A 230686-nucleotide genomic window follows, 5' to 3' on the forward strand; every position below is an offset into this window, starting at 1 on the left:
GGTCCTCGGGTTTGACGATCAGGTTGAACGCTTCACCCGGCCCGCCTGGCAAATCCAGATAGCCATGTTGGGCATAGACTTCCTGATGGGACCAGGTCGCCGACAAGCCTCCTCGCGGGAAAATCGGATCGCGAAAGGCGCCGACGCCCAAGTTGGCCAAGTACCGCGCCATTTTCGTTTGGTTGTCCTCGTTCACATCTTCGTCGCCACCCAATCCACGCTCCTGGACCAGACTGTACCCATCGGCCAGGTACGGCAGCAGAAGCGCCCCTCGCACGCGGGGGATCGACGCATCGGCGGTGATCGGCTTGTCGGCGATCAACTCGACGCGCCCTTCGCGATTGACCAGGACGTGCCTGCCGTGGACCAACCCGTTGCGTTCGGCGTTGAGCATGGAGGCATCCACGAAGTACACCCAGGGCAAGGCTCGAAGCGCTTCGGACTGGGTGGCGCCCGGCGCGGGAGAGTCCGGTGAGGTGGCTTGGCGACCACTCGCGGTCCTCGCGGCGGGCGGGGTCGCCTCGGCGGCAAATCCCATGCACAAGGCGATCATGAAGGTGACGATCACGAGTTCCTCCCCTTTTCCGAGGCTTTGCACGCCGCGGTACGGCGGTGCCGATTATGCCGTTTTCTTGGCCGCCGTGCACGTCAAAAGCGAAAACGCGCCGTCTCGCGGCCATGCCCACGACCCTGAACGGCACCGCGGCTAGAGGCAGCCAAGCGCTGAGCGGTCAGTTGCGCGAAACGTCGAACCCGATGACGCGGTCCTTACCCTGGGCCTTGCCACGGAACAGGTGATCGTCGGCGCAGCGCAACAGCTCTTCGGCCGTGTCCATGTTGCTGCCGTCGTAGGTCGCCACCCCGGCGGTCGCGGTCACCTTGAACGACTCGATCGGCGTGGCGAATTCCAGCTTGCGCACCACGTCCAACAGCTTGCCGGCGATCAACATCGCCTTGTCGTGGGCGGTGAAGCGGAACAGCGCCACGAATTCCTCGCCGCCGAAACGGGCGAAGACATCTTCCTCGCGCAGCACATCGCTGATTTCTCGGGCGAGGGACTTGAGCACCAAATCGCCCGTGAGGTGACCGTAGGTGTCGTTCAGTCGCTTGAAATCGTCGAGATCGAAGAAGACCACCGAAAGCGGTTTCTCGTGGCGCTGGTGATGGGCGAACTCCTTCTTCATGTAATCCATGAAGAAGCGCTTGTTGTAGGCGTTCGTCAAGGGATCGCGCGTGGCCTTGTTGTAGAGCTCCTGCTGGAGATCGTATTCCAGGTCGTCCTTGAGCGAGAACCTGAGGATCACGTTGCCCATGCAGATGCGATCCCCGTCTTCCAGGGTCACCGAAGAAATGCGCTTCCCGTTTACCAGGGTCCCGTTGGTGCTCTCGAGATCGGCGAGCACGGTGGCACCGCTTTCGTCCATGTCGAAGCGCACGTGTTCCCGCGAGATGTTCTCGCAATTGAAATAGATGTCGCACCGGCGCGTTCGCCCCGCGACCATGCCACGCCCCGGTTCCAGTTTGATGACACGGCCCACCGAATCACCCGCCAACACCACGATGTAGGGCAAAGTTCGCGCTTCCGGATTGACGGTTTGCAAATCTAGGGTATCGACACTTTCCTCAGAATCTCTGAGAAAGCGATTCGCGCGTTTGGCCATGGTCCGAAACCACCCCGAGCAGAAAGGAATTACAACGAGATTGTAACGTATGTCGACCGGTTTGAGCGCGAAAGACCCGGCCGTATCTGATAACTCTTGTGAAATCAAGATGGATCAGCGCTAAATTTGCAGTCGAGACATCAACTTCAGATGGCAGTGATAAAAAGCCGGCTGCCGTATTCACCACTAAACATAGCGCACGGGGGTTCCATTCACCGTCCTCACGACGACGCTGGTGTCAGAAATCACACTCGTGATTCGGCGATGTAAGGTCGATCCGCCCGGCACCGAAGGCGCGATGCGGCGGGGGGCGAACTTGCGTCGCCGCCGGTCTGGCCGCATAATGGGAGAAGTTCTCCGATCCCAGCGGTGTCCGGATTCGGAGCGCGATCCATCCTGCGGGAGCGACACGAGGCCCATGACGAAATCCTACTATTACGAACGCGCCGGCGCGCTCAATCGCGAGCTGAAGCAGGCGATTCCCGCCCCGACGCTCAAACGACTGCACGTCAAACGCCCCTGGTACCACTTTTTCGTGGCCGGCCGCCAATTGCTGTTGCTGATCCTGATGCCGATCCTGATCTACCACTTCGGCGATCAGCCCCTGGTCTGGATTCCCGCCGCGGTCCTGCAGGGGTTCGTGGTGTTCTCATTCACGGTCCTGCTGCACGAGGTCGTTCACAAGTGCGTGTTCAACAAGGACAGCTACGACCTGACCCCCAAACTGGGCCTGCTCTACAGCGTCCTGTCCGGCCTGGCCCGATCCCAGTTCCACCGCTGGCACATGGACCACCACTTCCAACTGGGCAGCGACACGGACGATCCCAAACGGGCCCACCTCTCGCCCAAACGCAATGCGCGTTGGTACAAGTTCCTCTACTGCACACCCGCGCTCTACCCGATTTACTTCCGCGCCGCCAAAAAGGCGCAGGCGACCTACGAACCCGAACTTCTCCGGCGCATCGCCTGGGAACGCAAACTCAGCATCGGCTTCCACCTGAGCGTCTTGGGTTGCTTCCTCTACCTGTCGCCCGTTTTTGCGCTGAAGGCCTACGTCCTGCCGGTCTTTTTCGTGTTTCCCGCCGCCTTCACCCTGAATCGCCTGGGCCAACACTACATCATCGACCCCGACGACCCGGCCAAATGGAGCACGCTCATCCAACCGAACCCGGTCTGGAACTTCCTGTTCCTGTGGTCTTCCTACCATTTGGAGCACCATTATTTCCCCGCGGTGCCCTTCTACAATCTCAAGGCGCTGAACCGGGAGCTGGGCGGATTTTTCCGCCAACGCGGCGTCGAACCCTACAGCTACACGCGCTTGCTGAAAGAATGGTTCTGGCACAACCACAAACCACACACCCGCCCGAAAGCCGCGCGGGAAGCCGGAAAAGTCGTGACGGGCGGTACCTATTCGGCCGCTGCGGGCCAAAAAAGAGTTTGACCACTTGAAATAACTCTGCTAATGTCCCTATTTCGTGCCTGCCGCGATTTTTGATGGAGGAATCACCAGCATGGAAGTTTTACTCAGAGAAGCCGTGGTCAAGTTAGGTAATCGCGGAGACGTGGTCAAGGTCGCTCCCGGTTATGCCCGCAATTTCTTGCTGCCCAAGAAATTGGCAGTGGCCGTCACCGAAGGCAACAAGAAGCAGCTCGAAATCGAGAAACGCAACTACGAGAAACGGCTCCTCGAAACCAAGTCCGTGGCCGAAGAAGCCAAGGCCAAACTGGACGAAGTTGAATTGCAAGTAGAAAAGCGCGCCAGCGAAAACGATCAACTCTTCGGCTCGGTCACCGTTCACGAAGTTGCGCGCATGTTGAACGACAAAGGCTTCGAAGTCGAACGTCGCGACATCGAATTGCCCCACATCAAGGAACTGGGCGAATACACCGCCAAAGTTCGTTTGCACTCCGAAGTTACCGCGGAAATCAAGATCACGGTCGTTCCGGTCGCTTGAGATCGAACGAAACCTCAGATACTGGATTGGGATGGCGCGACACACGCTCGTGATGGATACATGATCCATGTCGGCTTTTTTCCCCTGGTTCAGTCAACCTGAAGCACACCTTTTTGGTGTGCTTTTTTTTTGCGCCATGGCAGCCGGGCCCAACTCGGGGTTCGAATAGCGCGACGCACGCCGCGCCTCGCGACCCCCCCACCAGAACGACCCGAGAGGGCTCACTCCATCCGGGTCATCTCTCGCTTTCCGCTGGATTCAAAACGAGTTATTCCAGAACATAGAAAAGGCTCGGCAACTCGTGAGAGAAACCGAGCCTTTAAAGACTGGCGATGCAGCCGAGCCTCGCGGCCCGGCATATGCCTTTATTCGCATTCGGAGGAGCAAGAGTTTTCCATTGTCAAAAACAAAGCCCTTCCGGCGAAAAAAACCGACAAAACTGGTTCAGTCGCGCCAGGGGGTGACCAGCCCTTCGTACAACCGACGCTGGAATTCCGGCAGCGCGAAAGCGCCGCGGTGCAGGGCCGGATTGTAGTACTGGAACTCCAGGCCGGAAGCGGCCACCCGAGCTTCGTCGAAATCGGCCAGGGGATCCAGACCCTTGGTGGCCATCACGAACGACCACAGGCCGCCCGGGTAGCACAAATTTGAGTAGTTATACATATAGGTATGGCTGAAGGCGGTCCGGACGTTGTGGAGAATCGCCTGCTGGGCCTGGGCTTGATAGAACGGCGATTCGCCCTGGGCCACCGCGATCCCGTCCTCGGCCAGCACGCGATGGACATCCTTGTAGAAAGCTTCGCCGAACAGCGGTGTGGCCGGCCCGATCGGATCGGTGCTGTCGATCATGACCACGTCGAACTTCTGGTCGGTCTCGGCCATGAAGCGCACGCCGTCCTCGATGCGCAGATCGAGGCGCGGATCGCCGAGCGAGCAAGAAGTCTGGTGAAAATACTCCTTGCAGACGTCGACCACGTCGCCGTCGATTTCGACCATGGTGCAGTGTTCCACACCCTTGTGTCGCAGGACCTCGCGCGCCGTGCCGCCGTCACCGCCGCCGATGATCAGCACGCGACGGGGATCGGGATGTACGAACATGGGCACGTGGGTGATCATATCGTGATAGACGAACTCGTCGCGCTCGGAGCACATGACCAGGCCGTCGAGAAACAGCATGAGGCCGTGGCCCTTGGTGCGCACCAAATCGACCTGCTGAAAACGGCTGCGTTTGCTGTAGATGGATTCCAACACGCGAAATTTGTTGGCTGCAATGTTTTCGATATTCTCTTCCACCCACATATCCAGGGGAGACTGGGTGTCGTTGGTTTTGACTTCCATGAACCTATCCTCGTAGAAGTGCCGCTCGAGATCGACACTCGCTTGTGTTTTCGAAGCGCCTCATCGATGCGGACGCCGCCGGCCTGCCTGGCCCGCTCCGTATCGAGGAAGCGCCATCTTCGGCTCAGGCCTTGCCGTAGTTGGCGAAGCGCACGTTGAACCCGCAAATGACATTGGTTTTCTCTTGGTTGAGGCGATATCCCGCAGGGCACGGGAACCCGACGCCTTCGTGCTCGAAGAACACGGTGGTGAAGGTCTTGGGATTGAAGATGGAGAGCACCCGCTCGAAGGCCGCTTCCATATCCCCGGAGAAAAGGTGATTGGTTTCGAAGCTGGCATAGCTGCATTCGCGTTGAGGCGTGATGTGAAAGGTGTAGTACTCCTTGTCGCGAATGGCGTTGAGCGAATAGCCCATCGGATCGAAGATGAAATCGTCCACCTGGAATCCCTCGAAGATTCGATCGATTCCGCTCGCCCCGTAAAGTTCGGACTTTGGCACGTCGGGTTGGGAGAACAGTCGGGTCGCACTCTCGTCGATGTCGTGCATCAGGATTTCGAGCGTCATATCGCCCGGGACGGGCTGGCAGTCGGGACCATAGTAGAACACGGTGACGAAGTGGCCGTTTTCCTTGCCGAATCGGCAGTATTCGCCGGGCACGTATTGCCGCAGGCGATCGGCGTCCTCGATAAAGTCGCTCGGTTGATCTTCCGGCGCCAACTCGTTCTTGCGCTCGTAGGTGATGAAGGCGATGTCCTCGGATTGGAAGGTGCGCAGCATCTCTTCCACGGCCGAAACCAGGGAGGTAGTCCCACAGGTAATCATGATCACCCGGTGGTCGTACACGAACAGGCTGGACTCGCTCAACAGATACGCATCGCAATGGGCGTTGGAAAGGGTGGAGAGCACCGTGGCGTTGGCCTTGGCCACCACCAGGTTCCAGTCTATGTCCGGATGCCTTCGCAACGCGGCGGTATCCGGCTTCAGGAATATTTCGACCTTTTTCTCCGAACCTTCAAAAAACAAATCGACTCCTCCCATCTCCCGACCGCGGTCGAGTATCGCTGACGCGTTGAGGAACCCCGAAACGAATGGGCGAAACGGGCCGCGGCGGCCCCGGGACACCGGAAGGCGCAAGCCCTTCCGAGAGTTGATTTTTCAAAAGAATGGTGACGTCGTCGTCGACGCGGTGCCTCGATCTTCGGGGTTCAAGACAATCTGTCTATTATAGGAACCCCGATCCTTTTTTCAATGATAGATCGGACCCGGCCGTCCGCCCCGCTCGACACCGGAAACGATCGCAAGCGACATCTCCTCGAAGTCGCCGGGATACCGGCGTCAATCGAATTCCTGGCCCTTGATCAACGACACCAGATCCTGGATGCTGAGCTTGCTCACGCTTTCCTGTCCCTCCAGCAGGCTCTGCACCAGGTCGCGCTTGCGGGTGTGGATGTTGAGGATCGCTTCCTCGATGGTATTGCTCGCCACCAGTCGATAGACCGTCACGGCCTGGGTCTGCCCGATGCGGTGCGCGCGGTCGGTGGCCTGTTCCTCCACCGCCGGATTCCACCAGGGGTCCATGTGAATCACGTAGTTGGCGTGGGTGAGATTCAGCCCGGTGCCGCCGGCGCGCAGGGACACGAGGAAGATGGGGACCTCGCCCTCCTGGAAGCGCTTGATGATCGCCTGCCGGTGCTTGACCGGTGTCTCGCCGGTCATCATGACGTGCGGGACGTGGATGCGGTTCAATTCGCGTGCGATCAGGGCCAGGAACGAGGTGAACTGGCTGAACACCAACACGCGGTGGGACTCGCTGACCAACTCTTCCACCAACTCGGAAAAGATTTTCAGCTTGGCCGAGTCGCCCTTGTAACGCTCCTCGCAAAGGCCGGGGTGGCAGGCGATCTGGCGCAGGCGCGTGATGGCCGCCAACAACTTGAAGCGGATCTTCTCGTCGACCTCGTCCAACTGGCTGAGGACGCGATTCCGCTCGGATTCGTATTTGGCCCGTTGGGCATCGCCCAGTTCCACCTTGAGAATGATGTCCGAACGTTCGGGTAGATCCTCGAGCACGTTCTGCTTGGTCCGTCGCAGAATGAAGGGGCGGATCAGGCGCCGCAGACTCTCCAGTTTCTGGGGATCGCGCCCCTTCTCGATGGGCGCCACGTAGTTCTTGCGGAACGATTCCCAGGAACCCAGAAGGTCCGGGTTCAGCATGCGGAAGATGCTCCACAATTCGCCCAAATGGTTTTCCAAGGGCGTGCCCGTCAGTGCGAGCGTCCAATCCCGATTGAGCTGGGACACGGCGATCGCCGTCTGCGAAAGCGCGTTTTTGATGAACTGCGCCTCGTCCAGGACCAGCGTCCCCCAGCGCACTTCGTTTAGCTTGTTGATGTCCTTGAGCACCAGGGCGTAGCTGATGATGACCACATCACCGGCCTTCAATCGCGCAAGACTCTTGTTGCGGCGCCCTTCGGCATACAGCAGCGGTCGCAGATCGGGCGCGAACCGCTGGACTTCTTCCTTCCAGTTGAAGCCGACACTTGCCGGCGCCACGACCAAAACCGGGCCCTGCTTGATACGGTCGATCAGGACCGCCAGCGCCTGGACGGTCTTGCCCAAGCCCATGTCATCGGCCAGACAGGCACCGACGCCGAGTTCGGACATGCGTCGCAACCAGCGATACCCCTCGACCTGGTATTTGCGAAGGTCGGCCTTCAAGCGCTTGCTGGGGATGTATTTATCGTCGTTCTTGCCGCGCCACTCACCGATTTTCTCGAGCCATTTGGAATCGCCTTCCCAACTGAGGTTCTCCATTTCGGCCAACACGGCCAGGGCGGCCTTTTTCAGCTTCATCGCCTGGTCTTCCTGGTAGACCGCCATCTTGAGCTGGTTCAGTTGCTGGCGTAGCTGCTGATCGATCTGAATCCATTCGCCTTCGCCGACCGCCACGTACTCGGTACCGGCCAGGTGAAAGTCGTCCTCGGGAAAGTGTTGGATGGAGAAGGTCTTGTCGTCGGCCATCAAGTGGATCTTCAGCCAGGCGTTGGAATCCACCTGCACCCGCAACCCGCTGACCTGTGCGATTTGGTGAATGCGGGGTTCGGTACGCAGCCACTCCAGCCGCCAACTGTCCTGGTCCTTCAACCATTCGATCAACACCAGCGCCCGTTCCAAATCGGCCACCACGATCTCGCCGTTGCGATCCGGTTCCTCTTCGTAGGGAAAGCGATCCAGGAAATCGCGCAACAGGTCGTGCTCCTGTTCAGGCACGCGCTCGATCACCACGTCGCGGCCGGTGGACAGGTATTGACCCGGCGCCCCCGGCACCAGGCGAGCCTCCGCCCCCTCGTAAGCGACGCGAGGACTGATGCTGAAACCCTTGCCCATCTGCAGGTCGAGCAGCAACGTCAAATGCGGATCGATTTTCTGAATGATGCCCGCCAAATCTTCGGGTAGCGTCAAATCGAAGTAGGCCTGTAGCCGTTCCAGGCGGGCGATGTTGTCCAACAGCTCGGGTCGCTTCATCACCGGCTTGAACTGGTGCACTTCCAGCAGGATCGCACGCCGCAGCTTGTCCACCTGACACACGAGGAGCTCGCCGTTGTTGACGTCGAGGCCCAAAAGGCCGCCGTCCACCTCGAAGTAGCGGATATCGGGCGGCGTTTCCGGACCGTGCGACACCACGAGGCGGTATTCGTCCTCGCCGGAAACCAACTCCAGGTTGATTTGTGCGGTCTTGACCCGAATGGACCGATCCTCGATGCCGACCCGCGGATGGCCCAGCAACGACAGCCAAAAACCCCAGTTGTAACGCTGATGGGGTTCGTAATTGGAGTAGAAAAACACCTGCCGAAACGTGCGGATATAGTCGAGCAGGTTTTGATCGGAAGGGTCGCCCTGGGTGAATTTGTAGGAATCGTTGGCGGTGAAACGGCGTCCGGAACCAAAGGTCCCCTCGCGAATGAACTTGCGGATCTTGACCACCGGCTCCAAAGAGGTCGCACTTTCCTCGAGGTCGACGGTCAGTCGAAACTGGGCGTTTTCGAAAGCCGGCAAATTGAGGTGTTTATCCAAGAAATCCAGGGTGTTCTGCTTCTTGCCCTTGAGCAGATGATCGTCCACCAGGCGCGCCGCGAGCCCGCAGATATGCTGGCAGACCGAACCGCGCCGTGCGTTTTCGCAACTGCAGTAGGCGCCCGTAATGTTGTAGACCTTGTCATCGAAATCGAAGCGCAAGTCCAATTGACCGCTGTCCTCGGTACGGAGCTTGGCGTTGATTTGTTCGCCACGGTCTTCGATCTTGTAATGACTGAGGTAGATGCGACCTCGAAGGTATAGGGTTTCGGGCACAACTTTGAGAAACTCGGAGAGTGCATTGACCCGGTTTTCCAACATGTAAATCCGTCACTTGTTCGAGCGTATAAAGGCGGAACATCCACAAAAAGCGGAGGACTGCTCCACAAAACCACACGGCAAAAGAATGAACGACGTCCCGAAAACCCACGGCACTTCCGAATCCGACTCGAGCAACGAGCATTCCGAAACCAAACCTCGACGTTTGTGCCGCAACGATTCGGTGCATTTCCGTCTTCATCCGATGGATTCAGGACCGAAAACACGAACCCGTTTGTCAATTCACTGCCGATGTCTGATTGCAGCGACCCGATCGCCCATCCAGGAGCGAACTGCCACGAAAATCACGATAACCGGGACCTAATATTGGCGCGTGATCTGGACCATTATAACTATTGTCCCGAAACATCCATAGGTTTTTCACGGAGGCCAGGACCAAACCGCTGCCAAGATGCGTCATCCGCGCCGTTCTTCGACGGTCGAGCCCGGAAGCAAGATGCACAGTTTCAAAACGTTACCCCAATGATCAGGCATCGCGGCCCAGGTGTGCGAAGGCCCCAGAAACAGACCGAATCGCGGCGGGAACCACCACATTTCGATCACCGGTACGACTGCCGGTCATGTCTGAGAACACCTAGCGTTAGTGACATCCGATGCACATGACATAGTATGGTTCTTTAAAAAAATCAGGCGAAGAGTTCTATTCTACTAGATTTCGGACCAAATTCCCAACGCGCAGGCATCGGAAAAGACGAAGAGTCGATGTTCGCTCGATTCACTCGACCCCGTTTCGAACCGTCGTCCGGGCTCAAACCGGAAGCTTGCCTGCAAAATCCTCCGACCCTGCTCCCCAGGGCCTGTGCGAACTCTCTTGAAACGAAGTTGCTCGAAGTGCCCGAATGCCGAGAGATTCGTCGTGCCCGGTAGGTTCAGCCGCCGGCTGAACTTGCCGAAGCGATCCATGATCAGAGTTCCCGCATGTTTTGAGGATCGGACCGGCAGTAGGTTGGGCCGCTGGCCCGACAGTTCGAAGCGGCCCAGGCTTCGCAAGATCAAGTGGTAAAAGAGCGGAGCAAATAAGTCGGGCCTCCAGATCTCTCATTGATCGAATTCGATCTTTGCTCAGTCGCTTCGATTGGTGGAGTAGGGCCGGTAAGGCAAGCTGCTCCACCTACAGGCTTTACCGTCCCTCTCACGATGTGGGGACTTTGAACTTTACGACTTCGAGTTGGGGTTGCGAGGGAGATTTTGTGCTCCGCTCTTTGGCGCAATTGATTGTAGTTGCTAGGATTGCTTCGATTGGTGGAGCAAGCTGCTCCACCTACAGGCTTTACCGTCCCTCTCAAGATGCGGGGTCTTCAGACTATGCGGCTTCGTTGGCGGGAGGCCTGGGGATTGATCGGCTTCGCTCTTTGGCGTAACGGATTGCTGAAAAATGGGTTGCTTCGAAATGTCGGCCCAGCGGGCCAACCTACAGCCATGACACCTTCCTCGCAAATGCGGGTACTTTCGCACGAATCGCTTCGATGAGTTACCCACTTGAAACCCAGTGGCCGGCGTGCCGGTGGCCTGTGCGGCGATTCGGGGGTGAAAAAACCGGAGAACGCCTCCGGCCCCGCGGAGAGGTGACCCGTTCGCGCGTATAATACAGGGACAACGTCCATTTCCCCAACCAATGCCGCCGACTCGTCCCTCCTGGCGGCACGAGGCTTCGCGAATCATGACTCCCAAGGCGCCTTCGGCGAATCCCAAAGCCAAATCGGCGACGACCGTGCCCGAAATCGAGGGCTGGACCATCGAATGGGACACCCATTGCATGGTGCGCGGGTCCATGACGCGGCGCCTCGAGCCCAAAACCATGCGTTTGCTCCAGTACCTGATCGAGCGTGCCGGGGAGACGATCTCGAAGGACGAATTGATTGACGCGGTCTGGGAAGGAACCCACGTGGAGGACAACGCCATCAGCCGTGCCGTTTCGCAGGTGCGCAAGGCATTCGACGACTCCTCCCGCAATTCGCGGGTCATCGCCACGATCCCCAAACGCGGTTATCGCCTGATCGCGCCCATTACCTGGCCGATGCCCGCCGCGGCGCCCCGGCAAACGCGCCTGAGCCTGGTCACCGAACCCGCCGCGCCCCATGGCCCGGGGGCAACCACGGACCCAGTACCCGCAGAGGCTTCGGACTCGGCGGTGACGGCCCCGGACACCGCTCCCCCGCCCGACACCGACGATGTCGCATCCAGTCCGCATCCCGTGCGGATCTACAAACCGAGACCGGTCCCCACCCGGGAAATGCTCCCCACCCTCGTCGTCCGCATCCTGTTCTTGACGGTACTGGCTTCGCTTCTGATCCTCGCCTTTTGGTCCGGACGACGCAGCGCGGAGCCGTCCCCCGTCGCCGAGACACAGGCGCCTCTGCCAGGACAGCCCTTGACCAGCCTGCCCGGCCTCGAAACCGATCCCGCCATCAGCCCGGATGGACAGCGCATCGCCTTCCGCCACCAGCCCCTGGGCGAAACACGCGGCCAACTCTACGTGCGCCAAATTCGGGAGGAGGGGCTGTTACAGCTCACCCACGAGACGGCGGATCATCGCAACCCGGCCTGGTCGCCGGATGGCCAAACCCTTTACTTCCTGAGATCCGACGATACCGGAAGGCAGCTTTGCCGCGTTTCGGCGCTCGGCGGCCAGGTCAGGGTCGTGCGCAAACTGAGTCGGGGCCCCCAGGGACTGGTCCTGCACCCCGACGGCAAACGGGCGATCTTTTCCCAGGTTCCCGAAAATTCGAGTGGCTCCGGCTCCCCGCCCGCCCTGCACCTGCTCGACCTGGAAGACCAAAGCCTGCGCGTGCTGACCAGGCCGCCGGCAACCGGTACCGGCGACCAGCGACCGGCGATCTCACACGACGGCCGCAAACTGGCGTTCATCCGCAAAACGATCGCCGAGCACCAGGACCTCCATCTGATGAATCTGGAAGACGGACCCTCCGCTCCACCGCGGCGTCTGACCCACGACGCCTCCTTCCTGGCCGGAATCAGTTGGGCCCCCGATGACAGCGCCATTCTCTTCTCTTCCAACCGGACCGGTCTCTTCGGGCTGTGGCGGCTCGATCTCGACGCGGAGAAACCCCGCTTTCTGCCAGGGCTGACCAGTTACGATCCGGGCATGCCGATCATCCGACCCGAGGGCAGGGGCCTGGTCTATGAAGAATGGTTCTTCGACACCAACCTTTGGCGAGCGAACCTGGAGGAGGCCGTTTCCGGCGAGCCCGGCGGCTCCCCGATCCGACAGGTCTCCACCCATTGGGAGTATTTTCCCCGCCACGCACCGGACGGTCGCCATGTCGCCTTCGTGACCAACCGCTCCGGTTCTCCCGAAATTTGGTTGGCACCCGCGGACGACACCACCTCCTGGCGCTTTTCCCAAGTGAAACCCGCAATCGCCGATGCTCCCTCTTGGTCGCCGGATGGTTCTCGCCTGGCCTTCGAGGTACGCGATCGAGCGGGTTCACGCATCCAAATCGGCGCACGCGACGGCAGTGATTTCCGATTCGTCACGCCCGCCGATTCCCGCGCCCGCTTCCCCGTTTGGCGCGACGGCGACCGGCTCGTTTTTACATCGGATCGAAGCGGCTCGTGGGAACTGTGGCAGACGTCCGCGAACGGCGGACCCGAAACTCCCGCCGAACGCCTGACCGAACACGGCGGCTGGATCGCCGCCTTCCATCCCGACGGCGATCGCCTGATCTACACGCGATTCGGGGAAACCGGCTGGTGGCAACGAGATTTCGCAACCGGTGCCGAAGTCCCGCTGGCACTCGATGACGCGCTCGATCTGGGCGCGATCTCTCCGGGGAATTGGCAGGTGCGCGGGCGCAACCTGTATTTCGTGAAGCGGACCCAGCCCAGTGGCTACGCGCTGATGGTCTGGCACCTCGACGACCATCGACTCCGAACCCTCTGCCCCTTACCGCACACCTTCGGACTGGGACCCGCCGCCTTTTCGATCGGACCCACCGAAAGAGAGTTGTGGTTCGTAAACGTGGATCGCCTGGAAAGCGATCTGTGGTACGTGGACGATTACGAACTCAAAGATTCGCGGAAGTAGCCGCCCAACGGAAGGATTCCATGCCGCCCGCACATCGCGAAACGGGGTATATCTCGGATTTTTCCTTCGTTCGGAGTTCGCCGCGTCGACATCCTGAACCGCATCACGAGAGATTTTTCACAATCAGGGACCGCGAAGCATGTGGTCCGCATAAATCATCCATGCCCCTAATTTACTCACTTTGTTCACGTTACGATCCGGTACCGGTCCAGAAAGGGGTGGATCGCAACCGCCGAATTGGTTCGCCTTAGTGGGCACGGTACCGGATCGCAGCAACGTTTCCTCTACAAAGCTTTTATCGCCAGGTAATTAGCTAACCCCTGACATCTGGCTTCCGAAACCAGTTTGCATTGGAATCTCGGCCAATCCAGAGGTACCATTTCAAAAATGCCCCGATTCCGAAGGGGCAAGCGTCGAGTCTTTTCGCGAGAATTCACAGAAGGGAACCTTCCCCGACACGGTCAATCCTGTTCGTTCCGGTTAATTTTGTTAAGATAGAAGGATTATCCCTGTTCTATCGGCATCTCGAATCGGGCACGGATCCCAGGATCCGGCAGCCCTCAGCCATTAACAGCCCCGCGAAACCAGGGACCAAGGGTGCTATATGCAGTGGAGTGACATCTCGGAGATCTACAAAGATCTCGAACACGAAAAAATCATCATGTTCTACAAAGGGCCCGTCCCCCAGGAAACGTTGGTGGACATGGGTTCCTTCCTCAAGAGCATGCTCTATGGCAATCCAAGGATCAAAACCATATTTGCCATCTTCGTGGAGATGGCCCACAACATTCTCAATCACTCGGGCGAGCGCGAGATGATTGATCTTGCGGGCAACGACATTGGGGTTGGGCTGATCATTCTTAGAGAACTCCCCGACCATTTTGTTTTAAAATCCTGCAATCCATTGCGCCGTGAGGCGGCCGACCCCCTGGCCGAGAGGCTGGCACATTTGAGATCGATGTCGAAAGACGAGCTGAAACGACTCTATGTCAGTCTGCGCAAAACTGGTGAAAATCGCACCCAAAAGGGTGCGGGCCTCGGTTTGGTGGAGATCGCCAAGCGACCCGATACCCAATTGGATTTTGCGATTCAACCCTTCAACCATCAATTTGATTTATTCAGTCTCACGGCCACCATTTCCAAGGGAGGGTAAGATTGCAAAAATTAGAACTCGCCAAGACGGTTGACACCCCTCAGGTCAGCTTCGACCCCACGAACGGCCAGTTTCATGTCGAAGGCGAATCCTATCCCGAGAATGCACTCGACTTTTACGGCCCGGTTTTCGAATCCCTCAACCAATACATCGAAATGACCAACGGTCCGATCACGGCACACTTCAAACTCTCTTACTTCAATTCGAGCTCTTCTAAATGCCTCCTAGATATTTTCGATATTCTGGAAGCGTTTCACAGCGTCGGTGGCAAAGTCACGGTGAATTGGTACTACCAGGTAGAAGATGAAGATATCAAGGAAAGCGGAGAAGATTTTGCCGACGACCTCAGCTTGAATTTCAGTCTCGTTTCCTTCGAATAAACCACCTCACCTTCAAACTCCCGACCTCGCAATCACCTCGGCGGCCATGAAATTCAACGATAACATCTTCAATTCGGAACTCGCGACCCAGCGTCGGGCAGAGGCGGTCATCGCCAATCCTCCCGACACGTTCGATACCCTATTGAAGGAATACATCGCGCTTACCGGGCAATACGCAAAGCTTCTCAAACAGGCGATCAAGCTCACCTCGGTCGGAGACGGGGCCCAACGCAAACTGATGCGCATCCGCAACGACCTCCAGGAACGCAATATCCGCATTCAGGCCCAGAAAGCGAAACTGGAGCAGCTCAACCAAAAGTTGGAAAACGCCAGCGTCACCGATCCGCTGACCGGGCTCCACAATCGGCGTTACTTCCTCAGCTTCATCGAGGGGGAATTCAAGACCATCCTCACCACCCCCGCTCCCGAAATCGACTTCGGGCCGAGCCTGCTTTTCCTGCTCATCGACATCGACCACTTCAAGGTCATCAACGACACCTGGGGTCATGCCTCCGGCGACAAGGTCCTGGTTCAATTCTGCGATCTGATTCGCAATGCGAGCCGGAAAATCGACACGTTGGTACGCTGGGGCGGCGAAGAGTTCCTGATGGTCTGTCGCGAAGCGGATCGAGGCTACGGCGCCACCCTCGCGGAGCGACTGCGCCAGGGCGTGGCCGATCACCGATTCGACATCGGTACGGACGAGCCGATTACCTGCACCTGTTCGATCGGGTTCGCCTACTTTCCATTCATCGCCTCCTTCCCCACCCACATGGGTTGGTCCCAAGTCCTCGATCTCGCCGACCAAGCGCTATATGCGGCAAAGAACTCAGGACGCAACGCCTGGGTCGGCGTCAACACGGTCGAACCGGACCACACCCGTCAAAACCCTCCCCCCTCGTTTCACGGACTGCGGGAGTTGGTCGCGTCCGATTGGGTCGCTCTCTCCAGTTCCCTCGGCGATCTCAACGACGTCCGACTCTGACGGATCAGACTCCAAAGGTAGTGGCCATGGCGAAAACCAACAGCAAGTACACCGATATCTTTCGCAATGAGTCGGCCACGGTAGATCGCGCCTCTCAGTTTCTTCAGTCGAACTTCAATGAACTGGATTCGGCCCGGGATGAGTTCCGCCACCTGCTCGAGTGCTATCAAAAGCTACTCACCTACACGGCCAAGATCACCCGGCTCGGCGATTCGAATCAGCGCAAGCTCCACAACGCGATTCAACAGATCCAGGCCCAGAAAGAGGAGTTGCGCGACCGCAAGGAACTCCTGAAACGACTGAACAAAGCCAAGGACGAGATCTTGGGCATCGTGGCCCACGACCTGCGCACTCCCGTCAACACGGCGCTGGGTTACAGCGAAATCCTGCTGGACGAGTACGGCGTCACCCTGGGTGAGGACGGCACCCATTTGATTCACAAAATCAAATCGAGCTGCCATCAAATGACGGTCTTGATCGGCGATCTCCTGGAAATCGCCAAGTTGGAATCGGAAGATTTCAATCTCAACCTGGAACGGACCGACATTCGCGAACAGCTCATTTTCCACGTGGAAGAGAACCGCGACCGGGCCGACGGCAAAAAACACCGTTTGTGCCTGAAGGTACCCGATCACCCGGTCTGGGTCCCGCTGAACAAGGAGCGCTTCCAGCAAATCTGTCAAAACCTGATTTCGAATGCGATCAAGTTCACCGAGGAAGGTGGCAGCATCGACGTGGTGCTGTCCTGCAAGGAGCAGCACGTCCTCCTGAGCATTCGCGACACCGGAATCGGGATACCCGCGGACCACCTGCCGCACCTCTTCAAGAAGTTCACCCGCGCCAGTCGATTGGGTACGCGAGGAGAGGCGTCGATCGGGCTCGGAATGAATATCATTCACAATCTAGTCGAGCTCCACGGCGGGCGGATCTGGGTGGAGTCGACGGTCGGCGTGGGCACCAACTTCTTCATCGAGTTGCCCTACTGCCAAAACACGTAAGATTCGGGTCGACGGTACCCCAAACATAAAAAAGCCGGGTGCGGAATCCGCTACCCGGTGAAAAATTGACCAAAACAAGAGATGGTGGGTTTTGGTCATTCAGTTGTGCCTAGTTCCATGCCGGTAGCATGGGCATAGGGGCCTCCGGTGATCGTGCAAAACCGGGGCCTATATCTAATTTGTGTCTTTCGAGCGGATTTCGCAAACACTTCGGCCAAAAGTAAAGCGTGAATCAATTTCCCAGCCGCATCATCATTTCGCTGAAGCTCGCTTCAATAGTCTCGAAACCAAGCATTTAAGCGCCGCTCTCGACCAAATCCCCGACCAGGAAACATTTACAAGATTCTCACATTCCCGGGCCAGTGGGTTCCAAGCTCGTTTTCGAAGAAGAATCCGTTCGCCGTCCGCCGACCGGTGCCCCTCCAGCAAGGGAAAGATCGTAACCGCCAAGTTGGTTCGACTGGATGGGCACCGGACCAACTCTAGCCCGTGGTATCCAGAACGGAGAGCGTCGGCGAATCCGAGGTCGCCGCGACATTCCCACCATCCGTGCCTTCGGCGGATTGTCCTTCGGCGACGAAGACCTCGAAACGTTCCCGAATGGCTTTGTAGGTGTCGATGGAAATCTGCGCCAGACCACCCAGTTCTTCCTCCGCCTGTCGGAACCCCTCGTCGATGAAGCCTTGGAAACGTTCGGCGAAGGCCGCTCGGTCCTCGCTTCCGTCGAAGAAGGAAACGGCGAACGAGAAGATCCGTTCGGACGTGTTCTCCACGTTCAAATAACCGTCCAGGAGCTCCTGAGCCTGCTGCTGGATATCGGCGGGCACGCCGCCCTCGCCAACGCCGAATGCCTGTCTCAGTTCTTCCAGGTTGGGCGCCGAACCGCCTTCCGCGGCAATCGAGAAGCCGCTTTGGCCACCGAGTGAGCCCCGGATCAGGCTGAGCAGCGGTTCCAATTCGTTGGCGAGTTCGCCAAACAGGTTCAAAGCGCCCGAAGAGAGCGCCGATGCGCCCTGAAGATTTTGGGATTCGGGGCTGAGCTCGACCGTATCTTTCAAAGATTCGTTCAAAGAGGACTCGAGATCTTGCCGGATCGAGCCTTCGCCATCCTTGGCTCTTTGAATCGTGTCGCGCAATCGTTTATCGACAGAGTTCAAAATGTTGGTGGCTTTGGTTGCACCTAGTTCCATGAAACCCTCCTTGGTTTCCGAAGCGGCCACCGTGGACCGCGCCTGAATGTCAAAGCGACGATGCGATGTGCGGGCACATGCGACGTACATGGTTCAACCATCTAATCGGCCGTGCGCCCGGCGGTCTTGAAGCCGGATCGACACGCCGACCGCGGCGGCCGACGAGGGAACGGAGAAAAGGCTGGTCCCGGACATCCGTGGCACGACGATCGGCGCCATGCAACCCCTAGCGACCGGGAAACCGGGGACCCCGCGAGATCGACGCATCGGTCTGGTATAGTGATCGTTGTCGATCGAGCCCCCACAGGTTCACCATGGGCCGCGTGCCCTGACCCGGTCCACGCCACAACGATTCGGTGCCGATCCGGTTCGCCGGTGAACGGAACCTCTTCGATCGACCAGCCATGTTTTTTCGCGAGGAGTCACCCGCATGAAAATCATTCACACCATGATCCGCGTCAAGGATATGGACGCATCGATCCGCTTCTACACCGAGATACTCGGCATGAAACTGTTTTCCAAAGACGACTATCCCGGCGGCGAATTCTCCCTTGCTTTCGTCGGCTACGGCGATCACCCCGACGACGGCTCCATCGAGCTCACCTACAACTGGGGCAAATCCGACTACGACCTGGGCGATGCGTTCGGCCATATCGCACTCGGCGTCCAGGACATCTACGGCACCTGCGACACCATCAAAAACAAAGGTGGCGAAGTCGTGCGCGAACCGGGTCCCATGAAACACGGGACCACGGTCATCGCATTCGTCAAGGATCCCAACGGCTACATGATCGAGCTCATTCAGCGTTGAGCGAACCGACATAGGCCAGGACGGCTTCCACGTGCCCCTTGACCCGCACTTTGCGCCATTCCCGAATCAAGGTTCCTTCACCGTCGATGACGAAGGTGCTGCGCTCGATGCCCAGCACCTTCCGCCCGTACATGTTCTTTTCCTTGATGACATCGAAGATGCCGCACAGGTTTTCGTCGGGATCGGAAAGCAAGGGAAAGGGCAGTTCCTGCTTGGCCACGAAATTGTCGTGCGACTTGACCGAATCGCGCGACACGCCCAGGATTTCGACATTCAGCTCGCGAAACGCATCGTAGTTGTCGCGAAATTCCTGCGCTTCGGTGGTACAGCCCTTGGTGTTGTCCTTGGGATAGAAATAGAGCACGACGGTTTTTCCGCGCAGGGAAGACAGCGCGATGGTCGTACCGCCATTGGCGGCAGATTCGAATTCAGGAACCATTTCACCTACGGCTACCATGGGTTTCCTCCGCTTTGGTGGATGGGCGCCGCCCATCGGAGACGTTCGGTGCGACAAAGTACACCAACGCGGCGCCTGGGACCGGCTTGTCACCGGCACTGTATTCTGCCACGGCGGCCCGGGAGGAACAACGTTCGTCCAAGTTTTCACCGGCAGAAGTATGGACACGACACCGACAACCTCAATCGGGCTCTGGACTTCGACCCATCAGCCGCGGGCTCCCCAACAACAGGGGCAGAAACCAGAGATCGCCCAGGAAGGCGAACACCATGCCGACGCCCAGCAACAGGCCAAACGCCCGCGTCGGGCCGAACGAAGACGTCATCAGCACGGCGAATCCCAGCGTCAGTACCAGGGTCGTGAGGAAAACCGCCCGCGCATCTTTTTCCAAGGTCCGGCGCCAGCGAAGTTCGAACGCCTCGGAGTCGTTGCGGTAAAAGGTGTTCAGAAGATGTACGGTGTCGTCCACGGCGATCCCGAAGGCGATCGAGAACACCATGACCGTGGAAATGCTCGTCTTGATTTCGAAAAGGAACATGGCCAGCGCCACGCAGCCCAACGGGAACAAGTTGGGGATCATCAATGTCCAGGGTCGGGCCTTGCGCCCAAACAAAAGGAGCAGCAGCAACACGACCGCCGCGACGGTCAGGGACAGACTGGTGCTCAAGGATCGAAGCAGATAATGCTGAATCTCGATGATCCGGGCCAGCGGTCCGGTGATCAGGGAGTCGGGCGGCGACAACCGTTTCAGCTCGGACGCCAAGGCTCCGTACCGCTCGCGGTCCAACGAGTTCACCAGCAGTTGCAACCGGTAATGGGAGCCCTGAACGAACCGCGTGAACAGTTCCGGGCGTGTATCGCGCAGGTGTTCGGCCAGCGCCCGGCGATCTTCCGCCTCGAGATCCGTGACCAACATGCCTTCCGCCCGTAGCGGTGCATTGAGAAACTGATTGAAGCTGAGCACGTGATGCACGTCCTCGAGCCCGACCAGGCGCGTTTCCAACTCGGTGAGCCGCTCCTGCCGTTCGAGAAACGCGGTCATGACGACGGCCCCGTCCTCGTCCTTGTCCTCATCGCCGGCGACGACTTCAGGCAAGGGCACCAACAATTCCAGATGGCTGGCGCCGGTGACGTTTTCCTGGAGGAACCGTGTCTGGACCCGAATCGGGTGATCGGGACTGAAGTAGTTGAGCCCGTTCGACTCGGTCGGGTTGCGGACCAATACCCAGCCACCCAGTCCGATCACCGCCACCGGAATCCAAAGAAACCAGCGCGAAGCGATCAGTCCCTGGTACCAAGAGAGATTCTGTAAATTGCGCAGCGGCGAAAGCGACGGCGGCCGCACGGCCAACCCCAGCAGTTTGGAGAGGCCCAAATGGGTGACGTGGGCCCAGAAAAAGATGATCCAAATGCCGATCGCCATGTAACCGCCCATGGCGGAAATCGGTGCCACCGAAGAAGTCATCAGGGAACCGAACCCCAGCGAGGTGGTCAGGGAAACCAGGAAATTGGGCCACCACTTGTCGCGTAGCCCACCCTCGATCGATTTTTTGAGGCCGATGCTCACCAGCACGTGGACCTGCATGGCCAGGGAGAGGACGAACACCAACGCCGGAATCAGGGTCGTCACCAGGTTCATCGAAGAACCGGCCTGGGCCATGATGCCGGTCGTACAGGCCAGCGAACTGCCGATCGACAACCCACTCACGACAAGCACCTTCCAATCGCGGAACAGAAAACCCAACAGCACCAAGGCCCACAGAATCAAGATCGGGAAAAAGACTTCCTTCACTTCCATCGAACTGCGGTTGAGCGCTTCGTTGACCACCGGCTCGCCAGCGACGACCGCGCGACGCGCCAATCCGTCGCGCTCGGCTTCGCGTGCGGCGCGTTGAAAGGTCGTGACGACCCGACCCTGCGCGAGTCCCGGCTCGATTTGGAACAGGGCGGTGTAAATCCCGCGACTGGGTTGAAAGAACGGAAAGGGAACGAACTCCGGGTCCAATTCCTGATCGCCGCTGGGTAACCTGGCCATCGAGAACCAATCGGCGACCCCAGGGGTTTCCGCCATCGTGCCGAACCAGGTTTCGGCACGCCCGGTAAGCGCCTCGTCCGGGTCGGCACCCAGATCCAAGGCCACCAGAAAAAAATCCGTGTGCCCGAACAGCCGTTGAAAGATTTCGTGTTCGCGCGGCTGGTCGCCGTGATGTACCGCAAATCGCTCGATCCGGTTGTCGAATGGCAACGTGGCGCCGAGGAACCCCAGCCAGCCGGTCAATCCCAGTTGGACGACCAAAACCAGCAGCGCGCGAACATCGATCGCCGGGCGACTCATCACGAAGGATCACCGTCCCACGCGGTCATCGGCACGGAGCGCGTGTGCGTCGTGGCATTCGGCCTGGTCGCGAAGGGCCGGTACCGGTCACATCTCGGCACTTTCCACCCGGTTACGCCCCAACTTTTTGGCCCGGTAGAGCGCGCGATCTGCGCAGGCGAAGTAGTGGGTGATATTCTTTTCCATGCTGATCAGACTGACGACGCCGATGCTGCAGGTCACATTGAACAACCGCGCGTCTTCGGCGTGGAACATCTCTTCCTGAATGCGGATGCGCAGTCGGTCGGCGAAGGTCATGCCGCCTTCCTGCGAAGTCTCGGGCAGGGCGATGCACAGTTCCTCGCCCCCATAACGACCGGCGAAATCCGAGGTCCGCATCTGTTTTTCGATCAGAACGCCGACCCGCTCGAGAACCCGATCGCCCGTTCCGTGACCGTACGTATCGTTGATGTTCTTGAAATGATCCAGGTCCATCAACAACAGGCAGGTCGACCGTTTGTAGCGGGCCGCACGCTTGAACTCTTCCTGAAAGCGCTCCATGAAGTAGCGGCGGTTGTACAGGCCCGTCAAGGCGTCGATACGAGCCAAGCGCTCCAGGTCGTGCATCATCTTCTTGATGGCGGTGATATCCCGCTGAATAAAAATGAAACCCTCGAACCGGCCCGTCTGGTCTTTCACCGAGTTGAGATCCAAAAAGGCGTCGTACAGATCGCCGGACTTTTTTCGCAGGGTCACATCCCCCTGCCAGGAACCGGTTTCCCGCGCGATTTCTTTCATTTTCGCCAGGACAACCGGCGAATGATCGAAGTTGAAGAAGTCGTCCGCCATTCGATCGAAGACCTCGTCCGCATTGAAGCCGGTCAAATCGGAAAAGGCCGGATTCACATAGTAAACGGTATTGCGACGGTCGGTGATCATCACCGACTCGCCCGTGGCTTCGATCGAGAGGTAGATGCTGCGCAGGGTTCGCTCGTTCTCGCTCAGGATTCGTTCGGTTTCCTTGTGGTAGGCGATCTCCTTCTGAAGCTCGGCTTCCACGCGGCGCACCCGCTCTTGCTGCCTTTCGACCAAAATCTGTTTGCGACACAGGTCGCACAATAGCGCGATCTTGGCGCGCACCACGGGCGGGTGATTGAGGGTCGCCTCCAATCCTTCCGGCAACGATTCGAGGGCCAGCAGGTCTTCGACCTGGGACACGAGCAGCACGGAATGAGGCAAGGGACTTTTGGCGAAATATTCGATCCAGCCGGCAAACTCCTGACAAGAAACGAGATCGACCACAGCCACCACAGCGGTCTCGCTGTTGCGAACCGCCTGGACGAAGGAATCGCGGGTAAAGGAAAAAAGCAACTCGGTTTCCAACGGACCAAGGAGATCGCGCCATGCATCGATGGCCGATTCTTGGGGACAAAAAATGGAAATCGTAACCCTTGGCCTACTGGTTTCGCCCATTGTATTTTCCGCTAAAGCTGATATTACTTGGCCATTCTAGCAGCCAAATCCACACGAAGGTATTGCTGTTCGTTAAAATCTAGTCTTTCAAACAAAACTTTTCAGCAAGTTCTGCATTTCTGTTCAAAAAAGTTCTTTAAAGTTATCCGTCAAATCCCTGAGTTCACTCAGGATTGGTCCTATCGCCGGGTGTGGCGAAATGAGCTCGTTGGGCCCCGTTGCGCCATGCCGCGTACTGGTCCGGACACTGGGCGCGCCACCGCAGCAGATGGTCGGCCAGGGTGACCAGCACCATCGCTTCGCCGATCGGGACGAATCGCGGAAGCAGACAGGGATCGTGACGCCCGCGGGTGGAGATGGAGACGGCGTGACCCGCTCGGTCGATCGTATCCTGCGGTTTGGAAAGCGAGCTGGTGGGTTTGACGGCCACGCGCAGGACGATCGGCAGCCCACTGGAGATTCCACCCAGCATGCCGCCATGCCGATTGCCGACTGTCGTCACCTGACCGTCCTGCATGGTGAAACGATCGTTATTCTCGGATCCACGGGCCTGCGCGACATCGAACCCGGCACCGTATTCAAAGGCCGTAACCGCGGGAATCGACATCAGGCCGTGGGCCAGATCGGCCTTCAATTTACCGAAAACCGGCTCACCCAACCCGGGCGGTACGTGCTTGGCCACGATCGCGGCGACCCCGCCGATCGAGTCCTGAGCCTTGCGCATGCGATCGATGAGTTCGATCATGGCCTGGGCCGCGGTTTCATCGGGGCAGCGCGCGATATTGGCTTCGACCGCGGACTGGGTCACGGCCAACGGATCGGGAATCGAGGCGGTGACGTCACCGACCTGGGTGACGAAGCCGATCACCTCGATGCCGTATCCCGCCAGCAGTTTTCGCGCGACGGCACCGGCGGCGACACGGGCCACCGTTTCGCGCGCCGAGGCGCGACCGCCGCCGCGGTAGTCGCGAAAGCCGTATTTGGCGTCATAGGTGTAATCCGCGTGACCGGGCCGATATTTTTCCATGATGTCGCCGTAATCTCGGGACCGTTGGTCGGTGTTCTCCACGATGATGGCGATGGCGGTACCGGTCGTTTTCCCTTCGAAGACGCCTGATAGGATTCGCGCCGTATCGGGCTCGCGACGTTGGGTGGTGATTTTGGATTGACCGGGCCGACGCCGATCCAGGTCGGGTTGAATATCCGACTCGGACAACGCGACTCCGGGCGGGCAGCCGTCGATGATGACCAAGTTCGCTGGTCCATGGCTTTCACCCGCGGTGGTGATTCTAAATTGCTGGCCAAAACTGTTTCCCGTCATGGCCGCCATTCTAAGGGGTCGGGATGAGAGAGTAAAGCAAATTGAATTCAGGCGGAGCGAGGCCGACACGCACGCTTCGCGTTACAATATTTAATAGATGGCCCCTCCAGAAACCGATACTTCTTCCATGGCCGAGGTGGGCTGGCTGGTTGGGCACGATATCGGGGATACATCCCCAGCGAGACGAGGACCCGCCGCCATGCACGACTTTTCTTTCCATCCCGCGGTCCAGCATTGGTTCAGCCATCGGTTTCAAACACCCACCCAACCCCAGGAACGCGGCTGGCCCGCCATTCAATCGGGCGCCAACACACTGATCGCGGCACCCACGGGATCGGGCAAGACACTGGCCGCCTTCCTCGCCTCGCTCGATCGGCTGTTCCGTCAGGCGGTGGCCGGCGAGTTGACCGACGCCACCAAAGTCGTCTACATTTCTCCGCTTCGCGCCCTGAGCAACGACATCCACAAGAACCTGGCCGAACCACTCGCCGGCATCGCCGAATCCATGGAGAAGCTGGGCTACGGCAACCCGCAGGTGCGCACCGCCATCCGTACCGGCGACACCACCGCCAACCAACGCCAGGCCATCCTGCGCCGGCCACCACACATCCTGGTGACCACGCCCGAATCGCTGTACCTGTTGCTGACGTCGCGATTGGGCCGCGTGGTCCTGAGCACGGTCGAAACGGTCATCGTCGACGAAATCCACGCTCTGGCCGACAACCGGCGCGGCACCCATCTGGCCCTCAGCCTCGAACGCCTTCAACACCTGACGGGCCGCCGCCTGCAGCGCATCGGCCTGTCAGCTACCCAAAAGCCCATGAGCCGCGTGGCCGGGTTCCTCGTCGGCGAGACGGCCAAGAACTCGGACGGGACGCCGGATTGCCGCATCATCGACGAAAGCCGAACCCGCGATTTGGACCTGGCGCTGGCCTTGCCCGATTCGCCGCTGGAAGCCGTGATGGCCGCCGAGGTTTGGAGCGAGATCTACCGCCGCCTGGTCTCCCTGATACAAGGTCACCGAACCACGCTGATCTTCGTCAATACCCGTCGTCTCGCCGAACGCGTCACCTTCAACCTTCGCGAACAGTTGGGTGAGGACGTGGTGGCCGCGCACCACGGCAGTCTTTCGGCCGATCGCCGCGTCGATGTGGAGAACCGGCTCAAGACCGGCCGGCTCAAGGCGATCGTGGCCACGGCCTCGTTGGAGCTGGGTATCGATATCGGCCACGTGGATCTCGTCTGCCAACTCGGCTGTCCGCGTACCATTGCGGCGGTGCTGCAACGCATCGGCCGCTCGGGTCACTATTTCGGCGGGGTGCCGAAAGGGCGGATCTTCCCACTCAGCCGCGACGAGCTCATCGAAGCCATCGCCATGATTCGCGCCATTCACCAGCAGCGCCTGGACCCGCTGTTGATTCCCGAAAACCCGCTGGACATCCTGGCGCAGCAGATCGTCGCGGCCAGCGCCAACGAGGATTGGACCGAGGACGACCTGTTCGCGCTCGTCCGTCAAGCCTGGTCCTACCGTACGTTGAAGCGGTCCGATTTCGACCAGGTGGTGCGCATGCTGGCCGACGGCATCACCACCAAGCGCGGTCGGCGCGGTGCCCACATCTTTCACGACGGTGTCAACGGCATGATCAAAGGCCGCAAAGGTGCCCGCCTCGCCGCCCTCACCTCCGGCGGCGCCATTCCCGACCTGGCCGATTACCAGGTGTTGCTCGAACCGTCCGGTACCTTCATCGGCACCCTGAACGAGGACTTCGCCATCGAGAGCATGCCCGGCGACGTGTTCCAGCTCGGCAACAATTCGTGGCGGATCCGCAAGATCGATACGGGTCGGGTGCTGGTGGAAGACGCCCAGGGTCAGCCGCCCTCGATTCCGTTCTGGCTGGGCGAAGCGCCCAGTCGCGGCCAGGAACTGTCGCTGGCGGTCTCGCAGTTTCGAGAAGAGAGTACCCGCTACCTGGGTGATCCCAAAGCCTTCACCCAGTGGATCGTGGCGCAGGTCCCCATGCCGGACTGCACCGCCGAACAACTGCACGATTACCTCGCCGCGACTCAAAAGGCCTTGGGTGCCATGCCCTCCCAAAACCATCTGGTGCTCGAGCGGTTTTTCGACGAATCGGGCGGCATGCAGCTCGTCATCCATGCGCCGTTCGGGTCCAGGCTCAACCGCGCCTGGGGCCTGGCCCTGCGCAAGCGATTCTGCCGTTCCTTCAACTTCGAACTCCAGGCGGCCGCGACCGAGGACGCGATCGTGCTGTCGCTGGGTCCCAAACACGCGTTCCCCCTGGACGAGGTCTTCGATTACCTGCATCCGAAGAGCGCGCGCGACGTGCTGGTTCAGGCGCTGCTCGACGCGCCCATGTTCCAAACCCGTTGGCGCTGGAACGCCACCCGATCGCTGGCCATGCTGCGGATGCGAGGTGGTAAACGCATCCCGCCCCAGATTCAACGCATGGAAGCCGAGGACCTGATCGCCGTCGTCTTTCCCGATCAGTTGGCCTGCCTGGAAAACATCGCGGGCGACCGCGAGGTTCCCGACCATCCGTTGGTCACCCAGACGATCGACGATTGCCTGTTCGAGGCGATGGACGTCGATGGCCTGGAAGCGCTGCTGACACGCATCGTGGGGAACGACGTTCGGAAAATGGCCGTCGACGTACCCGAGCCCTCACCGATGGCGCACGAGGTCCTCAACGCCAAACCCTATGCCTTCCTGGACGATGCGCCCTTGGAAGAGCGTCGCACCCAAGCGGTTTCCCTGCGTCGCTCGGTCAGCCTGGACCAAACCCAGGAACCGGGCTTGCTGGACGCGGCCGCGATCGCCACGGTGCGCGACCAGGTCTGGCCGCAGCCGGAATCGCTGGACGAAGTCCACGAAGCGCTGATCCACCTGGGCGGCATGCGAGGCGAAGAACTGGCGCAACAAACGGAGGCGGCGTTTTGGTCGGCCTCCCTGGAAGAACTGATCGATCAGAAACGCGCGGCCTGGTTCCGCACGTCCGAGGCGGCCGACGGGAACGTCTTGGCGATTGCGGCCGAACGCCTGCCGCTGTGGCGAACCCTGTTTCCCGAGGGAACCACCGATACCCCCTTGGCCGCACCACGTCACCTCCAAGGGGTACCCTGGGATACCCAATCGGCCCTCGTGGATCTGGTGCGGGCCCGTATGGAGGTGGCCGGCCCCCAGACCGCCGCGACCTTGGCCGAAGCCCTCGGCCAGGAGGTAGCGGACCTGGATGCGGCACTCCTGGCCCTGGAAGCGGAGGGCATGGTGCTGCGCGGCGCCTTCGACCCGACGCTCAGTGGTCTGCAGTGGTGCAATCGTCGCCTGCTGGCGCGCATTCACCATCTCACCCTGCAGCGCCTGCGGGCCGAGATTCGCCCCGTCAGCCTGCAGGACTTCATGCGGTTCCTGTTTCACTGGCAACACGTCCTTCCCGACCAGAAGGCGCGCGACCAAGAAGCGCTGGCCGACGTACTCGAGCAACTGGAGGGGTTCGAGTCGGCCGCCGCGAGTTGGGAAGAAGCGATCCTGCCGTTGCGCTGCCACCAATACATGCCCGCCTGGCTCGACCGACTGTGCGAATCGGGAGAAATTAGCTGGGGCCGCATGAATCCGCCGGACTCCCCTTCTGGCCGGGGTTTCACGTCCGGACCGCTGCGTACGACGCCGATGACGCTTTTCTTTCGGGGCAACGCGGACATCTGGCAACGGCCGGTCGAAGGTGAACCGGAACTTTCCGGTTATGCGAACGCGGTCTACGAAGTGCTCACCGCCCGTGGGGCGGTCTTTTTTCACGAAATTCAAAAGCTCTGCGGCTTGTTGGCGACGCAAGTGGAAAGTGGGCTCGGTGAGCTGGCTGCCTTGGGACTGGTACACTCGGACAGTTACAAGGGTTTGCGGTCCTTGCTGTTACCGGCCAACCGCAAGCCGTTGCCCGACCGCCCGCGTCCCGGTCGAAGGGCTCGCGGTCGCGGTTTCCACCCACAGAGCCTGGCCTACGCGGGTCGCTGGTCGCTGCTGAACCCGTCGGAAGGTGACCCGACGGAAGCGCAGGACGATGGCGGAGCCGAGGCCCAGGAGACGTTCGAGCAGAATGCCCAGGCCGAACGCTGGGAATACCAGGCTCGGGTGTTGCTGTTGCGCTACGGGATCGTGTTCCGCAAGTTGATCCAACGCGAGAGTCAGGCGCCGCCCTGGCGCGAATTGCTGCGCATCTACCGCCACTGGGAGGCCGTGGGCGAGATTCGCGGCGGGCATTTCGTCGCCGGTTGCAGCGGCGAGCATTTCGCGCTTCCCGAGGCGATCGGAACCTTGCGCAAGGTGCGCCGCAGCGAACCTGACAGCCGATTGGTGGTGGTCAACGCCTGCGATCCACTCAACCAGTGCGGCTGGTTACTGCCCGGCATCGCGGTGGAACGCCAGGTGGCCAACCGGATCGCCTTCCGCGACGGCATCCCGGTGGCGGCGTGGATCAGTGGGAAGCTGGTCACGTTCGCGGGCCAGGACTGCGACGAGCGCGAGTTGCTCCGGGTCTTGGCGCCGGCACGACGACCCGCCCGTGCCATGTGAGTTGGTGGAGGTGCGGGGCTCCGCTGGGGTGGTTTCTGTGACTGCGTTTTTCTTTACCACGGAGTGCGCGGAGGACACGGAGAGACCACACGAAGGCCAGTTCGAATCTTTCGTCTGCGCGAGAAAGGCGTCGTCGCGGTAGATGGGCCTGCCAATCCCGCTCAGAAGGATTTTCCCCGGTGTACCGCGAACTTCCAAGAAACCATTCCGTTCTGGCTCACCTTATGGCCATAGGTAGTTCCCCCACGAGCCACATCGATTGACACGAAAAAAATTATCATCCACGGATGCCGTACGTCCGGTTTTTCCACAGATCGACGATTCCCAAATTCAGACTCGTTGAATTAAGCTATATAACATAAGCCATTTACGAAAAACCATCACCAGGTAATCAAGAAAGGAGGATGCAAACCCGTCTCAAAGGCAATCAGGAAGGGAACCCGGGAAGGTCCATCAGGTACGAGCTCCGTCATTCCTTCGCGCCCTCAGTGAACTCCGTGGTAAAAAAAGACTTACACACATGTCGCTCTGTACCTAGGATGGTTGCCCGCTCCAAACTCCATCGATCAGTTGGTCATTGCCAGGTACTCGGACCACATCTCCTCAAGCTCTCCCAGGAGCTGCTCCCACGCAAGCAGGGTCCGATAATCCTGCTCCTGCCCGCGGAATCCTTCCATCTCGAAACGAACCAATAGCTTGTCCATCCCCTTCCGCGTCCGCTTAAGGAACTTCACCATGGCAACCGCGTACTCGCGCTGATCGGTCTTCAACTCGCGGTAGGCGTTCATGACTTCTTTGTTGGTTTCGATGAAACTGGCGATCAACTGCTGGTAGGTCACCTCCTCGGCGAAACACAGAGGACAGTTCCGGGCGAATTCGAGCGTCTGCTCGTGAATGACGTACAGCTCGCCAAGAAGCTGGACGCGACACTGGGGCCTGGCATTGGCCGCCGTCTCCCGATACTTCTTCTTGACCTTCACGAACCATTCGGTGCACTTCTTCATGCAGACGCTTGGACTCTCGGCACATCCACCCGGTCGAGCCGCTTCGCACGGCGCCACACACGTCAATCCGAAATCGGGCCATACCACTTCAGGGCAATCAATCATCATGAGAACCATGAAAACAAGCATACGCCCTCTTTTTCACATTTTCGAACAGAGATGTATTCTCACAAATTTATTTTCCACATACATTATCAGAAATTCCCACAAACTTGAACCAACTATTTTTTCGCAATAACGCCCTTCTCCACTCTCCTCGAACAGGGGAGATCCCTACCGGGTACACACATCACCGCAGGATAACGGTCGATCCCCCGGGCGGTCCGCCTCCCCAACAACGACTCCTCGGCAATTCCGTGATCGAGGTCTCGCTCTCCGCTCGCTCCGGAACTCGTTCCATCAGCCATGAGGCTTCGGGGAGATTTCTCGCCCCAATGAACCGGAAAATGGTCTCGGCAAGGGACAATCCACCTCCCCGCCGACCCCGATCAAAAACCCCAACGAGCTATATCCGCACAACACACTGACAACATTAAGCTTAAACAATTACTTAAAAAAAATATCAAATCTTTGTACAGGTTTTTATCGCGAGTCCGGTTAATAAATAGTGAAGAGCAAGGAAACGACGGGCTGGTCGCAGAGAATACATGGCGACGAGACCACCCTTCGAGAGACGCAACGGTTGGCCGGTGCCGATAGACAGGCGGCGCAACCGTCACGACATTTTATGTCCAAATCCCCGATCGCACGTCTTCATCATTCAAGCCTATGGTTACTATGATCAGGAGTATATTCATGTCCCATTCACTTGCATTCAGTAACAGTATGACCGATACCTCCACAGCCTCGAACAACCTCGTTTCAGAAGTCATTGAATGGCAACAAACACCTCGCACCACGGGCAAACCAGAACACCACCCCAGAACGCGTACAACCGAAAACGGCAGTTGCCCATCGCGCCTGGGATACGGATCGCGAACCGCTGCCCAAGTGGAACGCGAAGCCCACAACGATGCCTCCATTCGCGATATGAAGGCCCGTATCAGCCTGGCTAAGCTCTTTATTTCCACGCTAGAACAAGCTGCGGAACAAGGCGAGTCCGTTCCCTACGTACCTGTTTGGGACCTCATCGGGCTCGATGACACGGTCCTGTTCCAGCAACAGGGAAACCCGGAAGACCCCATCGCCTCGGGTCGGGCCAAGACTTTGTTGTCCCAGTATATTTCCCTGAAACAAAAGCAAATCGTCAAAGCCCAGAGCAACTTTTTTCTTTCTCACCACTATCAAAACCAAGCCATCGCTTGAGTAAGCCTACACGACAAAACCGAGCTTTGGCCGACGGTCGAATACGGCTTCTCCCAGACCCATTCACCTAACGATTCATCGAGGTAGTGAACATGTTCCAAGATTTCTTTTCTAAATTGAAACGTGCCTGCATGGAGCCGAAACCTACACAACACGCCATCGCCCCCGCTCAGGGAAGGCATCGTTTGGCGTTCAAATACGAAGCACAAACCGCAACCCATCGAGCCGCAGCGGGAAAGACGTTGAAATACCGCATCATCGACTGTTCTCAGGAGGCGCCCAACCAGGTCGCCGTGCCCCACCAATTCACCATCAGGCTCGCGGACGACATGCCCTGAAACGACAAATGCCGCCCATTCAGGCGGCATTCGCGGAAAGATGTCGAGGAAACATCTTTCGGGTCAAAGAGATATGGAACCTTAGATATCGCCCTGGTCGGCTTTTTCGGTTTTCTGCTCGGCCTTGGCCATCTTGGCTTGATTGGCTTTCTTGGCACTGCAGCCGGATGCTTTGGCAGTGGCGGCTTTGGCGCTGCAGCTCTTGCCGGCGGCCTTTTGGGTGGCGTATGCAGCCTGCTGAGGCTGAGCATCACCGGCCTTGGCAATGGTTGCACCTTTCTTGGAAGAACAATGGGATGCCTTGGCCATGGAAGCCTTTTTGGCAGAGCAGCTCTTGCCGGCAACGGCCTGAGTGCTCGCGGTTACCGCCACGGGCTCGGCTTTGGCGGTTTTGGCCGCCTTGTCACAAGCCAGTGCACCTAAAGTCGAAAAAGAAACCAGCAACGCAATTCCCAAAATTTTCTTGACCATGGAACGGTCCTCCTATGTGATGTGAAGTCGAATCGATCGCTCTCGAACTCGAATACAGATGCGAGTTCATGCTCTCCTCTATAACTCTTTTGGCGTGAATCTTATTTCGGTGGTCGTTTTGCCCTACCCTTTCCTCCGATTCACACCTCGAGTTTGAAAATTGTAAAGGTTCTTCATTGTTTCCCTCTACGAGAAAATCGAGAGGTGAGATTCATCAAATCTGTTCAAACAGGTCGAATCCGCGCGCCACGAATTGAAACCCATTCGTAACGAGCTCGCAGAATTCAGGATAAACCGAGAAACTTGAGCCCCATCGAGACGGGCACTTCACGAAAACGCCGGCTCTCGATGCCCTTCATGAAGTTGCGCAGCCTCATGGACAAACGCACGCCTCGATCCATGTGACAGAGGGATTCCAACATGTACCAGGGCAGCAGCCAGTGTTCGGGATACTCGTTCTCGACGACGTCGGCCATTTCTGCGAAGCGCTTTAGCACCTTTTCCGGATCCTGGCCCACTTTCAGCAAATTGTACTGGTCGAACATGGTCACCAGCTTCTTGTCCGCTTCGCTGTAGTGTTTGCCGCGGGGAACCTTCCTCTGCGCAAATTCGGTTTCCGGCCAGAAGCTCAAATCGGCGGCGCCCGCGAAGGCCGAGGTGACCCGTTCGCCGATCGCCATGTCGTAATCGCCCCATTCGGGCTGGAAGAGGCGCTGCTCGCCGCGATGCACGGTACACCCGGTGAAGGTCAGCAACTGCAGGTAACCCTCTTCGTTGGTGGTGACCTTTTCCAGGTTGCCCTGAACTTCCACACCCGATTTGAACCGCATGGTGATCCGTGCACCGGGACCGGTGTAACCGAGCCGCTGTAAATCGCCCGGTTGCCACGTGGAAAGCTCGCTGCCGTCCTCCAAAACACCGATCGGCGTGCCGTATCCGGCCGCGTGGTGGTCTTTCTCGTGCCCCGGCAGGTGGCGGTTGCGGCGCGCCAACGCACAGGGACCGGTAAACTGCAGATAGGCGGGTTGGTCCTCGTCCACGACGCCCGTCAGAATGCCGGTGATCTGCAACCCGCTGTTGAGCTCGACCGTGCAGGTCTCGCCACTCTCCTTGGCTACCCGCAACGCCTTGGCGCCTCCGACGAAACAGGCGAAATCCTTGCTGACCTCGTCGAGAATGTCGTTGAGCTGATCGAAGGTCTCCACCACGAACAGTTGCGGTTGCTGTTTGGTGATGTCGTAATTGACGTCGACGCAGGCCGACGTGAGCTTGATCTTTCTCACTTCGGGAAGGTGCAGGAAGTAGCTTTCGCCGACCGAACTCAAAATGCCGGCACCGTAAATCTTGTAATCTTGGGGGGTTCCGATCAGGCCGTATTCCACCGTCCACCAGTGGAGGCGCGACATGAGGCTGGCCTCGGAAGTGTAGCTCACCGAAGCGATGGCCTCCTCCAGGCGAACTTCGGCCGCATAGATCTGCTCCGAAGTGCTGGATATGTCTTCCTTGACCACGGACAGATTGCGAATGGCGTTGTAGACGGCCAAATCTTCCCGAGACGAAAAGGCGAGGCGCCCGATTTCCCCGAAGCGGCGCAGGAAGCGGTTGTAATCCGGGTCGGGAATGATAGGCGCATGGCCGGCCGATTCGTGAATGATATCCGGCGCCGGCGTGTAGGCCAGGTGATCGGCCGTGCGCACATCCGCCGCGATGGTCAGGATCCCCAATGCCTGAAACTCTTGAAAGGCACGCGGCGGAATGAAGCCGTCGACACACACCGCCCCCCATCCGTAGTGGGACAAACACTCGTCCATTTCCTCGATACGCGGAATCCGGTCGATGAAGATCCCGGTTTGATTCAGACCGCTTACGTAGATGGGATGGGCCGTTTCCTTCAATTGGTTGTAGGTCTGGAGCAAAATGAAGCGCCAAACAGCCTGGTCAACCGCGTCGTAGGCCTCGTAATCCTGTTGCACCACGTATTGACGCAAGTGTGCCGGGATGCGTTCGAGTGTACTTGGACGACTCATGGAAACCTCCGTTCCTAATCAGATGGTCTTGAGTAATGGGTAGTGCATGGGCAGGTTCGCCATGTTCCCTCGCGATGGGTCGGGATTCATGGGGAGCCAGGCAGGGTGATCGAATGTGCCGAACCCGGCGCGCTGCCCGGGAGCACCGCGAGGGATCGAGTTTCAAAGAACGTGGTGGCACCGGTGCGCGTTGTCGTGCCCCGGCGTTCGAAACAATGGGATCGCATCCTGATCACGCCACCGAGCCGGCGCGAACCTGATATGGGAAACATGGAGAAACACACAAACATGCGATAGAAAATGGGAATGGCGCGATCGCACCTGAGACGACGGTGCACCGGAAACAGGACCCTTCACGATGGTACCGAGGTGATCCGAGTTGCATTTATGAAAATCAAGTGAGGGCCGCCGTCTTCGATTATAACGCATCCCACTTGCCTGGCTTACGATAATCGGTGCGAGCCGGAGTCAACGCGCGGTTTACTTGAGACCGCATCCCAAGGAATAATGGGCGGATCAGGAGGCCATATGGAGTTTCTTTTGGAGATCGCCGGGTTTACGATCAAGGCCGGCATTCTCACGGTGGCCATCGGCGCCGTGGTCTTGATCATCGCCAGCGCCCTGCGCCGCCAGGGTGACGAGAGCCCCGGGCACCTATCCGTCATCGATCTCAGCGATCATTACCACAACCTGGCCGACAGTCTCCGTCGCGAGACGATGGACCCCAAGCAGTACAAAGCGTTTTGCAAAGAGGCCAAACAGAAGGACAAGGAACGGGAAAAAGAGGACACCGCCGCCAAACGCGTCTTCGTCATCGAGTTCCATGGCGACATCGCCGCCACCGCGGTGGCCGACCTGCGCGAGCAAGTGAGCGCCATTCTGACGGTCGCGGAGAAGGAAGACGAAGTGCTGGTTCGCCTGGAGAGCAACGGCGGCATGGTGCATCAGTACGGTCTCGCGGCGGCCCAGTTGGTCCGCCTGCGCGAAAAGTCGATCCCCTTGACGGTCTGTATCGACAAGGTCGCGGCCAGTGGTGGCTATCTCATGGCGTGCGTCGCCAACAAGATCACGGCTTCGCCTTTCGCGATCGTCGGCTCGATCGGGGTCATCGCCATGTTCCCGAACTTTCATCGCCTGCTGAAAAAGTACGATGTGGACTACCTGGAACTGACCGCGGGTGAGTTCAAACGGACCCTGTCACCGCTGGGCGAGATCACGGAGAAAGGTCGCGACAAGTTCCAATCGGAACTGGAAGAAACCCACGAGTTGTTCAAACACTTTCTGGCGAAATACCGGCCCAGCCTGAATTTGGCGGAAATCGCCACCGGCGAAACCTGGTACGGCAGCCAGGCACTCGACAAACACATGATCGACGAAATCATGACCAGCGACGATTACCTGATGTGCCTGGGCGAAGAGGCCACGCTGTTCAAAGTGGATTTCCACGCCGGCAAATCGGTACGCGAGAAGTTGGCCAGCACCCTGACCGAATCCGCCGACCATTTGATGATGCGCTGGTGGGAACGATTGGAAGAACGGGTACGCGCGCGGTCCTGAACACCGCGACAGCAGCCGAAGGAGGCGAGATTGCGTTTCTTCATGCAAATGGTCCATGGCTGGATCGTCCTCATCGCGGCAGCGGCATGCATCGGAACCGCTTTCTGGATGGTGCAGAGCAGCATCTCGTACCAGCCAGGCCCATCCACGATTCCTATGGAACCGAATCCCCAGGTTCCCTCCGAAGCGGCCACAAGCCCCCCGGACGACTCACTTCCGTCAGCGCCCGCGACCGGGCACGGAACGCTCCGCGAGACACCTTCGGGACAGCCGTCCCAGGCTACGACGCCGACCCCGCAGCCGGACGTTCACGCCGACGACAGCGGCATTCACGCCGAATCCGTCCCCCCACGCCAAACGCCGACGGGCGCCGTGCCTAGCCCGCCAGGCAGTGGGTCGGCCTCGCACTCTTCAACCGACACAACCCCATCCCGGGCGAGCGAGCCATCTTTGCCCAACGGCACGGAAACCCCGAACGCGAACCCCTCGGTATCTCCTGTCGGAGAAACCGCATCGACTCGAGAAGCCGAGGCACCGGTGGCGGAACCCGATCCCACGCCCGAGAGCGACACGCCGGTTTCCCACGACGTGGAAACCACCGCGTTCACCAGGCCCTGCAGGTTGCTGGCGGAAGGCGTCCAATCGGAGCGGGAGATCCAAGTGGGCATCGGCAACCTGGCCGAACTGTCGATTCCCGCGGGCAGCGCCATCACCGCGCCCTTCGCCGGGAGTGTCGTCAAGCGCATCTCCAGTGACCGCACGGGCCACGGCCTGTATCTCCTGGCGCAGGATCAGTCGATGTGCATCATGATCGCCGGATTCGATCCCGAACGCATCGCGGTTTCCGAGGGCCAAACCGTCGCGTGCAATGCGCCGTTGGGGCATGCGGCGGGCGAGGCGTCCGCCCAAACGCAGGAAATTCTATATATAAAAGTAATGGTTCCCGAGGAAACCCAGCCCTGGTGGCGCGCGGCTTCCATCGATCCGCGCGACCCGGTTCGAGGCTGGCTGTAGGGAGCTGCCCACAGCCATGTTTCGTGTCTGCCCCTGACCCCATCCAGACATGAAGGACACCACCTTTCCCGAGGCGACTGGATGGGGAATCGAAGACAGCGGTAGGCACGGCAGTAGGCACGAGTTTTCCGGGCATACCTCAGTTTGTGTCGGGCTTTTTCCTGAGCTCCGAGAGAATGTGAATCCCCGCGCTGGCACCGATGCGACCGGCTCCCGCCTCGATCATCGCTTCCATGGTCTTCAAGTCGCGAATGCCGCCCGATGCCTTGACCGACACCGATTTCGACACCGATTCCCGCATGAGCCGCACATCGTCCAGGGTGGCACCGCCACCGCCGAACCCGGTCGAGGTCTTGACGAAATGGGCGCCCGCCGATTCCGACGCCTTGCAAGCGGCGATCTTTTCCTCGTCGGTCAGATTACAGGTCTCCAAAATCACCTTCAGCAGCGCCGACCCACAAGCCCGCCTCACCTCCGCGATATCGATTTCCACGGCACGCCAGTCGCGTGCCTTGGCCCATCCCTGATTGATGACCATGTCGATCTCGGTGGCACCGTGCTCCACCGCCCAAGCCGCTTCGGCGGCCTTGACCGCGGTGCCGGTGGCCCCGAGCGGGAACCCGACGACAGTGCAGACGCGCACGGATTGCCCACGCAAAATATCGGCACACAAGGGCACATAGGCGGGATTCACACAAACCGAAAAAAACTGGTGGGCCACCGCTTCTTCACAGAGGTTGCGGATCTGGCTGGGCGTGGCCATGGGTTTGAGCAGCGTGTGGTCGATCATTTGCGCGTAACGGTTTTTTTTGAGTGTGATCTCGGAAGCGTTCGAAGGACTCATGCGGTGTAACTCCTGTGGTTGAATGATGGTTTTCGGGCGCAAGACATATGGCACCCAGGTAAGAGCCGCATCTTATCAGGACGATGCAGGAAATGAAGTTGACAATGCTGACATTTCGCGGGCGGGGCGTGGCAAATTGAAGGCTATGAGGCCAGCCCCCTCATCGCATTGAAAGACAAAAACCGCCGCGGTGTCCAGGGCAACGAAGGTGATTACCCCATTTCTCGGCATTTACCGAATCATTCTTTTGCATGGGACCACGAACGGCGGAGGCATCGGGCTCTTATCGACGACGCATCGACGCCACGCTACCCGGACACGCCTCACCCGCCATTTGCCTTATCGCCGGGTTGATGGTACAACCTGGGATCATTCGATTTCATGCCATCGAGGTGCCCCATGAAGGTGGTCAGTTTCAACGTCAACGGCGTCCGCGCCCGTCAACACCAAATGAAAGCGCTCACCGAGACCCTGCAGCCGGATGTGATCGGCCTTCAGGAGACCAAGGTCGTCGACGCCGAGTTCCCGGCCGAGTCCTTGCGCGAGCTCGGCTACGAGCCCAACTGGTTCGGACAGAAAGGTCACTACGGAGTCGCCCTGTTGACCAAAGAAAAACCACTGGAAGTCATGAAGGGCTTCCCCACCGACGACGCCAAGGCGCAGCGGCGCATGATCGGGGTGACGCTGCCTTTCGCGGGCACCCAATTGAAGATCCTGAACGGTTACTTTCCCCAGGGCGAAAGTCGGAGCCATCCCCAGAAGTTCCCGAACAAGCAGAAGTTCTACGCCGACCTGATGGGCTACCTGAACGAGGCCTGCAATCCAAGCGAACCGTTGTTGATCATCGGCGACATGAACATCGCACCGACGGACGGCGACATCGGCATCGGTACGTCCAACGCCAAGCGCTGGTTGCGCGAAGGCAAGTGCAGCTTCCTGCCGGAGGAGCGCGAGTGGATGGCGGCGCTGAAGGACTGGGGTTTGACGGACACCTTCCGGGAGAAGTATCCCGACGTGGATGACCGTTTCAGTTGGTTCGACTACCGCAGCCGGGGTTTCGATCGCGACCCCAAACGAGGTCTGCGGATCGACCTCATTCTGGCGACCCGACCGATGATGGAGCGGTTGGTGGAGGTCGGCATCGATTACGAGCTGCGCGGCATGGAAAAGCCGTCGGATCATTGCCCGGTATGGGCACGATTCGATCGAGGTTGACGGTGAGGCCGAGGAGAAACGAAATCGATGCTGCTTGAAATCCTGACCGTTGAGTTTCGATTGGAAGGCTGCCGCAGCTTGAAGGACAAGCGACGGCGCTTGGTGGGATTGCGCCATCGCTTCGGTCGCGCGACCAACGTGGCGGTCTGCGAGAGCAATTATCACGACGTACACGATCGCAGCGAGTGGACCTTCGTGGTCACGGGCACCGACCAGACGATCGTGGAACGAACGCTGTCACACATCGAAGACCGCATCGAGAACAACGTGGACGCGATCGTCATGGGCTTCGAACGCGAATCGTTGTGAACCACCAGTCGAACGTCCACAGCCCGCTCAAAAGTGATCCTATCCCCCCTCGAAGCCTAGAGGTCTCCGTTTCCACTCCGTAGCAAAGGGCCGCCATGCCCAGTAGGTTCATCCGCCGGATGAACTCCTCGAAGCCGCAAAGCCCAACCATCACAACCTACCCAGGAGGAACCCGAGACCCCCTCCTCGAAGCCAAAAGGTTCCCTCACTCCCTTCGATGCAAAGGGCCGCCATGCCCAGTAGGTTCATCCGCCGGATGAACCCCTCGAAGCCGCAAAGCCCAACCATCACAACCTACCCAGGAGAAACCCGAGACCCCCTCCTCGAAGCCAAAAGGTTCCCTTACTCCCTTCGATGCAAAGGGCCGCCATGCCCAGTAGGTTCATCCGCCGGATGAACCCCTCGAAGCCGCAAAGCCCAACCATCACAACCTACTCAGGAGGAACCCGAGACCCCCTCCTCGAAGCCAAAAGGTTCCCTTACTCCCTTCGATGCAAAGGGCCGCCATGCCCAGTAGGTTCATCCGCCGGATGAACTCCTCGAAGCCGCAAAGCCCAACCATCACAACCTACTCAGGAGAAACCCGAGACCCCCTCCTCGCCGCTAAAAGGTCTCCTGCTTCACCTCGAAGCAAAGGGCCGTCATGCCGGGAAAGCTCATCTACCGGTTGCGCTGTCCCATTCAGCAAATCCCAACCTGCGTAGCCAGCATCACAGGGAATTCCTAACCATGTGAGATTCCACCTCCAACTATCTAACCGGGCCGAAAAACCAGAATTAGCTCAATGGTGGATAGCCAAATCTAGAAAAACTCCAGGGATATTCCGAGGGGATCGTCGCAAGACCCGCCCTAACCGGGTTTTCCATGACGTAAGACACCGCGCGTTGCCAGTGTTCCAAACTTCGCAGCCAATGATCAAAGGACTCTTTCGCCCAAAATGGCCCCGTTCTCCCCAGCATTTTGTTCGCTTCATGGGCGGTATAACTTTTCAGGGAATGCATGATCCCGGGTATCGAGCCCCACATCAACGCCGAAGTAGATGGCTCTCCCTGCTGGATCAACGGATTGATGACCATGTGCACATGATTTGGCATGATGCAAAAACAATCTAGAAAGAAGACCCGGTCATGTCGATAATGCAAGCACTCAGCTATCATCTGGGCAACACCCGAATCTCCCAGCCAGAGCGGACCAGATGCACCCTGATGCAACAGGGATTCGAACTTGCGAAACCATTGGCGGCGCCGCTGCCACCGTTGCGACTTCGACTCTGAAGGCGGCTTGGATTCCTTGCGCCAAGTATCCAAAACATCACGAGGCAAAGAACCTACAAGTCGAAACGTGATGAAAGAGGACACCTTTCCCGGATGCCAATGCGGCAAATGGCACCGGTAGAAATTCTTCCCGGTCAGGTTCGGCATTTTTTGTCACTCAAAATTTCATTGGCAACAAATTAACCCAGCTATCCCCAAAAAAGCCAGGGGATTTTCGGCACCGAAAAAATCTGATTGTTTTTTGAGAACCCGAACCAGCGAGCATAGCCAGCTCGATTTCGAGAAACGAACAAATGCGAAGCGAGCTGGCATGGTGGTCACGGCTGTCTGAGAGAGCGTCGTGCAGGGCCGATAAGGCCAGGTAGGTGCGGCGGCCTTGCCGGCCGGCCATGCTCGCAACACATTCCGAAGCTCCTGCTTCTATTGGTGCCTCGACCTCTGGTGTTTCATATCTGCGAAGCCTTGGTCGCTTCGAAGTGTCCGCCCAGTGACCATACCGGCCCCGCCCAACCAACAGCCGCGCCGATCCTCAAGCTTGTGGGAACTCTGAGCATGGATCACTTCGGCAAGTTCAGCCGGCGGCTGAACCTACCGGGCACCACGAATCTTTCGGCATTCGGGCATTCCGAGCAACTTTGGTTCAAGAGAGCCAGAGTAAATCGCAATTGAAACTTCCGATATCACCACCGCAACTCGTCTCTCTATGACACATAAATCTGAGGGCTCTCCGTCCTTGATGAACCTGCCTGGCACCCTCCTTCTCTTTTGCCAACTGGATCTTCTCGCCTCTTCGTTTCTAGGGAGCGGGGCTTCGCTCTTATTGAGAGTGGTTCTCTGGGTTTTGAGGCTTCGGTTTGTTCATCCGGCGGATGAACCTACCTGGCACCACGCCTCTCTTTTTCGCTACGGTATCGCGATCATCCTCTCTTCGTTGGCGAGTTCACGTGATCCCTGAACCGCTCGAGTGCATTCATTTAAGGCGGACGACCGCTTCTTGTTCCATTAGCATCTTGTCGGTTTTGATGTCGCGCACCGTCGCCACCAACCAACGATCTTCGTTGATGCCGAAGCTGACCTCCAAACGCGCGTTGCGGTCGCTGGGCATGTGCGGCGGATTCAAGGTACCGAAAGTGGGATCGTTCTCGTTGAGGGGAATCACCACCGGCCCCTCCTGCTCGCGCTCCCGGTCCATGCGATGAAGCCGGCCCTGGCCGTCCCAAACGAACTCCTGCAAATCTCCGTGACGGCGGCCCAACTCGCAAATGACCAGGCGAAACAAATCCTCCGGCTCGCCCGTGGCGCAGGTGGGCACCAATCGCTTCTTCCAGAAATCGGGCGCCGTGGGGAACACCGTGCCGGCCGGTACCACCACGTGGTGCTGCGGTTCGCGCGTCTTGGCGTCGTGGGTCACCACCGCGTAGTCGTGGGTGATGAAATCGGTGGTGACCTGACTTCCGTCGGCGAACACGCTGCCTCCGTATGCCACCGCGAAGAAGGGCTGCCAGGCCCGCACGCGGTCGCGACCGTAGCGATCTTCCGCCAACCGGTAGATGCCCGGCAACAGACTGGAGCCACCCACCATCAGCACCTCGCCGAAATCACGTTCGAAAATGCCCAGCCGCTCGGCCTGACGCGCAATGGAATCCATCGCTTCCTTCACGTTTCGATAGACACCCTGGGTCTCCATCAACTGGATCAATTCCTCGCGTGAGACCTCCAGCGGTTCCTTGACGAGGTCGCCCTGCATCTTGAGAATCATGTCGAAGGACCGCATCCCTTCCGGCGGCTCCAGGAAAAAACTGGTTTTTTCTTCGAAAAAGAGACGCTCCTTGACGCTGCGCGCTTCGGAAAGCATGGCACGCGCCCACCAGGCCTCGACCATTTCCGAAACGCGTTGCAAGTCGAACCCCTTCGCCCGGCAGAAGTGCTCCAACAGCCAGGCGTCCACCTGGTTCCCACCCAGTTGAAGGCCCTCCTTGGCCAGTACCCGACAGGTCCCCGAATGCTCCACCGTGCGCCGATCCATGCGGATCAGGGCCAGATCCAAGGTGCCGGCGCCGAAATCCACCACCAGGAACGGTCGATCGTCGTGCAATTTCAGCCCGTATCCCAAGGCGGCGGCCACCGGCTCGTCGACGAACTTGACCGTGCCCACCCCCAGCTCGCGCAGGAGCTGCTTGAGCACCGCGCGATAGGGCTCGTAACAGTCCACCGGCGTACCGATCACGACCTTCTTCGGCCGGCGACCATCCAGCCGCTTGAGCTCTCGCATCAATTCGCGCAGGTACAGCTTGGCGACCGATCGAGCCGCCACCGACTTGCCACCCATGCGGGCCAAGGTGCGGTAACTGTCGCGCATCAACGCCGGCTTGAAGCACTGCACGAAGTGGGCGCCGTGGGTGTGGCGATCCCGCTCCAAGGCGGCCCGACCGATGTAGGCCCGACGCCCCAGGGAAAACCAACGATCCAGCACCGACCATCGAGCCATGCGCTCCTTGAAGGTTTTGGGCTCGACCATGAACACGCTGGAGGGAATCGAATAACGCACGTCGATTTCACTGCCCCCCTCGGGTTCGCGACAAAGCTCCTCGAAGTGAATCATGTCGGGATGGCCCGCATCGGGATTCCAACGCGCCACCGCGGTATTGCTGGTCCCCAAATCAATCGACCAAAAACTCATGGATGCTCCATTTCTCACGGATTCCCGGACCTCGACATCCGAAAATCGAATTCAAACTGGGAAAGCGTCGTTCAAAACCGGGCCCGAAAGCCGAAGCGACGAGATTTCTCCCCTTTCTATCACGACTTGGCCTCACGCTTCGCCATGTGATCGACCGTCGCGGTGGCCCGCTGCTCCGAAAAACTGAGTTCGCCGCCGCGATCGGCGGTATCCGCCAAACTGAGCTGGCCGCGGTCGACATCCTCCTCGGCGACACTGATGAAGCCGGATTCGTCGCCACGCAGTCCCAGCCGGCCCTGAATCTCGGCAATCGCCAGACTCGCGGCTTGGCGACACTCCGGGAACCGTTCGCGTGCCAATGCCAGGGCCTCGATCGAGGCGCGATCTCCGCATTTGCTCAGCGCCTCGGCCGCCTCGCACTGCAATCCCTCATCCGGTTCCATCAATACCCGGATCAGAAAGGGAAGGACCCGCGAATCCTCGAACCGCGGCATGATCTCGATGATTCGGTCGCGGTGCCGGTGATTGAGATGCTGTCGAAACGCCGCAATCAAATGGGGAATCGCGGTCGGGTCACGCAACTCGCCCAACTGGGTGCAAGCGCCGTCCAGCAATTCCGGGTAGCCGAGTGCATCGCACGAAAGGGTTCGTTGCATATCGGCGGGCAACCGGTCGATGCCGATGAACAGGATCGGCGCCAATGGGGCGTAGATATGGGGAAAGAGGGCGCGGTAACCGCTTAGGGGATGTTCGACACCTGTCCAAATCTTCAGAAACCCCAGTTCAGGAGACCACGACTTGGGAGGAGGTTCTCCCCCGATCATGGGGGTTTCCGGCGGAAGGTAGCGCACCCACACAAATAGGTTGGTGGTGCGAAAAAGTGCGCTGGGATCCAGGTAAATATTTTTCTGAAGCCGCCGCTCGAGAGAAATTTGGTCGAAAAGATTCTTTTTCAGCGCAACCGCCGAGGCCACCGCTCGATGGGCCTGACCCAGCCGGTAGGGAGATCTACCCACCTTTTTATTGGTTTTCACTTGAAGGGTTACATAGATCCCGGAAACATAGATGCGAACATCACCGAGGGACATGAGCAGATCGCGGCTTTCTTTGGGGAAATAGGCTAGAACCCGATCGTCCTGGCCACCCACGGCGAAGCGGTCGTCGAATGATGGGTCGCCGGTCTGGTAGAAACCGGTGACCTGATACTCCGAGCCGGTTTGGTCGCGAACCGTAACCCCCAACGAGAGCGGAAGTTCGCGTTCGAAAGGGATGGTCAAAACCTGGGCCTTGGTATCGACGATGAACGATTCTTTTTCGAACTCACCGCAAATCAGGTATTTGGGCGTAGGTCCCCCATCGGAATCAGGTGGCGAGGTCAGGACGGCACCCATCTCCCGAAGCTTGTGCCGCACCAGACGACGGGCATCGAGCTGGGCGAGTTTACCGAGCCCCCAGAATACCACCGGCCCACCGACCAACACACTCAGCCAAAAAGTCCCCGGATCCATGACGACTCCCGATAGTCAGATGATCCCGCAACGGTGAACCAATGATCCCACACCGTTCAACGGGCGCTTATGTCGTGCTCCATACAACTATGAGCGCGAAATGCGGCCAATCGAAGCCAAAAAAATCGCATCCTGTTGGGTTTACCTACCGAGCGACCCCGTCGGGTTAGTTTTTCCCATCCAAAAGGGGAACTTTTTGAAGGGGTCGCTTCGAATCGGCCGGGCGCCACAGGTGATCCGGTTTCAGCCAATGGATGCCTCGCCTCAGCTAATCAGACATTACAAGAGCTTTGCCGAGAGTCGACACCTGAGAGCCGATGCCGGGCCCAACCAGCCGAGCCGACTTGCCGGGTGCGATCTTTCCCTTTCCAGGTGGGCACGGGCCCGGTCACGAGCCGGGATCGCGATCGCCGGTCTCCGTGGCTGCGGAACGATCCGCCAGGTCGAGGCGGCCGGCCTGGTCCTGATCGCCGATCAGGCTGAGACCCCCGGCATGCTCGCGTTCCCCCGACACGCTGATCATGCCGCGCGCTTCGGAGGTCAGACCCAAACGGTCCTGAATTCCGCGGATCGCCACCGAAATATTGCCGGCCAGGCGGGGGTTTCGTTCACGAAGGGCCACGAGTCGTTCGATCGTGTCGTATTCACCGCAACGAGCCAAGGCCGCAATCACGACATTCGGATTTACCAGAGTCCATTTACGGGGTATCAAATCCAACAGGTATCGGCATGCCTTCGGGCCCCCAAGCCGACCGATCGCCTGCAGGACCGCGGCCTGGGTTTCGGGTTCCTGAAAGCGGTAACGGCAGGCGAACAGATCGTCGAGAGCACCGCGATCACCCATTTCGGCGATTCCGCTTACGGCCTCTTCCACCAACGGACGGTGAACCAGCGCGCCGCGCAAGATGCGGGCCCGTAATCCAGGCTCGCGCGTGGCCAATTCGCGTGCCAGGTACGGCGCCAGTTTGGCCGTGAAACCCGGGAGGAACTCTCCTGCCAGCCGCTCGAACGCCGCGCCCTCCCGGAGCAATAACTCCAGCAACCGAATCTCCTGACTCGGCAGGGGAAATCCTTCGGGCCTCTCGAATCCGGGCGGCTGAATCCGACCGGTTTCCTTATCGCGATGGTGTTGCAACCACAAGCCCAGGAAGTTCACGCGAACGTCCTCGACGGGATCGCCGGCGATGATCTGCCACATCCGGTCGGTGGTGACACGCGTGCGCAACAGGTTCTTCTTCAAAGTCGAGACATCTTCGAAAACCTGTGCCATGTTGCCGATTCTCACGGGAGAGGCCACGCCCTTCAAGTGACCCCGCAACGAAAAGGGCAGCAGCAATTTGTCCAAAAAAGTCACGCGAATGCCTTCGTGGGTGAGGGTCAGGTGTCCCAGACGCCGAATCAGCACCCTACTTTGATGGTCCAGATAACTCAAAGCCCGATAATCGGAACTCCAAAGATCGAAACGCGCGTCGAAGGCCGGGTCGCCGGTCTGGAAAAATTGACCGTAGGAAGATTCGGAACCCTTCGCCACGAGGGTGAACTGTGCCTCCAGAGGCTGACTGAACGGAAAGTCCAAGGCAAGCGCCTTGGGGTCGAACCGAAAGTCGTGGCCCCGCCCGCTACCGGCCACGGGATAGCTGCCCACGTATTGCGGGTCGGCCTGCATCATTCGGACTCCAAGCGAGGCGAGCTTGGATTTGACGCGCATCCGATTGACGCGATTCACGAGGTAGGAGTAGACCATCGGCGTCACCTCGATAAGGGCAATAAAGGTCCAACACACAAACAGAGGAATGAGAAAAGAGATGCGATCCAGGAAAAAATCCAAGTTGCAACCTCGGTGGAAAGGCAGGGCGAGAGCATATCCCGTAACGATTTCGGGTGTTTGGCCTATGTTCCATCATAGGCCAAGCGCCGCGCTCGTTCTCTCGGTTCGGGCGCAAAACGCACCCGCCAAGGGAATCCAGCCTCTCAATCCACCAACTTCAGTTCGCGCAACAGCTCGGAGGTTCGGCCGATGGCACCCCGGTGGCGCGCGAGAAACGCCTGAGCGCGACGGGACATGGCTTGCAGACCGTCGCCGTCCTCGAGCATGTCCCCAAGCACCGGCGCCACCTCGGCCGCGTGGGCCACGACGCGGATCGCCGCTTCGTCCAAGGCTTCGGCCACTTCGCGCCGAAAATTCTCGGTCGAGGGGCCCATCACGGCCGGCGTACCGGCCTGGAGCGATTCCAGGAAGTTCTGACCGCCGCGGTCGTTGAAACTACCGCCGATCAGGCTGAGTTTGGCGAACGGATAACAGGAGGCCAGCTCGCCGAAGGTGTCCAGCACCAGCACGCGCGGATCGGTACCCTTCGATCCGGGATCGGCCAGATCCTTCAAGGCGGAACGAAGTACGGGGGGCGCCTCGGCCAAGGCCTCACCGAGCGCCGCGAGATGCTGGTCCAGGTACTCCAAATGACGCGGCGCCCACAGCAGGCGCAGCTCGGGAAAACGGCGCATCAACGCCGCGGCCTGGGGCACCAGGAGCGGCACCTCGTCGTGGCTGATGGAGGCGAAGACCAGGGTGGGTTTGTCGCGTGCCAGCCAGTCGCGCAACTCGCTCTCGGCCAACGGCCGGGCCTTCAGATCGAATTTCATGTTGCCGGTCACCCGCATTCGCTCGGGCGGGAGACCGAACTGGGAGAATCGATCGATGTCGGTGCCGCCCCGCGCCCCAACCATCGTCAGGTGATCGAAAATTCTCCGAAAAAAGGGATTGCGACGATGCCGCAGGGTCTTGGGACCCAGCCGCCCGTTGACGATGATCACCCGAGCCCCCGCCTTGGTGGCGCCGGCGAACAGGTTGGGCCAGATCTCGGTTTCCACGAGCAACAGTTCGGGCCAGGATCGACGACCCAACAGGCGCCGGTAACAGAAAGGCAAATCCCAGGGAAGAAAATGGATGCGATCCGTGCGGTCGGCATGGCCGAGTGACTGCTTGAAATGATGGTAACCCGCCGGCGTGGTGGCGGTCACCAACCAGTCGTCGTGGCTGCCCGGCGGCAGCGCATCGAGCAGCGCCATGGCGATTTTCGCTTCCCCCAGGCTGACCGCATGAAGCCAGACCCGGGGTTGGAACGAGATGGGCGAAGGCCACAGGCGCGCCCGCAGCCAGGATCCCACCTTCGGGCGCAGCAGGGCGATCAACGGCAAGGCCAGGGAAAGGAGAGCAAACACGAGACGCGCCAAGGATTGATAGACGATGGCCCAAAGAAACGCGCGAAAGCGCAGTGCTGTTGCGTTCATATTCCTACCTGTCGGCTTGTGGATCGTCGCATTCGCGGAAGATGCAGGGTCGATGTCGCCATTCCCGGAAACGGCGGTTTCGATCGGGGCGAGCCCCCCACCGCGATCCCGGTCCCCCGCGCCGCGGCCCTTGCCGTGTCGAGGGTTGCGACAGCGGAGAGGCGAAGCCCGCGAGACGTTGGAAAGGTATGGCTATCAAGGGATTCATCACGATGAGAAACCGCTGGTATGTGCATGTTCCTTGCCATTGTTGACTGGGTGCCACGCGAAACTGTATGCTAGCATTGACAAAAAATGAATTAAACCCAAGGGGGCGATTCGGGTGCATGCGAGGTTCCAGATCGTTGGAGCGACACAGGTTGGGAAAATCAAGGGAACACCGAGACGACGCGGCGCGGGACTTCGCGATGCCGTGGCGACCCGACCGCGAACGACGCACCCCCACACATCGCCGAACTCGGGTTAAAAGGTGATGGAACCATGAGTAAAGATCTCAACGCCATCGAGGCACCCATCATCGAGCTGAAAGCCAAGCTCGAGGGTCTCAAAGCACAACCACCTTCATCCAAACGCGACAAAGACATTGAAAAACACGAGCAAAAGCTGACCAAGCTGCAGCGCGACATCTACAGCAACCTCACCGAGTGGCAGACCTGCCAGGTCGCCCGCCATCCCAAACGTCCCTACACGCGCGACTACCTGCAGCACCTGTGTCCCGATTTCGAGGAACTCCACGGCGATCGCCGCTTCGCCGACGACCCGGCGATCATGGCCGGCTTCGGGACCTTCGAAGGCCGCGTGATCTGCCTGGTCGGCCACCAAAAGGGCCGCGACATCAAGCAAAAACTGCATCGCAACTTCGGTATGCCGCGCCCCGAGGGCTACCGCAAAGCACTGCGCATCATGAAGTTGGCCGAGAAATTCAAACGTCCCATCGTGTGCTTCATCGACACGCCGGGCGCCTACCCCGGCATCGACGCCGAGGAACGCGGCCAGGCCGAGGCGATCGCGCTCAACCTCAAGGAAATGGCCACGCTGGAAGTGCCGATCATCGTCTACGTCATCGGCGAGGGCGGTTCCGGTGGCGCCTTGGCGATCGGTATCGGCGACCACGTCTGCATTCTGCGCAACGGCATCTATTCGGTGATCTCGCCGGAAGGGTGCGCCTCGATTCTTTGGAAAGACGCCGAGCAGGCCTCACAGGCCGCGGAGTCGCTGCACCTCACCTCCTCGCGCCTGAAGAAACTGGGCCTGGTGGACAGCATTTGCGACGAGCCGCCGGGCGGCGCCCACGCGCATCCGGAACTCATGTTGGAAAACCTGGCCGATCACCTGCGCGACCAGCTCACCCAGCTCTGCGACCAGTCGATCGACAAGCTCCTGGACGACCGTTACCGAAAATTCAGAAATATGGGCATTTACGCTCAGGTAGGTTGAAATGGGCAAGGAGTGGCAAGTTCTCGAGCCCGACCCGGACCAAATCGACCAACTCTCCAAAACCTGCAAAATCGATCCGCTGCTCGCCAAATGCCTGCTGAACCGCAACATTCCCGAGTACCAGGAAGTGGAGGAATTCCTCCATCCCTGCGCCTACGAACCGCCCGACCCGTTCCTCGTCCCCGACATGCACAAGGCCGTGGCCCGCATCGAGCGCGCCCTGGCCAACGGGGAACGCATCTGCATCTACGGTGACTACGACGCCGACGGCGTCACCGCCATCGCCATCCTGACCCGAGCCCTGAAGGAGCTGGGCGGGGACGTGTTCTATTACATCCCCGATCGCTTCTTCGAGGGAGTCGGTCTGCATTGCGAACGGCTGCGCCAGCTCAAGGACGAGGAAAACGTCAGCCTGGTGATCACCGTCGATACCGGTACCCGGGCGTTCGAAGAAATGGATTTCGCCAACGAGATGGCCCTGGACGTGATCATCACCGATCACCACACGCCCGACAAGGAGAGCCCCAAGGCCCTCGCCGTGCTCAACCCCAAGGCCGAGGGCTCCGAGTACCCGTTCACGGAGCTTTCCGGCGCGGGCGTGGCCTTCAAGCTGGTACAGGCCCTGGATCACCGGTTTCCGGGGACCCTCCTGCTGGGCGACTATCTCAAGATCGCCGCCATCGGGACCATCGCCGACATGGTCCCGCTGCGGGAGGAGAACCGCTGGATCGTGGCCCGAGGCCTGCGCGAGATCAATCGCGAGGACCAGGGACCGATTCGCTGCCTGTTGCGCAAACTCGGCGTACGCGGCTTCGCCAACGCGCTGGACATCAGCTTCAAGGTGGCGCCGCGCATCAACGCTCCCGGCCGCTTGGGCGACCCCGATACGGCGATCGCCTTCTTCCGCTGCCAGTCCTCGCGGGACATCAACCGCATCGTGGACACCATGGACGGCATGAATTCGGTGCGCCAGATGTTGGAACGCGATCTGGAAGCCAAAATCAACCTCCAGCTTCGCCACGCCTACCGCAAGTGTCTGCCGCCCTTCATCCTGGTGGCGGGCCGCCACTGGCACCGCGGCATCCTGGGCATCATGGCCTGCAAGATTCTCCGTCGTTACCGCCGTCCGGCCTGCGTGCTCTCGTTCGACGACCACGAGGCGCACGGATCCATTCGCGGTACTTCGGGCCTCAACATCCTGGAGCCGATGCATCACATCGCCTCCCTGCTGAACAGCTTCGGGGGACACCCGGAAGCGGCCGGCGTCTCGTTGCCGGTCACCAACGTGCCCCAATTCCGGGACCGCATGAACGAGCTGTTGGCGGCCCAGAGCCTGGCCTCGGGTCACCAGAGCATCTCCTATGTGGATGCCGTGGTCGACTGGCGGGACCTGGACAAGAAACTGTTCACCATCATCTCCAAACTGGAGCCGTTCGGCATCGGCAACCACATGCCCGCCTTCATGACCGCCAACCTGATCTTGGAATCCGAACCGGTGCGCCGCGGCCCCTGGTTCCATTTCGAGGCCAGCGACGGCCAGGTGGCGCGCAAGTGCAGCTTCTACCATCCATCCGAACTCAGCGAACAATTCGAGCGGTTCGACTCGGTCGACCTGGTCTATTCGCTCACGCCCTTTCGCGACGAGTACCAGGTCCAAATTATCGAGATGCGCCCCTCGGAGGGGTGAGCGTCTCGGGGGATGGACGCCGCTGGGTGCGGCGTATTCCCCTGGGACGCAACCGATTCGCCATTCGAAAGTTCGTGTCGCGACGGGTCTGCCATTGTAAACTAGGCGAAGGCCCTCGCGCCGGACGTTATCGCAACGGCCACGCGCGAAGCCGCGCCGCCGGATTCCTCCCCTCCCTACCCTGCTCGGAACCGCGGCGACCGGGACGGTCAGGTACACGGCGGTCCCTTTCCCGGGGTCGAGCGATCCCCGGCCTTGCGTCCACCGGGCTTTGACGCTACGCTTAGCCCCCTTCGCATGGTCGCACCGTGAATCGCGAGGTCCCCATCAGGAAAACGAACCTATGATCAAAAAATGGTTGAGCCGGCTATTGGTGCTGCTGATGATTGGAACCGGGACCTTTTTCGCCTGGATCTCGACCCGCACCCAAACCGTGCCCATCGAGAAATCGAGCCCTGCCAAACCCAACGGAACCCAGGGTTTACACGGCAAGGACGTGGTCCACAAGGCCTACGACTCCGAGGGCCGCCTGATTCAGTCGGGCACCTCGCGCGAGGTCACCCTGGTGGGCGAGAAGAACCTGGAACTGCAAGGCGGCCTGGAACTCCACTTCGAGCGCAACAACCGCCGCTACACGATCAAGGCCGACAGCTACAGCAACCTGGAGAACGGCGGCCAAATCCTGCGGGCCGATTCGAACGACAAGGTGCTGATCCGCGAGGACGGCGGCTTGGAAATCGAGACGCCGGGGCCGATCACGGTGGACGCGGAAGGCGTCTACCGCACCGAATCGTCGGCCGAGTTCCGCATGGGCAATTCCAGCGGCGAATGCGTGGGCCTGGCGTACAAGCCCTTCGCCTACGTCACCCTGGAGCGGGAGGCCCTGTTCCACATCGATCGCGACAGCGAGGTCCATCTTTCGCTTGCGGCCAATCGTCTCCACCTGGACACGGCCCAGGCCCGGGGCACCCTGGATCAGGGTCGCCTGACCAGCTACAGCACCGGAGGACAGAGTTCCACCCTGTCTTCCGAGACCATCGAGTTCCTGTTCAACGGCGGCACGCGCAACGTGCCCTTCCGCCTGGAACGCGCCGAGGTCCGCGGCAACCCGGCCCGCTTTTCCTGGAATCACGGCGTCTTGACGTCACCGCGCCTGGACGCCCAATTCGACGCGGGCGGCAAACAGGTGCGCGACATCCGCACCGGCGCCCAGGCCCATTTCACGGCCAAGACCGAGGACGACTACCTACTGGAGGCCGACACCGGCGCGCTGCACCTGACGGTCATCGACAGCATGCCGGGCAAGCTCCAAAGCCAGGCCGCCATCAAGGTGCAGGCCCGCAAGGAGAATGCGCCCAACTTGATCCTGCGGGGCGAGTCGGGCATCGAGACCCTGTTCGAAAACGGCGTGGCGGTCAGCACCTTCATCCACGGCAAACCCCACTTCCGCTACGGTAACCAGACCGGCAAGGCGGGCGACCTGCGGGTCTCCCACCGCGAGCACAACATCATTTTCAGCCAGGGCAGCGAGCTGATCGATGCCGACGAGGAAGTGCGCATCTACGGCGACGAAATCCTGTTGACCAATTGGGACCAGGAGGACAAGGAGATCTTCGCCTTCCGCTTCGTCGAAATCGTCCACCGCACCGACGACCCCGAACCCACCCGCAGTTGGGGCGACGAACTGCGCCTGGCCCTGCCGGGCCACCACTTCAAGCTGCGCGGCGCCCCCGCCAAACTGCAACACGCCCAACACACCATCACCGCGGCCGAGATCGACATTCGCCAGATCGACGAGGATCTCTACGAAGTCCGCACCGACGACCGGGTCAGCCTGAACATGCAGACCGAACAGGGCCTGTTCCAACTGGACGCCAAGACCATGAACTTCTCGCAGGCCACCAGCGTGCTCCACTTCCAGAACGTGGAAAAAGCGGTCATGCCGCCACACGGCGAACTGTCGTGCGATTTCCTCGAAGTGGGCCTGGTGGAAGAGGGCGAAAAGCGCTTCGTGGACTACCTCAAGGCGCGCCAGGACGTGATTTTCAAGGGCTCCTACCAGCAGGACGAAACCGCCCAGCCGGTGAGTGGCCGCGCCGACGAATTGATCTACAGCAGGGTCGACCAAACCATCCAATTCCTTGGAAACAATCGAGATGTTGTTTTCAATCACCCCTCGGGCGAATTCAAGGGCCCGGAATTGACCTATTACCCGAACGATGGTACGATGCGTGCCGGTTCCGGGATGACGACGATCAATTCCAACAGCTTGGATAACAGCCTCTTAAAGGATAACTAGTGATCATTCCAAATCGCCCGGTTCCACGAATGATTCGCCCTACTCGATCGGTCGCCGAGCACCGAGCGGTACCCGGTGTCAGGTATCAAGAGTCAGGGAATTGGCTATGAGTCATCGCATGACCGATGCCTGACTGCTGAGACCTGAAACCGTGCCCGTCCGATTCCAAGATCCGGGGCGCGCCCACGCGGCGCCGAGCTTGGATGGACGCCAACTCATTCACTCACGAGGACCCTTTTAGAATCACCGTATGGCAGAACATTCGACCGTTACCTTAGAAGCAAATCACTTATCCAAGTCATACAAAGGGCGCCAGGTTGTCCGCGACATCAGTTTGAAGGTCGCGGCGGGCGAGGTAGTCGGGCTGTTGGGACCCAACGGAGCCGGTAAAACGACTACTTTTTACATGATCGTGGGCCTGATCAAGCCGGATTCCGGCAACATCGTGCTCAATGGCCGCGACCTGACCGACAGTCCCATGTACCAGCGCGCCCGCAAGGGCGTATCCTACCTGCCCCAGGAAGCGAGTATTTTCCGGCGAATGACCGTCGAGGAGAACCTGCTGGCGACCTTGGAGTTGCTGGACCTCAGCTCGCAGGAACGGCTGGAACGCATGGAGCAATTACTCGTGGATTTCAACGTCGAACACATCCGCCGGGGCATGGGTTTTTCGTTGAGTGGCGGGGAACGACGCCGGGTGGAGATCGCCCGTGCACTGACCAACCAACCCTCCTTCATCCTCCTGGACGAACCTTTTGCGGGGATTGACCCCAAAGCGGTGGGGGATATACAATTGATCATTGAAAAATTACAGTCCAGGAACATCGGTGTCCTGATCACCGATCACAACGTGCGCGAGACCCTGAAGATCACCCAACGTGCCTATATCCTGAGCGACGGTGTCATTTTGAAGGAGGGCTCCCCGGAAATGCTGGCTCGTGACGAGCTGGTCCGCAAGACTTATCTCGGTGATCAATTTAAGCTCGATTAATACTCGGGAGCAGTAATGGCACTCGAACAAAGGTTATCCTTAAAGCTATCTCAAAAGCTCGTCATGACGCAGAGCTTGCAACAGGCCATCAAGCTGTTGCAGATGTCGCGCCTGGAACTGACGGACACCATCCAGAACGAATTGCTGGAGAACCCGGTCCTCGAGGATCAACGCGAGCTGCCGGACGAGGAATTCGCCAACAACACCGAAGCCGAAAAGCCCGATACCGAAACCGGCATGGACAACAAGCTGGACAACATCGACATGGATGCCTACTTCCAGGAGTATCTCAACGATCACCAGCCCAAGAACCGCGACCGGGAGTTCCGCGACCCCAGCGACTATCCCTCCTTCGAGAACATGGTCACCAAGCGCGAGACGCTGCAGGAATATTTGGAGCACCAGCTCGGCCTGCTGCCGATTCACGATCGCGCCTTCGAGATCGGCACCGAAATCATCGGCAACATCAACGACGCGGGTCGCCTGACGGCCGAACTGGAAGAGATCGGCGAGGCCGGCGGCTGGAAGCTGGAAGAGGTGACCGAAGTCTGGCTGATCATCCGCGAGTTCGATCCCCTGGGGGTCGGCGCCCGCAACCTGCGCGAGTGTCTCGAGATCCAGATCGCCTATTCGGAATGGGCCGGCACCGATGTGGAAACCATGCTGCTGGAACACTTCGACCTGATCTACAAGCAGAAGTACAAAGAGCTGATGCAGTTGCTCAACGTGGACAAGGAGCAGCTCAAGGAATACCTGGAAGCCATCAAGCAGTTCGACCCCGAACCGGGACGCGCCTTCGCTCCCCTGCCGCCGCAGTACATCCAGCCCGACGTCTACATCCTGAAGGTCGACGACGAATACGTGATCCAACTCAACGACGAGGGGACGCCGCGTCTACGGGTATCGGCGCAGTATCCCAAGATCCTGGAGCAGGCGCGCAATTCGGACAAGGCCGCCAGCGACTACATCAAAGACAAATTCAAATCGGCGATGTGGCTGATCAAGAGTCTCGATCAGCGCAACCGAACCATCTACAAGGTAGCCGAATCCCTGGTCCGCCATCAGCGCGATTTCTTCGATCGCGGCGTGGAATACATGAAGCCGCTCGTCCTGCGCGAAGTGGCCGACGATATCGGCATGCACGAATCTACGGTTTCGCGGGTGGTGAACAACAAGTACGTTCACACCCCGCGCGGTGTGTTCGAACTGAAGTACTTCTTCCGTTCGGGCCTCGCCTCGGCGAATGGCGAGGACGTCTCGTCGCTTGCGGTCAAGGAGAAGATCCGCAAGTTGTGCAACGAGGAGTCACCCGCAAAACCCTATAGCGATGCGACGATCGTGAAGATCCTCACCCGTGAGGGCATTCAGATCGCGCGGCGCACGGTTGCCAAGTACCGCGAGGAGCTTGGCATTCCTTCGTCATCCAAACGCAGGAAAAAGATTTAAATGACACGGAGGAACTATGAGAATTGATTTTAGCGGACGCGGTGTAGACATTACGGATCGGGTACGGAGCTTCACGATCGGTAAACTGGATCGTTTGACAAAACACCTCGATGACATTCAGGACGTGACCGTCGTCCTCTCCGTGGAGAAATACCGACACAAGGCAGAGATCAAGTTCCTGTCGCGCAAGCGCACGTTTGTCTGTGCCGAAGAAACCAACGACATGTTCGGTTCGATCGACCGAGTGGTCGACAAATTGGAAGCCCAGGCCAAGAAAGCCAAAGAGAAACTCAACGGCAAAAAGCGCAACACCCATGAATCGATCCGGCACCACGTGATCAGCTCGCCCTTACAGGAGCGGGCCACGGATGTCTTGGCCGACCGCGAATTGAAAATCATTCGCACCGACAATTCGGTGGTGAAACCCATGAGCCTGGAAGAGGCCGTCGACGAATTGACAAACTTCGACCAGGAATTCATCATCTTCCGCAATCATGAATCCGACGACTACAACGTCGTCTATCGTCGCAAGGACGGGCACATCGGCTACATCGAGCCCGGTGCTTGAATCCTTGCCCCCGGGACCGTGAGCACACGAGACGACCGCGAAGACGATTATTGGCAGGTTTTGTCCCACTCCATCCTGGAACGTGGCAAACAATGTCGTCGACATCTCACCGTGCGCGCCCTGCTGGAGGCCGAAGATCATCTGGATCTGGTCCACTTCGAGCAGGTGGGTGACCTGGCACGCGAGATCAGGGTCCCTCTGATTCAACGGCTCGGGTTGGCTCTGGCCGGCTATTGCGACGATCTCGAGCCCGGCAGCCTGGCGCTGCTGGGCAACTCCGAGGCCGCGTTCCTGGCGGATCACGGTCACACCATGGCGCCCGATCGGTTGGCCGCCCTCCTGGCATGTCAGCCGGCCGGGCTCCTTCTGAGTCGCGGCATTCGCCCGCCTTCCTGGTTTACCGCGGCCTTCGCCCAGGCCTCCATTCCCGTGCTCCAATCCCAGCTCGGTGATCGCGACCTGATCGTCAAGTTGGGTCGCATTCTCGTGGAAGCGCTGGCGCCCTGCATCTCGTTTCACGGCAACCTGCTCGTCATCAGCGGACTCGGGGTCCTGATCCTCGGCAAGAGCGGTATCGGCAAGAGTGACGACGCCCTCGACCTCATCAAGAAGGGTCATCAATTGGTGGCCGACGACGTGGTTCAGGTCTTCCTCAACCCCGAAGGCCGTCTCTGCGGGCGTGCCGACGAGCTGACCCGCGACCATATGGACGTGCGCGGCCTCGGCATCGTGAACATCGTGGAGCTGTTCGGCATCGGCAGCGTCCTGGACCAACATCCCATCGACCTGGTACTGTATCTGGAGACCTGGGACTCCAAGAAGAATTACGACTGCTTCCAAGCGAACGAAAACCTGGCGATTCTGGGTGTGGACCGGCCCGTCCTGCGGTTACCCGTGGCACCCGGTCGAAACCTGGAAAATCTCATCGAAATTGCAGTCAAACACTATCTCCTGAAAATCAAGGGGTATAATGCCGAGAAGGCAATCGCGGCGCGGCTGGATCAGTTATTGAATCGTGACAACGGCTAGCCCTAATCGTCGGAAAGCGCGGCCCTCGAGTGGCAGACCGGCGATTCCGGAACCCAAAAGGTTTCCCTTCGACCCCTCCCTGAGCCTGGAACCCCCTGGTTCCCTTTGACGCCCAGCCTTGGCGGTCAAGGTCCGGTCTACTCGCGGCGGTGACGGAATGACGGCGACATCAAAGAACCTCACGGGCTCCCGAATCGGGCGCTTCAAAGTGGAAGAACTGCTCGCCAAGGGCGGCATGGGCGAGGTGTACCGAGGCACGGACAACTTGCTGGGCCGTCAGGTGGCGCTCAAGACGGTCAATATCCAACAGCGCATGAGCCATCTCGCCAAAACGCGCTTCTTCCGAGAGGCCCAGATCCTGTCGCGCCTCTCCCACCCCAACATCTGCGGCATCTACGACCTCATCGAGCGCGACGATTACGACCTGCTGGTGCTCGAATTCATTCGGGGCAAGACCCTGCGCCACACCCTCAAGGAGAACCCGCGCGACCTCGACCTGTTGCACGTGGCGGAAATCATCGGCCTGGTGTTGGAGGTGGCGCACCGCGCTCAAATCGTGCACCGCGACCTCAAACCCGACAACGTCATGATCGCCGACGACGGCACGGTCAAGGTGCTGGACTTCGGCCTGGCGCGCCCCTCGGACCTGACGACCACCGTGCCCGAGCACATCGAGGCGGAGACACCGAGCGCCTCGCTGCAGCCGGCCGACGACAGTGTGGGTCGCAGCGACCCCAGCCTTTCCGAACGCACGCCCGGCGGCAGTTACGGCAGCAATTTCGCCTCGGAACGAACGACGCATGGCAGCGTGGTCGGTACGCCGCGTTACATGAGCCCCGAGCAGGCCCGCGGCGAAGACGCCACCTCCGCCAGCGACATCTACTCGTTCGGCATCATCATTCAGGAAATGCTGACCGGGGAATCCGCCTACAAACGGCACCTGCCCTACCAGGCGCTGCTGGTCAAGGTCGGCAAGGGCGAACGGCGCCCCATCAACGCGATCGTCCAGGGCCAGGATCCCGAACTGATCCGCCTCGTCGACGACCTGACCCGGCTGGATCCCGAAGCGCGCATCAACGCCCCCGAGGCGGTCCGTCGCATTCGCCGCATTCGCAACAAACCGGTGCGCCGGCGACAGCGCCGGCTGGGCCTGCTGGCCGCGCTGGTGTTTTCGGTCTCGTTGATTTCGGCCGGCCTGTTCGGCGTTTGGATGAACAAACCGCGCGGCATCATCGACGAGGGCGACAAACTGCAGGCGGCCTTCCTGCCGATGATCGACCAGACCGGCGACGCCGGCAGCGGTTGGATCGCCACCGGCCTGACCCAAATGGTGGCGCGCGGCTTGGGCGACATCGAAGGCCTGGACATGGTGGACGTGGGCAACGTCGCCCAGGTCACCCACCCCTTGAATCTGGCCTTCGATCACCCGATCAGCGGTGCCCAGCTCGGCCAGATCGCGGAAACCCTCGGCTCGGACCTGGTCATCCAAACCATGGTCGCAAAGGATCCGGAAACGGGCGGGTATCGGCTTGCCTACCGGTTGTACCGCGATTCGGTGGAACTGAAACCCGGCGAAGTGATGGGCGAAAGCCTGCCGAACGTGGCCCGCGATCTGGTGGTGCAACTGTCGCGACGCCTGAACCCCCACGCCCAGGTGGCCGATCTGTCGACGGTCTTTTCCGAAGATCCGTACGCCATGCTGATCTGGGCCATGGGCTACCACCAACTGGAGCAGGGCTATCCCAAGTCGGCCCTCAAGTATTTCGAGATTTGCGTGGAGCGCGATCCTTCCTTCATCAAGGCCCAGTACCACCTGGCCGCCAGCTTGGAGCGGCTGGGCAACTCGGAGGAGGCCGAACGCCAGTGCCATCGCATTCTGGAGTTGGCCGGCCGGAACGGCGACAAGACCCTGCGCGCCAATTGCTACATACTCCTGGGCGACATCGCCAAATCACACGGCGACTGGGAAAAGACCCTGGCGCTCTACGAAAAGGCCGGCGAACTCTACCTGGCCAACGAGGACACATCCGGACACGCCCACTATCTCAACCGGCTGGCCATCATGTACTGGCGCCGCGACCAATTCGCCGAAGCCGAGCGCACCCTGAACCAGTCGTTGGAGCTGTTCCGGTCCCTCGGCGACCGCGTCGGCGAATTCCAGGCGATCCAGAATCTCGGCCTGGTGGCCAACGCCAGGGGCGACCGCGAACAGGCCAAGAAGCACTACCACGAGGCCCTGGCCTTCGCCATGTTGATCGAAGACGACCAGAAACGCGCCGATCTGCTCAACAACCTCGGCACCCTGGCCCTGGCCGAACGCGACCTGACCACCGCGATGCGCCATTTCGAGGAAGCCTTCTCCGTCTATCGCGAACTGGGCATTCGCCAGAGCGCCTCCTACCTGTTGATCAATCTCAGCATCGTCGCGGAACAGAACTACCGGCTCCAGAAGGCCGAGGACCTGGCCCAGCAGGCCCTGACCGAATTCGCCGACTTGAACGACGCCTTCCTGGAGGGACACGCCTACCAGTGCCTGGGCATGGTCGACCTGAAGCGCGGCAAGCGCACATCGGCCCTGGCCCACTACGACCAATCGGCCGCCATTTTTCGGGACCTCGGATATCCCTCCGGCCACGCTTCCAGCCTGCGGCGAATCAGCGAGCTCCACCTGGAGATGGGTCACCTGGAAAAGGCCGCCCAGGCCCTGGCCCAGTCGCGCGAGCTGGATTCGAGCCCCCACAAGTCGGCCTACCTCGGGGCCCTGATCCAATACCGACGCGGCGAAGCCTCCCAAGCGCTCGACGCGCTGGAACGATTGCAGGGCGAATATCCCGAAATTTTCGGCGACGAGGAACAATTGGTCTTCGCCGTGATCCGCAAGTCGGTGGAAACCGGAAAACCCGAACCACTGCCCACCCGCGCGGAATTGTTCCAAAGGGTCACCAGCGATATCAACCAGCCCTGATGCCGGGCGGGCGTCGCCGCGAAAACACGCGAAAACCGGCTCCGCTTCTCGTCACGGACAAGAAATTGAACATTCACAAATTGTTGCGTGTTTCGAAAAAAATACGCCATTGCTAACCCCGAGCAATGGAGAGAGAATATCCTGTCCTTCAACCGAATATAAAATCCTTCCGAAGTTTTCCTTCGGCAGACCGCCATACTCGGGGGTACCCATGGCTCTCCGCGACCTGTCGCGCACGGCTCGTAATCTGTTGATTTTTATTATGTTGATTTCTGGAGGCCAGGCTCTCGGACAGGGCTTTCCAAATGTGCCGCAAACGCCGGGGACCCTTTTGGCCGGTCCTCTCGCACCCGAGCAGGGACGCACGGCCGTCATCACCATCCAGGGAGGTTGGGTGTTTTCCTTTCCGGAAATTCCCTCCAGCGGACCGGTCCTTTTCAACGGTTCTCTCCTGGAAAACGACTACCAGATGCGCCAATGGGATATCTCCAACCTATCCAACGTCCGCGAGGTGGCGCGCCTGGGTGTCACCACCCAGGGCTTCGATGCCCACGGTGTCGTCCATTCGGGAAATTGGACCATTTTCGGTACCTTCCAATTCCACGTGGATCAATTCGGTGGCCCGCGAATCGAAGAACCCTTCACCGAAGATCACGTGGTTCCCTTTTCGCGCGGTGGCCTGTTCCCGCCCTACAGCATCACCAATTACTGGAGTTACAACGATACCAACATTCCGCTCGAGTTGACCTTTCAGGGCGATCACGTGGCCCAGTGGGATCATATCGCCGCGACGGGCATCATCGGCCATCCCGTGTTGATGGGGAACCTGCTGTTCATGCTCTCCGAGCAGACCAACGGCGGCATCGCCATCTACGACATGAGTCTTTTCATGGACGGCAACCCCAGCAACGATCCCGCCCAGCCCCCGCTGATCACCCTGCACACCATCGGCGGATTCGGCGGCTACTGGAGCGAACTCTACGGATTGGACGGGCGGCTGTACGCGGTAACCTCCTACCGCATCGGCGGACAAGGGCTGAAAGTCATCGATGTCACCGACCCCACCACACCGGGCAACATGATCGACATCGGCTTCAGTGCCGACGTCATGTCCATGTACCCCCATTTCCAGGATCAATACATATTTTCCGGAAGCAGCAAGGTCGACATGCGCGCCCAACAGGTGGTGTTGACCCTGCCGACCCAGACCGCACACACGATCCCCGGCTACGACGACGGCGACGGCATCGATACCAGCCAATGGGCGCTGCCGGTGGGCAACCTGCTGATCACCGGCGGCCTGACCGACGGCGATCGCAGTCAAGGCATGGCGATTTGGGCCCACCAGGCCGAGCCGGACACCAGAGGCCCCATGGTCGGTTATCACATTCCGCGCGCGGGCCAGACCAACTACCCCGTGGCGGCCCCGATCAGCATGATCATCCCCGAAACACTGGACACCGCCACGCTGATCGGCGGACAGACCTTCATCGTTCGCCCCTTGGGCGGGAACCCCATCAGCGGCAGCTTGTTCTATGCGATGAACGACATGATCACCTTTCAGCCGGACGACGTGTTGATGGACAACACCACCTACGAGGTCTTTCTGCCCCAGGGCGGCATCGAGGACGCGGTCGGCAACGGACTGGAGCAGGATTACAGCTTCACTTTCTCGACCGGCAGCTCGATCGGCGGGAATGTGCCGCCGGAGATCCAGTCCTTCACGGTATCGGACGGCAGCGTGGCGCCCGGTACGCCGATCCAATTCAGCGTCTCGGCCACCGACTCCGACCAGGACACGCTGGAGTACCGCTTCATTTTCGGTGACGACAGTCCGCCGACCGCCTGGTCCGGTGCCACGACGGCCAACAAGACCTACGGCGCCGAGGACCACTACAGCGCCATGGTTCAGGTGCGCGATCCATCCGGCGTGACCGTTTCCGACAACCTGACCGTGACGGTCAAGGCACCGCTCACCGGACCGCGGCCCACCCAATCCAGCCAGATCGTGATCGACGAGGCCGCACGACGGGTCTATGCCGTCAATCCGGACAACAACACCGTGGCCGTCATTCACGCCGACACCCACGCGCGCCTGAGCGAGTATCCGGTTTCGGCCGATCCCCGCAGTGTGGCCCTCGACGGCAGCGGCCGGCTGTGGGTCACCGCGCACGACGCCGACTGCATCGACGTCCTGAACGCGGCCACGGGCGCGCTGGTGGATTCGATCAAGTTGGACTACGGCGACGCGCCCTTCGGTGTGGTGATGTCGCCGGATCGTTCCACCGCCTACGTGTCCCTGACGGGCAGTGGCGAGCTGTTGCGCTTCGACGCCGCCACCATGGCACAGACCGGCTCGTTGGCGCTGGGACCCACACCGCGGGCCCTGGCGGTGGACGGCAATCACGGTCGCATTCTCGTGACGCGCTTCATTTCGGCCTCGTTCCACGGCCAGGTGTGGGATGTCTCCGCCACCACCTTCACCTTGACGCGCACTTTCGTGTTGAGTCAGAAAATCGCGGCCGACAATTCGTCCGACGGGGCCGGCATCCCCAACTATCTGGCTTCCGTGACCATCACACCGGATAACCGCCTCGCCTGGATCACCGCGGTCAAGACCAATACCAACAAGGGCGTCCACTTCGGTGACGGCTCGCTCAACGATCCCGACAACACCGTGCGGACCGAGCTGATCTCCATCGACCTGACGACCAACACGGTGCGCGACGACAATGCCTCGCGCATCGACCTGGACAATTCCGACTCGGCCGCGGCCATCGCTTTCTCGCCCCTCGGCGACTATATGCTGGTGGTCAACCAGGGCACCAAGGACCTATTGATCCTGGATACCTTCCGTTTCGCCTCCGCCCAGGGATTGGGCAGTATGGTGGCACGGGTGGAACTGGGACTCTCTCCTCAGGGCATCGCCGTGGACACGATCACCGAAACGGCCTTCGTCAAAAATTTCATGGGCCGCAGCGTGTCGATGCTCTCGATCGCCAGCCTCCTGGCCACGGGTGATTCCAGCTTCCAGGTGAGCGAGGTCTCGACCGTCCAGAACGAGCTGCTGTCGCCGCAGGTGCTGGAAGGCAAGCAGGTCTTCTACAACGCCGACGATCCGCGCATGAGCTCGGAAGGCTATATCAGTTGCGCCACCTGCCATGTGGACGGCGGCCACGACGGGCGCACCTGGGATTTCACCCAACGGGGCGAAGGCTTCCGCAACACGATCCCCCTCTGGGGTCGCGCGGGCACCGGCCACGGGCGGGTTCATTGGACCGCCAATTTCGACGAAATCCAGGATTTCGAAAACGACATTCGCGGCCATTTCGGCGGAACCGGCTTCCTGACTTCGGAAGATTTCGCCGTGGCCGGCGATCCGCTGGGTCCCACCAAGGCCGGTCGCAGCCAGTTACTGGACGCGATGGCCGCCTACCTGGCCTCGCTCGACGGCACCACCCTGCCGCGCAGCCCTTTTCGGGCGGCCAACGGCGACATGACCGCGGATGCGATGGCAGGCCGCGACATTTTCATCGAGCAGGGCTGCGCCACCTGCCACAACCCCGCCCAGCAGTACACCGACCGCCAGCTTCGCGACACGGGTACCATTCGCCAGGGCACCTCGGGCCAACGCATCAACAGCACCCTGGTGGGGCTGGAAACCCCCACCCTGCTCTCGCTGTGGGAATCCGCGCCCTACCTGCACGACGGCAGCGCGCCCACGCTGGAGAGCGTGTTCCGGCAGGCATCGGGACGCTGGTACGACAACGAGGACGGCACCAATTCCGGCAGCTTCCCCAGCTCTCAATTTCCCACCCAAACCTGGCTCTACGGCAGTGTCTCCCCGCTCGAACGCTCGCTGGACCGCTCCGTGACATGGACCGACGTGGACGGCGGCAGCGGTGGTATGGGCCAAATCATGTTCCGCTTCGCCACCGACTTCAACGCCGGCGATCTGACCTGTATCCTGACCGTCAACGGCGTTTCCACCAACGTCGTCTTTCCGCCCACCGATCCGGATAGCGGCGATCGGCCGATGGTCCTCGTCGAGAACGTCAATTTTCAGCCCGGTGAAACCAACACGGTGATCCTGCGCAATCCGGGAAGCTTCGAGAAGGTCGATCTGGACGCGATGTTCGTGTCGCACGCCGACGACCTGGCCAAGGCCGAACCTCACCGCAGGGCCCTGAATCTGGGTGCGCTGCAGTTCGAGCAGCTCATGGCCTATTTGCGGCAATTGGACAGCGCCAACATCATCGCGTCGGGCTCCGTCGAGCGCCGCTTCTGGCAGTCGGTGGCAGGCGGTGTGATCGCCGATCTCGAGGCCGACCCGCGCTATCCGGACCAACCGGAAGGCGCCGATATCCTGACCCGGCTGGAAGCCGTGGGTTGGGCCGGTTCCGGCTCGCCGGGCGCCAGCCAGTCCTGGGCCGACAGCTACGGTCAGCAGGTTCGCGGCTACCTGCGCCCGGCCGAGACCGGCAATTACGTGTTCTTTCTCTCCGGCGACGATTCTGCGACCTTTTCGCTGAGCCCAGACGAAGATCCGGCCAACGCGATCGAGGTCGCCTCGTTGACCAGCGCCAGCGCGTTCCGGACCTGGGACACCTTCACCAGCCAGGCCTCGCGCAACAACGGATTCAGCTTCGGCGGCGGTGCCCCCGGGGTGATCACTCTCCAGGCCGGCCAACGCTATTTCTTCGAAATCGTGCACAAGGAAAGCGGCGGTACCGATCACGTGTCGCTGGCCTGGCGCACACCCAGCGGCGGCAGCGATCCCACCAACGGCAGCGATGCCGCGGTCGTGCCGGGTACGGTTCTGGAACCTTTCGCCGATACCTTCCGCGAAAAGATCCCCGCTTCACCCAGCGATCTGTTCGCGACGGCCTACTCCATTTCCGAAATCCACGTGGCCTTTATCGATCACGCCATCAACGAACTCGGCTACGAGCTGGAATACCGCTTTGTCGGTGGCGACTGGCAGACCACAGACCTGGAAGCCGTCGGCGGTATCGGTACCAAACATCAGGTCGCCATCCGCCATTTGGTTCCCGGCAGCGACTACGAGATCCGCCTGCGGGCCTTCAACGCCGTCGGCCCCACCGAATGGCTCACGCCGGTCGCGGCAACCACCCTGCCCGCCGCGACCGAGCGCCTGTTCACCTTCGACGGAGCCCGCCCGTTTTACATCGATTTGGGTCTCAACCTGTTGCAGCAGGCCAAGGTCGTCGACGACAACCTGGTGCTCTGGCAAGAGGGCGGCGGCGGCGGCCAGCGCTCGGCGGTGTGGTCCACCAAGACCGTGCCCACCGCCGGATTCGTCACCGAATTCACCTTCGGCGGCCAGAACGTGACCCTGGCGAGAAAAAGCGATCTGGTCTTCGTGCTCCAGGCCGCCTCCCCCGAGGAATTGGCCCTGGGCAACGATGGCGGTTACGAAGGTGTCTCCGGCCCCAAATTCGGACTGGTCTTCTCGTTAACCATTCCCGACGCCAACGTCCGCGGCCTGATAGGCGACGCGGAAATCCGCAACTACTTCAACACCAACGATCAAGGCTTTGAGTTCGCCGCCGGGCAGACCTACACCATTCGCGTCATCTACGACGCCCGCCAAAAAGAGGTGACGCTGGAATGGCGCCGTCACGACAACGGCCAGATGTTTCAGGGCAGCTTTCCGATCGACCTGGAAGAGGAACTGGGTGCCTTCGCATATCCCGGCTTGCTGACCAACAACAACTTTGCGGACCTGGATATGGTCTTGAGTCGCTGGATCTTCGACGCGCGTACGGAGAACTTTTCCACTCAGGCGCCGTTTGGCGGCACGGCCCGCGCCATCCCCAGCCGCATCCAATCCGAGGACTACGACCTGGGCGGCGTCGACATCGCTTTTCACGACAATGACGACATTCAGTCCGGCATCGATCTGCGCGGAGATCCGGTGGACATCGCCACCGGCGCCGGCGTGGACGGCCACTACGTAGGCTTCATCGCCTCCGGCGAGTGGCTCAAGTACACCGTGGAAGTGATGCCGGGCCGCTACGACGTGCGTGCACGCATCTCCGGCGGCGACAGCCCGAGCACCCAGGACATCGCCGTTTCCCTGGACGGCCTGCCGATCACCGTGTTCGACAGACCCAACACCAATTTCCAGTTCCAGACGATCCAGAACGAAAACGTGGACATTCCGTTCGCCGGCCAGCAGGTGTTGCGCATCGACTACCAGGACAGCACCTTCAATATGGATTGGATCGAGTTCACCCGCATCGGTGATTTGGCGGAGTCGCCGGCCACGCCGACCGGCCTCTCGGCCAACGCCGTCAATTCGGGCCGTGTCGACGTGACCTTCACCGACCAGGCCACCAACGAAGCATCCTTTTCGGTGGAATACCGCGTCGCGGGTACCGTTCCATGGCAATCGATGTCCGTGCCCGCCGCGGCGGGAACCGGGACATCCGTGACCGTCCAGGTCGCCGGATTGAGCGGGAACACCACCTACGAGTTTCGCGCCAAGGCACGACGCGCCCAGGCCGATTCGCCCTGGACCTCCGTCGATTCGGCGACCACCTCGGTCGCGGCCGGCGACTGCGCGGTACCCGTCACTCTGGCCGTCGACCTGCAGGATCTGGAGATCTGTAACGGCGACGATGTCACGCTTCTGGCCCTGGCCTCCGGCGAGTCGGACCCCGCGCCCAGCTACCAGTGGTTCCTCGACCAGAACCCTATCGGAGGGGCCGTTTCTCCCGAATTGCTGATCGAATCCTTCGACGGCGGCGACGCGGGCAACTATCACTGCGAAATCACCAATAGCTGCGGCACCACGCTCTCCGCCACGGCGACACTTTCACTGACCGGCAGTCTCAACCTGACGACCCAGCCCGCCAACCAAACCGTCTGCGAAAACGGGCCCGCGCTATTGAGCGTGGTCGCATCCGGCGGCGGTTCCCTTGAGTACCAGTGGCACTTGAACGGTTCCCCGATCGCGGGCGCCACCCTGCCCACCTTCGCCATCGACGCCGCACAAACCACCGATGCCGGCAATTACCACTGCGAGGTGACCGGCGGCTGCGGCACCGTCGATTCGAGCACGGCCGTGCTGACCGTCATGACCGAGCCAATCATCACCGCGCAACCGGAACCCACCCAAGTCTGTGCCGGCAACGCGCTCAACCTGAGCGTCACCGCCTCGGGCGGCGGCATCGCCTACCAATGGTTCAAGGACGAAAACGCCCTTGCTGGCGCCACCCAAGCCACCCTGTCCATCGGCGCGACCAGCGCCAACGATGCCGGCAGCTACCAATGCCGCCTGATCAACGGATGCGGCAACGCCATCTGGAGCAATTCGGTGGACGTGGTCATCGGCGACAACTGGACCTTCATCAGCCATCCCCAAACGGCGTCGACCTGCGAAGGCCAATCGGCCACCTTCGAAGTCTCCATCGCCGGCAACATCACCGGCTACCAGTGGTTGCGGAACGGCGTGCCCATCGCCGGCGCGACCCAACGCACCTACACGATCCAAAACGTCGATGCCGGCGACGTGGCCCAGTACCGCTGCCGGATCATCGGGCTGTGCAGCCAGGTCGATTCGCAAGCCGCCTCGCTGACCCTGGAAGGTGGCCCCTCGGTCACCACCAACCCGGTCAGCCAAAGCCTGTGTCTGGGTGAGACCCTGACCCTGACCGTGGCCGGCGTATCCAGCAGCGGCGGTCTCGGCTACCAATGGTTCTGGAACAACCAGGAAATCGTCGGCTTCACCTCGCCGACCTTCCAACTGGTACCGGCGCTCAACCAGGCGGGCCAGTACCGTTGCCGCCTGACGGACAACTGTGGCGAGACCTTTTCCGAGGTGGCCGTGGTCGAGGTGGTCCAACTGGACGTCTCCGTCGATGAGGACGACGGCGTGGTCGGCGTGGATCCACCCGAGTTGTTCGCAGAGGTCGCCTGCGCCGATCTCGCCGAGCTGGAGTGGTTCAACCTCACGACCCAGGCCGGATTCGGACTCGGGGTGAACCCGATCGTCCTGGATCCGTTGCCCATCGAAACCACGACCTACCGGGTCATCGTCACCAGCGACGACCTGGGCCAGGAGGTCAGCGGGGACGTGACGGTGCTGATCCCCGATGATGCGACCTTCTTCGATTTCAACGGCGACGGCTGCAACGACGTGGGGGATCTATACGAAGCGTTGACCCTGTGGCAGCTCACCGATCCGATTTTCGACGCCAACGACGACGACCTCTTCAACATCCTGGATCTGATGTTCATCAAGATCACCGGAGACAACTGCCCCGGGTCGCGCTGACCTTTAGGAATGATCGGTGTTGGCGGCGGGTCGACAGCCCGCCATCTCCGGTTCTCTTCCCGCAAGAAAGGCGATCATGCGGTTGCCGAGAGTGTCGCGGCTGAACTCCCGCTCCGCCAGCGCGCGGGCATTGGCGCCGTAGCGGCGGCAGACTTCGGGATCCGCGGCCAGGCGTTCCAGGGCATCGGCGAACGCCGCCGCGTCGCCGGGCGGCACCACGACGCCGCAATCGTGACTCTCGATCATCTCGGCCAACCAACCGGGATAATTGTTAATCACCGGCAGTCCGGCGGAAATGTAGTCGAAAAACTTGTTGGGCGAGGTGCCGCGATAGAAGGCCGGTACATTGGCCAGAATCATCATGCCCAGATTGGCCTTGGGCAGCAAACGCGCCAATTCGACCTTGGGCACGGGATCCAGGAAAATGCAGTTGTCCAATCCTTCGGCCTCGGCCCGCTCCCGCAACGCGGGCTTGCGCATGCCCTGACCGATAAACACCAGTTTGATGTTTTGGCGGCCGCGCTTCTTCAGTTCCGCCGCCGCGTCCAACACCGCTTCCAATCCATTGGCCATGCCGTGGGCGCCGGTAAAGACCGCGGTGAAGTCCCCTGGCTCGATGCCATTTATATCCAGACCCTTGTGACAATCGGGCTGAAACAGATCCAGGTCCGAGGCGTTGGGGATCAGGGCGACCCGATCTTCGGGAACCCCGCGACGGCAGATGCCTTCCTTGATGCCAGGCGAAAGGGCCACCAACCGGTCCGCCGAGCGGTAGGACAGAAACTCCAACAGGTCCAGCGCCAGAAGTACGAGGGGATTTTTGATCACCCCCATCGCCTTGGGCAGCTCGGGCCAGAGATCGCGAACCTCGAACACGAACGTCTTCGAGCGGCGCAGCAGCTTCATCACGATACCCGGGATGCCGGAAGTCAACGGAGTCGTCGTGGTGAAGAGGAGATCGTACTTCATCGTCAGCGCCATCCAGGTGGCACGGGTGGAAAACCGCACGAACGTGAGGGCCCGACGCAGGAAGCCGTGTTTGTTGCCGTAGGGCATGGCGATCTCGATGATCTGGATGCCGTTCACCACACCTTTTCGCACGCCCCTGATCGGCTTGCCGGAAAGGCCGGTGGTCCCCTCCAGCAGGGAGCCGCAGATGACGGTCACCTCGTGACCTGCGTGAACCAGGCGGCTGGCCATTTCATAAGGGCGCGTGCCGGTTGCGCCCTGGGGGGTGGAAAAGTGCTGCGGAATGTAGAGGATGTGCATAGGGTGAAGTCCCTTTCGTTTGGCGGCACAACCATGCCGACAAAGCTAGATGACTCGGATATTGCCGGGTATGTGTGAGCCATCTTAGCGAAATCCCCAAAGCGAATGAAGACCTCGAATCGATTACCGGGACCCGAATGTCCAGGAAACGCCGACGTGGAAACCCCGCGCAGCCGAAATTAGGGGAAAAACCCGTTCAGGAAGGGTCGCCCAAGGGCGAAATCATTTCGTGGGATTTCACCTCGAACCCCAAGGACTTGTAGAAGGCGAGCGCTTCCCGGTTGAACTCGTAGACCCGCAATTCGAGATCCTGCGCGTTCTTCTCCCGAGCCCACTGACGCGCCGCTTCGACGAGGGCCTTACCCAAACCACGGCGGCGCTGATTCGGGTCGATGAACAGCACGTCGAGCACGGCATAGCGGCGCGGGCGAATGATCGGGAAGTCGTCGGACCATTTCAGTTGAACCAGGACGAATCCCAACAACTCTTCGGGCGGCACCAGGTTCACGGCTACGTGCAGGGCCTGGTCGGGATCCTCGACGACTCCGTGGAGATAGGCCGACGAGCGCGCCTGGCCGTTGGGCGCGCGAAAGAGCCGCGGCAAGGCTTCGAGGTGAAAGCGATCCACTTCGGCGAACATTTTCTCGAGCGCGGGAAAATCTTTGGGGATGGCGGGCCGAATAGCAAAGGTCATGAGTCGAAATCCTGGCTATGGGTACTTCATTCGGGCAGGGGTCACGAGATCGAGGGGTGGGTAGAATCGTTATGATAACCATAACGATTGAGGTTTTAAACCCTTTAAACCCTGAGTTCGCGCATGAATCCGCAAATCTCCTCTACCGCTTCCGACAAATTCTGAGGTTCGGTGCGACCGGAGCGGACACGGGGCTTCAAACTGTGATCGCCGTCCCCGCTCCAGAACACGCGAATCTCGGGTGAGAGTTGGTAGGCCCCGACTTCGCTTTCGGTGCCGAACGGGTCGCGCGTTCCCTGAACGATCAGGGTCGGCGTCTGCAAATCGCGCAGGTGCTCGGTGCGCAGGCGTTCCGGTTTGCCGGGTGGATGGAAGGGATAACCCAGGCAGACCAGACCGGCCGCACCGACCTCGTCCGCGATCTTCGAGGCCATGCGCCCGCCAAGCGATTTGCCGCCGATGACCGTCGGGCCCGTGGTCCGTACCGCGGCGAAGACTTCTCGCCAGGCGTCCAACAGTACCGGCTCGCGGTTCGGCGGCCCCTTGACACCCTCGGTTCGCCGACGCGCCATGTAGGGAAATTCGAAGCGTACGACGCGGAAACCCGAGCGGGCGACGCCCTCCGCGATGACGTTCATGAAGGGTGAATCCATCGGTGCGCCGGCGCCGTGGGCAAGAACCAAGGTCACGGGCGTTTCGCCGGGCCCGTCGATCAACCAATCGTCACGAAACATGGATGAATCCTCGCGCGGCACATCACCTGCCGGGGTTCGGCGACCCGTGCGCCGGAAATGGTCCGTAAGTCACGGGCCGCGGTCCTCGGTCTCGAGGACGCGAATCGATGGAGATGCGAAAGAGGCTCAGGCACCCGGTCCACAATCCAGGCAGCCCTCGATCGGCTCCGGACCCAGATGCAATTTGGCGTTCAAGTCGCGCAAGGCCGTTCTCAGCCCTTCTTCGATGACCGGATGGTAATAAGGCATGTCGAGCATCTGGGCGATGGTCATCTTCTGCTGATAGGCCCAGGCCAACAAGTGCCCGATGTGCTCGGCAGCGGGGCCGAACATCTCGGCACCCATGAACACCCCGGTCCCGTGCTCGCCGTACACCCGCAACATGCCCTTGTTCTTCAGCATGACGCGACTGCGGCCCTGGTCTTCGAAGGAAACCTCGCCGACGGCGAAACAGCCGTCGGGCAGGCTGGTGTAGCTGCGGCCCGCCATGGCGATTTGCGGGTCACTGAACACGATGCCCAGCGGCGCGCGGCGAAGTCCGGCCCGAATATCGGGGTAGCGCCCGGCGTTCTCGCCGGCGATGCGCCCCTCGTCGGCGGCCTCGTGGAGCAGCGGTCGATCGTTATTGGCGTCGCCCGCGATGAAAATATTGGAAGTGCCGACCTGCAGCGTGAAGGGATCGAAGAACGGCTGACCCCTGTCGGTCAATTTCACATCGGTATTTTCGAGGGAGAGGCTGCGGACGTTCGGCGTCCGTCCCGTGGCGGCCAGGGCGAAATCGAAACGTTCCGTCACCTGGTGTCCGTGGCTGTGTTTATAGGTGATCACCACCTGGTCTTCTTCCCGGTACAACGCACCGATGGGCGCGTCCGGATCCAAGTAGAATTCGTCGCCGAGCACCGTGGCGCAGTTTTCGATCACGGCCGGATCGGTCAGCGGTCCGATTCTGCCGCCGCGACCGAAGACGCGGACGCGCACGCCGAGCCGATGCAGGGCCTGACCCAACTCCAAACCGATGACGCCGGGGCCGAAGATCGCCACGGCCTTGGGGAGCGTCTCCCATTCGAACACGTCGTCATTGACGATCAACAACTCTCCCAGGTCGCGGAACATGGAGGGAACGGCCGGAGAGGAACCGGTGGCGATGACGATGGTTTCGGCCTTGACGATACGGCCGTCTACCTGAAGGTGGTGATTGTCGACAAAACGGGCATAGCCGCGCAATCGATCGGATTCCGGAATGGCTTCGACGGATTCCTCGACAAACCCCACGAATCGATCGCGTTCGCGCCGAACACGGTCCATGACCTCGGCGCCGTCGATGCGCAACGGTTCGCCGGGGTGCACCCCGAACGCCGGGGCTCGGTGCACGGCATGGGCGGCTTCGGCAGCCGCGATTAACAATTTACTGGGCATGCAGCCGACGCGTGCACAAGTGGTTCCATATGGACCGCCCTCGATGAGGACGACCCGCGAGGCATGCTTCTTTGCACCTCGATAGGCGCCGAGACCGGCAGTTCCAGCCCCGATCACCGCAACATCAACCTGAATTTCGTCCATGTTCGCTCCTCGAAACGTACCGGCGTGGTAGCGCGTTGCCGGGAAAAGGCCCTTCGCCGATTGATCGCGATACAACCATTAGTTTTATTTAGTTTAACGCGGTTCCGCCGTCCGATCACTAGCTTTTGGATAGAATCTATACTCTGGGTTCGGTAAAAAGCCAGATTCGGATCAAGTGGAATTCGGTGTCGCCAAAGACCAAACGGGTGGTGCTTTCGCGAGGCGGATTGGTTTCCCGAATACGGATCATTTCTGTACGACACACGGTCGCCAGAACCCGCGAAGTTTCCGGAAACGAATGGGTCCGAAACCGACGGAAACCGCCGTTGGCAAAGCCCGATTTCACGAACGAAAGACGCCGTGACGGACCCCCTACCCGCCAAAATGAAGGTTTACCGCCGGTCGGTCGATAGAACAGAGACGTCCCCAAATACGATCAAACCTGAAATGTGCGATTCGGGTGGATGCGATGTGGAAAGATGTTGGAGGGGCCCGCCCAGGGAGAAACAGTTTGGGAAAAGCGCGCTCGGCAAACCGTGGTCCGGCATACCGTGGTCCGGCATACCGTGGTCCGGCATACCGGAGGCGTACTTGGAAAGTACGGAGGGTCCGGCCATCCGGCCACCATCGGATCGAGCCTTTTCCCCGGCTGTTGCAGTCCAACAGATTTGTGCAGCGCGTCGCCAAGAATCGCTCAATTTAGGTCAAAGGCTCGGTCCACCGACCGCGCCCTTTTCCCGAGGTTACCATGAGCACCGAAATCTTACTGGAAGTCGGCACCAACGAAGTGGAATTTCTCGAGTTCTTTCTGGGCGACCAGAGCTACGGCATCAATGTCGCCAAGGTTCGGCAACTGCTCAAGTTCGAGCAGTCCCAAATCACGACTCTGCCCTGCGTTCAACCCTCCGTCCTGGGATCCCTGCTGCATTTGGAACGACACCTTCTCGTCGTGGATCTGAACATGCTCCTGAACGACACTCCCAGTCAGTCGACCGGAGCGCGGATCGTCATCGTGACGGATTTCAACGATGCGATCACCGGCTTCGTGGTCGACGGCGTCAGCAAGATCTACCGTCTCTCGTGGGAAGAATACCTTCCGCTCTCCAACGCGCTTCAGCGTCACAATCCACGCGTCACCGGGGTGGTGGTCATCGAAAAACGCGAGGTCCTGATCCTGGATTTCGAACAGATCATCGAAGAAATCCGGGGCCTCGATCCTTGGGACCATCCTCTTTCGACGGATGAAGAAAAGGAAACCCTCGCCATTCCCCCATCCACCCAAACGGCCGCAGCGCCCACAAGCGCCCCAGCGAACGTCTCGCCGGAAATCGCCGCCGCGACCGCAGCCTGGCGCAAGCCGTCACAAGCGGACCCGAGTCCTGGTCAGGGCGCCGCTCAGGGGAACGCGGCGCCGGCGAGTGCCGCACCTCCGGCCGGTGACGGCGGAGCGGAGGCGGCTCCCGCGGAGACGGGCCGCGGTGCCGTGAACATCCTGTTCGCCGAGGATTCGAAACTCTTCCGGCTCAGCATGCTGGACGGTCTCAGGGCACGTGGGTTCACCCAGGTCCAGTCGTTCGAGAACGGGAGCCAATTGTTGGATTTCCTGCGGCAGCAACACCGCCAAGCCCAGGAAGAAGGCACCCCGCTGCGCGATCGGGTCCAGTTGATCATGACCGACATCGAAATGCCGATCATGGACGGCCTGACCCTGTGCAAGGCGGTCAAGGAAATCGAATCCGAACTACCGATCGTCGTGCTTTCTTCGCTGATCACCGATCAAATGCGCCTGAAATGCGAGAGTGTCGGTGCCAACGCCGCGATTTCGAAGAAGAACCTGCCCGAACTGATGAAGACCCTGGATCGTCTGGTCGAAGAAACCGTGAGCTGAGTCGAAGCCCCGGCATGAACCGTGGAATCGACGCCTCGGCGGAATCCGTTCGAAGACGATTCGGCCATGGGACGGGCACGCCCCTTTCGGTTGCCGGTCAAGTGAACGCTCCATGCTTGGCGATGTGGCCGCCGGCCAGGGCCGGCCCTCGATCGACGACCGGACTCGGCCTGGAATCCCGCGGGCCCGGTAAGCCCCCGGCCCGGGGCCCGGATTCCCATGAGGGATAACACCAACCGGTTTGGCGTCACTCGAACCGAGGGAGCTTCGCGACGCAATCTCAAGTCGTCAAAAATATGTGCTTTCGTTTGCTTCAATCCCAAAGTTACAATAGATTCATCCCAGACCAGTCGAAACTGTAACCCCTCTCATACCACTACATAACCATGTGAGTCGCCATTCACCTGGTCATAGCCTGTCTATTTCTCCATGGTTTTGCTAGTCTTGGCAACTGGTCGACACCAAGATTCACGTTTCGATCCTAAGTTCATCTTTTCGATACGCTTACATGGCGTCGAGATTTCTCGGAGGTTATTAGAGATGATTCTTGACATTGTGAGACGCCACTGCACGCCCCTTCTCGGGATTTGCGGTCTCGTCATGGGATCCTGGTCCATGGCACAACATATCGGCGACGGGCCGATCGTGCGCGAGCACATGGACCAACAGCTCATCGAATCGGGAGACCTCGATTTTTGGAAGGTTTTCGATCACGGCGAGTTCCTGTTTGCGGCCAAGTTCAATACATACGATGGCCAGGGCCGTCCCGGCACCACCGGCGGGGGCGATGCCCGCGTTCCCGGTTCCGCACCGGCCTTCATTCGTACCTCGGCGCCCGAGTCCAACTCCTGCGCCGGATGTCACAACGATCCGTTGCCCGGCGCTTCCGGCGACATCGTCGCCAACGTCTTCGTTTTGGCGCAGACCCTGGACCCGGTCACCGATTCCGTGTCTCCCCAGTTCTCCAACGAGCGCAACACCCTGGGCATGCACGGTGCCGGCCTGATCGAACTGCTGGCGCGCGAAATGACCGCCGAGCTGCAGGCCCTTCGCGATGCGGCCGTCAGCGAGGCGGCCGAGGCGGGTAATTCGGTCTCGAAGATGTTGCAGACCAAGGGCGTTTCCTTCGGCCGCCTCACGGCCGCGGCCGATGGAACCGTGGACTACAGCGAAGTGGAAGGCATCGATCACGACCTGCTGCTCAAACCCTTCCACCAGAAGGGCGTCGTGGTGTCGCTGCGCGAGTTCACCAACAACGCCATGAACCACCACCACGGCATGCAGTCCGTGGAGCGCTTCGGTGCCGCCCGCACGGGCACCGACGATTTCGACCAGGACGGGGTCAGCGACGAGTTGAGCGTTGGCGACATCACCGCCACCACCGTGTGGCAGGCGGCTTTGGCCACGCCGGGCCAGGTGATTCCCAACGATCCGGTGGTGGCTCGCGCCATCATTCGCGGCGAGCGTACCTTCTCTCGCGTGGGCTGCGATTCCTGCCACAAGCCGGAGTTGGTACTGGATTCGCCGATCTTCACCGAGCCGAACCCCTACAACCCCGACGGCAACCTGCAGGTCTCGGAAGTGACCTCGGTGTTCAGCTTCGACGTGACGCAATTGGGCGATAGCCCTCGTCCGGAAAAGACCAATTCGGGCAAAGTGGTGGTGCGGGCCTTCACCGATCTCAAGCGCCACAACCTGTGCGACGAAGATTACAACCACTACTGCAACGAGGAACTCGTCCAGGGTGGCGTGCCGACCGAGCAGTTCCTGACCCGCAAGCTGTGGGACGTGGGCAATACCGCGCCGTACGGTCACCGTGGCGACCTGACCACCATGACCGAGTCGATCCACTACCACGGTGGCGATGCACGCGAGTCCCGCGATCGGTTCTTCGCCCTGTCCGAAATGCAACGGGCCGAAGTCATCGAATTCCTCAAGTCGTTGCAAATTCTGCCCGAGGGCAGCGCCTATCTGGTGGTGGACGAGAACGGTCAAGCCAAGAACAAGACGCGTTTGACTCGTTCGGACAACCCGGTGCGCCGGTCCACGGTCGGCGAATCGCCCTGACCGGTTCCTTCACGCAGCGAATGTCGAGGCCCGAACACGACACCCGTCGTGTCCGGGCCTTTTCTCTTGGACCCAGCGGCATTCAGCTCGCGGCCTGAAACCACAAGGTGATCAAGGTTCCCGCGGCCTCCCCGGCCTCGTCGTTCTCGAGCCAGGACTCCACCTCGATTTCACCGCCGTAGGCCCGCATGAACTTTTGGACGAGCGGCATCCCGAACCCGGTGCCCTTTTCGCCATCGGTTCCGTCGCGGGAGGTGACGCGACCGATTTCGAACAGATCGGAAGCCAATTCCGGCGACATGCCGATACCGAAATCCCGAATCGTCAGGCGAATGCGGTCGTTTTGGCGATCGGCCGCGATCCGCAGTTCGCCGTCGCGATGAGAGAACTTGACGGCATTGGTGACCAGGTTGTTCAAAACCGAATTGACCAGGGACACCGGTTCGGCGAGCAACACCAGATCCTCGGGCACGGTGTTGACGATTTCGAGGTTTTTGGCGGTCCACCGGGACTTGAGCATCGTCAGCGAATCGCTCATTTGATCGGCCAGGTTCAGTTGGGTCAACTCCAACTTCATTTTGCCGGAATCCAGCGATTCGATTTGCCGCACCAAATCGATGACCCCCTGCTCCTGGGAGAGCGCCTTGGAAATGTGGCCAAGGCAGTACTCGGTTTCTTCCGGCGCCTCGTGACACAGCTCGATGGCGCATTTGATGGCGGTGAGCGGATTCGACAAATCGTGACACAGCACGTGGATCAACTGGCGCCGGTTGTTGCTCAACTGGGTCAGGCGGGCATTGGTCTGACGCAGCACCTGATTGACCTCCTCCAACCGAATCCGGTAGCGGCGCACCAACAGGTTCCCCGCGAAAAAGGTGAGCAGCCCGAGCGACAGCGCGGCGATCGCACCGGCGATCCGCATCGGTGCCAGCAGGGTGGCCGCACGTCGTTCCACCGACGCCACGCTCTGGTGCACGAACAGTTGGTAATCGGTGCCGGCCACGGGCAGGGTGGCCACGATATCGATCTCGGGCTGCCCGGGATTGCCGAGAAAACCCAACACGGGTTCGTCGGCGAGGTCGCGAACGTCGCGCACGACCCCCGTGAAATCGGTAATGGGCAGACCCGCCAGGCTGATATCCATGTCGGGCGTCAAGCCCTTGACCGCCACCAGCTTGCCGTCCTGGCGTGCGACGCAGAGATACCCCTGGTTGGGCAAATTCACCTCGTCACACAGCTTTTGCAGAATGTCCAGCCGATCGCTTTCGGAAACGAACTGGGTCGTGGCTCCCGCCAACTCCAGCACTTGACTCCCCAGAATGCGATTGTCCTCGGCGATCTGTCGCGCCAGCTCCCCCACCAGGAACGAACGGACCCAATCGGCGAAGAGCCAGATGCCGCCGAGGCTCAAAACCGACATCAAGATGGAAAAGGCCAACTGGAATCGGGACTTCAACATGGTCACCTCGGCGGTAGCGGGGAGAAAGACATCCACGCGGGATGCACGATTGCTCGGTTTTGTTGAAGGATCTGCTGATCTAGAATAGTCTCATCTCCATCTGAAGACCCAGCCCGACCTCTTCCACGCGTTGCAAACGGCACAGGGACATCGACCGGGTCCGGGTTCGCTTCCATGGGAGATTCGGGCCTGGCGTGGAAGCTGGGTTCAGGTGAGCGGCACGAGCGGCATCCACGATCGATTTTAATGAAACGGGTACTCACCCAATTCTACTCCCCAAAAAACCCGCCCGTCCCCTTTTTCATTTCCATAACTTTTCGAAAGACAGGTGTCATGTCCGTACATTCCGCTTTCCTCGCGCGTCGTAAAACCGCTCGTGCGGTGGCCGTACAGTCCGTTTTCCGCCTTTTCCAAATCATGCTCCTGGTGACCCTCGCGGCCATGCCGGTTCGCGGCGAACGTTTGATGGACGTGGTCGGGCGACGCGAGTACCGCATCTATTCCGATGCCTTTCCCTTGGTTTCGGGCCGCACGGTGGCGGAACTTCGACTCGAGGAACGGCTGAAACGGCTGGGCTACCGACGCATCCGCAAAAAGCCCAGCGCCCCCGGCACCTACTTCTGGAGCCACCGGACCTTCTGGATCTACCAACGCGAACACCAGCATCGCGGCAAGAAGCGCGGTGCGCGATTGTTCGGGCTGGACCTGCGCAAGGCCGACGGCATGATCCAGGGCGCGCGCGACGCGGACGGCAAGCCGATCGAGATCGGCGCGCGCGGCAAGCTGTGGTTGGAACCGGAACTCTTGGCCGAGTCCTTGGAAGGCGAGCGCGCGGCGCGTCTTTCGTTCGCGCTTTCGGAGGTCCCCGAACACGTGTGGCGCCCGCTGCTGGCCGCCGAAGACGCGCGTTTTTTCGATCACCTGGGCCTGGACGGCCGAGCCCTGGCCCGCTCGACCCTGGCCAACATCAAGGCCGGCAAGGTGGTCCAGGGCGGCAGCACCATCACCCAACAGTTGATCAAGAACCGCGACCTGACGCCCAAACGCACCTTCGGCCGCAAGGCGTCCGAAGCCTGGCGCGCCGTGCGCCTGGAAGCGCTCTACTCCAAGAAGGAAATCTTGGAAACCTACCTCAACCACGTGTACTTGGGCCACGTCTCCGGATTGGCCGTGCACGGCTACGGCACGGGCGCCCGCGTGTTCTTCGACAAATCCGTGGCCGATCTCTCGCTGGCGGAGGCCGCGACCCTCGCCGCCATGGTCCAGGGGCCGAACCGCCTGTCGCCGATCCGCAATCCCGACAACGCCCGCGGCCGTCGCGACTGGGTCTTGGAACGCATGGAATCCCTGGGATGGGCGACGCCGGCCCAGGTGGCGGCGGCCCGGGCCAAACCCGTACGCGCCAAGGTCCGGAAACCGCGTCGCGTGGGCCTGACCCACTTCCGCAATTGGATCGCCGAATCCTTGGCGGAGGAGGCCCCGCGCCGGTCGGCAAAGAATCTGGGGTTCGTGGTTTCCAGCGCCATCGACCCGCTCCTTCAGGAGGATGCCGAACGTCAGGTCGCGCAACACCTTAGCGGGCTGCGGCGCCGCTATTCGCGTCTCCGCAAGGGCAAATTGTCAGCCGCCCTGGTGGCTCTGGATGCCGAGAACGGCGCCGTGCTGGCCTACGTCGGCGGCGATCCCCGAGATACCGGAGACCAGTTCGATCGGGTACGCAAGGCCCGCCGTCAACCGGGCTCCTCGATCAAGCCGTTCATCCTGCTGGAGGGGTTCGATCGCGGCTGGGGCAAATTGTCGCTGAATCCGTCGTCGCGCGTGGCAGACAAGCCGCTGACCATCGACCTGCCCAACGGGCCTTGGCGTCCCACCAACAACGATGGGCGCTTCCACGGGGTGATCGACCTGCGCACCGCGCTGCGCCATTCCTACAACGTGCCCTTCGTTCGGCTCGGACGTCACCTGGGTTACGGCAAGGTGGCCGATCGCTTCCGCGAAGTGGGTTTGCCCATGCCCGACGATCCGGGACCCGCGTTCCTGCTCGGTGCGATCGAGGTCAGTCCCCTGGAATTGGCCGCGGCCTATACCGTGTTCGCCACGCCGGGTTACAGCCTGGAGCCGGTGCCCATCTGGCGAATCGGAAAACCCAAAGGCAGACGGCTCGAGCGCTTTCGCACGAAACGCGATCGCATTTCCAGCAAGGCATCGGCCTACCTGGTGGCCGATCTGCTGGCCGACGTGGTGGCCAAGGGCTCCGGTAAGGCCGCCTCGATCAAGGGCCACACCGTGCGCGGCAAAACCGGAACCTCGTCCAACCGGCGCGATGCCTGGTTCGCGGGTACGGCGGGAAGCCTGGTCTGCGTGGTATGGGTCGGGCTGGACGAAGGCGATTCGGCCGGTCTCACGGGTGGCGGCGCGGCGGCCACGCTTTGGCGCACCTTCATGGCGAAAGCGATCCCCGCAAGACCGGATCGCCAAATCGAGCGACCCTCGATGATCGTGGAAGCCTGGGTGGATCCCACGTCGGGGCTGTTGGTCAAGGAAGGAAAAAAAGGGGCCCACAAGGAATTGTTCCGCCGCGACAGCAAACCGCGCCGCAATCGTTGGTGGCGCATCGACCGCTCGATTCAGGTCATCGAGTGAGCGGTCGCCTCCGCATTTCGGACCTCGGGAACTCGCGAGAGCTATCGGTTCCGAGTAACGGCGATTCGTGATTTAATGGAATCACACACGCGGAGGTACAACCATGAGTAGCGCCAAGAAAGTGGGCATCCTTATATTCGAGGATGTGGAACTTCTTGATTTCGCGGGACCTTATGAAGTGTTTTCCATTGCCGGCACCCTTGGCAGGGGCCTCTTGGCACGCCCTCTGACCATAGCCGATCGAGCGCCGGTCCGCACCTCCAACGGGCTGATCGTCCAGCCGGATTACCTGCTGGATGAAGCCCCTCATTTCGACATCCTGCTCATTCCGGGCGGGAATGGAACCCGGCGGGAACTGCACAACGAAGCCACGCTCGATTGGATCCGATCCGCGGCGGAAGAGGCCGAATTCCTGTTGTCGGTCTGCACCGGTTCCCTGCTGATCGCCAAGGCCGGCCTGGCCAAGAACAAACGGCTGACGACCCACGCTTCCGCATTCGACGAACTGCGCGCGATCGCGACCGAGAGCCAGATCATCGAAGGTGCGCGCGTCGTGGACAACGGCGACCTGATCGTCTCGGCCGGAATCTCGGCGGGCATCGACATGGCGTTCTACTTCCTGCAGCGCGAGTTCGGTCACCCCTTGGCCACCGACGTGGCGCTCCAGATGGAATACGACTGGAAACCCCACGGCTTGGCGGGCTGAGCCGGTTTTCCCCGGGTCATGGTTCCCGGGAACCCAAGGGCCACGGGCCATCCAAGCGATAGCGAGGTGAGCGAGTGATCACGTCATGGTGGCTCGAGGTGGGCAAAGCCCTTTCCCATGTCCTGGACAGGGAAATCCGGCCGGCGAAGGTGACACCGGTGGGCGGCGGCTGCATCAATCAGGCATCCTGTCTGAGTGACCAGCACGGCACGCGCTACTTCGTCAAAACCAACCGGGAATCGGCACGCGACATGTTCGCCGTGGAGGCCGCCGGCCTGGAAGCGATCCAAGCCACCCAAACCCTTCGCGTGCCGCGAGTCCTGGGTTTCGGTTGTCACGGGGGACGCGCCTATTTGGCCTTGGAATGGCTCGATCTCGGATCGGGTCGTTCCGAAGATGCCCATCGGCTCGGTCGAGACCTGGCGCGTCTGCACCAATGCGACGTAGGCGATCGGTTCGGGTGGCATCGCGACAATTTCATCGGTAGCTCGCCCCAACCCAATCCCTGGGAATCGGATTGGGCCACCTTCTTCCTGGAGCACCGCCTGCGCTACCAGGTGGACATGGCCCATCGGAACGGGCACCGATTCGCGCGTTTCGACCGACTGGCCGAACGCGTACCCGACCTGTTGCGGGGATTGACGATCCGGCCGGCGCTGGTCCACGGCGATTTGTGGACGGGCAACGCCGCCTATACCGAGACCGGTGTGCCGGCGGTCTTCGATGTGGCCGCCTACTACGGCCACGGCGAGACCGATCTGGCCATGAGCGAACTGTTCGGCGGTTTCGGCACCGCCTTTTTCGAGGGATACACCGAGCTCCGCCCGCTCGAGGCGGGCTATCCCCTTCGCCGCACGCTCTACAACCTGTACCACATCATCAACCATTTCAACCTGTTCGGCGGTGGGTACGCGAGCCAGGCCCAATCCATGATCGACGCCCTGCTCTGATCCGGCTATCTCTCCGAAGTTGCCCTGAACGGAATGGGGCGGCGCTGCGGCAGGTGGCGGGCCCGCCCTGGGCGCCGGCCCGACAGATCGGAGTTATCCATGCCGGGAGTGCCCGCATACGAAGAGATTCGTTGGCCCTGTAGGTTGGCCCGCTGGGCCGACGTTTCGAAGCGACTCAAGCAACTGTAGTGAGTTACACCAAAAAGCGAAGCCGATTTGCTCCCATATCGAACACCAACAAGGTCGCAAAGCCCAAGGTCCCCGCATCGAGAGAGGGGCGAAAGGCCTGTAGGTTGGCCCGCTGGGCCGACGTTTCGAAGCGACCCAAACTTCACAGAATCGAGAGGTTAAAGAGCGAAGCACATTCTCCGATATTGCAAGGTTAGAGAGTTTCGAGAATTCCGAGCGTGGGCGGCTTTGGCGAGCACATCCGGCGAGGGTACCGCGCTTGAGGCCTTTACCTGGTCTTAACGCCCCTCTCGTGATGTAGGAACTCCGAGAAAGAGCGGTTTTGTTCACGGCTCTTCGGTTCAGGAAATGGCTTGGCTCTTATGGTGCTTGTTTTATTTAAGGTTGGAGTGCTTGGGCTAGTGAAATGATGCGAACCAGGGTGGTCCCCTCTTTTACAAGCACGACGGATCTCTCTGAATTCGGCAATAGCAAGAAGCCGCATTCCAACGTAGGCCCTTCAACAACACGATGGGCTTCGCTCTTTAACGATTGTCTTATTCGGCACCGAGTCGCTTCGAAAGTCGGCCCAGCGGGCCAACCTACAGCCTCGACGCCACACTCTGCATGCGGGAACTGCCGGCCAGGAAACGCCGATGCACAACCCACCCGCGAAAAGAGATGGCTCCGCTCCTTCGGCGCGACGAAACGTACTGCGAAATTCGGGAACTCCTCGCCTGATGCCCTTCGGTGAGCGAAGCCCGTGGCCGCCCCGGCCCAGCCAGGGAATATCGGTTGGACAGATCCTGTTGGTGGTAAGATAGCAGGAATTCTTTCGCAATCAACATCGAACGATCCGCGGATTTCGAGCCCGTGTCTCGCTGCGCCCCCACGCGTTTTCCAAGCAGCCCGCTCGGATTCCGTTCGGTATCGGATTCGCCGGAACAGAGGAGAAACCCCATGAAAAAAGTGAAGGTGGCCGTGTTCAGTGAACTGGCCGACCGAAAGCCCACCGGCGCCCTCGTCGCCGACGTGGACCTGGTTATCGTGCGCTACGATGACGACGTTTCGGTCTTATACGGTCGCTGCCTGCACCGCGGCGCCATGCTCGCCGACGGGCACATCGACGGTCACAACCTCATTTGTGGCGTCCACCATTGGGATTACCGTTACGACACCGGAGTCAGCGAATACAACAACCAGGAAGCCCTGGCCAAGTTCACCCACTGGATCGAGAACGATGGCGTCTGGGTCGACGAAGACGAAATCCGTGCCTGGGAAATGGAACATCCCCAACCCTATCAACGCGACAGCTACCAGGGCGCCTACCAGGACACCCATGGGGAAGCCACGGAACCACACGTCCTGTTCATTCGCGAATTGGCGACCAACGGGCTGTCCAAGTGGGGCCACCACGGCCCGGCCGCCGCCATGGGTGTCGACCGCCGCGAGCTGCCCACCTGGGACGACCTCCAGTTCCTGACCGCTCAACTTCACAAATTGCCCCTGCTGGACGAGGAGCCGGTGGGCACCGATCTGGTGATCGGGCCGCGCGCCGCCAAACCGCTCCGCCTGAACATTCCCCTCTTCGTTTCGGATATGAGTTTCGGCGCGCTTTCGGAGGAGGCCAAGGTGGCCCTGGCCAAGGGTGCGGAACTGGCCGGGACCGGTATCTGTTCCGGCGAGGGCGGCATGTTGCCCGACGAACAGGCCGAAAACAACCGCTACTTCTACGAGCTGGCCTCGGCCCGGTTCGGCTTCAGTTGGGATGCGGTCGCCAAGGTCCAGGCCTTCCACTTCAAAGGCGGACAGGGTGCCAAGACGGGCACCGGCGGCCATTTGCCGGGCGCCAAGGTCAAGGGCAAGATCGCCCAGGTACGCGGCCTGAAAGAGGGGGAACCGGCCATCTCGCCCGCGCGTTTCCCCGACTGGCAATCCTGGGAACAGATTCGCGATTTCACCGCGGAGGTACGCGAGCGCACGGGCGGCATTCCCATCGGCTACAAGCTCTCGGCCCAGCACGTGGAGCGCGATCTGGAAACCGCCGTGAAGGTCGGGGTGGACTACGTGATTCTCGACGGCCGCGGAGGCGGCACCGGTGCCGCACCGCTCATTTTCCGCGACCACATCTCGGTCCCGACCATGCCGGCCCTGGCGCGCGCCAGGAAGTTCCTGGACGAATCGGGCAACCGCCACATCACCCTGATCACGACCGGCGGCCTGCGCACCCCGGCCGACTTCGCCAAGGCCCTGGCGTTGGGTGCCGACGGCATCGCCCTCTCCAACAGCGCACTACAGGCGATCGGATGCCTGGGCATGCGTGCCTGTCATACCAACAACTGTCCGGTGGGGATCGCCACCCAAAAAGATCACCTGCGCGCCCGGCTGGAAATCGCCGTGGCCGCCAAACGGTTGGCCCGCTTTTTCGGCGCCGCGGTGGAACTGATGCAGGTCATGGCACGCGCTTGTGGCCACGACCACCTGAACCAGTTCAACAAGACCGATCTGGCGACGTGGAAACGCGAAGTGGCCTACCTGACAGGGGTCGCCTACTCCGGGGTCGTTCCCCTCTGACCTACCTCATGAACCGAACGAACGCCGCCGCCGGGTAGGCTCCGCCGCCCGTGGCGACGCGTCGCACGAAACGGCTCAAGCCCGTCGTTCGCGGCGATCATCGAGGAGAGATAAAGATGAGCGAGACGAAGCAAAGCGGTTCTCCGGAACTGCAGTGGGTTCGAATTCTGGATCTGGACGAGCTGCCCGAAGGCCGGGTGCAAACCGTAACCGCGGGCACCACCAGCCTCGCGATCACCCACTATCAAGGTAAATACACCGCGCTGGACAATCGCTGCCCGCACCAGGGCGGTCCCCTGGGCGAGGGTTCGATCGAAAACGGTTGGCTGCGCTGCCCATGGCACGGCTGGGACTTCTGCCCCCACACCGGCAAGCCGCCGGGCGGTTACGACGACGGCGTCCCCACCTTCCCGGTCGAAACCCGCGAGGACGGCATCTACGTGGGACTGGAGGCCAAGCCGCCGCGGATCCGCACCGTTTCCGACGTCATGGTGGAGACCATGACCCAGTGGGGCGTCACCCACGTATTCGGCATGGTCGGCCACTCCAATTTGGGATTCGCCGACGCCATGCGCGAGGCGGAACGCGCCGGCAAGCTGACCTTCATTGGCATCCGGCACGAGGGTGCCGCCGCGTTCGCGGCCTCGGCCTACGCCAAGTTGACCGGCCGACCCGCCGCCTGTTTCGCCATCGCGGGTCCGGGCGCCACCAACCTGCTGACCGGACTGTGGGACGCCAAGGTGGATCGCGCGCCGATTCTGGCCCTGACCGGCCAGGTCGACACCCAGGTGCTGGGACCGGGCGCTTTCCAGGAAGTGGACCTGGCCACGGCCTTCAACGGGGTCGCCGAATGGAGCCAAACCGTGCTGCCGTCGTCACGACACGCCGAGCTGATGTCGCTGGCGCTCAAGAACGCCATGATCAAACGCGATGTGGCCCACCTGATCCTGCCCAACGAGGTCCAGGAAATGCCGGCCGAAGGCAAACCGGCCACCACGCCCGAAGGCCGCGTGACCCCGATGGAGATCACCCCGCCCGCAGCGTCCGTGGAGGCCATGCTGAAGCTGCTACGCACCTCGAAACGCCCGGTCATCGTGGTGGGCCACGGGGCCCGCTTCCACATGGCGCCGATCGTCCAACTGGCCGAGCAACTCAACGCACCGGTGGTCACCACCTTCAAGGCCAAGGGCCAGATCTCGGACCATCACCCGTTGGGTTGCGGCGTGTTGGGCCGCAGCGGCACACCCATCGCCAGTTGGTTCATGAACGAATCGGATCTGCTGTTGGTCTTCGGCGCCTCCTTCTCCAACCACACCGGCATCACCCCCAAGAAACCGATCATTCAGGTGGACTACGACGCCATGGCCCTGGGCAAATTCCACAAGGTCGCGGTGCCGGTCTGGGGCGAAATCGGCATCACGGCCAACCTGATCCGCAACGAGCTGGGCGCGATCGACACGGTCGACCAACGGCCCGAAGTCAGAGCACGCTGGGCGATTTGGCGCGAAGAAAAACTGCGACGGGAAAAGGACGACCGCGGCCGCGGCATCAACTCCGCCTCGGTCTTCGCCGCCATGAACCGGGTCATTCCGGAGAACGCGGTCATCGCCGTCGACGTGGGCAACAACACCTATTCATTCGGTCGCTACTTCGAATGCACGCGCCAATCGGTGCTGATGTCGGGTTACCTGGGCTCGATCGGGTTCGGATACCCGGCGGCGATCGGGGCCCACTGCGCGGCGCCCGATCGACCCACCATCTGTGTCAGCGGCGACGGCGGGTTCGGCCAGTACCTCGGCGAACTGACGACCGCGGTCAAGTACGGCATGAACATCACCCACGTACTGCTCAACAACAACGAACTGGGCAAAATCTCGAAAGAGCAGCGGGCCGACGAGTTGGAAGTCTGGCAAACGTCGCTCCACAACCCCAGCTTCGCCCGTTACGCGGAGAACTGCGGTGCGCTCGGCGTCGAAGTCACCGAAAAAGCCAGGCTGGACGAATGTCTCGAGCGGGCGCTGGCCCACGAGGGACCGGCCCTGGTGGAGGTGCGCGCCGACGCACTGCTGGTGTGATGGCCGTCCGCGATTCGAACGATGCCACGAAAAAAGCGGCACTTCCAAACGCGCGAAGTGCCGCCTTTCAGGATTTTTTTCGAGGCGGCAACCCCGGGTGATTGCCGCGATGTCGTTATTCCGCTTCCAATTCGGCCAGGTAGCGTTCGGCTTCGATGGCCGCCATGCAGCCGGTTCCCGCGGCGGTGACCGCTTGGCGGTAGACCGCATCCTGAAGGTCACCGCAGGCGAATACGCCCGCGACCGCGGTGGCGGTCGAATCCGGCTTGGTAATCACGTAGCCGACGTTGTCCATGTCCAACTGGCCTTCGAACAGCTCGCTGTTGGGCTTGTGGCCGATGGCCACGAACAGGCCCTCGATCGCCATGTCGCGCTTCTCGCCGGTGCGGGTGTCTTCCAGCTCCAATCCCTGAATGCCGGTCTCGGCCGTGCCGCGCAGATCGGAAACCACCGTGTTCCAGATGAACTCGATCTTGGGACTCTTCATGGCGCGGGCCTGCATGACTTTCGAAGCACGCAACTCTTCGCGACGGTGAATCACATACACCTTCGCGGCAAACTTGGTCAGGAAGGTCGCTTCTTCCATGGCCGTGTCGCCGCCGCCCACGACGGCGATGGTCTTGTCGCGGAAAAAGAAGCCATCACAGGTGGCACAGGCCGAAACACCGTGGCCCATGAGCTGTGACTCTTTCTCCAGGCCGAGCAGTTTGGCCGAAGCCCCGGTGGCAAGGATCAGCGCATCGCAGCTATACTCTTCATCACCAACCCAGAGACGGTGCGGCGGTTCCACGCCCAGTTCCACTTTATCCACGTACTCGAATCGGCACTCGGCGCCAAATCGCTCCGACTGCTTGCGGAACAAATCCATCAGGTCGGGGCCCATGACGCCTTCGGGGAAACCGGGATAGTTTTCCACGTCGGTCGTGATGGTCAACTGGCCCCCGGGTTGAAGACCTTCGAAAACGAGGGGGTTCAGGTCGGCGCGCGCGGCGTAGAGTGCCGCGGTCAGGCCGGCCGGACCGGAACCCACGATGATTACCTTGCGGTGCGTTGTCATTACAACTCTCCTTGTCATCGGGTGACACAAAATCATTTGACAAAACAGGTATTATGCCCAAAAGGCCGGTTGAAATCCAGTGTCCCAGGGGAGGTCGCATGAGTGGTGAACCCCGCTCGGGCGTTAAGTCGAACAACAGAACAGCGGAAGACGCCCCGCGATTTCGGACCAGGTGGATCGGGTACCAAGGGAGAGGGACGACCCCACCGCTCGTTCCCATCGCGAAAGCCGGTGGGTGCGCCATCGCCGAATGCGGTCGAATGGGATGAAAAAAGCGCCCGACGACCGAGCGAACCGTCGTGGACGCGCGGGCACGCATGTACAATCAACCATCATGGGAGGTGCACTGAATGGATAGAACATGCTTGGTGAAACGAGGCGGCCGGGTGCTTGCCGCGAGCCTGATCCTGGTGGGTCTCGTCGGGTGCAATCAAAAGAAGAGTGATACCGACCTGTTCGAACAATCACCGGTTCGCGTCTACGTCACCGCCGATATCACGCGCGGGATCGAACCGCTCATGGTCCAGTTCTCGGGCTATCTGGAAACCGAGGAAACAACTGTCGTCGACGAAATCAGCGAGATCAAGTGGATCATCGACGGGCCAGGCACGTTCAAGCGCGAGATCGTGCACGAGAGTTACAACTATCAGGACGAATCGGCCAACGTGGACAACTTTTTCCACATGGAATACGATTTTTCCGCTTACGGCCATTACAAGGTTTGGATCGAGCTGAACGGCGGGCAATACAGCTCGAAACCGGTTCGCATCAACGTGGAGAAGGACAGAAACCAGCGCTATTGAACCCGGCCCCGAGCTGCGTTCCCGATGGTCCGAACGAGAGGGTCCGACGGGCGGTCCGGCCGATGCCCGAGATCCTCTCGGGCGGGGCCGCCGATCTACCCGGCCCTTGCAGGTTATTGCTCGCTTCATTGAGGTTGAAGTACCGGCGGCGAAGTGCATTTTTTTAACTGCGCACGTTGGTGCAGATTGCCTGCTATGCTATGCTTTTGCAGTAATTGCCCCCCAGGTACATCGAGGAGCGTTTTTGAATGGTATTCCTGAACTATTCCACTATGCAAATGGTTGCCAAGATCGTCTTCTACGGTCCGGGCCTCTGCGGTAAGACCACGAACCTGAAGGAAATTTATAAAAAAACGTCTCCAAAATCGCGCGGTGAAATGGTCAGTCTCGAAACGGAAACCGACCGTACGCTGTTTTTCGACCTGCTCCCGATGGATGTGGGCGTCGTCGGCGGATTCAAGACCAAATTCCAGCTTTATACCGTGCCCGGCCAGGTGTTTTACAACTCCACCCGCAAATTGGTGTTGCGCGGCGTGGACGGCATCGTGTTCGTGGCGGACTCGCAAAAGCCGATGTTCGACGCCAACGTGGACAGCTTCGAAAACCTTCAGGAAAACCTGGCCGAAATGGGGCTCGATCTCAACGACATCCCCCTGGTGTACCAATACAACAAGCGCGACCTGCCCAACATCTCCACGGTCGAAGAGCTCAACGAGGGGCTCAACCCCTACGGCCGCCCCTATGTTCAGGCTGCGGCCCTGCAGGGCATCGGCGTCTTCGAGACGCTGAAAGAGGTTTCCAAACAAACGCTGCTGAAATTGCGCGACAAGGCCTCCGGCAACGAGCCTCCGAAAAAAGAGAAACCCACGCTTCAGGTACGCGGCAACGACTCCCACAAGGATACCCCGCGCGAGGACATGCCCAAGAACGTGTCCTTCGACACCTACCCCGGCACCAACGACGAGGTCCAGCCCACCTCGGTGCCCGCTCCGACGCCCGATCCCGACGCCAATCCCGAAAAAGAGGGACTGCCCGACGTCAGCATGCACAACGGTGAAGTGCTGAAGCCCGACCAGGATGGTCAGATCGGTGGGTATCGCGAAAACACGCTCGACAATTTCGATCTGGATTTTTCCGAAGACGACAGTCTGGCGGGAGAGTCCCTGGATTTGGACGATTTCAACGATTTGGACATCGAAGATTCGGGTGTCATCGAAACCGACAACTCGCTGGATGAGAGCAATCCGTTGGAAACCTCCGGGGCTTCGATGGACGAAGAGGCGCCGCTGGTGGTGGATCAGGAAGCCGAAGAACCGCTCAACCTCGGCGAGGAGAACGGCCAGCACGACATGGTTGCCGAAGAGCCGATCCTGGCCGAACCCGAACTTTCCGAATCACCGCTCGACGAGCCGGACCTGGTCGGCCCCGATCAGAACGATACCGCGCTCAGCGAGGCCGTCACCACTCCCCTGGACGAGGACGTCGCACCGGCCATGCAGGATGCGGATGCCCTGGTGCTCAGCGAAGGCGACGACGATTTCGACCTGACCCCCGATGAATCGCCCGAGGACGAATTTGGATTCCAGGCCGCCATGGCCGAAGCGCAGGGATACGTCAGCCCGCCCGAAGACGATTCGGAACTGACCTTCGACGAAGGTGTGCTGGAAGAGGAGGGTGTCCCCGCGGATCCCTTCGCCGAGGCACCCGCCATCGAGATGGATGTGGACCTCGGTGCCCGACCGATGCCCGCGATCGCGCCCGATTCTTTCGGCGATACCCACGACTCGATGAACGCCGATCTCGATCCGGTCCCCGTCCCCCCTCAGGAAGACATGGAACTGGACGATCAACCGGTGGAGTTCGAGGAAACCAACCCCGGCCAGAACGAAATCGTGGCCCCTCCGGAACCGGTTGCCGAAGATTTGGCGCCGACGACCCCGGACGCCGTGATGGTGGAAGAGCCGCCCATCGTGGAGGAAGCCCCACCGGTCGAGACTGCCGCGGCAGACGACGTAATCACCCAGGAAGTACCGGCTGCAGAAGAATTCCCGACCTCCGTGGAAGTGGCCGAAACGTCACCGGAACCCGCCTTGGAGCCGGAGCCGGCACAGGAACCGACGACTCCTGAAGCTGAATCCCCGGTAGCGGCACCTCCGATAGCGGCACCTCCCGAACCGGCACCTCCGGTAGCGGCAACTCCAGAACCGGCACCACCGGTAGCGCCAGCCCCGGAACCTCCCAAACCCGAGGTCAAGACCAAGACCAAGAAAAAGTCGAAGAGTCTCGGCCTGGGCCTCGACGATCTGGACACCCTCACCACCTCCAGTCGGCGCACGCGCGGCAAGTCCAAGCGCAGTTCCTCGGTCGACAATCTCTTCGGAGATTTGGGAACCGCCTCGACCCCCAAGAAGAAAGCGAAACTGGAGAAGTTCACCGTCAAGGTGCCCCAGGGCTTCGCCAACGCCCAACTCAACTGCGTCTTCGTGGACGACGACGAGAACGTGATCCACACCGAGTTGCTGAAGGTCCACGCCCAGGAAGTGGAGGAAGGTCACTTCCAGATTCGGCTGACCCTGGACATCGAACGGGACGCCTGAGCGCGCAGAGCGCCTAAACCGCTGATTTCAAATATTTTTCACCGCCAAGAACACAAAGGACTCGGAGGCGGAGTTTTCGTTCCAGGGTTCCTTGTTTCCGGCATTCCCGATTTTGTTTCCGAAACCAAGGCAACGCCGACTCGAAGGACCCAAGTTCGTTTCACCGCTTCCCCCAGCGCATTGACGGCCCCGACCGCGCCCGGTAAGATCGCGCCTGGTGCAGTCCCTCCGATCCCATCGGCGCGAACCGCCATTTTTCCTTTCGAGGTTTCGCATGGTGCCATCCCTTCGCTACCCCATTTCGATTTGCCTGATCCTCATGGTGTGCCCGAGTTTCGCCCAGGTCTCCGAGGCCGAGAGCCTGGCCATTCAAGCCGCGCTCGCCAAGCTGAACCGCTTCGAGGTCTCCTTCAAGCAGGAAACCTACAGCGATTTCTTCGACCCGACCCTCGCCGAGGGCACCCTGAAGGTCGCCCGTCCCGGCAAGATGCGCATGGATTATCGGGTCGGTGAACGCAAGGCGCTGATCTGGGACGGCACCACCTGCTACGAGTACGATTCGCTGGCGGACAGCGAGTCCCGCACCGCTCAGGAAGAAGTGAAGGACCAACCGCTGGTGCGTCTGCTGCTCTACGGAGACCAGGTCTCGCACCACTTCCTGGTCACCCGCGAAACGGTCGGGCCAGGCAGCGGAAAACGCTACCTGCTGCGCCCGCGCGACGGCGCCGAATATCAGATCACGATCGAGTTCAACCCTACCTGGACGCCGACCTTCCTAGACATCTATTTCGACGACGGCGAAGGCACGCGCCTGTGGTTCGGCGACATGAACACGGATCCCAAATTCGGGGCTGATCTCTTCGTGGTTCCGCCGCCGGGATGACGCCGCGCACGGGTGGTGCCGCCACCCAGCGGTGTGAAAGTGAATAATTCTCGCGCCCTCGGACTTGTATGCTAAGATTCCAGCGGTCGTTCGCGGCCGTTACTTTTTCAATCTGGTGCGTCAATTTTGAACGGGTCAAAAATAGCGGAGCTGGTGGCTCCTGAAATGGAAGGTTTGGACAAGGAGATGGCCCGTATCCTCGGCACGGACCACCCTTTTCTGGCGGAGCTGAACCAACGGATCATGGCCAATCCCGGCAAGCGATTGCGGCCGAAGTTGTTGGTTCTCTGTTCGAAGTTGCTGAATTACGAGGGCGAGGACGGCCCGCTCTACGGCGCCGTTTTCGAACTGATTCACACCGCCACCCTGATTCACGACGACATCATCGACGAAGCCAAGACCCGGCGCGGCAACAACACGATGAACAACGTGCTCGGCAACACGATTACCGTGCTTTACGGCGACTTGCTGTACACCAAGGCCCACTCCACCGCGATCGAGGGCGGCCGCCTGGACGTGCTGCACACCATCACCTGGGTGTCCGAGCGCATGATCGAGGGCGAGCTGCTGCAGTACCGCATCAATTACGACAGCACCATCACCGAAGAAACCTACTTCGACGTGCTGCAGCGCAAGACGGCCTACCTGTTCGCCGGAACCACCAAAGCGGCCGGCCTGATCGCCGACCTGCCCACCGAAAAGGTGCAGCAACTCTACGATTACGGCTTCAATCTGGGCATTTCGTTTCAATTGATCGACGATTACCTCGATTACACCGGTAGCGAGGACGAGCTGGGCAAGCCCGTGCTCCAGGATCTCCGCGAGGGCAAGATCACCTTGCCCCTGATCAAACTGTTGAAGAAGGACGACGGCCGGCTTCGCGATCTGATCCACGCCTTTTGGGACGACGCGAATGCGGCGGTACCGCCGGCGCTGCTGGAAGCACTGCATGCCGACAGCAGCCTCCAAGAGACGTGGGAATTGGCCAAAGCCTATGCGGAAAAGGCGATCCAAGCATTGGACGGTTTCGAGCAAAACGAGATCTGGCACATTCTGACCACGATGCCGCTTCAACTTCTACATCGCCATAAATGAGCTCGGCGGTCCGAAGCCCCACGCGGCTCGGCACCGCGGAGGACGCTTCCGCCATGCCGATCGAAGCCCTCGCCGATCTGGACGTGCTGCTGCAGCGACGCGCGACCGACCCCCTCATCCGCGAACGTATCAGCGAAGACGCATTCGTGGAACGGGCCCTGACCGAACTGGAACACCGGCCCTACGGTTGCCTATTGGATTCGGCCGGACCCGTCGGCGCCCGTGCGCGCACCTCGCTACAGGCCGAAGCGCCGCTCGCCCTCTTTTATCAAGACACGAATCACGTGACCCTGCACGCCTTCGGCACGGCCGCCCGCGACAGGCCCCTGACCGTGCCGCTTTCCGAATTCGCCGCCTGGGTCGAAGACTTTCACGGCCGTGGTTACGGCGATGCCGGCCCCGCCCTCTTTCCCCTGCTGACCTACGAAGCGTTCAATCCCTACGTGAACCCATCGCTGCCCCACCCCACCTGGGGTTTGCCCGAGGCGGTTTGGCTCCTGGCCGGCCACACCGCCGTCTACGATCGCGAAGCGGGCCTGCTGACGCGACGGCACACACCCGAAACGGCGGAACCGCCCGCACCACCCGCCACCGAGCCAACCGCGGCTCCCCTCGGCTGGCGCGAGAGCGAGATCGAATACGGCGAAAAAATCCGCCAGGTGCAACACCACATCTTCGAGGGCAACTTCTATCAGGCCAACCTGTCCCAGCGCTTCCTGGGTGAAACCCCGCAACCGCCGACGGCCACCTATCGCCTGCTGCGGGATCTCAATCCAAGCCCGTTCATGGGTTTGTTCCGGATCGGCGAGACCTGGGTGGTGTCCGGCTCGCCCGAGCGCCTGGTGGACAAACGCGGCGCCTACCTCAGCGCGCGCCCGATCGCCGGCACCAAGCCGCGTTTCGCCCACGACGCCCAGGCCGATGCCGCCTCTCGCCACGATCTCTGCACCAGCGAAAAGGAGCGGGCCGAGCACCTCATGCTCGTCGATTTGCTGCGCAACGACCTCGGACGGGTGTCGGCACCGGGAACGGTCCGGGTCGAGGAGTTCTCCGTGGTGGAGACCTACTCCCACGTCCATCACCTGGTCTCCCAAATCGTCGGCGAACTGGCGGACGGCGCCGACCTTTTCGACCTGATTGCCGCCGTGTTTCCCGGCGGCACCATCACCGGCGCGCCCAAAATCGCCTGCATGCAGACCCTGGTCGCACTGGAACGGGAAGCGCGCGGTCCCTACACCGGGTCCTTCGGGTACATCGACAGCAACGGTCACATGGATCTGAACATCCTGATCCGCACCATGATCCAGCACGGTCGACGGGTGTGTTTCCACGGCGGCGGCGGCATCGTCGCCGATTCGTGCCACGACGCCGAATACCTGGAAACCCGGCAAAAATGCGCGGCGCTGATGGAGGCGCTCAACATTCGTGCGTGAACGGATGGCGCACCGGTCGCGAGGGCGCTACAATGGGCTCGCCCTCGCCCGTCATGTAAGGACCTCGACCGCGGTGTCTCTCTCGTTTGCAACCGGATCTCGGCATCCGGGACCCGTCTCGACCCGGGTATCGCGGTTTCGTTGGGGGCGATGACGATCGCTCGGGTCCCATCTGTCAGAAGACGAGCTCCCACCCATCAGCTTCCCATTCCCTGATTTTTGGATCATTCATTCGCGAAGGTATCATGGAGGAATCATGAAACGATTGGCTGTCACCCTTTTGCTTGGGCTGTTTTGCGCGTCATCCCTCGCGCCCGCCCTGGCCGGCGGCTTGGATTTCGGCGTCATGGCCGGCGCCTATTCGCCGACCGACGGCTTGGACGACAACGACAACGGCGTGGCTTTCGGCGCCAACATCCAGTTCAAGTTCGCCGTCATCGGCGTGAAATTGGAGGGCTTTATCATCGACAGCTCCGGACGTTACGCCGATGCCCTCGGCGCGGAATTCGGCGAGGCTCAAATCGATGTGGAAAACATCCTCTCCGCCGATTTGATGTACTTCCCGCTGGGCACGACCTTTTACCTGCAGGCCGGGCTCAACCGCATCAACCTGGAAAAGGACAACATCGATTTGGAAATCGTCGACAACGAAACCGGATTCGAAGTGGGCGCCGGCGCCATCTTTTTCGACAAATTGACCGTTCAGGGGAAGGTCCTCTACACGCCCGACGCGATTGAGGAAACCGCACTCGACACCCTGGACAACCTGAACGACAAAGACTTGATGTCATTCCTGGTCGCGGTTGGTTGGCAATTCTGATCGCATCGCGCCTTCGGGGCGCGATCATCAAATCCCGGGTGAATCGCGAGCGCGACGACACCCGGGGTCGTCACCCTCAGCCGGCTTCAATCAGTTCGACGAGCTGGCGATAGGCCGCCTCGTCATCGTCGGCTTCGATCCTTCGGGCGTCGTGGTGGCGCAAGAATCGACCGTACAACGGATCGTAGTGCTTTTCCAACAAGAGATCGACGAAGGCCGCCCAATCACCGCTTTCCAACTGGGCGTGCATGGTGGCGATATCGCGCTTGGCCACGTAGGAGGCCAGCCGCGGCAGAATGGTCAGGCAGGTCTCCGCCAGCTTGTGATCGGCGTAATCCTCCAGAATGTTGGTCACCCGACGCGCCCGAGACATCTGCAGCCATAGGTTTCGCCCCTCGACCATCTGGTGCCACAGGGGATTGGGCACGTTGAGACGACCGATGCGCCGGCTCTCTCCTTCGATGAGCGTGGGTTTGGCGGGATCGAACGCCCGAATGGCGCGAACCAGTTTGGATTCGAAGGGACGTTGGCCGGGCTGCCCATCGGGCATTTCGCCGAAGACCGAACCGCGATGACGCGCCGCGCCCTCGAGATCGACGATGTTGCAGCGATCGGCCAGACGGTGCAGCAGGGCGGTTTTGCGGGAACCGGTAAAACCGTGCAATACCCAGACGGGTCCGGGCAACGGTCGTTCGAGGACTTGCTGGACGTAGGCCCGATAGGATTTATAGCCACGAGTCGGGCGAAACACGGGGAACCCGATCTCCGAGAGCACGGTGGCGAGGGCGCCGCTGCGCTGGCCGCCACGGGCACAATAGACCATGATCGCCGTCCCCTCCGGCCAGGCTCGGCACGCCGGCGATTCGAGAAAGTCCCGGATATTGTCGAGCGCGTAACGGGCTCCGCGTTTACGCGCTTCGAATGGATTCCGCTTGAACAACGTGCCGATCTCGGCCCGCTGGCCGTTGTCGAGAACCGGCGTATTGAAGGCGCCCGGTAGGTGGTCCTCTTCGTATTCGGCCGGTGATCGGGCATCCAAAATCACGTCGCAACGATCGAGGAACAGCTCCAGTTGCGCATCGTCAAATGTCTGTAACAAGTCGAGTTCTCCCATGGAAACGAGTGCGGAGGGCGCGAACGTCTGCGCGGCGGCGACAGCGCCGTGTACGCGACCGAAGGTCATCTCGCGAGGCCGGCGATCCGCGGCGCTTCCATTCTTATCGCCGGAGGCGTCAATTGCCAAGAGAATGACTGATTTTTCCTTCGGCATTCTATAATTTTCTCTCGGCGAATTTCAGCTATGGTACATTGACAGGGCACCTGGTTCTCTACGGAATTACCCTTCTACACGCAGTTGTCCTTCGTGGTGACTCGTGATTTCGGCGGCGACGCCACGGGTCCCGGAACGTGGGTGCGCGGCACATACGGAGTCGGGTACACGGGAGGTCGCCTTGGGTGAATTGTATCTCGGGGTCATGTCGGGAACCTCGTTGGACGGAATCGACATCGCATTGGCGAGAATCGGCCAACCGTTTTCCATCGAGCTGGTGGGTTTCAAAACCGTCCCATTCGAAGAAGAACTGCGCCGCGAATATCTGGCCATGATGAAAGATCCCAGTTGGGAGCCGCAGCGTCTGTTGGCGGTGCATCATTTGTTGGGTGATCGCTTCGGCCAGGAGATCAACGCCAGCCTGCGCGAGTTTCGCACGCCGCCCAGCCGCGTCAAGGCGATCGGGTTGCACGGGATCACGTTCTGGCACTGCCCGGAGGGTTACGAGGTGTACGGCGGCGTGGGTCGCGGCACCCTACAGCTCTGCGATCCGTATACGGTCGCGGTCAACACGGGGATTCGCGTCATTCACGGCTTTCGCCAGACCGACATTGCGCTGGGCGGCCAGGGTGCCCCGATGGTTCCCTTCCTGGATCACCACCTGTTCCGTCACGAGAGCATGGGGCGCATCATGTTGAATCTCGGCGGCATCGCCAATCTTTCGTTTTTACCGGCGGGCAGCGAAGACATTTCGGCGTTCGATTCAGGTCCGGCCAACATGATCATCGATCACCTGATGCGCCATCACCCTACCGAACCGCAGTCGTTGGATCCGAGCGGATCCTACGCGGCGAAAGGCAAGGTGCTGCACGACCTCCTCAAGTCCTGTACGGCCCATCCCTTTTTCGGGACGGCTCCACCCAAGTCCACAGGGCGCGAGGACTTTGGGCCGGTGTTCTGCGAGCGGTTCCTGCGCTATCGCCAGTTCGATCGGTACGAGGATTTGATCAAGACGGCGACCACGCTCACGGCGGTCACGATTTCGGACGCCATTCGCGGGTTCCGCTTCAAGGATTACGAGTACGCCGATTTCCAGGAGATGATCGCCTCGGGTGGTGGAACCTACAACGACACCTTGATGGAGATGCTGCGCACGAACCTTCCCGAGTTGGACATCAAAACCACCAGCGACCTGGGCGTGGAGGTGGACGCCAAGGAAGCGATGTTGATGGCATCGCTGGCCTGGGCCTACATGAACGGTGTCCCGGGCAATTTCCCCACGGTCACGGGTGCCAGCCGCAAGGCGGTGCTGGGCTCCGCCACATACTGACCCCACCGAAGCACGCATTTCCCCAGTCCCCGCATTTCCAGAGGGGCGTCGCGCCTGTAGGTTGAGCAGCCTGCTCAACCAATCGAAGCGACATAACAATATATGTAACAGTGGCTTAAGATCAAAGCACGGCATCCCCCAACATAACCAGATCGAAGCCAGGGAAGCAGGAAGTCCCCGAAAACAAAACCCCAGGGCACTTCAAGAAACCCTACCGCTTGCACCTATCGCAACATTTCCATCAAAATCCCCTGGCCACCAACGGATTAGCCAGGTTATGTTGGACCTCATCTCTCACCTCGAGAAAGAGTATGTCCAACCTGACCGAGAAGCTGTTCTACCGGTGCCACCTTCCCCATTGGCATCCCGAGCGAGCGACTTATTTCATCACCTTCCGCCTCGTGGGTTCCCTGCCCCATTCGGTACTCGAAGCATGGCGGAAGGACTCGGTTCGAAACCATCCCACCAAACGACTCCAGTTGGAACACCGCCGGAAATGGTTTCGCAAATTCGAATCGGTCATGCACGCGGGAGGCTCCGGTCCTATGTGGCTGGCCAACCCCGAGGTCGCCGATATGGTCGCCGAGAGCCTGCACTACCGAGATGAAAAAGTATTCACGTTGGACTGTTTTTGCATCATGCCAAATCACGTGCACATGGTTATCACGCCCCTGAAGAAGGGATCGCCCACGGGTCATGCGACGTCGACCCTTCAGCAAACCACCATCCCGGGCATCATGCACTCACTCAAAAGCTACACCGGTCTGCAAGCAAACAAGATACTCGATCGGTCCGGGCCATTTTGGGAAATGGAATCCTTCGATCATTGGCTTCGAACTCCGGAACACTGGCGCCACGCGGTTCGGTATATTCTGGAAAATCCCGTTCATGCGAAGCTCGTGGCCAAACCGGAAGACTATCCTTGGAACTATTGTCGGGATGGGTACGCGTGGTTGTTTGGGGATCGGAACGAGAAAGGCGGTTGAACGGGATGTGCGCTTGGTTGTGGTGTATTTCCGCTGGTGGATCCCTTTTGCTTGCGGGAACTCTCTGCTTTCCCGGCTTTGGTCCGGGTGATTCGGGGCATGCCGCGCTTCGCTCTTAAATACCTGATATATCTTGGGTTATCTGGCTTCGATTGGTTGAGCAGGCTGCTCAACCTACAGGCATGGTCCATCTCTTTCGCTTGCGGGAACTCTCTGCTTTCCTGGCTTTGGTCCGGGTGATTCGGGGCATGCCGTGCTTCGCTCTTAAATACCTGATATGTTCGGGGTTATCTGGCTTCGATTGGTTGAGCAGGCTGCTCAACCTACAGGCATGGTCCATCTCTTTCGCTTGCGGGAACTCTCTGCTTTCCCGGCTTTGGTCGGGAAGGCCGGGGCGATCTTCACTGCAGCTCCAAGATGCTGCAAAAAACGGCAATACACCCTAGACGATTGAGAGGGTTGGCTCCGATAAGGGGAAAAGGCGGGTCGATCTTTGGATCGTACCCGCGTTTTTGGCTTAGGGTGACGACGGGGTCATTTCGATCCGTCCGAAGTGCGTGGGCGCTTCCGCCGCCATGTAGGCGAATACGACGTAGGCCGCCACGTTCTGGCTCAACTTCTCGGGATCGACCTTGTCCAGGGTGTCGTCCGCGGTGTGGTGAAAATCGAAATAATCGGTTCCGTCTTGAATCAACGACACCACCGGAACGCCCGACAACCGGAACGGTGTCATGTCCGGACCACCGAACGCCTCGTTGTCACCACGCTCGATCCCCAGCGGGGCCAAAACCTTGGCGATCTCGTCCATGATCGGCAGGGCGTCCGGCTGTACCCGCGTGGAGAATCGCCACACCCGGTCGGCTCCGAAATCGGATTCGGCGCCGACGATGATTCGATCCAACTCCTGCCGGTGACGCAATACGTAGGCCTGGGCCCCCTCGAGGCCGCTCTCCTCGTTGGCGAACAAAATGACGCGAATGGTGCGGCTCGGCCGTTTGCCGCCGTCCTTGATCACCTTGGCCGCGGCCACGACGATGCCCACACCCGCACCGTCATCCAACGCACCGGTTCCCAAGTCCCAGGAATCGAGGTGGGCACCGATCACCACCACTTCCTCGGGCTTGTCGCGACCCTTGATTTCGCCAATGACATTGGCACTCATCTGCTGGCCCAGGAGGCGGCAGGTCAGGCGCATATGCAAGCGAACCGGAACGCCATAACCGAACTGGAGATGCAACATGTCCGCATCGGGGTTGGAAATGGCCGCTGCCGGGATACGCGCCACATCGTCCTGGTAACGCATCATGCCGGTGTGGGCGAACCGGTGGCTGTCGGTCCCCACCGAACGAATGATGATGCCGACCGCACCGAGACGGGCCGCCTCGACGGCGCCGCGCACTCGGCCAGGCACGGTTTTCCCGTAGGTCGAACCGTCGCGCGATTTCTCCATGGGGTGGTTGATGAACACGATCTTGCCGCGAATCTTGTCGGCCGGCATCTGGGTCAAGGCCTCCAGGCTGGCCACTTCGACGACCTCGGCTTCGAGACCCAGCTCGGGGGTGCCGATCGAGTGACCCAACGCGGTGACGTGCAGCTTCTGGGGAAAAGGCAGGGTGATCATGGCCTCTTCCTCGCCCCGCTCCCAATGGGTCACGGGTACCTCTTCGGTGTACACGGCGTCGAATCCCAATTTTTTGAGCTTGGCTTCGGCCCAGGCGACCGCACGTCGATCGGCCTCACTTCCGGCAGGACGGGGGCCGACCTCCACGGTCAGCGATTCGACCAGGTCGTAGGCATGGTTTTTTTCGAGGGCGGCCTGACGCAGTTTCGCCGCATGGGCGATCGTTTTGGCGTCGAACAAATCGGCAGAGAAAGAGAAAGGCTGAACGGCGAACAAGAAAAGGAATACCGAAAATACGAATCGGGTGGGCTTCATGAGACGCTCCAAATGAAAGGGGCCGCAAACGCGGCGAGGTGAGAAAGGTGGAGAGAAAGTTCGAGGAACGGATGATCCGGTGGTCCGGTGGCCGCTTCTATATATGTATAAAGATGATTCACCAAGATTCGCCCAATGACCCGTTGCCGCCAACCGACTTCGCGGTGGCGAAAAATACGTGCTGTTCGGGTCAAAAAAGGAGGGCATGCCAGTGTCTAAGATGTAACACGTTTTGACCAGGGAGTAAAACGCCATGATGAGAATCTCGGCCATGCGCTAAGCTTAGGATTCGGGCGCGGCGCCGCATCGTCCCGGAAGCCAGGCACGGTGCTTGGGTAGGGTTGTCCCATCGCCCTGGTTCCGGACCGATTCGTCGCGCCACGCGACCCGAGGAGAAAAGACCCATGTTTGAATCGTCTTGGCCCGAAACCCCGGATCCCGATGGACGCTCGCCGGCAAGCCGTTGCCTGAGTGTCCTGGGCACCGCGTCGGACGTGGGCAAGAGCGTGGTGACCACCGCCCTGTGCCGCATCTTTCGCGACCTGGGCTATCGAACCGCACCCTTCAAGGCCCAGAACATGTCTAACAACGCCGGTGTGACGCCGGACGGTGGCGAGATCGGGCGGGCCCAGATCGTTCAAGCGGAAGCGGCGGGCGCGGTGCCCGACCCGGACATGAACCCTGTCCTCCTGAAACCGAACACCGATACCGGGTCCCAGGTGGTGCTGCACGGGCGTGCCATCGGGAACCGCGAAGCCGGCGAATATTTCGGGGACACCAGCGTGTTCCGGCGCGAAGCGCTTGCCAGCCTGCAACGCCTGCGCAACCGATACGACATGGTCGTGATGGAAGGCGCCGGCTCCTGCGCGGAGATCAATCTACGCGACCGCGACTTCGTCAATTTCGATATGGCCCACGCCGCCGATTGCCCGGTACTCCTCGTCGCCGACATCGATCGCGGCGGGGTGTTCGCCCAAGTCGTCGGCACCCTGGAAGTGATCCCCCAATTGGACCGAGCGCGCGTCGCGGGCATCCTGATCAATCGGTTCCGCGGCGATATCGAGCTGTTTCGCGACGGCATTCGCTACCTGGAGGGACGCACCCGCCTGCCGGTGTTGGGCGTCATCCCCTGGTTCCACCACATCGAGATCGATCCCGAAGATGCCCTCCCCGTGCCGATCGTCCGTGGCGGCAAGCGCCCGCTGAACCCGGCCAACATCAACGTGGCCGTCATTCGCCTGCCCCACATCTCCAATTTCACCGACTTCTCGCCGCTGCAACGGGAACCGGAAGTGGACCTGCGCTATCCCGTCAAACCCATCCCCCTCGATGGCTACGACCTGGTCCTCCTTCCCGGCAGCAAGAACTCGCGCTTCGACCTGGACTGGCTTCGGCGATCCGGCTGGGAAGCCCACCTGCGCGAATACGTCTCCAACGACGGTCGCCTGGCCGGACTGTGCGGCGGCTACCAAATGCTGGGCCAAACGATCAGCGATCCCACCGGGGTCGAAGGCGTGCCCGGAACCTCGGCCGGGTTGGGATACCTGCCGATTCACACCACGCTCGATCGCGACAAGCTGGTTCGCCGGGCCTCGGGCACTTGGCTGGCGACAGGTGACGCGGTGCGCGGATACGAAATCCACGTGGGCCGTACCGAAATCGATCCCGGAACGCAACCGCTGATCGAATGGCACCGCACCGACGAAGCATCCCCCCAGTACGACGGGGCCTTCAGCGAAGAGGGCCGCGTCTGGGGTTGTTACCTGCACGGCCTGTTCGACGAACCGGCGCTCCTGGAGCGGGTGCTGGGCGACATCCGCCCCGGTTTTCAGGTGAAGACCCGCCACGCCGGGTTGAAATTTCGCGAGCGGCAGTACGGCCTCCTGGCCGACCACTTCCGCGAACACATGGACCTGACCCGCCTGTTCCACCTCGTCGGACACGCCTGAAGCCGATCGCCGTCGGGCAGGCCACCTCCGCGCCCCGCACGAGGCCCTCGCCACGGACGGCCGCGACAGGTCCCGACCTGGGCCAGCTTTCTTTAACGGCCTGGATCGGCTATCATGTTGCTGACGACAACACCTACTTTCACGTTGACAACCAGCCCATCAACCGGCCACGGCCGCAATGCCGCACACAGGAAGGGGTTTGATGAAAACCGGATTCCTGCTCTTTTTCACGATGGTTTATTGCCGTTCATCGGCACTCGCGGGCCCTGCTCCGGTTATCGAGTCGATGCGGCTGGGCATCCATCTACAAGCCGGCCAGAATCGCACGAACGCGACCGACGACGATTTCCTCGAACAAGCCGAAACCCCGGCACCGGCCGCCCGCGAACCCGACCAGTGCCTGATCCGCGCGATCCTGGAAGAAGATCTCGAATTGCTGGACCGCTGCATGGCCCGCAACGCCAACGTCAATTTTCGCGGCAAGGGCGGCTGGACCCCGCTCATGATCGCCGCCACCCGCGGAAAGGTCTCGATTTTAGAATACCTGTTGAGCCTGGGCGCCAACATCGAGGACATCACCGACGACGGCTGGAGCGCACTGATGCTCGCCGTTTACCAAAGCCACACGGAGGCGGCCGCCTACCTGCTGTCCCAGGGTGCGGATTTCAACCGCTCGGCTTTCGTCAAAGCCAGCTTTCTGCTCGAGAAGCGGGACAAGCCTGGCATGGACTTCCTGGCCTTCCTCGTCAAGGAGTACCAACAGGGTGAAGAAAACGGCCCCCTCGAAGGATTCTTCAACCTTTCGACCCTGACCCTCGCCGTGTGGCGATGCGACGACGCCACCATCGATCGTCTGCTCCAGTTCGGTGCCAATATCAACCACCGCAACAAGGGCGGCGTGACCCCGCTTTACTGGGCCGTCATCCGCGGCGATGCCCGTCTGGTCACGCGCCTGATCGAGGGCGGCGCCGACGCACTGGCCGCGACCCCGCGCGGCAAGACGCCGTTGATGTTCGCCGCCGGGTTCGGTTCCGAAGCCGTCTGCACCAGCCTGCTCGAGGCCGGCGCGAATATCGACGCCACCGATGCGACCGGCAACACCGCCTTGACCTACGCCATTCGCCTGAGCCGCGACAAAGTCGCAATCCTGTTGTTGCGACGCGGCGCCAAGCTCAATCCATCGCAACCCGCCCCCTACCCGCCCCTTCACGTCGCGGCCAAATTCAGCAAGCCGACCCTGGTGCGCGAGCTGCTCCGTCGCGGCGCCGCGATCGACTTCCCCACCCCCAACGGTCACACCGCCTTGATCGAAGCCACCCGCAAGGGCCGCCTCGAGATGGTTCAAGCGCTGGTGCGCGCGGGCGCCGACCTCGAAAAACGGGACCACACCAACCGGCAAACACCGCTGCTCTGGGCCGTTGCGGAGGGCCACCTCAACGTGGTTCGCTATCTGGTTCAGGCGGGCGCCGACACCGAAGCGCGCAATGCCCACAACCAAAACGGAATCGATCTGGCCCGTGCGGCCGGCCACGAGGAAATCCTCAAAATCCTGCTTAAATCACAAACCAACTGAACGGTCTCGGGAACCGGTAACGACACCGTGCATTCCATTGCCAAGTAGTTGACTTCTCGCCACTTTTCCGCCATGATCGGTGGCTCCATGCGGGTACTGAAAACGACTTCGACCATTCCGGTTCGACCAAACGTACTACTTTCCGGAAGCGTAAGAAACGTGAACACAGGACAATGAGGGTGAGGGAGGCTTGATGAAGGTCGCGACGTTGATGTGGATTTTACTGTTGTTGTCGGGGCCGAGTTCATCGGGTTCCGGGCAGCCGACCAAGGGCGCGACCAACCGCGCGGGACTGCTGTACGCGGAAGTCACCATGATAACCGGCAACATCTATCGCGGCTCGCTGCGTTGGGGCAAGGAGGAAGCCTTCTGGGGCGACCACTTCGATTCGTCCAAGGAATCGCTGCCCTACGCCAAACACATCCCCGACGAGATCCGTCGCAAGAAAAAGAACATCAAGGTATTGGGTGTCCGGGTCGGTAGCGAATTCAAGAACCTCAGCCCCTCCCGTCGCTTCACCTGCAGATTCGGCGATATCGAGCAGATCATCGTCAACGGATCCGAAGACGCCATCGTGCACGTGAAATCCGGATCCATGTTCCAAGTTCGCGGCTATGCCAACGACGTCGGCGGCCAAATCCGCGTCTGGGACGAGGAATTGGGAGAAATGGAGCTGGACTGGCGCGACCTGGCCAAAATCGAGTTCATCCCCGTTCCCAAGGGTGGCGGGCCCGAAATCCACCGCCTCCACGGCATGGTCACCACGAATCAGGGTACCTACGAGGGTTTCATTCAGTGGGATTTGGAGGAGTGCCTGAGCAGCGACCTGCTCGACGGCGATGCCAATGGGAAACGCCACTCGATTCCCATGGGCGACCTCACCCGAATCGAGCGCGTGCCGGGCAATAAGGTCCGCATCACGCGCACCAGCGGCGAGCAGCTCACCCTGGGCGGCACCAACGACGTCAACGACGACAACAAGGGCATCATGGTCGAAAACCCGGACTACGGCCGCGTCAAAATTAAATGGGAACAGTTCAAGAGCCTGGATTTCAAACAGGTCGACCACACCGGCCCCGACTTCGACGAGTTCACCGAGCAGGGACGGTTACGCGGCAGCGTCACCACCAAAAACGGACAAAAGCACCAGGGCCACCTGGTCTTCGACATCGACGAAAGCGAAACGTGGGAGCTGCTTGACGGGCACACCAAAGGGGTCGAATACTCGATTCCCTTCGTAATGGTGGATACCTTGGAACCCACGCCCCATCACTCGAAGGTCAGGTTGAAGAGCGGTCTGGAATTGACCTTGAACGGCACCGCCGACGTGACCACCGACAATCTGGGTCTGCTGGTGATCTCGGCCAAAGACGCCGAACCGCTCTATTTGGAGTGGACCCAGGTGGAACGAATCAATTTGGACTGAGGCCGTCGAATCGAGCGGACCGCGGGGTCCGCTCGGCTCGCGCGCTTCAGGGCTGTGCGTTGTAGAACTGGATGAACGACAGCACCGAGATCGTCTCGCCCAGACAGTTGCCGTCCGGGTTTTGGTTCCAATTGGTCAACAGAAAGACCAGTGAAGGCGGACAGGTCTCGCGAAAACGAAAAATATCGCTGCCGCTCTGCACGTAGAGCTCGCCGTCGGCATCTTCACCGAAGGTCGTCGGCCGGTTGAGGTTGGGAAGGTCCGTCGTGGCGGTGAGCTCTTCGACGACCCAATTCTCGCCTACTCGATTGGCCGCCCAGACACGTCCCGAACACCAATCCGTGTAGAGGTAGCGACCCACCAAGCCCGGCGCCAGGCTGCCACGGTAGACATAACCACCGGTAACCGAGCATCCGATCGTGTGCGAATATTCGGCGACCGGTAGGGTCAAGGCCGCATCGTTGCACAACGGCGCATCGCCGGGACAGTCGGGATCCTCTTCGAAACAGTTGGTCCCTTCCATGCGATCCCAACCGTAATTCTCGCCGCCGGTGCTGGCCGCCGGTTGGAAATTGACTTCTTCCAGGGAGTTCTGACCCACGTCGGCAATGTAGAAGTCACCAGTCTGGCGATCGAAGGAGAAACGCCAGGGGTTGCGCAGGCCCAAAGCCCAGATCTCTTCCCGAGCGCCATCGACCCCCACGAACGGGTTGCTGGCGGGAATGCCGTGGAACGGCGGGTTGTCGGGATTATCGTCGACGTCGATGCGCAGGACCTTACCGAGGGGGGATCCCAAATTCTGGGCGACGCAATCGGGATCGTTTTGGTTACCACCATCGCCGAGGCCGATGTACAGGTACCCGTCGGGTCCGAATTTGATGATGCCGCCATTGTGGTTGTTCGCCGGCTGGTCGATGGTCAGCAGGATGGCCTCGCTGGTCTCGTCGGCCACGTTCGGGTCGCCCGAGACCTGAAACCGGGCGATGACGGAGTCACCGGCCAAGTTGGAGTAGTAGACGAAAAAGTACCCGTTTTGGGCGTAGTTGGGGTGAAAGGCCGCGCTCAGGAGACCTCGTTCTCCTCCCGACCCCACCGGAATATCGAGAAACGGGGTTTCCAGAACCGTGTCGCCGGCCAGGATGCGGATCGTCCCACTCCGCCTCACCAGGAACAAGCGATCGTCTCCGGCGTTGGCGATGTGCACGACATTGCTCAGGGTAGCCACCTGCTCCAACTCGAGTTCCAGGGGCTCTCCGGCGCGAGCGGCAGCGCCGAAAAAGAACAGGAGGCCGCAAAGTGCCGTCGCCCACAGGCCGCCGCTCATGATGATGGAGTGGGGAAAACGCGAAATCGATAGGGACCCGTACATGAAAAATCCTCCTGGCGTCTTTGGCGTTCGAGTCCGAGCGACACGGCCGCCAGACGCGCAATACGAGATGAACTGCCTTGTATTCTACAAGGTTACTGACGAAGTCCCAGTGAGTTCCGTATACTCGAACACCTTTTCCGCGATTTGCTTCAATCGGCGGCGGCGCTCAATCCTTCAGGTTCTCCCGAACGAAATCCTCGAATTGCTCGGCGGGAACGGGCCGCGAAAAATAAAACCCCTGCAGATAGTCGCACCCACATGATTTGAGGAACTCCCACTGTTCCACCTTTTCGACGCCCTCGGCGACCACCTTCATGTGGAGTTTGTGGGCCAGGGAAACCATTGCCTCGACCAGCGCCGCATCGTCGCTGCGGTGGTGCACGTGGGACAGGAAATTGCGCTCGATTTTGAGGATCCGAGCCGGGAAGCGCCGCAGGTAGCTCAGCGACGAGTAGCCGGTTCCGAAATCGTCCACCGAAAACCGGATCCCGCGCTGGGTGAGGATGCGCAAATCCTGCATGAGCTGTTCGGTCTCCTCCAACATGAGGCTTTCGGTGATTTCCAAAACGAGATGCCGGGGGTTCAGGCCCGACTCGTGAAGTGCCGCTTCGATGGTTTTGCGAAAGTCGTGTTGGCGGAATTGACGGGTGGAGAGGTTGACGCTGATGTGCAGGTCCATACCGCGCTCGTGCCAGGCCTGGGCCTGGATGCAGGCGGTTCTCAGGACCCAATCGCCGATGGGGATGATCAGGCCCGTTTCCTCCGCCAGGGAAATGAAGTTGCCGGGCGGCACGATTTCGCGCACGGGATGGACCCAGCGCAACAGGGCCTCACAGCCCACGATCTTGGCGGTTTGCGTATCGAGGATCGGCTGGTAGTACAACCGCAGTTCACCCAGGTCGAGCGAACGCCGCAGATCGTGCTCCAGGCGCATTCGCTCCTCGGCCGCGGCGTTCATCGCCTGGGTGAAAAACCGGTAGCTGTTGCGGCCCGCCTCTTTGGCCTGGTACATCGCGGTGTCGGCGTGTTTCAACAGATCGCGAATGGTGTCGCCGTCGTGCGGGAAGATGGTGATGCCGATGCTGCCCGAAATGAACAGCTCGTGCCCATCGATGTAAAAGGGTTGCGCCAGTTGTTTGAGAATCTTGTCGGCCACGATTTCCGCGTGACGCGCCTGTTTCAAATCGGGAAGGATGACGGTGAACTCGTCGCCGCCCAACCGCGCCACGGTATCGGAATCGCGGGCGCAGACTTCCAAACGCCTGGCCGCGTCCTTGAGCAGCAGGTCGCCGATGCCGTGCCCCAAGGTGTCGTTGACCAGTTTGAACCGGTCCAGGTCGATGAACATCACCGCCACCTGGCAACTGTTCCGTCGCGCCATTTTCATCGCGTTCGACAGGCGGTCCATGAACAGGACCCGGTTGGGCAGGTCGGTCAGCGAGTCGAAATTGGCCTGGCGCCGGATGATCTCTTCGGCCTCGTTGCGCTTGGTGATGTCGGCGAACACGGCGACGTACTGCAGCCCTTCCGGATGGGTCGGGTTTTCCACCGACACCAACGAGGCCCAAGCCGGAAAGTGAACCCCGTTCTTGCGCCGAAACCAAATCTCGCCCTCCCATTTGCCACCCGCGCGCAACGCCAGCCAAATCGGTTCGAAAAAGCTGGGCGCATGACGGTCGGCGAACAGGAACTGGGGCCGCATCCCCACGACTTCGTCGGCATCGTAACCGGTCACCGCGGTGAAGGCCGGGTTGATTGCCTCGAGCCGGTTGTGGGCATCGGTGACGAAAATGGCCTCGCTTGTGGTTTCGAACACCTTTGCGGCCAGGTGCATTTGGGTTTCCGCCTCGATCAACGGCGTCACATCCGTGACGAAAGCGAACGACCCGGTCAATTCATCGACCTCGTTGCGCAACACGGTGGCGCTGACCACGCAGTGGATCTTGTGGTCCCCCTCCCCCAAGAGCGCCAGTTCCAGTCGGCACTGATTCTGTTGGTCGGCACCCGACAAGGGAGGACGCACGATCTCGTGAAACATCTCCGGCATCAGTTGCAGCACACAACGGCCGATCAATTTGTCGGCTTCGATCTTCAGCATGCGGCACAGTGCCTGGTTGACCTCGACGATCTCCAGCTTGGCGTTCAGGACCCAAAATCCTTCGGAGGTCGAGTCGATCATCGCCTGGTACTTCCATTCGGAGGCGCGCAACCCGCTTTCGACCTGCTTGATACCGCTCAAGTCTCGGGGAATCAATACCAACCGTACGCAGTCGTGGCCGCGCAAAGGACCGATCATCAGCTCCACGTGTACGGGACGCCCCGAGCTGTGCCTCAAACGGATTTCTTCCATGACGAACGCCGGTTCGCGTTCGGCGCGATCGACCAATTCGCTGAGGCGGCGGCGTTCGCCCTTGACCACGAGGTCGGTCAGCACCACGTGTTCGATCGGCTGATCCGCGGGAAATCCCAAAAGGTCGAAACCGGCCGGATTGGCGAAAATGAGGCGCCCCTCACGGGCCATCAGCATCGGCCACGGTGCGTGCCCGATAAAATTCATCACTTCTTCCAAGCCGTGTGCAAGGAAGATCTGGATCAGGCAAGCCGTGCCCTCTCCCCGCCTCACCGGTTGAAAGACCAACCGGTACAGGCCGGGAATGCGGTTGGTTTCCGGAGAGCCGGGAAACCAATCGATGAGCGACTCTCCCTGAATGTAGCGAGCTTGTCCCGTCTCCAGCGCATCGTCGAGCATGAGCTGCAGATGACCGCCCTTCCAATGGGGCAAAAGGTCATACAGTTCGCGATCGGCACAAGTTTTCTCATCCAGGCCCGTTTTCTCCACAAACCAGGGGTTCGCGAGCAGAACCTTCCCTCCGTCATCTACCAAAAAAAAGCCACAGCCAGCAGCGGAGATCAATTGTTCGAGGAAATTTGGAGCCAAACTGTACTCCTTGATACTGTCACAAGAATAGGGATGAACAATAAAATGGATAATCCGCAACCGACACTCTGTACTCTTAACCCTTCGGTCAACGGGCAAAAAAATCAAGAAGTGGACCGATCCTGCAGGTATCGGCGCCTTCGGAAACCGACCCGCACGAGGCGAGAGGCTCCCAAGTTTCCTGATTCGAAATGGTCATGTCTCTTGATCGTTTGCGCCTTCAATCCTAGCATAGTGCTTAGCCGAAACGAGTTACTCGTCGAGAGGCTTCTTCGCGTTCCTAGGGCTGGGACGAACCACACGCGGCCGATGTGATCCCTCGATCCATGATCGCCCCTTGGAAACGCGGGCCAGGTTCCCGCCCACCATGCACAGGAAAACCCTTGGTACGAGCGGAATGTATGAAAAAAAGCACGATCGTGATCGAAGAAATCCGAGATCTCTTTTTCCAACTCTGGCAGGATGCGTTGGCATGGCTGGCGGCGAACCCAACCGCGGGTTCCATCATCCTGCTGCTCTTTGCCGCCGTGACGGTATTCCTGACCTTGAAAGCCGTCGCCCTCAAAAACCGCTGGAGCGGGTATTTCGGTCGCCGCCGCGGCCTGCGGGCGGAACGCGGCGCGCTCAAGCTGCTGAGACGGGCGGGATACACCGTCATCGATCCCGATCCCCGGATTTCGTACGAGTTGTGGATCGACGGCGCCCGGCGCCGTTTCGACATCACACCGGACCTTCTCGTGGCCCGCGACGGGAAGGATTACATCGTGGAAATCAAGAGAAAAGAGCGGTTGGGCGGCATCAACAACGCGATCGTGCGCCGTCAGGTCTTGGAATACGCGGTGGCCACGGGAGGCCCTTGCCTGCTGGTGGACATGACGAGCAGGACCATCACGGAGGTCGCGCTGCCGGGACACATCCGCGAACGAATCGCGGAAGACGCGGCCCACGCATTCGAGTGAATTTCATGCCGCAGCGCGGAACTCGAACCAAAACAACGACTTCCAGAAAATTGCAAAGCGGCCATCTTACCATTTTGACCATGGGAAGACATCTGTTTTACGCAGCCTTTGCCGGAACTTTCCGAAATGATGATAGAATGGTGTTTGACTAATGGAATTAGTCAAAATTCAGATTCAACATTTCAAAGGAGAGGCGTGACTGACATAAAGCGTAACATTCTTACCAAGCAGAGCGTTAATGCTCAACCGGCCGCGTCCCCTTGGCAAGAGGACCTGGCCTTCGATGCGCCATCCGACCCGGATGGCAAGTCCCACCCCGGATCGCCCGCCCGAAACCGGCGCGGTCAACGCAACGATGCAGCCCGCGATTTGATTTTCATTTAATGCGCCGCCGTCACGGGCGAAAGGCGTCATTCGGGTCAGCGATACGACATGACAATGGGTTTCCCGCGGTTCCCTAGGAGAATCGGAGAAACCACAACCTCAAAAGGCACCAACCTCGGCGGTATTTCGCCGCGGCGTTCACCTCAGAGGCGATGAGACATTTGGCTCCCCGATCGTCAGGGGACCGGTAGACCGAGCGAACTCGCTTCCTTCACCATGCTCACCTCGTTTCCACCGTTCGGATGTCCGAACCGGGAACAGGGTACCGAGGCCCGCTACCATCTCCGTCCGAACGCCAGACAACGCGAGTTCCGCCGACGTTGGCAAATGATCTTTCTTCGCCAAGGCTAGGACAGCCCCCGCTACGAGGCGGTGCGATCCCGCGATGAGAGGGCACCCCGTCCCGCGCACCCCAAACGAAAAAACGCCGGCCCGTTGCGGGTCCGGCGTTTTCGGTTCGCTATCGCTGCGACGCGCCTCACTCGGCGCTGGCCAACCTCGCCTGCTTGCGCTCTTCGCTCTTGCGCGCCACCAGTTTGGATTTGCGCTTGGCGGTATTGTCGTAGGGATGGCTCTTCTGTTCGTAGTATCTGCGCACCTTTTTGACGTACCGTTTGGTTTCCTTGTAGGGCGGAATGCCGCCGTATTTGTCCACGGCATTCTCTCCGGCGTTGTAGGCCGCCAGGACCAAATCCACATCGCCTTCGAAATAGCTCAGCAGGTAGCGCAAATAGGAAATGCCGCCGCGGATGTTCTGGCGCGGATCCCAGGGATTGGTCACACCGAAGCGTTCGGCCGTGAAAGGCATCAACTGCATGAGCCCGATCGCCCCCTTGCTGCTGAGGGCCTTGATATTGGCGGCCGATTCCACCTGAATCACCGCGTAAACGAGGTCGGGGTCGACGGACATCGACTTGGCGATCGGAAACACCAGGCCCTCGAGCTGCTCGTGCGACAGGCTCTTGCCCTTACTGCGACGCGCCCTGACCTGGGCGGCTTCCTTGGCCCGAACCGTTTTCGGCACGAAGGTGTCGACCAGCTTGTATTTTCTCTTTTTGGACTTTTCCACCGGTTTGTCGGTGATTACCAAACGCCCGTCGGCGTTCTTGTAGGCATAGAGTTTTTGGGCGAAAGCCGAAGGTTGCAGAACCAGGAAGGCAGTCAGGCTCCATATACAGCAAATGGCCAGCTTTTTCAAAGTGGACTCCCTCATCGAAATGGCGTGGTTTCAACCTCATCGGCAGAAATGAAAAAAGGTCAAATCGGCGATCGACCACGTCTCGGAGACGCGAGGCTCCATTATACACGATTCGGGATGCAGAGACGGCGAACCCCGCGTGAGGAACGCCTCACAGGGCGAACAGCGCGGCACGGACGGCGCGTCCCACATACCGACGAACCACGCCTTCCACACCGTCATTTCCTTGAAAAGCCTCTTTTTTACAGCCCCTTGCATAAACCAGAGGCAAGTCCCTCGGTGGGCGGATCAGGCTCGCAACAAACTCAGCCCCTTTTCCAGGGCTTCGTCGATTTTTCCGGTATCCTTGCCGCCGGCCATGGCCATATCGGGCCGGCCACCGCCTTTTCCGCCTACGAGTGCGGCCATTTCGCGCACCAAATTACCGGCGTGCACATCCTTGCGATTGGTCTTCACCAGCAATTGGGCCTTGCCGTCGGCCTCGGCGGCCAGCAACACCACACCATCCTTGATGCGTTGAAGCAGCTCGTCGGAGAGTTGGCGCAGTTGACCACCGCTGACTTCGCTGACGCGCTTGATCAGTACCTTGAAATCGCCCACCGATTCGGTGCGTTCGTCGCTTGCGCCGCCCTTGGCCAGCTTCATCTTGAGCTCTTCGACCTTTTGTTCGAGGGCGCGTTTTTCTTCGACCATTCTCTCCAAGCCGGAAAGGAATTGGTCGCGCTTGAGAAAGAAACGATCGCCCGCCTCGCGCAGCAGCGTTTCCGATTCGCGGAAGCGTTGGAACGCACGCGGTCCGGTCAAGGCGATCAGGCGGCGGACGCCGCTGGCCAGGCCGCGTTCGCTGACGATCTTGAGACAACCGATTTCGCCGGTGGCCCCTACGTGGGTGCCGCCGCAGAATTCCTTGGAGTAATCACCCACGCTGACGACCCGCACGGTATCGCCGTACTTGTCGCCAAAAAAGGCGATGGCACCACTCTCCATCGCATCCTGCTGGGCCATGACCGCGGTTGCCACGCGCGTGTCGGCGAGGATTTCGCGGTTCACCAGGTCCTCGACCCACTCGATCTCCTCGTTCGTCATCGGCGCGAAATGGTTGAAATCGAACCTCAGCTTTTCGGGATCCACCAAACTCCCTGCCTGACGGACGTGCAGTCCCAGCACCTCGCGCAGGGCCTGGTGCAGCAAGTGAGTGGCCGTGTGGTTCTTCATGGTGTCGCGACGGAACGCGGGATCCACCTCGGTACTCAGTTCGGCTCCGATAGCCAGGCGGCCCTCGACCAGTTTGCCCTTGTGCAGCACCAGCTTGTCGAGCACCTTGGTCGTTTCTTCGACTTCGAACACCGCATCCCCGCCGCGAATCATACCGCGGTCACCGATCTGGCCGCCGCTTTCGGCGTAGAAGGAAGTACGATCCAACACCAGTACGGCTTCGTGACCGGCTTCGAGATCCTCCACCGGGGCGTCGCCCACCAGTATCCGTTTGAGCGTGCCCGAACCCTTCAAGCCCGCATGGCAGGTCATCTCCGTTTCAAATCGCTCGGCATCGGCCAATAGCTGGGGATGGACCTTGGCCTGCGCCGGCTTCTTGGCGTCGCTGCCCTGAGCGGCGAGCACCTCGCGATAACCCGCGTGATCCAGACCCAGTTTGCGGTCGCGGGCCACATCTTCCATCAGGTCGATAGGGAAACCGAACGTTTCGTAGATGTGGTACATCACGTCGCCGGGCACCTGTTCGCGACCCTCGGCCACGAAGCGATCCAGGTACTTTTCCAGCACCGGCAGGCCATTGCGGATGGTGCGCTCGAATTGCTTCTCTTCGACTTCGACCAGCAGTTGGATCTGGGGACGCTCCTGATCCAGGTTGGGGTAGATATCCTTCATCTTGTCGACGACCACGCCCACCTGGCGGTGGAGGAAGGGCCCTTCCTGGCCCACGTTCTTGCCGAAGACCATGGCGCGACGCATGATGCGCCGCAACACGTAGCCGCGGCCCTCGTTGGAGGGACGCACCCCATCGGCGATCAGGAAGGTCATGGCGCGCAAGTGATCGGCGATGACCCGCAGCGCGGCGTCGACCGAGGCTTCGCGACCCATTTCCAGGCCGAGATTCGCGGCGACCGGGTTCATGATGTCCTGGAACAGATCCGTCTGATAGTTGCTCGAAACGCCCTGCATGACCGACGCGATCCGTTCCAGGCCCATGCCGGTGTCGATGCTGGGATTGGGCAATGGATTCAGGTCGCCCTTCTCGTCGCGATCGAACTGCATGAACACCAGGTTCCAGATCTCGACGACCTTGTCGGAACCCGACTCGATGGCTTCGAAGGGATCGGCCGGACCGGGCACCATTTCGCGGTAGTCGTAGAAGATTTCGGAGCAGGGTCCACAGGGACCGGTATCACCCATGGACCAGAAATTATCCTTTTCGTCGAAACGGAAGATGCGATCCGCGGGAACGCCGACCTTGTCGCGCCAGATGGCGAAGGCTTCGTCGTCGTCGCGGAACACCGTGACGTAGAGACGATCGGTGGGAATGCCCAGGTCCACGGTCAGAAACTGCCAGGACAGTTCGATCGCCTCTTCCTTGAAATAATCGCCAAAGGAGAAGTTCCCGAGCATCTCGAAAAACGTGTGGTGGCGGGCCGTGTATCCCACGTTCTCCAAATCGTTGTGCTTGCCGCCGGCGCGCACGCATTTTTGTGAACTGCAGGCAGTGCGGTAACCGCGATCTTCACGACCGAGAAAGGCGTCCTTGAATTGATTCATCCCCGCGTTGGCGAAAAGCAAGGTGGGATCGTTTGCCGGAATCAGCGACGAAGAAGCAACGCGCTGATGTCCGTGACGCTCAAAAAAAGCTAAAAATCGTTCTCTGATTTCGGCCGATTTCATGAAGTCGGGTCCTCCGTGCAACAAGTTCCGAACAAAAACCAGCCATCATAGCACAAAAGCACGGGGCGAAAATGGTGCCGCATCAACGGGCCGAATGGTGCGGAGGAGAACCCGATCTACCGCGAAAGCCGCGATCTCCTTAGGCGGCGTTGGCGGCGGCGAAGGCCTTGATCCGCTCGACCATGGAGTAGAAGCCGTTGCGGCGATTGACGCTCAAATGCGATCCCAGCTCGAGTCTGTCGAAAAGGTCGTTGATATCGGTTTGGAGAATGAAACCGGGTTCCTTGCCCGAAAACAGCGTCAACAACACGCCGATCAGGCCCTTGACGATGTGCGCATCGCTATCGGCGCAAATGTCCACCACCGATGGGCTCTCCCCCCGCATGCGTGTGATCATCCACACCTGACTGATGCAGCCTTCCACCTTGTTGATGTCGTTTTTTTCGGATTCGGGGAAATCGGGCAGCTTCCGTCCCAGGTCGATGAGGTAGCGGTAACGGTCTTCCCAATCGTCAAACAGTTCAAAATTCTCGATCAACTCGTCGACCGTCAACTCACCAATGGCCATACAGATCCCTCCTGTCTCTTCGGGTGCGCGAGGCACCTCGACAGGAACATTATACCGGGAAACGGGTCCGTTCGACTCAGTCCTCCCCTTCCTCCGTCTTCTTGCGACGCCGGGGAGCCCGCTTGGCCTGGCCGGCCGGTTCCTTCTTGGTGGCGGCCCGCTTGGGCGTCGCGGCTTTGGCTTTGCTCCTGGCCGCCGGTTTTTTGGGCTTGGCCTCGGCGGGTTTCTCCGCCGGAGCGGCCTCGGCCGCAGGGGTCTCCTCGCTCGGGGCGGCCTCGACTTTACACAATTCCTTCATTTCGCGAACCCGCTCCTCCAGAAACGCGGGATCGAGCTCGTCCACCCGGGACGGGCGAGCCATTGGATCGTCACCTCGGGCATAGGCGTCCTTCATGACCTGTACCTGATTTGCCAGCCACTCCGGATCCAGGTCGTCCGAACGCGTATGGCTGCGCATCGGGTCGTCCCCGCGAGCGTAGGCATCTTGGAGAACGTTCACCTGCTTTTCCAACCACTCCGGATGCAGATCGTCCGAATGAACATGGTGGCCCTTTGGATCTTCGCCCCGGGCGTAGGCGTCCTGGAGAACGGTCACCTGCTTTTCCAGCCACGCCGGGTCGAGACTGTCCATATGAGGATGCTGGAAAAAGGGATTCTCGCCACGGCTGTAGCCATCGTTGAGGGACTGAACCTGCATCTCCAGCCACTTGGGATCCAGGTTCTCGCTTCGCTCGAAAGGCCGAAGCGGATCGTCTCCCCGACCGTAGGCCTCGCACATGGCCCAAGTCTGATTCTTCAACCACTCCTCGTCCAGGTCGGCGGCATTGGGGAACCGATAGAACGGATCATGCTGCCGCATGTAGGCCTCGGTGTGGGCCGCCGCCTGCATTCGAATGTGTTCGACCATCCGGCTCGCGTGCTTCCACGACGAAACCGGTCGTCCTTTCACCGGGAAGAATCCGTCGATACAGATCGCGAAGACCACCGGTCCTTCGATGCGGGGCAGTCGAAACGACTCCACCCCATCGCCCCCGTATTGGGCCCCGACGACGGCAAACAACCCCAGGCAATGCTCGATGGTCAGCTCGCGTCCATCACAAGGTAACCAGTTGGCTTGAAGTCGACCGTGAAAGCTTCGAATGGTGCCAATGACATCATCGTGAGAGTAGGCATTGGGTATTTCCCGATCGGCAATGAGAGTTACCGGCATGGACCACTCCTTGGACGGCCGTCCCCGACAGGATCGACGCAATCTTTCAATTTTTCGGACGTGATGATGAGGCTACCTTAACACGATTACAAAAGTATTTCACCACGGATGACGAAATGAAGATTTGATTTTTCTCGACACCCCAACTAACTACCCAATTCGACCATTCCCCTTGATACCCGGGCGATCCAAGCCGAACCGGCCTCCCTTGGTGCATGCCGAACCGGAACCTCTCTCATCACAGACGAGGTTGCCGCCCCCTAAAAAACTTGCGAGAATAGCGTAAATGCTCTCCACTACCCAACCTTTACTTTTTAGAAAAACATACCAAAGAGCGCAATTTTAAAATGCCCTCTCGTGTCGCGAGGTAGGTTCATGGCTGATTCTTCCATCGGGTTTCCCCAAGAGGACGCCCTTCAACACCTTTTGTCCGTGCTTCAGGTCGAAGACACCCAGTTCGAAACGAAACTCCAGTCCCTGCAGAACCTGCTGAGGCGCATCAAGCCCAACGAATCGGCCAACATTCTGCGCATCAAGTTCAAGGCGGTGGTGCGCGCCCGCGATGAAGCCATCCTGCGTCAGGCTCTCGAGGAGCACGCCACCCAGGCCGAGATTCCCGAACAGGTGAAGGAAACCCTGAATCGCGTTCTCGACCTCCTGGGCGAAGCCAGCCAGAGTTCGGGCAGTTACTCGGCGACCCTGGAACAGGCGATCCGCGAACTGGAATCCGCCAAGAACATGGTGGAAATCCGCCGGTTGTCGCAGCACCTGATCGATCAAGGCACGGAAATGGTGGCGGCATCGAATCGATTCAGGGACGGACTCGGCGAAATCGCCTCGGCGGTCAACCAGTACCAGGACCGCATTCGCGAACTGGAGGCCGAGGTGGAGGAACGCACACGCGAAGCCCAGGAAGACAACCTGACGGGCTCCAAGAACCGACGTGCCTTCGAGATCGAGGCCGAAAAGGCGATCGCCCAAGCGCGCGCCAACGGCTCCAGCATCTGTCTGTTATTGCTGGATCTCGATCATTTCAAACAGATCAACGACACCTACGGCCATCAGGTGGGCGACGACGTGCTGGTCAATTTCGCCAAACTGGTGCGGGCCCGCATTCGCCGCGAAGACGCGCTGTTTCGGTTGGGCGGCGACGAATTCAGCGTGCTGTTCTGCCACCTGACCCTCGATCAGGCGGCCGAGTCGGCCCATCGCATCCACCAGTATGTCTCCAAGAACCCCTATGTTTACAAAGATTTGAAATTCAATTTGAGCATCAGTGGCGGATTGACGGAACTGGACGATGGGGAATCCATGGAGTCCTGGTTCAAACGCACCGACGAGCTCCTTTACCGCGCCAAGCGCGGCGGGAGGAATCGCATTATTTGGAGTTGATCGAACACACGATTTCGCGCAATGATTTTTGTAAAGCACAAACTTTTTGTCATGATGCCATCACCGGCGGTGGTTCCGCGGTAAAGTGTCCTTAATCATGGGGGGGCGGCGATGAACAGAGATTGGCGCGACATCACGCATCTAATGAGCGGAACCGATCGACAACGAGCCGTGTACCAGGTCATTCGCGATCTGGACGTGTTCTACCGCCTGAAACACTACTCGCCCCTGTTGGTGGGTACCTACCCGATCGACCTCGACATCGAAGACAGCGACATCGATATCATCTGCCACGCGGAAAACCTGATCGAATTCGACCGCGAAATCACCGCGGCCTACGCTCGATACCAGGGCTTTTTGAGCGCACCCAAGATCGACGGCGATTTACCCAGCCTGACCGTGGACTTCACCTACAAAGGCATGCAGGTCCAAATCTTTGCGCAGCAGATTCCGGTGGAACACCAAATCGCGTTCCGCCACATGGTGATCGAGGATCGCCTGTTACACCTGGCCGGCTTCGACGCCCGCAAGGCCATCCGCGCCCTCAAGCGGCGCGGCTTGAAGACCGAACCGGCGTTCGCCCGCTATCTGGAAATGGAAGGCGACCCCTACCGAGAGCTGTTGGCACTCTGCCGTTTGAGCGACGAGGAATTGCTGGATCGACTGCCCATCCTGCGCAATCCCAAGACCAGCTATCCCGACGACAAACCGGTTTCCACCATGGATTGGGACGACTTTTTGGAATGAACTTCAGTTGGACCACACGGGTAACCCGTGCGGTCCGCATGATCGATGTCGCTCGGCGATCACCGGGAACATCACTCCAGATCGCTGCTGAAATCGAACAGGTCGTCCTCGGATCCGGTTCCCGTGTTGAGATCGTTGGTGAATTCGTTGCTGTCCAGCGCCGGCTGGGCCGCGGCACCCGCACCGGAAAGGCTCATGCCGGGATTGCCCGAGATGGAGCTTTCCATGTTGTCGCGGGCGATGTCGCTGGTGCTCTGGATGCCCTGCGCCTTGAGTTTGAACTCGTCGGGGTTGGTACAACGCTTGAGGGCTTCTTCGTAGGTGATCAGCCCGGACTTCCACAGGTAGTACAGCGATTGGTCGAAGGTCTGCATGCCGTACTGGGACACACCGGCGGCGATCGCGTCGTGAATCAGCTTGGTCTTTTCCTTCTCTTCGATACAGGTCTTGATGTAGGGCGTGGCGATCATGATCTCGGCCGCCGGAACCCGTCCCTTGTTGTCTTTGCGCGGAACCAGACGCATGGAGATGATGGCCTTGAGCACACCGGAAAGCTGCAGGCGAATCTGCTTCTGCTGGTGCGGCGGGAATACCGAAATGATCCGGTTCACGGTTTCGGTGGCGTCCAAGGTGTGCAGGGTCGACAACAGCAAGTGACCCGTTTCCGCGGCGTGGATCGCGGTTTCGATGGTTTCGTAGTCGCGCATCTCACCCACCAGAATCACGTCCGGATCCTGGCGAAGGGCGCCGCGCAGGGCGTTGGCGAACGAGTTGGTATCGACGCCGATCTCGCGCTGGTTGACGATGGATTTTTTATCGCGGTGGAGGAATTCGATGGGATCCTCGATGGTGATGATGTGCTCGGTACGACGGGAGTTGATGTAGTCGATCATCCCGGCCAGGGTGGTCGACTTACCGGAACCCGTGGTCCCCGTGCAGAGGATCATGCCGCGCTGTTCGTTACAGATGTCTTCGATCGTCGTCGGCAGCATCAATTCGCGGATGGTGAGAATGCGCACCGGAATGACCCGCAACACCATGCCCACGGTGCCGCGCTGCTGAAAAACGTTGCACCGGAAACGGCCCAAACCGGGTACGGAGTAGGCCACGTCGATCTCGTGGTTTTCTTTGAATTTCTGTTTTTGGCGGCCGTTGAGAATGGAAAAGGCCATCGAGACCGTGTCTTCAGCCATCAATCGATTGACCGACTCGATCGGGCTCAGGCCACCGTCGATGCGGATGATGGGATGACTTCCCACCTTCAAATGCAAATCTGAAGATTTACGTTCGGTCGCAATCTTCAACAAATCATTGATATGCATGACTTGTCTCTCCAAAAATCAGTCGTTGTCTTGTTTGTTTTGATAACGTTAGCCTAACTCATTTAACCCTGAACCGCCACGATTTTTGCGGGGTCCGGCACGCCGTTCAGGGGTTGACGAACAATCGATTGGGCCGAATGCGGAGCCGTCCGTCGACACCGGGGATGCGACCGATGACGCGAAACCCGTTTTCCAATTTGAGAAGCTCGACACTGCTGCCCACCGCGCGCTCCTTCAACTCCTCGAGCGGATGGACCGAATCGACGCCCATCACCAGGTAGGTGGCCTCCACAAAGTTCACCTTTCCAGAAGGATCGGCGAACACCCAACCGGCGTCCTCGTAGTGGATCTCGATCCAGCGATGGAGCACGCTCCCTTCCAAAACCAATTTGGCCTTGTCCTGACGCTGGAACGCGATGCCGGTCACGTAACGCGCGCGGACACCCATGGCGGCCAATACCTCGATCGCCACCGAAGACAGCCCCACGCAATTGGCGCTACGGGTTCGCATGACCTTCTCGATGGTCTGGTCGGCAACCCATTCGGTTTCGTATTCGATTTCGCGGCGCAGCCACTCGAACATGTAGGTGACCTGATCGGCGAGGTACTCCTCGTGATTGGCGTTGAGCACTTCCGCCAAGGGTGCCAACTCCGGCGACAGCGTGACGCGCCGCCCCTTCAACTTGGAGGAGATCTGGCCGTTGACGGTCTCGATGCGAATCAGGAAACCCTTTTCCCCGGGTTCCACCAACTGGCGATAGCCGTTGTTGCGATAACCGGGAAAGGTCATGCCGGTCGTCGCGGGGACCAGGCGAAAGCTGGACCGCTGCGTGCCCATGATCACGGGTGCACCGGGCTTGACCGCGGCATCCGGCAGCGGCAACCACAATCCAACGACGAGTACGGCAACAGCGAGCAAGTCAGGCTCCCTACGACGCGAGGCGCCGTCTTCCCGAATCGAGATGTAAGCCTCGACGATCGACGACGCGCCGGTTGAATGATCGGGCGCCCTTTGTCTCGCGCTCACCAAGGTGCATGCGGCGCATCGGTGAGCGGCCTGGCGCGCGATGTATCGGGTCGCACACGCGAAGCGGGCGCGGCCTTCGGTGTACCGGGCGAAGAGGAAAGGACGGACTGCCATTGTACCCCAAATTCGGGGGCCCGCCGTCAGGGGTTGATCGGCGGAATCCCCTCCCCGAGCCCGAATGTGACGATCGCCACGCCGTGCGCTCCCCGGGACGGACCCGTAAGTACCCAAAAACCCACACCTTTGCGAATGAGATCAATCACTTTTGGAGGAAAACAGGCGATTCACTTCGCCGGATACTTCGTCGGGTGTCACGGCCTTCATGCAATCGTGCCCGATCGGGCAATCGCGAAGGAAACAGGGACTGCAATCCACCTTGTGGTACACCGTGCGGGCGCGCTCGTTGAGCGGAAAAGTCGCGGCGATGTCGGTGGGCCCGAATACGGCGACCTGGGGTTTGGCGAAGGCGGCGGCTACGTGCATGAGCCCCGAGTCGTTACTGAGGAATCCGTCGGAAACCGAAATCAGGGCCACCGATTCGGGCAGGCTGGTCTTGCCGCACAGGTTGCGCAGGCCCGGGTCGGCCACGGTTTCCTCGATCAGGGTGTTGACCTCGGCCTCGGCCGGAACCCCCAACAAGATCACGGTGCCGCCCGTGCGCTCCAGAAAGCGGCGACAGGTTTCGGCGTAACCCTCGGCCGACCAGCGCTTGGCGGTGCCGAACGCGGCGCCCGCGTGCACGGCGAGAACGGGCCCGGCGGCACCGGCCAGAAAGGTTTCGCGCACCTGGCGAGCCAGGTTTTCGTCGAGATCGAGGCGCGGCAGCGGCGACGGTTCGATCGGGGCCAGACTGCCCGCGCGCTCCAGCAGCTCCAGGTAATCGCGCGATTGGTGTCGACCGGTTTTGGGAAGTGACTTGCGCATGATGTGGCCGTTGAGGAACCAGCGGGTTTCCGCGGTGCCGAATCCGACCCGGACGGGAATTCCGGCAACCCACATCATCAGGGCACCCTTCAGGTGCTTGGTGAACACGACTGCCATATCGAACCGTTCTTCGCGCAACCCGCGGGCGAAACGCCAGAAACCGAGGGGCGACTTGGCCTCGCCGCGGTCGTCGAAGTCGATGCAGCGGTCCACCAGGTCGGGTCGAAACGACAGGATCCCGCGCACCCAGGGCCGCGCGATGGCGACGATCTCGGCATCCGGATAGTGGTGTCGCAGCATTTCGAGCCCCGGCAGGTTCATGATCACGTCGCCGATCCAATTGGAGACGCGCACCGCGATTTTGCGACCTTTGCCCTCGGAGGGATCCGTGGCGACCGAACCGTTTGCGACGTTCACGAGGCCTCCAATTCTTCGAGTAGGGACACCACTTGGCCCCACACGTGACGTGGCGTGGTCAAATCCTGGCAAATGAGTACGGGGCATTTTCGGTTGCGACAGGGGGCGCAAGGCGCCTCCGGTACGATGAGCCGGTTGCGACCGGGCAGCGGCTGGTTCAAGACGGGATCGGAGGGACCCAGCATGGCCACCAGCGGCACGCCCAACACCGAGGCCAGGTGCATGGGACCGGAGTCGCAGGAAACGAGCAGTCGTGCGCGCTGCAAGGCACGGGTCAATTCAACCAGCGAGAAGGAAGGCAACTCGGGTGGCGCCTGTTCGAGGAGTTCGGTCAGGGCCTCGCGGTAGGCGCCGTCGGCGGGACCGAAGACGAAGCGTACGGGTCCCGATTCGGAAGATTCGGTCAACTTGCGATAGAGCCAGGCCCAGTATTTGGCGGGCCAGCGTTTGTTGCGACCGTGTTCCGAGGTGCCCGGAAACAGCAGGAGCGGTCGATCGGCGGTCGCCGCGTCGACCCGCGCGACGCGTTCGGGGGCGAGTTGGAAATCGGGAACCGCGGGCACCACATCCTTCGAGAAAAAGCGAGCCAGCGCCATGTTTCGCTCGTAACGGGAAACGCGCGGCTCGGGCAGGGCGAAGCGACCGTTGATGAGCCAGCGATGGCCTTCCTTGCTACCGCCTCGCTCATAGCCGATCCGAAGTGGGATCCCGCTCAAAAGTGGATAGATACCGCTTTTGAGGACGCCGTGAAAGTCGATGGACAGGTCGAATGCCTCGGCCCGCACGGCAGCCCGCACCCGGCGCCAGGCTCGCATGACCCGACGCGGATCGCGGGCGCGCATTTCGGCACGCGGCACCTCGATCAGATCCAGCCCCGGCAGGGCCCGAAGCAACCCGGCCGAGCTGTCCTCCACCAGCCAGGTGAAGCGCGCCTCGGGGAATCGGCGCATCAGCCCCAACACCGCGGGTAGGGTGCGAATGACATCGCCGAGCGCCGAAAGGCGCACGATGAGTACCTTCTTGTGATCGAGGTCGGGGGGCGTGAACGAACCGGTCATTAATGAAAGGTCCCGAGCGTGAATGGTGTGCGGCGATGGACGAGCCATCTCGCGAAAAGCGTTTGATTTTACCCAAAATGAACGACCTGTGCGGCACAGATTCGGCGAAGGCATGGTTCCGTGACGCGGCGAAGGGGTCACGGCGCCGGTGCGGCCCAGTTCCTCCCAACCGGTCAGGAGGACGCTATCTTACCCGACACCAAATGCTTGCCCCTTTTCTCCCGCCGTTTCAAAAGTTGACAAAAAACGAGGCCCTGAGGATAATGGGAGCGTGGAAAGTTGTTGGGAGAGCGGCCTTCGCGCCGCTCCCGACCTGGGCTCACGCAGCGAATCGAGACCTTCATCGGCGCGACGTGGCCCGTTCGGCGTACCGGAATTTCGTGGATGTGCCCCGCACTTGGTTCCCAATTCCCAAGATGTGCGATCCGGGTGGATGCTATTGTGCAAGTTGTTGAAGCGAAACGTGTTGAGGCGAGCGTGGTTCGGCATTCCGGAAGCGCACTTGATTAGTGCGTCGCGCATCGCTACGATACGTTGCAGCCCAACAGTTTGCGCCATTGCGCCGTCTGGAATCACTCAATTCAGGCAAGACTCCTTCTCATCGTGAACACACCATGACCATCAGCGAACGCGCGCGCAAAGTTTTGAGTCAAGTGGTGACGCTCCACTATCAGACCTGCGAACCGGTCGGTTCGGCCCTCATCAGTAAGACCCGGGCCCTGTCGGTATCGCCCGCCACGATCCGCAATATCATGATGGGTCTGGAAAATTCCGGCTACCTGCACCAACCCCACATCTCGGCCGGCCGGTTGCCGACCGACCTGGGTTACCGCACCTACGTCAACGACATCAGCCTGCAGGATCAGCCGATGGGCGAAACCGAAGAGCAACGGTTGGGCGAAGCCATCGACAACCTGCCGGTCGGTCCGGCCTTTCTCGAAGCCATCGCCAACTACATCCACAAGAAAACACATTTGGTGTCATTCCACATTCCGTTCAGACAAAGCGGGTTGAAGCTCAAGCACATTCATTTCGAACGCATCAACTCCGAGCGCCTGCTGGTCTTGATGGTGGCCAACGGCGGCTACACCCACCAACTGTCCCTGGACATTCCCGCGACCGAAATGACACCGACCCTGACCGAAAAGATCGCCTCTTTCATGAACCGCGCCTATTACAACCACAGTATTTCCGAAATCGAGCGCGACCTGACCCTCAACGCCATACGGGGGCTGGATCGGTACGACCTGTTGACGGCCAAGGTGGCCACGATCAGCCGCAGCCTGAACCGCGAATTGAGCCGGTTCGGCGAATTGAAATTCCAGGGTTTTTCGACCTTGCTACAAATGCCGGAATTTCAGGATATGAATTCGGTGCGCAGCATTTTCAAGCTGATGGAGGAGCAGTCCGTCATCAAACGCGTGATCCGCGGCGCCTTGGGAGACGAGGATGCCCGTTGGCTATTGATCATGATCGGTACCGAAATGGCCGCTCCCGAACTGGAACCATTGACGTTAATTCTCTCGCGATTCAAAAGTCACGACGAATGGATGGGATGCGTGGGCGTGCTGGGCCCCAAAAGGCTGCCCTATCTGCGCACCTTGCAAATCCTGTCCTTCGCCAGAAACCGCTTGGCCCGGAGGGCCTGACTCATTGCCGCTTTCGGCACCCCCCAAGACGATTTGTGCTATGATTTTCGGCTGGTTGATGCTGGTTGAAATTGAGGAGTTTGTTCATGATCGAAGGACAGGAAGTTAAGGAAACTCAAGACGTAGAAAACACGTCAGAGGAAACGGCGATCCCCGAAACCAAGGAGGCTTCCCCCGCCGATGGTGTCACCGCGATCGAAGTTCGGGAAGAGGGCACCAGCCCCGAGGAAAACGCGAGTGACGAAACGACCTCGCGAATCGCCGACCTGGAGGCCCAATCCAAGGATTTTCAAAATAAATTTCTCCGGGCCCGGGCCGACCTCGAAAACTTCCGCAAGCGTACGGAACGAGAAAAACAAGATGCGGTCAAGTTCGCGAACCGCATGATTTTCAACGACATTTTGAATGTGCTCGACAATTTCGAGCGTGCGGTCGGATCGGCCACGGATCCCCAGGATCCTTTCGTCATCGGCGTGGTCATGATCCAGCGGCAGCTTCTCGACGTGCTGCTGCAAAACGGGGTGGAGGAAATCGAAGCGATGAACCGCACCTTCGATCCCTACCTCCACGAAGCGCTGGCCTACGAGCCCACCGCCGATCACCCCGAAAACACCATTATCGAAATCTTCCAGAAGGGTTATCGCTACAAGGGTCAGCTTCTTCGCGCGGCCAAGGTGAAAGTGTCGGCCGCCCCGGTGGTTGCGGAACCGGAACCGGAGCGAGACGAGACCACCGACGAGGCGGATCCCACCTGACTCGAGACATGCGTTCTGAATGTGATGAATATAGGATCGTTGGCCGAAACGGAGAAAACCGATGGGAAAAACGATAGGCATTGATTTGGGTACGACCAACTGCTGTGTGGCTTTTTCGGAGGCAGGAACGCCGAAAGTGCTACCCAACAAGGAAGGCAGTCGAACGACGCCATCGGTGGTCGCCTTCACCGACACCAACGAACGTCTCATCGGCCATATCGCCAAACGCCAGGCCGTGACCAACCCGAAGAACACCATCTACGCCGTCAAACGGCTGATCGGGCAGAAGTACAACTCGCAGCAACTGGATTCGGTGCGCGAGCACCTGGCCTACGAGGTGGTGGCGGCCAGCAACGGCGACGCCTGGGTCAAGGCCCACGAGGATACCTACTCGCCCCAGGAAATCTCGGGCATCATCCTGCGCGAGCTGAAGGAATCGGCCGAGGAGTTCCTGGGCGAAGAGGTGACGGAAGCCGTGATCACGGTACCGGCCTACTTCGACGACGCCCAACGCCAAGCCACCAAAGACGCCGGCACGATCGCCGGTTTGGAGGTCAAGCGGATCATCAACGAGCCCACCGCAGCCGCCCTGGCCTACGGTCTGGAATCGGGATTCAACGGGCGCGTGGCGGTCTACGACATCGGCGGCGGCACCTTCGACGTCAGTGTCCTGGAAGTACAGGACGGGGTGTTCGAAGTGCAGTCCACTTCTGGGGATTGCTTTCTGGGCGGCGAGGACTTCGACAATTCGATCATCAACTGGATGATCGAGTGCTTTCAGGAAGAAACGGGCATCAACCTGCGCTTCGACAAGATGGCGCTGCAGCGCCTCAAAGAGGCCGCGGAAAAGGCGAAATGCGAGCTGTCGGCGGTGGAAGTCACCGAGATCTCGCTGCCGTTCATCTCGTCCGATGCCACCGGTGCCAAGCACTTGAACCTGAAACTGGAGCGCGAGGTCTTCAACGAACTGATTCGCGAATTGGCGGAACGCACCCGGCAACCGTGCCTGGAAGCGATGTCCTCGGCCGGTATCACGGCTCCGGATGTCGATCGGATCCTGCTGGTGGGCGGTCAGTCGCGCACGCCCCTGATCCACGAGATGGTGCGCGAGATCTTCAGTAAAGAACCCACCATGGACCTCAATCCCGACGAGGTGGTCGGCCTGGGCGCCGCGCTCCAGGGCTCGATCCTCAAAGGCGAGGTCAAGGATATCGTGCTGTTGGACGTCACCCCGCTCAGCCTGGGCATCGAGACCCAGGGCGGGCTGGTCTACAGCATGATCGAAAAGAATGCGAACATCCCGACGTCCTACAGCCAGATCTTCACGACCGTGACCGACAATCAAAGCGTGGTCAGCGTGCACATTCTCCAGGGCGAGAGCGATCTGGCCGCCAACAACCGCTCCCTGGCCAAGTTCGACCTGGTCGACATACCGCCTGCGCCACGGGGGGTCCCCCAGATCGAGGTAACCTTCGAAATCGATACCAACGGTATCGTCAAGGTCTCCGCGGTCGACCTCCAGTCCAAGCGCGAACAGTCGATCAACATCTCGCCGTCCAGCGGACTCTCGCCGGGCGAAATCGACGAGATCATTCAACGGGCGGAGACCAACAAGGCGGCCGACGCCAAGCGCAAGGACTTCATCCGCAAGATGAACAAGTTGGAAAGCATGATCGAGCGCTTGCAAAAGACCTTCAAGGAGTACGGTCACTTCCTCAGCGAGGCGGAGAAAGAAAAAATCCACGGACACGTGGCAGACGCGGAGAAGGCCATCAAAAACGAAAACGAAGGCCAAATCGAAAAATCCTTCGAGGAGATCAACAAGGTTTCCAAGGTACTCTCCGAGGCCATCATGTTCGGTGGACACAAAACCAAGGACGATTGACGAACGGTCTTCACACCCCGAGCTGGGCAGACGTCAAGACAGAAAAAGGAAACGAAGAGACATATGGCTCAACAAGATTACTACGAGGTGCTGGGCGTTGCCCGAACAGCTTCCGATCAGGAAATCAAGAAAGCCTATCGCAAGATGGCGCTCCAGTATCATCCTGACAAAAATCCGGACGACAAGAAGGCCGAAGAAATGTTCAAGGCCGCGGCCGAGGCCTATCAAGTCTTGTCGGACAAGGAAAAGCGCCAGGTTTACGACCAGTACGGTCACGCCGGCCTGAAAGGCGGCAGCGGGTTCGGCGGCTTCAACGCCGATGCCTTCGCCGGTTTCGAAGACATTTTGGGCGATTTTTTCGGGTTCGGTCGCAGCAGTGGCCGCTCCCGCAACCGACCGCGCCAGGGCCGCAACCTCGAGCAGGTCATGGAATTGACCTTCATGGAAGCCTACGAGGGCGTGGAAAAGAAATCGATCAGCATCCGCAAGAACGAAGAGTGCGACACCTGCGGTGGCAGCGGGTTGCGCGCGGGTGCCACCCGCAAGAACTGCGGCACCTGCGGTGGAGTCGGCCAGGTCCAGGTCCAGAGCGGCTTTTTCGCCATCAGCCGAACCTGCCCCAATTGCCGGGGCACCGGTCAGCTCACCGACCCCAGCGACCGTTGCCGTACCTGCTACGGTCAGGGCCAGGTGGAGAAGGAAAGCGAGTTAAAAGTCCCGATCCAGGCCGGTGTCGACAACGGCATGCAGTTGCGCGTGGCCCACAAGGGTGAGCCGGGCCAGAACGGAGGGCCTCCGGGCGACCTGTACCTCCACATCCAGGTGCAGGAGCACGAGTACTTCCACCGCAAGGGCGACGACCTGTACGCCTCGGTGCCGATCAGCTTCTCGCAGGCCGCGCTGGGCACCGAATTGGAGATCCCCACCCTCAAGGGCAGCGAGCAACTGAAGATCCCCGAGGGCACCCAATCCGGAACCAAGTTCCGCAGCACGGGTGCCGGATTCAGTATCCTGGGCCGACCCCATCGCCACGGCGACCTATACGTGACGGTCGTGGTGCAAACCCCCACCAAGTTGGGCAAGCGGGAGCGGGAGCTGTACAAGGAACTCGCGAAAATCCATTCGGAAAAAACCAACGAAGAAAAGTCCGTGTTCCAAAAGGTCGTGGACTTCTTCAACTGAGTCGCCGGAGACAACCCATCGAAGCGAATCGCGTGGGTGTTCCCGCATGTTCGAGAGAGGCGTCGTCACGGTAGGTTGGTCACGGGCGGTATGCCCGCTGGGCCGACACTTCGAAGTAGCTCAAACAGAGAGTTCCCGCATCCGAAAGAGTGTCGTAAAGCCTGTAGGTGGAGCAGCTTGCTCCACCAATCGAAGTTAGTCATCCAGGAGTTCCTGTATCGCCGAGAGACTAGCCATTGCAGTAGGTTGGCCCGCTGGGCCGACACTTCGAAGTAGCTCAAACAGAGAGTTCCCGCATCCGAAAGAGTGTCGTAAAGCCTGTAGGTGGAGCAGCTTGCTCCACCAATCGAAGTTAGTCATCCAGGAGTTCCAGTATCGCCGAGAGACTAGTCATTGCAGTAGGTTGGCCCGCTGGGCCGACTTTTCGAAGCCGATTCGCTACGAAATCAGTTTCGGGAAAAGAGCTTTGCGTTCCCTTTTCAGGATGCTGGCACTTCCCGTTGACGAGCTTCGATAGGTAGAGCAGGGCGGGTAAGCTGGCCCAGCGGTATTACCGCCTGGCCAGCAATTTTGTTGACGAGCTTCGATAGGTAGAGCAGGGTCGGCAAGGCAAGTAGCTCCACCTACTGGCTCGATGCCCCTCTGACGATGCGGGAACTTTAGACTTTGCGACAACGTTAGCGCGCCGCGAGGGAAGTTATGGGCTTCGCTCTTTGGGGTAACCTACTTCGGTTCCATATGTTGCTTCGACGCGTCGGCCCAGCGGGCCAACCTACAGCCTCGACGCCACTCTTCGCTTGGGGGAACTTCCGGCCAGGAAACGCCGATGCACAACCCTCCCGCGAAAGGGGACGGCTCCGCTCTTTCGCCCCTACCAAAGGTGCAGCGAATCGCGTGGGTGTTCCCGCATGTTCGAGAGAGGCGTCGTCACGGTAGGTTGGTCACGGGCGGTATGCCCGCTGGGCCGACACTTCGAAGTAGCTCAAACAGAGAGTTCCCGCATCCGAAAGAGTGTCGTAAAGCCTGTAGGTGGAGCAGCTTGCTCCACCAATCGAAGTTAGTCATCCAGGAGTTCCAGTATCGCCGAGAGACTAGCCATTGCAGTAGGTTGGCCCGCTGGGCCGACTTTTCGAAGCCGATTCGCTACGAAATCAGTTTCGGGAAAAGAGCTTTGCGTTCCCTTTTCAGGATGCTGGCACTTCCCGTTGACGAGCTTCGATAGGAAGAACAGGGCCGGTAAGGCAAGTAGCTCCACCTACTGGCTCGATGCCCCTCTGACGATGCGGGAACTTTAGACTTTGCGACAACGTTAGCGCGCCGCGAGGGAAGTTATGGGCTTCGCTCTTTGGGGTAACCTACTTCGGTTCCATAGGTTGCTTCGACGCGTCGGCCCAGCGGGCCAACCTACAGCCTCGACGCCACTCTTCGCTTTTGGGAACTTCCGGCCAGGAAACGCCGATGCACAACCCTCCCGCGAAAAGGGACGGCTCTGCTCTTTCGCCCCTACCAAAGGTGCAGCGAATCGCGTGGGTGTTCCCGCATGTTCGAGAGAGGCGTCGTCGCGGGACGTTCAACCGCCGATGTAGTACATCTCGACCTTGTCCGATGTGACGTCGTCGTCGGAAGGCGCCTCGCGCCTGCGGTCGGGCACGGGCCCACCCGCCGCTCTCAGCTCGGAATAGCGATCGTCGCGCCCGCGCCAGATCGCCGCAAGACGCTCGCTCAATTCGTCGTCCGAAGCTCCCGATCGCAGCATGTCGCGAAAATCGATGCCGCGCGTCGCGAACAGGCAGGTGAAAAGACTGCCTCGGGCCGAAAGGCGTGCCCGGTTGCAGCCGCCGCAAAAGGGTTGGGTCACGGAGGCGATCACGCCGAAAGAGCCGCTGCCGTCGCGGTAGCGATAGCGCCGCGCGGTCTCGCCGGCCACGCGGGGCGGAACCGGATCGTTGGGAAACACCTGGTGGATGCGATCGCGGATTTCCTCGGCCGTGGTCACGCGATCCAATTTCCACCCGTTGAGCGTGCCCACGTCCATGAACTCGATGAAGCGAATCTCCAAGCCGCGCCCTCGAAAAAAACCGGCCAAATCGACGAGCTCGTCGTCGTTGACGCCCTTCTGGACGACGGTATTGACCTTGACCTTCAGCCCCACGGCAAGGGCCGCATCGATGGCCGCGACCACGCTGCCAGGATCGGCGGTCTTCCCTACCAACTTTTGAAATCGGTCGGATTGCAGGCTGTCGAGGCTGACCGTCACGCGGTGCAGGCCGGCTTCCTTCAAGGCACGAGCCTGACGCGCCAGGTGCGAGCCGTTGGTCGTCAGCGCCAGGTCCTCTACGCCGTCGATCGCGGCCAACTGGGCGACCAATTCGTGAAGATCGCGCCGCAGCAGAGGCTCGCCGCCGGTCAACCGCAGCTTGCGCACGCCGTGGTGCACGAAGAGGCGCGTCAAACGGGCGATCTCCTCGAATGTCAACAACTCGGCTCGGGGCAGGAAGCGGTAGGTACGGTCGCCCGGCATGCAGTATCCGCAACGAAAATTACACCGATCCGTCACGGAGATGCGCAGGTCGCGCAGCGGGCGCTTGAATTGGTCGCGAATCATGCGAGTACCTCGAACCCGAGCCGGGTGTGTCTATTCTACACGATAGACACACCCATCGCGCCGAAGTCATGGGTGTGGAAGCCTCACCCGGCCATTCGAGCGAGGTCCGCGCCTCATCCCACGCTAGTCAACGCCGCCGCTCGCTCGCACTCGGTCTCCAACTGCGTCTCCTCGATACCCAGGTGGGCCAGCACCAGGTCGCAGGAACCCACCAGAATGTCGCAATCGGGCTCGGCCGGGATGGCCTCGGTTTCACCGGCGATGGTGGCCAGCGCCGAAGCGACCCGGTGAAGCTGGAATCCGGCACAGCCCGCCGCATGTTTCAGTTCCGTGTTTTCCTTCAACTCCAGAACGTACACGCGACGCTGGGATACCTGTGGGCAGGACATATCCACGACGATGAAATCACCGCAAAAGGCTTGTTGGTTGCAGCGAAACACCCAGTAGTTGGGCTTGTGCGCCAGCAGGATATGGGCGAAGCGACGCTCGTCGCTCTTGAAGGCAAACAGACCGTTGAGCACCTTGGCCTGATACCGGGTACGTCGTGGATCCGCGGCAAACCATTGGTAAATACCGTTTTCATGCGCCACCATCGGCAGCGACAACATCAAGACCCGCGGCGGACGTTTGACCCGTCTTCTTCCGGTTCCGAATTTCATACCGATCTTCCCAACCTCCTTTCCCGAAGGAAGAGGCGAAGGTAGTCGGCACAGGGCGATACGAACCCCATTAAAATACAAAATCGAGACCTTTTCAAAGCGTTTTTTCGACTCTTTTTCGCCAACTCTCCCTCGTATGCGGTTCCAACCTTCCCGTCGAACCGCGCGTCGTTGCGATTTGGGAAGCCTGCCAACCCGGCCGTGCGGTCGGGAATCGACTTCGCACGTTTGTTGGGCGAGGGTGCCATGCCGCCGAGCCCCTTACAGGTCGAGGTGGCTGCCATCGCAAAAGGGTGGTTTCTTGGTGGCCTTGCAGGCACAAAAGCGGAAATTGCGGGCAATCCGGGCCGTGTATTCCATCGGCTCGATGCCGGTCCCCTCGTGTGAACCGTCGCACATCGGTTGCGTCTTGCTTCGTCCGCAGCGGCACCACCAGTAGGTTTTGCCGGCTTCGAGTTGCATGGACATGGGCCCTTTTTGGGCCACGATCGGTTTCTCGGGCATGAACCACTCCCTGTGAGCGTCGGTGCCACGGTGCCGCGACACGGTTGATGGGTTGCCTTCGAAAAGGTGTATGGGAAATGAAAAAGCGTTACCTACCTTTTAATACGACGGACCCTGGATTACAAGGCCAATCTCCGGCAAGCCACGCCCTGGCAGGCCCGGGATCGCGGCGCATCGGCATGCCTCGAGAAGGGAGCGGCGTCGCGGGCCGCGGGGTCATTCGTCCCGCGCCACAAAGATTTGGAACACTTCGTTGCCCAGCAGGCGGCCCTTCGCCGTCAATCCGCAACGGCCGTCACGGCACCACACCAGGCCGTAGGTCTCGCACCGGGAAAGCTGCGCTCGGTCTTCGGGGGAAATCCAGGACGCAGGAACCCCCTCGTTCAGCCGAAAGCCCTGGACCAACCGCTCGCGACGAAGGCGCTCGGGCGACCAGCGCTCGGTTTGCGCGACGCCCAGGCCATGGGCTTCGACCGCCGCGAACCAGTCGCCCAGTCGGGCGTGGTTGGCGCGGTACTCGAGCCCGGTTCGACCGTGTGCCGCGGGTCCGAGCCCCAGGTAGTCGCCGCAACGCCAGTAAACGGAATTGTGCCGGCATCGCAGGCCGTCGCGGGCGAAATTGCTGATTTCGTACTGCACCAGGCCCATTTGCGCCAACCGAACGCACAGGTGCTCGTAGCTCTCGGCCTGGGCATCGGCATCCGGCATGGGGTAATCGCGGCCGGTTTTATCGAGTGGGGTCGGCAAATCCGTTTCCAGCATGTAGACCGAGAGATGGCCCAGAGCCAGGGCCTCGATGTGGTTCAGGTCGCGTTCGAGCGTTTCGCGATTTTGAAACGGCAGGCCCAACATCAAATCGACCGAAACACCGTGGGGAAAGGCCGGGGTCTCGCCGAGAACCCGCAACGCGCCGGCACCATCGTGGGGCCGCCCGATGGCCCGCAGACCGCGATCGTCGAAGGTCTGTACCCCGAACGAAAGGCGCGTGAATCCGAGCGCCCGCAACCCGTTCAGGTAGTCGCGCGTGCCGTCCTCGGGATTGACCTCGATCGAGATCTCGGCATCTTCGCGCACATCGAACCGGCGCTTCACGCATTCTAGAATTTTGGCTAGCACGTCTAGATCGAGCCGAGAAGGGGTGCCGCCGCCAAAAAACAGGCTGCCCACCTCGCGGTCTCGGAAGCGGGGCGCATAGGTCTCGATTTCCCGAGCCAGGCCGGCGACGTAGCGCCTGACAAACGCATCGCGCAAACCGGGGCCGGAGCTCGGATGGAAGACCTTGATCTCGAAGTGGCAATAAGCGCAGCGTTGGCCACAAAAAGGCACGTGAAGGTAGATCGCCAATGGCTCCACCGGCGAGGCCTCTCCCGGTTCGCCGGTCGACTCGATAGGCTTCGTCGGCGCTGACCCCAAGGACCGCTCCGCGTTCGATCTTCGGATCGAATCTCTGGCATCGCTCGCGGCTTTGTTTCGGCTGTTCATCAGGTCGTCGCTTCCTTTTCTCGGCACCGATCCAGAATCTCGAACACGGACCCCCTCGGCTTTCGGGGCCGTCCCAAGCCGTATGCGGCGCCAACAATCGCTTACGCGATCATAGTGGCCTACGACACCAAACGCCGTCGAAATCGCCATCTCGGGCCTTTTCCTTTTCCCTTATACAGGAAAATAGCTCATGGTATAGTTACGATTCTGGGCTTTTTCCAAAATTGGGAAAGGCTACGACGAAGGGATGATGCGGCATGAACTCCGCCTACGTCAAAACCCGAGCCATAGCCGGACGTTTCCCCACAACCGCCAATGCCCGTCAACACAGCGCATTCGCGTTTCGGGATTCGACAACCCAACACTACCCCCTCCACGACAGGGATTTGGGCTCACGTCACGGCTCACATCGAAGCATCGTTTTGATTTCGAAAGCTGCGGTGGCCGCCCCTGAATTCAGCGCGGCCACGCGTTGCCGCAAGGCGCGCACAATCCATGAGGTACCGTCGAAGACGCAGCAGTCCCGAGCGGCTCGTTCCGTCGTGTGGTGCCGGTCCCATCATGCTGTTCATCCTCATGATCGCGACTTCCCGGGTGCCTCGATCGCGCCCGACCCAGCCTGCCGCTTCGTCATCGGCCCAGGCGATGGAAGGTTTATTCACAAGGACACAACCACCCTATGAAGACATTTGTACTCGATACTACCGTTTTGCTTCACGATCCCATGGCCATATACAAATTCAAAGAAAACGAGATCGTCGTTCCTTTGGTCGTCATCGAGGAAGTCGATAAATTCAAGCGCGATCAATCGGAAGTCGGTCGTAACGCCCGCATGGTGTCGCGGTATTTGGACAAGGAACGCGAGAAAGGCCGCCTGAGCGACGGGGTTCGCCTCGAATGCGGCGGCACCCTGAAGGCCGCACTGGTGTCGGAAGACATCAGCCTCGGCAACCAACCGCGATCGTCGTCGATGAACAACGACAATTGGATTTTGGGTGTGGCGGTCCACTACTTGAAAAAGTATCCCGACCGCAAGACCATTCTCGTCACCAAAGACGTGAACCTGCGCATCAAATCCGACGCCCTGGGCGTTCCCGCGGAAGATTATTCCAACGACAAGGTCGAACTGAACGAGCTGTACACCGGCTACGAAGACATGCGGTTGAACGGCGACGAATTCGCGGCGTTGATGGAAGGCAACAGCGTGGCGCGTCCCGAGAACAGTTTCGTCAACCAGTTCTTCAACATCATTCACGAGGAAGACCAGGAAAAATCCTTGGTTGCGCGCATCGACCCGGACAGCGGTCTGCTGACCCCCCTGCCCGACATCCGCGATGTATGGGGCGTGCGCCCGCGCAACCTGGAACAGCGCCTGGCGATCGAGTTGCTGCTGGACCCGCGCATCCAACTGGTGAGTCTGGTGGGCAAGGCCGGAACCGGCAAAACCCTGATGGCACTGGCCGCGGGGCTTCAAATCGTCGTGGACGAGGCCAAGTTCCACCGCCTGATGGTTTCCCGGCCGATCCACCCAATGGGGCGCGACCTGGGTTACCTGCCCGGCGACATCGACGAAAAGATCCGTCCCTGGATGCAGCCGATTTTCGACAATCTCGAGTACATCCTGCACTGCAACGCCGAAGATTTCGGCAAGGGCCAGGTGACCTACGAGTACTTCATCGAAAAGGGCTGGATGGTCGTCGAGCCGCTGACCTACATGCGCGGCCGCAGCATTCCGAACCAGTACATGCTGGTGGACGAAGCCCAAAACCTGACCCCGCACGAGATCAAGTCCATCATCACACGGGCGGGTCACGGCACCAAGATCGTGCTCACCGGCGATCCGAACCAGATCGACCACCCCTTCCTGGACGCCTCCACCAACGGGATCAGTTACCTGGTTCAGCGTTTCAAGGACCACGGCATCTACGGCCACGTGACCCTGAATCGCGGCGAGCGCTCGGAACTGGCCGAAGCCGCGAGCAACCTGCTCTGATTCTCCGATCGGCCGACGATCGAGGCGGAACCGATCCACGGGTATGGAGCGGTTCCGCACGCGGGCTCGCGATCACGCCGGTCACGGGAGCCCGCACGAGAGAGACCGACACGTCGCTCCGCCGCGGAATCGGGGCGTCGCAAAGCGGTCGATGACCTGGGAGCGATCGGTGACATTCCGCGAACGCACCGAGAAAAACCACCAAGGGACCACCTCGCCCACCAGCCACCTGGATCGAGACCTTTTCGCGAGGAGAACCAGTCCCACACGGAGACGAAGCGCATGAGGATCGTGTTGGCGACAGGTGAGCGCCTCGCGGGCGGGGCGGTCCGATCGCTGGAAAAATCGGGTCACGAAGTGGTTGGCGTGATTTCCCCCTATCAGGGTGTGTACCGAAGGGCGGGCCTGAATCGCCACCTGGTCCTGTTCGACCTGTTGGGTTGGGATATCCTGAAGACCTGCAAGCGCCGCGACATTCCCCTGCGCATCACCAAGCGTCTGGAAGACGGCGACATCCGCGCCTTCCTGCGCCAAATCCGCGCCGAGATGTTGGTGGTCTTCGGGTGGCCGCGGCTCATCTCGTCAAAAGTGCTGGAGTGCTTTCCGGCCGGGGCCTGCAACATCCACCCTTCCCTGCTGCCGCGACTGCGCGGCGCCGATCCCCTGTTCGCCATCATCGACGAGGCCAGCGATGGGTTCGGCATCAGCTACCACCGCCTGGCTCCGGAAATGGACGCCGGCAACCTGTACCACACGGTTTCCCTGCGCTACGATCCGAACGCCGCTTACGACGCCCATTACGCACGTCTGTTGCGGGCGATCCACCAATCGCTGCCGACCGCCGTACGCGCCATGGTCGCCCACCCCGAGGGTTCGCCCCAAAGCGGCGAGCCCACCCACGCCAAGCGGTTCCGGCAGCACATGCGCACCCTGGAACCCAGCGCGGCATTCGAGGTGTCCCGCCGCCGCACGCTGGCCTGCCAGTCCCACCATTCGCGGCTGACGGCCTGCAACGGCCGCGTCCTGGAGTTTCACGGCATGCGTCGGATCACGCCGAGCACCAAGGCGCTGGAGGAATTGTCGGTGCCGCCGATCGACGGGACGGTGTTGGAAGTGGGCTGGACGCGCATTCGAGCCATGCTGGGCGGGGAGTGGACCGAACTGAGTGGCGTTCGCGTGTTCGGCCACCCGTTCTGGATGTCGCCGCTGATCCTGCGCCAGCACATCCGGCCCGGGGACCATCTGGCCGATCGCAAGACCGTACTCGCCATGTGGCGGGGGGTCAGGGATTAGGGAAAGGCGATTCCCCCCGAGCCGTCCGCCTGAACCGGGCCGTGGCCTGACTCACCCTGTGCCTCGTGGACGCTCCCGGCGCGCCCCTTTTGGTTGCGATTCCCACGCACCACGGCTAGACTGATGAGTCCCGTGGTGGTGTTGAGCCCCGACACCGATCCGCAATCCAGCCTTATGTTCTCCCGCTTTCTTCGAGGTTACTCATGTCCAGCAGAAGCCGTGGGCGCCAGTTTGCCGTCCAGATGATCTACCAGCAAGAGTTCACCGGATACGACCTGGATCAAGTGCTCGAGCACTTTTGGAGGAACATCAACGCCGACGAAACCACCCGGGTCTTCAGTCGCCGTTTGGCGGAAGGCGTGATCGAGCGTCGCCAGGAACTGGACTTTGAGATTCAGGGCTATCTGAAGAATTGGACGCTGGACCGCATCGCGGTCCTGGACCGCATCATCCTGGAGCTGGCATTGTTCGAATTGGTCTCGGGCAAATCGGAAGTCCCCTGGCGGGTGGTCATCGACGAAGCGGTCACCCTGGCCAAGATGTTCAGCACCGACAAGAGCCCCACCTTCATCAACGGCGTGTTGCACGCCTGGTGCGCCAAGAACGTCTCCGATTTCGAAAACGCTCCGGAAACGAACGGTTCGGCGGCACGCGCCGCCCAAGCGGAGGAACCGCCCGCCCCGGGCCTGGATCACGGTTTCGAGGACGAAGACGAGGACAAGGCCCAGGCCACCGCCGAAGAGACCGAATAACGGCTTCGGATCCTCAGGTCCCGGATCGCGGCGCACGTAAAAGCAGCGCTCCGGTCACGGCCATCGCCAGAACCAAGAGCAGGCCCAGCGGGCCCAACCACCGATCCAACACCGGAATCTGCGTCCAGCGCAGGTAGTGGATCTCGTAGAGCGCGTTGATCAGACGCGTGTCCGCCCCTTTTTGCGACATGCTCAGGGTCGACCAGTACACCTCGATGCGCACCCCGGTATCGGTCACCACCGTTTGTCCCTCGACCTCCACCACGCGTCCGTAGCGCTCGCGATGACGGGTCAGCGCATCTGTCACCAGCGCCTTCAGCTCCTCGGGCGACGGCTGCCAGGCCTGGCCGGTCTCCGCACGCAGATGACGCCAAGTTCCGTTCGAGTGCACCAAGAGGTGGGTCCCGAGCACGGTGCGAATCAGGCGAATCTCGCCGGCGTCCGTGAGTGCGGGCAGTGCCGGTATCGATTCGAGCGGATAGGTCGTCGGAGTCGGCATGTCGTAGGCTGCCCCATAGCCCGGCTTGAGGAAAAAGACGAATCCGGTCGACGACCATCCGAGAAACGGCAACAACAGCGTGATGCCCATCCAGCGATGAGCCTTGCGTACATTCATGACATTCATGACATTCATGACATTCCCACCATGCTTCATCGAGTTCGAAACCCATTCATCGATACATGCCTCGGCCCGCGCGGCACATCCGCGCGACAAGGCCCATGCGACCCGACGGGGACGGGAACCCCGGTTTCGACGATTCTTGTTTCATAGCACGCGATTCACCTTGTAGAAAGCAAAACCCATGGGCTATGCTTCCAAGCGACCCGGCATAGCGCGGCACTCGGATCGAGGTTCGACGCCTTGCTTCCGGAATCGCAATTTCTCGGCACTCGTGGCCGAATTAGGACGAAAGCCATGGCAGAAAATCTTGAGAAAAAAAATCCCGAGACTGGCGACGAGGACGACGAACAGGAATTCGAAGTCGTCGAAATGGAAGATCAAGGCGGTGAAACCGAGGAATTCGTCATCATCAGCCGCTTTCCCGCAGAGGGCCACACCTACGCAGTGATGACCCTGCTCGAAGATTTCGACAATCTCAACAACATGACCGAGGAAGAATTCGATCAATACTACGGCGAAGAAAGTATTTTCTTCGTAATGCGCCAAGACGAAGAAAGTGCGTTCAGTGAGCTGGACGAAGACGAATTCACTAAAATCGAATCGATTCTCAACGAACACCTCGCTACGCTGGGCGAAGACTGAGTCACCATTCAAAGGTGCGCGGGTTCGGTTTCCCCTACCTATGGATCCCGCTGTGGTGGCTGCTCGACCAGGGCGCTAAATCCTGGGCGGCAGGCATCCACGGCGGTGTAGTGCCCCTGATTCCCGGTTTTCTGCGCGTCAATTTGGTTCACAACCACGGACTCTGGATCGGTTCAGCAACGCCCGGGTCGGCTTGGCCCACATGGCTTTCGTCAGCGGCCGTCCTCCTGCTCGTGGGTTTGGCCGTCATCACCCCGGACACCGCGGTACGCCGCCGCTGGGGGTTGAGTCTCATGCTCGGCGGCGCACTGGGAAACACCTGGGAGCGGATACGTTACGCATATGTCACCGATTTCCTCGAATTTCCGATTCTGCCTATTTTCAATCTCGCCGATGTCATGCTGTTGTCAGGCGGGCTTCTGATCATTTCCGATCTCTTCCTGGAAAAGTCGTCCATGCAGACACAATCGCCGCAAGGGGAATGACCACCCGAACACGCGTTGTTGGTTTCGACAGCACGCGCCATGGCTCCGACAGCCGCCCATCGTTTCCGAGCCGATGATCCGAGAGGTATTCCATGCACCCCATCCTATTCACCCTGTTTGGTTTCGAAGTTCCGTCCTACGGTGTGGCCCTTGTGGCTTCCTTTCTGGTGTCGGCCTGGCTGCTGCGTCGCGAAGCCGGGCGCATGAAACTGGATCCCGAAAAAATGACCGATGCGGCCGTGACCGGCCTGTTGTGGGGATTGATCGGTGCCAAGCTGTTGTTGGTCGTCGTGGAGTTCCCGGATTTTCTCGACAATCCAAAAGGTTTCTGGACGCTATTGCGATCGGCGGGCGTGATCTACGGCGGCCAGATCGGCGGCGCACTGGGTGTGATCTGGTTCATTCGGCGCCACCGTCTCCAGTTCTGGACGACCCTGGATACCATGGTCCCCTTCCTGGCGCTGGGTATCGGCCTGGGCCGGATCTCCTGCCTGCTGGCTGGCTGCTGTTACGGCGCCCATTGGGACGGGCCGCTGGCGTTGCACTTCCCGGATCACCCGCAATGCTCCGCGCCGGCCGACATCGGCCTGTTCCCCGTCCAGCCGTTCGCCATCCTGAACGGCATCGTTCTGTTCCTGATCCTGCGGACCATCCTGCGGCACCGTCAGTTTCACGGCCAGGTGCTGGCCTCCTTCCTCGGGCTCTACGGGCTGACGCGTGGTCTCTTGGAATTCGCTCGCGGCGATTCGGTGCGCGGCATCTGGTTGGGCGGCACGGTCAGCACTTCCCAATTGATTGCCTTGTGCGGTATCGTTTTGGCGGTGGCTCTCTATCAGTTCCAGCGCCGCAAGCCGTTCACCGCCGAGGCACCCGCCGGAAACGCGACCACCGAAAAGGCTTCACCTCGCCTGGCCGAGAAAAAGAACGGATAGAGCAGACCCATTCAAACGCGTGCGGACCCGATCTCGACGACACCGTCGACACGCCGGACGCGTGCACCTCAAGGAAGCGACACGTGAACGCAGAAGAATATTTCCTGGTTCCGGAACTCGAGCATCCGGAGCGACTCGACAGCTATTTGACCGACATGCTCGAGGAAGTCAGTCGTACCAAGGTCAAGAGCTGGTGCAAAGAGGGCCTCGTCACCGTCGACGGCAAGGTGCGCAAGAGCTCTTTCCAACTCCACGGCGGCGAAGAGTTGTCGCTTTCGGTGCCCGACGAAACGCCGCCGGAAACGGTGACACCGGAAAACATCCCGCTGGAAATCCTCTACGAGGACGAGGCCATCATCCTCGTGAACAAGGCGGCCGGCATGGTGGTTCACCCCGGCGCCGGCATCTATTCGGGCACCCTGGTCAACGCCCTGGCCTATCACTTCGAGCACCTGGCCACCCGTGGCGGCGACATGCGCCCCGGCATCGTTCACCGCTTGGACAAAGGCACCACCGGCCTGATTCTGGTCGCCAAGAACGACCGCGCCCATCAGAAACTGCAACAGCAGTGGCAAAATCACGAGGTGACCAAGGTCTACCAGACGCTCGTTTGGGGGATTCCCGAACCGGCCGCGGGCGAAATCGAGACCCACATGGGTCGCCACCCCCGCCTGCGCTACATGATGGCGGCCGATGTGGCCAACGGCCGTTACGCCAAGACGCGCTACAAGGTGGCCGAGCCGTTCGGCGAAGCGGCCAAGGTCAACGTGCACATCCTTACCGGCCGAACCCACCAGGTTCGCGTCCACCTGGCCCACGTCGGTCATCCGGTCGTCGGCGACGCACTGTACGGCCGCAACCGCCACCGCAACCTGGCCAAACAGTTCGAGGCCATGCCCGACTATCCAATGCTGCACGCCGCCATGTTGCGGTTCGCCCATCCGGTCGACGGCCGTGAAATGACGTTCAAACAGGCGCCGCCCCCGGCGTTCGAGGCCTGCGCCGCCGCCCTGGCCAAATGGCCCTATTGAGCGGAACCACCGTTCCCTGAACACGTTACGCCATTTCCACGGGTGGACCGCGGCCGCGTGAACACCACCGCGAATCCCGTTCGAAGGACGGCTTCTTCGGGAACGCTCGAGTCGGAAATGTTTCGCCATTGGCTCTCACGCAAATTCCCCTGAGCGCCTGTTTTTTCACTGACACACACCGGGTCTCGCGACCGCTTCGAGGCACCACCCCCCATTTTTTAATTCCTGAGCACTTTGGCCGATAGGATCTATCGTTGGGTTTCCAGAACGACAAACCGACGATCGATGATTCGCCCTAACCGGTTTCCAAATGGCTTTGCGTCCGCAGGACGACCTTGCCGGGTAGGTTCGGAGCCCATTTGTCAAACGATCCTGTGGGAACGTGTTCATGAAAGAAAACATGCATCTGGTTGGTCTCGGGGGCATCTACGCCTCGAAAACGGCCGGTGAAACCATCAAGACCATGGCGCTCGGATCCTGCGTAGGGGTCATCGCCGTGGCCCCCCGTTTACGGGCGGTCGGGATGGTGCACATCGTCCTTCCCGATTCCAAAATCGACCGACAAAAGGCCGAAACCGTGCCAGGGTACTTTGCCGACAGCGGCATTCCCGCCCTGCTCGATGCCTTTAAGAAGCTCGGTGTGAAGTCTCCTCGAGAATTGGTCATCAAATTGGCGGGCGGCGCCGCGGTCATGAAAGAGAACAATACGTTCGACATCGGTAAACGCAATATTCTGGCTTGCCGCAAGACCTTGTGGAAGAACCACATGGCCGCCATCGCCGAGGATGTGGGCGGCAGCTTCTCGCGAACGGTATGGGTGGAGGTCGACACCGGCCGCATGTTCATACAGTCGCCAGGCCGCGGGAGGTGGGAGCTATGAACGATCGAACTCGGGAAGCCATGGAGAAGTTGGACCAATTTCCACCTTTCACCAACGCCACCCTGGCCATCATCGATCTGCTGGCCAACGGCGATTACGACACGGACCAACTGGCCGCCCTGATCGAGACCGACCTCACCCTGGCCGCCCGTTGCCTGAAACAGATCAACGCCCCCATCTACGGGTTCAAAGAAGATCAGGTGACCGACATCCGCCGTGCCGTGACCCTGCTCGGTTCGGAAACCATCTACAGCATCGCTTTGGAAACCAGTCTCCAAAAAGTGTTGAAACATCCGCTGGAGGGCTACCAGGCCAAAATCGGCGAGTTTCGCCGCCACAGCCTGCGCACCGCCATCGGCGCCCGCCGCATGATGCGGTTCCTGTTCGAAGGGCGTCAGGCCGAGGAGGCCTATGCCGCCGGCTTGCTGCACGATATCGGCAAGGTGGTACTCTCGGACCTGCTCGGCAGCCGCATCGACGAAGCCCGCCAAACTCTCAAAGACCAACCCAATAAAGATTTCCTCGTTCTCGAAAAGACGCTCTTCGACCTGACACATCCGGAAATCGGCGCAACCCTGGCGAAACGCTGGAACCTGCCGCCGTCCCTTGAAACCGCCATCAGATATCACCACCGTCCGAGCGAGGCGCCACAAGAGCATCGGGATCTCTGCCTCGCCGTCCATTTCGGCGACATGTTCGCGATGATGACTGGGTCTGCAACTGAAATCGACAGTTTGGCTTACGCTTTCGATCCGGTGGTTGATACACTTATCAAACGAGATCGTCAGTGGGAATTGGTCACCTATCCCAAGTTGCTCCTGGAAATCGACGAGGAATTCCAGCGGGCCATGGGGCTGACGGACGGGAATGGAGAGAAGCACCCATGACTAAGCGCATCCTGATCGCCGACGATTCAGTAGCCGCGCGCATGATCATCAAACAGTATCTTCAGATCGTGGGCCTGCACGAAGCGGAATTCGTGGAAGTCAATCACGGCGGCCAAGCCCTGGAGCAACTCAAGGAATCGAGTTTCGACCTGATCGTGACCGACATGAACATGCCGGTGATGGATGGTCGCACCTTCATTCGCCGTCTCAAGGCCTCTCCCAGGCTGAACCAGATTCCCGTCATCATCATTTCCAGCGCGGCGAACAAGGACAACCAGGAAGCCTTCATGAAGTACGGCGCCAATTACGTAATCAGCAAACCCATCTCCCCCAACGTCCTCAACGAGGCAATCCAAGCCATTTCGAAACAAGAGGAATCCTGATGGATATTCAAGATGAAGAAGTGATCGATACCGTCGAGCAGGCGCTTTCCGAAACGTTCGAGGGACTGGCGTTCGCTCAAGTGTTCAGCCGCGAGCAGAGCATGGAGCCGATTCAGCTTCCCGGCCACGTCCTGGCATCCTACATCGATCTGCCCGACCCGTTGCACTTCCGCTTTCTGCTGGCCATTTCCTCGGAACAACTCGGCGAGTTTTTCGAAACGGCCTCGTCGGGCGCGGCGGTCACCGATCTGATCCTGCACGATTTCGTGCGGGAAATCTGCAACACGGTGGCGGGACACCTCCAGTCGAAACTGGCTCCGGAAAAGAAGGACATGATCATCGGGTTGCCCCACGATCCGGATCGCGACCAGTTGAGTGAATTGCTTACTCCGGCCGAGGATCGGGTGTTGCTGAACTTTGAAGTCGAGGAATATCAGGTCCACTGCGTCTTGGAAAGGCTGGCCTGAATTCGCGGTGTCTTCGGGGGTGTGGAGCCCCCGTTCCAAGGGCTTGCGATTCCCCGACCTCGGGGACTTCGCAACCAGGTACGAAAGTGGTATGGTGGGCCGGATGCGGTGCCAGAAGGCGTTACGGCGCAACCGTAACGGTCATGACGACCGACTCTCCGAGGGTAATCGGCTCCGAACGGGACCCGCCCGCGCTATGAATCGATCCAGTGAAAAAAGGGAGAACTGGCCTTAGATGTACAATTTTATTTTTTGGGGATTTGCCTACCTCATTACCGGAGTGGCGATTTTATTTGCCGTGCGTGGGTATCGTGCGGTGCGACGCGGCGATTACGGTTTGCATCGCACCTTGATGAACATCGCCTGCAATCTCATCCTGTTCTTCGTAGCCGCCTACGTCGTCAAGGTCCTGGTTCTGGGTCGGGAAGACAAGACGGCCTGGGAAAGCCTATACCTGTACACGCTCTATATTCACGAGGGCTTCATCGGCCTGATGTTGGTGACCGGCATCTGGGCGCGCTGGCTTTCCCACCAGTTCAAGGACACCCTGTTCAAGGACAAGCTCTCGGAAATCATGGCCAAGAAGCGCAAACTGCACGGACGTCTGGGCAAGATCTGCCTGGGCTCGGCCGGTTGCGGGCTATTCACCGCCACGATCATCCTCATCGGCATGTTCGGCAGATTGTAAGGCCCGGCAGTGCAGGGTCCGACCGGGACCGTGGCTTTTCGTATCTAGCTCCAGTTACCAGACTTCATTCATTCACGCCAAAATCGATCGATCCGAGCCGGCAGTGATGCGCGGCCGAATCCGCCGCAACTTCGGCCGTCTCGATCGCCGAGCCGGTTCTCGCCGGCGCAGGGGCGAACGCCCTTCTCGAGCCAACCAAGCCGGTCCAACCCAAATCCGCTCCAGGTTCTCGGTTGTGTTCTCTTCGCCAACTCGCTAGAATTTTTGGCAAGGTACAACACCACCAGACAATTAGGAGCCGTTTATGGTCGATTACTCCACCGACAGGGCTTTTCCGTCTCCAGGTTCGGACGAAGAAATTGCCGTCTTCCACCGGTTAATGGCCAAGCTTCCCAACATTTATCAGCGTCTTGCGAAAGATCGCAAGGTGCCCCATACGACCGTGGTCATCCCTTCCCTGTCGCTGGATCAGGCCGAGCTCTCCAAGGTCGAGGGCCACATGTATTACGAGGAGCGTCTGCTTTGTATGCTGATGCTGCTCAAACGGCCTCGTACCCGAATCGTGTTCGTCTCCTCCACCCGGATCCACCCGATCATCACCCAGTACTATCTCAACTTCCTGACCGGGGTTCCCTTCGGCCACGCCATGCGGCGCCTGATCATGTTGGACTGCAGCGACACCAGCCCCAAGCCGCTGACCCAAAAGATTCTGGAAAGCCCCTGGCTGCTCGACCGCATCCGCAAGAACATCGGCGATCCGGACCGCGCCCACCTGGTGGTGTTCAACACCACCCCGCTGGAACGCACCCTGGCCGTTCGACTCGGGATTCCGGTCTACGGGACCGATCCGGCGCTTCACTACCTGGGCAGCAAAACGGGTTGCCGTCGGATCCTCAAAGACGCGGGCATCCCGGTCCCGGAAGGTTTCGAAGACTTGGGCGGCCAGGACGACATCGTCGGCGCACTGGACGAATTGTGGCAAAAGAATCCCAGGATCAACAAAGCGGTGGTGAAGTTGAACGAAGGGTTCTCCGGCAAGGGCAACGCAATGTTCGACTATCGTCCCTTGCGCGACCACCAGAACAAATCCAATCATGAACGGAAAGAGATCATCGCCGCCGCGCTGCACAACCTGAAATTCGAAGCGAAGGATGAAACCTGGCCCCATTTCGAGTGCCAGTTCCGCAAACTGCGCGGGATCGTCGAAACCTTCATCGAAGGCGACAACAAGGATTCGCCCTCGGTTCAGGCACGCGTCAACGCCATCGGCGAACCCCAGGTGATTTCCACCCACGACCAGATCATGGGCGGCCCCACGGGCCAGATGTTCATGGGCTGTTGGTTTCCGGCGCGCCGCGATTACCGCAAGGTGTTGCAGGAGGACGGCCGCAAGGTGGCCCAGGTGCTCAGTCAAAAGGGCGTGATCGGGCGTTTTGCGGTGGATTTCATCGTGGTCCCCACCCCCAACGGCTTCGAACGCTACGCCATCGAGATCAACCTGCGCCGCGGCGGAACCACCCATCCGTTCCTGATGATGAAGTTCCTGATCGACGGCGATTACGACGAGGACAAGGGCATCTACGTCTCCACCTCGGGCCAGGAAAAATACTACCTCGCCACCGACAACCTACTGGATTCAAAGTACGTGGGCATGGGACCGGAGGACTTGATCGATGTCGCCGTGTTCCACGACCTGCACTACCACACCTTCGAGCAGGACGGGGTGGCGTTTCACATGTTCGGTTCGATGAGCCAATTCGGAAAATTGGGCATTACCTGTATCGCCAACACCCGCGAGGAAACCAAGCGGCTCCACCAGCGCACCATTGAGGTGTTGGACAACGAGGCGGTGCCGGAGGTCCGCAAACACCGCACCGCGTTCTACCTGGGTGCACCCCAGTCGATCTCGCTCTACACGGGATTTTGAACGGTTCCGGCGGTCACCGGCGGCGGCCATCCCCACGGGGTGGCCGGTCGGACGCCAGGGTCAACGAATCCTTCGATTGTCATTCGCAATTCAACCTGGCGCCGGCTGGCGTTCGCAGGTACGTCATCCTGCAGGGATGATCCCAATCATCGGGCTGGTTGCCACGGCTCTTCGCGATTCACCGTACGATCGGTTGCATCCCGTTCGTGGCCAATCCCGGAGGGATGGCCTGCCGGGTGCTTGGTTCATCATTTTATTAGAACGCGCACCTCTGGTGCGCCACCAGCAGGGACCCTGAAGGGGTCATACAAAACAGCCTAGGCGGCCCCACGATCTCGGTCATGCTCGGACTATCGTTGTTCGCGGCCAATCCTGAAGGGATGGCCAAACCCATGCTTGGTTCATCATTTTATTCGAACGCGCACCTCTGGTGCGCCACCAGCAGGGACCCTGAAGGGGTCATACAAAACAGCCTAGGCGGCCCCACGATCTCGGTCATGCTCGGACTATCGTCGTTCGCGGCCAATCCTGAAGGGATGGCCAAACCCATGTTTGGTTCATCATTCTATTAGAACGCGCACCTCTGGTGCGCCACCAGCAGGGACCCTGAAGGGGTCATACAGAACAGCGAAGGGTTAAGGAGGCAGCGCCGACGCAACCCTGGTTGCCTGGAGTTCCCGAAAACCAGCCCCAACGGGGCGGGACTACGAAGGATCCCCTCGCGATTGACGTCAACACCGTGAGGATCCACAGGGAATTCACGTCACACTCGATGGGACCCTCGCGGAGCCGCCCCTTCAGGGCTGGGGTTCGGGAACCCCCAACAACCAGGGTTACGGCGCCTTAGCGGCACCTCACCCTTCGCTGTAATGTGTCGTCCCTTCAGGACGCCTGCTGGTGGCGCGCCAGAGGCGCGCGTTTTCATATATGGTGGTCCAAACATGGAGTTGGCCATCCCTTCAGGATTGGCCGCGAACAGCGACCAACCAAACATTCGGGTGATCGTGGCCGTATGGTGGTCCAAAAATGGGGTTGGCCATCCCTTCAGCCTTCAGGATTGGCCGCGAACAGCGACCAACCAAACATTCGGGTGATCGTGGCCGACATCCATCCCGCCATCCGCCACAGCCGTTGAGTTCCAAGAACAACGACCGTTCATGCATGCGAATGGTCCCCGACGACACACAACCCATCATTCGGATGATCGCGGCCGACACCCATCCCTGCATCCAACTCGAACGAAGGGCATGCAAAATAGCGCAAGACAATCCCCGCCCCATGTCATGTCGCGTTCAAGGCGGAACCATCATCCGTTCGCAGATAAAGCCCCGCAGGCGAGGTCCGGGAGGCTCAGCCGCCTTTGGCCAGGTTCTCCAGGAAGGCCGAGTTCGACTTCGTGCGCGCCAAACGCTCGCACAACAACTCCATCGCCTCCGTCGCCGACAGCGGATTGAGTACCTTGCGCAGGACCCAAAGCCGGTTGAGCTCCATCTTGGACAGCAACAGCTCCTCTTTGCGGGTGCCGGAGCGGGAAATGTCGATGGCCGGGAAAACACGGCGATCGCTGAGCTTGCGGTCGAGAATGACCTCCATGTTGCCGGTTCCCTTGAATTCTTCGAAAATGACGTCGTCCATGCGGCTGCCGGTTTCCACCAGCGCCGTGGCGATGATCGTCAGGCTGCCGCCGCCCTCGATGTTGCGGGCCGCCCCGAAAAAACGCTTGGGACGCTGCAACGCGTTGGAGTCCACACCGCCGCTGAGCACCTTGCCGCTGGGTGGAACGATGGTGTTGTAGGCGCGCGCCAGACGCGTGATCGAATCGAGCAGGATGACCACGTCCTTTTTGTATTCCACCAGACGCTTGGCCTTTTCGATCACCATCTCGGCGACCTGCACGTGGCGGTTCGCCGGCTCGTCGAAAGTCGAGCTGATCACCTCTCCGTCCACCGAACGCTCCATGTCGGTGACTTCCTCGGGCCGTTCGTCGATCAACAGGACGATCAGGTAGATCTCGGGATGGTTCTTGGTAATGGAATTGGCGATGCTCTGCAACAACATGGTCTTACCGGTACGCGGCGGGGCCACGATCAATCCGCGTTGACCCTTGCCCAAGGGCGTCATCAAGTCCATGACACGACCGGAAAGGTTGTCGGGTTGCACTTCCAGGCTGATGCGCGCTTCGGGATAGAGCGGAACCAGGTTGTCGAAAAAGATCTTCTCGTGGGTCTTCTCGGGAATGTCGAAGTTGATGGCCTCGATCTTGATCAGCGCGAAAAATTTCTCGCCTTCCTTGGGCGGGCGAATCTGGCCGCTGACCGTATCGCCGGTCTGCAAGTTGAATTTGCGGATCTGCGACGGCGAGACGTAAACGTCGTCCGGCCCGGGCAGGTAGTTGTAATCCGGCGCGCGCAGGAAGCCGTAACCCTCCGGCAGAATTTCCAAAACCCCTTCGCTGAACATCAAGCCGCTCTTTTCGGTGTGGGCCTGCAGGATGCGGAAGATCAGTTCCTGCTTGCGCAGCCCGGCGATGCTCTGAAGCTTTAGCTTCTTGGCTTGACCAACCAGTTGTTCAATGCTCATTTCTTTGAGTTCTGAAATATTCATGACGCATCCTTTTCCTGGTTAATCCGACTTTTGGTCTCCTCGAATGCCTGGTTCAAAAAAGCCCAAATCTCCCGTATCCCCAGGCCACTCTCCGAGGAGGTGGCGATCAAGCTGCCTTCATCCATGCCCAGTGATTTCGCGATGTTGCGGCGATGTTGCGCAATTTTGTTCCGGGAAAGTTTATCCGCCTTGGTAAGTATGATGCGAAAAGACAGATCGCTTTGTTGGAGCCATTCGATCATCTGGCGGTCCTGCGCGGTGGGATCGTGCCGAATGTCCAACAACTGGAACACCGATCCGATGAATGGCGTGTCCGTAAGGTAAGTGTCAATCAACCGTCCCCATTTTTCCTGTTCCTTTTTGCTGACCCGTGCAAATCCGTAACCCGGAATATCCACGAAAAAAAATTGATCGTTGATCAGAAAATAATTGAGCAACCTGGTTTTCCCGGGCGTGCGAGAAGTTTTCGCCAACCCCTTCCGATTGAGCAGGCAGTTGAGCAAACTGGACTTCCCCACATTCGAGCGGCCAGAAAACACAAAATGAGGGATCGGCCTTTTCAATAAGCCGCTCGGATCAGCCACGGATTTCACAAAGACAGCAGAGCGTACTTGCATCGTTCCTCAAATGCGCCGCGAAAGATTGACAAGGTTCAATTTTTGACAAAAGGGTGAATTTAAATCGTAGCTTACAGGAAAAACAAAGACCCTGCAAGGCGCGATTTGGACGGGGGGGAGATGGTGGGGAGGGAATGGGAAGGCGGGAGACGCGTGACGCGCGAATCCGGCCCGCGGGCGCGGACCGGTCGAGAGGCCGGTGAACTCAGCCGGCGATGTCTTCCACGATGGAAAACTTGAGATTTTTGGTGCGAATCATCTCGGCGCTGACATTCAATTCGGTGGCCGATTTCATGCTGGGCAGTTCGAACAGGTAATCCAGCATGAGGTCTTCCATGATCAATCGCAACCCACGGGCGCCGAGCTTGCGCTCGATCGCCTGACGGGCGATCAGGGCGATCGCGTCCTTGTGGAACTTGAGGGTCACGCCTTCCATCTCGAACATCTTCTGGTACTGTTTGATCAGCGCGTTCTTGGGTTCGGTGAGAATGCGGGCCAGATCTTCCTCTTCGAGCGGCTCCAACTGGGCGATGACCGGAATACGGCCGACAAATTCGGGAATCAATCCGAATTTGATCAGATCTTCCGGTTCGACCTGTTCCAGAATCGCCTTTTCGTCGAATTTGGAGCGAGCCTGGGGTTTGGCGTTGAACCCGAGCGTCTTCTTGCCGAGCCGCTTTTCGATAATTTTTTCCAAGCCGACGAAGGCGCCGCCCGCGACAAACAAAATGTTGGAAGTATCCAACTGGTAGAATTCCTGATGGGGATGCTTGCGGCCACCCTGGGGCGGCACGTTGGCCACGGTCCCTTCGAGAATCTTGAGCAGGGCCTGCTGAACACCTTCGCCGCTGACGTCGCGCGTGATGCTCGGGTTCTCGGACTTGCGGGAGATCTTGTCGATCTCATCGATGTAGATGATGCCGCGTTGGGCTTTTTCGATGTCGTAATCGGCGGCCTGAAGCAGGCGCAGCAGGATGTTCTCCACATCCTCACCCACGTAACCGGCCTCGGTGAGCGTGGTGGCGTCGACGATGGCGAACGGGACTTCGAGGATCTTGGCCAGCGTGCGCGCCAGCAAGGTCTTGCCCGTACCGGTGTTGCCGATCATCAGGATGTTGCTCTTTTCCAGTTCGACATCGTCTTTTTTGGGTTTTGGCAGGGAGATGCGCTTGTAGTGCAGGTAGACCGACACGGCCAGTTTCCGCTTGGCCTGATCCTGCCCCAACACGTAATCGTCGAGAAAACGCTTGAGCTCGGTCGGAGTATAGAGCTGAGGCTGGCGAGGAGCTTCATAGATCTGATCTTCCTGAGCGATGTCGTAACAAACCGCGACACACTCGTCGCAGATATAGACATCCGGCCCCGCGATCAGTTTTTTGACTTCGCGCTGGCTTTTGTTACAGAAAGAGCACTTCAAATCTCTCGTCGATTTCATAGACTTCTACACTCCATACTGGTCGTTACTTAACTTTATCAGGAAACATCGTGAGAGCCCAATCAGGACTTTAGATCTCTACGCGTGATGACGTTGTCCACGATTCCGTAATCCACGGCCTCCTGGGCACCCATGATGTAATCACGGTCCGAATCTTTCTGAATTTTTTTCAAAGATTGGCCCGTGAATTCCGCCAACATTTTGTTCAGTTGATCTTTCATACGCAAAATCTCGCGTGCGTGGATCTCGATGTCGCTGGCCTGACCCTGGGCGCCGCCCAGCGGCTGGTGGATCAAAACCCGGGCGTTCGGCAGGCAGTAGCGCTTGCCCTTGGTGCCGGCCGCCAACAAAAAGGCCCCCATGCTGGCCGCTTGACCCACGCAGATGGTGGATACGTCCTGGCGCACCAGGTTCATGGTGTCGAAGATCGCCATGCCCGCGGTGATGCTGCCGCCGGGCGAATTGATATAGATGTTGGTATCGCGCTCGGGATCTTCCGCTTCCAGGAACAGAAGCTGGGAGACCACCAAGTTGGCCACGTGATCGTTGATCGGCTCACCGATGAAAATGATGCCGTCTTTGAGGAGGCGAGAATAAATATCGTAGCTGCGCTCACCACGACTGGTCTGTTCGACCACCACAGGTACCAATGGCATACAAACTCCTTTGACGTTGCGATTTCAACCCTATGCGAAAAACCGGGCCGCCGACGAGGACCGCTCACCCGTTTGGCAAGCCAACACCGGGTAAGCGGAATCCATTCCGGCAACGGTCAGGCTTCGGACGACACCTCGGCCTCGGAAGAAGTGGCGTCGTCGCCGGATGCTTCAACCTTGGTCTCGGCTTCCTCGGAACCGTGCGCGTGATCGCAATCGGGACCGTGTTCGTGCTCCGGTTCCGGCTCAGGCTCCTTGGTCAGTTCGTCGACTTTTACAATTTTAGCCTCTCCGACCACGGCATCCAATGCTTTCCGACGTAAAATCACCTGCTCGAGGAAACGAAGATCGCCGCGACCTTCCAGCTCTTCACGCAGTTCCTCCAGGGATTTCTCCTCTTCCTGGGTTTGGTTCAGGTAATCCTGGAGCTCCTCGTTCAGTTCCTCTTCGGCGACCGTCAGGTCCAGTTCGGCGGTGACGGCGTCCAGGAACACGTCGGTGCGCACCTTCTGAGCGGCACTGGGCACGAAGCGCGACATCATGCCTTCGAGCATCTTCTGCATGTCGGGCGAATCGCCCAGGTACTGCATGTAGGGCATGACCTGTTGGCGCACCATCATTTCGGCTTCGCCGTAGACGGCGCTGGGCGGCACTTCGAATTCGTAATCGTCGAGGATTTTGGACATCAGGCGCATTTCGGTGCTGTTCTTCTCGTCCTCCTCGAGTTGCTCGAGGATCTCTTCACGGGTCTTGGCCCTGAACGCGGCCAGATCCTCGTGTCCCAAGTTCTTGGCGAAGGTATCGTCGAGTTCGGGCGCTTCGTGACGCTGGATCTTCTCGATATCCACGTAGAGGCGCACCTTCTTGCCCTGCCATTCCTTGAAGGCGTCGTCCTCCGGTCCCTCGAACTCGTCTTCCACGGTATCGCCCAGGTTGGCGCCCTTGACCATATCCGCCAGGAACGGATGGGTGTGCTCTTTACCCAGGTAGACCACGTATTTTTCGATGTCGGTGACGGTCTCGTCGGTCTCGCCGTCGATGGCGGTCAGGGCGACGGTGACCTCATCCCCGTCTTCGGCGGCGCGATCCGTGATGTCCTGGTGCTTGGTGGCGCTCTTGACGAAGCCCTCCAGTTTCTCGTTGACCATTTCGTCGGTCGCGGATACGTTGAGCGACTCGACTTCCACGCCCTTCCAGTCCTTCAACTCGATCTCGGGCAGAACCTCGATCACGGCGGTGAAGCCGAACGATTCCTTGTGCTTGAGATCGGCATCGGCGAGGCGGGGCTGGCCGGCGGCGCGAAGGTCTTTTTCCTTGATCACATCTTTCATGGTCTCGGGCACCACGCGCTGGGCCAAATCGGAAATGATCTCGCTACGGTAACGCTTCAACAAAATAGCGGTGGGGGCTTTTCCCTTGCGGAAGCCGGGAAGGTTGGCGTACTTGGTAATTTCTTTAAACGTAGCGGAAAAATGAGACGAGACCTTGTCCCAGGGCAAAGTCACCTCGACAGAAACCAAAATAGGACTCTTTTCCGTGATGTTGATCTGCATGAACTTGTCCTTGTGCTGGAAGTAAATGTGGTGGGCCTTGAAGCTGGATCCCGATGTGTCACATCGACCCCCGCAGTCTAATTTGCGTGGCCTGTCACCGAGAACGCATGTATTGAGATGGTGCGAGAGGAGGGACTCGAACCCTCACGAGCAAGCTCGCCAGAACCTAAATCTGGTGCGTCTACCAATTCCGCCACCCTCGCACGGGTCGGGACTATGGAGCGAAACCACACGTAACTTTTAGCGAATACCACGTTTCAAATAGCTCCAGTTCCCGGAAGACCAAACCGATTGGCGGGAGCGGGCAGCATGCGTTACTGGCCAACCCGCGTTCCGAGCCGTTTAAGTATACACGAATTGACCTAAACGTAAAACGCCAAGTTCAAAAGGCCCGAAATCAGCCGTGTATGCCGCGCTACGACTCACTTTTCGGTGTGTGCCGGACCCAGAAAACAGGCGTTGAACAAGAGCGGTGCGAGCCCCTTGGTGAACCCTCGGTAGAAGGGGTTTTCGGTAAAGGCGATTACCTGGCCGCGCCCGGCCGATTGGACCAGGGCGAAGGGTTTGTGGGCGAACTGGCGCAGGGTGTCCTCGGGCACGTAGCCGCTGACCCCCAATTGCTCGCCGGCCACGAATCGACCCACGTTGCGACCCTGGTCGAGACGCAGGGGGCGCAGCACCCGGCTGGAGGACACCATGACCGGCTGGCGCTCACGCACCCCGAAGGCCAACCAATGATGGGTATCGAACTCGGCCATCATCAGGGCGCCGTAGACCTTTTCCGGTTGTTCGCGGCGCGGCAACACCATTTCGGCGGGCTCGTCTTCGAGCACTTTGGGATGGGCGACCGCATCGCCACTGTCGACCACACCGCCTTTCATTTCCACGGCACTGGCCAGCAAACCCACCGATTCGTGCATCAGCCACTCGGCGGAAGCGCCCACCGCCACCAGAACCCCGCCGTTGCGCGTCCAGCGAACCAGGCGCCGCGTTTCCGTCGGGCCCAGACGGCGTTTCCAGGCATGCGCGCCGGCCGACGGCATCAGCAGCACGTCGAATTCGGTCAGGTCCACGTCGCCGAGCGAGCCTACGCGCAGAATCGTGGCCGCATAACCCAACTCCCGCTCCAGGTAGTACCGCAGCCATCCCGCCGAGAGCTGCTGGACCGGCTGATCCCACAACAACCCGATGCGCGGTGCCTTCAGCCATTTCACGGCCCGCGAACCCAGCCCCGGACCCTCGTCGAACCAACTTTGGTCGATGCCCACCAGATCGGCCTGGTGACGGTCACAGGCGCCCAGGACCCGAGTCTTCACATCCGCGGGGTTCCCGTTCACCCGCACCACCAGGGTGCCGGGGGCGAAGGTGCGCTCGTCCTGGCGAATGATCTTGGTGGTGAACGACAGGCGAACGCCCTGATTCAGGAGCGTGGCGGCCACCGCGCCGGTTTGGGATCCGTTGGGAATCAGGTAGGCGAGGTGCGCATCCAGGTTGTGACGCACCGGCGTGATCGAGAATTCGGTCTGGCCGGTGCCGCGCCAGCCGTTCCCGGTGGCGTACCGCACCGGGACGCCGTAACAGAAGGGGAGCGACCAGGCGGTGATGTCGAAGATCTCGGCGCGCTCGCGGCGCTCGTAGCGACGTCGTTGCTGTTCGAGGAATTCGGCATCGAGCGGCAGTTCATCGACCAACAGCGAGCGCGCCAGCCGACCCGCCGGTTGATCGAGCCGAACCAACAGCGCGCCCTCGGGAATATCTTCCTTGCGCGATGGTCCACGCAGCCGTTCCTTGACGTTGAGGTTGCGAATGCGCTGACTCACCCGCTCGACCTCGACGCCCTGGTCGGCCAGCAGGCGACCCAACGCCACCAGGCGCCCGGGATCCTCACCGGGCAGCAGAAAGATCTGCTTCTCTTCGTATTCTTCGCTACCGTTGCCCGAGTGCTGGCGCATTTCATAAAAGAAGGAGAGATAGCGAAGCCGTCTCGCCGCCGCATGGCGCACCACCGCGAGACCGGCGACGGCCTGATGGGCGACCGCGTCGGCATAGGTCAGAATGGACCCGTCGCGACGGCGGTAGCGCAGTCCCCGCGAGCTGGCCTGCTCGAACAGCACGCCGATGGACCCCTGCAGGCTGGGCCACGTTTCGCCGTAGCCCGGATAGAAACCGTCGAATACCTCTCCATGAAAATAGTCGATGCGGCGGCTGTCGAATTCCTTGGCGATGGCCTGGCCAAGGTCCGCGTAGGCGTCGGACATGGATTTGGGCAGCACGGGGTTGATCGGCGCTGCCGGTTGTGCGGCAAAAAACGAAGACTCGCCGGACATCTCGTGACGGTCGATGGTGATGTGCGGGAACCAATCCAGGTAGGCCTCGATCTTGACGCGGGTTTCCACCTGGGTGAGCGCGAACCAATCGCGGTTGAGATCGAAGAGGTAGTGATTGAGGCGGCCCGCCGGCCAGGGCTGGTCGCGCTCGGCCGCACGTGGATGGGCGTCGCCGCCCGGCACGCGATTTTGCCGCGAATACTGGATGAAGCGGTCGCGACCGTCGGGATTCTGCATCAGCTCGAACGCCACCACGACCTGATCGAGCATGGCCTTCACGGCGGGATCCTCCGAGGCGGCCAGGTGATAGGCCGTAAACAGGCCCGCATCGGTTCCCGAGGGCTCGTCGCCATGCACGGATTCGAAGAACCAGACCAGCACCGGCAGGTCGGCGGCCAGGGCGTCGAAGGTCGCGCGATCGGTGATGCGCGGGTCGGCAATCGCGCGATAACTCTGCTGCAGGCTGTCCAGACGTTTCTGGTTGTCGGCCGAGGTCACCATCAGCAATGCCATGTCGCGCCCTTCCCACGACTTGCCGCGCACTTGCAGCGAAACGCGGGGCGACGCCTCGGCCAAGGCCGCTGCATAGCGCAGCACCTCGTGACTCATGGTCATTCCGGCGCCGAAATCGAAGCCCAGCACCTCATTCAAATCGGGAATCGAATCCTTGTGTCGGAGTTCGCCCAGAACGGCCCGGGAGAAGTCGGTCCGATCGTCGGTCACGTTCGTCATATGCATGGCATTCACCCAGGAAAAACTTGCGAGCCACAGGAAGAACAGTTTGAACCATAGACGGTTTTGCAAACATTTCGAGAAACGAAAAACAGAAAGGCGGCCATTCATGATCGGTCTCATCACCTCGAATAAAGCTCAGGGGTCCAACGAACACGACGAAGCCGCGGGGTCGACAGGCTGTGCGGACATGCGGACGGCGCCTCATTTCGAATTCGCGGTGATTTCGCCTGCGGCCATCTTAACACGTCGCTCTCCACATCCAGCCGAACACCTGGGTCCATTCGGGTTCCAGTCACTTCAGACCACCTCTGCGGCGCATTCGCGTACCGCCTCGACCGTTTCGGCGGCGGGAACGATTTCGATCACGCTGATCGCCGGCGGGCAGCGAAACCGCAGGGGCAGCAGGGTATAACCCAACCCCTGGCTGGTGTGAACCGGATTGCCCTCCACCACGCAGAGCTCTTTGCCCAAGAACTCGAAGCCGCGCATTTGCGGCAGGTAGATCGGCCCCACCAGCGGGAATCGAACCTGGCCGCCGTGCAGGTGACCGGCCAGCATCAAATCCACCGCGTTCGGCGGCAGTTGGCGAACGTAGCTCGGCTGATGCGAGAGCAAGATACGAAAATCGCAGCCTTCGCGCGGGAACAGCTCGGCGGGCACGGGCCGGCCCATGGTGTAGTAATCTTCGATGCCGCCGAGACGTACCCGCAGGCCTCCGATATCCAGGGAGACCACCTCACCGCACAACAGCCGAATGCCGCAGTCTTCGAGGATCGCGCGGATCGCGTCCACATCGTCGTCGTAATCGTGATTGCCCAGCACGCCGTAGGTCGGCACGGCTTGGTGCAGTTCGCGGAACAGCGGCATGATGCGGCGCATCTCCCCCAGGCTGCTGTGAAAAAAATCGCCGGTCCACAGGATCAGGTCGGGACGCTCTGCGAGGCTGCGCTCGACGACGGAACACACGAAGGACTCGGTGGTCCAGGCGGCGCAATGCAGGTCGGACAGATGAACCATGCGCAACCGCGCAGGCCAGCCGACGCGTTTGCGCGCGAACCGCCACAGCACCGGCCGACGCGGTAACAAACGCTTCGCGAGTGGCGCGATCCAACGTTCGAGCAAGGGATAATGGCGATGGCCGGGAATGATTTTCAACGACATCCGGCCCCCACGAACTCGATTAAATGATCATCGGTTCGGAAACCAGACGTTCGAGAATCATCTCGGGAAAAATCCGCTCCACCTGGCTGGCGACTTCTTCGTGGAACAGATAGTCGAAACCCTCGAGGTACAGATCTTTCAGGGCCGCCGCGCGGAACCCGGACTCCTCGGGATCGGGGATCGGCTGAAAATCGAAGGGGATTTCGGGAATCTCGCGCCGGCACTCGGTACACCGAATCGGCGGAAAGGTCTCCAACAACTTGGGATCCAATCCGACGTGATGTTTCGGCTTGAAATAGAAATACTGGGGCGGACGGCGGTGCTTGCGCTCTTTCAGGAGACCACCCGGATCGGTCATCATCGACAACGGGGTACGCGTCAGCCACGAGACGATATCGATCTCGGTGTGCAGGAATTGGCCGGGCAGCAGATCCTCCAGCACCAGGGAGAACCGTTCGTCGCCGATCAACCAGTGATCGGCCATCATCGGCCTGCCGGCGATGCGCTCTTCCCAGGAAGCGGACTCGGTGGTACAGATCTCGACCTTCAAACGCCGTTCGAGTTCCTGAAACGGCATCTTGCAAAGGGAACACGCGTGAATGACCTCTTCCTTATTGAGGACATAGGCAAAAGGCGGCGTTTTGATATCGCGCATTCGGTAGTAGGTCATATCAGCCTGTCACCCCACGGGCAAGGAAATGAGTTGATCGCGTGGAAAACGTTTCCCCACAAGGATTCCCGTGACTTCATAGATGATTATCATAGCATGAAGCCCGCAATCGCAAGAAAAGAGATTTTGGGTTTGAACGGGCAGAAAATCCAATGTGAGCAACGGATTCGGCGCGGTTGGGCGCCTTTCGGTCCGCCACCTTCCCACAGGACATCGTTGACCACCGAAGATCGATCTCATGGGACGCCGCTCCTGCGCAAAAAATCGCGGATTCGCCGGGCCGATTCATTGAGATCGGCGCCGATTCGATCGACGGCTTTTTTCGTCAACCGGGCGCCCCGCTCATCGTCCACCACCTTGCCCAAGGCTTCGGCTCCGTCGAAGTCCACGTAGGCGATGCGCGCCGTGAGCTCGTTGGGTGGGCGTCCGAACGCGCTGCCCGGCAGGATCGCCACCCCGGTTTCCTGGAGCAGGGCCTCGCAGAACTGGACACTGGTCGTGATGCCTCGCCGAGCCAGCGCATCCTGGAATGGCGAGAAATCGGGGAAAAGGTAAAAGCCCCCGGCGGGTTTGGCCACGTGCACGCCGGCCTTGTGCAGGATCCGGTAGTACATGTCGCCGAGTGCACCCAACACGGCGCGCGAGGCCCGCAGGTAGCGCTCGATTTCGGCACCGCCCTGGAATGCACGAATCGCGGCGAACTGAATGGGCGCGCTGGTCGACGTGAAGGTTTCGCTGGCGACCACGGCCATGGCGTCCAGCAACCAGCGCAGGGATCTGGGAAAGGCGAAGGTACCCAGCCGCCAGCCGCCGGCACCGCACCACTTGCTCAAGCCATTGCTGACGATGGTCCCTTCCGGGTAGAACTCGGCGATCGAGACGTGCTCGCCGCGGTGGTTCAATTCGCCGTAGATTTCATCGGACAACAGCACGATGCCGTATTGGTGGGCGACTTCGGCGATCGCCTTCAACTCGTCGACACTGTAGGTGGCGCCGGTGGGATTGGCGGGATAATTGAGGATGACCAACCGCGGACAATCGGGATCCGATTGACAGAATTGGGCCAGTTCTTCGGGAGTCAGCCGCCAGGCGTTGTGGGCGTGGGTTTTGATCCACCGCACATTGCGGCCGATGATGTGGGCCTGGGGCGCATAGGAAACCCAGCTCGGCGTGGGAATCACCAGATCGCCGTAGTAGACGAGCTGCAACAGGAACATCAGCTCCTTGGAGCCCGGACCGATCAGGATGTCCTCGCCCTCGACCGCCATGCCGCGCTCGCGGTGATAGGTCGCCACCGCGTCACGCAGGGTCGAAAGGCCCTTGACGGGGAGGTAATCGCGCTCGTGTGCGTTTTCGCGCAGCGCCGCGATCACGGGATCCGGCACGGGAAAGGGCGATTGACCCAATCCCAGCCGAAAGATCTTGCGCCCCTCGCGGCTCAACTGCGCGGATCGCTCGTTGATCCCCAAGGTCGCGGAAAGGCTCAGGTTCCGCACATTCAAATTGATGTGACGTTGCGGCGCAGACATAAGACCCCCGAACCCGGCGGGTCATCCGTAAACGCCCGGGAGGTTCAGACCCTCTAACTTCTTATAGGGTCTGAACGGAACGCATTCGAAATCCTTGAGCGGAAACGGCGAGGGCGCCTATGCGAGGGCGCCTGTGCGAGGATTTCTCCGCAGTCGTGGAGGTACCTCAGCTCGCCACGGGCTCCAGCGGCATCGGTTCGAAAGCGCTCAGGCTGCCTTCGGCCTGCGGGGTTTTTTGGCTCTTGATGTCGGCCAACTGCTTTTCGAAGAAGAACCGATCCTCGCCGAACGCCGGTCGAAGCTGGTCGAGCCAGGCGGCTTTTTCGTCGTACTCCGCGAAAAAGACCCGATTGACCCACTCGGGATCGCGGCCTTGAATGAACTTGAGCACGAATACCTTTTGCCCGCCGATTTCGGCGATGCCGTCGACCAACACCTTACCGGGTGTAGCCGACATCGACGGACCGCGCACGGTACGGGCCACGCCGGAGATGGCGCGATAGGCGTCGCTGAAGATCTCGAAGGCTCGGTGCAAGGGCACCTCGAAATAGTGCTTGGGGCCGGTATCGCGCTCCACGAACATGTAGTAGGGAATCGCGCCGAGCTTGACCTGCTCGCCCCACATTCGGTTCCAGACCGCGCTGGAATCGTTGACGTTGCGGATGAGCGGCGCCTGGCAGCGAACCACGGCGCCCGTTCCGCGAATACGCTTGATCGCGGCTTGGGCCGCCGGGGTTTCCAGCTCGCGGGGGTGGGAGAAGTGCGCCATCAGGGCCAAGTGCTTGCCGCGTTTGATCACTTCCTCGAACAACAACATCAGGTCGTCGGCGTCGCGATCGGTGACGAACCGGAACGGCCAGTAGGCGGGCGCCTTGGTACCGATTCGAATCGTCTGCAAATGCGGCAGGTCGGCCTCCAGCAGCGGTTCGATATAACGGCGCAGCAGGCGAGTTTTCATGATCATCGGATCGCCACCGGTGAACAGCACGTCGGTGACTTCGGGATGCTTGCGCAGGTAGTCGACCAGGACCTCGGCCTCACGGGATGCGAATTTCAGATCGTCGATTCCCACGAACTGGGCCCAACGGAAACAGTAGGTACAGTAGGCGTGGCAAGTCTGGCCCTGGCCGGGAAAGAACAGCACGGTTTCCTTGTACTTGTGTTGAATCCCCTGAATGCGGTCGCCCTGTTCGACCGGCACGTTCAACTCCATCTGGCCGGCCGGATGGGGGTTCAGCTTCATCTGGATGCGACGCGCCTGGGCCATGACGGTTTGATCCGGCTCACCGCGCTGAATGAGGTCGGCGACGGAGTACAGATCTTCGTCGGTCAGCATGCCCGGCTGTGGAATGGTCAATTGGAACATCGGATCCTCAGGGACGCGGTTCCAGTCGATCAGCTCCTCCAGCACGTAATTGTTGACGCGAAAAGGCAACACCGAGGAAACGGCTTTGATGGCAGTCAGGTGATCCTTCGACAGCTTTTGTAACTGGGGGATTTTATCGATATTTTTCCGAGAATAGGCTTGAAATACTTTAGGCTTCAAGAAGGAACACCCACACATTTTCTTTCTCCCACATAAAGATTCAGGAACAAGACAGCAAAACCAGGACACCGCAATGGACTTGGCTCGTGCCTAGTGGAAGATGATCAGAATCATTCTGGTCCGAACAAACAGGAAATCGCAGGGACCGTTTCGTCCCAGTTGGACCAGTTTAGATCATCTGGGTCGCCCTAAAGGGGCGGCTCGTCACCATTTGATGATTCTGTTATAACGCAATACAAATTGGTCCCGCAAGAGTTTACCGGAAAGATATACCTCCTCGGAATGCGGAAAATCACTTCGTACCCGAACAAAACGACAGCGCTCATCGGCTTTCCGGCGCCAGCACCAGGCGATGGACCGGCGGCCCCGGCAAAAACGGAGTGGGTTCACCGTTCAGCCAAGCGTCGTGACCGGCGCGGTAATACGGCGAGAGTGGATGTCCGCTTTGACCGCAAGGCATGTGGAAGAACCCTCGATCCTCGCGCCCCGGCGACACGACCATCCGTTCCGAAGCCCCGTGGATGCCCCGTTGAACCCGCGGCAGGTTGACGTCGCCGGACATCGGCGTGACCGGCATGTTGAGGAAATCACCGAGTATCGGGATGGCGTTGCCGAAGGGATGGGCGAACACGCCCTTGTTGTGGAAACCCCAGGTGTGTTCGGAAAGCGGGCGATCGCTCAGCTCGATGTCCTCGAGCGTCCGATCGACCATGGCGAGGTGAAAGGCATGCCAATCGGGCCATTCGGCGGGAAGGAAGTGAGCGGGCCGAGCCTGCAGCAGGTGCCAGATCACCCCGTCGCGCTGGGGAAGGTGCCATTGACTGAACCGCTTGTCGGTTTGCTCGGAACCGCCGGTGAGCACGGGCAGGAGGGCGTTCAGCACCTTCATGCGATAGTCCCGCACCAGAAAGTAACCGACGTCGTCGGCCGCGGCCCGGCCGGCCCAGTTCTCGACGAAGCGACGGTACTCGGCCCTCGCGGGCACGTCGGCCAGCGCCTTCTCGTCGAGATGCTGTAACAGGAGCTGACGCCACTCGGTGAGGAAGCGGGCCTCGTCATCCATTTGAATGGCCAGCAGGTCGCGCTCGGTGAAGCGATCCTTGGCAAGCAGGCGATCGCGGATTTGGCCGGCGCGCGCGCCGATATCGAACCCTCCGTTGCCGAACACCCCGCGCTGTTCTTCCAATGAGGCCACGCGATTGTTCGCGGTCCAGAGGCGGTGGCCCGGCGGTGAAATCACCGTCGGTACCTCTTCCGGTTCCAGCCAGCCGCGCCAACCGTGGCTACCGTCGGCCCAGGAGCGCGGCAGCATGCCCGCCTCGCCCTGCTTGCGGGGGATGCGCCCGGCGACCGTCCAGGCGATGTGTCCCTCGCGATCGGCACAAACCAGGTTCTGGCCGGGGAGGCCGGCCCGCTTCGCCATGAACACCACCTCTTCGACCGTCCGTGCCGAGAGCAGATCGTCCAGGACGAGATTCACGGCCTCGGGATCGTGGGCGGCCCAATGGTTGACGTACTCGCGCCCGCGATGGTCCTTTCCGGCCACGGAACCCCAGATGGTCGTCTTGAAGGTATATTCCTCGGACTCGCCGCCCTTGACCCGAATCGTTTCGCGAACCGTCTCGAAGGGACGCGGCCCTTCTGGGGTCAGGTAGTGGTCGGGTCGATCCGGCGCGGGTTCCACCAGGATCAGATCGCAAAAATCGGCGTAACTGTTGGTGAACCCCCAAGCCACGTGACCGTTGCTTCCCGAGACCAGCGTCGGCGTGCCGGGCAGCGTGACACCGGTGGCGCGCAGGGGTTCGCCGCCGTCGGGATCGGGCCAGATCAGGTCGACGCGATACCAGACGTTGGGGACCCGGATGCCCAGGTGCATGTCGTTGGCGAGAATCGCCCCGCCGTGTTCCGTGATCGCCCCGGCCACGGCCCAGTTGTTACTGCCCGTGGTCCCCGCATCGACGGGCTCGGCCGTGGCTTCCTCCATGTGGAAGGGTTGGTCGCGGCGCAAATCCACGACGTCTTCGCCGGGGTGCACCAGCGACTCGTGCGCCATCCCGTCCAGCGAGGCATCCCAGGGCGAGCCCCAAGGGGTGAGAAAGGCGAACATCTCGGCGGGCACCTGATCTGCCAGGATCGCCAGGCTCAGTTCCCGATCCCCTTCGCCATCCTGGAGATCGAGGAACATGGCGTAGACGCACATCAACGAATCGGTCGGTTCCCAGGGCCGCGGTTCCATGCCCAGCAGCAGGTATTCGAAGGGCGGACTGTCGAGATCGGCCAAACCTTGGTTGACACCGCGAACATAGGCGTCGATCCGTTCCCGGTGATGGGTCGGCAAACCGGCCCAAACCGACTCGGCCGTCTGCCGAAACCGATGGCGGCGCATCGTGCGATCCAGCTCCAGGGCGATGGAACCGAACAGTTCCGACAGCTCACCACCGGATTTGCGGCGCAGCAGGTCCATTTGAAAAAAACGCTCTTGGCCGTGCAGAAATCCCAATGCCTGCAACACGTCCAGCCGGTGCTCGCCGCGAAGGGTCGGCACGCCCAGGTCATCGCGTTCCACCGTGACGGCGGCATTCAAGCCAGGCAGGGCCACTTCGCCGTCGAGGCGCGCCAGGCTTCCGGAGACCTTCAGCCATGCGAAAGTGGCCAGGCCAAGCACGATCACCAGGGTCAGCGAAAGGAGCCCCATGCCGATCTTGAACCACTTGGACTTGAGCTTGCCTTGGCGCATGGGAGCCTCCGGAGGGATGGATGCCGAGCCTACCGGACGGCAGGTGGACGGCGCAGATGGAAGGTTTTGAAAAAGATCAAGTATAGCTCAAGGCCGCCCTTTCCACGGTAGCCGAATGTTCGGCGTACCCCAAATTCCGCAATCCGGCCGGTGGGCGATCTCAGGAAAGAAACCAATCGAAGCGAATGGCTTGGGAGTTCCCGCATTTGCGAGAGAGGCGTCGTCGCGGTAGGTTGGGCTGCCAGCCCGACTTTTCGAAGCAGCCCAGGCGAGGAGTTCCCGAACGCCGAGAGATTCGTCGTGCCCGGTAGGTACATCCGCTGGATGTACTTTTCGAAGCGACTCAAGCAACTGCAGTGAGTTACACCAAAAAGCGAAGCCGATTTGCTCCCACATCGAACACCAACAAGGTCGCAAAGCCCAAAGTCCCCGCATCGTGAGAGGGGCGTAAGGCCGGTAGGTTGGCCCGCTGGGCCGACAAAACGAAGCAACCCAAGCAACGACAATCGATTGCGTCAAAGAGCGAAGCCGATCACTTCCCTCGTCGCACGCCAACGAAGCCGCAAAGCCCACAGTCCCCGCACCTTGAGAGGGCCGGTAAGGCCGGTAGGTTCACCAGCTTGGTGAACCAATCGAAGCGACTCAAGCAACGACAATCAATTGAGCCAAAGAGCGGAGCCCAAAATCTCCCTCGCACGCCCGATCCGAAGTCGCCAAGTTCGAAGTCCCCGCATCGCGAGAGGGGCACCAGGCCTGTAAGGTTGGGCAGGGCCGGTAAGGCCGCTGGGCCGACTTTTCGGAGTGGCTGAAGCCACCACGTCGCACGACTCCCAAAAGCGGAGTCAACAATTCCGCTGAAGGGCTACGGTCGAAGAGCCCGCATGCTCGAAAGCGACGCAAGGCCTGTGGGTGAGGGGGCCGCCCAGACCAGCTAGCTCAACCATTCGAAGCCAATTGGATGCGATGTAGGAATACTTTCGAGAGGGACGCAATTCCGGCTTTGGCCTGCTCGGGAGAATGGATCGCTTCGCTCTTTGGCTCAATACTTTGTCGAAGCCATGGTCGCTTCGATTGGTGGAGCAAGCTGCTCCACCTACAGGCCTTGCCGCCCTCTCGAGATGCGGGAACTTCCGGATCACGCTCGACGATGGGTCGACCCGATTCGGCTCCACGATTCGTTACCTATAGTGGACCCCGTTGTCTAGACCAAAAGGTGCCAAACTTAAGCTTCGGTGGCGTGGTACACCTCGGAGGGTTTCTGGTTGCCGAGCGATTGATGTGGCCGCTCGTTGTTGTAGTGTTCAAAGTACCTGTGAAGCCCATGGTACAGTTCCAGGCCGTTTTCGTAACTGTGCAGGTAGATGTGCTCGTATTTCACCGAACGCCACAATCGTTCGACAAACACGTTGTCCAGTGCGCGTCCCTTGCCGTCCATGCTGATCTGAACCTCTGCCTCCTGAAGGATTTCGGTGAATTTCGGGCTCGTGAATTGCGCGCCTTGATCGGTGTTGAATATCGAAGGTTTCTTGTTTTGCAGCGCGCGTCTCAGAACCTCGCGGCAAAAGGCTCCATCCAGCGTGTTGGAGATTTCCCAAGCCACCACGTACCGGCTGTACCAGTCGATAATCGCCGTCAGGTACATGTAGCCTCGCCGCATCGGCACATAGGTGATGTCGGTGCTCCAAACGTGGTTGGGATGGGTGATGGTCAGGTCCCGCAGCAAGTAAGGATACACGCGATGGGCCGGGTTGGCCGCGCTGGTGCGGGGCTTGGGATACACGGCCTCCAGGGCCATCAACCGCATGAGCCGTTGAATCCGTTTCCGGTTGACCGCATACCCTCGATCTCGCAGGAAGGCGGCCATGCGTCGGCTGCCGAAGTAGGGGAAATCCAGGTAAATACGATCGATCTCCGACATCAAGACCAGGTTTTCGGGCCTCTCGGGTCGCGGCTCGTAGTAGTACGAGGCTCGCGATAACCCAAGCAAGGCGCACTGCCGGCGAATGCTCAACCGGCGGTGATGGGGTTCGATACACAGCCGTTTCTCCTCAATGCAGGGATTCAGATTTTTTTTTGAGCCAGTCGAGCTCCACCTGGAGACGACCGATTTGTTCGTAAAGCTTGCCGATTTCCGGTGATTCGCCGGCGGGTTTTCGAGGAGCCTTCCCGCTCTCGAACACCTCCGGCAGGGACTCGATCACCTGCTTTTTCCAGCGGTTGATCAGGGTCGGGTGGACCCCGTACTGGGCTGACAGTTCCGAGACCGTTTTGATGCCGCGAATCGCTTCCAAAGCCACCCGGGACTTGAACTTGGGATCGTGATTGTTGCGCTTCCTAGCCAAAACTCGGTTTACCTCTCTCCGGCTCCGCAGTAGCTGTTGGCCGAGGGGGATATAAACGGACGAACGACCATGGTGTTAGGGTGGACCCCTGGCGCACCATGGACATCTTGATGGCGCAGCTTGCTGGGCCGTCAAGGTGTCCCCTGGGGTACGAGGGGTGGGCCCCAACACTATGGTGGAGCGCCCGCTTTATGCTCCCCCTTGGCTCTCTGCCCCGCTGTTTACCCGAGGTCCCACCTTAACGCTTTTGAAGCTTAGCTCCTGGTCTCGATTATGGGGTCCATTATAACCCTAAGATCGGCTGCTCGTCGGAGCCAACCGGCACGAGGTTCCCGCAAGTCCCCAAGCTTCGTAAAACCTGTAGGTTGAGCAGCTTGCTCAACCGGCCGAAGCCCCTCCGACGCGATGTACCCATACGATCGAGAGGGACGCAATTCCGGCTTTGGCCTGCTCGGGAGAATGGATCGCTCCGCTCTTTGGCTCAATACTTTGTCGAAGCCGATGTCGCTTCGATTGGTGGAGCAAGCTGCTCCACCTACAGGCCCAACGAATCCCTCCACACGCGGGCTCCTTGTACGGTCGTTCTTCGATGAACGGGGATGAGCGGACCTCGACGCTCCGCTCTTCGGCTTGTGGTCACGCCGCATGCATCACGACTTCGAAAAGTACATCCAGCGGATGTACCTACCGGGCACGACGAATCTCTCGGCGTTCGGGAACTCCTCGCATGAATCGCTTCGGGATGTCCAACCAGCGGGCTGACCACCCATGCACGACGAATCTCTCGGCGCTGGGGTGGATGGGGCTCAGGCCAGGAACTCGCTCTGCAGCCACTCGCGAAAGCGCGGCATCTGCACGATGTAGGTCGTGTCGTACTTGCAGATGCCGATCTCGGCCAGCGGATCATCGCGACGATCGGCGTCCCGTTTCAGGATGGAATAACTGTAGGGCAAATGGTCCTTGAAATGGTTGCAGACCTCGGAGAGCCGAAAATACTGTTCGCCCTCGATGCCCATGAAATCGCCGAACTCCATGTCCGCCTCCAGCTTGCCGAGCTTGAACATGGGATTGGCCAGGTACCAGGGCGCAAATTTCTCCATCAACAACAGGACCCGTCCGCCCAACTTGCGGCGGCCCATGGTCTCGAACGGATCACCACCTTGGCTGATGACGCGTTTGATCTGTTTGAAGGCGAGCTTGTATTTGCCGGTATCTTCAGGGTCAAGCACTCGAAAGACATCGACCATCAAAAACCAGCCCTTCTGCGCCAGAAGCTCCTCCGCAGAAATGCCGTCCGGAATGATCTTGAAGGTCATGGTTCCTCTAATGTAACAATCAAAGCCATTGACAGGCAGATTCATCATGCAAGGTTCAGGGCTCAAAAACCTAGGCAGGTGCGAGGCAAATCGATTGTTGACCATACCATGCGCCAAATCGAGAAATCAACTGGGGGACAATGTCCCGCGTCCGGGATGCACGCACGCGAATTGGGACGCGATGCCGCGGCTTCGGTTGGGCCGCGGCGCCGCCCACAGGATTCGAGCCGTCGAGCGGGCGTTTTTTGATAAGCTGGAACGAGCGTCGTCTCGAGACACCGAGCACCTTGGCTTCCGCGCCCGACGGCGACCCCCTTTCCATCGCCGACTCCTACGAGGTCTCGGCGTCCTTTCCACGCGAGATTGACCGCAACCATGATCCACCTCTATTACGCCAACCATCTGGAAGCGCTGATCGCCCCCCTGGCCGACCAACTGTCCGCCGGCGACCCGTTCGAAACGCAGACGCTGGTAGTGCCCAACCGCAACCTCCAGCAGTGGCTCAATTTGAACCTGTGCGAGCGCCAGGGGATTGCCATCAACCTGAATTTCGAGCGGTTGGATCCCCTGTTGGTGCAACTGATCGCGGGAGATGAAGCGGTGCCGCTCACGGATTGGACACTGCAGTCGATGACCATGCGGCGGTTCGGCCATCACCTGGAGGCGCAGACCGCCGAAATGGCCGATCTCCTGGGCTACCTGTCGGGCAAGGGCGATCCGCTGATGCGCCAGTTCCAGCTCTCCAAGCGCCTGGTGCGCTTGTTTCGCGAGTACGCCTTCTCCCGCGAATCCATGATCGCCGCCTGGGACGCGAACCGCTCCTGGCTGGGCGACGATCATCCGGTCGAGCGCTGGCAGCGCCGTCTGTGGCTGGAGCTGTTGGGTCCCGAAGGGGCGGTGGCCGCCCACAACGCCGACCCCGAACGCCCCGTGCTGACGCCGCTGTTCCGCCTGAACATCGATCCCGCCGCACCACCGCGTTTCAAGCCGTTGCATCTCTTCGGGATCTCGTACGTGTCGCGCTTCCACCAACGCCTGCTGAAACAGCTCGCCCAATACGGCGAACTGCACCTCTACGTGCTGAACCCGTGCTGGGAATTCTGGGAGGACGTGCGCACCCACAAGGAAGCGCGCTATGCCCGTAACCGGGAGCACGACACCATTCCGCCCGAAGCCTGGGATCATGGAGAGCTGCCCGCCCCCGAAACGGACAACCCGTTCCTACAGGCCTGGGGCAAACCGGGGCGCGAATACTTCCGGCTCATCAACGATTTGGGCGATTGGGATTTCGCCGAGCATTTCGTCAAGCCCCGGGCCGACACCCTGCTGGCCCAGATGCAGCGCGACATCCTGTTCCGGCAACCGGTGACGACCCAACCCGAGGCCTTCGCCGGCGATACGAGCCTTCAGGTCCTGGCCTGTGCCGGGCCGCGCCGCGAAGCCGAAGCGGTGGCCGGGCACATTTGGCAACAGTTGCTGAAACAGCCGGACCTGGACGTGAAGGACATCGCCGTCATCGTCACGGACATGAACACCTATCAGGCCGAAATCGAAAACGCGTTTCAGCGACTTCACGGCCTGCCCTTCAACCTGGTGGACGGCGCCACGGGCCGCGCGGCGCGATTGATCGATGCGGTGAGCCTGCTGCTGCAACTGCCGCGCAGCCGATTCGAGCGCGAGCACCTGTTCCGCCTCTACCAGCACCCCAATTTCCAGGCCCGCTTTCCACACGCCGATCCCCATTCCTGGCTGAAGTACGCCAGTGCGCTCAACATCTACTTCGGTCGCGACCGCGAGGACCAACGCGCTCAAGGGGTGGCCTATTTCGAAAAGGACCTGTACAACTGGGATCAGGGCTTCAAGCGCCTGTTGTTGGGCCCCTATTTCCACGATCGCGGCGAGCGCGTCTTTCAAAAGGAAGGCGAAGCCTACGCCGTCTACGCCCTGGGCGAGACCGAGGCCGAACCGGCGCGACTCTTCTACACCATCACCCAATCGCTGTTCGAGGATACCGGCAAGATCGCACACGCGCAGCTCTCGGCCAAGGACTGGGCGCGCTACTTCCGCCTGATGCTGAACACCTACCTGGCCCCTTGCCCCGGCGAGGACCGCGACTTCGAACGCATTCGCCGCATCGCCTCCCAATTGGAGGAGCTGGGCGAAGCCTTCGAGGACCCGGCGACGCCGCTTCCCTACGCCATGGTGCAGGCCTTCTTCGAGGACGAGCTGGCCACGCTGCGCCCGTTCTACAATCAATACCTGGCCGACGGCATCACGGTCTCGAGCTTCATGCCGATGCGCCCGATTCCCTTCAAACTCGTGTACGTGATGGGCCTCAACGAAGGCGCCTTCCCCGCCCCGCAGCGCAAGGACACCCTGGACCTGCGCTGGGCACGCATGCCGGTGACTCGCGGCACCAACGATGCCTTTCGCGAACGCGAAATCGGCGACGTCACCGATCAGGAGCGCGACCGCTACATGTTCCTCGAGACCCTGATCTCCACCCGGGACACCCTGGTCCTGAGTTACGTGGATCGCGACGAGCAAACGGACGATCCGGTCAACCCGGCTTCGGTGCTCGCCGAGACCATGTACCAGGCCGAACGCTACCGAGGCAGCTTCTCCCCCATCCAGCACCCGCTCAAGAGTTATTCGGAGCGCTACGGGTTCTCTCCCGAGGCGGCCCCCGACGCCCTGGTCCAGTTCGATCCGTTCGCCGAACGTCTGGCCCGCGCGCGTCGCGACCGGCAACGGCTGCTCCAGCGCCTGGGTACGCCCGATCTACCGCCCTTGGAGGAATTGGGCCGCCAAGGCCTGCTCTCGGATCGACTGGTGAAGCGCTTGGGTTTGGCGAGCCACCTCGACGAAGCGGAAACCGAGACGGAGCCACGCATCTCCATCACCCTCAACCAAATTCGCAATTTTCTCGAATGCCCGCTTCAGGCTACCGCCAAACGCGCCCTCGGGCTCCGTGAAGACGAAGAGGATTTGCTGAGCCAGGTCCACGAACCCTTCCAATTGGATCGCCTTCACCGCCACAAGATCCTGACCCAGGTGATCGGCGACCTGTTGCGCGAACACGAGGGCGGGTTCGGTGCGAACACCACCTATCAAAACCTGCTGGACGAGGCGATCTACCGCTATGAATTGAAAGGTCATTTCCCCGGTGGGGTGCTGCGCCCTCTCAACGTGGCATTCCTGCACCAGGCACTCGATCAATGGTGCCAGCAACTGGGTCGGTTGGATTTGCAGGGCCACGCGGGCCGTTACCAGTTCGGCACCGGCAACGAGGAAACCCCACCCGAATACCAGACGCCGCCGCTGGAGCTGGAATTGGAACTGGATGGCCGCAAGCACATCCTGGAAATCACCGGCACCACGCAGTTCATTTTCCAGGGAGAGGACGGGCTCCGGTCGATCTACTTCTCCTCCACGGACAGCAAGGGTCCGAGTTCATCCCGAAAAAAAACCCAATGGGGCCATCACCTGCTCAAGAGCTGGCTCGATGCGGTGGCATTGGCCGCGGCCGATCGAACCGAGACATTACAGGCCGCGATGATCAAACCCCACCCGGCGGCACCCGATTGGCAGCACTTCCAGCTTCGGCGCGAGGAGGCGCGCGACTACCTGGTGGCCTTGGTGCGCGATATGTTGAAACCCCAACACGATTACCTGGCGCCCGGAGACATCATCTTGGACCTGGCCGAGAAGGCCGCCGACTCGGAATTCGAGGCGCTCTTCGCACAACGCGTCGAAAAGGCCAAAAACGACGAGCGCGGCGCCATCATATCTCGCTACGGCCCGCTTCAGGAATGGGCCGATTTCCCGCCGGCCAAAGACATTCGCGCCCTGATCGCCCGCCGGTTCGGTCCGCTGTTCCGCAATTTGGGTCACGATATCGAGCGACGAGAGTGTGCGGCGGAGGATACCCCTTGAGCGCGCGATACCTCAAGCCGGCGATCCTTCACGGCTGCCTGACCGAGCGCGATCACATCATCGAAGCTTCGGCCGGCACCGGCAAGACCTACACGATCGAGCACCTGGTGATCGATTTGATCTACAACGGCGTCAAGCTGCCGGAGATCCTGCTGGTGACCTTCACGGAAAAGGCGACCAACGAATTGAAGGCCCGCATCCGCAAGAAGCTGATCGAGTTGGTCAACCTCCCGGCCGGCTGGGGTGCCGAGCATCCGCTCGAATCGTGCTGGGTGCTGACCAAACCGATGCGCGATCGATTGGAAGAGGCGCTGTTCGCCTTCGAAAACGCGGCGATCTACACGATCCACGGATTCTGCAATACGGTGTTGCGCGAATACGCCTTCGAGAATCACCAGCTTTTTCAAATGGAGCAGCGCCGCATGGAACGCGTCTTCGACGAGGTCTTCCCGCGGTTCATCAAGTCGGAAGTGCTTTCGGGGCGCCGGCCCTACACCGGCTTGCTGACGGCCTACCTGAGCGAGACGCCCGGCGGCCTGAACCAGGAACACGCCGGCAGCAACCTCGCCACGTCCTTGAAACGGCTGTTGGCCAAGCAAGGGCACCTGTTGCCCGACCTCACCGGTGCGGAAGCGGCGTGGCAGACCTGGCGCGACCTCGCCGATCCCGTGCCGATCGCGGAAGTGTTGACCCGCGCGAACCTGAACGCGAACCACCGCAAGGCCTTCGAAAAAATGGTCGACTGGCTGGGGCGGCACCACGCCGATCCGGAAGCGCAGCCCGCCCAGATGCTGGCCTGGCTGTACGAACAGAAGCAGGCGAAGGCCAAGAGCATCATGCCGTTCTTCGACGCGGATGCGTGGAAATTCAACAAGGCCAAGCCCGGTAAAATCAACGGTCCTGGAGAATTGCCCGCACCGGTGCTCAGTTTCCTGCACCATACCGCGGCCCTGCTGCCCTTCGCCTGCAAGCTGGAGGTCCAGCTCCAACTGGCGATGCTGCCCGACCTGCGCGCCGCGCTCGACACGGAAAAGCAGCAGCGCGGTTGGTTCGACTTCGACGACATGATTCGGTTGGTCGCGGAGCGCATTCGCGACGAGGGTGCCGACGGCCGGCTGACCGCGGCCCTGCGCCGCAAGTTTCGCTTCGCCGTCATCGACGAGTTCCAGGATACCGACGCCCACCAGTGGACCATTTTCTCCCGTGTCTTCCTCGACAGTGCCGAGCACCGCCTCTTCCTGATCGGCGATCCGAAGCAGGCGATCTACGGCTTCCGCGGCGCCGATGTCCACACCTACCTGCGCGCCCGCGACGAGTTGACGGCACGCGGTGGCGGACGCCTCAGCCTGGACAAGAACTACCGCTCGTCGCCGGCCCTGATCGACGCCGTCAACGCCGTGTTCACCTCCAAATACCTGTTCCAGGGCCACATCGACTACGCGAATCCGGTCGAAGCGGGTCTGCCGGATGTGGCGGGCATCGACGGGCGTCCGCCGCTCACTTGCCTCTACGTGCCACCCGACGATCAGGGCAAGGACCCGTCGGCCCACGAGCTCAAACAGGGTTTCGCCCATTGGATGGGGCGCACCCTCGTCGACATGCTGGCAAGTGATCCGGAACTGAAGCCCAAACACATCGCGGTCTTGACCCGCAACCGCCGTGAGGGTGAAACCTTCGGCGCGGTGCTCGCCCAATTCGGCGTGCCCTTCGCGTTCTACAAGCAGGGCGGTCTGTTCCAGACCCGCCAGGCCCGCCATTTCTACGATCTGCTGGCGGCGATCGAGCACGATCAGGACGACAGTGCCACACGCAAGGCGATGTTGACGGATTTCTACAGCGTGCCCTTCGTGGACCTGGCGGCCACGCCCCGGCTTCCCGAGGAGTTGCGGCGCCAAATGAGCGAGTGGCGCAAACGGGCCTACATGGATCGCGACTACCGCTTCCTGTTCAACGACATCTTCAACAAGACCAAGATCTTCGAGCGCCTACTCTTCGCCCGCGACGACGAACGCGCGGTCACCAACTACGAGCACCTGGCCGACGTGCTCAAACGTGAGGGCGCCAATCTGGACCTCCAGCAGTTGCTCAGCATGTTCCACCGCTTGATCGCCAACCGCATCGACGCCGACGACGAGGGGCTGTTGCGGCTGGAGACGGAAAAGGAAGCGGTTCAGATTATGACGATCCACGCCAGCAAGGGTCTGGAGTTCCCGGTGGTGTTCGTCTACGGCGGCTTTTCCAGCTCACCGCACATCGACTACCACGAGTTCCAGGATCCCCGGGCGGGCCGCGTGATCGATTTGGCCAAACAGCACGCGGAGGAACACCAAGCCGCGATCCGCGCGGAAAACGAGCGCCTGTATTACGTGGCCCTGACCCGCGCCAAGTACAAAATGGTCCTGCCGCTCACGGAGAACCTGAAGGGCGATCTGGGCGTGCTGCGCGACACGTTGCTGACGCTGAAGGACGCGGACGACCAACCGAACCTCGAATTCCTCACCGCGACCCCGGGCGACCTGCGCCAAGAGGACATGGAGCATCAGTACCACGACGACACCCTGCGCGAGTTCGAACCGGAGGTCGCGGAAACCTCGCCCGATTTCCAGGCCATCTTGGCGCGCCACAACCGGCTGCGGCTGACGAGCTACACCAAGCTGGCCCATGGAAAGGACAAGGCGATCGCAGGCCTGGTCCTGGAGAACCTGACGCGGATGTACCGCAACGACGAAACCCAGGCGAGCGAAACCCTGCCGGGTTCGGGCATGCCCAAGGGCAAGGCGACCGGCAATTGCCTGCACGAGATCCTGGAGGACACGGACCACCTGAACCTCGCCGCGTACCTGGAACGCGGGATGGAGGCGTGGAAAGACGACGAAGAAACGGCCCAGGTCATCAAAGGCCATCTGCACGCCTACGAACTGCAGGATTATTTCGACGAAGCCTGTTCGATCCTGTGGGCGGCGTTGACCGCACCGATCCTGAACGGCCAGGCGATCGGCGCGATCGGCGAGGATCACCGCCTGCACGAGGTGGATTTCCACTTCCCGATCCGGCCCGACGACGGCAAGCGCGTGATCCTGAACGGCTCCATCGATTTGGCGGTCCGCCACGAAGGCCGCACCTATTTCGCGGACTGGAAGAGCGACACGCTGGATCGCTACGACGAAGACACCCTGGCCGAGCACGTATGGCGCGAGTACCGAATCCAGGTGGAGATCTACCTGCTGGCAGTGCGACGCTGGTTGCGCATCGAGTCCCGCGAGGATTACGACCGCTTGTTCGGCGGCTTTTACTACCTGTTCCTGCGCGGCATGGAACAGGGCGGCGGCGTCTTTTTCCACCGCCCCAATTGGGAAGAGTTGTTGGAGTACGAGGCCCGGCTGAAGGAACACAATTACGCGTGAGTTCAAGACTGAAATTTGTCCACGAATCACACGAATTGACACGAATCAAAGCAATTCAATATGGTTGTTCCCTAGTACCACCGAGAATTCAACACCACGGAGTTCGCAGAGAACTCAAAGGAATACGGAGAGGATACCCGATGGACCTTCTCTGGTTCCCTTCCTAATTGCCTTTGAGATAGGCAAGGAGCCCTGGCTGCCTGATTACACAGCGAAAATTTTTGCACTAAATATTTACATTTAGAAATTATTCAATTAAACCAGTACAATCACCAATATTGGAAAACCCTTGGCGTACGGAATCCGAAAATGGTTTTTCATTCGTGTCAATCGGTGTGATTCGTGGACAAACTCTTTATTTTCAACGATGAGTCAGAAATTAATACACTGGGTGATCGTTCGCGACAAAAATCCCATTGCACACCAACCCTCTATCAAGGGATAATGCTTTCGTACTCCATAGCTTAATACAATTTTTCGTGAACCGTATAATGGGAACTCGATTATGAAATATTGGTGGGTAAATCACAAACGGACATTCTCACAGGAAATTCGCGGAGGCTTTAATTACCTTTTCTGACGAAGGCGAAATTATCTGCACAGATAGCGATATTGAACATCTATTACAAGACCTCAATATCGATTTAAATAAAAATGTCGGCTCATTCAGTGTTAAACAGCTCAAATATTTACATTATCATCAGCACCATATCTTTGGGTCACCACTCAAAAAAATCCAACCACCAGCAACATCTCCCTAATGCATTGAATCAATTGACTCCCCAAGGATCGGCATAACTAAATGAACCACTCTCATCCCCCAGAAATGACCCTGCGCGAGACGCGCGATGGATCGCACACCCTCATGCGCACCGACCTGGACGAGAGCTACCACTCGCTCCACGGCGCCCTGACGGAATCTCAGTACGTGTTCCTCGATCAAGGGCTGCACCGCTGTCCCACACCTCCCGCGGGCCAACCGGTCCACATTTTGGAAATCGGGCTCGGTACCGGCCTCAACGTGCTGCTCACCGCCCTGGCTACGGCATCTCCCGACAACCCGCCCGTCGTCATGGTCAGCCTGGAACCGATTCCCGTTCCGGAATCCCTGATCGCCCACCTGAACTACCCGGACAAACTGCCCGATGCAACCCGAGCCAAAAACCTGCTCCGGCAAATCCACGCGGGACCCTGGTCTCGCCCGTTCCCGCTGGGTGACCGTTTCACGCTCCGCAAGGAACAAACGACGCTCGAGGCGTTCGACGCCCCGCTGGAAAGCTTCGATCTGATCTATTTCGACGCCTTCGCACCCAACAAACAGGCCGAGATCTGGTCGTCAGATAATTTGACGAAGTGTCGGAAATATCTTACACCTGGCGGCTTGCTGGTGACCTACTGCGCCCAAGGCCAGTTCAAACGGAATTTGAAGGCCGCCGGCTTCGAGGTGGAAGCCCTGGCAGGACCTCCGGGGAAAAAACAAATGACCCGCGGTTGGAAAAGGGACTGATCGACAAGCCCCGAACACCAAGGGTTCCGAGCACCCGCATGTCATTGTCATCCGAGACAATTCGGAACGACCTTCAAGCAGCCATCGTCGTTCGGTTATGCGTCTCGAGGGGCTGGCCCCCACCAGCTCTCTCGCATCGAGCAAATATCTCCAAGTAAACGCGTTAACACAACGCAGCGCCTCAACCTCGGCAGCGATTGGCAAAGCCTTTGCCCTGTAATTCGGATCGGCCAGGCCCAGACGGGCAAGCTCGGCCATCCCCCAGGACAGAGGCCTCGATTCGTGATTCATTACTTTGCATACCTTTTGACCGCGTTCGGTCTGGGCCAGCTCATGTCGCACAGCGATTGTAAAGCCGCGCGCTTTCCCGGACTCTACACCTTTGCAGGCATCCTGCTGATGCCGCTCATGTTGTTCGGGTTGGACACCCTGCTTGCGCTGCCCTCGAGTTGGGGTGCGGCGATCATCGCAGCCCTCGCGTTCGGCGGCTATGCCCTGCCGCTCGTTCACACCCGCCTCGAAGGCACCGCCACCCTTCCGCGCAAACTCCTTCGATACCCCCCGTTCTGGGCGGCACTGGTGATCGGCTTCCTGCCCGCGTCGTACATGCCCCACCGCATGTCCCATCCGGACGAGTTCTTTCACTGGCTGTTGATCCCGCGCCTCTACGACGCGGCCGACACCATCACCTCCCCCAGCCTGTACCTCCCGGAAACCGCGGATCGCCTGCCCGGCTTGCCCCTGTTGCTGCTTTTCGCCTGCAAGCTCCTCGAACAACCGTTCTCGGCCGAATCGGCACTCCCCGGCCTGTTCGCCATGGGCTCCGCCACCCTCGCGGCGGTCTACGACCTGTGCCGGCGCCTGCTGTTTCCCACGCACCGCCACGACATCGGCCTGGCTTGGCTGGTGTCCTGCGCCGCCTCGACCTGCCTCCTGATCGGCAACCCCTTTCCCTACCAGGTACTCGTCGCAAGTCCGCTGCAACAGGTGTTGGTGCTTTCGCTCTTGCTGGTCCTCGCCATGATTCGCGAGCCGGCGGGCATCCTGCGGTGGTTGCCCGTACTCAGCCTGTGCCTCGCCATGGGCTTTCTATTGAGCAAGACCTTTCTTCCGGTAGGCATGCTGATCTGGGGATTCCTGGGCGTCGTACTCTGGCGATTCGGAAAACGAGCCCGAACCCGTTGGCTCCAATGCGCCTTGCCCACCCTCGCCGTGTGGCCGGCTTGGACGGTGGTCAGGCAGGGGTTCCCCCAAAGCGAATCCGTACAGGCCCTCACCGCATCGGGTCTCGCCTTTTTCGGCAGTCACGCGACGGATGCCGCCGCATCTTTCCAGGGGAGCCATCCACTCGGCGCACTGCTGCAGCCGGCCACCCTCATCACGCCCCTCGCCGCCTGGATCTGCTGGCGTCTGCGCGACGAGTTACGTGATCACACGATTCGCATCCTGACGCTTCTGGCAGCCCTGGTTCCGGTCTGGTTGATCGCCGTGCTGTGGTTCCCGCTGCAGACACCGCCCGGCCAGCCGATCACGACCGCAACCCTGCTTGGCGATTTGATGGTGGTCTGGCGCTCGGCAGGGCTGGTCTGTGTGTTCCTGGCTTGGATTCTGTTCCGCAACCGGTCGCGACGCCTGGGCGGAGATTCACAAAAACTGACGTCGCCGAAAGTCCGGCTTCGCCCGATCCTGCTCTCCAGCGCGGCCTCCATGCTCCTGCTCGGCCAACTCGGGTTGACCGCGGTTCGGCAGATCGATCGCCCCATGGACCCACTGGTCTACCAGGCCGGGCCCGACTTCCTTCACCATATGCGGCAATGGGGACCAAATCGTCCCAAGGTATTGCTGATCGACCAAAATCCAGCGAGCAGCGGCTGGCTCCGAGCCCGCTACATCCGCATCCAACCAACGTTGGTACCCGCGTTCGATCTCAGTCCCTACAGCCGCTTCACCATGTCGGACGTCGCCACGCCCGCCTATTTCCGCGAGCAGGAGGCGCTGCTTTCCCTGTTTCTCGAGCAGGACGTCCTGTGGGTGATCTCCACGGATCGGCACATCGATCGCGTCCTCGGCCAACTCGCCTCGTTTCCGAATCCCCCGCGTGTGTACTACGACCCCTACCTCTACCACGCCAAACGCAACCCACCCACCACGCCGACCTCATCCATCAAACAGGAAAGGCGGGCCCGGTCGAACCAGAACCCGCCTTTTTAAACGACGTGACATTCAATCAGTGCGTTACTTGATTTCGAGCAACTCGATTTCGAAGATCAGCAGGCTGTTGGGCGGAATGTTGGGGGTACCGCGCGATCCGTAGCCCAGGTCGGCAGGGATGAACACTTCCCATTTGGAACCGGCGGGCATTTCGACCAGGGCTTTCTGCCAGCCCTGAATCACGCCACGGAGACCGAACTCGGCCGGCTGGTTGCGCTTGTAGCTGCTGTCGAATTCGGTGCCGTCCATCAAGCTGCCCTTGTAGTGCACCTTCACGCGACTGTCCAAGGTGGGTTTGGCACCGTCGCCCTCTTTGATGACGCGGAACTGAATGCCGGACTCGAGCGTCTGAACACCGCTCTTCTTCTGGTTCTCGGCAAGGAACTTCTCGGCCTTTTCCTTGTTCTCGGTCATCTCGCGCTCGCGTCGAATGCGGGCCTTTTCCATCGCGTATTGACGCAGTTGGGTCATCAGCTTTTGCGTGGTTTCCTGGTCCAGTTTGTTCTTCGAGGCCAGACCGTCCTTGAAGCCCACGATGAACTCATCCAAATCGATTTCGATCGAGTCACGGCTCAGGCCTTCGCCATATTGCTGACCCAGGAGATAACTCGTTTGTTTTAAATCAGGAGCGGGCGTCTCGGCTTTCTTCGCGGGATTCTGGGCGTCAGCGCCACCCTGGAACAAGAACACCGTGAGCAGCACGGTGGTGAACGTATGCATCATGTTTTCCTTCCTTACGCTAGTTCGTGCCCATCCAGAAACGGGCGACCGCTTTCAACCGAAGCAGTCCGGTCGATTGGGCACGCGATCAAGACGTCTGGTGCCGTGCCGCATTTGGGAACGAGACCTTTTAGCCTAAAGTGTGCGATTCGGGTGGATGGTATCGTGCAAGATGTTGGAGCAAAACGTGTTGGGGCGAGCGGAGGCGTACTTGGAAAGTACGTCGAGCATCGCCACGATACGTTGCAGCCCAACAGGTTGTGCGAGAGCGCCGCTAAGAATCGCTCAATTTAGGTTTAGATCTGGCGTTCCATAAAAACTGTCCTTTCTGGATGAAGACTGGTTCGTGACCCTCGCCACGAATGCCGGCAAGCCACGGGTTTGTGGTCTCGGAAGGGAATTCTATCACCCGGGCCGTGGCGACCCGCAACAAAAGCGACATAATAGAAAATGCGGTGGGGTGAATCACGATCTTCCAACCCCATTTTTGACGGCGGCGCCCATGTTCTTCGAACGCCGAGAACACCCACCCAAAACCGAACCAACAACCCCAATACTCAAAACAACTTACATTCAGCCATGCAACACCTGGCAGAACGCGTTTCGAGAGGCCGTCACGATCGCGGATTCCATGCCAATATCGCCAAAAGCCCCGAATCAAATCACAGCACCGCGCTTGCACATCGGCTCGATGAAGGTAAAATCAGGATTTATTCTGGAACAAGCGCTACCCGCGGGGAGGCAAACATGAACCAGCCCGCAGTCAATTCAACCCAGGATCCAAAGCTCGAACAGGTCATGCAGAGCCGTGTACTCGACCCGAACGATTACTTCGAAAGTGTCGTCGGACCGGTGCTGCACATCATCGGGCAATTCATGGGTAAATCTCGGGTGGCGCTTTCGCTACCCGATCCCGATACTGGCGAACTGGTGATGCAGACCGTGTACGGTCTCACCGTCGAACAGCAGAAACGGGGTCGCTACAAGATAGGCGAGGGCATTACCGGCAAGGTGTTTCAAACCGGTGAAGCGGTACGAATTCTCAACGTCCGGGACGAACCGGAGTTTTTGGACCGGGTCATGGGCCACGGTCTCGAACCCGTCGAGAACAAGGCCTTCATCTGCGTGCCCATCAAGATGGAAAAGCAAGTGATCGGAACCCTGAGCGCCGTCTGCGACATTCCCGACAGCAAGACGCTCGAGGAAGACGAGCGCCTGCTGTCGATCATCGCATCGTTGGTCGTTCAGGCCGTCAAGTTGCGGGATCGCGCCCTGGAAGACCGCAAACACCTGATCGAAGAAAACCTACGCCTCACCGAGCAGCTCAGGGACCGCTACCGTCCCGCCAATTTGATCGGGACCTCCAAGGTCATGAGCGAGGTCTACCAGCAAATCCGTCAGGTCTCCCAAAGTGAGGCGACGGTCATGTTGCTGGGTGAGAGCGGCGTCGGCAAGGAGCTGGTCGCCCACGCGATCCACTACGAAAGCAATCGCGCCAACGGTCCGTTCATCAAGGTCAACTGCGCGGCTTTGCCCGAATCGGTACTCGAGAGCGAACTGTTCGGCCACGAGCGCGGTGCCTTCACCGGCGCCATCAAAACGCGCAAGGGCCGGTTCGAGCAAGCCCATGGCGGCACCTTGTTTCTCGACGAAATCGGCGATTTCTCACCGGCGATCCAAGTCACCCTGCTGCGCATTCTGCAGGAGAAGGAACTGGAACGGGTCGGCGGCGACCGGACCATCAAGGTGGACGTGCGCATCATCGCGGCCACCAACCGCGACCTGGAATCGCTGATGGAGCAGGGCAAGTTCCGCCAGGATCTCTACTACCGGCTGAACGTGTTCCCAATCCACATTCCGCCGCTGCGCGAGCGCAAGACCGACATCCCTCTGCTGTGCGACCACTTCATCGAGAAGTACAACAAGATCAACGGCAAGAATATCCAACGCCTTTCCTCTTCGGCGATCGACATGCTGATGAGCTACCACTGGCCAGGCAACGTGCGTGAATTGGAGAACTGTATGGAACGCGCGGTGCTGCTGAGCCAGAACGACGTGATTCGCACCATCGACCTGCCGCCCACGCTGCAGACCGCCGATGCGACCCACACCAAGACGGAAGGCACCCTGGAAACGGCACTCCAGCGCATGGAACGCGAGCTGATCATGGATGCGTTGATTTCCACCCACGGCAACATGGCCAAGGCCGCCAAGATCCTGGGTCTCACCGAGCGCAAGATGGGATTGCGCGTCAAACGCTACAACATCAATCCCAAAAACATCCGCGCCAAGGGCTATCACACGAAAATGTAGGCACGGCCGATCGGGGCCAACACCCCCGGTCGGCGGAATCCTACTTTTTGGTAGGACCACGCCGGGTGATCCCACTTCGAGACCACATTCACTCTGTTTTTTGCCGCATCATGGCGAATCCCTTCGACGCATAGACACCTCGTTCGTTCGGATGAGTTTCGGCCGCTTCGACGAACGTGCGGTGGGCCCCTCATTTGTTCACTCACTGGGCAAATGCCCCGAAATACGCCGGTTTCAGGCCCAGAAACGGCCATTCCCAAGGGGTTTCCGTGCCGCTCGGCAAGACCGATGCGCCTTCCAGCCAAGCGGGCCGAAGGGGTCCGTCAGGGTACCGTGCCCTAGAAATCCTACGTTTCGGTAGGATTTCTAGGCCGCACCTACACATCCGTAGGAAATTGACCCCGGTGTCAGAACCAGGAACCCCATTCTATTGACGCTCTGCGTCATGGGTCACGGGGTGTAAACCTTTGGTAAACCCCGCTTTCAGGGACAGTAGGTGTCAACTGGACACGATGTGGCACAGTTTCTGCCTTATAGGGAAGCATCGGAAAAAGGCCTTTTTGATTACTCAAACTTTTAAGAGGACATGCCATGGTTCTGTTGAACAAGTGCCTCATCGCCATTTTGGTTTTCTTTTCATCTCCACTGATTTTCGCGCAAGATACTTCTGCCGTTTCAGACGAAATGTTTCGTATCAACAACACTTGGATGATGGTCGCCACCTTCCTCGTCTTTATCATGCACCTCGGCTTCGCCGGCCTGGAAAGTGGCTTCACCCGCGCTAAGAACGCGGTAAATATTTTATTCAAAAACGTTTCCATTCTATGTATTGGCATTTTGGCCTACGCCCTGGTCGGATTCAACCTGATGTATCCCGGCGACCAGTTCGCCGGATCCTTTTTTGGCTTTGCCGGATTTGGCATTGGGGCCGGTTCCGCCGGGCTCACCAGTGCCTACAACGAAGGGTATACCTACTACACCGACTTCCTGTTCCAGGCCATGTTCGCCGCAACCGCCGCCACGATCATTTCGGGTGCGGTCGCCGAACGCATCAAGATGGGTTCCTTCATGCTGTTCGCCACGCTCTACGTCGCGTTGGCCTATCCCATCGTGGGCATGTGGAAGTGGGGCGGCGGCTGGCTGCAGGAACTGGGTTTCCACGACTTCGCCGGATCGACCATCGTGCACGGTGTCGGTGGCTGGGGTGCCCTGGTCGCGGCCTGGATGCTCGGTCCCCGACTGGGTAAGTTCATCGACGGTAAACCGCGTCCCATCGCAGGGCACAGTCTACCGCTGGCATTTATCGGCGCCTTCCTGCTCTGGCTGGGTTGGTTCGGATTCAACGGGGGCTCGGTGCTCTCGGCCGATCCCGGCGCCGTCTCCCTCGTCCTGGTCACCACCAACCTCGCCGCCGCGGCCGGTGCGCTGGGCGCGCTGGTGGTCTCCTATCTGGCCTCCAAAACCTACGATCTGGGCATGGTGCTGAACGGCGTGCTGGGCGGACTGGTCGCCATCACCGCCGGTGCCGACGTGATCGGCCCCACCGGTTCGGTCATCGTGGGCCTGGCAGGCGGCGCCCTGGTCGTGCTTTCGATGCTGGCCATCGACCGCATGGGCATCGACGACCCGGTGGGCGCGGTTTCGGTCCACTTGGTCTGCGGCGTCTGGGGCACCCTGGCCGTGGGTATCTTCGGCAAGGCCGACCCCGCCGTCCTGGGCTACAGCCTCTCCTTCACCAATCAGCTCATCGGTGTGGCGGCCTGCGGCGTCTTCTGCGCCATCGTCTCCTTCGTCTTCCTCACCGCCGTCAAGATGATTGCCGGCCTGCGGGTTGACCAAGAAGAGGAACTGCACGGGCTGGATGCGGCCGAACACGGCATCGAGGCCTACAGCGGCCTGCCGTTTTCCGCACCGAACTAGGATCGAATCGGGCGCGCCACGCGCCAACGCTTGATACCTCCGGAGGCCGGGCCTAGAGGCCGACCCACCTCGAGCCCGGTCTCCACCCCTCCATCCATCGCTTCATCGCTCTTTGAAAACCGTCGCCAAGGTGATAGCCCTTCAGGCCATCGAGGCCGATCGGCGGCGGATCAGCACGGGGTTCACCCCCCGTCGCCACGCGGGCCCTGACGATCGCGACAGAGCCCGGCCCCAATTCCTGGCCTCCCGCCGCGTGACCGACCCTGACCCGGTCATGCGCATTTCGGTTGCCGCTCGGGGACCCCCATCCCCCCAACGCCCCGAGCGGCGCCTCCCCCCCTCTCGAGCTCCCGTCGAAATCAGACCGAACAGGTGGATTTCGGCCTCCGGCACCGAACGTCTCCGCAAGAGGCACCCGAGAAAGAAGATTCCATTTTCAATCCCATCACAAGGAAGCACTCCATTGATCCAGGTTGGCAATTCAAACGACAAGCCCCGGTACAACCGGTCACGGGTTAATCGGAACCCGGATCGAGACGTCCGGTGGCACCAGCGGCGACAGAGACGCGCCCCCACCGCGTCGTTCGCGCGCGGGACGGTTCGCCATCCGTCCGCCGTCGCAGGCCAACTCGGAAATTTGACCCCATGTATGTCAGGTGTGGCCCAAGCAATCACCATGGACATACTCCTTCCTTTTGCCGCCGATGTTCCGGTTCATCGGCGGCATTTTTTTCCTCGGGACCCAAAACCTCTCGGAACGAACGGCGCTCCCCAGACGAGGGCTCCATTCCCCCACCCCCCGCGGACCGCGACGGAACCACCCGTGACCGGACACGTCGGCGCACCGCACCAGACGGACATGCCCCTCGGGCATGCACCGAACACCATAGGAAGGAAGAGTCGCGATGACTGAACGCATTCATCATTTTTCCGACATGGCGGGCGGGGCTCAGCAACTCGATGCGAGCCACCCCAGCGTCCAGCGAAGCCAATCGGCCTCGCAACAACCCCAAACCCCCCAACCCACGCGCCCACCCTTCCGAATATGGGACGAGCCGTCCAGTGCCTGTGGCGTCGGTTTCGTCGTGAGCCGTCACGGCAAGGCGGACCGCGAGACCTTGAACCATACCCTGCGCGCGCTCAAAGCGGTCGAGCACCGCGGCGCCTGTGCCGCCGACCGCATCAGCGGCGACGGTGCCGGCATCATGACCGACATCCCCTTCGACCTGCTGGAACGCGAACCCGGCCAGGTGGCCGTGGCCATGATGTTCCTGCCCAAGGACCTCGACAAACGCTATTACATTCGGAGCCTGATCGAGAATACGTTCGGCTTCCTGGGCATGCGGATCAGCAGCTATCGCACGGTCCCGGTCAACGAAGAGGTTCTGGGCCCGATCGCGAAAGCCTCCATGCCGCACATCGAGCAGGCGATCATCGAGCGCCCGCGTTTCTGTCGCACGCGCCAATCGTTCGACCAACTGCTCTACCGCGCCAAACAACTGCTGCGCTCCAAGGCCTGGGGCGAGGGTCTCAAGGGCCATTATTTCTTCTGCTCCCTCTCGACCCAAACCATCGTGTACAAGGCGCTGACCCGGGCCGACGAGCTCTCGGAGCTCTATCTGGACCTGCAGCATCCGGACTACCGGACGCGCTTCGGGCTGTTCCACCGCCGGTTCAGCACCAATACCAGCAGCACCTGGGACAAGGCCCAGCCCTTTCGCGCGGTCGGCCACAACGGAGAAATCAACACCATCGCGGGCAACAGGTCCTGGAGCTTTTCACGCGAGATGTCGCTGGGCCTTCCCGAGGGCGAGTTGATCACGCATCGCGACATCAGCGATTCCGGCAGCCTCAACGAAATGGTCGAGGCCCTCAAGTTCCGTAGTTCCATCACGAAGATGGGTGAAATCCTGGCGATCATGATTCCGCCGGCGCGTGGCAGCAATTCGTTCTACAAATTTTGGAGCAGGGCCATGGAGCCCTGGGACGGCCCGGCCCTGGTGGCCTTCAGCGATGGCGAAACGGTCGGCGCCCGCCTGGACCGCAACGGTTTCCGCCCCTGCCGCTGGGCCATGACCAAAGATTATTTCTTCCTCGCTTCCGAAGCCGGTCCCTATCTCCTCGACGAGACCGAGATCGAGGCCAAGGGCTCCTTGGCGGCGGGCGGCAGCGTGTCGATCGACCTTCCGACGGGTGAGGTGGATTTCGACGACCCCGGCGATTCGACCGAGTACCGCAACGTGGCCTTCGACCCGCGCCTGGTGAAGCTGCGCGAAGTGGAAACGGCGATCGAACCGCTGCACTTGGACAAGATGAGCCTGTTCCGCTACACCCACGACGATCTGGACAAGATCCTGTATCCGATGATCCTCAACGGCAAGGAACCGATCAGCTCGATTGGCGACACCGCACGCCCGGCCATGTTCTCCGATCAGCCCCGTTCCTTTTTCGACTACTTCTATCAAAACTTCGCACAGGTCACCAACCCGCCACTGGACTACCTGCGCGAACGCAACGTGACCGACCTGACCACCTACCTGGGCAAGCGCCCCAACATCTTCGCACCCAAGGAACTGATTCCGCCGATGGAAGGCATCGAGCTGTCCAGCCCGATCCTGAGCCTCTCGCAAATGGCCTGGTTCGACAAGATCCAGCGCGACGAAGAGGAGGAAGCCGAGGCCTATCACCAGATCGACACCATCTTCGAGCGCGCCAGCGGTGCCGAAGGCATGATTCGTCGGCTGGACGAAATCGAACAGGAAGCCATCCTGGCCGCCAAGAACGGAGCGACGATCCTGATTCTGACCGACCGCCACACCGACTACACCCGTCCACCGATTCCCAGCCTGCTGGCCCTGCGGACCGTGGTCAACGCGCTCAACAAGCGCGGTCTGCGTTTGGCCGCATCGGTGCTGGTCCACAGCGGGGAAGTGCGCAACACCCACCACGTGGCCGCGCTGGTGGGCTTCGGCGCCGCGGCGATCTGTCCCTACCTGGCCCTCGAGATCGCGCGCTACGAGAACAACCCCAAGTTGAACCGGCTGGATCCCAAGACCAAGGAACGCCAGTTGATCATGGCCCTGGAGAACGGGCTGCTCAAGATCATGGCGAAAATGGGCATCTCGGTGGTGCGAAGCTACCAGAGTTCCAAGCTGTTCACGCCGCTGGGGCTCTCCAAGGAGCTGGTCACCGAATTTTTCCCGGGCCTCGCCAGCCCGCTCGGCGGCCTGGATCTGAGCCACATCGCCCACGACATTCTGGTACAAACCGAAGGCCTGCCCCGCGACGGCGCCCCGGCCAAACTGCCCCGCACCTACCAGTTCAAGGAGCACAACAAGGGCCTGGTGGGCGAGAAACACAGCATGACCAACACCCGTTCCAAAATCGTGCACGAACTGGTGCGCGAGAAAGGGCTGAATCTCGGCGACATGGCGCTCTACCAGGAGTACCTGAAGCTGGGTCATCGCGACGAACCGGTCAACCTGCGCCACCTGCTCGAGCTGCGCCAAGCGGAGGAGCCCCTTGCCAAGGACGAGGTGGCCGACGCCTCGCACATCCTAAAAACCTTCGGGTCCGGGGCGATGTCGTTCGGTGCCATCAGTGCCGAATCCCAACGCGACATCTTCATCGCCATGGAGCGCATCGGCGGTCGCAGCAACAGCGGCGAGGGCGGGGAAAACCCCTACTACGAAAGCGACGGCGTCTCGGCGACCACCAAACAGATCGCTTCCGGGCGCTTCGGGGTGACGGCCCGCTACCTGGCCGGAGCCAAGGAATACCAGATCAAGATCGCCCAGGGCGCCAAGCCGGGCGAGGGTGGCCAGCTCATGGGCGTCAAGGTCACGGTCGACATCGCCCACGCGCGCCACACCAATCCCGGCGTCGACCTGATCTCGCCGCCACCGCTGCACGACATCTACAGCATCGAGGACCTGAAAGAGTTGATCTACCAGCTCAAGCAGTTCAATCCCCAGGCAAAGGTCGGGGTCAAGCTGGTCTCCGGCGCCCACGTGGGTACCATCGCCGTCGGCGTCGCCAAAGCCGGTGCGGACATCATCCACATCTCCGGCGGGGACGGCGGCACCGGCGCCGCCCCGATCAGCTCGATGAAACAAGCGGGCCTACCCTGGGAACTGGGCCTGGTGGAAGCGCACCGAGCCTTGGCGGAAAACAACTTGCGCGACCACGTCGTCCTGCGCACGGACGGTGGCCTGAGCACGGGACGCGACATCGTGTTGGCGGCCCTGCTGGGCGCGCAGGAGTTCGATTTCGGCAAGCTGTTGCTGGTCGCGGAAGGCTGCGTCATGGCGCGCATCTGCGAGAAGAACACCTGCCCCACCGGCATCGCGACCCACAACCCCAAGTTCAAGAAGAAGTACAAGGGCACGGCGGATCACGTCGTCACCATGCTGACCTATATCGCCGAACACGCGCGCGAGCTGCTGGCCTCCCTGGGTTTCAAGAGCCTGCAGGAAGCGGTCGGACGCACGGACAAGCTGGCGATCGACCCGCGCCACCAAGACCTGATCCAGGCGCGCGGGTTCGATTTGGACTACTTCCTGCGGGATCCCCTTCCCGTGCGCGAGCCGGGCGAGAACCTGTTCTTCGACGGTGTCAACCCGCTCAACGCCCGGATCGTCACCGAGTCCTGGGACGAAGGTCGCGACCTGCAGGAAACCCACCTGACCTACAACATCCAAAACACCGATCGCGGCGTCCTGGCCACGCTGGCCGGCAGCATGGCGCGCAAATCACACGAGCTGCACATGGCCGGCACGTCCAAAGGCGTGGTACACCACGAGCGGAGCCGTCCGTATCGCGACAAGTTCATGGTCTTCCGCGGCAGCGCCGGACAGGGTTTCGGCGCCTTCATGGTGGAGGGCCTCAACGTGACCCTGTGGGGCGAAGCCAACGATGCGGTGTGCAAGTCCATGAGTGGCGGACGCATGGTGATCCGTCCAAGCGCCCGCACGGCATTCCCTCCGGAGCAGAACGCCATCATCGGCAACTGCGCGTTGTACGGCGCCACCGGCGGCACCCTGTACATCCACGGGCGGGCCGGCGATCGCTTCGCCGTGCGCAACAGCGGCGCCCTGGCCGTGGCCGAGGGTGCGGGATTACACGCCTGCGAGTACATGACTTCCGGCGTTGTCATTCTCCTGGGCCCGACCGGTAACAACGTGGGCGCGGGCATGACCGGCGGAACCCTGTTCCTGTACGGCCAGCAGAACCGCGAGATCAACCGCGAGTACCTCACCGAGGCGGCCCTGGACAGCAACGACGAAGCCCTGCTCCGCCAGAGCCTCAGCGGCTATCACACCGAAACGCAAAGTACCGTGGCCTCGGATATCCTGAAGCATTGGGAAACGCACCGCTATCGTTTCACCAAATACCTGCCGGTCGGCATGGTCGAAGCCCGCGAGTTTCCTCGTGCGGTGGAGGGATGATGCGCGGCTGATCAGCGTCGGGGTTCGGTGCAGGCCGGGCCCCATCTCCTTGGAGGATGCCGTGAACGAGTTTTGAGCACAGCCAGCTTGACCTGTCGGGGATGGTCGCGTGCGGCTCCATAAACAGGTCGACACAATGAAGTCGACCACGCGATACGCCATACCCGGCCGTAGCCAAGATGTTCGAAGTCCCCGTCTGAAGAGAGAGGCGTCGTGGCAGTAGGTTGGGCAGGGGCGGTAAACCCGCTGGGCCGACATGTCGAAGCAACCCAAGCAACAGCAATCAATTGCGCCAAAGAGCGAAGCCGCTCAATTCCCTCACGACCCCCATCGAAAGCCTTAAGGTCCAAGGTTCCCGCATCGTGAGAGCGACGTAAGGCCTGTAGGTTGAGCAGCTTGCTCAACCAATCGAAGCAACTCGTGTAACGACAATCAATTGAGCCAAAGAGCGGAGCACGAAATCTCCCTCGCGCCCCCGATTCGAAGTCGCCAAGTTCAAAGCCCCCGCATCGCGAGAGGGGCATAAGGCCAGTAGGTTGAGCAGCTTGAGGCTGTGTGAAAACGTCGAAAATGGACTGAATTCGGTTTGGCTGCATTGGGTAAGTCCTCTAAATTCAATTCGATTATCCAAAAAACAATATACGCGAGCCATGTTTTCACACGCTCTCAGCTTGCTCAACCAATCGAAGTGACGCCGGTCTCGATGGGTCGTTGAGTTCGAAGAGCGAAGCACGAGACCTCCTTGATACGCCAAACTCGAAGCAAGGCAACTGGGGAATGCCCGCCTCGAAAGAGAGTCGCCGCGCCAGGTAAGTCCATCAGGGGCGTTAAGCCCGTCGGTTGGATTCGCCGATGTCACGCAAACCCGGTGATTTCGAATGTTTTGAGAGGCACATACTACCGCGACGGCGTCGCTCTTCGAAAAGAGTGTCGATGCGTACCTTGGTCACTTCGAAGTGTCGGCCCAGCGGGCCAGCCTACAGGCCCAACGAATCTCTCCGCACGCTGGCTCCTTGTACGCTCGCTCTTCGATGAACGGGGATGAGTGGACCTCGACGCTCCGCTCTTTGGCTTGCGGTCATGTCGTATGCATAACGACTTCGAAGCGTCGGCCCAGCGGGCCAGCCTACTGCAATGGCTAGTCTCTCGGCGATACTGGAACTCCTGAATGACTAACTTCGATTGGTGGAGCAAGCTGCTCCACCTACAGGCTTTACAACACTCTTTCGGATCCGGGAACTCTCTGTTTGAGCTACTTCGAAGTGTCGGCCCAGCGGGCCAACCTACTGCAATGGCTAGTCTCTCGGGGATACTGGAACTCCGAGATGACTAACTTCGATTGGTGGAGCAGGCTGCTCCACCTACAGGCCTGGTTCCTCTCTAGGATCACGGGCTCTGCCAGCAATGGCCCTTCGACGAACGAGAATCGTTCGGCATCTCGATTTGATCATATATATAAAGGTAAGGGAACGAGAAGGCCGCGAGGGATTGGGGACGGTCCTTCCCTGGTCGAACAACCTACCTCTTAACCGCAGGTTGCCTTTCGCTTGCGCGATGCCGCAAGCACTTTTTCCAATTCAGGGCGGGGTCGTGAGGCAACCAACATGCCGAGCACGCTGTTGCGATAGCCGATCAAATCGGATTCGGATTCGATTCGGGCGGCCTGATTGACGGTTGTTTCCGGTCCTTTCTTTTGATTGTCCCGAGAATCACAGGAGCCTTGCATAGAACTAACCTCTTTACAAATACCACTACGATCGTTTCACAGACATTCATATCAGTAAGGTCACGAGGCTTTGAGATACAGTCTACCAGCCAAAAGAATCGACTTTTACACATTTTTGAAGTTATAGAGTCTTTTTCCTTACCTGGAAATTCTCTCACCGTCGCCGCAGTGTGTCAATCGTCACAAAACCCATCGGCTCATGGGAAAATTCCTTGGGCGCCAAGCCCTATAAGGCCTGCCCACAAAGAAAAAGCACTATATCGCATGTCCCGTTTACAGAGAAGGCAGCGAAATGTGATCAAGCATCGATTTTTGACGCGTATCACAAAAGCACTTCATCGGTACAGGAGCATCGTATCTTCGAAATTAGGAGAAACGATGAAGAAGGAGCTAGTTTCAAATAAGATCTCGGAAATGGAATCGGACACGCGGCCCCATTACTTGAAGAATCCCTCTTCAAACGCCGTCATGGCGATGTCGATCACCCCGAGCCACGACCATTGCGGGCCTTTTCCCACCATTCCCGGATTCCGGCTTGCCCGCGCCACCATTTCGCGGTAAGGTTCTGCCCGTTTTGAGGCAGCCTCTCCTGCCTCCGCCCCGCTCCTCCAGGAGCCGCGAAAGTCGGCCCAAAGGGCCAGGTTTCGCTAAAATGGGCTATTCAGGATTCACCCCCACCACGGCGTCGGCGTTTGCCGGATCGATCCATCCTCGGACATCGATTTCCGCGCAGGGTCGGCCCCTCGTCGGAACCTCCCCTTATGTTCGGATTCACCAAACGCCGCTCCTTCCCGCTCGTGCTCCAGCGGGACCTCACCGAATGCGGCTCGGCCTGTCTCTCCATGATCTTCAAGTACCATGGCTTGAAGAACATTCAGCAGCCCCTGCGGGAAATGACCGCGGTCGGCGCCAGCGGCACCACGCTCTATCACCTGAGTGAGGTCGCGGAACGATTCGGTTTCGAGGCCGACGGCTACCACCTGCAGCATTTCGAATTGCTGCGCGAGATTCCGCTGCCGTGTATCGCCCACTACGAGGGCAACCATTTCGTGGTGATCTACCGCGTCAAGGAAGACCACATCCGCATCGCGGATCCGGCGTTCGGCAAACAGACCCTGACCAAAAAGGAATACTACGAGAAGTGCAACGGCGTGGTGTTGACGCTCAAGCCGCGACCGGACCTCTTTCAGGACGCGGATGTCCAGGAGATCCTGCAACGCACGCAAAAACGCTCGCGCAGTGTCTTCCGCCACTTCTACTGGGATACGCTCAAACCCTTTCGCGGCGTCATCCTGGCGGTGCTGATCACCAGTTTCGTGCTCCAGATGCTGGGTCTGGTGCTGCCGTTCTTCACCCAAACCATCCTCGACCAGGTGCTGGTCCACCAGAACCGCAAGCTGCTGTTCGCCATCCTGGCCGGGCTGGTGGCCGTGTTCACCCTGCGCGTCGGCCTGAGTTACATCCAGAACCTGCTGCTGGCCCAGTTCAAGGTCCAGTTCGAACTCAATTTTTTCAGCAAGTTCTTTTACCACTTCATTCGGCTGAAGATCTCCTACTTCGACGCCCACAAGCGCGAGGACTTCATCAATCGCTTCCACGAGAACCTCAAGATCCGCGGCCTTTTCTCGGCTTCGGTGCTGCAATCGTTCGTGGACTTCCTGTTCTCGATCAACTTCCTGATCGCGCTGTATCTCTACAACACCACCCTGGCCATGCTCGCCTCGCTCATCATCGCGCTCTATCTGGCCGTGACCTTGGTCTACACCCCCATCCTGCGACGTCTCGAGGACAAGATCTTCCACGAGAACCTCAAGAGCATGGGCGGTTTCTTGGATACGCTACTGGGTATCCAGACGGTCAAGCTGATGAGCCTGGAGCGCATCAAGTTCTGGAAGTGGCGCAGCCAATACCGGCGCACGCTCAACAAGGTCCTGGCCTCCGAGCGAACCTATCTGAAGATGAACGCCATGTTGACCAGCCTCAACCTGTTCGGTCGTCTCACGATCTACTGGTACGGCGCCTACCTGGCCTTCGACGGCCACATCACCATCGGTCAGTACGTCGCGTTCATCACCATTTTCGGCATGATCATGATCTCCCTGGACAGCGTCTCCTCCCTCTGGTTCATGGTCACGGAAGCTTCGGTCACCTTCACCAAGCTGAACGACGTGTTGCTGGAAGAAGGCGAACGGGCCGATCTGCTGGTGCAACACAAACAGGTGGTCAAGCCCGATATCGAGCTACACAACCTGACGTTCCGTTACATGCCCGGCGAACCGGAGGCGGTGCTCAGCGATCTCAGCCTGCGCATTCCCTACGGCGAGCGGGTGGGCATCGTCGGTCGCAACGGATCGGGCAAATCGACGCTCCTGAAGCTGTTGGTCAAGATGTATTCGGAATACGAGGGCAGCATCATGGTCAACGGCGTCGAATTGCGCGACATCCACCCGGGCGTGTTGCGCCGCGCCATCTGCATGATCCCCCAGGACCAGTATTTCTTCTCGGGAACCATCAAGGAGAACATCCTCTACGGCAACCCCGATGCAAGCATGGAAGAAGTCATCGAGGCCGCCAAACTGGCCGACATCCACGAGTTCATCAGCCAACTGTACCTGGGGTACAACCACATGATCGGCGAATCGGGCTCCAACCTCTCGGGCGGACAACGACTCAAGATCGGATTCGCCCGCCTGTTCCTGCAGAACCCCGACGTCATTTTTCTGGACGAGGCCAGCAGCTTCCTGGACGTGACCTCCGAGGCGACGATCATGGCCAACCTCACCAAACACTTCCGCGGTCGAACCATCCTCACGATCGCCCACCGCCTGAACACCTTGAAAAACATGGACCGCATCCTGGTTCTGGACAAGGGCCAACTGATCGAGCAGGGCTCTCACCACGCGCTGATCGACCATCGCGGCCTCTATTACGATTTCATCAAGACCTACGTCGACTTCTAATCGGCGAACGACCTCGAGCGAAGGAACCTTCCCGCCGTCACGTTCGCCGCAAAACGCCGGTGCTACAATGATCAAAACCCAACGCGAAACCGCGCCAGCCCCGGTCGGGAGCACACCATGAGCGAACCCGAACACGGTCAGGTCGAGGAGCCCACTCCCAACGACGACATGGACGGCCTGGCCCCGCACCAATACCAGAGCCTCTACGAGGAAGAAGACATTCCGCTGCTGGACCTGCGCGCCAACCTGCACCGCTTCGTGCCTTCCATCGCCCTGTTCTTTCTCTTTTTCCTGGTCATCACCGGGTTCCTCGTCCGCATTCCCCGCGAATTGCGCTACACGACCGTGCTGAAGAGCGCCACGCCCGAGACCATCTACCGTTTTCCGGATCCGGTCTACCTCGAGGAGACCATGGTCCGACCCGGCCAACAGGTGGACGGGGGCGCGCCGCTGATTCGCCTCAGCTCCCCGGAAATCGCCACCCTGATCGCGGCTTACCGCCGCGCCGAACGGGATCTCGACCTCTTCCTGCGCGAGAAGGTTCACGACTACGAGATTCGCCAGGACCTGCTGCATCTGGACATCCGCGACCTGGAAACGGCCATCGAACGGCTGGAACTGCAACGCGCCCAGGACCGCCTGGCCAGTGGCGAACGGCTGCGCAAACTACAGGACCAGTCTCGCCTGGCGAAATCCCGAGCCGAGGCCCGCGCCCAACTCGACAAGGACGCCCTGATCGCCAAGGAAGACTACCTGGATGCCGCGACCCGCGTGCGCACCACCGCGGCCGACCTGGCCCAGGCCAAGCTGGAAAGCCAACGCGATTGGCACCTCCAGGGCCTCGACCTGCGCGCGCTACAAGTTCGTCTGGACCGGACGCGCACCCAACTCGACCTGCTCTGCCAGGATCGAGAAATCAAACGACGCGAGCTCACCCAGACGCTCGAAAACGCCGAAGAAAACCTGCGCCTGCACTACGGACCCACCCGAATATCCGACGGTACGCTCGTCCTGCTCGCCCCCCAGGCCAGCACCGTCAGCTTCGTCTTCGACGGCCAACGCGAAGTGGGCGAGGGACTTATCGCACTGAAACTGCTAAAAAACTCGGCAGATTTGTATGCTTATGCTAAGATCCCACCGCATGACATCGGGCATGTCCGGCCTGGCATGAACCTGATTGTCAAAGTCGACACCTTTCCCCACTATCGATGGGGTTTTGTGAAGGGGACCATTCAGCACCTGAGCTTGGCACCCGACGAAACCGGTGCCTTCCCATTCGAAGTCAGGCTAACGGATCACGGCAAACTCGCTGAGTTGCTCAAGATCGGTATGACTGGCGAGTTGGTGATTCAAGTGGACAATCGCCACTTTTGGGGGCTTGTTTTCGAGGGTCTGCATCAAGAAAGCGATCGATTACTGCGCTAAAAACACAACAGGCGAAAAATCGAACGACACCTATGGAAGCCCAGAACTCAAAACACGGTTTCTTAGGTTAGATACACTTTTTTCCTAATTTTATTTTAAATACTGACCCCGATCACATAATCTTCAAACACCACACCGCAATTTCTCATAATAAACCCATTGAAAAACATTTTTTAATCTGGCATAATCGCCCTTGCTTTAGGTTGCACAATGCAACCGGATTTGCCCTAGATTGATTCCTAATATATTGAAGGCTCCCTTCAGGGTTCTGCTTCAATACACTTTTGGTGATTCATTACTCATTCAAAGCCACAAGGAGACCATGCAATGAGCATCAACCCGAGCGCAACCGCGCAACCCAAACTGATCAAACTTTCCAAGTCCGATCTTCGCTTCATCGCCGGCGGCAACGGTACCGCGAATACCAACGACGATCCGAACGACGAAGCGAGCAAAAAGAAAGTGAAGGTCAAGTAAGACGGTCCTCGAGCCCTTCTATCGGCCTGGTTCCCGCTGGAAAACTAGGAAGTGGGCCACTTGACGTAAGGGAATATTAGGGAGCAACGGCATTCAGCCACGAAGAGGTTCTTCCCCATAGGTTTACACCGGAGGCAGCGCGCGTCACGGCGTAGGAAAGCGAAACCCGCTCGAATTCGACCATTAAAAAATTAGTGCCACGCTGTTTTTTACATTACTTAATAAGCCGGTTTCACGGGAATATCACATACGATGTTCACTATCGCTAAGGCGGTGCCCAAGGCACCGCCTTTTTTTCGTGCCATCCCCATTAAGAAAACAAGCGTTCGGGTTTATGACATATTAATGCTACATTAATATGATTCTAGAACGCGAATTTCTGGTCCTGATAGCCGGCCCCGCCTTCGTCCCGCGCCCTGTCTCGGGTATTTCGCGCGATCGGCACATCGACCCGTCCGCACATGGGCCCTATGGTTTCTTCAACGAACGCATCGGAAGGACGCATGACCGAACACAGCATTTCCAGTGAGCTTCCCGCTCTCTACCGCGCCTTTCTCCCGGAGATCTTTACGGACCCGATCCCGCGCGAGTCGCTGGCCACCTGTGACAACTGCGCCATGTGTGTCGCCGCCGACGGTTCGACGCCGCGATCCGCCAGGTATTTTCTGCCGAATCTCAAATGCTGCACCTTTTTTCCGGATCTGCCCAACTACCTGGTGGGTGCGCTGTTGGCCGACGGTGATCCGGCGCTGGAAGAAGGTCGCGACCGCGTGCGTGAACGCATTCGATCGCGGGTGGGCGTCACACCGTTCGGGGTGTTGCCGCCCAAGAGTTACCACCTCATCTACAATCACGCCGACAACAAGGCCTTCGGGCGGGCCAGCAGCCTGCTCTGTCCCTATTACCATCGAACCCACAACAACTGCACCATCTGGAAGTACCGCAACGCGGTGTGTTCCACCTTCTTCTGCAAGTTCGTGGCGGGCAGCGACGGCAAGAAGCTGTGGAAGGAAGTGAAAGGCTACCTGAGCGAGGCCCAGGCGGTGCTGTCGGCCTACGCCCTCCACCGCCAGGGATACGATGCCGAGCGACTGGCCGAGAATCCTCTGGCCGACCACGAAGAAAAACCCCGTTTGAGCCTTTTCGATCTGGAGGAGACCGCGGACGAGGTGGCCTACGCCAAGACCTGGGGTACTTGGGCGAACCGCGAGGAGCAGCTCTACCTGGCCTGTTTCGAGGAGGTTCGCAAGCTGACCCCGGACCGCTTTCAAAACCTGATGGGGTTCCGCGGCCAGCTCGGTCGGGAAACCCTGGAGGCCAGGCGCCGCCAAGTCATCGAGCCCGAGCTACCGACACGGTTGTGTCGTCGCGGGGCCATCGACAGCAAGCCTTTGGACGGCGATCGAATCCTCATCGACAGCATCAACGGCTTCATCGCCATGCCTCGCCTGGTCATGGATGTTTTGGACCTGTTCGACGGCGTCCGCAGTACGGAAGAGGTGGTCAGCCTGGCCGAAACCCAACTGGGCATCGAACTGGATCACGCCCTCGTCGTGACGCTGTACCAGAACGGCCTGCTGCAGGCTGACGGCTGACGGTGCCGCCGGTGCCTATGGACCGGCGACACCGCGCGAATCATCTTCCGATCCACTCGACCCGAATCGAACTGGCCTCGTTGAGGCCGATGTGGTTGTTGCGCAGGTTGCGATCGTTGCTCTCGAAGACCTCGCTCTTGCCGCGGAAGTTACTGTGCTTGAACAGCGTCACCCGGTAGCCGCGCGGCACCTTGATCGAGCTGAGCTTGTCGTTTCCGAACACGTGTTTGGAGAGATCCTCCACGTCGCCGTGAACGATCGCCTCGAACCCCTGGAAATTCGGCTTCGAAAACAGGATCACCCCGGTTGCGGCGGGGGGAGGACCCGGTCGGTCGACGACGGCGCCAACGCGGACACCGCCCAGGCGCTCGACCCTGACCGAGGATACCCGGTCGTTGCCGACACGGCTGCCGCTGAGATCTTCGTCACTGTGGGAGAGAGTCAGCGGTCGGCCGCCATAGTTGACGTGGGGATAGAGGAGAACGCGAAATCCGCGCGGAACGCGGACCGAGCTGAGTTGGTCGTTGCCGACTTCGGTGGCACGCAAATCGGGGATGTCGTCATAGGCAATGGTGCGTTTGCCGCGGAATCGGCTGTGTTCGAACAGTTCCACACCGTCGGCGACTTCTTCGATCGGCTCCGGATAGACCTCGTCCTCGTGCAGGATGCGTATGGAGGAAGCCCGATCGAGACCGACGACGTTGTCGCGCAAGTTGGGATCGCTGGCGTGAAATTCCTCACTGCGGCCACGATAGTGGCTGTGCTCGTAGAGCACGACCACGTGGCCAGGGGGAACGCGCAACGAGCGCAGGCGATCGTTGCCGATGGTGTTGTCGGTCAGATCGGGGTCGTCGAACGACAAGACTTCCCGCCGTCCCGAATAACCGGTGTCGTCGAACAGGACGACCTTGTCGAAACGATCGCGGACCGGCTTGCGGCCGGTATCGATGTGGAAGGAGGACATTTTCTTGTTGCCCACCGAGGTGCGCACCAGATTGGCGACGTCGTCGTAGAGGACCACCGATTTTCCACCGTAGTCCTTGTCCCGATAGATCGTGACGGTCATCCCGCGCGGAATGCGAACGCTGGAGACCGAATCGTTGCCCAAAAAGGTGTCGCGCATGTTGGTGCGGCCCTCGTAGAACCGCTCGCTCTTGCCGCGGAAGTTGGGCAGGGTGTAGAAAATGACGGGCGGGGGCCGGCCATCGACGCGCTCGACGCGAACGGAAGAAGCCCGATCGTTGCCCAGGCCGGTGCGGCCGAGGTCCCGTTCATCCTCGTAGAGCACCACGAACTTCCCGCGATAGCCGCTGTCCGCGTAGAGCGTCACCTTGAAACCCGGCGGCACGCGGATCGAGCTGACGCGGTCGTTACCGACCACGCTGCCCTTCAAATTATTGCGATCTTCGTTGACGATCTCGCTTCTGCCCCGAAAATCGGCGTGTTCAAAAAGCACCACATTGCCCGCCGCCCAGAGCGGCAGGCCCGAAAAAAACAAGATACACCAGAAAAGCCGGCCTGAAAAAGCCCGCCCGTGCGGGCCTTTGGTGAAATCGCATGGGCCGGTTGTAACGTTGCACGATGCCATGGTGATCCTCCTGAATGTTGATATCGAATCGATCGACGACCTCGAGCCCGATAGGAACTCTGAAAGTGAAAGGTGAGTGCAGGGGTTCGGCGGGAAAGGGGTTGGGGACGAGAAGAAGGTGAACGCCCCAAACGTGAGTCGGAATCACGTCGGCACTTACGGCCTATTACGGGGCGACGGGCAAGTTCCCGGCCAATCAAGACGAAAAGGTGTCGATGGCGTCGATGACCTCGGCGATCGGAAAGCTCTCGGAAAGCGCGATCACCTCGGCAGTCTTACCGATCAGGCCGCCTGGCCGGGCGATGCGGGCTCCGATTTGGGCAACCAGTTTATCCTGCATGCGCACGACCGAATCGCGGTGATTCGGGGACAGGGCGTCCAACAATTGGGCCACATGCCAGGCCATGGCACGCGCCTCCCGCATGCTGAAATCGATCATGACCTCGTCGCTGCGACCACCTACGCGATCCAATACATCGAGCAACGGCGAGGCCTTGCCCAATACGGATTGCAACGCGCCGACCGTGCCTTCCAGGATGTCGTTGAGGGCGCCGAAGTCGCCCTGAAACGCTTCCACCGCGGCGCCGGAGAACACGTCGGCGACCGTCACGCCCAGGTCCAGGTTGATATGTGCGTTCATGCCCAACAGTAGATGTTGGAGAATCGTGGATTTGGGCGCGTCGTCGCCCGCCGCGGCGAAGGCCACCCGCCAGCTCCGGGCCATCGGTTCCCGCTGACGCCAGGACGCGTAGGCCTCGAGGAAGCGGCCGGTGACGGCGGCGGCGAACCGGTCCATGCGCGGTCCGTCCTCGAAGGAGCCCGAGACGATGCCTTCCTGGATCTTGAGAGTCACTTGACGATAGGTTGCGGCAAAATAGCCGAGCGGGCTCGCCGTTTCCTTGGTGTGCAAGACGATTTTCTCCAATTGTTCGAGCACTTCGGCGACGTTCCGGGCTCGCATGACCATGCCTCCTGGCATCGTTGCCGGCGAGGGCCGATCGTTCATCACACACGATCATCGCGGTGCGCGACACGATTCGGATCCGGCTTCGATGAATGACGAGATCTCGTTTCATCCTAGCGCCGAAGCGCACGCCGTCCAACCGCTTTTTGAAGCTGTCCGCCCCGACTCCCAACCCCTCGGCGAGCCGGCTTGACAGGGCACCCCGTCGGGGCTAGAGTCGGCTTAACCCATGTGGAAACCCCGATCTCAGTTTTCGCGCCCGTTCGGGTTCCGGTCAGGCCCGGCAGCCCGCGATGATCTCTCGTTCGCGACCTCGTCTTCCCACGGCTCGGGGCCGGTTCCCGCCCCTACCATCGATGCCGTATTCGGAGGTCGCACCCGGAGGTGGATTCCCTTGGGATTCCACCGCGTTCATCGTGGATCATCGAGACCGAAGCGGCCGCTATCCATGTCGTCGAGCATCGAGGTTTCCCGATTTTCCTAGAGGAGTCGAACATGAAAACTCGCGCAGCGGTGGCCTGGGAGGCCAACAAACCGCTAGAAATTGAAGAAATCGAATTGGAAGGTCCCAAATCCGGCGAGGTGTTGCTGCGCATCGTGGCCACCGGCGTTTGTCACACGGATGCCTATACCCTTTCCGGCGCCGATCCCGAGGGCCTGTTTCCCTCGATTCTCGGTCACGAAGGCGGGGCCATCGTGGTGGAAGTGGGGCCGGACGTGACGTCGCTGAAACCCGGCGACCACGTGATCCCGCTCTACACGCCCGAGTGCCGCACCTGTTCGTTCTGCACTTCCGACAAGACCAACCTGTGCCAGGCGATTCGGGCCACCCAGGGACGCGGCCTGATGCCCGACAGCACTTCCCGCTTCAGCAAAAAAGGCAAACCCATCTACCATTTCATGGGTACCTCCACCTTTTCCGAGTACACGGTCCTGCCTGAAATCGCCGTGGCCAAGATCCGCAAGGACGCCCCGCTCGAAAAAGTCTGCCTCCTGGGCTGCGGCATCACCACCGGCATCGGCGCGGTGCTCAACACGGCGAAAGTCACGCCCGGTTCCACGGTCGCCGTGTTCGGTCTGGGCGGCGTCGGCCTGAGTGTCATTCAGGGCGCGGTGATGGCCAAGGCCGGCCGCATCATCGCCGTCGACATCAATCCCGACAAGTTCGAGTTCGCCAAACAGTTGGGCGCCACCGACTGCGTCAATCCCAAGGAATACGACCAACCGATCCAGAACGTGATCGTCGATCTCACCAAGGGCGGCGTCGACTACAGCTTCGAAGCGGTCGGCAACGTGAACCTGATGCGCGCCGCGCTCGAGTGCTGCCACAAGGGCTGGGGCGAGAGCACCATCATCGGGGTCGCCGGTGCGGGCCAGGAGATCGCCACCCGGCCGTTCCAGCTTGTCACCGGTCGCGTGTGGCGCGGCTCGGCGTTCGGGGGCGTCAAGGGCCGCAGCCAATTGCCCGGTTACGTGGATCGCTACATGGACGGCGAGATCAAGGTCGACGAGTTCGTCACCCACGTGATGGGCCTGGAAGACATCAACCACGCGTTCCATCTCATGCACGAAGGCGAAAGCATACGATCTGTCATCCAATTCTGACAATCGGATGGGACAGTTTCGTGCCCATCGAGAAACGCGCGTGGACGATCCATCGTTCACGCGCGTTTCTGTTTGTAGGGAATCGACCCGGTTCGGTCGTGGCTGCCGGCACCGTCCATGATCGCGGCGAACCGGCGGAAAGTCCCGCGAAGCTTGAATTGACGCGACATTCGAGGCCCGGGCCCACCTGGTTCGTTTCGCGCTCGCGCGGTGGCCGTGGGTTCTCGGATCGCGAAGGACGATCCCGAAGCCGAGGCGTAAGCCGCGCTGGGATGGTTTTTGCTAGCGATTGCGGCTAAGATTCATCAAAAATGATTGCGATTACAGGTTTTTCTTCATTTCGGCGACATCAAATTTCCAAAAATACCGCGCTTCACGATTGCCACAAGGATTTCAAGCCATGGCTTCATCCCGGCGCCCTTGCCGTTCACTTCCAAGCTTGCCCCTCATCCTGCTCTTTCTGCCGTGCCTCACGCTTTTAGAGGCCGGTCCCTCGCGAGCTCTTACCCCAGGTGTCCTTTTCTTTCAACAATCGGGTTCCGGCGGGTCCGGGTCCAGTCAGTCCTCCGGCGATCGACCCACCGGCAACCAGAGCGAGCCCGAACCTGATAAAAAGCCCGCCTCCTCGACGACCCAACCCTCGCGATCCGACACCGCGTCCGCCGCGGGTTCGGGCCGCGCCCTGACCCCCGAGGAGAAGCAGCGGATCATCGACGACCGTTTGCGGGAGTCGCTCCAGGAATTCGACGGGTTGTTGCTCAAAGAGAAGGAACTGCTTCAGGAGCAGCGTACCGGTGGCGCCTCGGCTTCGGCGACGGGCGGTGGTGGCGCCGCCGGTGGCAGCGGTTCGGGAAGTGCCGGTCAAGGCAGTTCCGGAGCATCCTCCGCCGGAGGCATGGAGGGCGGCCCGGAATCGAACTCCGAATCGGGTGATTCCGGCTCGGCCGGTGCGACCTCGGGGCAAGTGGCCGGCGGCGACGCGAATGGCCAGAGCGGCTCGGGTGGGCGCGGTAACGCCTCGCCGCGCGCCAACCCCGGAGACGATGGCGACCGCCAAAGCCGGGTTCCGCCGGATATCCCGAAATCGGGTGCTGGCGACGACATCGTTGCGCGCCAGATTCGCGAGGCGGCCATGAGCGAAGACGATCCCGAACTCCGCGAAAAGCTGTGGGACGAGTATCGTAAATACAAAGGAATCCGCGTACCCGACCGCAAAAAGCCCAAACCAAAAACCGGCGGAGACGCCAAAGAAACCTGACCGTAGATCAGGGAAACACACAGATTCGGACGTTTTACCAGTGAGGTCTCCATGGCTCCCCACTACCGGCACAGCTCCCACCATTCCAGATCGATCGAGCGTATGGGCCGTGGCTTCGCGACACCGTTCCCGGAACATCGAAGATCTCGGGACACAAAGCGTATTGCATGCGCACGAAAAGAGGTAGGTTCGGCGTGAACGCAACCCATCAGCCCAGATCCCCAGTCCCCCGCCCCTCGAAACCGAGGCGATCCCCCCTCGTGCTTCGCCGCTTTCTGGTCGTGTTTCTGGCCATGTGCGGCAGCCTGACGGCCGTGGAGCCGGAGCGGCTGCAACGCGCCCAGGCCGAGATCCCCGAATCGCGCCTGCTCAACGTGAACATCCACCTGTTCGATCCCGGCGTGCCACCGGAGGATCCGGGCGCCCTGGAGAAAAAGGGCGTGTTCGAAGAAGTACGCAAGGCCGAAGGCCGGTACATTCCGGTGCGGCTCATGGAAACCCTTCAGTCCACCGGGCTTTGGGGATCGGTACGAATCGTTCCGGATTCGGCGACCGGCGGCGAATTGAATGTGTCGGGCGTCATCCTGAAATCGAACGGTTTTCTGCTGAGCGTGCGTGTCCGGGTTCAGGACGCCACCGGCAAGCGCTGGTTCGAAAGGAAATACAAGGAGCGAGCCAACGCCTTGGCCTACCGCGACAAGGACGACGGCCTCGGCGAACGGCTGCCCTTCCAGAACCTGTACAACCGCATCGCCAACGATTTGCTCGAAACACGCCAGCGCCGCAAGGACCAAAAGCTGCAGAACGTCCGCGACATCGCCCAGTTGACCTTCGCCCGCGATTTCGTGCCCGATGCCTTCTCCGACTACCTGCATCAAAAGCGAAACGGTCGCTTGAAATTGAAGAAACTGCCCTCCGAGGACGACCCCATGATGTCCCGCGTCGACCTGGTCCGCGAACGCGACCTGATGTTCATCGACACCCTGACGGAACACTACGTCAACTTCCAGGCCCAAATGGGCGAGGCCTACCACAACTGGCGCAAATTCAGCTATGAAGAAGAAAAAGCGCTGCGCGATGCACGCCGAGCGGCGCGCACCCAGCAGATCCTAGGCGCCCTGTTGATCGTCGGCGGCATCCTGGCCGAAGGCGATAGCGATGCCGCCGCCGTCGGCCGCCAGGCCGCGGTCATCGGTGGCAACATCGCCCTGCAAAGCGGGATCGCCAAGAACCAGGAACTCAAGATTCACCGCGAGGCACTCAAGGAATTGGCCGCTTCGTTCGACGCCGAGGTGGAACCGATTCTGGTCCAGGTCGAAGGTCAGACCCGCAAGCTCACCGGCTCGGTGGAGACCCAATACGCACAGTGGCGAGCCCTCCTGACCGAAATGTTCCACACGGAGACGGGCACCCCGATCGATCCCAACGCCACGGCGGTCACCTCGCCGAACGGCAGCCAGTGAGGTGGCTCGTTGGGTAGACCAGGATTTTCCTCGACGACAACGCCCCTCACCTTTCGACAAACATGGATACGCCTTCTCGGCATACTGCTGTGCCTGGGCTCACTGGCTTCGGTCGACCTGATCGGCCAGGATTCGAAAGCATTTCGCCAGGCCATGTCCACGGGCCTGGCGGCCATGGCGCGTGGCGAATACGAAGCGGCACATCGCGCCTTTGAAAAAGCCAAGCGGCTGGAGGGCGATGCGGCGGCGGCCGAAGAAGGGCTGGCCATGGCCGCGGTGTCACTCCAAACGGCGCGCGTGGTGCAACACCAGAAGCGCGCCCTGGAATTCGCCAAACGCGAGCAATGGGCCAAGGCCGCCGACCAATACGAAGCGGCGTTGGCACTGGCACCGCAACTCAGCTCGGCTCGGCGCATGGCCCCCGTCGCACGCGATCTGGCCGACCTACATCAACGACTGGATTACCATCTGGCGAACACCAAACGCCTCAGCGCCAAAACGGTCCTCGGTGAAGCGGAGATTTTGCTCGAGAGGGCAAAGGCCCAATCGGTTCCAGGTCCGGAGCTGCAGAAAAAGATCGGCCGTCTGGCCGACACCATCGGCACCTACAAGACACCGATTCCCGTCAGGCTCGTTTCCGACCAAAAAACCGAGGTGCTGCTCCAACGAGTCGGCCGCTTGGGTCGGTTCGAGACCCATCGGTTGGATTTGAGACCCGGAACCTACACCCTGGTCGGCTCCCGCGGCGGGTACCGCGACGTACGCGTCACCTTCACGGTCGAACCCGGCAAGCCGCCGACCAAACCCATTTCCATTCGCTGCGAGGACAAGATTTGACCGGCTATTCCCTGGACGATCGCCGCGGTAAACGCGCCGTCGGCGAAGATGATTTCCCTTTGTCGATCGGCGGACTGGACGCCGACATGGTGGTGCTCGAAAGCCCGGGCCAACCGCTGGCGTTTCTGGGCTTGGCCGAAGGACGGCTCTTCGTGCAACCCGGCGACGGCACCCACGTGCTGCTCAACGAACGCCAGGTAGCCGGTTCCAACTGGCTGCGTTCGGGCGATTTACTGGGCATGGACGGGGTGCGGGTCCAAGTGGAGACGGATGACGACGGCATCTGCATCCGCCAATTGGGCACCCAGGAAAAAGCCCACCTGGTGCTGGAGCCGCCCAACTCGCCACCGCCCCTGGACGAAGCGCCCCCGGGCGCCATCCCCATCCAGGCGGTGGACTTCCGGCCGGGTGCCCTTTCGGAATCCGCTCCACGGCGACGGGGCCCGGATCCACGCCTCGCCGCCTTGTTGATCTTCCTGACGATCCTTGGCGCGGTCGCCCTGTTCGTGTTCCGGGCCCAACCCTTGAGCGTTCAAGTGAATCCCGTGCCGGATGAAATGACGCTGTCGGGAGGCCTCTTGCGGCCCAAAATCGGAGGGCGCTACCTGCTGTGGCCGGGAACCTACGGGGTCCATGCCCGAAAAGAGGGCTACCGCCCCTTCGAAACCGAATTCGAGGTGAGCGCCACAAGTCCCGCGTCGATGACCTTCACCCTGGAAAAACTGCCCGGCTACCTGAACATCGCGGGTCCGGCCGATGCCGAACTCTTCATCGACGGCGAAAGCGCCGGGCCCCTGCAAACCGAGCCCGTCGAACTACAAGCCGGCACCTATCAGATCGAAGTTCGCAAGGACCGCTACCGACCCTTTTCGACCAGCATCGAGATCGAGGGCCTCGGCAGGCACCAGCCGTTGGAGGCCGTGCTGGAGCCGCTTTTTGCCGAAATCACCTTCGGCACCAAGCCGGAAGGCGCCACGGTACGCGTGGCGGGCGAGGAGACCGGGCCGACACCCACCGCGATCGAACTCCTGGAAGGCACCCACGCCTTCGAAATCGTCAAGCGCGGTTACAAACCCTATCGCGGCCAGGTCACGGTCGTCGCCCAAGAACCGCAATTGGTGTCCGGAATCGTGTTGATCCCATCGGACGGAAATCTGCTGCTGGAAACCGAACCCACTCGGGCGCTGGTCTCGCTCGACGGAGCCTACGTGGGCACCACGCCCCTCGATCTGGTCCTGAAACCCGGGCGCGAGGTTCGGGTCGAGGTGATCAAGAACGGTTATACGCCCCTGAAGCGGTCCCTGCGGGTGTCATCCGGCGAGGCGCGCGAGGAGCGTTGGTCCTTGAAACCCGTCACCGCCAAACTGCGCCTCTCGGTCTGGCCCGAGGATGCGGAGGTCACCCTCAATGGCAAACGCATCGAACCAAGTACCGGCGTCTTGGATATCAGTACCTTGCCGCAGGAGGTCTCGGTCAGCAAGAGCGGGTACCAATCGCGAACGGAAACCTTTCAACCCCTGCCCGGCCTGGAACACGAACTGAAGATCACCCTGCTCACCCTCCAGCAGGCAAAAAAAGCCTCGATCCGCCAGGTGTACCGCACCAAGGCCGGCAACGAAATGCGCCTGTTGAAACCCACCGGTACCATCGAAATGGGCGCGCCGTCGCGCGAGCCGGGTCGGCGTGCCAACGAAGTGCAGCGACGCGTACGGCTCCAACGACCGTTCTACCTGGGCACCACCGAGATCAGCAACGAGCAGTTTCGCCGCTTTGCCGGAAGTCACGACAGCGGCGGCGTACGCGGCTACGACCAGAACGCGCCCCAACAACCGGTGGTCAAGGTCACCTGGCAACAGGCCGCGGCCTTCTGCAACTGGCTCAGCGCCCAGGAGAAGCTGCCGCCCTTCTACGTCAAGCAGGGCGAGACCTACGTCCCCGCCAAGCCCGCCACCACCGGCTACCGGCTACCCACCGAAGCAGAATGGGCCTGGGCCGCGCGTTACGCCGAACCGGGTGCCGCGCGCAAGTACCCCTGGGGCGACCGACTACCGGTCGGCAAGAAATCCGGAAACTACGCGGACATCAGCGCCGCCAACCTGCTTCAAGGCGCGCTCACCGATTACAAGGACGGTTATCCGGTAACGGCCCCCGTTTCCAGCTTTTCACCCAACAAACTGGGGATCCGGAACCTGGGCGGCAACGTGGCGGAATGGGTGAACGATTTCTACGACATCGGGTTCGGACGTCAGGAAACACCGACCGATCCCCTGGGGCCGGCCTCCGGCAAGTTTCACGTCATTCGCGGTTCGAGCTGGATGCACAGCACGGTCACCGAGCTGCGTTTTTCCTACCGCGATTACGGCGACAAGGCCCGCTCGGATTTGGGTTTCCGAATCGCCCGCTACCTGGAATGAACCAACCCACCAAAACCTCGACGCCGGAACCGAAGGAGTCACCGTGAACAAACGACTGTTGCTGCTTTTGATCCTGCTGATCACGGCCTGGATCCTGAGCACCCCTACCCGCACCAACCAGGTGCAGGCCCAACCACGTGGGGAACCCAAAGGCACCAAGGAATCATTCAAACCGTCCGAAACCCTGCCGGCAGACACGCCGGTCGCCTTTCCCACGGACATTTAAGCCCGAACCGGCGCCATCGCGCCACCCGCTCCCCTGTCGATGACCGTGAATCCCCCGCGCGGAGGCGCCCGTGAAGCGAAGTTTTCCCGTTGAATTTGTCTATCAGATCATCGCCCTGTTGGTCGCGGTGATTTTCGTCCACACCCTCTACGTGGTGTGGGTGCGGCCCGAGGCCACCCAAATCCTGGCCGAGCAGGTGGCCCGCGTTCAGGCCGACCCCGACTACGTTCCCGAGCGCTCGGTATTCGTCATCGTCCGCGACCACGAACAGGAAGCCTGCTTCATCCTGATGCTCTGGGCCCTGGCGATCATGGGTTTCAAGGGCGTGCAGACCTCGAAGGAACGCCGCCTTCTGGAGCGCCGCCTGGTGCCGGTCAGCGAGGGCACACGCATCCTGCCGCGGGACGTACGCGAGTACGCCCGCCAGATCCAGGCCCTGCCCGACCTGGAAAAGCGGTTGTTGCTGCCGCGTTCCCTGCTGGCCGCGCTGCATCGCTTCGGCGCCACCCAGAACATTCAGGACGTGTCGGACACGGCCCACGGCCTCTGTGAATCGGAGTCGGAACGATTGGAATCGGAACTCTCGATGGTTCGCTACATCGCCTGGGCGATTCCTTCGATCGGCTTTTTGGGCACGGTTCGTGGAATCGGCGAGGCGCTGGGCCAAGCCTACAAGGCGGTCGCGGGCGATATCAGCGGCGTGACCCAGAGCCTCGGTGTGGCCTTCAACTCCACCTTCGTGGCCCTGCTGATCAGCATCGTGCTGATGTTCCTGCTACACCAGTTGCAGTTGCGCCAAGAGCGCCTGATTCTCGACACGGAGAGCTACCTGGACGAGCACCTGATTCGCCACCTCAACGTGTCGTGACGTAGTCCGCCCCCAACCCGGATCGACAATTCCATCCCGAGACAGGACGCCGATGAATACCTATTATCTGGACATCAATGACGCGGATTTCAGCCTGGACAGCGCCGGCGACCGTGCGGCACGGGCCATGGGTCCCGGGTGCGCGCTGGTCGACCATGCCCAAATCCAGTACGGAAGTGCGGCCACGGCCCAGGCCCGCCTGCAGCCGCGCCAGATTCAGAACACCTTTTGGCACCAACTGGATCGCACCCCCCTGAAATCTCCGTTCCCCGTGCACCTGACGGCCGCCGACCTGGTTCACGGACATTTGCAACAGTTGCTCCCGCGACTGTCGGAATCGGAGCGCCGGCTGACCTTGGCCGTGCCCGGCAGCCTCGGCACCGATCGTCTGGGGCTGCTGCTGGGAATCGTCCAAGCGCTCGGCTGGCAGATAGAGGGCATGGTCGACAGCGGCCTGGCCGCCTGTTCGGCCGGTTTGGACCTGGTGCTCGCCAAGCGTTCTCGCTTGCCGGCCAGCCTGCTCTTTCTGGACATCCAGCTCCACCAGACCCTGTTGACCGAATGCCGCCTGATCCGCTCGCCCGACCCGCAGGGTTCGCCCAAGGCGAACCTGATGCGAACGCGGGTCATCCGCGAACCGCGGGTCGGCCGGGCCCAATTGGAACAACTTTGGGCCCACCAGATCGCCGCGGTCTCGGTGCGAACCAACCGGTTCGATCCGCTGCACCACGCAACCTCCGAGCAGGCCCTGTTCAACCGACTGCCCAGCCTTCTCGAAGAACTGGATCACCAGAGCCCGGCCTCGGTCGATATCCTGTTCGAGGGTCGCGCCTTTTCGATTCCGATTCACCGCGAGGAATTGGCGGAAGCGACGCAATCGGCGCACGCGGCACTGGTCGACCTGGTACGCGAAGCCGCGGGCAACCAGGCGGATGCGGCCCTGCTGCTGTCGCACCGGGCCGGAGAGGTTCCGGGTTTGGTATCGTCCCTGACCGGCCTGGTCGGGGCACCCATCGTCCTGAGCCGATCGACCCCGCTTTTCGGCGCCATGAAGGCCACCACCCGGCGCCAACCAAACGGTCACGCCCAACTTCTCACCAAGACCCTGGTCGCGCTACCCGACGGATCGCACGGCCCCCACCTCGCCGCGCCGGTGGCGACGGCTCCCGCCGAGCGGCCGAATGGCGAAGAGCGTTACCCGAACGGAACCGGCCGAGGCCGCCGGACCGATCAAACGCCATCGCCCAACCATCCCAGCCACGTGCTGTACCGCGGCCAGGCGTACCGGATCGAGGCGCCACGGTTCGCCTTGGGCAGCGATCTTCCCGAGGAAACCCGGGGCATGAATCTCAAACGACCGGATCTGGGCATTCAACCCGAGCACTGCCATTTGATCCGCGATCGCGATGGTCTCTGGGTGGAGCCGTTCAACGCGGCGCCCTGCTTCGTGAACCGACGCATCGTACGGCGTCGCACGCGCCTCCTGGCCGGCGACCAATTGCGCCTGGGTGAACCCGGTGAAGCCGTGCAACTGATCGCGGTGGTGTCCTGATGGCGCGCCGCCGCGAAATCAACCCGTTCGGGCTGACCTTTCTCGACGCCATGACCTGTGGCTTGGGCGCGGTCGTGTTGCTGTACCTGATCATCAACGCCGCGGTCACCCAGCACAAGGAGACGGTGTCCGAAGACCTTCGCGCCGAAACCAACCGCTTGGAAAAAGAAGTGTTGGAAGGACAAATCTACCTGGTCGAGTTGCGCAACAGCCTGCGGCGGATCAAGGAACGGCGCACCGTGACCCAGGGCCTCTCGCGCCGCCTGCTGGAAGACCTGACCCGCATCGAAGAAGAGCTGGCGACCCATGCCGACAGCACCCTGGCTCGTCGCGACCACGTGAACAAATTGAAGACCGACTTGAAGACCCTGGAGGAAGAGGCCAAGCGCCTTGCCGCGTCCGTCGAGAGCGAGGAACCGCCCGGCAAGCGGGTGCGCGCCTTCCTGGGCGACGGGGAACGCCAGTACCTGACCGGCCTCAAGCTGGGCGGCAAGCGCATCCTGATCCTCGTCGACGCCTCGGCCAGCATGCTCGATCAAACCGTGGTCAACATCCTGCGGCGCCGCAACATGACGCCCGAAAAACGCCGCGCGGCACCCAAATGGCAGCGGGCCGTCAAGACCGTGGACTGGCTCAGCACCCAGTTGCCCCGCGACGCCCGCTTCCAAATCATGACCTTCAGCGACAAGGCCGGTCCCCTGCTGTCGGCGAGTGCCGGCCACTGGCTGGACGCCGCCGATCCCAAGGTGCTGGCGGAGACCATCGACCAACTGAAACAAACCATCCCGGAAGGCGGCACCAGCCTCCACCAGGCGTTTTTCGCCGCACGCAGCATGAGTCCACGACCCGATAACATCATTCTGCTCACCGACGGCTTGCCCACCCGGGCCCTCAAACCCACCAAAAAAACCACGGTTTCCAGTAAGGAACGCCTCAAGATCTTCAACCAGGCCATCAGGGAGCTGCCCTCGGGCGTGCCCGTCAACGTCATCCTGTATCCCATGGAAGGCGACCCGATGGCCGCCTCGGCCTTTTGGAAACTCGCGATCGGCACCCGTGGCTCTTTCATGTGCCCCTCAGGAGATTGGCCATGACCCGACGACGCCGCAAAAAAAGACGCGACGAGGCTTCCAGCTTCAGCCTTTCCTTTTTGGACGCCATTAGCTGCGGCTTCGGCGCCATCGTCATGCTGCTGGTCCTCACCAAAATCGGCGAGCCGCGGGCGATCGAAGAAGCCAAACAAGATCTGGACGCCGCCATTCAACGCCTGGAACAGGAGCTGGTGATCATTCGCGGCGAGACCGACATCCTCAACCGCGAGATGATCAGCCAGGAAACGCAACTGTCGGAAGAACAGAAACGGGTGGCGCGGCTGCAGGGCGATCTATCCAAACTACGCGGCCAATTCGCGGCGACCCGCCAACATTCGGAAGTGCAGGAGATTCTGGAAGCCCAATTGTTGGCCGCCCAACAACGCCTGACCGAGGAGATGAAGCGGCTCAACCGCAAGTCGCCACCCAAGCCGGAGAACAGCAAGGTCGGCGGCGTGCCCGTCGACAGCGAGTACATCATTTTCGTGATCGATACGTCGGGCAGCATGTACGGCAACACCTGGCCACTGGTCCAACGGAAGATGCGCGAAATCCTGGAGATCTACCCCAACGTCAAGGGCATCCAGATCATGAACGACATGGGTCAGTACATGTTCTCCGGCTACGCGGGCCGCTGGATCCCCGATACGCCCGGCCGCCGAAACGCGATCCTGCAACGCTTGGCCACCTGGAACGCCTTCAGCAACAGCTCGCCGGTGGAGGGCATTCGCCGGGCGATTCAAAGCTTCGCCCGCGGTGGCGACAAGATCAGCATCTACGTGTTCGGCGACGAGTTCACGGGACGCTCGGTCCAAGAGGTTCTGGATACGGTGCGCGTCTTCAACAAACGCGACGCCCAGGGCAACCCGCGCGTGCGCATCCACGCGGTGGGCTTCCCGGTCATTTTCACGGGTGCGGGCATGGCCCAACAAACGGGCATTCGATTCGCGATGCTGATGCGCGCCCTGTGCACCGAGAACGCCGGCACCTTCGTCGGGCTGAACAGTACCCGATGATCGTCTTTTCCAAAAAACGCCGGGACATTTTTTGTCTTTTTTCCGCTTGTGTAAGTAGATGTATTTCAATCGATGAGGAGCGACTCTTGAGGAAAATGAATGAGTTCCGTTTATTCGGATATGGAGCGATCTTGTTTGGGAGTGTCCTGTTCGGGGGCGGATTGGACCCGGTACCCGACGGGGTGCTCTGGGAGCGGCTACTGGCCCTGGCCGACACGAACGACGACAGTTCGATTTCGGTGACCGAAGCGGAAGCATTGACTACCTTCACGTGTTCGGGCTGTCCCGTAGAGGATCTGACCGGGATGGAGGCCTTTGTCAATCTGGAGACTTTCGACCTTTATGCGGGATCGGTGAGCGATTTGACCCCCATCGCCGGGCTCTCCGCCCTGAGGGTCATCGAAGTACGCGGCAATCGAATCGAGGGTCTGCCCACCCCGAATGCCTGGTCCCAACTCGAGAAACTGGACGTCAGTGGCAATCGGCTCACCAGCCTGCCGGGTTTGTCAGGGTGGCCCGCCCTGGATCGGCTCGAAGTGGATCACAACCGGCTAACCCAGTTACCGACCCTGGCCGACACCCATTTGAGTGTCCTGCGTTGCGGTTTCAACTCGCTCAGTGAATTACCCGCATTACCCGCCGGGTTGACCTCGCTCGACTGCACCGGCAACCAACTCACCGCCCTGCCCGACCTGAGCCAACTCACCGCGCTCACCCAATTGCACCTGTCGGGCAACCAATTGACGGAACTGGTCGGTCTCGAGCCGGTCCGAGCCCAATTGACCCATCTCTATTTCGACGGCAACCCGCTTACCCAACTCCCCGACCTGCGCACGTTCCCGGCCCTGACCTCATTGGGCTACGGCAGCACCGTGCTGGAAACCTTGCCGGATATCGACGACCTGGACCTGGCGCAACTGAAGGTAGGGGGTCCCGTTCTAACGGCCTGGCCCGACCTGCCGCCCGGATTATCCTTGTTGCAGCTCTGCTGTTCCGATCTGACCACGGTTCCCGCCCTTCCCCACGAGCTGGGACGTCTGTATCTATCCCATCTGCCACATCTGGCGGCAGCTCCGGAGATGTTCGAACTGTCCTTCCTGACCGACCTCACCATCACCCGTGTCGGGATCGACCGACTGCCGATACTCCCACTCGAATTGATCAACCTTACCGTGTGGGACACCACGCTCGATCGTTTGCCCGACTTCGAACACCTCGGTCAACTGAGACGGATCAGCCTGCGCAACAACCGGTTGACCGAGGCCCACGCCCTGGCCCAACTCCCGATGGGGAATGTCACCTCCATCAACATTCAAAACAACCTGATCCCCAATTCCGATCAGAACTGCGAAACCATGGCGTATATCCTCGAGCAGATCACCCCCAACCTGAACTACCAAAATCAGGGCGATTCCAACTTCTTTTGGCAGTATTTACCGCGGTGGGGAACCGAGCAGGAAGTGACGGTATTCCAACCCATGAGGACCCTGGACCTCGGTCCCCCGGGCCCGGCACCCTACACCATTTGCGACTGAGCCGAGTTCGGGCTCGTCTCCAGCTATGGCAACGGACCTGCCCCCGTGGTATAACGTGCGCACACCGTTTCATCACTCCCGCACCCCACGCCCTTTTCACGGGAGATTCCGGAGGCCAGGATTTCATGACCACCCAGCTCAACGAACTCAACGCCTACAAGTGTTTTGACGGCTGGTGCCGATTCTTCGAACACGACGCCACGTCCACTAAAAGCAAAATGCGCTTCAGTGTCTATCTTCCGCCGCAGCACGAAGGCTGGCAGGTACCCGTGCTCTATTGGCTCAGCGGCCTCACCTGCACCGAGGAAAACTTCATGATCAAAGCCGGGGCGCAGCGGTTTGCCGCGGAACACGGCGTCATGCTGGTGGTGCCCGATACCAGCCCCCGCGGCGAAGGCGTTCACGACGAACCGGAACGCTACGACATCGGCAGCGGCGCCGGCTTCTACGTCAACGCCACCCGCGACCCCTGGGCTCCCAACTACCGGATGTACGACTACGTGGTGCAGGAATTGCCCGCCATCATCCACGAACACTTCCACGCGCTGCCCAACGCCAGCGGCATTTTCGGACATTCGATGGGCGGCCACGGCGCGCTGATGATCTCCCTGCGCAACCCGGGCATGTTCCGATCGGTATCGGCCTTCTCCCCGATCAGCGCACCGTCCCAGGTTCCCTGGGGCCAAGATGCGTTTCGCGAATATCTCGGAAACGACGAAGAGGCGTGGGCCCAGTACGATACAGTCTCGCTCCTGAAAAAGGCCGAGAAACCGCTTCCCATGCTGATCGACCAGGGCCTCTCCGACGAGTTCCTGAAAAACCTGTTGCGCGTCGATCTGCTGGAAAAGGTCTGCAAGGAACGCGGCCACCAATTGACCCTCAACCTGCATCCGCGCTACGGCCACAGCTACTACTTCGTGGCCACCTTCATCGGCGAACACATCGCCTACCACGCGGAACGCCTTCGCAGTTGATCGCTGCGCCTCCAGGCGCACGAGCCTTGGAAAAGCCCGCCCCTGTCTCTCAGGTTCGCGGGCTTTTTTGCGCCCGGAATGGAGACGGCGGGGTCCCGCCCAAAACAGCAACGCGTTTAAAAGCAGACAAAAAACGTCTAAATATCGTCTTTTTTGAACTTTACACTCTAGATTACCAAGGATTTTTGGACAGCGATCAAGGTATAATTCTCTGCCTATTCAGCAATAATCGTAGTCACTTTGAATTTCCCACTTGTCATACTTTGGCAAGAACATTATGATGGCGACGAATTGAAAATTTATCGCGTTCCCCAACAAACGCCTTGTTGACGCGGAATGCGCCTGGGGTATCTTCCCACTATTCTCGCGACCCAGCCGTCGCGATATCGTTTTCGGCGATTCACGCGTTCCTCATCTTTCGGGCCCTTGGACGTCGTGACTCCCGGGATTCTTGCCTGGTCTCCCTCCCACCCAGGAGGTCGTGATTGACGTCATCATCCAGCCAGTCCCTGCGTCTGCGCGAGCTGGAACATTTTGAAAAATTGGCGGAAGCATCCACGGGTTCCCTGCCGGGGGCGGTTCCGGCCACGGGAACCCCACCGGGATCCGATCCGCATCGCCAGGCCCTGGCACGCCTGGTGGACCACCTGGACGATCACCTCGTCGAGGTCGACCGGTCGCGGGCCTCGGGAGATCGAGGTACACCCGCCGCCCTCGCGGTCTTTCGCGCCCGCAACGGTCCACGCTCGCTGCTCTACGTGATCGTGACCCAACCGGGCCACATCCTCCTGGGCCACGCCAACGATCTGAGCCGGGTCCCGGTCGCTTCTCAACTTTCCCAATACGACCCCATGTGGCACGAAATCCTGTCGGTTTCGGTGACGGCCCGCTTCCTGGGCAACAAGTCCGATCTGTGGATTCTGGTGCGACAGCTCTCGCCGAACCAGGATGAAAAACCCTGTACCGTGGCCTATCACGGGTTGGTGGGCGCGACCGACGACGGCCGCCTGATGCTGGAGCCGTCCTCCGACAATTGGCACCCCGAACCGGAGCCGAGCAAGACCGCCACGAGTCGGCGTTCGTCGCCCCAATGGCGGCCGCACCCTTCCGGAAAACTGCCCAAGCAAATCCGGTCCTGGCGCGTGTCCTGTTCACCGCTGACGGAACCCTTCGGCCTGATCCCCGAACGGGTGATGCGATTTCTCAACTGGCAGGAGAACAACCAAAACGACCACCTCAAGTTGGTGGTGCGCGGACGCCACCATCTGGCCACGCTCACCGGAGATGAAGTCAACATCGTGCCCCTCGCCAAGAACACGCGCATGGCGATGAGTCTGGAACGGAGCACGCCAGACCTCAAACCGCTGATAAGACTGCGCATGCAGCGGCGGGGCAAGCTCGGCGGGAAAAATCATCGATACCGCCCCGGGGGTCACGTGCGCGCGGTGGCACTGTACGATCCGGACCCCAACGACGCGATAGGCATCGCCAGTTGCGAGGACCACTACCTGTTCGGGTTCGCGCAAACGGGCAACACCTGGACGACCTCATGGGCGCATCCCTGCACCAAGCTGCCCGTCGCGCTGGAGTTCCTACCCGACGAGGAGCGAAAAACCTGGCCCGACCTGCTGGCCGTGCTGCACGATGGCTCCCTCAAGCGGTTTCGCCGCATCGAAAAGGGCCGGTTGCAGGCGGTCTGGGAACGGCTCTGGCGTGCCCTGGGCTTCGAAACCATGAATACGCTGCCCCATCCGCGACGGTCCTTTTTCAGAGGGGCCGAGCCGGCGGTTCGCAAGGCGGCGCTCCACGCGGAGATCGAGGAGGTCCTGGCCCACCTGACCGACGCCGACGAGGAGCGACTCGACCACGACTTGACGGCGCTGAGCGACTGGTTTCATCCAAGCGAGAACCACACGGTGCTGCGCGACGGGATGGCCCGGTTGCTGGAAGCGTTCCGCGACTCCAAAAGACGTGCGTTGGGCCATCTCGCCTCCAGGAACGAGACCTTCCTGACGGTCCTGATTCAAGACATCTACAACCGGTCTCACCTATCCCTGAGAAACTCGATCGACCGCATGGTCCGCAACACGGAATTCAATCGCGAAGAGCGGGAGCGGCCCGCGATCCGGTTCCTGCGCCGGATGGCCGTGCAATCGAAGGGCGAACTGTTTCACGAAACGCGGGCGCCACAAAGCATCGACGACACCATCTACCGGGCCGGGCTGGGCATCGAAAGTTGGGCGAACCCGCTCGTCATGGGCGACACGCAACGCATTTGGCAAGTGGACCACCTGGCGCAAACCGGGGTGGCCGGCAGCTTGATCGACGCGACCTCGCCCGAAGAAAAGCCCAGCGGCTGGGTGGCTTCGGCCGATCGACGCCAAATCCGTATTTTCCACTTGAAGGACGCCCGCCTGATTCACCGCGGCAACGTGCAGTTCATTCGTTTCAAAACCGATCGGATCCGCGACATGGAGCGCCTACCAGGACCGCGCGCGGACCGGCTTCTGGTGCTCACCCATTCGGGTGCATTGATCCTGTATCGGGTAGACCAAGACGGAGCCGGGGTGGAAGAACGCGATCGCGTCACGTTCGAAAGTGCCGGCAATCCGCGCACCCTCGCGGTGTGTTCGTTCGGGGTGGACGACCAGCTAGCCGCGGTGGCCTTCGTGGAAAAGGGCCGCTCGCGGGTGGGATTCGTGCGGATCCGGGGATATGGGTTGGCACCGCCCGTCACCCATCACCTCGACCTGATGCGCATCAGCCATCTCGACCTGTCGATTCACGAAGAGCGTCCCTGCCTGATCGCCGCCACCGAATACGGTGGCCCGATTCACTGTTACCGCGCGAACACCGAATGCACCGAGCTGGTGCACCACCAGTGGTTTCACATCATGCGCCAGGGGGCGACGGCGATTTCCTTCGACGAGGGCCGCGATCCACGATTCATCCTGGCGGGCGATCGCGAGGGCATGCTCTGGTGTATGCGCATGGACGCATCGCGCCAGACCCAAAAGCTGATCTGGACCCATCGCGTCGACCACGTGGTACACGACATCGAGCGGGTCTTCCACGACAAGCGCCCGCACTTCCTGGTGGGCACCGAAAACTGCGATGCGCTGCTGTTCGAGGCCGAAACCGGCCGGCGCGTCTGGTCTCGCAAGCTGCCGTCGCCGGTACGCCGCATCAGCCGCATGCACGACGACCGCGAGGTGTTGGTGCTGGGCCTGCACAGCGGGTGGATCTCGCTGTTCTCGGACGATCCCCACCGCCACGCCACCCTGGACCGGGTGCGTTCCCTCTTCGAAAACCTGGAAGAGGTCGATCCGGGAATCCTCCAGGAAAAATGGGAGGCTCGCGATACGGGTTCGGTGCGCGGCATTTTCATGGTGGAAAACGAGGGCAAGAGTTACCCGGAAGCCCTGGCTTCGCTGGACACCCAGCCCCTGGCCCGCCAACGGCTGCTGCGCCACCTAGTCCAGACCAAGGCCAAACCCACGATCGACCCGCCGGCAGAGCTCCACGATCCCCTCGCCAACTCGGCGAACTTCTGCGAGGACCACCTCGCACGCACCCTCGCCATACTCGACTTCCGCGAACTCTATTTGATCCTCTCCTACCTGCCCGCCCAGTGGCACGCCTGGGACGAGCCGATTTGGCGCGCGTTGAAACAACGCGACCCCGATCCCGAAGACGAAGGCGAGGGTCCCTACGCGACCCGCGCGGTCGTCAGTTTTCTGCAACGCCGTGCCGAGCGGGATTTGACGCCGGCGCTGCTGGCGGAACTCTATCCCCACCTGGATCGACACGACGATTCATGGGTCAAGCTGGAAGTGGCGCGGGTGTTACTGGTGCTGATCGAGAAGCGTCGATCGCCCACCGAGCCCGAACCCTTCGTGGGCGACCTGATCGCACACCTGGTCGACTTCGATCCGGAGCTGGTGCCCCACCTGGAGGCGGTCATTCCGTTTCAGAGCCCGCTTCTGGGGTACCTGCAAAGCCTGACCCGGCTGGTCAAGGGTCTGGATGCCTCCCAGGGCGGCTTCTCCCAAGCCGATTTGAACCAGATCTCGGACGTGATTCGCGCGGTCAATCGCGATCCACGCCCCTCGTTGTTGAGCAAACCCCTGTTGCAGCTCCTGAGCGCATTGGCCGACTGGTTCCAGATCGTGCGCAAGAGCCAGAACGGCGCCTGGGCGAGGTGGCGCAAAAAGGTGCTGAACGCGATGCGCGCGCTTTCCGAAGCGGTCGGTCACCTGCAAGCCGCCGATCCGCCCTTGGACATTTTGCTCACGGGCATTCGCAACCTGTTGGGTGAAGAACCGGTTCCCAAGGATCAGGAACCACTCGAACAACGCCACGCCTGGCTGGAGCGCCTGCGCAAGCGCAGCTACGGCCAATGGCGCAGCGGTCGCCCCCAACGACACCCTTGGGCCCCGCTGTTGGAGCGCCTGGTTTCGCTGTTTCAGGATTATTTGGACTACTTCATTCACATGGAGACCGAATCGGTTCTGGCGACCGTTCGCCCCCACTTGGAGCTGATCGGCCAGGACGGCGATCGCAGCCAGATTCGCCTCAGTCTCCGCGCGGTGCCCGAGGGGTTCCGGGTCTTGCGGGACGTCACACTGACCTTCGATGTGGACCACGGCGCCTCGGGCCTCGGCGAGCCGGGCCAGTTGGTCCACCAACAGGACGTGTTGCACTACCCCGATACCTTCTCCACGTTCGATTTCGGCTTGCACGGCTTGCGCGCCGAAGACCAGGCCTCGGTCACCATCATCGCCCGGCTCGAGGCGGGCAACGGGTATCGCCACAAGGAAGCCTGGGAGTTCCCGATCAAAACCGAATCTCCGGGGGCCGGCTTCACCCTGTGGCAATGGGCGCCAGACCTGCTGGGCGACTTTCTCAAGCAGATCAGCCAGTACCGCAAGGGCGCGGGCCTGATCGCCTTCGATGCGGAACTGGGTGTCGATCGGCTGATCTCGGCCTGGATCGACCAGAACAAATCCCGTTACCTGGATCTGGACGGCTTTCTGGCGGACTACGGCCCGGGCCGTCGCTACGATGCCACCCAACTCCACCCGGAGTTGATCGTGGATCGGCTGAAATGCGAACTGGGCGATCTGGGCCCGGTTTCGCACGCATCGCGACCGGGCATCAAAGGGCTGAGTCCCCTGCTGCTGGGTCCGAGCCATCAACTGGAGGAGCGTCTGGCCGCCGGCGAGGCCCCGGAATTCCTGGAGAACTGGTTGCAATTCCTCCGGGAGTGGTCCGCGAACGGTCGCAAACCGGCGCTGCTTTGGCTGGTCTCCTCGCGACTGGCCAACAAGTGCCGCGGTTTGGGGCTGGGTCCCTTGAGACGCCACGCGGCCCACCTGTTCGTCAAGCAGCGCCTGTCGGCCCTCGCCGGCAACGCGAACCTGAACGAGCTGCTGGACAAGATCGGGGCCATCACCGGTCAGGACCGCGCCCAGTGCGCCGCCCGCTGCGCCGAGCTGGGCTGGGACCCGCGCTTCATCTTGAGCTGGCTCAACGGGGTCCGCATCCAACCCGATCGCGCCTCGATTCCGACCACCCAAATCCACGAACAACGCGCCATTCGCGATTGGATTCATTCGGACCTGGCTTGCCTGCAGCCGATGGAAACCATTTTCACGCTGTTCGGCGCCAGGGCCAATTCGGTACTCGCATTTCACGACGTGGAGGAAGGGCATGTGGCGGCCCAGGACTACCTGTCCCATCCCCGCCAAAAGGCCAACAGGCCCAAGATCCTCCAGGAGAAGGGTCGACGGTTCAGTCGCGAGAGCCTGCGCAAACTGAAATCCGACGGACGCGCGAACAAACTTCGCATCGAAGGATTCGGCACGCGCGGAACGGTGGAGGAAAACGACAGCGGTTTGCGCGGCCTGGCCATGACGCAAAATCGTGCACGTAAAAAGGATCTTTTTCAGGTTTTGAAGCGGAACGGACTGGGCACGGAAATCGGCGGTATCTTCCGGACGGGTGCCCCCTATCGTTCGATCATTCTGGAACTCTACGCGCGCTTCGCCGACGTACCTCCCCACGAACGCGACACCCAGGTCTACCAGAACCTGTTGGGATCGGGTCGTTTCCCGTTGGAAAACATGACGATGTCCGATCTGTCCCGCAACGCACCGGAACAGTTGCACGACATGGTGCCCCACGCCCGCCTGGACGACCTCAAGAAGTTGCACCGCCTGACCACGCTGTGGGGGGACGAGGTGGAGGACGAGCAACGCGACCACCTGCTGCACAGCCTGTTCGGGGCGGTCCGCGTGATCAACGGCCACGCCCGCGGCCACTGGTACGCACCCCTGGGGCACCTACCCATTCCGGTCTTCGCGGTGGTCGAGGCGCCGCGGGGTACACCGAAGCATCCGGCCTGGTTTTTGGCCTGGGTTCCCAAGGGACGGGCACCGCAATTCAACCTGCTGCACGATCACCTGGACAGCGCCGCCAAGGCCCGTTGGGCCGAGGAAGATCAAGGCGCCAACCCGCCCGATACCCCCGGCGACGACCTCGAGAATTCGAGCACCATCGAGCCGATCCGCGACGATTCGCCGCACCAGGCGGTACCCATTCGCATGGCCCTGCTGGGGCCGGGCCTTCCACCCAAAGCATTCGACCAACAATACCGGGTGGCGGTCCTCCAACCGCGCGACTTGATTCGGGCCGTGTACTCCGGCGACCTGCTCAAGGGCATGCACACCCGCATTCGCGCCCAAATGCGGTTGACCGCCCTGTCGCCGTTCCAAACCAGCGGCGCGTTGCCGCCCGGCAGCCCGCTCTTCAAGGGGCGCGAGCAGGAACTGGATTTCATCTTCTCGCGCATCCGCAAGGTGAGCATCCTGATCGTGGGTAGCCGGCGCGTCGGCAAGACGAGCTTGTTGAATCGCGTCTGGTTTTGGGCGACGCGGCAATCGGATCTACTCCCGATCTACTTGGACCTGCAAGGTATCCGCGATCGGCACGGCTTCGAGGAAACCCTGCGCGACGCCCTGCGCCACGACACCCGCGAAGAAGTGCGGGCGATGGCCGATCGCGATGTGCGCGAGCTGGTGCAGGCGGCGCGCGCCAACGGCCGCACGGTCCTGTTCTGCCTCAACGAAATCGATGGTTTGGTGCACTACGACCGCGACTACCTGGAGACGTGGCGCGGCCTCAACGAGCGGGAGGGCACGCGCTTCCTGATGGTCGGCTATTCGGCGATCAGTCACCTGGGCGATCCGCGCTCCTCCTTCTTCCACTGGACCGAAGGTCTGGACTTCGAGGGCAAGGCGATCGCCCTGACCTCGCTCTCGCCCCAGGGGGCCAAGGGCATTCTCGACCTGCTGGTGACCTCGGACCTGCCACTCACCTGGCGCGCCGAGGAAGAACGCGAGGCCGCCCACAAACTCTGTATGGCGCGCGGTTACCGCATTCCCTGGGTGTTGCAGCGTTTCGGCCAACTGATCGTGGAACACATGGAGCGGGCCCGCCGCACCGAGTTGACCTACGACGACGTAGCCATGATCCTCGACCACGAGGGCCAGGTCGTGTGGCAATACATCGACAGCATCAATTACAACAGCATCGCCCACGAAGAACACCTGCTCGGGCACTCGGCCGGTTTCAAATTGATTCTCTACTCGCTGGCGCGGGTCCGTTACTTTCTGGGCGGCCCCAACGCCCCGATTCGCGATCCCAACCTGCACAAACGCACCCCGTTCGGCCGGGATCTCGGCTTTACCGTCGGCGAAGCCCGTCAAAATATCCTGGCGTCCATGGAACGCCTCCTGATCGGTCGGGAGTACGCCCTGCTGGCGCGCTGGGTCGAACGCTTGGACTTGGCCAAAGTCTTGCGTCTACTTACGTTGACTCTCATGCTGGAACCAGACCCCAAGGTCAAGGATCGCTATGGTTTCATGCTGCACATCCTGCCGCTGGAACTGCAACAGAAATACGGTCAAAGCGACCCGACGCTCGACAGCCTGATCGTGGAGCATTCGATCGAATTTCTGAACCTGCTTCGCAATGGACCTCAACGCCACTGAGCCGCACTTGTGCGACATCATGTCGCCCCCGCCATGTATTTCACGAGCTGGAACCCGTTTAAAAGGAGCCATTTTGAGTCACGCCTCAACGGACACCCATCTGGTCGACCACCACGGTCACATCACCTGGGATCAGGGTCGCGTTCACCCGTTGATCCACTTTTATGCGAAAGGCAACTACCAGCGCCTGCCGCAAAAGCGCAAGTTCGTCAGCGCCCAGGCATTGAACGCCACTCCCAACGTCCTCGTTTTCGGCGAGCCGAGCGGTGGTGGGCGATCGTTCCTCAAATGGTTCAAGAGCCGGCAGGCGGATCCGTGGTTGATGGTGCGGGGAAGTGAGTGGAGCCAGCAGGATTTCGCGACCTCCGAGCACTTCGAAGATCCCGAATTGAGGCCCGTGCTGGATCTGTTGCAACACTTCGGCGATCCCGAAACGACCGACCGTTTGGCGCTCATCAAAAAAGCCTGCCGCGCCTTTTTGGATTGGTCGCGGCATCACGACCACGATCACTTCACCCTGATCATCCGCGAGTACCGCGGCCTGCACCTGCAGTGTGCCGAGGAGATCGCCACCTGCCTGCGCCGCCTCCGCGACAACGAGACCTACAACTGTCTCCACGTATTGATCGTCAGCCACTCGGAGACGGCCTTCCTGTCCAAGGCCACCAGCTCGGACTACATCAGCTTCTGCGAATGCTACCGCTTGCCGTTCTTCACCAAAAAGGAAGTGGCGGCGCTGGCCCGTCACCACCAGCCCGAGAGCGATCTGTCCCACCTGATCTACGACATCATGGAGACCACGGGCGGTCATCCGTTGATCACGCGCCATTTCTTCCAGTTGTTGGAGAATCACGAGGACCTTACCGACCCGGACACGGTGGATGCGGTCCTGGGTGAATTGATCGCCTCACCGCCGGAGGTCACCTCCTTCTGGTGCAACGACCTGAAACAGACGCTGGCGGAAAAGCCCCACCTGAAAACGGCGCTGAAGGAATACAAGGCCGGTAAATCGGTGGGCGTTTCGTTGTACCGCGACATTCCCAACGACGAGCGCCTGCTGATGATCGGCGGCTGGATTTCGCTGACCCACCGCAACCGTTGGGGCATCACCTCCCGATTCCACCAGAACCTGGCCGACCGGGCCCTGTTCGAGATGGAGGCCTGACATGAAGCGTCCTTCTTCGCTTTTCACCCCCGAACAATCGCAAAAAAACGTACGGGAGCGCCTGGTTCAGGAGTTGTGTGACGCCAAAATCCAATCGGCGGAATCACTGGGCCCCCTGCCTACCCCGTCGCGGGTTTTCGGCCTGCTGGGCCCGCGCGGCACGGGCAAGTCGACCATCATCCGGATGCTGCGCGATCCGGAATACGACGGATTTCCCCAACACTTCCTGCTCCTCCCCGAAATGGACTGCTCGGCCCTGCCGGAGGAGGTGGTGCCGGGCACGGCCCTGCTGGTCCACCTGCAAACCTTTCTCGAAGAACGCGCACCGGTGCACGAACAGGATCCCGAATTCCAGGTGATTCTCCAGGAATGCGACGAGCTGGCCGGCATCTGCGCCCGCACCACCAGCGCCTTTCACGAGCTTTCCCTCAACCTCGCCAGCTCGCCGCGCGACTACAGCCATTTTATGGCGGTGGTCTCGCGCGACCGCTTGACGCTGCGTCGCAAGGTCACGAGCTGGCTGGAAAAAACGCTGCGCCTGCTGCGCAAGCAGGCGTTCGTGATCGCGCTCGACGACTTCGACCTGATCAATGCCCAAGCCATTCAGCGTTGGCTTTTCAGCCTGCTCGACGAAATGTTCCAGGAACGGCTGTTCTTCATTTTGACGGCCGATTTCAACCGCCTGGAAGACACGGATCTCACCCAATTCCGCGGCATCGACAAAAAAACCCTGCGGGCCCTGATCAACAAGTTCCTGCCGCCGGAGAACCGCATCGACATCCAGCCCTGGAACATCGCCCACGATCACGATCTGGTTCACTTCTTCCACTATGCGATCCCCGACTCCTACCGGCGTGATTCGCTGCTCACCACGCCGGATCGGCTCGCGGGTTTCTTTACGGACCACCCCATTCAAAAAGGCCTGTACCGGCAGTTGATTCCGTTGTGGCCCAGGGGCCTGGAAGACCTGTTCTTCGGTCTCAACGACCACCATCAAAAAAGCCTCGGCACCGAACCGGACGCCCAGGAAAAGTGCCGTCGCCAACGCGAGGTGCTGGTGAAACTGGCGGCCTGCCGCGCCGAGTCGCTGCTGGTGCGGCGCCTGCGCAAGCAGGATCCGGCCGGCTGGCCGCGGGTGCTGAGATTCCCCAAAAAGCGCCAATCGGTGGAGGATTGGGACCACACGGTGGAAATCGCGGCCATCCGCATGAACGATCAAAGCCGGCCCTTCACGGCCCTGGCCCAGGTCACGCCCGACGACGTGCTGGAATCGGGACCGTCAGATTCGTGGAGTTCGGTACCCCGCTCGGACGATTCCGGCAACGTGAACACCGGCGGCCGGAGAAAGCCCTGGGACGTCTCCCGAGCGCAGGTGCCCTTCTGGGCCGAGCTCCTCCTCAACATGGGCATGCAGGAAAGCCATTGGCAGCCGGTCTCCCACGCGCTGCGCAACCGGGTTCACGTGCTCTACGGTTGGTGCGATCTGGCCGACCGGGTTCGTCAGGCTCACTTTCGCACCCGCATCAGCCGGCCGAATCTGACCCACTCCCTGATGACGCACCAACTTCCCTCGCGCGCCTACCTGACCTGGATCGACGCCTCGCCCGAGCGGACCGACCCGAGCAGTGGCGACCTGGTCGTGGAAATCGGCTGGCGGCCGCTGCTCCAGGCCCTGCGCGGCGATCGCGACGCCAGTCTCTCTTCGCTGATGGCCAGCCTGCACTTCGATCCCACCAACCTGCGCTTCGCCGACCCGATGACCCCGATCCCGCGCCACGTCACGGCGCTTCGGGTCCTGCCCGGAGAACTGTGGGCGCTGGTCCTGTTGGTCGAAGGCCTCACCCGCTGCCCCTGGGAAAACTTCCCCACCTATCAAGGCTGGTCGATCGAACTGTGCGCCGTGCTCGCAGCCGCCCTGGTCCACACGGCCTACGCGTGGGGCCTGATCGCCGCCGGCATCCTCGAGGAACAGGACCTCACGGAACCGGAACGGGGGCTCCTGGACGCGGTAGTCCGCAAGGATCCCTATACTTGGCTGCATACGAGCGAATCCGGCGGCCGTCGCTGGCGTAACCGATACGAAGAGGAGCTGCTGTCCGACGTCTATGCCATCCTCAATCGCGGTCACTTGGCGAACTTGGTGGTCGATCGCGAAGACGCGCTCAGCGAAGCGGCCCACGCCTACCTGAAAGGTGCCGTCTACCTGGCGGCGACTCAACGCGCCGAAGCGTTGCATCGCGACGCCAACCCGGACGATTTCGTGGACGACGACGATGCGCTTTCAAACTGAATCGATCACCGATCTCTTCGCGGAAGCACTGGGACTGACGGCGCTGCCGCTGCTGGACGTGCGGGCGCGGGGACTGTCCGCGCGGGAACAGTTGCGCAGCGGCATGGAGCGCCTGGGTTTTCGCGACGAAGAAACGATCGCCGCGACCATCGACGAATGGAAGGCCCGTCCGGCCTCGATGGTCGATCGGGTGCGCAAATTGAAACGTGCGGTGTTCTGCCTAGAGCGCGGCATCACCGGCGTACGGCGCGATCCCACCGCCCAACGCCTGATGCGCCTCATCGATCCCGACCTGCTGATGTCGGTGCCGTCGAATTCGGGTGCACAGGTCTTTCCATCCTGGCGTCATTGGCCGACCGTACCCACCGTCAGCCACGAACAGGTAGCCGAACTCCTGGCTCACGGCTCGCACGAGAGCCACATCCATCTGGGCGGCGCCCTTCCGGCTGTGTACTTCTGGGTCATCCTGATGGGAGGAGAACTGTCGCCCACGACCATCGGGGGCCTGGCCGAACGCGTCCGCGGGCACGCACCCGACAGCGATTGGCGCCAGTCCCTGACTCGAGCCTTCTGGTGCCGCTACTGGCTGGCCTCGGCCCTGGACCGCCATAGCCGGGCCGTCACGGGCACGCCCGCCTTCGCCCAAATCAGGCCGGAAGCCTGGGCGCGACTGCAGTTGGACCGCGATGCTCCGCCGGGACTGGGTCCGCCCAGACGATTCCATCGGACCGATATCGCCTGGGAACTGATCCCGAACCACATGGCGCAACGTCAGGCGTACACGGAGCGACAACACCGCGAGCGCAAACTGCGTCCCCCTTGGCCATTTCTGGACCCCCTGCGCCGACCCGGCTGTCGGTTGCGCATCTTCCCGCAGGCGTACGTCCACTACGCCGAAGGGGAGCGTCGCCTGGTTTCCGGGTTGTTCCGCATGCTGGAAAACCTGGATACCGGACGCGAGCCCGTCACGGTGGTGACACCGGATCGTCTGGCCCAGTACCTTCGCACCTATCTGCGCATCCGCAATGCGTTTCACCACCTGCTCTGCCACGACCAGGGCAGCCACGGCCTGCACCGGTTCGTCGAGACCTTCGCCCGGCGCGGTAAACTCTTCGAGGGAGGCGCGGGCACATCGGCCGGGTCGCGGCGACGCCGTCAACGGCAGCGGCGCACCTGGATCCGTTTCGAGCGCTGCCGTATCGCCGCGGCACTCGACAGCCAGTTGGTCGAACCCTTCGAAGGCGACGCGGAAGCCGCCACCCCGCGTCAGATCGAACTTCGCGTCAGCCTTTCCGGTGGGCCCGACCTCCAACGCATCATTCGCGCCTGGGCCAACGGCATCCGCGACCACCTGCGCCTGCCGTCGAACATTCCGGGCGACGGTGAGGTGCCCAGTTGGGACGCCCGCATCGACGATTCATCGCCCGAGAGATTTCGGCCCCACCAGGTGGGGCTGGTGGTTCACGCCATCAAAAAGGGCGATCGTCCCCACCATCGCGACGCGGCCCTGGAAGACGCCGTCCGGTACTGGCACCTGTTGCGCGACTATCCCCAGTTGCGCGGCCTGTTCGTGGGCTTCGACGCGGCCGGTCGCGAACGTCTGGCGCCGCCGCGCACCTTCGCCCCGGCCTACCATCACCTCCAAAACCGCGGTCATCGATTCGCGCGGTGCGGAACGCCGCCTCCCATCCGACTCGGCTACACCTTCCACGTGGGCGAGGACTGCGCCGACATGCTTACGGCCCTGCGACACCTCGACGAGACCGCCCACCTGCTGCTGCCCGAGGAGGGCGGCCGCCTGGGTCACGCCTTGATGCTGGGGGAAGATCCGGAGCGGTTCTACGCGCAACGGAACGGGTTCAGCAAACTGTCCATCGGCACCCATCTGCTTTCGCTGGTGTGGGCTTGGGGCCGGCTTCGCGAAGCCGACGAGCTGGATCACCACGCGTGGCTGGCTCCGGCGATCCAGGCGCTGGCCGCGTCCGGCGGAGATCTGCGTCTATCCGATTGCTTCACCGCGATGGACCTGCCCGAACACGACGATGCCGCGCCATGGCAACTGTCGACGGGCCGCCCGACACTCAGGCATCCGGCCCATTCGGAAACCGAGTTGTTGAACGTATTGGGTTTTCACGGCAATGCAGGGAGCAGCGTCTCGATCCATCCGGAACCCCATTGGTTCGACCTCGTCCGCAGCATCCAGACCCTGATGCTGGAACG

The 230686-nt window shown here is 60.5% G+C and carries 146 protein-coding genes, 1 tRNA gene and 1 pseudogene (2 of these 148 only partly in view); 89 read left to right on the plus strand and 59 right to left on the minus strand.

Going from position 1 to position 230686, the window contains the following annotated elements:
- Both J3U87_RS09305 and J3U87_RS09310 read right to left on the minus strand, forming a co-directional pair.
- On the minus strand, positions 1-568 hold the 5' portion of the coding sequence (locus tag J3U87_RS09305) for a hypothetical protein (protein ID WP_237382769.1). 797 nt of this gene lie to the left of the window's left edge; 568 of the gene's 1365 nt are visible here — the first part of the coding sequence; it begins with the start codon at positions 566-568; its stop codon lies off the left edge, out of view.
- 163 nt (positions 569-731) lie between these two features.
- Positions 732-1661 carry a GGDEF domain-containing protein gene (locus J3U87_RS09310; protein WP_237382770.1) on the minus strand — a complete coding sequence of 310 codons (930 nt, stop codon included), beginning with the start codon at positions 1659-1661 and terminating at the stop codon, positions 732-734.
- A 418-nt stretch (positions 1662-2079) separates the two neighbouring features.
- Between J3U87_RS09310 and J3U87_RS09315 the strand changes: the two genes are divergently transcribed.
- Positions 2080-3102 carry a fatty acid desaturase family protein gene (locus tag J3U87_RS09315; RefSeq protein ID WP_237382771.1) on the plus strand — a complete coding sequence of 341 codons (1023 nt, stop codon included), beginning with the start codon at positions 2080-2082 and terminating at the stop codon, positions 3100-3102.
- Between the two features lie 70 nt (positions 3103-3172).
- On the plus strand, positions 3173-3616 hold the full coding sequence (gene rplI, locus J3U87_RS09320) for a 50S ribosomal protein L9 (RefSeq protein ID WP_237382772.1): 444 nt from the start codon (positions 3173-3175) through the stop codon (positions 3614-3616).
- A 444-nt stretch (positions 3617-4060) separates the two neighbouring features.
- Here rplI and speE read toward each other — a convergent pair whose 3' ends face one another.
- From speE to J3U87_RS09335, 3 genes are all read right to left on the minus strand, one after another.
- On the minus strand, positions 4061-4954 hold the full coding sequence (speE, locus tag J3U87_RS09325; RefSeq protein WP_237382773.1) for a polyamine aminopropyltransferase: 894 nt from the start codon (positions 4952-4954) through the stop codon (positions 4061-4063).
- 124 nt (positions 4955-5078) lie between these two features.
- Positions 5079-5978 (minus strand): S-adenosylmethionine decarboxylase proenzyme, encoded by a 900-nt coding sequence (locus J3U87_RS09330; RefSeq protein WP_237382774.1) that lies wholly within the window; start codon positions 5976-5978, stop codon positions 5079-5081.
- A gap of 312 nt (positions 5979-6290) precedes the next feature.
- Complete coding sequence (locus tag J3U87_RS09335) at positions 6291-9350, minus strand: DEAD/DEAH box helicase (protein WP_237382775.1); 3060 nt, start codon at positions 9348-9350, stop codon at positions 6291-6293.
- 1678 nt (positions 9351-11028) lie between these two features.
- Between J3U87_RS09335 and J3U87_RS09340 the strand changes: the two genes are divergently transcribed.
- The 5 genes from J3U87_RS09340 to J3U87_RS09360 all read left to right on the plus strand — a co-directional run bounded on the left by J3U87_RS09340 (position 11029) and on the right by J3U87_RS09360 (position 16932).
- Entirely contained in the window at positions 11029-13416 is a 2388-nt protein-coding gene (locus J3U87_RS09340; RefSeq protein ID WP_237382776.1) for a winged helix-turn-helix domain-containing protein, read from the plus strand.
- A 604-nt stretch (positions 13417-14020) separates the two neighbouring features.
- Positions 14021-14569 carry a SiaB family protein kinase gene (locus J3U87_RS09345; RefSeq protein ID WP_272932476.1) on the plus strand — a complete coding sequence of 183 codons (549 nt, stop codon included), beginning with the start codon at positions 14021-14023 and terminating at the stop codon, positions 14567-14569.
- Positions 14570-14571: 2 nt separating this feature from the next.
- Positions 14572-14949: a DUF1987 domain-containing protein gene (locus tag J3U87_RS09350; protein ID WP_237382778.1), complete on the plus strand. Its 378-nt coding sequence runs from the start codon at positions 14572-14574 to the stop codon at positions 14947-14949.
- Between the two features lie 46 nt (positions 14950-14995).
- On the plus strand, positions 14996-15934 hold the full coding sequence (locus J3U87_RS09355; protein ID WP_237382779.1) for a GGDEF domain-containing protein: 939 nt from the start codon (positions 14996-14998) through the stop codon (positions 15932-15934).
- A gap of 26 nt (positions 15935-15960) precedes the next feature.
- A complete protein-coding gene (locus J3U87_RS09360) occupies positions 15961-16932 on the plus strand; it encodes a sensor histidine kinase (protein WP_237382780.1) in 972 nt (323 codons plus the stop codon).
- A gap of 482 nt (positions 16933-17414) precedes the next feature.
- Here J3U87_RS09360 and J3U87_RS09365 read toward each other — a convergent pair whose 3' ends face one another.
- Entirely contained in the window at positions 17415-18122 is a 708-nt protein-coding gene (locus J3U87_RS09365) for a hypothetical protein (RefSeq protein ID WP_237382781.1), read from the minus strand.
- A gap of 430 nt (positions 18123-18552) precedes the next feature.
- On the opposite strand from J3U87_RS09365, the gene gloA reads away from it, so the two are divergent.
- Positions 18553-18933, plus strand: a complete 381-nt coding sequence (gloA, locus tag J3U87_RS09370) for a lactoylglutathione lyase (protein ID WP_237382782.1) — start codon at positions 18553-18555, stop codon at positions 18931-18933.
- Here the strand turns inward: gloA and J3U87_RS09375 are convergent.
- The 4 genes from J3U87_RS09375 to aroC form a co-directional block, all read right to left on the minus strand.
- A complete protein-coding gene (locus J3U87_RS09375) occupies positions 18920-19390 on the minus strand; it encodes a peroxiredoxin (RefSeq protein ID WP_237382783.1) in 471 nt (156 codons plus the stop codon). The two genes, gloA and J3U87_RS09375, sit on opposite strands and share 14 nt — an antisense overlap.
- Positions 19391-19571: 181 nt before the next feature.
- Entirely contained in the window at positions 19572-21725 is a 2154-nt protein-coding gene (locus tag J3U87_RS09380; RefSeq protein ID WP_237382784.1) for an efflux RND transporter permease subunit, read from the minus strand.
- Between the two features lie 87 nt (positions 21726-21812).
- Positions 21813-23075, minus strand: a complete 1263-nt coding sequence (locus J3U87_RS09385) for a sensor domain-containing diguanylate cyclase (protein WP_237382785.1) — start codon at positions 23073-23075, stop codon at positions 21813-21815.
- 265 nt (positions 23076-23340) lie between these two features.
- Positions 23341-24498, minus strand: a complete 1158-nt coding sequence (gene aroC, locus J3U87_RS09390; RefSeq protein ID WP_237382786.1) for a chorismate synthase — start codon at positions 24496-24498, stop codon at positions 23341-23343.
- A gap of 199 nt (positions 24499-24697) precedes the next feature.
- Between aroC and J3U87_RS09395 the strand changes: the two genes are divergently transcribed.
- Positions 24698-29083, plus strand: a complete 4386-nt coding sequence (locus tag J3U87_RS09395; RefSeq protein ID WP_237382787.1) for a DEAD/DEAH box helicase — start codon at positions 24698-24700, stop codon at positions 29081-29083.
- A gap of 566 nt (positions 29084-29649) precedes the next feature.
- Here the strand turns inward: J3U87_RS09395 and J3U87_RS09400 are convergent.
- Positions 29650-30087 (minus strand): hypothetical protein, encoded by a 438-nt coding sequence (locus J3U87_RS09400; RefSeq protein WP_237382788.1) that lies wholly within the window; start codon positions 30085-30087, stop codon positions 29650-29652.
- A gap of 795 nt (positions 30088-30882) precedes the next feature.
- Between J3U87_RS09400 and J3U87_RS09405 the strand changes: the two genes are divergently transcribed.
- A complete protein-coding gene (locus tag J3U87_RS09405) occupies positions 30883-31392 on the plus strand; it encodes a hypothetical protein (protein ID WP_237382789.1) in 510 nt (169 codons plus the stop codon).
- A 92-nt stretch (positions 31393-31484) separates the two neighbouring features.
- Positions 31485-31730 carry a hypothetical protein gene (locus J3U87_RS09410; RefSeq protein ID WP_237382790.1) on the plus strand — a complete coding sequence of 82 codons (246 nt, stop codon included), beginning with the start codon at positions 31485-31487 and terminating at the stop codon, positions 31728-31730.
- A gap of 81 nt (positions 31731-31811) precedes the next feature.
- Here the strand turns inward: J3U87_RS09410 and J3U87_RS09415 are convergent, their stop codons facing one another.
- Together J3U87_RS09415 and J3U87_RS09420 are read right to left on the minus strand one after the other, a co-directional pair.
- The gene (locus tag J3U87_RS09415) at positions 31812-32201 is read right to left on the minus strand and encodes a hypothetical protein (RefSeq protein WP_237382791.1); all 390 of its coding nucleotides are present in this window, start codon (positions 32199-32201) and stop codon (positions 31812-31814) included.
- A 284-nt stretch (positions 32202-32485) separates the two neighbouring features.
- Complete coding sequence (locus J3U87_RS09420) at positions 32486-34228, minus strand: aromatic amino acid hydroxylase (protein WP_237382792.1); 1743 nt, start codon at positions 34226-34228, stop codon at positions 32486-32488.
- A 528-nt stretch (positions 34229-34756) separates the two neighbouring features.
- Here J3U87_RS09420 and sohB point away from each other — a divergent pair.
- Positions 34757-35785 carry a protease SohB gene (sohB, locus tag J3U87_RS09425; RefSeq protein WP_237382793.1) on the plus strand — a complete coding sequence of 343 codons (1029 nt, stop codon included), beginning with the start codon at positions 34757-34759 and terminating at the stop codon, positions 35783-35785.
- Between the two features lie 537 nt (positions 35786-36322).
- A complete protein-coding gene (locus tag J3U87_RS09430; protein ID WP_237382794.1) occupies positions 36323-36799 on the plus strand; it encodes a hypothetical protein in 477 nt (158 codons plus the stop codon).
- Between the two features lie 139 nt (positions 36800-36938).
- Here J3U87_RS09430 and deoC read toward each other — a convergent pair whose 3' ends face one another.
- On the minus strand, positions 36939-37643 hold the full coding sequence (gene deoC / locus J3U87_RS09435) for a deoxyribose-phosphate aldolase (protein WP_237382795.1): 705 nt from the start codon (positions 37641-37643) through the stop codon (positions 36939-36941).
- Positions 37644-38042: 399 nt separating this feature from the next.
- Here deoC and xthA point away from each other — a divergent pair, with 399 nt between their 5' ends.
- Together xthA and J3U87_RS09445 are read left to right on the plus strand one after the other, a co-directional pair.
- Positions 38043-38858 carry an exodeoxyribonuclease III gene (gene xthA / locus J3U87_RS09440; protein WP_237382796.1) on the plus strand — a complete coding sequence of 272 codons (816 nt, stop codon included), beginning with the start codon at positions 38043-38045 and terminating at the stop codon, positions 38856-38858.
- Positions 38859-38885: 27 nt separating this feature from the next.
- Positions 38886-39167, plus strand: a complete 282-nt coding sequence (locus J3U87_RS09445; RefSeq protein WP_237382797.1) for a DUF503 domain-containing protein — start codon at positions 38886-38888, stop codon at positions 39165-39167.
- 776 nt (positions 39168-39943) lie between these two features.
- On the opposite strand, the gene J3U87_RS09450 is transcribed toward J3U87_RS09445, so the two are convergent.
- The 5 genes from J3U87_RS09450 to J3U87_RS09470 form a co-directional block, all read right to left on the minus strand.
- Positions 39944-40588 (minus strand): hypothetical protein, encoded by a 645-nt coding sequence (locus J3U87_RS09450; RefSeq protein WP_237382798.1) that lies wholly within the window; start codon positions 40586-40588, stop codon positions 39944-39946.
- A gap of 823 nt (positions 40589-41411) precedes the next feature.
- Positions 41412-43121, minus strand: a complete 1710-nt coding sequence (locus tag J3U87_RS09455) for an Hsp70 family protein (protein ID WP_237382799.1) — start codon at positions 43119-43121, stop codon at positions 41412-41414.
- Between the two features lie 119 nt (positions 43122-43240).
- A complete protein-coding gene (locus J3U87_RS09460) occupies positions 43241-44629 on the minus strand; it encodes a HEAT repeat domain-containing protein (protein WP_237382800.1) in 1389 nt (462 codons plus the stop codon).
- A 388-nt stretch (positions 44630-45017) separates the two neighbouring features.
- Entirely contained in the window at positions 45018-46373 is a 1356-nt protein-coding gene (locus J3U87_RS09465; RefSeq protein WP_237382801.1) for a HEAT repeat domain-containing protein, read from the minus strand.
- A 227-nt stretch (positions 46374-46600) separates the two neighbouring features.
- On the minus strand, positions 46601-47917 hold the full coding sequence (locus J3U87_RS09470; protein WP_237382802.1) for a 3-deoxy-D-manno-octulosonic acid transferase: 1317 nt from the start codon (positions 47915-47917) through the stop codon (positions 46601-46603).
- Between the two features lie 480 nt (positions 47918-48397).
- Between J3U87_RS09470 and J3U87_RS09475 the strand changes: the two genes are divergently transcribed.
- From J3U87_RS09475 to J3U87_RS09520, 9 genes are all read left to right on the plus strand, one after another.
- Entirely contained in the window at positions 48398-49354 is a 957-nt protein-coding gene (locus J3U87_RS09475) for an acetyl-CoA carboxylase carboxyltransferase subunit alpha (protein WP_237382803.1), read from the plus strand.
- A gap of 1 nt (position 49355) precedes the next feature.
- Entirely contained in the window at positions 49356-51041 is a 1686-nt protein-coding gene (gene recJ / locus J3U87_RS09480) for a single-stranded-DNA-specific exonuclease RecJ (RefSeq protein WP_237382804.1), read from the plus strand.
- A gap of 343 nt (positions 51042-51384) precedes the next feature.
- A complete protein-coding gene (locus J3U87_RS09485) occupies positions 51385-53340 on the plus strand; it encodes a hypothetical protein (RefSeq protein ID WP_237382805.1) in 1956 nt (651 codons plus the stop codon).
- 250 nt (positions 53341-53590) lie between these two features.
- Entirely contained in the window at positions 53591-54331 is a 741-nt protein-coding gene (gene lptB / locus J3U87_RS09490; RefSeq protein WP_237382806.1) for an LPS export ABC transporter ATP-binding protein, read from the plus strand.
- Between the two features lie 15 nt (positions 54332-54346).
- Positions 54347-55777 carry an RNA polymerase factor sigma-54 gene (gene rpoN, locus J3U87_RS09495; protein WP_272932477.1) on the plus strand — a complete coding sequence of 477 codons (1431 nt, stop codon included), beginning with the start codon at positions 54347-54349 and terminating at the stop codon, positions 55775-55777.
- A gap of 16 nt (positions 55778-55793) precedes the next feature.
- Positions 55794-56345 carry a ribosome hibernation-promoting factor, HPF/YfiA family gene (gene hpf, locus J3U87_RS09500; protein ID WP_237382808.1) on the plus strand — a complete coding sequence of 184 codons (552 nt, stop codon included), beginning with the start codon at positions 55794-55796 and terminating at the stop codon, positions 56343-56345.
- Between the two features lie 18 nt (positions 56346-56363).
- Entirely contained in the window at positions 56364-57374 is a 1011-nt protein-coding gene (hprK, locus tag J3U87_RS09505) for an HPr(Ser) kinase/phosphatase (RefSeq protein WP_237382809.1), read from the plus strand.
- 157 nt (positions 57375-57531) lie between these two features.
- Positions 57532-60339, plus strand: a complete 2808-nt coding sequence (locus J3U87_RS34995) for a serine/threonine-protein kinase (protein ID WP_272932478.1) — start codon at positions 57532-57534, stop codon at positions 60337-60339.
- 262 nt (positions 60340-60601) lie between these two features.
- Entirely contained in the window at positions 60602-68641 is an 8040-nt protein-coding gene (locus J3U87_RS09520) for an immunoglobulin domain-containing protein (RefSeq protein WP_237382810.1), read from the plus strand.
- 3 nt (positions 68642-68644) lie between these two features.
- On the opposite strand, the gene J3U87_RS09525 is transcribed toward J3U87_RS09520, so the two are convergent.
- The 4 genes from J3U87_RS09525 to J3U87_RS09540 all read right to left on the minus strand — a co-directional run bounded on the left by J3U87_RS09525 (position 68645) and on the right by J3U87_RS09540 (position 72898).
- Entirely contained in the window at positions 68645-69910 is a 1266-nt protein-coding gene (locus tag J3U87_RS09525; RefSeq protein WP_237382811.1) for a glycosyltransferase family 4 protein, read from the minus strand.
- Positions 69911-70106: 196 nt separating this feature from the next.
- Positions 70107-70604 (minus strand): GNAT family N-acetyltransferase, encoded by a 498-nt coding sequence (locus tag J3U87_RS09530; RefSeq protein ID WP_237382812.1) that lies wholly within the window; start codon positions 70602-70604, stop codon positions 70107-70109.
- 104 nt (positions 70605-70708) lie between these two features.
- Positions 70709-71338, minus strand: a complete 630-nt coding sequence (locus tag J3U87_RS09535; RefSeq protein ID WP_237382813.1) for an alpha/beta family hydrolase — start codon at positions 71336-71338, stop codon at positions 70709-70711.
- A 126-nt stretch (positions 71339-71464) separates the two neighbouring features.
- On the minus strand, positions 71465-72898 hold the full coding sequence (locus tag J3U87_RS09540) for a dihydrolipoyl dehydrogenase (RefSeq protein WP_237382814.1): 1434 nt from the start codon (positions 72896-72898) through the stop codon (positions 71465-71467).
- A 748-nt stretch (positions 72899-73646) separates the two neighbouring features.
- Here J3U87_RS09540 and J3U87_RS09545 point away from each other — a divergent pair.
- Both J3U87_RS09545 and J3U87_RS09550 read left to right on the plus strand, forming a co-directional pair.
- Positions 73647-74786, plus strand: coding sequence for a chemotaxis protein CheV (locus J3U87_RS09545; protein ID WP_237382815.1), 1140 nt, complete (start codon positions 73647-73649; stop codon positions 74784-74786).
- A gap of 615 nt (positions 74787-75401) precedes the next feature.
- On the plus strand, positions 75402-76853 hold the full coding sequence (locus tag J3U87_RS09550; RefSeq protein ID WP_237382816.1) for a di-heme oxidoredictase family protein: 1452 nt from the start codon (positions 75402-75404) through the stop codon (positions 76851-76853).
- An 82-nt stretch (positions 76854-76935) separates the two neighbouring features.
- Here the strand turns inward: J3U87_RS09550 and J3U87_RS09555 are convergent, their stop codons facing one another.
- Positions 76936-78312: a sensor histidine kinase gene (locus J3U87_RS09555; RefSeq protein ID WP_237382817.1), complete on the minus strand. Its 1377-nt coding sequence runs from the start codon at positions 78310-78312 to the stop codon at positions 76936-76938.
- 333 nt (positions 78313-78645) lie between these two features.
- Here J3U87_RS09555 and J3U87_RS09560 point away from each other — a divergent pair, with 333 nt between their 5' ends.
- From J3U87_RS09560 to J3U87_RS09580, 5 genes are all read left to right on the plus strand, one after another.
- Positions 78646-80955, plus strand: coding sequence for a transglycosylase domain-containing protein (locus tag J3U87_RS09560; protein ID WP_237382818.1), 2310 nt, complete (start codon positions 78646-78648; stop codon positions 80953-80955).
- A 103-nt stretch (positions 80956-81058) separates the two neighbouring features.
- Positions 81059-81661, plus strand: a complete 603-nt coding sequence (locus J3U87_RS09565; RefSeq protein ID WP_237382819.1) for a DJ-1/PfpI family protein — start codon at positions 81059-81061, stop codon at positions 81659-81661.
- Positions 81662-81735: 74 nt separating this feature from the next.
- On the plus strand, positions 81736-82611 hold the full coding sequence (locus J3U87_RS09570) for a fructosamine kinase family protein (RefSeq protein WP_237382820.1): 876 nt from the start codon (positions 81736-81738) through the stop codon (positions 82609-82611).
- A gap of 1128 nt (positions 82612-83739) precedes the next feature.
- Positions 83740-85353 carry a glutamate synthase-related protein gene (locus tag J3U87_RS09575; protein WP_237382821.1) on the plus strand — a complete coding sequence of 538 codons (1614 nt, stop codon included), beginning with the start codon at positions 83740-83742 and terminating at the stop codon, positions 85351-85353.
- 116 nt (positions 85354-85469) lie between these two features.
- Positions 85470-87428: a thiamine pyrophosphate-dependent enzyme gene (locus J3U87_RS09580; RefSeq protein ID WP_237382822.1), complete on the plus strand. Its 1959-nt coding sequence runs from the start codon at positions 85470-85472 to the stop codon at positions 87426-87428.
- 115 nt (positions 87429-87543) lie between these two features.
- Here J3U87_RS09580 and trxB read toward each other — a convergent pair whose 3' ends face one another.
- Positions 87544-88485: a thioredoxin-disulfide reductase gene (trxB, locus tag J3U87_RS09585; RefSeq protein WP_237382823.1), complete on the minus strand. Its 942-nt coding sequence runs from the start codon at positions 88483-88485 to the stop codon at positions 87544-87546.
- A gap of 350 nt (positions 88486-88835) precedes the next feature.
- Here trxB and J3U87_RS09590 point away from each other — a divergent pair, with 350 nt between their 5' ends.
- From J3U87_RS09590 to J3U87_RS09615, 6 genes and pseudogenes are all read left to right on the plus strand, one after another.
- Positions 88836-89288: a hypothetical protein gene (locus J3U87_RS09590; protein WP_237382824.1), complete on the plus strand. Its 453-nt coding sequence runs from the start codon at positions 88836-88838 to the stop codon at positions 89286-89288.
- A 248-nt stretch (positions 89289-89536) separates the two neighbouring features.
- Positions 89537-90112, plus strand: a pseudogene (locus tag J3U87_RS35245) (GTP-binding protein); the annotation flags it as partial.
- 2047 nt (positions 90113-92159) lie between these two features.
- Entirely contained in the window at positions 92160-92768 is a 609-nt protein-coding gene (locus J3U87_RS09600; protein ID WP_237382825.1) for a LolA family protein, read from the plus strand.
- A gap of 165 nt (positions 92769-92933) precedes the next feature.
- Positions 92934-93863 (plus strand): polyprenyl synthetase family protein, encoded by a 930-nt coding sequence (locus J3U87_RS09605; protein WP_237382826.1) that lies wholly within the window; start codon positions 92934-92936, stop codon positions 93861-93863.
- 53 nt (positions 93864-93916) lie between these two features.
- Entirely contained in the window at positions 93917-95296 is a 1380-nt protein-coding gene (locus J3U87_RS09610) for an anthranilate synthase component I family protein (RefSeq protein WP_237382827.1), read from the plus strand.
- A 256-nt stretch (positions 95297-95552) separates the two neighbouring features.
- Positions 95553-96116, plus strand: a complete 564-nt coding sequence (locus J3U87_RS09615; protein ID WP_237382828.1) for an outer membrane beta-barrel protein — start codon at positions 95553-95555, stop codon at positions 96114-96116.
- A 76-nt stretch (positions 96117-96192) separates the two neighbouring features.
- Here the strand turns inward: J3U87_RS09615 and mnmH are convergent, their stop codons facing one another.
- A complete protein-coding gene (gene mnmH, locus J3U87_RS09620) occupies positions 96193-97215 on the minus strand; it encodes a tRNA 2-selenouridine(34) synthase MnmH (RefSeq protein ID WP_237382829.1) in 1023 nt (340 codons plus the stop codon).
- A gap of 352 nt (positions 97216-97567) precedes the next feature.
- Between mnmH and J3U87_RS09625 the strand changes: the two genes are divergently transcribed.
- Both J3U87_RS09625 and J3U87_RS09630 read left to right on the plus strand, forming a co-directional pair.
- Positions 97568-98716, plus strand: coding sequence for an anhydro-N-acetylmuramic acid kinase (locus J3U87_RS09625; protein WP_237382830.1), 1149 nt, complete (start codon positions 97568-97570; stop codon positions 98714-98716).
- 311 nt (positions 98717-99027) lie between these two features.
- Positions 99028-99702: a hypothetical protein gene (locus J3U87_RS09630; protein WP_237382831.1), complete on the plus strand. Its 675-nt coding sequence runs from the start codon at positions 99028-99030 to the stop codon at positions 99700-99702.
- A 517-nt stretch (positions 99703-100219) separates the two neighbouring features.
- Here J3U87_RS09630 and J3U87_RS09635 read toward each other — a convergent pair.
- Complete coding sequence (locus J3U87_RS09635; RefSeq protein ID WP_237382832.1) at positions 100220-101638, minus strand: M20/M25/M40 family metallo-hydrolase; 1419 nt, start codon at positions 101636-101638, stop codon at positions 100220-100222.
- A 404-nt stretch (positions 101639-102042) separates the two neighbouring features.
- On the opposite strand from J3U87_RS09635, the gene J3U87_RS09640 reads away from it, so the two are divergent.
- The 3 genes from J3U87_RS09640 to J3U87_RS09650 all read left to right on the plus strand — a co-directional run bounded on the left by J3U87_RS09640 (position 102043) and on the right by J3U87_RS09650 (position 106586).
- Entirely contained in the window at positions 102043-103587 is a 1545-nt protein-coding gene (locus tag J3U87_RS09640) for a cobyric acid synthase (RefSeq protein WP_237382833.1), read from the plus strand.
- 202 nt (positions 103588-103789) lie between these two features.
- Positions 103790-105160 carry an ankyrin repeat domain-containing protein gene (locus J3U87_RS09645; protein ID WP_237382834.1) on the plus strand — a complete coding sequence of 457 codons (1371 nt, stop codon included), beginning with the start codon at positions 103790-103792 and terminating at the stop codon, positions 105158-105160.
- Between the two features lie 193 nt (positions 105161-105353).
- Entirely contained in the window at positions 105354-106586 is a 1233-nt protein-coding gene (locus J3U87_RS09650) for a hypothetical protein (protein ID WP_237382835.1), read from the plus strand.
- 46 nt (positions 106587-106632) lie between these two features.
- On the opposite strand, the gene J3U87_RS09655 is transcribed toward J3U87_RS09650, so the two are convergent.
- Positions 106633-107955 carry a PQQ-dependent sugar dehydrogenase gene (locus J3U87_RS09655; protein ID WP_237382836.1) on the minus strand — a complete coding sequence of 441 codons (1323 nt, stop codon included), beginning with the start codon at positions 107953-107955 and terminating at the stop codon, positions 106633-106635.
- A gap of 166 nt (positions 107956-108121) precedes the next feature.
- Positions 108122-110893 (minus strand): EAL domain-containing protein, encoded by a 2772-nt coding sequence (locus J3U87_RS09660; RefSeq protein WP_237382837.1) that lies wholly within the window; start codon positions 110891-110893, stop codon positions 108122-108124.
- A 401-nt stretch (positions 110894-111294) separates the two neighbouring features.
- On the opposite strand from J3U87_RS09660, the gene J3U87_RS09665 reads away from it, so the two are divergent.
- Entirely contained in the window at positions 111295-111852 is a 558-nt protein-coding gene (locus J3U87_RS09665; RefSeq protein ID WP_237382838.1) for a hypothetical protein, read from the plus strand.
- Between the two features lie 862 nt (positions 111853-112714).
- Here J3U87_RS09665 and J3U87_RS09670 read toward each other — a convergent pair.
- The 4 genes from J3U87_RS09670 to J3U87_RS09685 all read right to left on the minus strand — a co-directional run bounded on the left by J3U87_RS09670 (position 112715) and on the right by J3U87_RS09685 (position 118107).
- Positions 112715-113434 (minus strand): lytic transglycosylase domain-containing protein, encoded by a 720-nt coding sequence (locus J3U87_RS09670; RefSeq protein ID WP_237382839.1) that lies wholly within the window; start codon positions 113432-113434, stop codon positions 112715-112717.
- A 288-nt stretch (positions 113435-113722) separates the two neighbouring features.
- Positions 113723-116329 (minus strand): alanine--tRNA ligase, encoded by a 2607-nt coding sequence (gene alaS / locus J3U87_RS09675; RefSeq protein WP_237382840.1) that lies wholly within the window; start codon positions 116327-116329, stop codon positions 113723-113725.
- A gap of 139 nt (positions 116330-116468) precedes the next feature.
- The gene (locus J3U87_RS09680) at positions 116469-116897 is read right to left on the minus strand and encodes a SufE family protein (RefSeq protein ID WP_237382841.1); all 429 of its coding nucleotides are present in this window, start codon (positions 116895-116897) and stop codon (positions 116469-116471) included.
- Between the two features lie 76 nt (positions 116898-116973).
- Complete coding sequence (locus tag J3U87_RS09685) at positions 116974-118107, minus strand: phage tail protein (protein WP_237382842.1); 1134 nt, start codon at positions 118105-118107, stop codon at positions 116974-116976.
- A 375-nt stretch (positions 118108-118482) separates the two neighbouring features.
- On the opposite strand from J3U87_RS09685, the gene J3U87_RS09690 reads away from it, so the two are divergent.
- Together J3U87_RS09690 and J3U87_RS09695 are read left to right on the plus strand one after the other, a co-directional pair.
- On the plus strand, positions 118483-119499 hold the full coding sequence (locus tag J3U87_RS09690; protein ID WP_237382843.1) for a GGDEF domain-containing protein: 1017 nt from the start codon (positions 118483-118485) through the stop codon (positions 119497-119499).
- A 111-nt stretch (positions 119500-119610) separates the two neighbouring features.
- Complete coding sequence (locus J3U87_RS09695; protein ID WP_237382844.1) at positions 119611-120246, plus strand: DUF4269 domain-containing protein; 636 nt, start codon at positions 119611-119613, stop codon at positions 120244-120246.
- A 71-nt stretch (positions 120247-120317) separates the two neighbouring features.
- On the opposite strand, the gene J3U87_RS09700 is transcribed toward J3U87_RS09695, so the two are convergent.
- From J3U87_RS09700 to J3U87_RS09715, 4 genes are all read right to left on the minus strand, one after another.
- Positions 120318-121568 (minus strand): type IV pilus twitching motility protein PilT, encoded by a 1251-nt coding sequence (locus tag J3U87_RS09700; RefSeq protein WP_237382845.1) that lies wholly within the window; start codon positions 121566-121568, stop codon positions 120318-120320.
- Positions 121569-121674: 106 nt separating this feature from the next.
- Positions 121675-122487: a transglutaminase-like domain-containing protein gene (locus tag J3U87_RS09705; protein WP_237382846.1), complete on the minus strand. Its 813-nt coding sequence runs from the start codon at positions 122485-122487 to the stop codon at positions 121675-121677.
- Between the two features lie 363 nt (positions 122488-122850).
- The gene (waaF, locus tag J3U87_RS09710) at positions 122851-123936 is read right to left on the minus strand and encodes a lipopolysaccharide heptosyltransferase II (protein WP_237382847.1); all 1086 of its coding nucleotides are present in this window, start codon (positions 123934-123936) and stop codon (positions 122851-122853) included.
- Positions 123933-124994: a glycosyltransferase family 9 protein gene (locus J3U87_RS09715; protein WP_237382848.1), complete on the minus strand. Its 1062-nt coding sequence runs from the start codon at positions 124992-124994 to the stop codon at positions 123933-123935. The genes waaF and J3U87_RS09715 overlap by 4 nt, the downstream gene beginning before the upstream one ends.
- A 614-nt stretch (positions 124995-125608) precedes the next feature.
- Here J3U87_RS09715 and hrcA point away from each other — a divergent pair.
- From hrcA to dnaJ, 4 genes are all read left to right on the plus strand, one after another.
- A complete protein-coding gene (gene hrcA / locus J3U87_RS09720) occupies positions 125609-126643 on the plus strand; it encodes a heat-inducible transcriptional repressor HrcA (RefSeq protein ID WP_237382849.1) in 1035 nt (344 codons plus the stop codon).
- Between the two features lie 86 nt (positions 126644-126729).
- The gene (gene grpE / locus J3U87_RS09725; RefSeq protein WP_237382850.1) at positions 126730-127398 is read left to right on the plus strand and encodes a nucleotide exchange factor GrpE; all 669 of its coding nucleotides are present in this window, start codon (positions 126730-126732) and stop codon (positions 127396-127398) included.
- A gap of 61 nt (positions 127399-127459) precedes the next feature.
- Positions 127460-129283 carry a molecular chaperone DnaK gene (gene dnaK / locus J3U87_RS09730; RefSeq protein WP_237382851.1) on the plus strand — a complete coding sequence of 608 codons (1824 nt, stop codon included), beginning with the start codon at positions 127460-127462 and terminating at the stop codon, positions 129281-129283.
- Between the two features lie 63 nt (positions 129284-129346).
- Positions 129347-130465, plus strand: a complete 1119-nt coding sequence (dnaJ, locus tag J3U87_RS09735) for a molecular chaperone DnaJ (protein WP_237382852.1) — start codon at positions 129347-129349, stop codon at positions 130463-130465.
- A 1570-nt stretch (positions 130466-132035) separates the two neighbouring features.
- On the opposite strand, the gene moaA is transcribed toward dnaJ, so the two are convergent.
- The 4 genes from moaA to hemW all read right to left on the minus strand — a co-directional run bounded on the left by moaA (position 132036) and on the right by hemW (position 135646).
- Positions 132036-133070, minus strand: a complete 1035-nt coding sequence (gene moaA, locus J3U87_RS09740; protein WP_237382853.1) for a GTP 3',8-cyclase MoaA — start codon at positions 133068-133070, stop codon at positions 132036-132038.
- A 113-nt stretch (positions 133071-133183) separates the two neighbouring features.
- A complete protein-coding gene (locus tag J3U87_RS09745; RefSeq protein ID WP_237382854.1) occupies positions 133184-133729 on the minus strand; it encodes a hypothetical protein in 546 nt (181 codons plus the stop codon).
- A 261-nt stretch (positions 133730-133990) separates the two neighbouring features.
- Entirely contained in the window at positions 133991-134233 is a 243-nt protein-coding gene (locus J3U87_RS09750; RefSeq protein WP_237382855.1) for a CDGSH iron-sulfur domain-containing protein, read from the minus strand.
- A 216-nt stretch (positions 134234-134449) separates the two neighbouring features.
- Entirely contained in the window at positions 134450-135646 is a 1197-nt protein-coding gene (gene hemW, locus J3U87_RS09755) for a radical SAM family heme chaperone HemW (RefSeq protein ID WP_237382856.1), read from the minus strand.
- Positions 135647-136394: 748 nt separating this feature from the next.
- On the opposite strand from hemW, the gene J3U87_RS09760 reads away from it, so the two are divergent.
- The 3 genes from J3U87_RS09760 (at position 136395) to nusB (ending at position 139753) form a co-directional block, all read left to right on the plus strand.
- Positions 136395-137708, plus strand: coding sequence for a PhoH family protein (locus J3U87_RS09760; RefSeq protein ID WP_237382857.1), 1314 nt, complete (start codon positions 136395-136397; stop codon positions 137706-137708).
- 282 nt (positions 137709-137990) lie between these two features.
- Positions 137991-139001 carry a formyltransferase family protein gene (locus tag J3U87_RS09765; RefSeq protein WP_237382858.1) on the plus strand — a complete coding sequence of 337 codons (1011 nt, stop codon included), beginning with the start codon at positions 137991-137993 and terminating at the stop codon, positions 138999-139001.
- Between the two features lie 203 nt (positions 139002-139204).
- Complete coding sequence (gene nusB / locus J3U87_RS09770) at positions 139205-139753, plus strand: transcription antitermination factor NusB (RefSeq protein WP_237382859.1); 549 nt, start codon at positions 139205-139207, stop codon at positions 139751-139753.
- Between the two features lie 13 nt (positions 139754-139766).
- Here the strand turns inward: nusB and J3U87_RS09775 are convergent, their stop codons facing one another.
- Positions 139767-140387 carry a PepSY domain-containing protein gene (locus tag J3U87_RS09775; protein WP_237382860.1) on the minus strand — a complete coding sequence of 207 codons (621 nt, stop codon included), beginning with the start codon at positions 140385-140387 and terminating at the stop codon, positions 139767-139769.
- 282 nt (positions 140388-140669) lie between these two features.
- Here J3U87_RS09775 and J3U87_RS09780 point away from each other — a divergent pair, with 282 nt between their 5' ends.
- From J3U87_RS09780 to J3U87_RS09825, 10 genes are all read left to right on the plus strand, one after another.
- A complete protein-coding gene (locus J3U87_RS09780) occupies positions 140670-141017 on the plus strand; it encodes a hypothetical protein (RefSeq protein WP_237382861.1) in 348 nt (115 codons plus the stop codon).
- 14 nt (positions 141018-141031) lie between these two features.
- Positions 141032-141502: a signal peptidase II gene (locus J3U87_RS09785; RefSeq protein ID WP_237382862.1), complete on the plus strand. Its 471-nt coding sequence runs from the start codon at positions 141032-141034 to the stop codon at positions 141500-141502.
- A 92-nt stretch (positions 141503-141594) separates the two neighbouring features.
- Positions 141595-142434 (plus strand): prolipoprotein diacylglyceryl transferase, encoded by an 840-nt coding sequence (locus tag J3U87_RS09790; protein WP_237382863.1) that lies wholly within the window; start codon positions 141595-141597, stop codon positions 142432-142434.
- Positions 142435-142517: 83 nt separating this feature from the next.
- Entirely contained in the window at positions 142518-143465 is a 948-nt protein-coding gene (locus tag J3U87_RS09795) for an RluA family pseudouridine synthase (protein ID WP_237382864.1), read from the plus strand.
- Between the two features lie 388 nt (positions 143466-143853).
- The gene (locus J3U87_RS09800) at positions 143854-144345 is read left to right on the plus strand and encodes a chemotaxis protein CheD (RefSeq protein ID WP_237382865.1); all 492 of its coding nucleotides are present in this window, start codon (positions 143854-143856) and stop codon (positions 144343-144345) included.
- A complete protein-coding gene (locus J3U87_RS09805; protein ID WP_237382866.1) occupies positions 144342-145232 on the plus strand; it encodes an HDOD domain-containing protein in 891 nt (296 codons plus the stop codon). Before J3U87_RS09800 ends, J3U87_RS09805 begins: the two co-directional genes overlap by 4 nt.
- A complete protein-coding gene (locus J3U87_RS09810) occupies positions 145229-145615 on the plus strand; it encodes a response regulator (protein WP_237382867.1) in 387 nt (128 codons plus the stop codon). The genes J3U87_RS09805 and J3U87_RS09810 overlap by 4 nt, the downstream gene beginning before the upstream one ends.
- Positions 145615-146082: a hypothetical protein gene (locus J3U87_RS09815; protein ID WP_237382868.1), complete on the plus strand. Its 468-nt coding sequence runs from the start codon at positions 145615-145617 to the stop codon at positions 146080-146082. The genes J3U87_RS09810 and J3U87_RS09815 overlap by 1 nt, the downstream gene beginning before the upstream one ends.
- A 235-nt stretch (positions 146083-146317) precedes the next feature.
- Positions 146318-146770, plus strand: a complete 453-nt coding sequence (locus J3U87_RS09820; RefSeq protein ID WP_237382869.1) for a DUF420 domain-containing protein — start codon at positions 146318-146320, stop codon at positions 146768-146770.
- A 304-nt stretch (positions 146771-147074) separates the two neighbouring features.
- Positions 147075-148697 carry a peptide ligase PGM1-related protein gene (locus tag J3U87_RS09825; protein WP_237382870.1) on the plus strand — a complete coding sequence of 541 codons (1623 nt, stop codon included), beginning with the start codon at positions 147075-147077 and terminating at the stop codon, positions 148695-148697.
- A gap of 1350 nt (positions 148698-150047) precedes the next feature.
- Here J3U87_RS09825 and rho read toward each other — a convergent pair.
- The 14 genes from rho to J3U87_RS09895 form a co-directional block, all read right to left on the minus strand.
- Positions 150048-151301: a transcription termination factor Rho gene (gene rho / locus J3U87_RS09830; protein ID WP_237382871.1), complete on the minus strand. Its 1254-nt coding sequence runs from the start codon at positions 151299-151301 to the stop codon at positions 150048-150050.
- Positions 151298-151918 (minus strand): ribosome biogenesis GTP-binding protein YihA/YsxC, encoded by a 621-nt coding sequence (yihA, locus tag J3U87_RS09835; RefSeq protein ID WP_237382872.1) that lies wholly within the window; start codon positions 151916-151918, stop codon positions 151298-151300. Before yihA ends, rho begins: the two co-directional genes overlap by 4 nt.
- 205 nt (positions 151919-152123) lie before the next feature.
- Positions 152124-153353, minus strand: coding sequence for an ATP-dependent Clp protease ATP-binding subunit ClpX (gene clpX, locus J3U87_RS09840; protein WP_237382873.1), 1230 nt, complete (start codon positions 153351-153353; stop codon positions 152124-152126).
- A gap of 62 nt (positions 153354-153415) precedes the next feature.
- Positions 153416-154009 carry an ATP-dependent Clp endopeptidase proteolytic subunit ClpP gene (gene clpP, locus J3U87_RS09845; RefSeq protein WP_237382874.1) on the minus strand — a complete coding sequence of 198 codons (594 nt, stop codon included), beginning with the start codon at positions 154007-154009 and terminating at the stop codon, positions 153416-153418.
- A 116-nt stretch (positions 154010-154125) separates the two neighbouring features.
- The gene (gene tig / locus J3U87_RS09850) at positions 154126-155562 is read right to left on the minus strand and encodes a trigger factor (protein ID WP_237382875.1); all 1437 of its coding nucleotides are present in this window, start codon (positions 155560-155562) and stop codon (positions 154126-154128) included.
- A gap of 118 nt (positions 155563-155680) precedes the next feature.
- Positions 155681-155765: transfer RNA gene (locus tag J3U87_RS09855), tRNA-Leu, on the minus strand.
- 219 nt (positions 155766-155984) lie between these two features.
- Complete coding sequence (locus J3U87_RS09860; protein ID WP_237382876.1) at positions 155985-158627, minus strand: M14 family metallopeptidase; 2643 nt, start codon at positions 158625-158627, stop codon at positions 155985-155987.
- Between the two features lie 294 nt (positions 158628-158921).
- Positions 158922-159785, minus strand: a complete 864-nt coding sequence (locus J3U87_RS09865) for a metallophosphoesterase (protein WP_237382877.1) — start codon at positions 159783-159785, stop codon at positions 158922-158924.
- Positions 159786-159804: 19 nt separating this feature from the next.
- Entirely contained in the window at positions 159805-160455 is a 651-nt protein-coding gene (locus J3U87_RS09870; protein ID WP_237382878.1) for a hypothetical protein, read from the minus strand.
- A 236-nt stretch (positions 160456-160691) separates the two neighbouring features.
- Positions 160692-161984 (minus strand): pyridoxal phosphate-dependent aminotransferase, encoded by a 1293-nt coding sequence (locus tag J3U87_RS09875; RefSeq protein WP_237382879.1) that lies wholly within the window; start codon positions 161982-161984, stop codon positions 160692-160694.
- Between the two features lie 166 nt (positions 161985-162150).
- A complete protein-coding gene (locus J3U87_RS09880; protein WP_420038260.1) occupies positions 162151-163548 on the minus strand; it encodes a KamA family radical SAM protein in 1398 nt (465 codons plus the stop codon).
- 304 nt (positions 163549-163852) lie between these two features.
- A complete protein-coding gene (locus J3U87_RS09885; RefSeq protein ID WP_237382881.1) occupies positions 163853-166267 on the minus strand; it encodes a penicillin acylase family protein in 2415 nt (804 codons plus the stop codon).
- Between the two features lie 1222 nt (positions 166268-167489).
- A protein-coding gene (locus tag J3U87_RS09890) for an IS3 family transposase (RefSeq protein ID WP_420038213.1) occupies positions 167490-168609 on the minus strand; the annotation gives its coding sequence in 2 pieces (ribosomal slippage) (positions 167490-168321 and positions 168320-168609; 1122 coding nt in all).
- Positions 168610-169415: 806 nt separating this feature from the next.
- Positions 169416-169925, minus strand: coding sequence for a hypothetical protein (locus J3U87_RS09895; RefSeq protein ID WP_237382882.1), 510 nt, complete (start codon positions 169923-169925; stop codon positions 169416-169418).
- A 375-nt stretch (positions 169926-170300) separates the two neighbouring features.
- On the opposite strand from J3U87_RS09895, the gene J3U87_RS09900 reads away from it, so the two are divergent.
- From J3U87_RS09900 to J3U87_RS09915, 4 genes are all read left to right on the plus strand, one after another.
- A complete protein-coding gene (locus J3U87_RS09900; protein WP_237382883.1) occupies positions 170301-173861 on the plus strand; it encodes an exodeoxyribonuclease V subunit gamma in 3561 nt (1186 codons plus the stop codon).
- Complete coding sequence (locus tag J3U87_RS09905) at positions 173858-177265, plus strand: UvrD-helicase domain-containing protein (protein WP_237382884.1); 3408 nt, start codon at positions 173858-173860, stop codon at positions 177263-177265. The genes J3U87_RS09900 and J3U87_RS09905 overlap by 4 nt, the downstream gene beginning before the upstream one ends.
- A gap of 802 nt (positions 177266-178067) precedes the next feature.
- Complete coding sequence (gene mnmC2 / locus J3U87_RS09910; protein WP_237382885.1) at positions 178068-178772, plus strand: tRNA (5-methylaminomethyl-2-thiouridine)(34)-methyltransferase MnmC2; 705 nt, start codon at positions 178068-178070, stop codon at positions 178770-178772.
- Positions 178773-179054: 282 nt separating this feature from the next.
- On the plus strand, positions 179055-180983 hold the full coding sequence (locus tag J3U87_RS09915) for a hypothetical protein (RefSeq protein WP_237382886.1): 1929 nt from the start codon (positions 179055-179057) through the stop codon (positions 180981-180983).
- A gap of 24 nt (positions 180984-181007) precedes the next feature.
- Here the strand turns inward: J3U87_RS09915 and J3U87_RS09920 are convergent, their stop codons facing one another.
- Entirely contained in the window at positions 181008-181706 is a 699-nt protein-coding gene (locus J3U87_RS09920; RefSeq protein WP_237382887.1) for a BamJ family beta-barrel-assembly machinery protein, read from the minus strand.
- 744 nt (positions 181707-182450) lie between these two features.
- Here J3U87_RS09920 and J3U87_RS09925 point away from each other — a divergent pair.
- The 7 genes from J3U87_RS09925 to J3U87_RS09955 all read left to right on the plus strand — a co-directional run bounded on the left by J3U87_RS09925 (position 182451) and on the right by J3U87_RS09955 (position 199566).
- Entirely contained in the window at positions 182451-184016 is a 1566-nt protein-coding gene (locus tag J3U87_RS09925) for a sigma-54 interaction domain-containing protein (protein WP_237382888.1), read from the plus strand.
- A gap of 684 nt (positions 184017-184700) precedes the next feature.
- Positions 184701-185936, plus strand: a complete 1236-nt coding sequence (locus J3U87_RS09930; RefSeq protein WP_420038296.1) for an ammonium transporter — start codon at positions 184701-184703, stop codon at positions 185934-185936.
- 905 nt (positions 185937-186841) lie between these two features.
- Positions 186842-191383 carry a glutamate synthase large subunit gene (gene gltB, locus J3U87_RS09935; RefSeq protein ID WP_237382890.1) on the plus strand — a complete coding sequence of 1514 codons (4542 nt, stop codon included), beginning with the start codon at positions 186842-186844 and terminating at the stop codon, positions 191381-191383.
- 2487 nt (positions 191384-193870) lie between these two features.
- A complete protein-coding gene (locus J3U87_RS09940) occupies positions 193871-196069 on the plus strand; it encodes a peptidase domain-containing ABC transporter (protein WP_237382891.1) in 2199 nt (732 codons plus the stop codon).
- Positions 196070-196186: 117 nt separating this feature from the next.
- Complete coding sequence (locus J3U87_RS09945) at positions 196187-197494, plus strand: HlyD family secretion protein (RefSeq protein WP_237382892.1); 1308 nt, start codon at positions 196187-196189, stop codon at positions 197492-197494.
- A 327-nt stretch (positions 197495-197821) separates the two neighbouring features.
- Positions 197822-197971, plus strand: a complete 150-nt coding sequence (locus tag J3U87_RS09950; protein ID WP_237382893.1) for a hypothetical protein — start codon at positions 197822-197824, stop codon at positions 197969-197971.
- Positions 197972-198474: 503 nt separating this feature from the next.
- Entirely contained in the window at positions 198475-199566 is a 1092-nt protein-coding gene (locus tag J3U87_RS09955) for a hypothetical protein (protein ID WP_237382894.1), read from the plus strand.
- Positions 199567-199606: 40 nt separating this feature from the next.
- Here J3U87_RS09955 and J3U87_RS09960 read toward each other — a convergent pair whose 3' ends face one another.
- Complete coding sequence (locus tag J3U87_RS09960; protein ID WP_237382895.1) at positions 199607-201064, minus strand: beta/gamma crystallin-related protein; 1458 nt, start codon at positions 201062-201064, stop codon at positions 199607-199609.
- Positions 201065-201350: 286 nt separating this feature from the next.
- On the minus strand, positions 201351-202115 hold the full coding sequence (locus tag J3U87_RS09965) for a DUF5995 family protein (protein ID WP_237382896.1): 765 nt from the start codon (positions 202113-202115) through the stop codon (positions 201351-201353).
- A 498-nt stretch (positions 202116-202613) separates the two neighbouring features.
- Here J3U87_RS09965 and J3U87_RS09970 point away from each other — a divergent pair, with 498 nt between their 5' ends.
- The 16 genes from J3U87_RS09970 to J3U87_RS10045 all read left to right on the plus strand — a co-directional run.
- The gene (locus tag J3U87_RS09970) at positions 202614-203723 is read left to right on the plus strand and encodes an S-(hydroxymethyl)glutathione dehydrogenase/class III alcohol dehydrogenase (protein ID WP_237382897.1); all 1110 of its coding nucleotides are present in this window, start codon (positions 202614-202616) and stop codon (positions 203721-203723) included.
- A 400-nt stretch (positions 203724-204123) separates the two neighbouring features.
- Positions 204124-204981 carry a hypothetical protein gene (locus J3U87_RS09975; RefSeq protein WP_237382898.1) on the plus strand — a complete coding sequence of 286 codons (858 nt, stop codon included), beginning with the start codon at positions 204124-204126 and terminating at the stop codon, positions 204979-204981.
- A 260-nt stretch (positions 204982-205241) separates the two neighbouring features.
- On the plus strand, positions 205242-206444 hold the full coding sequence (locus J3U87_RS09980) for a hypothetical protein (RefSeq protein ID WP_237382899.1): 1203 nt from the start codon (positions 205242-205244) through the stop codon (positions 206442-206444).
- 9 nt (positions 206445-206453) lie between these two features.
- Positions 206454-207281: a tetratricopeptide repeat protein gene (locus J3U87_RS09985; protein ID WP_237382900.1), complete on the plus strand. Its 828-nt coding sequence runs from the start codon at positions 206454-206456 to the stop codon at positions 207279-207281.
- A complete protein-coding gene (locus tag J3U87_RS09990) occupies positions 207278-209695 on the plus strand; it encodes an SUMF1/EgtB/PvdO family nonheme iron enzyme (protein ID WP_237382901.1) in 2418 nt (805 codons plus the stop codon). Before J3U87_RS09985 ends, J3U87_RS09990 begins: the two co-directional genes overlap by 4 nt.
- A 43-nt stretch (positions 209696-209738) precedes the next feature.
- On the plus strand, positions 209739-209921 hold the full coding sequence (locus tag J3U87_RS09995; RefSeq protein WP_237382902.1) for a hypothetical protein: 183 nt from the start codon (positions 209739-209741) through the stop codon (positions 209919-209921).
- Positions 209922-209991: 70 nt separating this feature from the next.
- Positions 209992-210789 (plus strand): MotA/TolQ/ExbB proton channel family protein, encoded by a 798-nt coding sequence (locus J3U87_RS10000; RefSeq protein WP_237382903.1) that lies wholly within the window; start codon positions 209992-209994, stop codon positions 210787-210789.
- Between the two features lie 52 nt (positions 210790-210841).
- Positions 210842-212341 carry an FHA domain-containing protein gene (locus tag J3U87_RS10005; protein ID WP_237382904.1) on the plus strand — a complete coding sequence of 500 codons (1500 nt, stop codon included), beginning with the start codon at positions 210842-210844 and terminating at the stop codon, positions 212339-212341.
- Positions 212341-213435 (plus strand): vWA domain-containing protein, encoded by a 1095-nt coding sequence (locus tag J3U87_RS10010; RefSeq protein ID WP_237382905.1) that lies wholly within the window; start codon positions 212341-212343, stop codon positions 213433-213435. The genes J3U87_RS10005 and J3U87_RS10010 overlap by 1 nt, the downstream gene beginning before the upstream one ends.
- On the plus strand, positions 213432-214448 hold the full coding sequence (locus J3U87_RS10015; protein WP_237382906.1) for a vWA domain-containing protein: 1017 nt from the start codon (positions 213432-213434) through the stop codon (positions 214446-214448). The genes J3U87_RS10010 and J3U87_RS10015 overlap by 4 nt, the downstream gene beginning before the upstream one ends.
- A gap of 131 nt (positions 214449-214579) precedes the next feature.
- A complete protein-coding gene (locus tag J3U87_RS10020) occupies positions 214580-215983 on the plus strand; it encodes a leucine-rich repeat domain-containing protein (RefSeq protein WP_237382907.1) in 1404 nt (467 codons plus the stop codon).
- A 125-nt stretch (positions 215984-216108) separates the two neighbouring features.
- Entirely contained in the window at positions 216109-216957 is an 849-nt protein-coding gene (gene fghA, locus J3U87_RS10025) for an S-formylglutathione hydrolase (protein WP_237382908.1), read from the plus strand.
- Positions 216958-217442: 485 nt separating this feature from the next.
- Positions 217443-225011, plus strand: a complete 7569-nt coding sequence (locus tag J3U87_RS10030) for an ATP-binding protein (RefSeq protein WP_237382909.1) — start codon at positions 217443-217445, stop codon at positions 225009-225011.
- Positions 225012-225084: 73 nt separating this feature from the next.
- Positions 225085-226176: an AAA-like domain-containing protein gene (locus J3U87_RS10035; RefSeq protein WP_237382910.1), complete on the plus strand. Its 1092-nt coding sequence runs from the start codon at positions 225085-225087 to the stop codon at positions 226174-226176.
- A 1-nt stretch (position 226177) separates the two neighbouring features.
- Complete coding sequence (locus J3U87_RS10040; RefSeq protein ID WP_237382911.1) at positions 226178-228466, plus strand: hypothetical protein; 2289 nt, start codon at positions 226178-226180, stop codon at positions 228464-228466.
- A protein-coding gene (locus J3U87_RS10045; RefSeq protein WP_237382912.1) for an amidohydrolase family protein crosses the window boundary here: on the plus strand, positions 228450-230686 show its 5' portion. The gene runs 331 nt beyond the window's last position; the window shows 2237 of its 2568 coding nt (coding positions 1-2237); it begins with the start codon at positions 228450-228452; the stop codon falls past the right edge of the window. Before J3U87_RS10040 ends, J3U87_RS10045 begins: the two co-directional genes overlap by 17 nt.

The sequence above is a fragment of the Sulfidibacter corallicola genome, from assembly GCF_017498545.1.
GTDB classification, from domain to species: domain Bacteria; phylum Acidobacteriota; class Holophagae; order Acanthopleuribacterales; family Acanthopleuribacteraceae; genus Sulfidibacter; species Sulfidibacter corallicola.

Excerpts from the sequence above, each read along its gene's own strand:
- J3U87_RS09310 (WP_237382770.1), bottom strand. The coding sequence starts at position 1,661 with ATGGCCAAACGCGCGAATCGCTTTCTCAGAGATTCTGAGGAAAGTGTC.
- J3U87_RS09315 (WP_237382771.1), top strand. The coding sequence starts at position 2,080 with ATGACGAAATCCTACTATTACGAACGCGCCGGCGCGCTCAATCGCGAG.
- rplI (WP_237382772.1), top strand. The coding sequence starts at position 3,173 with ATGGAAGTTTTACTCAGAGAAGCCGTGGTCAAGTTAGGTAATCGCGGA.
- speE (WP_237382773.1), bottom strand. The coding sequence starts at position 4,954 with ATGGAAGTCAAAACCAACGACACCCAGTCTCCCCTGGATATGTGGGTG.
- J3U87_RS09335 (WP_237382775.1), bottom strand. The coding sequence starts at position 9,350 with ATGTTGGAAAACCGGGTCAATGCACTCTCCGAGTTTCTCAAAGTTGTG.
- J3U87_RS09340 (WP_237382776.1), top strand. The coding sequence starts at position 11,029 with ATGACTCCCAAGGCGCCTTCGGCGAATCCCAAAGCCAAATCGGCGACG.
- J3U87_RS09345 (WP_272932476.1), top strand. The coding sequence starts at position 14,021 with ATGCAGTGGAGTGACATCTCGGAGATCTACAAAGATCTCGAACACGAA.
- J3U87_RS09355 (WP_237382779.1), top strand. The coding sequence starts at position 14,996 with ATGAAATTCAACGATAACATCTTCAATTCGGAACTCGCGACCCAGCGT.
- J3U87_RS09360 (WP_237382780.1), top strand. The coding sequence starts at position 15,961 with ATGGCGAAAACCAACAGCAAGTACACCGATATCTTTCGCAATGAGTCG.
- J3U87_RS09365 (WP_237382781.1), bottom strand. The coding sequence starts at position 18,122 with ATGGAACTAGGTGCAACCAAAGCCACCAACATTTTGAACTCTGTCGAT.
- gloA (WP_237382782.1), top strand. The coding sequence starts at position 18,553 with ATGAAAATCATTCACACCATGATCCGCGTCAAGGATATGGACGCATCG.
- J3U87_RS09375 (WP_237382783.1), bottom strand. The coding sequence starts at position 19,390 with ATGGTAGCCGTAGGTGAAATGGTTCCTGAATTCGAATCTGCCGCCAAT.
- J3U87_RS09380 (WP_237382784.1), bottom strand. The coding sequence starts at position 21,725 with ATGAGTCGCCCGGCGATCGATGTTCGCGCGCTGCTGGTTTTGGTCGTC.
- aroC (WP_237382786.1), bottom strand. The coding sequence starts at position 24,498 with ATGACGGGAAACAGTTTTGGCCAGCAATTTAGAATCACCACCGCGGGT.
- J3U87_RS09395 (WP_237382787.1), top strand. The coding sequence starts at position 24,698 with ATGCACGACTTTTCTTTCCATCCCGCGGTCCAGCATTGGTTCAGCCAT.
- J3U87_RS09400 (WP_237382788.1), bottom strand. The coding sequence starts at position 30,087 with ATGAAGAAGTGCACCGAATGGTTCGTGAAGGTCAAGAAGAAGTATCGG.
- J3U87_RS09405 (WP_237382789.1), top strand. The coding sequence starts at position 30,883 with ATGTCCCATTCACTTGCATTCAGTAACAGTATGACCGATACCTCCACA.
- J3U87_RS09410 (WP_237382790.1), top strand. The coding sequence starts at position 31,485 with ATGTTCCAAGATTTCTTTTCTAAATTGAAACGTGCCTGCATGGAGCCG.
- J3U87_RS09415 (WP_237382791.1), bottom strand. The coding sequence starts at position 32,201 with ATGGTCAAGAAAATTTTGGGAATTGCGTTGCTGGTTTCTTTTTCGACT.
- J3U87_RS09420 (WP_237382792.1), bottom strand. The coding sequence starts at position 34,228 with ATGAGTCGTCCAAGTACACTCGAACGCATCCCGGCACACTTGCGTCAA.
- sohB (WP_237382793.1), top strand. The coding sequence starts at position 34,757 with ATGGAGTTTCTTTTGGAGATCGCCGGGTTTACGATCAAGGCCGGCATT.
- deoC (WP_237382795.1), bottom strand. The coding sequence starts at position 37,643 with ATGAGTCCTTCGAACGCTTCCGAGATCACACTCAAAAAAAACCGTTAC.
- xthA (WP_237382796.1), top strand. The coding sequence starts at position 38,043 with ATGAAGGTGGTCAGTTTCAACGTCAACGGCGTCCGCGCCCGTCAACAC.
- J3U87_RS09445 (WP_237382797.1), top strand. The coding sequence starts at position 38,886 with ATGCTGCTTGAAATCCTGACCGTTGAGTTTCGATTGGAAGGCTGCCGC.
- J3U87_RS09450 (WP_237382798.1), bottom strand. The coding sequence starts at position 40,588 with ATGCCGAACCTGACCGGGAAGAATTTCTACCGGTGCCATTTGCCGCAT.
- J3U87_RS09455 (WP_237382799.1), bottom strand. The coding sequence starts at position 43,121 with ATGAGTTTTTGGTCGATTGATTTGGGGACCAGCAATACCGCGGTGGCG.
- J3U87_RS09460 (WP_237382800.1), bottom strand. The coding sequence starts at position 44,629 with ATGGATCCGGGGACTTTTTGGCTGAGTGTGTTGGTCGGTGGGCCGGTG.
- J3U87_RS09465 (WP_237382801.1), bottom strand. The coding sequence starts at position 46,373 with ATGGTCTACTCCTACCTCGTGAATCGCGTCAATCGGATGCGCGTCAAA.
- J3U87_RS09470 (WP_237382802.1), bottom strand. The coding sequence starts at position 47,917 with ATGAACGCAACAGCACTGCGCTTTCGCGCGTTTCTTTGGGCCATCGTC.
- J3U87_RS09475 (WP_237382803.1), top strand. The coding sequence starts at position 48,398 with ATGAGTAAAGATCTCAACGCCATCGAGGCACCCATCATCGAGCTGAAA.
- recJ (WP_237382804.1), top strand. The coding sequence starts at position 49,356 with ATGGGCAAGGAGTGGCAAGTTCTCGAGCCCGACCCGGACCAAATCGAC.
- J3U87_RS09485 (WP_237382805.1), top strand. The coding sequence starts at position 51,385 with ATGATCAAAAAATGGTTGAGCCGGCTATTGGTGCTGCTGATGATTGGA.
- lptB (WP_237382806.1), top strand. The coding sequence starts at position 53,591 with ATGGCAGAACATTCGACCGTTACCTTAGAAGCAAATCACTTATCCAAG.
- rpoN (WP_272932477.1), top strand. The coding sequence starts at position 54,347 with ATGGCACTCGAACAAAGGTTATCCTTAAAGCTATCTCAAAAGCTCGTC.
- hpf (WP_237382808.1), top strand. The coding sequence starts at position 55,794 with ATGAGAATTGATTTTAGCGGACGCGGTGTAGACATTACGGATCGGGTA.
- J3U87_RS34995 (WP_272932478.1), top strand. The coding sequence starts at position 57,532 with ATGACGGCGACATCAAAGAACCTCACGGGCTCCCGAATCGGGCGCTTC.
- J3U87_RS09520 (WP_237382810.1), top strand. The coding sequence starts at position 60,602 with ATGTTGATTTCTGGAGGCCAGGCTCTCGGACAGGGCTTTCCAAATGTG.
- J3U87_RS09525 (WP_237382811.1), bottom strand. The coding sequence starts at position 69,910 with ATGCACATCCTCTACATTCCGCAGCACTTTTCCACCCCCCAGGGCGCA.
- J3U87_RS09530 (WP_237382812.1), bottom strand. The coding sequence starts at position 70,604 with ATGACCTTTGCTATTCGGCCCGCCATCCCCAAAGATTTTCCCGCGCTC.
- J3U87_RS09535 (WP_237382813.1), bottom strand. The coding sequence starts at position 71,338 with ATGTTTCGTGACGATTGGTTGATCGACGGGCCCGGCGAAACGCCCGTG.
- J3U87_RS09540 (WP_237382814.1), bottom strand. The coding sequence starts at position 72,898 with ATGGACGAAATTCAGGTTGATGTTGCGGTGATCGGGGCTGGAACTGCC.
- J3U87_RS09545 (WP_237382815.1), top strand. The coding sequence starts at position 73,647 with ATGAGCACCGAAATCTTACTGGAAGTCGGCACCAACGAAGTGGAATTT.
- J3U87_RS09550 (WP_237382816.1), top strand. The coding sequence starts at position 75,402 with ATGGCACAACATATCGGCGACGGGCCGATCGTGCGCGAGCACATGGAC.
- J3U87_RS09555 (WP_237382817.1), bottom strand. The coding sequence starts at position 78,312 with ATGTTGAAGTCCCGATTCCAGTTGGCCTTTTCCATCTTGATGTCGGTT.
- J3U87_RS09560 (WP_237382818.1), top strand. The coding sequence starts at position 78,646 with ATGTCCGTACATTCCGCTTTCCTCGCGCGTCGTAAAACCGCTCGTGCG.
- J3U87_RS09565 (WP_237382819.1), top strand. The coding sequence starts at position 81,059 with ATGAGTAGCGCCAAGAAAGTGGGCATCCTTATATTCGAGGATGTGGAA.
- J3U87_RS09575 (WP_237382821.1), top strand. The coding sequence starts at position 83,740 with ATGAAAAAAGTGAAGGTGGCCGTGTTCAGTGAACTGGCCGACCGAAAG.
- J3U87_RS09580 (WP_237382822.1), top strand. The coding sequence starts at position 85,470 with ATGAGCGAGACGAAGCAAAGCGGTTCTCCGGAACTGCAGTGGGTTCGA.
- trxB (WP_237382823.1), bottom strand. The coding sequence starts at position 88,485 with ATGACAACGCACCGCAAGGTAATCATCGTGGGTTCCGGTCCGGCCGGC.
- J3U87_RS09590 (WP_237382824.1), top strand. The coding sequence starts at position 88,836 with ATGGATAGAACATGCTTGGTGAAACGAGGCGGCCGGGTGCTTGCCGCG.
- J3U87_RS09600 (WP_237382825.1), top strand. The coding sequence starts at position 92,160 with ATGGTGCCATCCCTTCGCTACCCCATTTCGATTTGCCTGATCCTCATG.
- J3U87_RS09605 (WP_237382826.1), top strand. The coding sequence starts at position 92,934 with ATGGAAGGTTTGGACAAGGAGATGGCCCGTATCCTCGGCACGGACCAC.
- J3U87_RS09610 (WP_237382827.1), top strand. The coding sequence starts at position 93,917 with ATGCCGATCGAAGCCCTCGCCGATCTGGACGTGCTGCTGCAGCGACGC.
- J3U87_RS09615 (WP_237382828.1), top strand. The coding sequence starts at position 95,553 with ATGAAACGATTGGCTGTCACCCTTTTGCTTGGGCTGTTTTGCGCGTCA.
- J3U87_RS09630 (WP_237382831.1), top strand. The coding sequence starts at position 99,028 with ATGTCCAACCTGACCGAGAAGCTGTTCTACCGGTGCCACCTTCCCCAT.
- J3U87_RS09635 (WP_237382832.1), bottom strand. The coding sequence starts at position 101,638 with ATGAAGCCCACCCGATTCGTATTTTCGGTATTCCTTTTCTTGTTCGCC.
- J3U87_RS09640 (WP_237382833.1), top strand. The coding sequence starts at position 102,043 with ATGTTTGAATCGTCTTGGCCCGAAACCCCGGATCCCGATGGACGCTCG.
- J3U87_RS09645 (WP_237382834.1), top strand. The coding sequence starts at position 103,790 with ATGAAAACCGGATTCCTGCTCTTTTTCACGATGGTTTATTGCCGTTCA.
- J3U87_RS09650 (WP_237382835.1), top strand. The coding sequence starts at position 105,354 with ATGAAGGTCGCGACGTTGATGTGGATTTTACTGTTGTTGTCGGGGCCG.
- J3U87_RS09655 (WP_237382836.1), bottom strand. The coding sequence starts at position 107,955 with ATGTACGGGTCCCTATCGATTTCGCGTTTTCCCCACTCCATCATCATG.
- J3U87_RS09665 (WP_237382838.1), top strand. The coding sequence starts at position 111,295 with ATGAAAAAAAGCACGATCGTGATCGAAGAAATCCGAGATCTCTTTTTC.
- alaS (WP_237382840.1), bottom strand. The coding sequence starts at position 116,329 with ATGAAATCGGCCGAAATCAGAGAACGATTTTTAGCTTTTTTTGAGCGT.
- J3U87_RS09680 (WP_237382841.1), bottom strand. The coding sequence starts at position 116,897 with ATGGCCATTGGTGAGTTGACGGTCGACGAGTTGATCGAGAATTTTGAA.
- J3U87_RS09685 (WP_237382842.1), bottom strand. The coding sequence starts at position 118,107 with ATGCCGGTAACTCTCATTGCCGATCGGGAAATACCCAATGCCTACTCT.
- J3U87_RS09690 (WP_237382843.1), top strand. The coding sequence starts at position 118,483 with ATGGCTGATTCTTCCATCGGGTTTCCCCAAGAGGACGCCCTTCAACAC.
- J3U87_RS09695 (WP_237382844.1), top strand. The coding sequence starts at position 119,611 with ATGAACAGAGATTGGCGCGACATCACGCATCTAATGAGCGGAACCGAT.
- J3U87_RS09700 (WP_237382845.1), bottom strand. The coding sequence starts at position 121,568 with ATGCATATCAATGATTTGTTGAAGATTGCGACCGAACGTAAATCTTCA.
- J3U87_RS09715 (WP_237382848.1), bottom strand. The coding sequence starts at position 124,994 with ATGACCGGTTCGTTCACGCCCCCCGACCTCGATCACAAGAAGGTACTC.
- hrcA (WP_237382849.1), top strand. The coding sequence starts at position 125,609 with ATGACCATCAGCGAACGCGCGCGCAAAGTTTTGAGTCAAGTGGTGACG.
- grpE (WP_237382850.1), top strand. The coding sequence starts at position 126,730 with ATGATCGAAGGACAGGAAGTTAAGGAAACTCAAGACGTAGAAAACACG.
- dnaK (WP_237382851.1), top strand. The coding sequence starts at position 127,460 with ATGGGAAAAACGATAGGCATTGATTTGGGTACGACCAACTGCTGTGTG.
- dnaJ (WP_237382852.1), top strand. The coding sequence starts at position 129,347 with ATGGCTCAACAAGATTACTACGAGGTGCTGGGCGTTGCCCGAACAGCT.
- moaA (WP_237382853.1), bottom strand. The coding sequence starts at position 133,070 with ATGATTCGCGACCAATTCAAGCGCCCGCTGCGCGACCTGCGCATCTCC.
- J3U87_RS09745 (WP_237382854.1), bottom strand. The coding sequence starts at position 133,729 with ATGAAATTCGGAACCGGAAGAAGACGGGTCAAACGTCCGCCGCGGGTC.
- J3U87_RS09750 (WP_237382855.1), bottom strand. The coding sequence starts at position 134,233 with ATGCCCGAGAAACCGATCGTGGCCCAAAAAGGGCCCATGTCCATGCAA.
- J3U87_RS09760 (WP_237382857.1), top strand. The coding sequence starts at position 136,395 with ATGAAGACATTTGTACTCGATACTACCGTTTTGCTTCACGATCCCATG.
- J3U87_RS09765 (WP_237382858.1), top strand. The coding sequence starts at position 137,991 with ATGAGGATCGTGTTGGCGACAGGTGAGCGCCTCGCGGGCGGGGCGGTC.
- nusB (WP_237382859.1), top strand. The coding sequence starts at position 139,205 with ATGTCCAGCAGAAGCCGTGGGCGCCAGTTTGCCGTCCAGATGATCTAC.
- J3U87_RS09775 (WP_237382860.1), bottom strand. The coding sequence starts at position 140,387 with ATGAATGTCATGAATGTCATGAATGTACGCAAGGCTCATCGCTGGATG.
- J3U87_RS09780 (WP_237382861.1), top strand. The coding sequence starts at position 140,670 with ATGGCAGAAAATCTTGAGAAAAAAAATCCCGAGACTGGCGACGAGGAC.
- J3U87_RS09790 (WP_237382863.1), top strand. The coding sequence starts at position 141,595 with ATGCACCCCATCCTATTCACCCTGTTTGGTTTCGAAGTTCCGTCCTAC.
- J3U87_RS09800 (WP_237382865.1), top strand. The coding sequence starts at position 143,854 with ATGAAAGAAAACATGCATCTGGTTGGTCTCGGGGGCATCTACGCCTCG.
- J3U87_RS09805 (WP_237382866.1), top strand. The coding sequence starts at position 144,342 with ATGAACGATCGAACTCGGGAAGCCATGGAGAAGTTGGACCAATTTCCA.
- J3U87_RS09810 (WP_237382867.1), top strand. The coding sequence starts at position 145,229 with ATGACTAAGCGCATCCTGATCGCCGACGATTCAGTAGCCGCGCGCATG.
- J3U87_RS09815 (WP_237382868.1), top strand. The coding sequence starts at position 145,615 with ATGGATATTCAAGATGAAGAAGTGATCGATACCGTCGAGCAGGCGCTT.
- J3U87_RS09820 (WP_237382869.1), top strand. The coding sequence starts at position 146,318 with ATGTACAATTTTATTTTTTGGGGATTTGCCTACCTCATTACCGGAGTG.
- J3U87_RS09825 (WP_237382870.1), top strand. The coding sequence starts at position 147,075 with ATGGTCGATTACTCCACCGACAGGGCTTTTCCGTCTCCAGGTTCGGAC.
- rho (WP_237382871.1), bottom strand. The coding sequence starts at position 151,301 with ATGAATATTTCAGAACTCAAAGAAATGAGCATTGAACAACTGGTTGGT.
- yihA (WP_237382872.1), bottom strand. The coding sequence starts at position 151,918 with ATGCAAGTACGCTCTGCTGTCTTTGTGAAATCCGTGGCTGATCCGAGC.
- clpX (WP_237382873.1), bottom strand. The coding sequence starts at position 153,353 with ATGAAATCGACGAGAGATTTGAAGTGCTCTTTCTGTAACAAAAGCCAG.
- clpP (WP_237382874.1), bottom strand. The coding sequence starts at position 154,009 with ATGCCATTGGTACCTGTGGTGGTCGAACAGACCAGTCGTGGTGAGCGC.
- tig (WP_237382875.1), bottom strand. The coding sequence starts at position 155,562 with ATGCAGATCAACATCACGGAAAAGAGTCCTATTTTGGTTTCTGTCGAG.
- J3U87_RS09860 (WP_237382876.1), bottom strand. The coding sequence starts at position 158,627 with ATGCATATGACGAACGTGACCGACGATCGGACCGACTTCTCCCGGGCC.
- J3U87_RS09865 (WP_237382877.1), bottom strand. The coding sequence starts at position 159,785 with ATGTCGTTGAAAATCATTCCCGGCCATCGCCATTATCCCTTGCTCGAA.
- J3U87_RS09870 (WP_237382878.1), bottom strand. The coding sequence starts at position 160,455 with ATGACCTACTACCGAATGCGCGATATCAAAACGCCGCCTTTTGCCTAT.
- J3U87_RS09875 (WP_237382879.1), bottom strand. The coding sequence starts at position 161,984 with ATGTCTGCGCCGCAACGTCACATCAATTTGAATGTGCGGAACCTGAGC.
- J3U87_RS09880 (WP_420038260.1), bottom strand. The coding sequence starts at position 163,548 with ATGTGTGGGTGTTCCTTCTTGAAGCCTAAAGTATTTCAAGCCTATTCT.
- J3U87_RS09885 (WP_237382881.1), bottom strand. The coding sequence starts at position 166,267 with ATGCGCCAAGGCAAGCTCAAGTCCAAGTGGTTCAAGATCGGCATGGGG.
- J3U87_RS09895 (WP_237382882.1), bottom strand. The coding sequence starts at position 169,925 with ATGACCTTCAAGATCATTCCGGACGGCATTTCTGCGGAGGAGCTTCTG.
- J3U87_RS09900 (WP_237382883.1), top strand. The coding sequence starts at position 170,301 with ATGATCCACCTCTATTACGCCAACCATCTGGAAGCGCTGATCGCCCCC.
- mnmC2 (WP_237382885.1), top strand. The coding sequence starts at position 178,068 with ATGAACCACTCTCATCCCCCAGAAATGACCCTGCGCGAGACGCGCGAT.
- J3U87_RS09920 (WP_237382887.1), bottom strand. The coding sequence starts at position 181,706 with ATGATGCATACGTTCACCACCGTGCTGCTCACGGTGTTCTTGTTCCAG.
- J3U87_RS09925 (WP_237382888.1), top strand. The coding sequence starts at position 182,451 with ATGAACCAGCCCGCAGTCAATTCAACCCAGGATCCAAAGCTCGAACAG.
- J3U87_RS09930 (WP_420038296.1), top strand. The coding sequence starts at position 184,701 with ATGTTTCGTATCAACAACACTTGGATGATGGTCGCCACCTTCCTCGTC.
- gltB (WP_237382890.1), top strand. The coding sequence starts at position 186,842 with ATGACTGAACGCATTCATCATTTTTCCGACATGGCGGGCGGGGCTCAG.
- J3U87_RS09940 (WP_237382891.1), top strand. The coding sequence starts at position 193,871 with ATGTTCGGATTCACCAAACGCCGCTCCTTCCCGCTCGTGCTCCAGCGG.
- J3U87_RS09945 (WP_237382892.1), top strand. The coding sequence starts at position 196,187 with ATGAGCGAACCCGAACACGGTCAGGTCGAGGAGCCCACTCCCAACGAC.
- J3U87_RS09950 (WP_237382893.1), top strand. The coding sequence starts at position 197,822 with ATGAGCATCAACCCGAGCGCAACCGCGCAACCCAAACTGATCAAACTT.
- J3U87_RS09955 (WP_237382894.1), top strand. The coding sequence starts at position 198,475 with ATGACCGAACACAGCATTTCCAGTGAGCTTCCCGCTCTCTACCGCGCC.
- J3U87_RS09965 (WP_237382896.1), bottom strand. The coding sequence starts at position 202,115 with ATGCGAGCCCGGAACGTCGCCGAAGTGCTCGAACAATTGGAGAAAATC.
- J3U87_RS09970 (WP_237382897.1), top strand. The coding sequence starts at position 202,614 with ATGAAAACTCGCGCAGCGGTGGCCTGGGAGGCCAACAAACCGCTAGAA.
- J3U87_RS09975 (WP_237382898.1), top strand. The coding sequence starts at position 204,124 with ATGGCTTCATCCCGGCGCCCTTGCCGTTCACTTCCAAGCTTGCCCCTC.
- J3U87_RS10005 (WP_237382904.1), top strand. The coding sequence starts at position 210,842 with ATGAATACCTATTATCTGGACATCAATGACGCGGATTTCAGCCTGGAC.
- J3U87_RS10010 (WP_237382905.1), top strand. The coding sequence starts at position 212,341 with ATGGCGCGCCGCCGCGAAATCAACCCGTTCGGGCTGACCTTTCTCGAC.
- J3U87_RS10015 (WP_237382906.1), top strand. The coding sequence starts at position 213,432 with ATGACCCGACGACGCCGCAAAAAAAGACGCGACGAGGCTTCCAGCTTC.
- fghA (WP_237382908.1), top strand. The coding sequence starts at position 216,109 with ATGACCACCCAGCTCAACGAACTCAACGCCTACAAGTGTTTTGACGGC.
- J3U87_RS10040 (WP_237382911.1), top strand. The coding sequence starts at position 226,178 with ATGAAGCGTCCTTCTTCGCTTTTCACCCCCGAACAATCGCAAAAAAAC.